This is a genomic window from Solibacillus sp. R5-41, from assembly GCF_002736105.1.
Taxonomy (GTDB): Bacteria; Bacillota; Bacilli; order Bacillales_A; family Planococcaceae; genus Solibacillus.
The window spans coordinates 528,358-759,043 of the sequence record NZ_CP024123.1 but is presented as its reverse complement, the minus strand read 5'-3'; the positions used below and the strand labels follow the sequence as shown (position 1 = coordinate 759,043).

Here is a 230,686-nt window from a genome sequence, read left to right as displayed (position 1 = left end):
ATCTTTAAATATCGGACAGGCAACTGTTTGAATTAACTATTTAAAAGAAGTGACTTTATACATATTAAAACTCCAATATCCTTTATCTCACTATCAGAAAATATCTACCTAATATTACAAAAATTTGTAAAATATAAAAAATTTGATTATTCTATAAAGTGTAACCAATTTACAGAATATTAATAGAAAGGGAGATGCGAGTGTTTCAAGCATTAAAAGTAGGACTACTAATTGAGCGCAAAAACCGAAAGAATTTAGTGGCTTTGCTTGCGGTTGTGGTCGTCGTTTTCGGCTGTATGTTTTTCATTAAAGCGCAGTCCATTGGCGATCAACTGAATGAGCGAAAAGGCGATTATTATAACTCGAGCGCTTTCCTGTCTAAATTTCAGGTTCAGGATGCTTCTAAAAACGGCGATGGGAGTGATTTGTTTAAAAATTTAACCCAACAAAAAAGCGCGATTGCCTTACAAATTGCTGCCTTAACTGTTGAAAATTATCCAATGTATTATGAGGCTTCTCTAAGAATTGCAGAACTCCGGCAGCAAGCATTTAAGCTGGAAGACTATGAAAAAGTAGTAGAATTACTACCCTCCAAGCTTCAAAATGCAATGAATTATTTATATTTTAAAACGATGTATGAATCTGGTAAGGATGCCGTGAGTGATTTATCCCATTACATACCGTTTTTATTATTTTTCTTTAGCTTAGTAGGTGTCGGATGGTACATCTTTATGAGCTTTTATACGAGTGCGATTTTACTCGATGATTTTGAGCATTCTAGCATTATAAAAGGCTATCCAATACGCTTTGATCATTATATTCTTTCAAAATGTATCATTGCATTTTCATATGTTCTCGCATTTATTGTGCTCATTTTTATTAGTGCGGCACCCCTCTTGCTAAACGGTTTCGGAGATCCAGCAGAACCAGTCAAAGTCTATTTAGGGGAAGCAGCGCTCATTTCAAGTGTGGGATATATTGCACGTTGTATTGGCTATATGCTCGTCATTTCCGTATTCGTCATGTTGCTATCCATTATTTTGAATGTACTGTTGAAAAATATGTACTTAACATTATTCGTGCATTGTATTTTGTTCTTTTTACAAATTATTTTCCCATCGCTTGTTAGCATTTTCCCGTACAATCCATTCCATTTCATGAACTTCAATGAAATCGTAAATGGTATGCCACTAGATCTTGCAAAACCTGTTGATATTACGATGAATGCCGGGTTACTAATTATGACCATTTGTATCATGATCATGCTATTCGTCATTAAAACATTCTTCTCAACAGGAAAAATAAAACGGACATAGGAGGGAAAGTTATGAGCGGATATTTTAAATTTGAACTCAAGCAATTTTTTACGAATAAGAAAAACTTGGCCATCTATTTCCTGTTAGCGTTTGCGGCATTTTTTTACGCCATTAAAGTCGCTCCTGCCTATGATCCGATTGAAAAGGTAGATCGAGAGGAAATCGAAGCACGCTATTTAACACGGCAGGAATTTATTTATAGCGTAATGAGGTCAAATTTTGACTTCATTCACCCTGTTACCAAGGAGTACTATTATACGTACCTCAAATTCAACCCATTAGACAAAACAAGGCTGACTGCACTCGATGCAGGTGATTTGCAAGAATATGCGAGGGTCACAAGCGATTGGTACTTCACCACGAATTATATGACCTATTACAACGAACACCTTTCGTACAATCCTCGCTATTATGTGAAGGACCGCGAACTGGCACATGCTTTGGGCTTTTATCATTCGTTAGAGCAATTTGTCCGGTACAAAGCTTATGCCAAAGCGGATTATGCGCTATCTATTAATCAGTTCGAACAGCGTACAGCGTTGCAAACTGTTGAACGTTTATTAATCGGTCCATTGCCGATTATTTTAATCATTTGTGCATTGCTCTTGGCCATCGATATTGTAACGAAGGATTGCCGCCACCCTTCTATTTTAAAAGGCTTCCCGATAGCAGATTGGAAAAAGCTCCTTGTAAAAATGCTCGTCGCTTTTATCGGGAGCCTAGCACTATTTATCCCATTAGGCGTAGGATTTATTATGATTGGCATGCAATCTGGCTTTGGCCATTTCCAGCTACCTTCACCAGTATTTACAACGACGTTACAATGGCAAAAAGAAGGTAGTTTTGACATGATGACGCTCGGTGCGTTTTTAGCGCAATCATTTGCATTGCTGTTCATGTGGTTCATCGTTATAATTGCGGTTGTCTTACTGTGCAGTGTCATATTCCGTCAAGAAATGGTAAATTTAGCTGTTGCCATTCTCATCATTTTTGGTGAAAAATTTTATTTGAGTCGTGGTGTCGGTTATTTTTGGAATGTCGAACTGTATCCAACCTCTTATATTCAAGTAGGAAAAATCGTTTCGAAATACCAAAACTTTTACTTAGGGAGCGAGTCTTTAGACTACCGCTTAGGAATTCAATTATTAGCATTAGGAGCTGGCATCGTACTTATTTTAACGCTGCTCATTTCTTTCAATAAACGGTTTAAGCTGGTGAAATAGGGGGATGGAAAATGATTCAGATTCAAAATATTTCGGTGCAATTTGGAGACAAAAAAGTACTCAATGATATTTCAATTACGTTTGAACAAGGCGAACTCATCGGGCTTGTTGCGCCAAATGGAACGGGCAAATCAACTTTAATGAATGTGTTAATGAACTACTTGCAACCGACAAAGGGCAACGTGCTTTTTGATAATCGGTTAAGCTATTCCAGTAAATCAAATGAAGTGAAAATCCATCAATTCGTGTCAATGATGCCCGACCAAAGTGATTTGTACAACCATTTAAGTGGACGCGAGCATTTAAAAATGTTTGCGACAATGTGGAAATCGGATATGAAGCTCATTGATGAAACGATTGCGGCACTCAATATGGGGCATTATGTAAATAAAAAAACGGGCACGTACTCGCTTGGCATGCGCCAGCGCCTTTGTTTCGCGATGCAAATTGTTGCCAATACTGAAATTATGATGATGGACGAAGTAATGAACGGGCTTGATCCGAATAATGTAGAAATCATTTCGAAAATTTTAATGCAGAAAAAAGCAGAGGGCAAGTTGATTATTATCGCCTCGCATTTGCTTGATAATTTAGAGAAGTATGCAGATCGTATTTTCTTATTTAATGAGGGAAAGCTCGTCGATGCCAACGAGATCGTCGAAGGCTTTAGTAAAGCGACCATTAAAACAATACGTGTGAAAAAGATGCATGAGAAGTTAAAGGAAACGATCAAAACGAAGTATCCATTTATTGAGCAGCAAACACTTGTGAGTGAAATGACGCTATTACATTTGCCAAGTTCAGAGCCACAATTGTTAAGTGAATTAACGGCGTTTTTAGTCGAGCATCATGTGGTGGACTTTGCGTTTGGCAAAGTAACGTTGAATGATTTGTATGCACTGTATTATCATGAGGTTATTTAGAGAAATAAAATACGATTATTTACACGTTATTTGTTTGGACAAGTGTACGTATCCATTTCTTCGTTATATATCCAGCTATTCGTTTAAAGTGTAGCATTTTTATATTTCTTTTTTGCTCGTTAAATAATAATCACATGTAATATTTAACGTACGTTTGCATTTCGTTAAAATATCCTTGTATTTTGTATTAACCGGTAACCGCTGCGATGTATAGGTAGCTCAAAGGAAAGCCCGAGATAAAAAAGCACACCTTTACGGTACACACAACGAATGGGGGCTGTCCAATAAGCCCAAAATAAAAACGGATTTGGAAAACGAATAATTTTCCAAATCCACTTTTATTTTTACAATCCTATAAGAAGCTATACAACTGAATGTTTTCGTTTTTATCTGAGAACCAACGCATTGCAAATTCATTTTCAAATAAAAATACTTTATTGTCAAAACGGTCTTTTACAAGCATTGAACGTTGTGAATGCATTGAATCCTTCACATCTTCCTCGTTCTCAATCCATCGTGCAATTTTGCTACCAATTGGATCCATCGTTACTTCAACATTATATTCATTACTCATACGATGTTGGAATACTTCAAACTGTAATTGACCAACAGCTCCAAGAATAATTTCTTCCGTGTGTAATGTTTTAAAATATTGAATAGCGCCTTCTTGCACTAACTGTAATACGCCTTTTTGGAATTGCTTCCCTTTCATGACGTTTTTCGCGGACACGCGCATAAAAATTTCTGGTGTAAATTGTGGAAGTCTTTCAAAGTTAAAGCCTTTTTTTCCACCCACAACGGTATCGCCAATTTGATACGTACCTGTATCATAAAGACCGATAATATCTCCCGCTACTGCCTCGTCTACGATTTCACGATCATCCGCTAAAAACTGCGTGGATTGTGTCACTTTAAATGATTTACCAGTACGAGCAAGCGTCATATTCATACCTCGCTCAAATTTACCCGATACGATACGCACAAACGCAATTCGGTCACGGTGGGCAGGGTTCATGTTCGCTTGAATTTTGAAAATGAAACCAGAAAATTCTTTATGGTCTACAGGATCAATAAATTGCTCCTCTTCTGTAATACGTGGTTGAGGTACTGGTGCAAATTTTAAATACGTATCAAGGAACGTTTGAACACCGAAATTTGTTAATGCCGAACCGAAAAATACAGGCGTTAACTCACCACGACGAATTTTATCCTCAGAATACGCATTACCCGCTTCATTTAATAATTCAATATCATCCATCGCTTGCGTATAGTAAGAAGTCACTTTCATTGGATGTTCTACGGCTAATTGACCTGCCTCATCAAGTGGTAAATAACGATCCGCTTCTTCTGTACGGAATTGTTCAATACGACGATTATAACGATCGTAAATACCTAGGAATTCTTTCCCCATCCCGATTGGCCAGTTCATTGGATATGCTGAAATGCCAAGAACTTCCTCTAACTCTTCAATCAATTCAAGTGGTTCTTTCCCTTGTCGGTCTAACTTATTGATGAATGTAAAAATCGGAATACCGCGCATTTTACATACTTTAAATAGTTTTAACGTTTGTGTCTCGATCCCCTTCGCTGCATCGACTACCATGACAGCTGAGTCTACCGCCAATAATGTACGATACGTGTCCTCAGAGAAATCTTGGTGCCCTGGTGTGTCTAGGATGTTGACACGGCAATCTGAATAATCGAATTGCATTACTGAAGACGTTACAGAAATCCCACGTTGCTTTTCAATTTCCATCCAGTCAGATGTGGCAAATTTACCTGATTTTTTTCCTTTTACCGTACCTGCGTCACGAATTGCACCGCCGAATAACAGCAATTTTTCTGTAATTGTCGTTTTACCAGCATCGGGGTGACTGATGATTGCAAATGTACGACGTGATAATATATCTTGTTCTAAAGTCATTTTTTGTTCGTCTCCTTTTTCCATACTTCCCTATTTTAAAAGACAGGTACTATTAGTTACAACCTTTTTTACTTAATGTTTCTTATTTTTACGGAATCGGTCCAATGCTTTAAATAAAATAAATCCGATAATAATCGCAATGGCATTTAATAAAACATCATCTACATCAATACTACGACCGATAAAATGCTGTGTGCACTCGATAAACAACGGAATGAAAAATGCGACCATATGCATCTTAAACCAGCCTCTAAACCGTTTAAAAAGCAGTGGAATGAAAAATCCAAAAGGGATAAATAAAATAATATTTCCAGCTAAATTATAAAACGCAATCGTCGCAAAAGGACCATTTAGCTGATCATAATATAAATGAATCGTTTGAAGTAGGGTGAAGTTGCTACGCATATATGGACTAGTCGTATCAAAAACAATTTTTCCATTCATAAAATAGAAATCGGGAATGATTGTTTGAGAAAAAATGCTAACGCAATATAGGAAAAATAGTAGCATGACTAGTTCCCTAGGCCACATAATTTTTCTTTTTCTCATATAAAGATAGCGAATACTCAAATAAAATGGCAAGCTCACTATGCAATATATGAACATGCTCAATAAAAATAATTGAATCACTTAACAATACACCTCCTAGATGGTAGCACGTTCATTCTTTATTAAACGTGTCGCCACTAAAAAACACCGTATGTGCGCTTCATACACAAACGGTGATTAAATGTAAACCTGAATTAGACAAATTTTAATTTCCCTGCTTCTATCGCAATTTCTGCATCACTATGTGGGTATTTTGTATTTTCAATAATTTGATAATCCTCATGCCCTTTGCCAGCAAAGATGATGATATCTCCAGCATTCGCAATACCTATCGCATGACGAACGGCTTCAGCTCGGTCTCCAATACATGCATAATTTTCATGCGCCATCCCTTTTGCTAAGTCACCTGTGATGCTATCAAATTCCTCATAACGAGGGTCATCTGTCGTTAAAATAACATAATCCGCAACCGATGCTTTTTCTGCCATAACTGGACGTTTTGTCTTATCTCGTCCACCACCTGTTCCAACTAAGAAAATCAATTTATTCTCCGGCTTTTTATACGGTAAGGCGGCGTTAATCGCTTTTTCAATAGCATCCGATGTATGGGCATAGTCGACAAAAAGTTGAATTGGTAAATCGGTCATGACCTTTTCCATACGCCCTTTTACTGGTGGCAACATTTCGATTTGTTCAATAACAGCCTCTAATGCAAAGCCGCGCGCATAAAACATCGCTGTGGCAGCTAATACATTATAAATATTAAATTCACCTAATAAATGCATATTTACATGAAACGTGCCTTCTGGAGTGACCATATCAAAACGCGTCATCCCATCTTCATACAGGCAATTTTCTGCACGGAAAATGGCATCATTATGTAAACCATATGTCCATATTGGGAAAGGTGTTGCATCGGCATATTTTTTTGACCACGGATCATCGGCATTCAATACAACATGTTTATTTTTCTCTAAATCTTGTCCTAGCTGAGAAAATAGTAGCCCTTTCGCATTTCCATACTCCTCCATCGTGCCATGGAAATCTAAATGATCATGCGTTAAATTCGTAAAAATGGCCACATCATAATCAACACCTGCTAATCGACCTAATGCTAACCCGTGAGAAGAAACTTCCATGACCATTGCACGACAACCTTCCATTTTTGCACGGAAAATCATTTGTTGCGTATTGAGTGCGTCACTCGTTGTGTTTGCTGATTCATATAGCACACCATTTAAATTAAATCCAATTGTACCTGATAGCGCTGATTTTTCACCAAGCCCTATTAAAATATTATGAATAATGCCGGCAACGCTCGTTTTCCCGTTCGTTCCAGTGATACCAACCATCATTAAATCATTCGATGGGTAATCAAAAAACTTGGCAGCTAATAGCCCTAAAGTTCGCGTTGTGCTTTGGACAATTATTTGTGCTACATTTCCTTCTAGCTCTAACTCGCGCTCAGTTACAATCACAGTTGCCCCTGCATCCACTGCTTGCTGTGCGTATTCATGACCATCTACTGTATATCCTTTTATACAAATAAATAGACTGCTCGGTTGTACACTTCGAGAATCAATCGCAATGTCCTTAACGATGTTCGGTAATTGTCCTATAACCTTTTTTTGCATAAGTGTACTTAATAGCTCTTCTGCATACATAATTTGTTCCTCCAACTATGGTGTTCTTGACAACATAAACACTCTACTTTAATCCAATTTTTATTCGCTCGTAATTTATATAGTTTCATCATACTGCTCATTTTTATAAATTTCCATTCTTTCGTTTGTACAAAATAAGAATTTTTCATTTTACTTGAGTCTTTATTAACATATGTTCCTGACCACATATTCCCTTTTATAATCAAACATATATTTCGGGGTTGAACACTCCGTTTTAAACAATATTTTCGTTTAGTTATTCACTATCTATTATCATATCAAAATTCGCCATTTATCGACATAGCAAATTCATGTATTATATAGGTAGTATTTCTTACTTTGGAGGTATCATGCAACAACTAGACATTTTACATAAACGAAATCAATTAATCTATGTAACTCTTCTTTGTTCAGTACTTTTTCATATTTTTACGCCATGGCTTGGCTTTTTTAATTTGAATACTTTTAGTTTAATCGTTTGTATTACTATATCAATTAGCCTTTCAATCATTTACTTCTTTAAAGTGAATCCAAAAATTTTTCAATATTGCTTAATTTTTGGCTGGCATTTTTTTGTGTTATCTTTGACCTATCAAAGTGATAATATCATTACCTTGTACTCTTTTTTATATTTTTTAATTGTATTGAGTATTTACCGGTCTATACGGCTTAATATTACTTTTTCTCTTATCGTTGTTGCAGAATCAATTTTCGTCCTAAATTTCTCCCATATACCTTTTAATAATTCCAGCGGGATTAATGAGTTTTTATTTATATTTTTTTTAATACTCGTTTGCTGTGTTAGTTTACTACAAACTTTTTATGTAAAGTATCTATGGAATCATGTAGAGCAGTCTACTTTAGATCGTGAGTACAATTTGACATCCAAAGAGGCTTATTTAAACATGTTTTTTGAACAAGCAGAGGATGCCATTGCCGTTTTTAATTTAGATGATACGATTATTACGGTTAATCCAGCATTTGAACGTTTATATGGTTGGACGAAAGAGGAATGCATCGGTAAAACTTTGCCACTTGTGCCACCTAGAAATGTAGAGGAGATTGCTGAGCAGACAAAACGGCTTTTACTGGGGGAAAGTCTTCACTTGTTAGAAACACAGAATATGAAGCGAGACGGTACCGTTTTTGACGTTCAAGTTTCTATATCGCCTATTTATGACCCACACGGAAAGATGATTGCGATTTCGCTTATTTCCCGTGACATTTCTTATATTAAAGAAAATGAACAGCTCGTTTTACAATCTGAGAAGCTCAAATTAGTTGGCGAACTGGCTGCGGGTGTCGCCCATGAAATTCGAAACCCGATGACGGTCATATCTGGCTTTGTTCAAATGATGAATGAGGGCGATTCTTCACCTTATCAAGAATATACAAAACTTATTCAGAAGGAAATTGAACGCATTGATTTAATTTTATCCGAATTTCTCGTTCTTTCGCGTCCGCAAGCCAATCAATTCGTCCCGATTCACTTAGGAGCAACATTAGACGAGGTTGTCCAATTTCTTCAATATGAATTTCAACAAAGGAACATTACGCTAAAAATAGACAACACTTATGAAAATGTCACTATTAATGGCAATGAAAATCAGATTAAACAAGTCTTTATCAATCTTTTTAAAAATTCGATGGAAGCAATAGATGGATGTGGTACCATATCGATTGTGTTATGTAATGACCTCGATGAGAATATAGTTTATATCAGCATAAAAGATACCGGTTCCGGCATTCCACCACATGTTTTAGAGCGAATTTTTGAACCTTTCTATACGACAAAAACAAAAGGCACCGGCTTAGGTATGATGATTATTAATAAAATTCTTCAAGATCATAACGGTACAATCAAAATCACAAGTAAACAAAATGTTGGAACAGACATTTTAATCAGCTTTCCGATTAAGTTGAATTAGTCATTTCTCCCAACAATAAAGCCCCCATTTTCTATTTAAATGGGGGCTTTCGTCAATCCTCTATTTCATAATCGTACGAACAAGCTTCACCTTTTGCTTATACGGTGGGAATAATAAACTATTCGCTAGCTTATTTGAACGTTGCATAATGGATTTAGCATGTGTGAAGTTTTCAAAACTTGCTTTTCCGTGATAGGCATTGATACCCGATGGACCAACTCCCCCAAACGGTAAATGAGTATTCCCGACATGTGTAATCACATCATTAATACAACCCCCACCGAATGGTAGCTCTTGTAAAAAGTACTGAATCGCTTTTTCGTTTTCAGAAAATAAATACGCACTTAATGGTTTTGGCAATTTACGTACTTCATGTATCGCTTGCGGCAATTCTTTATACGTCATAATAGGCAGCAGCGGTCCAAATAATTCATCTTCCATAGATGGACTATCCCACGTAATATTTTCTAACAACGTCGGTTCAATAAATAAATCTTCACGGTTCGTACTTCCACCAAATGTAACTGCATTTCGTTCGCTATCAAGGATCTTTTGCAGGCGATCGAATTGTCGTAAGTTAATAATGCGCCCATAATCCTCGCTGTTTTGACTATCCTCTCCGTAAAATTCGCGTAACGCCTTTTTCATCAGCTTAACAAAATTTTTCGCAACGGACTCATGTACAAGTATGTAGTCAGGTGCCACACATGTTTGACCTGTATTATTAAATTTACCCCAAGCAATTCGTTTAACAGCCACTTCTAAATTGGCTGTTTGGTCAACGATGACAGGACTTTTCCCACCCAGTTCAAGTGCAACTGGTGTTAACCGTTCTGCAGCAGCACGGGCAACTACTTTTCCAACAGCTACACTGCCTGTAAAGAAAATATAATCAAACGGCGCATGAATAAGTGCGGTTACTTCATCCTTTTCCCCTTCAACAACACGAACATAATTTTCTGGGAATGTTTCTTCAATAATTGTTTTGACAATTGCCGCAGTATTCACGGCTGATTCAGAAGGCTTCACAATGGCCGTATTGCCCCCAATAATTGCACCAATAAGCGGCTCCATTATTAATTGGAATGGATAATTATATGGGCCAATAATTAATACAACGCCATACGGTTCACGAACAATATAGCTTTTCCCTGGTTGAAATTGAATCGGTGTTTTTACTAATTCCGGTTTCATCCAACTATCAAGATTTTTCAAAAAATAAGAAATGCTATCATAAACTATTCCAATTTCAGTTGTAAATGCTTCAAACTCACTTTTTCTTAAATCAGATGCTAACGCTTCTATTACTTGGTGTTCATGTTTTTTGATGGATGCTTTTAGTAACACGAGTTGTTGCTTACGGAACTCTACTTCTTTCGTCGTTCGTGTAAAATAAAATGCACGTTGATCCTCTATCATTTGTTCAACATCTTGCGCAGTAAAATTCATTTTTTTCCATCCTTTCTTTAAAAACTATGCATAAATTATATCGGTTCACACATATTAACTATAGTAATAACTACTACAATTCACAATTGATTTCCTGCATGAAAGGAGGAATTAGTGAAAAAAAACGAGCTACCAAACAGTCGGACGTTAATAAATGAAATGGACAAGAATACTTTCTTCTAGTAAACACAGCGCATTATAATCGTACAAGGGGGCTATATTAATGGTTGTAACTGAAACTTGGTGGGAAGAGATTTTTTCTGGACCCTTATCAATCGGACTTAATGTTCAAAATGCGATAAAATTAGAGGACGAATCATTTTTATACTTTAACGAGTGTGCGGCAACTATTCATAATGAGGAACAAAATACTTAATTCGATTACTTATAGGAGTGGATACTACTGCTAAAAAGAAGTTAAAGGACTGTCACATTTGGCGGTCCTTTTTTTATTTTTTTATGGCATAATGGCAGTTGTATTATCTTTCTTCAGCAAAATAATGCCTCTGGAGGTAAGTCACAGTTTTTCAGAGGTGCTTTTCGAGCGAGCTCGAAAAAATCTGGACACAATTAGGCCAAGGCTAATTGATTTTTAAGGAGCTACTGTTACAAGGAGGTTACTCGTAGTATGAATAAATTCCTTAAAGTAATGCTCATCTTTTTGACGATTTTTATTGGCGTTTTGATCGTTCAATTCACAATGGATTTTACAAATTCAAAGGAAACAAACAAAATTGAGGACGCAAATACCCAAATTTCACCAGAGGAATTACAAACTCAAACGACTATTGCGATTACGGATATTGTTTTAAATCAATTACTGGAAAACATTATTTTAAATATTGAGTTCAAGCAACATGAAAACCAACAAGATGTGACTTTATATTTACAAGGCAATGAATTTGTTTCAGAGGATACTTTATTTAAGGACAGCTACAATATTTTAAAAGAGATTAGCAAAAACGAAACAATCCGTGACTTTACATTTAAATGGTATATGCTCGTTAAAAATAATAATACTGAAGTTTTAACACTATCCTTTTCACAAGATACCATTTCCAAAGTGGAAAGCCTCTCTTACCAGCAATTAAAACAATTAGCTACTCATTACGAAAAGCATGCAGCTCTAAAATAACAAGTTCCGTACTTTTGCATTTTTGCTGGAATGTCGGCATTTGCACATTAGATTCCTTATGAACATTTAGTAAAACGCCCACTTCAAAACCGGTTCTCCCCTGCCTATTGAATGTTGAATTCGCTTGAAAGAAATGGTAGGAATTTCACATGGAATCTAATAAGGTTTCAAGCGTATAAACTGACTTTAGTATAAAGTGGGTCAAATTTTAGAGATGTTTGCAAATTCTTGTTTAGAACAATCTATGCAAGCGAAAAAAGACACAACTCATTCAATTATGTTGAGTTATGTCTTTCTTCTGTATACGTAGAATTCACAATTTTTATTCTGTAATTTGGGCTGGGTTTACTTCTAGTTCAACTGAAATTTTAATATCTTTTCCAACGAGCACGCCACCCGTTTCTAATGCAGCATTCCAAGTTAGACCAAATTTTTCACGATTAATTTTTGCTTTCCCTTCAAAGCCATAAACTTCAATGCCCCAAGGAGTCGTACCTTTACCGTTGTATTCTACGTCAAATGTAACCGGTTTCGTCACATCCTTAATCGTTAAATCTCCTGTCACCTCATAACTATCACCAGATTTTTGAATTGACGTCGATGTAAATATGATCTTCGGAAATTTTTCAACATCAAAAAAGTCTGCTGATTTTAAGTGGTTATCACGGTCATTACTTTTTGTTGTAATTGATGCTACATCAATATTAAACGTAATGTTTGCAGTCGTTAAGTCAGATAAATCATCTGCTTCCACATCGGCTGAAAATGAATCAAAGTTACCTTTTACTTTTGATACCATCATATGTTTCACTTGAAATCCAATATTCGCGTGCGACACATCAACTGTCCATTTCGCCATTTTACTATTCCTCCTAAAGCTTAGTTTTAAATAGTAGGGTTTTTCTAAGCAGTCTTCTTTTATATGTTTACCCACACTCAAATTATGCAAACTTTTAACTTATTTCAGCGGGTATCACGGAATCGGAAAGGGGTTTCATTGTGCTAGAACAAAGGCGATTCCGGACGCAATTATGCCAAGGCATAATTGATTAGAAAGCCATATTCTAAAAAACCATCCTTTTACCCCAAGGCAAAAAGATGGTTTTAAGCTAGTAAATTCATTTCCATTCCGGTTAATGGATCGTTTTATTCATTTCATTGAGTGCAGATTGTACATTTTGAATCGCCGTTGTTAGTTCTTCTTTTTGCTTAGCTGTGAAAAAACTGTAATTGACATAATCTTCTTTGCCCACCTCGTAATATTCCAGCACTTCATTTAACTGCGAAATGGCTTCGGTTGCTGTAGTCACGGTTTCAGTAGATGTTCGTGCTGTAACTATTTTTACAAGCTCTTCAATCGCTTCTGTTTGAGCCTACACCGCATACACTTCAGCATTCGCTAAGCTTGTTGCTGTAGGATATTAATTACGCCTCGGAGTAATTGCGTCCAAATTTTCTTGAGCTTACTCGAAAAGCTCCGTTTAAGAATCTGTGACAACCGCCCTGGCATTAACTTTATTCAGTCGGGGTTTAGAACCCTAACTGAATAAAATTGCATATTGGCATTCATCCCCTACTTACAGAAATAGGGGATGAATGCTGAAACAAGTTAAAAGCTTTTTTAAATAAAATGGCAGCGAATAAAAGCTGAGTCTACTCATATGGGCAATTTATCTCTATCACTTGCCGAACCAGAACAACGTTTAAAGAATGAAGGATTTTTGAAACTTAAGGAAAATACAGATTCGTTCACGCACTAATTGATCAAAATGAGAAAAATAAAACACCTTCGCATTGAAATCAATGCAAAGGTGTTTTTTCGGGGTATATTCGTGAGTTACCCTAGAATCAAAACGTATTATTATTTTTTAACTTCTTCCGGATGGAAGCCGTCTTTTTGTAAATAGTTTTCATGCGCCCAAATATTTAGCTTTTCCGCTTCTGCCTTTTGTTGAATTTTGCGTAGCTCATCTTCTAAAGAGTTATTTGGTTTATTGACATAGCGTACAGCTGCAAGTCCTTCACTTAATAAAACTTCATGCAAGCTAACACCATCAACGAAAACATAGGCTAATAATCGGTCGTACTTATCTTTTTCCGGCCCCTTATCGAACAATAGTTGAATCGACTTGGCATCTTCTAGCAATTGCGTCGTTAATTGTTTCGCTTCCTCTGCATAAGGCATTGGATCGCCCTTACCGTAATTCATTTCGGTTGTATCAATCATTAATAAACGAACACGCTGCTTTTGCCCATCCATTTTAACACTCATCGTATCGCCATCATTAGCTGAAATAAACTCTACATCAATCATTTGCTTTCCTGTTTCGTTCATCGCGAGTTCAGGCGTAATACTATAATGTTTTTCTTCTTTTGACGGCGTATTATTTTGAGAGCCGTCATTTGTTGTTTGTTGTAAGACTGAATCATTTGTTAATGGTCGTTCATCGGTCGGTTTGGCAAAAAGTAAATATAACCCGACTGCAAGAATAATTGTCCCGCTAGTAATGAGTGTTTTAATATCTTTTAACTTCATTTAGTAAATCCTTTCGATCAATTAGATTTCATTTTTTGGTTTCGTTGTTGGGCCTAAATCTACTGGTGGTATGTCAGCAAATGTTTCGCCTTCCTCTTCTAAATCACGCATGCGGTGGGCAATTCGTGACGCTGCACATGCTGCAATACTGCCGACTAAATCATCTAAAAATGTATTAACGGCCTTGCCAGCCTTCGTGTCTAACTTTTCAATGATGCCAATTTTTTGCTTATCTAAATGTCCAAAAGTCGTAACGGCGATACTACCATACGTAAATACAGAACCTAAAGCTAATGTTTCATCCACACCGAATAGCCCTTCATCCGATTCAATAATTGCTTGCAATGGCGCAGAAAGCATGTTTTTTTCAGCTAATTCATCTAGCTCAATTCCCACTAACACCGCATGCTGGACTTCACGTTTATTTAATACGCGCTCTACCGACTGAACACAATGCTCAATTGTTAGACCTTCGTTATATGGAGATTGCATTATATGAACAATTTCCGCAATATCTTCAATCGTTACGTGACGGCGCAATAATGCTTCATGTGTTGCTTTCGTCACCTCATCAGAAGGAACTCGAACTCTTTTATTATGCATGTATAAATCCTCACTTTTATTATATTTATCGTATTTTTTTACTATCCATCCTCTATATTACACCTTTATTTTTCTTTGTGATACAATTTCGATACAATCACAGACAGGAGTGACATTTTTGGAAAAAGGGACAGTGAAAGATATAACTTTTTATAGCAATGCATTAGATGAAGAATTGGCATTACTAATTTATATTCCAGCAAACTATTCTCCACTATATGAATATAACATTTTAATCGCATCAGATGGTAGAGATTACTTCCAATTAGGTGGAATTCCTCGATTAGCTGACGAGTTAATTGACGATTATATAATCGAAAACGTCATCATTGTTGGTGTTCCTTATATAGATGCTGCGGATCGACGCCGTAAATACATTCCAACAGGCGACCAATTTGAATCTTACATGCGGTTTTTAGCACATGAACTTGTTCCTTATTTAGATGAAGAGTTCACGACGCATCAAATGGGCACGGGTCGCACACTCATGGGAGATTCCATGGCTGCAACGATTTCATTATTAACAGCGTTGCATTATCCTAATATTTTTGGGAAAGCCATCTTACAATCCCCTTATGTAGATGAACATGTGCTGCAAACCGTAAAAGACGCAAAAAGCCCAGATTTACTAGCTACTTATCATGTAATTGGTCTAGGTGAAGATCTAGTCAGCTTCCCTAATAGTTCGGTAGTAAAAGACTTCTTAACACCAAACCGTTTATTGCATGAACTCTTTGTAGAACGCGGTATCGAAACGTTTTATGAAGAAATTGACGGCGACCATACTTGGAAAACTTGGAAACCTGACCTAAAACGTGCATTGACAAAAATTTTAGGTTAATGAACGTTGTAAATGTTTATTGCAGAAATTTTCTGTTATAATTAGAGGATAAAAGTAAATTATTTCTAGGGGGTAATGAATTTGAAATATGGTATTATTGCATTTCCATCAAAGAAAATACAAGATTTAGCAAACACATATCGCAAACGTTATGATCCACACTATTCTTTAGTTACGCCGCACTTTACATTAAAAGATGCTTTTGATGCGGATGTGTCTCAAATTAGTGAAATTTCTAAAATGTTACAAGAAATTTCCACGCAGTTTGCGCCGTTACAAATTCATGCTTCACGAGTTAGTTCATTTTATCCGACAACGAATACAATCTTTTTCCGTATCGAACCTACTTCACAATTAGAAAATTTACACAAATCTATTCAAGGAACACTAAATATTGGTGCACCTAAGCATGTCTTTGTTCCACATATTACAATTGCTCAAAAATTAAACGCTTCAGAGCATGATGATATTTTCGGTCAATTACGCATGATTGGTGTTGATGAACATGACGTTGTGGATCGCTTTCATTTGCTCTACCAATTAGAAGATGGCTCTTGGACAACATACGAAACATACAAATTGACTGGAGCTGAATAATACGTGTTTGAAGTAAAGTTAGTAACAACAGAGGATGACCGAAATCGTGCTTTTTCCATTCGCAAAGACGTTTTTGTGAAAGAACAAGGGGTCCCTCTCAGCTTAGAACTAGATGAGCATGATGAAACAGCTATTCATTTCATCGTCAATGATGGTGATCAAACAATCGCCACTGCCCGTCTTCGAGAAATCGAACCAAAAATCGGGAAAGTCGAGCGCGTTTGTGTACTAAGTCATTACCGTGGAAAACGTCTTGGTGCATTAATTATGGAAACAGTCGAGCAACATGCTACTGCACTTGATTTTAAAAACTTGAAATTAAATGCACAATCCTATGCTGTACCATTTTACGAAAAACTAAACTATACCGTGACATCACCCGAATTTATGGATGCTGGTATTCCACACCGCGCCATGGAGAAGAAACTATAAACAACATATTTTAAGGAAAAGGATGTTTAATGTGCTTTTGCAACATTAAACATCCTCTTTTTTATCGCATTAACTTTTCAATTTTACTGAAATCTAACGAATGCCCATCTTTTAAAATCGATTGCACAATTTTTTCTTCCAAGTCTTTTGTGATCGGTTTATTGGCGATTTGACTTACCTTTTTAACAATTTTCCGAACTTGCTTTTCATCGGAGAAATTTGCGTGGGTAAGGGCATTCGCTAAATTCATAATTTCATCAATGCCCATTCCAGTTTTATTTTCTACTTTTTTAAAAAAAGATTTATCCATCTAAGCCTCTCCTATCAATTACGCCTCTCCTAACTTTAGTCCAGATTTTTTCGAGCGAGCTCGAAAAAACCTGCGACATCCACCGGAGCTTTAATAACCACTGAATTAAGTGCATATTTGGCATTCATCCCACCACTGCTAAACGGAAGGGAATTCTGCTGACACAAGTTAAATAAATACGCTACCAACAATAATAAGTAGGATGAATAGTACAACGATTAGAACGAAAGTACCGCTGTTGTTACAGTTATTATACGCTGGTGACTCATAGTTGCAACATTGTTGTTGCCAACCTCCATATCCAGACACAAAAATCCCTCCTTCCTATTTTGTAGTGTATGCACAACAAAATAATAAAAAGAGGGTTATAGTCTAGTCTACTTTTCCTTTTGACTTAAAAATAATTGCCGCAATAAAACCAAAAAGGATGGCCGCACTTATTCCTGAACTTGTCACTTCAAACATACCTGTTAAAACACCAATCCAACCATGCTTTTCTGCTTCAGCCATCGCACCGTGTGTCAATGAATTTCCGAATGATGTAATAGGTATCGTAGCCCCTGCTCCAGCAAGGTCAATTAGTGGCTCATACAATCCCAAACCGTCTAAAATGGCGCCACAAACAACCAAAATGGATAATGTATGCCCTGGTGTTAATTTAGCAACATCCATCAGCAATTGACCAATCAGACAAATAGTTCCACCTATTAGAAAGGCAAATAAAAATGTAAACTCCATGCTCAATCACCCCATTCCAAGTTCAATCGCATGTGCCGTACAAGGAATTGTTTCGCCTTGTTGGAACGATAAGGGTGAAAGCAATGCACCCGTTGCGACAAGAAGCGCTTTTTTATAGCGACCGCTTTTAAATTGTTCAAGTAAATAGCTATAGTATACCGATGCAGAACAGCCCGCCCCACTCGCACCCGCTTGAAATGCTGTATCTTCTCCATAAAATTCAGCACCAGCATCGCGAAACCTCGCCAAATCTTCCTTAGACGTTCCACTTTGGGCAAACATCGCCTTTACTATTTTTAAGCCAATTTTCCCTAAATCCCCTGTCATGATGACATCGTAATCTTGAATTTTTTGACCGCGCTTCTTCAAATGAGCTTGGATCGTTTCAAAAGCAGCAGGTGCCATTGCGCCTCCCATATGGAGTGGATCCGTTGCGCCATAGTCAATCACCTTGCCAATCGTCGCGGCTTCAATAGCTGGAAACTGCTCATGATGTTTTCCTATAAGCACAAATCCTGCACCTGTTACTGTCCACTGAGCAGTTGCTGGCTTTTGGGCCCCATAAGCAACAGGATAGCGGAATTGCCTCTCTACTGCATTGTGTTGACTCGACGCACCAGCAATCGCAAATTCACTAGCACCAAGCTCAGTCAGTAAAGCCGCTATAATAACAGAAGAAACTGATGTCGCACAAGCCGAAAACAAACCAATAAATGAAATGGCCAATTCCCTTGCTGCAAAATTCGTCGGTGTCATTTGATTGATCAAATCGCCACCTAAAAAATAATCGATATCCAAATTATTCAAATTCGACTTTTCTAAAATCACTTTACATGCTTCCGAAATAAGTAAAACATGTCCTTGTTCATTCGTATTTTTGTTCGCTCTTTCATCAGTAAGCACTTTATCAAAATAGGAATGAAAAACACTACGCTTCTCCAGTGGCCCTACGATTGCGGCAGCTGCTAATATAGACGGCTTTGAATGAAAAATAATTACCATGAGGCCACACCTACCGATACTAAAATCAATTTAATAAGCGTAACGAAAAAGGCGGAGACAACCCCAAATAAAATGACCGAACCAGCGAGCTTAAACATATTTCCACCAACGCCGAGTACAAGCCCTTCTGATTTATGTTCGATCGCTGCTGAAATGACAGCATTGCCAAATCCAGTAACTGGAACAGCGCTTCCTGCACCAGCAAATTGTCCTAGCTTTCGATATTGTCCAAGACCGGTTAAAATCATTGCAATAAATATCATCGTGGCAACGGTAGGATTCCCTACTGTTCGTTCTGTAAAATCGAAAAAAATCATGTAAAATAAGGAGATCCCTTGTCCAATCACACAAATGAGTCCTCCTACAACAAAAGCCTTCAATAAATTAAGTGCATAAGGAGTTGGTGGCGATATTTGGTCCTTGAGTGTGTTATATTGTTGTTCTTTCAATTTACGTTTCCTCCTTAGCTAGCTTTTTTAAAACCTGGATTTTCTCATGAACGTCTTGTTGATCCTGTTCTTCTAAAATCTTCGAGGTTTCCCAAAACAGCTTGAAGTCAGTTGAAACCGTCACGTTCAAATCCGTAAATTTTTGCTCTAGTTTTTTCTTCCAGCTTTCTTCCACTTTCATTCGATTCCATTTTTTCCACGGCTTCACTTGCATCGCTACAAATAACTCATCATTTAATAAAATAACATTCGCCTCGTCAATGACATTCGCTTCCTTCAATAAATGCTGAATTTCTTGCTTATTTTGTTCATCGTTGACAGATTGATATACGGCAACCTTTTCACGTTCATCACAGCCAACTACCAATAATACGAAACTTAATACGACAATCCATTTTCGCAATTGGATCCCCCCTTTTTTGAATTCTTTTCTCAAAGTATTGCCTTTCCATTTTTTATTTATTCATTATGTAAGGACCAACAATCAATTATGCCTCGATATAATTCACTTGTGCTCGTAAAGGATGTTAATCATTTAGGTATTGCAGCAAGACGTGACATTCCTTAGCTAGCGTTTAACTATTCCAATGACACTTTGAACACCCACTGAAGTAAAAACGAATAACCGCATTTATCTCACTACTTATTGAGGTGAGTTCTGCTGAAAGAAGTTAATAAGGGTTCACAATCGCCCGAGTCAATTTGCATATCGGTCATATTGTAGAGAGAATTTAAGATTGAATGGAGGTGAAATTTATGGGATGTGGAAGAGGTAATGATACTGGCGGCCACTCTTCAAAACGCGGATGTGTATGTGAAGTTGTGCGCTCTATTTTAGAAATTCAAAATGCAGCAACTCAAAATGAATGTTCAAGTTGTACAACGAACTGTTTCTTAGAACCACTAGGAGGCATCGTTAGTCCAGCACGTCATTCTGCTGATACTCGTGTTTTTACATTATTAACAAAAACTGGATGCCCATTCTTTGCAACATTTAGTTCTACTGATATGCCTTGCGATATTTGTACATCAATTTATTTCCGTGTAGAGGATGTATTCGATAGTTGCTGTGCGACATTACGTGTACTTATTCCTTTAGACGAATGTAGAGACCCTGTGCAATTAATACATGACCACGGTTGTGAAATTAACATGCGTAAAGTGTGTGAAGTAGTTCATTTTGCTCCATCAGATAGCTGTATCACAGTTGATCTTGATTGTTTCTGCGCAGTACAATGTATCGCTGACGTAAACCTTGGAGTTTGTAACTAATTTTTAACCAATGTCATTAACCTATGATTATATATTTCACTTAAACGTGCAAAAATGGGAAGCCCGACCAAAGGCTTCCCATTTCTTTATGAAGAACTATAAATCGCAACAATTTCATTGCCATTAATAATTCGTACGCTATCAAAACACTGCAATCTCACTTCACATTCATTCAAATTTTCAATCGATGCGACAAATTTCTCACCAGACTTTAGCACAAGTAATAAGGGTCTTGGATCTTTCGAAGGCCTTGAGAAGAAATGGAGTTGCCTTGCAATTAATGAGTTTTGAATTTTTTCAGGCGGGGTGGAAAGTAGTTCATAAACCGACGTACTTTCCTCAATTTCAATCGGCTCACGGTAAAAGCTTGGCGTATTAATAAAGAGTAACGGATGAATTTCCATAATACACATCCTTTTTTCTTACAATATGCAATAGACGTCCATCCTGTTCGTCACATAATTTGACTAATAAACGCGGAAGCTAGACCTAAGTAGATAACAATACTCGTTACATCATTTAATGTCGTAATAAATGGACCCGATGCAACAGCAGGGTCAACTCCCATTTTATGCATTAATAATGGGATGAATGATCCAGCTAATGTTGCCACAATAATAGAACAACAAATGGCTGCTCCTACTAATAAGCCAATTATTAATGTCTGTTTCCAAATAAAAATAACGCCGACAACAAGTGCACCACTCACAAGCCCCATAATGACACCTGTGCCTAACTCACGTAAAATAAGCCTAAACTTGCTCTTCCCACCAATATCCCCTGTTGCAATACCTCGTACGGCAACAGCAAGTGCTTGTGTACCGCTATTTCCGGATGTTCCTGAAATGAGCGGAATAAATGTTGCAAGCAATGCCACTTTATCCAATGTCGCTTCAAAAATGCCCATTAGACTGGACGTAAACATTCCTAAAAATAAAAGAATAATGAGCCATGGTAGGCGTTTTCCTGCCGCTTTAATTGGTCCTGCATCGATATCATCCATATCCGAAATACCCGCTAATTTGGAGTAATCGTCCTCTGCTTCTTCATCAATAACGTCAATAATATCATCGACGGTAATAATCCCTTGCAGTTCTAGGTTATCATTAATAACCGGAATCGCTAAAAAGTTATAATCTTTCATAATATGCGCAATGTCTTCTTGGTCATCTGTTATTTTTACGGATACGACACGATCGCTCATAATGTCACGAATCAGTGTATCTTCATTTGCAATAATTAAATCACGTAAAGACATAACACCTGTTAATTGATGGCCATCATTAACAACAAATATATAATAAATTGTTTCCGCCGTTGGTGCCTCTTTACGGAGAACGGTCATAGCCGAGCGCACAGTGGATGTTTCTAAAATCGTAACATATTCGGTTGTCATGATGGCACCGGCTGTATATTCTTCGTAGCCTAATAATTCATTAATTTCTTCAACGGTTTCACTATCCATCATTTCTAAATAGCTTTCTCGTTGCTCATTATCTAATTCATTTAAAACGTCAACGGCATCATCGGCATACATGAAACTGAGCATTGCTGCACCGTATGCGGTATCCATCTCTTTTAAAAAGTCTTCATATTCATCATCATCTAGCTCAATTGCTTCAAAAATCGTTGCCATTTCTTGAGGGGATAAAAAGCGATAGATGATCTGTCGTATGTCTGGTCCCACCTCTTCATAAAACTGGGCTTGATCATACGGGTGAAGCACTAAAAAATGTTCACGAAATACTTCAATATTTTCTTCTAATAAGAGTATTCGCAACAATTCTCCATCATATTGGACTTCCTTATTCGTGGATTTTTCTTCTATCATGCTCGTTCCCCTCCTCTCGATTTTTTGATAACGCATTATTTTAGTACGTAACGTAGACTTTCGTCAAGCATCTCCTTAACCTAACTATAGTCTATTTGCACGTTACTTGTGTAATTTCTACTACTTTGTAAATTTTGAAGTTGGGAAAAAATTAACTTCTAATATCGATTCTAATATAGTGTGCTCTTATTTGGCTGGCTAAGCACATGAGGCGCACAGACAATGTTAGCATAAATCTGTACGACTCATCTGTGTGCTTTGTGCAAGGCCCGCAGAAAGCGACCGAACCGGAATGGAAATCAACTCCTCCCTTTTTTAGGACAATTTTTAAAAGAAGGATTCTTTAGTTCAATTTATATATAATATGCGCCATCTAAAAAACCACCATTACATCAAAATGGTGGTTTTTGCTTACTTAATTATTTAAAGGTTGGGTTAAATTTTCTGGTAGTTGGCTTTCAAATATCATTACTTCACCTGTAAGCGGATGTGGAAATTGAACGAATACGCAATGGAGCGCTTGACGGTCTAATGATTGCTGACTGCCCCCATATAAGTCATCTCCTACTAATGGATGACCTATATGAGCCATATGGACACGGATTTGATGCGTTCTACCTGTATGAAGCTTTAATCGCACAAGTGAATTTTTATTGCCCTGCTTCAAAACTGTTACATCCGTATGGGCAGCTTGACCATCAGCACATACCTCACGTTCAATAATGCTCGAATCTTTTCGTCCAATGGGCGCTTTAATCGATTGTTTTTCTATTTTTACATGCCCTTCCACAACCGCCTCATATTCACGTTGAAGCTGCGCACTTTTTTGCTGCTCACTCATTAAATGATGAATATGACGATGTTTGGCAATAACCATTAAGCCGGAAGTATCGCGATCCAAACGGGTAACAATATGAACCGTTGAAGCAATACCTTGCCGTTGAAAATAACCGCGCACATAGTTTGCAACACTTCCACTCGGATGCTCTCTTGAAGGAATTGTGCTTATATAGGCGGGCTTATCAATTATAAGCAATGCCTCATCCTCATAAACAATGGCAAGTTCGCCGTATTCTGCTATGAGCCCTTCACTTACTTCTTCTGGAGGAAAAATAATTGTAACGACATCTCCACCTTGTAACGGGTGACGAACATTACGCTCCTCACCATTCACATAAAGAGCACCACCATCAAATTTAACAGCGGTTAATGTGCGCTTGGAAATACCAAAATCCGCTAATGCATCCCGAAGTAACTGTCCATCTTCTTTTACTATAAATTGTAATTGATATCTTTTATCCATATTGCTCCGTTCTATTCATTCGCAACAAATGAATCATGCACGCGCTCCCAGAACGGGAATGGACGAAATCGCGCGAAACGAACTCGCTCATTCGCCACATTAAACATAATCGACTTTACATCGGTTTCTGTCATACTAATATGGTCCACAGTCATATTAAATTGCTGGTCATTCACTGGCTTTAATGCACAGTTATGGTGCGCTGGTAATACGAGTGAAGACCCTACTGTACGGAACACGCGGTTGTTAATCGACGCCATTTCTGTAATTTGGAATGCTTGCAATGTTGGATGTATAATTGCTCCACCTAAAGCTTTGTTATAAGCCGTACTTCCAGATGGTGTTGAAATACATAGACCATCTCCCCGGAAGCGTTCAAAATGTTCCCCATTCAGTTCGACATCCATCACAAGCGTTACATCTGGTGATTTGATCGTCACTTCATTTAACGCTAAAAATATGCTCGATTCTGAATGTTTACGATGCACTTGAACTTCTAAAAGAGGATATTCTACAACGTTAAACTCTTTTTTTGCAATCGAAAGGACGAGCTTTTCAAGTTCTGAAGGCTTCCAATCGGCGTAAAATCCTAAATGCCCTGTATGAATACCGACAAATGCTGTTTTATCTAAACGGTTCGAATAGCGATGAAATGCGTGCAATAACGTTCCATCTCCACCGATTGACAAGACAATATCAGGGGTTTCTTCATCTAAAATTAAACCAAATTCGGTTAAATACGACTTTGCGAGCTCCATCAATTCATTTGATTGGTCATCTCGGCGTGATTGAACTGCAAATCTCATTCTTTGTCACGCTCCTTATTGTCAGCTGATGTATGGATAGCTGGATTTGGTGCTTCTTTAAATTCATTGAAATATGCCTGTGCATCTTGAATCTCACTGCGTATTGATGACATTTCTTCATCTAAACGGAAAGCAGCTTCTGCAGCACTTTGCAGGCGATTTTTAATTTCTTCAGGAAAAATCCCTTTATATTTGTAGTTTAATGAATGCTCAATGGATGCCCAAAAATTCATCGCCAAAGTTCGAATTTGAATTTCTGCTACGACTACAATGCGACCTTGTATCGTTTCAACTGGATACTCGATAATCATATGATGCGAACGATAACCACTTGGCTTGCTATTTGAAATATAATCTTTTTCCTCAATTACTTTCAGATCATCTCGTTGGCGAATCAACTCTGTTACCGTAGCAATATCGTCAACAAACTGGCACATAATACGTACACCTGCAATATCTTGTAGCTCATTTCCTAAATGTGCAGATGGTTCGAATGGTAGCTCTTTATCACGTGATTTATCATAAATACTCGCTAAAGGTTTAACCCTTCCTGTGACAAATTCAATTGGCGAATTCGCGTTCGTAATGCCAAATTGTGATCGCATCCCTTTTAATTTTATCTTCAGCTCGTCCACCGCTTGTTTATATGGACTTAAAAAAATTTCCCATTGTCCCATCTACAAAACCTCCCAACATGAAATAGTAGAGAAATCCCTATTATTTCAAAAACACGTTCAATTATATCAATTATGCCTCGGCAGAAAGAAGATTAATTACGCCTTGGCGTAATTGCGTCCAGATTTTTTTCGAGCATGCTCGAAAAACTCCCTTAAAAACCTGTGACATCCACCGGAGGCTTTGGGCCAACTTGATGTTGGTCACTCAGGCGTTGCCGCACGATGCGGCGTTCTTAGCCTGAGTTCCTCTATTCAGCCAGAGTTTGAATCCCCACTGAATTAATGGAATACTTTGCATTCATCCACCACTTATAGAAGTGGAAGACTCCCGCTAAAGCAAGTTAAATTAATTATACTTCATTCAGTTCAAAAAATCGGGAAAATTCTTGCTCCACTGCCGCTACAAATGCTTCGCCGTAATTCCCATTTCCTTCAATATTAAACAATAACATCGTTAATTCTTCAACAAAATTCGTTAAGGCGATCGGACCTTCATGCAAACGTAATAGTGGCGTTTGTTCTGTTAAAATCATTTGCAGTAATTGCGGCCAAATCTCCTTTGAAAAGCTTATGTAACTATACGCGTTGTCTTCTTCGACTATGTAAAGAAAAGTCTCATTATCTGAATCCACAATGACTTGACCTGTTGCTTGTAATTGTATATGTTGCTCTTTTTCATTTAAAATAAAATGTAGTTCTTGATCGACAATTTCAAATTTTTCAATTATGTATAATTTACGCAATGAATTAAACTCCCTTTTTCATAAGTTTCTCTTCTTATTTTACCATATAGAATAACAGGATGCGAAAATCGAACGAGTAAAAAGGTAAAAACAAAAGTACAAAAAAGGATGGTTAATAATGAGCCAACAAATCGAAATTGAATTTAAAAATTTGCTAACGAAAGAACAATACGAACGACTGCTACTTGCCTTTTCAGTTGAAACGCCTCAAATTGAAAGACAAATTAATCATTATTTCGACACGCCAGCGCAGCACTTGAAAAAATTATTAAGCGGTTTGCGTATTCGAATGGTTGGTCAGGATATCGAATGTACATTAAAAGAAAAAACAGCTGAACATCAACATTTAGAAACGACGGAACAATTAAATACGAAACAAGCGGAACAAATGCTTACTGGACAATCTCTTCCCGCCACCTCAATTCGTGAGCGTTTGCAGGAATTAAAGGTACCGCTCCATGAAATACAGCGATTCGGAACATTGACAACAGATCGTGTCGAATTACCATATGAAGGGGGTATCCTCGTCTTTGATCATTCTTTTTATTTGCACTGTGAAGATTATGAGGTAGAATATGAAACAAATGATGAAGTGTTTGGAAAAAATGTTTTCTCTCAATTTTTGCTAAAATATGACATTACACCTCAGGATACGCCAAAAAAAATTGCGCGCTTTATGACAGCTTTACAACAACAGAAAGGTTAGGTGTTTTTATGGATCTTACATCAATGAAAACGTTATTAGAGTTACAAACAATGCAAAACTTAACGACTCAAACGGATACCAATACGAACGCTCTTTCTTCAAGCTCTTCCCTATTTTCCGGGCTAATTGAGGATTTATTGAAGGACCAATCAATGAACACATCTGATTCTTTAAGTGGATTGGGCGATGTCAGTTCATCACAACGTTTATTAACGATGATTCAATCAAACGGAGCGAAAACGGGGGTATCATCTGCCAATCCCTATTTAGCGACATTTTTATTAAATGATTCAGACGCACCATTTAATAGTCCAAAATTAGACAACAACGAGCTATCTCCACTTGCTCCATATACAAGAGACTATACGGGGCAACAAGCATACAAGGATGTACTTGCAAACGCAGAAAACTATCGTGATGTCATTTCCGAGGCCGCTCAAACGTATAATTTACCTGAAAAATTAATTGCAGCGGTCATAAAGCAAGAATCCAACTTCAATCCAAATGTCGTGAGCTCTGCTGGGGCATCTGGTTTAATGCAGCTCATGCCCGCTACTGCAAAATATTTGGGTGTGACAGATCGTCAAAATCCCGAACAAAATATTATGGGCGGTGCAAAATATTTACGCCAAATGCTCGATAAATTCGACAATGATATTTCCACAGCACTTGCTGCCTATAATGCCGGACCGGGGAACGTTAAAAAGTACGGTGGAATACCGCCATTTAAGGAAACACAAAATTATGTAACAAAGGTATTAAATTATTATAATGCTTAAAAAGCACACTATTTTTTTTTGTTAGGGCACATTATTTGAGAAAATGGAAATACGTTGCTAGAATAATTGTATCGCCCTATTTAAAGTTGTCATTACATAAATGGTAAATCCATTTTGACATACGCCGTAGACATTGGGCCAACACGATGTTGGTCATCTGGCTTTACCACAGTTCACGGCGTTCTTAGCCAAAGTTCTACTATTTCAGCTGATATATAGACACCTGCTGCAAGAAGTTACAAGGTCGAAGTAAGACATAAAGGAGTAAAACTAATGAATCGAAACTATACGATTCCTTACGAGGAACTCGGTGCTGAAAAGCTATCTGAACTATTAAACGCGTTCTACTCTCGAGTGGCGAAGCATCCTTTACTTATTCCGATTTTCCCGGAAGATCTAACTGAAACAATTCGTAAACAAATTCAATTTCAAACGCAGTATCTTGGTGGACCTAATTTATTTACAGAAGAACATGGTCATCCAATGATGCGCGCTAGACATATGCATTTTAAAATTACACCTGATCGTGCACAAGCATGGCTTGAATGTATGGCTGAGGCAATGGATGAAGTCGGCTTAGACGGTAATTTCCGTGAAGTCTATTTCAAACGACTTACATTAACTGCTCACCATATGGTCAACGCTCCGAATGATGAGGAGGGATTTGAGTGAACAATGTCCAACTGTTACAGCAATCAATTGCACCTTCTACATGTAATAAGCCAATAGAATTATATATTTTTATTGATCCACTTTGCCCGGAAGCCTTTGCAATGCAAGGTACCCTACGCAAATTACAGGTCGAATATGAACATTACTTTACATGTCGATATGTTCTCAGTACGGAACTTGCATCATTAAACAGTATTAGTAACCGTATTAAAGGATGTGTTTCAGGAGCAGAATTGGATATTTCGCATCCAGCATTACCTTCAATAGCAATTAAAGCAGCTGAATTACAGGGCAAACGTGCAGGCTTCCGCTATTTAAACAAGGTACAAGAAGTGGCTGCATTAAATACGCGCAATATACATTCCCATGCAACATTACTTGACGTTGCGTATGAAGTAAATTTAGACATGAATGAATTCACAGCTGATTTCGGCTCAAAGGAAGCGGCCCGTTCCTTCCAATGCGATCTTCACTTAACACATGAAATGGAAATTGATGAAGTTCCAAGTATCGTATTTTTCAATGAATGTATTGAAGAAGAAGGTTTAAAGGTTAGTGGTTCTTATAGCTATGAGGTTTATGAGCATATTTTACAGGAGCTGCTTGGAGAAGAGTTAGTTCGTCAGCCCATTCCAACACTCGAAAAATTGTTCGACCGTTTTAACACCTTATCAACTGCTGAAGTTGCAGAAATTTATACCATTAGTGAAGCTTCAGCAGAACGCGAACTAAAAAAACGTATGTTACAACAAAAAGTAGAACGTCTCATGACAGACGATATTACGATGTGGCGTGCGAAATAAGGCGAAACTATAACCAAACAAATTCAGAATAGTTGTGGCAGTCTCAGCTATATTTCTAAGTTCCATTAAGCGTTAATGTGGGGGGTTTACCGACCGTTAATACGTTAACAATCATTCCGCTCTTATATTTTTTAAAATTATACAGCCAGCTAACCTCTTTTAAGGGGATTCGCTGGTTTTTTTATGTTTTTATTTATGAGAATAATTTTTTGCTCGTACTAAAATTTAGTTTGAGTAGCTATCTGTTCATTCCTAGCTTTACCAAAACAATTAATAAATTTCAAAAAACAAAAGAGGCACCTCTATCCTCGACGATAGGGTGCCTCTTTTTCACAAAGGGGATGGGAGAAATGTTCACGTTCAAACAAAGGGGTGTATGTTTGTTATGTGATTTATTTCACGTATACTAATTTAACATAGAATAATAACAGTTGCAATGTATCTCACATTGTTTCACAAATTCGCCATATAGTAAGCGTTTTCAACTATTGGTATGACACATACTTTCTTTTTAAATGGTTCCCTCTTCAACATAATGCAACGAACCCTTGCTACAACGGCATTTTATACAAATACAATGTGTTTTACTACTTCATACATTTAGAGGGAAATTAAGTAAAAATTACTTACCACCAAATAGAAGATTCCCTCTCAAAAAAGAAAACACACTGAGATTTCAGTGTGTTTTCATGCAAATTTAATTATTTAACAATAACTTTTCAAGCTCTTCTAATTTCTCTTCAAACACTTTACATGCTAATGCAATCGGTTCAGGTGATTCCATATCAACACCTGCGGCTTTTAACACTTCAATTGGGAAATCTGAGCAACCTGCTTTTAGGAAGTTGTTAATATAACGGTCTACTGCTGGTTGACCTTCTTCTAAAATTTGCTTGCTTAACGCTGTTGCTGCTGATTGACCCGTTGCATATTGGTACACATAATAATTGTAGTAGAAGTGTGGAATTCTAGCCCATTCTAAGCCGATTTCTTCATCTACTGATATATCTTCCCCAAAATACTGTTTGTTTAAATTGTAATAAATCTCCGTTAATTTTTCTGCTGTTAACGCTTCACCTTTGCGATCCATTTCGTGAATCATATGCTCGAACTCAGCAAACATTGTTTGGCGGAAAACGGTACCACGGAAACCATCTAACCACTGATTTAATAAGTAAATTTTTTGCTTATCATCATCTAACGTTTTCATTAAATAGTCAAATAGTAATTCTTCATTGCATGTTGATGCTACTTCTGCAACGAAAATAGAATAGTCTGCGTATGGATACGGTTGGTTGGCACGTGAATAGAAACTGTGCATACTGTGACCAAATTCATGCGCTAACGTGTATAAGTTGTTGACGTTGTTTTGCCAGTTCATTAATACGTATGGATTTGTTCCAAATGTACCAGATGAATAAGCACCACTACGCTTCCCTTTATTCTCCAAAACATCTACCCAGCGAGAATCCAATCCCGTTTGAACGCTATCTTGATATTCTTTACCAAGTGGCGCAAAACTGTCTACCATCATTTTCTTCGCTTCATCATACGTTACTTCCATTTTCACTTCTTTGACAAGTGGTGTAAATAAATCATACATATGTAGTTCATCCACACCTAATACCTTTTTACGCAATGAAACGTAACGGTGTAATACTGGTAAGAAGTCATGTACCGTCGAAATTAATTGATCGTAAACTTTTTCAGGAATAAAATTATTACTTAATGCAGCATGACGAGCTGACTCGTAATTGCGAATTTTTGCATCAGCATTATGCGCTTTTACATTCCCAGATAGCGTAGTGGCAAATGTATTTTTAAATTGGCCATACACTTGATACATCGCCTTAAATGCCGCTTCACGCACTTCACGATTATCACTTTCTAACATCGTGATGTAGTTCCCGTGTGTTAATTGAACATCTTCTCCGTCCTCATTTTTAATGATTGGGAATTCTAAATCAGCATTGTTTAATGCGCTGAATGTCGTGCCTGATGCAGAAGATACTTCTGATAGCTGTGCCAGTAATTCTTCTTTTTCTGCAGATAATACATGCGGACGACCTAAATTTAATTCTTTTAAGCTTTGTTTATACAGTTCCAGTGGCTCATAGCTCGCTACAAAGCTGTCTAATGTCGCTTCATCTAACGCTAAAATCTCTGGTGTAACAAATGACCATGTTGCACCCATTTTTGCTGCTGATGAACGAATACGACCATCTAAATCCTGATATTTACTATTTGTTGTATCTTGATCGTGCTTTAAATGAGAGTAAACATATAGTTTATGAAGACGCTCCATTAATTGATTGCTAAATTGTAAAGTATTGTACAAACTTTCAGCGCTCTCAGCTACTTTTCCTTTAAAATCGGCAGCTTGCTCTGATAATTTTTCTACTTCCTTTAATTCAACTTCCCAAGCATCATCTGTTGCAAAAATTGATGTTAAGTCCCATGTTAAATGCTCTGGTACTTCGTTACGTGTTAATACTTTTTTAGACATATGGTATATCCCCCATCCTTATTGTTACGAAATTCTAAATTATAAATCTATTTAATCAATTTTATACAGGAAATGCAAATAATTCCTCGTATATAATAGCAAATAGTTGTTTGGATGTAACTTTACTATGAATTGATTCAATCTCCAATTTTTTTAACACGGCTAAATATTGCTCTATGGTTCTTCGCAAATTAACATGTGCTTTTATTTTTGACCATTCTAAAAAATATGGAATCGCATTCAAATGAAAGGTTTGAGGTGTTAATTGATGACGCTCCATAAAATAAAAAAGTTGGAGTTGCCATTCTACACAAAAAATTTCAGATTGCTCATTATTTAATAATGGAATCCCAATAAAATTCGGTAACTTAGATGCCGTTAACTTTAGTTCATAAATCGCACGCAATAAGGAATCATTAACCCCTTTTCGACTTAAGAGAAGCCTTGTATGCAAAAATTGTAGTCGATACGCGGCAAATTGGGTCAGCATTGCCTCCAATTGATTTTCGGACATTTTTTTAGGGACAAAAAAAGGAAAAACTTGATTCATTAAAGAAATGGATTGAATATAACCAAAATATTGCTGACCCTGAATAGGTAATAAATTACTTATATAATAAAATGTACGACTATGTACATCATAGCTTAGTAAATAGTGCTGATTTTTATACGTTTGAATATATTGTACATTCGTATGATTAATCGAAATTTTCGTTAAACCTTGGGATTTAAATTTTTCATTGGGTGTTTGAATAATCCAAATTGGCATGATTTGAATGTCTTTATAACCTTTTGTACGCTTTTGGAAATATTGTGAGGAAAGGCGACTACACTGAAATTCAATCGCATATTTCTGCGTGCCTTTTGTAATAAGCAGATCGGGTCGTTGCTGAATGGCGGGTAAATAAGGTTCTAGTACTGGCTGTAATTGAAGTTTTTGAAAGAGCTCTTGTAAATGTTGCTTACCTAATAAATGGGCATAGGACTCCCCTTCTGAAAACAGCGTATCACAGTCACTTTTCTTTATATGTGCAAAATGGGGTATTTTAATTTGTCCCACTTTTAAAATGAGCAACGCTTTACATTGTGGGCAATAAAACCGAGTCGTTTTCTTTAACGCGAGTAATTTTTCTTGTGGCGTCCATCGATCTAATTGATAGAGTTGTTGTTGTTCCGTTAAGGCAACGAGCATAATGCACCTCCTTATGTATCATCGTAGCGATTTTACAGTTGCATTTCAACTTACGAAACATTACTTTTGTCAAAGTTTCATTTTGCATGACTATTTTTAACGAAAAGTAAAACTTGCGCGTTGAATATTCATCGCATTTCAATATGAAACTAACATTATATTAGGAAGAAAATGATTAGAAGGTTCGGTTGGTAGAATTTTAAACAGAGGGAGTTGATTGGAATGTAAGGGGCCGTGCCCGCGAAAAGCGTCCGGATTAGAATGTAAATCAACGCCCCCCTTTTTGGTAAATTTTTAAAAGAGGGATTCTTTAGTTCAATTTATATAGACAAAAAAACACACACCGTTTTGAAATGAATCAAAACAGCATGCGTTTGCAGTTAGCTAATGAATCTATTCACGTACTAAAAATAGGTTGTCACTGTTTCAAAACAGTCTTCAGGAATAATAACCTCACCATATTCTACCAATCGGTGAATAGTCATTTTAGAAGCTGATAAATATTCACTACATAATGCAATGATATTTTTCGCTTCTTGCTGATCTAAATCAAATAAATCTACAAACAAGTAATAGTACCCTTCGCATTGATACAGTGCTGACTTAACACCAAATAATGATGCGCGTCTTGCAAGCGGAACTAACTCATCAATATCTTTAAAACGGAATCGTGCATTTTCAATTGGTTCCTCATCTTTGCTTGATTTACCAAGAGAATTAAAAAGCGCTTCTTCCATATCTGTTAATTGGTCTGCTATATCATGACTTTCTTCAAAAGGGCCTACCATTGATGAAGCATCGGAGTCATTATTGACAGATGCGCGTGTTACTACAACTTCTAAGCCAACTTCAGATGCATTTATGTGAATCCAAATAGGACCTTCTAAATCAAAGTAATCTTCCGTATTAACCTCGCCAATAACGTCCCAGAAAAGTTCTTCCCCTTTTGCACGATTATACCAAATTTCCTCACGACTATAGCCGCGATCCTCGATATCACTATACGTAATAAAAAGTTTTAACGTATTTTCATTAATGCGTTCGATGTCCATTAGACTTCAACTCCTTTCACAGTCACTCATAGAACTACACATTGTATTATCAATTACACCTCGGCGTGTAATTGCGTCCAGTCAATTTTTCTACTGAACGAAAAATAACCAAATTTATTTCACTTAAAGTGCAATGCAAATCCATACTGCTCTACAAAAACTGAGCTAAATACCCTATTTTACAGAAGTAGGATATCTATAATTCTATTGTATGATGGATTGCATCAAAATGAAAAGGAAAAACATTGTTGAGCCGAAATTATTTGAATACTTGAAATTGTATTGTACCTTCACATAGAAATCAAGATTGAATCTTTTCATTTCCATTATTTAAGGAGTTATTCAAATTGGACATTTATTCGATTTTTTTAGGTAATTGTTGTTTTTCTATTCAAAGTAAGTAGTTGGGACCTTACTCCATTTAATCAATTACGCCGAGGCTAACTCTTGTCCAAATTTTTTTGAACAGCTAAAAAAATCGGTAGCATCCGCTGGGGGCTTTGTGTTAACACCATGTTGATACACAGGCGTTGCTGCAGGAGGCGGCGCTCTTAGCTTTAGCACCCCTTATTCACTCGAGATTTGAACCCCCACTGATTGAAGGACACACTTGACATATATTCGGTGGGAAATGAATACTGAAGCAAGTTAATGCAGGATAAAAAAAGATGTTACAGCAGCAAATTTGCATGAGTAACATCTGTCATAAAATTTATTTAGTTAACCATTCTCTGCGCTTCTTGTAGTTGGTAAGCACGAACTTTACGAGGTAGGAATCGACGAATTTCATCTTCGTTATAACCTACTTGTAATCGTTTTTTATCTAAAATAATCGGACGACGTAATAATCCTGGATATTCTTGAATAAGCTCATATAACCGTTGTAGGGGTAAATTTTCTACATCTACATTTAGTTTTTGGAAGATTTTTGATCTCGTTGAAATAATTTCATCTGTGCCATCTTCTGTCATACTTAAAATTTCCTTGATCTCACTTATTGTAAGTGGTTCAGAAAATATATTACGTTCTGTATACGAGATATCATGCTCTTCTAACCATGCTTTCGCTTTTCGACATGAAGTACAACTTGGTGAAGTAAATAATGTTACTAACATTGTCTCACTCCCTCTCCTCATTAAATCAAATGTTGACGAATTAATCGTTAATTTAGAATTAATTTAATTTAAGATTATGCTTCCATTATACAGGAAAAGGTACCGTTTGAATATACATTGTCAATAAATAAACACAGGTTTACACCAAAAAAATATGCACACTTTTTCTCTAAAAAACACATTTCCTATAGCATTTATGTGTTACATCAAAAAATACCTACAACGCGGATTCTGAAAACGTCCATTGCAACCTTTTTTTCTCAATTATAAAAATCAATTGAGAAAAAAGTATCAGTTCAAAGGAATTATCCTAATGAAAACTTTTCAGTAATCTTACTATTACCATTTTTAATGTTTTTTATTCAAAAAAAGAAAGAAAACATTTGCAATTTTTCTAAAATGTACGATATAATCACTTTCAATATTATGAAAAACGATGACGAAGAGTAGTACATTTAATCCAGAATGTAAAGAGAGTCTGTGGACGGTGCGAACAGATCATTCATTAAATGGAATGGACTTCCGAGTTAGCTTTATGAACCATTTTCTCAGTAGTAAAGCTCGAATCTTCACGTTACGAAGAAGAGTGGCTAATTTTTTGGCAAGCTGGGTGGTACCGCGGATTTTACATCATTCGTCCCTTCTATTTTTAATAGAGGACGCATGATGTTTTTATTTTGTCCAAATTCGAGGAGGTATTTTTATGAAAACCATTTTTTCAGGCGTACAGCCAACAGGAACGATTACACTAGGCAATTACATCGGTGCGATTAAACAATTCCCTGCACTACAGGATGAGGGGAATGCGATTTACTGCATCGTTGATCAACATGCGATTACCGTTCCACAAGACCGTTTAGAGCTACGTAAAAATATTCGCTCATTAGCTGCAATGTATATTGCTGTAGGGATTGACCCAACTAAATCAACACTATTCATTCAATCCGAAGTACCTGCACATGCTCAGGCAGGATGGATTTTACAATGTGTCGCATCAATTGGTGAGTTGGAGCGCATGACGCAATTTAAAGATAAATCACACGGAAAAGAATCTGTTTCCGCAGCACTTCTAACTTATCCGCCGTTAATGGCCGCTGATATCCTTTTATACAATACGGAGATCGTACCTGTTGGAGATGATCAAAAGCAACATATCGAATTAACTCGTGACTTAGCCGAGCGCTTCAATAAACGTTACAATGATGTATTAACGATTCCAGATATTCAATTACCAAAAGAAGGCGCTCGCATTAAATCGTTGCAAGAGCCTACGAAAAAAATGTCGAAATCTGATCCAAACTTAAAGGCAACAATTCGTCTACTTGATACAGCGAAAGAAATTGAAAAGAAAATTAAGTCAGCGGTAACGGATTCTGAAGGTATTGTAAAATTCGATATTGAAAACAAACCAGGTGTTTCAAATTTATTAACAATCGAATCTGCATTATCAGGTATTTCCATCCCACAATTAGAAAAGAAATACGAAGGTAAAGGTTACGGTGATTTTAAAGCTGGTGTTGCAGAAGCGGTAATTACTCATTTAACGCCTATTCAAGAACGTTATAACGAATTAATTGATTCACCAGAACTTGATACCATATTAGATGAAGGTGCTGTAAAAGCAAATGCTATTGCTTCAAAAACGCTTAAGAAAATGGAGAACGCGATGGGGTTAGGGAGAAAACGACGATAAACATAATCCCTAAAGTACTAATCGCTAAATAAATTTCTACACTATTTAATATGTACAACAATACAGCACGCCATGAATAACCGAGTGTGCGGTAATTTAAGTACAAGATGATATTACTAACGGACATGACACAAATTCCATAACAAAATAAAAATATGACAAAGCGTGCGATTGACACCATCCTTTGTACAACTATACGAAAAAACAACGTGCATCATGACTGTGCACGTTGTTTTTCATTTTCATAAGTACATTCTTTTAGGAAATTAAGCTTCTGAATATTTTTTGAATAATAGGCAAGCGTTATGACCGCCAAAGCCTAAAGAATTGCTTAATGCGTATTCAATCGATGCTTTTCGTGCCTCATTCGGAACATAATCTAAATCACATTCCGGATCTGGGTCATGTAAATTCATCGTCGGTGGTAAAATACCCTCTTTTAACGCCATTAACGTAAAGATTGCCTCAATACCACCAGCTGCACCTAATAAATGGCCGGTTACACTTTTTGTTGAACTCATTGCCAATTGGTAGGCATGCTCACCAAATACAGTTTTCACCGCTTGCGTTTCGAATAAATCGTTATATGGTGTACTTGTACCGTGTGCATTAATATAACCAACTTGTTCTGGTGCAACGTTTGCATCATTTAATGCCATCGCCATTGCACGTGCAGCACCTTCACCATTTGGAGCTGGCGCTGTAATATGATGGGCATCACCAGTCGCACCATAGCCGACTACTTCACCATAAATTTTCGCACCGCGCGCTTTAGCATGCTCTAACTCTTCCAAAATTAAAATCCCTGCACCTTCACCAATAACGAAGCCATCACGATTTTTATCAAATGGACGAGAAGCTGTGTTGACATCTGGGTTTAATGATAATGCTGTGTTTGAACTAAAACCAGCAATGGCCATTGTCACAATCGGCGCTTCTGCCCCACCTGTAATCATGACATCCGCATCACCACGTTCAATGACTTTAAACGCATCACCGATTGAATTTGTACCAGATGCACAAGCTGTTACAGAGCAAGAGTTGACACCTTTTGCGCCAAGATAAATAGATACTTGACCTGAAGCCATATCTGGTATCATCATCGGTACGAAGAATGGACTAACACGACGTACACCGCGCTCTTGGAATGTTAAAAACTGCTGTTCATGCGTTTCCATACCGCCAATTCCTGAACCAATCCAAACCCCCACTCGTGGAGCCATTTCTTCAGTAATTGTTAAATCTGCATCCTTTGCTGCCATCATAGACGCCGCAATTGCGTAATGTGTGAAGCGATCCATTTTGCGCGCTTCTTTTTTCTCGACATAATCTTCTATATTAAAGTCTGTTACTTCTGCCGCAACAGAAACAGTAAATTTACTCGTATCTACACGTGTTAATGGGCCTACACCTGATTTACCTGCAACTACATTTTCCCATGCTTGTTCGGCACTATTTCCAACTGGTGTTACGGCGCCAATACCTGTCACAACTACTCGTCTTTTTTCCATCATTCTATTCTCCTTTTACTTGATTATTTGCTCGATTTTGGTATGTTCTTATTTTCCCCATTTAATTGCTAAGGCACCCCATGTGAGTCCTCCACCAAAACCAACAAGGACAACGATATCATCATCTTTTATTTTTCCTGATTCAAGATCATCCACAATCGAAATACCAATGGATGCGGCAGAAGTGTTGCCGTACTTATGAATCGTTTTAGACATTTTTTCTTCTGGTAAGTCTAGACGTTCGCGCGCAGCTTCCATAATACGAATATTCGCCTGATGGGGCACTAAATAATCAACATCTGCCTTTGTTAGTCCCGCTTTTTCAATAACACTTAAAGCCGATTCTCCCATTTGACGAACGGCAAATTTAAATACTTCGCGTCCATTCATAAAGATATTGCTTTCTTCATCTATCTTCAAATGCTTTCCGCCTGTACCATCCGCGCCAAGCTCAAAAGATAAAATCCCTCTACCTTCTGAAACTTTCCCAATTACCGCTGCACTAGCCCCATCACCAAATAATATAGCTGTATTACGGTCGTTCCAATCGACAATTTTCGATAACTTCTCAACACCTACTACTAATATATAGTCATAGCTATTATTGTTAATAAACTGTTGAGCGATTGTCGTTGCATAAATGAACCCTGAGCATGCTGCTGAAATGTCCATTGCGCCACAATTAGAAGCACCTAACCGTTCTTGAATTTGGCATGCAACACTTGGAAAGTTTTGATCTTGCGTAACCGTTGCCACGATAATTAATCCAACTTGCTGTGCTGTTATTCCTGCATTTGCTATTGCTTTTTCTGCTGCTTTATATGCTAAATCAGATGTTTCTTCACTTTCTGCAATATGACGCTGTTCAATTCCAGTTCGAGTACGAATCCATTCATCTGATGTATCTAATATTTTTTCAAAATCAAAATTTGTCATTATTTTTTCAGGTACGTACTTACTAATCCCGATAATCCCTGCATTCATTTTGTATCCCCCTTGGATTTCTATCCCATCCACCTTTATTTCTTACACTAATAATTAGTATCTGGTCTTAATTATAGACCATAACTTTTCTGAAAACAATAAAAAAATCTCACTTGGTTAAGTAAGAGAAAGTTAAATGACCTTGCACAAAGCACAAAGATGAGTCATCCAGATTTGTGCTAACATTGTCTGTGTGACTCATGTGCATAGCCAGCCTAACAAGCACGCACTTTGTTAGAATCCATAATAGAAAACTTACATCAATAGGATAGAATATTTTGTTTAACTTATATAGTTCCAAAAAAATTGACAACTTACTGAATTGTTCTATTCTCTATTTTATTTTTTAGTACGCTTATGGTATGATATTGAGGATGTAATTCTATAATAAAGATTTAAATAAGTTCAATGAGGTGAATTTGATGCAATATATCGTTACTTTCTTTTGGTCATTTTTATTAGTGTCTATGCTAAACTACGTAGTAAGCTCTGTATTGAATGTTGACTTTAACTTCTTAAACGGTGCTATTATTTCATTAGCATTCAGCGTTTTAGTATTTGTTATCGCAGCTGTTATTCCGAACGAATCAACACCAGAATTCGAAGCAGAACAACACTAATTAAGAAAGACATCCATCCGTGCAAATAGCGCCGAGTGGATGTCTTTTTTTTGCTTAACAATTATTTTTTGATTTGGATTTCTCCGTCTTCAATGCTAATATGAAGCGTTTCTCCAGCCGTTACTTCCCCTTTTAATAACTCTCGCGCAACAATCGTTTCTAAATGACGCTGTACAAATCGTTTTAACGGACGCGCCCCAAATTGTGGATCGATGCCATTTTCGACAATCCAATCAACAACCGCCTCATTTACTTGCAATGTAATTTCTTGCTCTGCAACGCGTGATTGTAGCTGGTGAACATATTTCCAAGCAATCGCATGAAAATGCTCATTCGACAACGCGTGGAACATAATAATATCATCCATACGATTTAATAGCTCCGGTTTAAAATGCTGACGTAATGCAGCATTCACTAATTCTTCAGATTGCTCGCTATTTTCAAGTAAATAATGCGAGCCAATATTAGACGTTAAAATGACGACTGTGTTTGTAAAGTTGACATTACGTCCTTGACTATCAGTAATTCGCCCATCATCTAACACTTGCAGTAAAATATTCGCTACATCCGGATGGGCTTTTTCAATCTCATCTAATAGCACGACAGAATAAGGGTTGCGTCTCACTGCTTCCGTAAGTTGACCACCTTCCTCATAGCCGACATACCCTGGGGGTGCACCGACTAATCGGGAAACCGAATGCTTCTCCATGTATTCACTCATATCAATACGAATAAAATGGTCCTCTGAGTCAAACAGCTGTGCGGCTAACGCTTTTGCTAATTCTGTTTTTCCGACACCTGTTGGCCCTAAAAATAAGAAGCTCCCAATTGGTTTGTTTGGATCTTTAATCCCTGAACGTGCACGCCATACAGCTTCTGTCACCAATGTAACTGCATCTTCTTGACCTACAACACGTTCATGCAAGGTATCTTTTAAACGAAGTAATTTTTCTCGTTCACCTTCTACAAGCTTCATTACCGGAATTCCTGTCCAACGGGAAATAATTTTAGCAATTTCTTCTTCCGTCACTTCCTCGCGTAGCATCCGGTTGCCTTCTGTCTCTTTTAGCTGCTGCTCTAGCGCTGCAACCTCTTTTTCGAGCGCTGGGATTTTACCGTATTGTAATTCACTTGCCCGCGCTAAATTACTATTTGTATGCACTAAACTTTCCGCTTCGGCAATTAATTTTTTTAGTAAATCCTTTTTATCACGTACGTTCTGAAGGCCATTTTTTTCAATATCCCATTGTTCTTGCATACTTTTCTTTGATTGTTCTAAATGTTTTATTTCTTCACTTAACGTTTCTAGACGCTTTTTACTTGCGGCATCTTTTTCTTTTTTCAATGCTTGCTGTTCAATTTTTAATTGTGTTAAACGGCGCGTTGCTTGGTCGAGCTCCTGTGGCATCGAATCAATTTCAATTCGAATCATTGCACAGGCTTCATCCACTAGATCAATTGCTTTATCTGGTAAAAAACGATCAGTAATATATCGATTCGCTAATTGAGCTGCTGCAATAATTGCGCGGTCATGAATACGAACACCGCGATGATGCTCCTCGAAACGATCTTTAATACCACGTAAAATGGATACCGTATCTTCAATAGAAGGTTCTCTTACCATAACTTGCTGGAAACGTCGTTCGAGTGCTGGATCCTTTTCGATATACATTCGGTATTCATCTAATGTCGTCGCACCAATACAGTGGAGCTCCCCTCTCGCAAGCATCGGCTTCAGCATATTACCAGCATCCATTGCGCCGTCTGTTTTACCTGCACCTACAATCGTATGAATTTCGTCGATGAATAAAATAATGCGACCTTCTGCATCCTTCACTTGTTTTAACACAGCTTTTAAACGCTCTTCAAACTGTCCACGGTAGCTTGCTCCCGCGATTAATGCACTCATATCTAACTCATAAAGCTGAGCTTCTTTTAATCCTTCTGGCACATCTTTACGAACAATTCGTTGGGCTAATCCTTCAACAATGGCGGTTTTACCGACACCTGGCTCGCCGATAAGCACTGGATTATTTTTTGTTTTTCTCGATAAAATACGGATGACATTTCTTATTTCTTCATCGCGTCCAATTACTGGGTCCATTTTTCCGCTTTTCACTTGATCAATTAAGTTACGTCCAAATTGTTCAAGTGGTGGACGATTATCTTGTGTTTGGTTAAATTGCATATATGCTGCACCCCTTTATGTTTGACCTTTATTGACTAATCTAATTGTAGGTCAAATTTAATCAAACTTCAAATAATTACACTCCATATTTTTAACCATTCATGTACGAATATGTGTTATGATATTCTTATATATTAGTAATAATTTTACATTTAAGTTGGAAGGTTGTGGTTTTATAAATACTTTACAAATGATTCCACAGAAAATTGTAGCGCTTTTCCACTCAAAAGGAACGTTAATTAAAGCCGATAAGGGGACACATATTTTCCAAGAGGGCGAAATAGCAAATCATATTTTTTTAATTCAAAGTGGTTCAATTCAAATTAGTAAGGAAACAGAAAATGGTAAGGAATTAACGATTCGAATTTGCGGATTGAACAGCCTTATTGGGGAAAGTTTAATTTTTTGTGAAAATCAACATCATTCGACATCTGCAAAGACACTTGCAAATTCTGAACTATTTTCGATTCACATAGATCAATTTGAAACGATGTTAAATGAACAAACTACAATGCTTATAGACTATTTAAAATGGGTTCAAACAGAAAATATAAAAAACCAAAGTCGGTTACGTGACTTAGTTCTACACGGCAAAAAAGGTGCGCTTTATTCGACTTTAATTCGTCTCGCTAATACATATGGGGAACACCGAAATGACAATGAAGTGTATATTAACCTTGTGCTAACGAATACAGAACTTGCAAACTTATGCGCAACAAGCCGTGAAATGGTCAATCGCATGCTAACAGATTTACGAAAGAAAAAGAAGATTACGATGGAGAAAAGCTATATTACCATTCTTGATATAAATTATTTAAAGGAAGAAATTGATTGTGAAAATTGTCCACTTGTCATATGCCGAATCGATTAATTACCGTAGTAAGCCTTTATAACCGATTTTAAATGATGGACGAAAAAAGGCAAAAACGTTGAATTCACAACATTTTTGCCTTTTACTTTTTTCAATATTTGGCTTTGTACTGCCTTGTTTACTTTTTAGCGAATACCTAATGCCATTTTTGCATAGCGTGACATATTGTCCTTTGACCATGCCGGCTGCCATACGATATTTACTTCTGTTTCTTTCACTTCAGGTAATTCGCCTAATGCCGTTTGCACTTGGTCAATAATTACTGGAGCCATTGGACATCCCATTGAAGTAAGTGTCATCGTCACTGTCGCTGAACCTTCATCTGTTAAATCTACATCATATACTAAGCCTAAGTTGACAATATCAATGCCAAGCTCCGGGTCAATTACATTTTCTAATGCGCTAAACATACTATCTTTCATATCTTGATCAATCGCCATTTTTTGTTTCCCCTTCCACCATGGTGTTAACTGTAATCATATCAGAACATGTAGCTTATGCCAAATGTTGTGCAAGCCATTTTGTAACCATGAGAATGCCATTTCGTGACACAGCATGTCCTGCATTTGGTTCAGTAATATAGTGAATCGGGTACTGTTCTTGTTTCTCATTCAGCTGATCATAAAATTCTCGACTCATTCGATACGGGACAACAGAATCCTTTTGACCATGCCAGAAAATAATCGGACTTTGCTTAACATGCTCCATACGCTGTTCTAAATTATAGTGCGAAAGCATTTTAAAAGTCGCCTCTTGCTGCGCATTCGACATTGGAAATTCGATTCCTTTTGCTTTAAATTCATCAACTTGATGTTGAGCAAGCTTTGTAAAACTTGTTGTGCCCATGCAAATGCCCGCTGTTTTAATCCACGGATAAATCGCTAAGCATCCTGAAGTGACAATTCCGCCCATTGAAGTACCTGCAATGCCAATATTGTCTCTTCTGAGTAATTGTTTAAATTTCAATTCTTGATAAATGGTATTGACTTCTTCAACTGATTTCAAAACGATTTTCCAAAAATTTAAATTCATTTCATTTTCTGTTAAATGGGTCGTGCGTTCGCCGTGTAAGAGCGCATCTGGTAAAATGACCCGTACTCCTTTTTCTACAAGTTGATAAGCGTAATGGAGATTATGCTCTTTTGCACTTAAAAAACCGTGTAAAAAAATTACAACAGGTGTCTCATTATCCATTGATTCATCATAAACATGTAATAGTGGGATTGCCTTCCACTCTTCATTTTTAACAATCACTTTACTCACCTCTATACGATATACTTCACCCTATTACTTTAGCAGAATATTGAAAACGTTTCAAAACTTTGACTAGTGCTATTTTTTGAAGGTACAATCAATTACACTAAGGCGTAATTGCGTCAAGATTTTGAATTTTGGTTAACTGACCTGTATCGTGCAGGCTTACTTCAAAATCTGCGACATCTACCAGAGGCTTTATCTTCGTTTGGTGAGTATTTGAACAATCACAATACGAAAATAAAAGCATGTAAAGGAGGGTTTTCCGAATGAACGAACATTTAATCGTATTAGATTTGGATGGCACATTATTAACCGACGAGCAAAAAATTTCTCCCCTTACAAAGGAAACATTGATGAAAGCGAAAGCAGCGGGTCATCACGTAATGATCGCGACTGGCCGCCCTTTTCGAGCAAGTCAAATTTACTATGAGGAATTACAGCTCGTTACACCGATTGTAAACTTTAACGGTGCTTTAGTTCATCATCCTCGCAATTCGATGTGGAAATCCATCCATTCCCCTGTCGATATTCGCGTCGTACATGATGTGATTGAATCGATTCATAATTATGAATATAATAATTTAATTGCAGAAGTATTTGATGATGTGTATATCCACCGTGAAGATGAAGCAATGTTAAACATATTCAACATGGGAAGCCCTCGTGTATTAATGGGCGATTTAAAAACAAATCTGTTAGAAGATCCGACAAGCTTATTAATTCAAGCAAATGATGTTCGTGTACCGATCATTCGTCAACATTTACAAGATGTTCATGCCGAATTAATTGAGCATCGTCGTTGGGGTGCACCTTACCCGATTATCGAAATTGTACGCAAAGGACTAAGCAAAGCAGTTGGTATTGATCAAATTGCAAAAGAAATGGGCATTCCCCGTGAACGCATCATTGCTTTTGGCGATGAAGACAATGATTTAGAGATGATTGAGTACGCTGGGGTTGGGGTTGCGATGAGTAACGGTATTGACCAACTAAAAAATATTGCTAATGAAATTACATTATCCAATAATGAAGATGGGGTTGCAAAAATATTGCAAGAGCGCTTAAAGTTATAAGCGTTAGAAAGTTCCTTCTACAAAGAAAAATCATCATTTCGGTTTGAATCGGAATGATGATTTTAGACGTATAATTTTTTACAATAACTTAGTTTGCTTGGGCTTGTTCTGCTCGACGTTTGCGGCCGCGTTTTATAATGACAACCATGAATATTGTGTAAATGACTACAACTAAACTTAACGCCACAATATAAGAGGTGTTAATACCACGCGCTTCGATTACTTGATACACTTCTACCATTTCACGATCTAAAATGATTGTATAATTATCATCCTTATTCGCGCGAATGATTTCACTATCAAACATACCACGAATTTCTTTTCCTTCACCAAGCTCTTCCATAGGAATATGAATGCGCTTCGTTTTACTTGTGTTGTTAATAACAACAACCCATGTTTCTGTATCTGATTTACGTTCAAATACCATATAACCATCTTCATTCATTAGCCATTTGAATTCGCCGTTACGCAGCGTTTCTGAACTATTTCGTAAAGTTTGTAGTTGTCCAATATAGTCAACAAGCTCAGAATCCGTTTTAAAATTGTAATATTGATGTGCCTCTTTTCCAGCAGTACCATTCATCGCAATTTCAGTACCATATTGTACAACGGGCACACCAGGTAATAATAACGCACTTGATACCGCAATTTTATTACGTGTTGGAGGGTACATCTTTTCTTTCGTGACATCTAATGTAAAACGGTCTGTCCACACATTGTCGATCATCACTTGAGCAGGTACATCTCTCCCTGTAATAAACTCCTCCATATGCGTATTTAAAACCGTTGTATTTAAATCAACATTTTTAAAAGCGCCACGATAAAGCTGTTCTGTATCCGCATAAAACTTCGCGTCAAAACGAGCATCGCTTTCTGCATTTGAGATGACATACATTTCTGGCTTTGCTTCTTTTAATTGGTCAATCAACGAATTTAAAAATGATGCATCTGTATTTTCAATATTCGTTAAGCGTATACCGTTAATATTATATGTATTGACAAATTGTACGGCTGCATCAATCAACGCTTTTTGCACTTCTGCATTGGCTAAATCCCACTGAATTTGTCCATTGTTCGTGCTTGCGACAAAATTTGGTTGGCTTGCCCATTCATGATTCGGGCTTACATTTGAAATCGGGAAGTCCACCATGATTTTCATGTCACGGTCATTATATTTTTTCACAACGTCCTTTAGCTCATCTTCCGTTCCAAAATGCTTGTCTATTGTAGAATAGCTTGTCACCATGGAGCCGTCATATTTTTCAGTTGCAAAAACGGAGCCAATCGAAATCGTCGTAAAGCCCATTCCTGAAATATAATCGAGTTTTTTAATTAATCCATTAAAATCGCCACCCGCAAACATAGCTGGGTCTTTCGCATTTACTAATTCATCGTCATTTGTGCCAATTCCATTAAAAAAACGGTCTACTAATAAATCATATATACTTTCATCAGCAATTGTACGATTCTCTTCCGCTTGTACAGTTGGTGTCAACATTAATGTCGTAGAAAGTAGAACACCCGCCGTTACTGCGCCGATCCATTTTTTAAATCCCACTGTTATTCCCTCACTTTCAAAACAATCCATCGTAATTTTACCAAAAATAAGTGTATGGGTCGCTATGTTTCCAAAGATATTTCAAGTAATTGCGACAAATCCGTGACAAAACTGTGGATTTCTAACAATTCTACTATCAATTACACCTCAGCGTAATTGCGGCCAGATTTTTTTCGAGCTTGCTCGAAAAATCCCTCTAATAATCTGTGACATCCGCCGGGGGCATTAACTTGACTCAGCCAAGGTTTGCCCCTTTGAATTAAGGGTATAGTTGGTATTCATCCCTCTCTCTTATAGGAATGGAAGAAGAATGCTGAAGCAAGTTAATCCAAACAAAAACCACTTCAAACTTACTAGTCCGAAGTGGTTGTTTCATTTAATATTAGAAATTCATACCGATTCCTGTGCTTAAGCCTAAGTATAATGTAATTGCTAAAGCAATTGCGAATAACACCCAAAGTACGTTAACCGATTTGCCTTTGTTTTTACGTACTAAGATCATTTCCATGAAACCGATAATTAAAATACCAAAAAGTACTTTCATATCATAGTTCATGCCACTCTCAGCGATTTTGTCACGCCATTCTAAGAATAATGCACCGCCAGTAATGATAAGTAAAATGTACACCGCACGTAAACCCATATGTACACCTGTTAATTTTTTGCTTGATAATGCTGCAATAAAGAAGAGTACTAAAGCAATTACCCATGTTTTAATATGCAGATGTGTAGTACTAGTTAAAAAACTCATGTATATTTCCACCTTTTCTATTTTTTCTCTACATGCAATATCCTACCATGTAAGCGCGTGCAAATTCAATGAATTGGCTTAACTTAGTTCCATCCTCACACATACAAAAGGACATAACCTGCGCAATAATTAAGCGGGTTACGTCCTTGCTATTTGGAATTTTGTGAATCTATCACATTCATATTCAAGTAAAAAAAATCATGCGAAGCGATTCGCTAATGTGCCGATTCCTTCAATTGAAATCTTTACTTCATCGCCAGCTTTTAAAAACGTTGGTGGATTCATTCCTTTGCCAACCCCAGCAGGCGTACCTGTTAAAATAACATCTCCTGGTTCTAATGTTACATGTTTCGATAAAATCGCAATAATATCTGCCACACTAAACATCATATCCTTTGTCGAACCATTTTGACGCACAGCACCATTTACTTTCGTCACAATTGACAGGGCATGTGGGTCTGGAATTTCATCCTTTGTCACTAAATATGGCCCCATTGGACAGCTACCTTCTAAGCTTTTCCCTAAGAAAAATTGCTTATGTTTTTGTTGAAGGTCGCGTGAAGTAATATCATTGGCAATTGTATAACCAAAAATATAATCAAATGCCATCCCTTTAGGAATATCTTTCCCGCGTTTTCCAATTACAACAGCTAGCTCCCCTTCATAATCAAGAGCGTCCGTTTTATCTGCATGCACAGGTAATGTTGTTTCATCCGCTGAAATCGCAGTAGGTGACTTTGTGAAAATCATAATATCTTCTGGTGCTTGCTCTGCACCCATTTCTATTGCGTGCTCATTGTAGTTTTTACCCACACATAAAATATTTTTCGGTGTACGTGGGATTGGAGAAAGCCACTCGATTTCTGAAAATGCAAATTTAAATTGAGCACCATTTTCAGCTTTTTGTGCAGCATCTACTAATTTGCGAGCTTGCTCTACAAAATCAAAGCCTAATGCAACACCATCAATAATTGTTTCAGGAAACGAAGGTAGTATATTTAATTGTTTTTGAATTTCAATAACATCCCATACCGCTTCTTCCTTTTTAACTTTTGGGCCGAACTTTACTTGTCCATTTAATTTGAAAGATAACAATTTCATAATGTGAGGAGCTCCTTCTTTTTTCTACATGATACATCAAAGCTGAACGAATTACCTTACTTTTCTGATAATATTTTACCATAAGTTAATTTTTTGATCATTGCTTCAACTGGGCCTTGCTTAAATTTAGAAAACCAAAGCTCTGCAAACAATATTTGAACGATAAATAGGGCGATTGCGATGTAAATGCCCATTTGGACATCCACTTTCCCATATAAACCGAAGCCCCAATTATAAAATATTATCGTACAAACGATAGATTGCATTAAATAAAGAGTCATAGACATTCTTCCAGCTTTAGCAATTGGCGTTAAAACTTTTACGGCAATCGGAAGTAAACAAATTAATACGATGACCGCGATATAACCTAACGCTAATATAGGCCCCCCCACAAACACTTGTAAATATTCATAACCATATGTTTGAGCAGATGCAATCGGGAGACTCTTTAAATAAATACCCACACCCAAACCAAAAACCGCTAGAATAAACCAAGTGACAAGCTTTTCTTTTGCACGTTCAATCAATTTCCACTTCGCAAATGCCGCACCAATGAGCATATAAGGTAATATGGTGAACAAGGAAGAAATCCACATCGCCGAACTCATTTGAATGGCTAAGTCATCTAACCGTTGCATAAAAGCATCCGCCCATGTTCCGACACCATATGCTGTAATTGCGTTTTGAATCGCGGTAATATTTACCGATGAATCGCCCATCATTTGATTGAACATACCACCAAGAGAGTACAAGCTTAAAATGGCACTTTGGTATAATCCGTTCACGATAATTGCCGTGAACAGTAACCATTTTGCAGGTAGGCGCATAAGTGCAACTAAAAAGACGCCGCAAAATGCATACATCGCTAAAATATCTCCCCACCAAATTAGAAATGCGTGGAGCATACCAATACTAAACAAAATTGCTAATCGTTTCGGTGCAAATTTATAAAAGTTTGTGTCATATTCTTTCGCTTTTAAAAACTGCATTGCTAAACCATACCCGAATAGTATAGAAAATAACGGATAAAAACTACTTTGTACATAAATATCTAAAATTTGCTGTAAAATGATATCCTGTGCTTCAGTAAACCAATTTTCCAATCCCATAATATGAGGCATTGGCAAATAAAAGCCGAACATATTTACTAATAAAATACCGAGTAAGCTAAAGCCACGTAAAATATCAAGCGTGGCTACTCGATCCTGCGTACCAACTGGTCGAAAGTTCACAAAACATCCCCCCTAATCAATTTTCACTTCTTTCCCAATACTATATAAATACAATAAACGTTCACTTACTTTGACATGTTTAATGGATTCAATAGCTTGTTGATAATAGTTTAATTGAATGTGATATGTTTTTGTCATTTTTTGTTTAATTTTCTCCAAATCGTCTAATATTCCACTTTCAATACGATCCGTTTTATAGTCAAGTAACACCCATTGGCCAAATTCATCTTCAAAAAGACAGTCAATCACCCCTTGAATAATTTGTGCATCACCCTCGGCATCTTTGAGACTCCATGTAAATGGCACTTCACGTAAAGTTTGCTTGGCATGCTTAAAGCGCTGACCAACATCCGTCTGGAAGAAGGCGAGAATCTTTTCTACCTCTATTGCATCAGCTTCAATTTGTTGTAGTAATTGGCGCGTCACGAGTGATTGAATAAAATCTGTAGTTTCTGTCAACGTTTGAAAGCCTTCCTGTGGTATATGCTGCATCACCGCATGAACTGCTGTACCGACTTCTGTTGCTGACAGCTTACGTTCCTTTTTCTTTAACATAAAGCTCGGAACAGCCGCCTTAACATAGTTTACTGCGTTCGAATTATAAACTTGCTCTTCTTCCATTCGTTGAAGGCTTTCTAATCGCTTTAATTCACTAACGGAAGTTTTTGATTTTTTCGTCACTGCATGTTCATATGGATACGTCGATAAAAAGCGGTGCGTTAATAAATCCACGAGAGATTCATCAACTTGCTCTACCTGCTCTGTCTGAATCGTTTCTTCCTCTGTTGCCGCCGCTAAAAACGCTTCATTTGAAATGATATTTACAAACCACTGCGCTGCATGAGTTGCTTCCTTTTGTTTACCATATTGTGCAAATAAAAAGTCCTGATGCCTTGCAACAGCTGGTCCAACCCAACTTAAATAATGATTCGCCTTCGATCGAGTATAACTCGGCAATACAGTTTCCTCTAACTCCTGATAAAATGACCATTCATCTTTTTGCTTTTCCCAATCTTTAATGGAACCAACTAAAATTAACTGCTCTTTTGCACGAGTCATTGCCACATAAAGAATGCGCATTTCCTCTGCCTTCATTTTGGCAAGCTTCTTTTCCTTCACATATAAATGTGGCAGTGACGTTGACATGACGTTTAAATCTGGGTTGACAGACTTAATAGCAAGTCCAAATTCTTGGTCAAAAATGTAGCGGTTCCCTAAATCTTTCGTATTAAATCCACGACTCATCCCCGCCACGAAAACGACTGGATATTCCAAGCCCTTTGATTTATGAATTGTTAATAGCGTGACAACATCATCGGCTTCTCCGATTGATTTGGCAATCCCTAAATCATCCCCGCGCGAATGCATACGGTCGATAAATCGTAAAAAACGGAATAACCCACGGAAGGATGTTTTTTCATAGCTAAGTGCACGGTCATGAAGCGCGCGTAAATTTGCTTGACGCTGTTTCCCGTTCACCATTGCCCCGACCATTTCAAAGTAACTCGTATCTAAATACACTTGCCAAATTAAGTCTGCAAGCGAGCCGTGACGGGAAAAATTGCGCCATTTTTCATGTAGCGTTAAGAACTTTTGCAATTTTTGCTCGGTTGCAATCGCCATTTCACCAGATGCATTGACCATATATTGCTTAAGCGCTTCATAAAATGGCACTTTCCCATTAATTAAACGAATGGCCGCAAGCTCGTTTTCGGTTAGACCGATGAAAGGCGCGCGTAAAACAGATGCCAACGGGATATCCTGATACGGATTATCGATTACTTTTAACGTATTCAGCATAATCATGACTTCCAATGATTCAAAATAACCGCCATCTGTTTCGGCATAAAGTGGTAATCCCGCCATCTTAAATTCCTCAGCAAACGTCGCATACCAAGTACGTGACCGCATGAGCACGACTATATCTCTGTAACTGATCGGACGCGTTGATTTTGTTTTTGGGTTATATACTTGTGCCCCGCCTCTGACCATTTCTTGAATCCGCATAATAATATAGCGGGCCTCCTGTTGCGCCGAGCTAATACTTTCCTCTTCGTCACCGTTACCATCTGAATTTAAAACAGTTTGCAGCTTCGAATCGCCCTCTAATAAAACAAGCTCAACCGGAACTTGCTGCTCATCATAGCTTGCGCCAAACTTTAATTTTGCTTGTTCATCATATTGAATCTCGCCAACTTCTTCGTCCATAATTTGCTCAAACACATAATTTGTGCCGGCTAATACTTCAGAACGACTTCGGAAATTCGCATTTAAATCGATTTTCATACCGTTATTGATTGGATTTTCATCAAATCGCTTATATTTTTCAAGGAATAACCGCGGCTCGGCTAATCGGAACGCATAAATACTCTGTTTTACATCGCCGACCATAAACAAGTTACCATCTGCCTCATCTCCACTTTTCACAAGCTGTAAAATCGTTTCTTGAAGTCGATTCACATCCTGGTACTCATCCACAAGCACTTCCTTAAAGCGTTCCTTAAAATTCATTGCTACTTCAGACGGCGTTGGTGGCATCGTTTTGATTTCGGCATGCGATAAAATTTCTAACGCATAATGTTCTAAATCCGAGAAATCGAGTAGCCCACGATCCTGTTTTGCTTGTTTGAATGCTTCGCTAAATTCAATCGTTAATTTGACGAGCGTTTCCATAATCGGCTTCGTTTCTGCCATTTCTTTCACATACAGTTTCGGATGACGGGCAAAAAACGTTTCTGATAAAGTTGCAAGCATATCCTTTGCCTGATCACGGTACCCTTTCGCGATGCTATAAAAACGCTGATCCTCTTCCGTATCTTTTTTCCCAACAGGCTTAATCCGGTCAAATTTAATAAGTGGCATTAATGCATACGCTTCCTCCCATGTACCACTATCCATCGCTTCAAGCACTTGCTTTGCTGCCCCGTATTCAATTGCAAAAAGGGCTTCATTTTTTTGGAGTGCTGGCTGTACAGAAACAATTTGGAACCCTTTTTCAAGGCGCGCCACCACTTCTTTCAAGTTTGCAACAATCATCGGTCGAATTTCCTGTGCAATTAGTAAATCATCAATCGGCAATTGTTCATCAATGTCATATTTCATAGGTAATGCGCGTAACCATTCATACGGGTCAGGCTGTACACGCGACACTTTATACATTTCTTGCAATAGCTTTTCGATTGCTTGGTCACTGCGGTCCGTAGCAAAACTATCAACAAGCGTATACAACTCTTCCTTAGTAAATAAATGAGCCATATCTCCGCGATACGCTTTTTCTAGTACATCCATTAACACATCATCTTGTAACAATGCCGCTTCTTCTGTACTTGCTAAACGAAAACCTGGATCTAAATCGATTGTATACGCATATTCACGACAAATTGTTAGGCAAAAAGAGTGCAACGTCGAAATTTGTGCTTTATTTAATAAGCTAAGCTGACGACGTAAAAAAGCATTTTGTGGATCTTGTGCAATCGATTTTTCCAGTGCCTCTGCCATCCGATTACGCATTTCAGCTGCCGAAGCATTTGTAAAAGTAACGACTAATAATTCATCCACATCAATACGACGATCTTCTGGCGCTAAAATCTTTTGAATGAGGCGTTCAATTAATACAGCGGTTTTCCCTGACCCTGCCGCTGCCGATACTAAAATATCATGACCTGATGCATAGATGGCTTTCCACTGTACATCTGTCCATTGAACATTTTTCGGTTTAGTTGGAATCATCATGCATACATACCACCTTTTCAATATTTTCAAATACTTCCTGCTCCGATTGCTTTTTCAATTCATTGAAACGATTTCCCGCTTCTGCCTGATCAAATTGACAAACGGATTTATAGTTACAAAACGTACATGCTGTATGATTGCTCAAACTATAGGGCTTTATTTCCGTGTTTCCACGATAAATTTCATTGCCTGCATCACGTAATTTGTGATGAACAAATTGCTGAAGATTTTCCATATTTTGCGGCTCAATCACTTTTGATGAGCGCCCATTAAATTCAAGATTTTCATCCTTTTTAAATGCAGCCGGTACGATAATAGACGTTGTGCTCGGTTGCAATGACGTATCCATTAATTGCGCAACTTCCACGTCTTTCAACATATAGCCACTCAATTTAAACTTTTCTTGACGCAACCCTTCAATTTTTTCAAGCTCCGTATAATCTTCAGTTTGAATGAGTGGATTATGCACATGTAAATAGAACATACCAGCTGCTTGTACAATAATATTTTCAAGCTCTGATAAATCACTGACAAACTTACTTTCCTTAGCTAAAATCGGTACATTTTGTAACGCAACATCTAAATACGTTAATAATTGCATCGAAATGCCGTTATACACTTCTGTAAAATCCAATTTTCGACCGCTGGATTTATAATCAATAACACGTAAATATAAATTTTCTGCATCTTTATATGCATCAATTCGGTCAATTTGCCCGCGCACATACATTTTACGATTATTTTCAAGTTCAATTTCTAATGGCTTTAATGGATTTTGGTCATCCTTTTCTGCGTTTTTATCATCGCGTTTTCCAAAAGGTTTTTCGTGTGCAATCGCTCTAAACTTGGAAAGCTCACTTTGATTAATAAGCGCGAATAATGTGCGCGCGACAATTTTCACTAGCTTTGTTTTAATATATTCAAACCGATGACTACTCTTCAAAATACTGTATGAGAAATAATTCACTAAATTAGTCACCGTTTCATCTGCTTGTAGATAACATGCACGGTAATTATTCAGTGGAATTGGCTGCTCGTTATCGGATAAAATTTTGCGAATTGCCTCATGAAATAGATCACCCATTGCGAACGTTTCCAATTTAAATTCTGCACGTTCTTGCAACTTCAACCCGTATGAAGCAAAATGTGAATACGGACAGCTATAAAACTTTTCAATGCGGGATACACTTGCTAAAAAATCTTCCCCGTACAATTTTGTTGCCATTTCCTCCGTCAATGGCTCTGCTTCATTTACCTTAGTAAGGGGCTTCCTGACAAACGTTAAAACCTCTTGCCATTTTGGCTGACGCTCATAAAACGCTTGTAATGCGCCCCACTCCGCCGTTAATGGCTTTTGCTCTAATTGAGCTTTTTTCAATTGTGTCATTAAAAAGCCGACTGCTGGAGATGGATGACGTAAATAATTTAAAATTTGTTCAGAATCTAATTCCTCGAGCGGATCAATGACAACACGTTTATGAAGTAATGTTTTTTGTTTTTCCCCATCCGCCGTCTCAACTTCGAACAATTTATGCAAACGGTTAATATACAAAGAAGGGAGCTTCCCTTTACTTTCCTCATCAGCACTTGAAAAAGTGAAGTATAATTGGTCCGTCGGCGATGAAATAGCTCGGTAAAATAGGAAACTTTCTTGAAGTAATCGACTTTTCACACCCGGTGCCAGCTCAAAATCTGATTTTTCAAACGTTGCGCGTTCATCATCGGATAAAAGTCCCCCAGCATCCATGCGCATCGGATACACGCCATCATTAACGCCTATAATGAAAATCGCCTGCATATTATCAAAGCGAGAAAATTCAAGCGTCGAAACGGTTACTTCATCTAAAGTTGGCGGAACACTTGAAAATTGAAGTGTCTCAAACCCTTCATCTAAAATTTGCGCGACATCCTCCACGGTCATTTCTTTATTACCAAACATTAAGTCAAATTGCTCTAAAATATGGACCCAGCCATTCCATGCCTGCTCATGCTCAAAAGATTGATGAAGTGCATTCGCCTGCTCTTCCTTTTCTTGCATTTTTACAAGCTTTTTATATACGTCAAGTTCATCCATAAACTCATAGAGCGCAACGACAATTTCACGCCCTGTTTTCGCTTGCTTTAATTTTTGTTGTAATGCAAATACAGGCTCGCGAATAATATCTCGTGCTTCTTTTAAACGATTTTCAAGTTTAAGTTCATCTTCTGTTTGAATGGAATTGATTTTTTCAAGTGATTTAAAGCGGCGATAATGCCAAACTTCTTCATTAAACCAGCGATCGTGCACAATCCCCTTGGCAATGACAAAGTTCTCCAAAACATCTACTTGATCTCGCATTTTTGCAATTTGCGCATTTTGAGCGAAATACAAATCTGTTTTTACACTACGGAAAATCGGTTCATACTTCCAATTTGACGTAATAATCTCTAATACAGAACGACTAAATTCAATTAAGGGATGATACAACATCGAACGTTTTTCATTAGAAAATAGCGGAATTTCGTATTGTTTGAACGTTGTGGCAATAATCGCATCATACACATCTGCTTGGCGATACATAATCCCAATATCCTTATATCGCTTTCCTTCCTCTACAACTAAACGTTTTATTTCCTGGGCAATTGCCTGCACTTCTGCACGAGGGTTTGCAGCCTCTATGACTTGTACATGATGTTGTGCAGGGATTGGTGTAAAATAAGGGGCATGGAAATTTTGTTCAATTTGATGAAGGTCTGAATTTGTCGAACGATAATTCATTTCGAGATGAATTCGTTGCTCTTCTTCAATTTCGATGTTTTGTTCAAATTGTATTTTATGAAGTTCATGTTGTAATTTTTCATAGGACATCGCTGCACGGTAAAATACGGCACCTTCTAATTTATCAAGCTGTTCATTTTCAAATGGTAAGACAACCGTCACGCGCTTCGAATAAAGTAAAAGCTGCTTTAATATCGTAAATTCTTGCCCTGTAAATGATACGAATCCGTCCAAATATACATGAGTTTCACGCAAGCTTTCCATCTTTGGAATACGCTCGATCAACAGTGGGAAATAACCATCTCCATCCACATAATCCAGTCCAATTCGTTCATTTAATTGCTTTAAAATAATTTGTAAATCATGCATTTTATGAAGGAGGATTTTACTTGCTCCATTTTCCTTTAATGAATCAATTAGAGGTTCAATTGTTGATACATTAATATTATATTGGCTAAACTCTTTTAAAATTTGCTCTACTTCTTTTGTAAAACCTCGTTTGCCTGCTGCTTGCCGGAACAATAGAAACTCTTCTTTATGTTCTTCTAAAATGCGGCGAATTAACATGCGGTAGCCTGTCCCATCAATTCGCTCTTTTGTAATGCCACCTTCTTTTTGCAAAACAAACCAAGCTAACCGTTTGAACGTCATTACTTGAGCACGCATAATACCTTCAAGTCCATAATTGTTTGTTAATTCATATTCCGTTGAGAAGGTCATTTGGTCAGGGACGATAATAAAAATTGGTGACCCGAGTGGATTTCCCTTTAGATCTTCCACGATTTCGTTATGAATAAATGCTGTTTTTCCTGTTCCTGCTCTTCCTGATATGACGCGTAGTGACACATTCCCCACCTCTTCTTTCAACTATTTCCTCAATTATACAATAAGAATATACGTTCTAATACTATTTAGGACGCAACTTGCGTAAAAAAGAAATGTGAGCACTTTATGGCCTCACATTCCTTGTAGTTTATCATTTTTAGTTTTTTCGATTGCGCGTAAATCACGTTCTACTCTTTTGTTTAAACTTCTTTCAACGAGTTTGCCGATTCCCCAAATCACGAAAATAATGAGGCCTGAAATGATGATTTTCAACGGTTCACTTAATATTGCTCGTAAATCACTACCTAAATAGCTCATCAAAAAGATCATGACCGGCTTTGAAGCGAATAGCGTAAACAGGTAATATTTCTTTTTTATATTCGAAAGACCCGCGACACTATTGACGACAACAACCGGTGTAAATGGTAGACAAAGCAAAACAAATAACGGCGTAAGCCCTCGGATATCTACCCAATGGATTAGCTTTTTTATTTGCTGTTGTTCTTTTATATACCTGAAAATACGATGATTACCGAATTTACGTATGAGCAGGAAAAATACATAGGATCCTGCAACCGTACCTAGCCAGGATAAAAGGAAGCCCCAAAATAATCCGTAAGCACTGGCGTTTGCTACTACAATAACAAATAATGGTAAAATCGGTATAAATGATTCGATAAATGTTAAAAAGATTCCTGCAAATGGTCCTAATAATTTATATTGTTCAATTACTGCCTCAAGATTATCAATGCTAAGCCATTCAAACATAGAATTCACCCCTACTACCAACAAGCATTTCCTTTTTTAATGATAATTATTTCTTCAATTTTTCTTTTCTTTCATAATAACATAATTCGACAATTGTAGGGGTTGGGTTCTGTGAAAGCTCTATTTGATGTTGGTGCTAAATTCTGAAGCTATACATAGTTGGCAGTAACTTAACCTAGACAATAGTTAAATTTTTCAAGGCATAAGAAAGGCACCTACTAGGTTTGATAAATCTATCCTACCTGGAGATGCTGAGCTTTTATATGTGTTATTTAATTACAAATCTACATTAAATCCCTTAATATAATAATGAATAATCATCACTTTTATCTACTTCAAAATAGTATTGTTTATTAGTAACAGCATCAATAACTTCTCCAAAAATTAACGTTGTATTTTGTCGTAACATAGTTTTCTGCATAGAAGTAGGCAATTAAGCTAGTAGCTTTAGATTCAAAATAAAACGAAGTCCCAAATATAACCGATAAACAAAAGGTTATACTTGATAAAATTATCTTATTCATAATCTCTCATCCTTTACTATTGATAATCATCGTTTCCAGTTCATCTAGTACTATCTGTTTGAAGTCTCTTTCTTTCCATAACGTGATTGCATAAGTCACTCCAAACTTTTCAATTAAACTTGTCACGAAACAATACCCTATATAGTACGCTAAACGCGCTTTACCGAAAGTTTCTCCACCTCTAATCGAAAACCATTCTTTAAATATTTCATTATTGGGATTTTTCTTTAAATCTTGTGTAAAGTGTTTCAAAATTAGGTGCTTGTTTTCCTCACAAAATTGTAACCAATCAATATCATCTTCAAATATAAAATAAACATCATTCCTTACCGATACTACCCTTGTCGAGAAATAAGTTGCAATTCCCTCTTGTAATAACCATGTATACGGGCTCATCCAATCAACGGAAGACCACTCAATTCCTTCTTGTATAGAAATTAAATTATGCGTTACATGACCAAACTCATGAGCAATAATTGTTCTAAGATGGTCTATTTGTGGAGATAACTTTTCCAAGCAAAAAGCAACTTCAGGAATATATTGACGGTATGTATAAGCATTCGATCCAAAAAGACCAACTAACAAATGGACATCTTCCGTAAATTGAACAGAATACAAGTTTTCATATGTACTTGCAATTTCTCGAATTAATTCAGACATTTTTCCACATATTTCTGCCATGTCATCTAATTTAGCTAAATGTTTATTAATGGCTTCTTGTAACTTTTCATTTTTGTTTAGGCAATGATACTTAAAATATTCATCAAAATGTATTTGATTACTTGCAAAATATTCATTTAAATATAGAGTTGTTGGCTTATAATCTTTAATAAACTCGGTTACCGTATCATGGATTTTCATGACAACGCTCCTTCAAATGATTTTGTCCTTACGATAGTATTCAATATTAAGTTCAATAATCCTTCTGAAACGTACTCCCATACTAAAGCCTCACACAAATCCATAAAAAAACACAACCCCAGAACCGCTCGAGTTGTGCCTTCATTTATTCTTTTACTTCACGAGCAATAGCCCAATTTTATGATGGTCCTCGTTATGCACGGCATGCTGGGTTAATCGAAGCTCTTGATTATGGTCGATTACCTCTAAACGGCAATGGGCTGCATTAATTTGCAACGCTTCGTATAATTCATGCTCTGAAAAAACTTCTTGACCATTTACACGTTGAATAACTTCACCTGCGATTAGCCCCATTTTTTCAGCAGGTGAATTCGGTAATACTGCTGCAATCATCGCACCTTTTCCACTTCGCATCACGGCATAGGAATCGCGGTCTTCTTTGCGTTTATAATAAATACCGATTATCGTACGAGAGATCATCCCTAATGCTAAAGCAATTGCACCTAAAATAGGGAAAAAGTAAGCGGTAAAGCCAACTAATAATAACAGTTGTCCGGTAAAAATAATGCTTCGTCCAATTTCAGGATACACATACAACGGCATTTTTTTTCGTATAACCTGTTGGAACCCGATGACAAACGGAAACAGTACGAGTGAAAATTGTTCTTGCCCCAATGAAAATTGTGGCCAATAAGGTAATAAGCCTTGAAATGCATTACCCGGAATAATAATAAAAACCGGTAAAACCCATATTTTCTTACTAAAATAGGCAATTCCATTAAAACCTCGTTTTGTCGTTTCTACTATAGGTGAGGCAAATTTTGCACCATATCGACGAATTAATAAACCTTCTGCCATTAACAATACGCCTGCTAAAATGGGTGCCGTAGCGGCAAGCCCATCCGCAACATTATGCCCAACAAATTCAAAGCCCCCTATTTTAAAGGACCAATCTTGCCAATACATGGAAGCAACCAAGACAAATGCGACGGGTATTACAATAATTGGCGATAATAAATGATAATTAAATAAGAGTAAACCAATGATACTTATGAGCGAGATCAAAATTAAGAACTCTAATGGTACGGTTAAGCCAATTAAAATACTAGATAATGAAACGATTAGCGATAATACGAAACCAGCGAGGAGCATGTTTTTTAACTCAGACCATCCGCCTAAAATGCGAATTTTAAAGTATTTGCGCTCACGTTTTACACGGTGATACCCTAAAAATACAGCTGAAAATATTGCAATATATAGTACTGGATTAATAAAAAATCTTCCAATACTTTTCAAAACTTCTATTAAAATAGTCGAATCCATTTTTTCACCTACCATCCAATCATTACTTCGTTTATTGTACCAAATCCATCTGTTTATGCGTAGTGCTATTTGTAACTACATGCTAAAGGGATAATCTGGAACTTTTTCTCTACATTTGAAGCTGATGCATGACATAACTAATCGCCATTTGAAGCTGCATATCATTAATTTGTGACGCTTTATAAGCTTGTAATTGTTCGGTCAATTTAGCGAAAAACTGTTCATCCATGTGGCGCCCTTCCTGTAAATCATAACGTTTTCTAAAATTTGAAACAGCCTGTGCAGTTTCCATATCAAAAAAACCATCTTTACGAACCATTGCATAACCAAGCTCTGCTAAAACAGACTGGCTATAAGCAATTTCCTCACTAAACTCACCTGTTTCAAAACGACCTTTTAATAATTTTGTTTCGATTCCATAGAGTGGGTGCTGCTTCACTTCAATATCAGGCTCTATCCCCTTATGATGAATCCAACGTTGTGTTGGCGTCAACCATTTATTTGTGGATAGCTTTAATTCACCGCCATTTTTTAGCTCCCAACTTTTCTGAACTGTCCCTTTACCAAAGCTCGTTACGCCAATAACCGTTGCGCGTTTCCAATCTTGTAATGCACCCGCAAACACTTCACTAGCAGATGCGCTGCCCTCATTTTGAATAATTGTAATAGGTATATTTTTTAATTTTTCAATGAAAGGAGAAAATTCTTCTACATATTTTGTTTTTAATGGCTCTGTTTTTCCATCACTTTTTTGCATATAGGCAAATATTTTTTCTTGCCGTTCGAACGTACTAATTATTTGGGCGACACTATGTAAATAGCCCCCAGGATTATCTCGAACATCGATAATTAACGCTTCCACGTTTTTCTCAAATAGCGAATTAAGCTCACGCTGCCACTCAACACCTGTTTCTTCTCCAAATAAAGTAACTGTTACGTAGCCAATAGGTGTATCCTCTACATTAATGACTTCTGAGTGGACTGTTTCATTTTTAAGTTTCGCTCTTTTTACGTTAATTTTCACATGCCGCTCTAGGCTTGGACGAAATACAACAAGCGTTACTTCCTCCCCTTCTTTCCCTTGCATAAGTTGCATAACATCTCCCAAAGATTTACCTTCAAGGCGGGTATCATTAATTTGAACGATTTCATCTAAAGGACGAATACCTGCCTTGTCCGCTGGCGACGTCTTTACCGGTGAAATAACAACAAATTTCCCATCTTTTTGGCTAAGTTCTACCCCAATGCCAATTCTTTCACTAGCAAGTGTTTGCTTATGTAAAGCGGCTTCTTGCTGTGAATAATACGTGCTATATGGATCATCAATCGCTTTCGCCATTCCTCGAAGGGCCCCTTCAACCAACTTTTCTGAAGTAACATCATAAACCGATTCTTTCGCGATTAAATCATGCAACTGATTGACAACAGCAAAATTAGTATCTTGATTCTTTGCCTTTGGTTGCTGATCTAGCCAAAAAAAGAGAATTGTAGGTATTAAGACAATGACACCTAGCAATAAAAAAATTCGACTTCTTCGCACAATCTTCCCTCCTGTTCATTTAAATCTATGAACGAAGGGAGAATTTCATACTTTCAAAGTCGAATATGTTTTCTATTCAATTCAATTACCCCTCGGCGTAATTGCGTCCAGATTTTTTCGAACTTGCTCGAAAAAATCCTCTAAAAAATCTGTGACATCCGCCGGGGTTTTGGGCCAACACGACGTTGGTCACTCAGGCGTTGCCGCACGACGCGGCGTTCTTAGCCTGAGTTCCCCTAATCAGCCAGGATTTGAACTACCACTGAATTATGGGCATACTTGACATTCATGCCCCACTTTTTAGAAATGGAGAAATTCTGCTGAAGCAAGTTAATCTAAACTTTTAACATTTTCCCTTAATGTATCAAGATCTAATGGTCCTGAAATTTGTTTTTGAATTTTACCTTCCGTATCAATCATAAAAGTAGCTGGAATTGTAACAAATTTATATTTTTTCGCAACGCTTGCATCCGGCTCTAATAAAATTGGAAAGGTAATATTATAGCTTTCCACAAATTGCTCCACGCGCTCAACTTTTTCTCTCTCGTACGTTAAATTAACCCCCACAATTTCCACATTATCCTCTTTGGCATATTTTTCATAATATTTTTGCATATGAGGCATTTCAGCTTCACAAGGTGGACACCAAGTTGCCCAAAAGTTTAGTACAACGCGCTTTCCACGCAAATCAGAAAGGGTCATTTTCTCTCCATCTAACGTCCTCAATGTAAAGTCCGGTGCTAATTGTCCCTTTTCTGTTCCCACTTCCGTACCTATTGCATTTTCATTAATCGCATTACTTGCCTCTATTTCTTTTTTTATATAGGTCCCCACCATAACAAGTACTAATGCTATCACGATGACAATTCCAATATTTTTCTTCATTGTATGTACACCTCGTTACATTTTATATAGTTTTACCATATCATATGCACTACCGAATTATTCTAATAAAAAAAACAAAACTCGAGATTTTTCCCGAGTTTTGTCTTTTTTTCGTCTTTATAATGAAATGTAGCGCAATGGGTTTACTGCATTCGAACGTTGACCATTCCATTCCCCAACATGAATTTCGAAATGTACATGTGGACCCGTTGAATTCCCTGTGTTCCCCATTTTTGCGATTTGCTGGCCCTTTGACACAACATCACCAACACTTGCTGTAAAGCCACTTAAATGACCATATGCTGTGGTAAACGCTTGTCCATCAAGATTATGCGTTACCAATACCAAATTTCCGTAACCACCCATTCTACCTACATAGGAAACAACACCATCTGCGGCTGAAACAACTGGTGTACCAATTGAATTAGCAATATCAACCCCTAAATGATTTTTACTGCCAATTGGACCAATATCTCGTCCGCCAAAGCCTGATGTGAAACGACCTGCTGCTGGTCTTGTCCAAGTACCTGCTGAAACGGTCGGTAATTTCCCTGAACTTGCGGCATTCGCTTTCTCTCTGTCTCTCTTCTTTTTGGCTTCGATTGCTTTTTGACGAGCAATTTCTTGTAAACGGCGTTGCTCTGCAAGGACTTTTGCCTCTAATTCTTCACTAATTTCAACTTTATCATCATATTCTACTTGTAGCTCTGATTTTTGACTGCGTAATTTTGCTTCTTCTTTTTCAAGCTCATCTACTAGTCGATTTTTATCTGCTTTTTGATCTTTTAAATCAGCCATTAATCCAGACAGTTTCGCTTTGTTTTTTTCAAGCTTTTGCTTTTTCGTTTGAAGAATGACCTTTTGCTCTTCTAACTTTTCCTGATCTTCCTTTTGCTCACGCATAATTTGACGGTCTGCATCCATTAATGTGCTGACTGCCGAAAAACGGTCAATAAAATCGACAAAGCTATTAGCGCCCAATAATACATCCAAATAGCTCACTGTACCGCTTGTTTGCATCGCACGTGCACGATCTCGTAACAGTTCATCACGCTGGTCAATGCGTTTTTGTAAATCGGCAATTTCTGACTCTAATTCGCTAATTTCTTTATTGGCAATGTCAATATCAAGCTCGACTAATTCGATTTCTTTATGCGTTTGATTTATTTTTGCTCCAATTTCTTCTAATAGGCCAATGATTTTTTCTTGTGTATTTTGATTAGATTGAATTTCACTCGTTTTTTGTTGAAGTGATTTTGTTAATTCCTTTTTTTCCGCTTCTATTTGATTTCTTTCTTTTTTCAAATCACTTAAAGAATCGGCATAGACTACAGGCATTTGAATGAAGAGTACAAACGCGATTAGTGCAGCGAAAATTTTATATGAATGCTTCTTCAGCTTATACAACGTCTCTTTTCCTCCTAAACGCATAAATATGGTTATATTTTCAAAAACTTACGTACAGACATGAAACTACCCCATATCCCTATTAAAATACCAATTAAAGCGATTAATCCATTTACTTGTAGCATGAGCGGTCCCACTTTAAGTAGTTGGAAAAGCTCTCCTTTTAATTTCGGTGCGACGAGATCATAAATTTTATAATACGCAATTGTAACTGTAACAATTGGAATGATAGAACCGATTAAACCTAACCACATTCCTTCTAATACGAATGGAATACGAACAAAGGAATTCGTTGCGCCAACTAGCTTCATAATTTCAATTTCTTCTTTACGAGCAATAATCGTAATTCGGATTGTATTCGAAATTAAAAACATCGCTGTAAATAATAAACCGACGATTAACACTAACCCGACATTACGAGCAATATCTAAAAAGCTAAATAACCTTTCTATTTTTCCTTCACCATATTTGACTGATTGCGTATGTTCTAAACCTTCAATTTTTTTCGCTACTTCTGCCGTTTTTAATGGATCTGCAGCTTTTACGTAAAGGACATTATACAACGGGTTATTTTGTTCAAATAAGCTTAACTCTTCTCCAAAATCTTTTACCAACTTGTTTAATTCCGCTTCTTTTGAAGAATATGTAACTTCCTCTACATCTACTAAACTTTTAATCTCATTAATTAATTGTTGTTCTTTCTTTTTCATTTCCACTTCATCTGGCATAATATCAATCATAACGCGAATTTCAACGTCATTTTCTAAATCTGTAGCGACTTTATTCAGATTTAGCATGATGACTGAGAATACACCGACTAATAATAATGTAACAGTTACCGCACTGATTGAGGCAATCGTCATCCAACTATTTCGTCCTAATGATTTGATACTTTCCCTAAAATGACGCGCTATTGTTCTACCCTTCATAGCCGTAGTCACCTCCGTACTCATCACGGACAATCATACCGCCTTCAACAGCGATTACACGTTTACGAATGGTATTCACAATTTCACGGTTATGTGTAGCCATAACAATTGTCGTTCCTTGACGATTAATTTCTTCAAATATATTCATAATTTCCCATGACGTATCGGGATCTAAATTTCCTGTTGGCTCATCGGCAATCATCACTTTAGGACGATTCACAATAGAACGAGCAATGGAAACACGTTGTTGCTCACCGCCCGATAATTCACTCGGGAGCATGCGTACCTTATGTTTTAAACCGACTAGTTCTAATACTTCCATCACACGTTGACGAATGACTTTTGGCTGTTCTTCAATTACTTCCATCGCAAACGCAACATTTTCATAAACCGTAAGTCGCGGTAATAATTTAAAGTCTTGGAACACAACACCCAATTGACGTCGTAAATGGGGAATACGGTTGGCTTTTAATGTTCGTAAGTTGGTGCCATTTATAATAACGTCACCTGATGTCGGCTTTTCTTCGCGATACATCAGTTTAATAAACGTTGATTTCCCTGCACCACTAGGCCCGACAACATAAACAAACTCGCCTTTTTTTATTTCTATAGTTATTCCGTTCGTTGCAACAACACCATTCGGATACTTTTTGATTACATTTTTCATTTGAATCATTAACGAAACCACCTAAGTTCTATTACTAGAAATTTAATTTTAATTTTTCTCTATTATAGCACTTTGACGCACTAGAATTATTACAATTTCTTTTCATTCTTACTACTAAACAAGTATTTCGACACAATTAATTGAAAACCCTTCGCAATTTAAGTGGAATTTCAACTTTATTAGAGCCGGGGATTAAGTAATTTGTCAATTAAACTGCGACGGTACAGAAAAAAGGAATGCCCTTTCACCTCAGTGAACTGACATTCCTTTTATTTAATACTAATATAAGCTTATTTCGTCGTGTACCGAACTAATACGGTACCTGTGCGTGATTCACCAACAAGCTTCAGTAATTTTGCACCAGCCAACTCTTTATTAAAACGAATTGATTTTAATAAGAGTTGTTCGGCTTCCTCATATAATGTCACATCACTTAATCCGACATCTGCTTTGCCAAGATTTGAGTAAATTTGACCATCAATCGCAACTGTTTTTGGCACATAAATTTCAACCGTTCCTGCCATTGTACGAGCTTTCACTTTATGTGCATCTGAACTTGAAGTCGTCACAACGACATGTCCGTTAAAAGATTCCGCCTCTACTTCTTTTAATTCACCATCAATATAAATACGACCATTCGCAGTTTCTACTTCTAAGTCCTCGCCCTTTACTTGACGTGCCTCAATTGATCCATTGCTAGATTGGAGCTCTGCATGATTAAACTCTGCATTTTCTAAACGAACAATGCCGTTATACGTTTTTACTTTAATCAATTTCGCATCTAAACCTTCGATTGATACGCCACCATTTAATAAACGCGCAATAAACACATCATAATGCTTTTCCGGAATCGCCATTCTAATTTTTAATTGCGTAAATTTATTCGATGAGTGAATCATCAATTTTTGATCTTGAAGCGTTGCTAAATTTTCGACAATCGCTGCCATTGTTTCTTCTTCTGTGCCTTTTGCTGGCGTTTTCACATGAACATCTACTGTCACAAAGGCATCGGTCGTTTTAATCACTTCTACTTTTCCGCTCGCAACATCTAATTCAATACCCTTTACGTCATCTGCTGGGTAAGCATACGTTTTATCGAATTCCACTTTTTCTCCAAATGGCATTTCGATGTCTAAATCTTTTAGCTTGGATAAAGTAGACCCCATTAAACCTGCCATACGTGTACCAAATTGCGATAAATCCTGCTTAAGCTCATGCATAAATTCATCCATTTTTTTATTTACATCTTTATCATTAAATGCTTTTCCAAAAATATCTTCAAAGCCTGTTGTTTTACGTTTTTCTTCAAAAATCGGTTCATCTTCATATACCTTTTTTGAAGTTGGTGGTACTTCATCTTGCTGCGCTTCTTTTGTTAACTGTACTGGTAACACTTCTGTTGTTTGAGTGGATTCCTTTTGTGGCGATAACTTTTCGAGTAATACAATCGCCTCTTCTGCCGAAATTACACCGCTTTCAACCAATTGTAAAATTCGTTTACGTTCATTTTGCATAAAAAAATTCCTCCCTCTACATCGTATACCCATATATACGATAAGGGAGGATAAAAAGTTTCATTGAAGGACTTATATTTAAACTTTTTTAATAGAAAGAAACGTATTTACTTATTTTTCGCCGCTACAATTTTATCATCCATACGTTCGCGGTCCCGTTCTAAAATTGGCTTTAAGTAGTATCCTGTATAGCTTTCTTTTACTTCTGCAATTTTTTCAGGTGTGCCGGTTGTAAGAATTGTCCCACCGCCATCACCACCTTCTGGACCTAAATCAATAATATGATCCGCCGTTTTGATTACATCTAAATTATGTTCAATAACAAGCACGGTTTCTCCATTTTCAACTAAACGCTGTAACACAACTAATAAGCGGGAAATATCGTCCACATGAAGACCAGTCGTCGGCTCATCTAAAATATAAAATGACTTTCCGTTCGAACGTTTATGCAGTTCAGAGGCCAATTTTACACGCTGCGCCTCACCACCGGAAAGCGTCGTTGCAGGTTGTCCTAATTTAATATAGCCGAGCCCTACATCAACAATCGTTTGAAGTTTACGTTGAATTTTTGGTAGATTACTGAAAAAATCAAGCGCATTTTCTACGGTCATTTCTAAAATATCCGAAATATTTTTGTCTTTATAGCGAATTTCCAGCGTTTCCCGATTGTAGCGCTTGCCATGACAAATTTCACAAGGCACATACACATCCGGTAAGAAGTGCATTTCAATTTTAATAATGCCATCCCCACGACAAGCTTCACAACGTCCGCCCTTCACATTAAATGAAAAACGTCCCTTTTTATAGCCGCGCACTTTCGCTTCATTTGTCATCGCAAAAACATCTCGAACATCATCAAATACACCAATATATGTCGCAGGATTCGAACGTGGTGTACGCCCAATTGGAGATTGATCGACTTCAATTACCTTTTCTAATTGTTCGATCCCTTCAATTGATTTATGCGCACCCGGCTTTACTTTCGAACGATTTAACTTGGATGCGAGTGACTTATACAAAATTTCATTCACAAGCGTCGATTTTCCAGACCCCGAAACGCCTGTCACGGCAATAAACTGGCCTAATGGAATGTCTACAGACACATTTTTCAAGTTATTTTCTGTTGCACCCTTTATTTTCAGCATACGTCCATCAGGTTTGCGACGTTCTAAAGGAAGCGGAATAAATTTCTTCCCACTTAAATATTGGCCCGTGATAGAATTTTTATTTTTCATCACTTGCTTCGGAGTTCCTTGCGCAATAATTTGCCCACCATGAATACCCGCACCTGGGCCAATATCAATTAAATGGTCCGCCGCTAGCATCGTATCTTCATCATGCTCGACGATAATTAATGTATTTCCTAAATCACGCATATTTTCAAGCGTATGAATTAAGCGATCATTATCACGCTGATGCAGTCCGATTGACGGTTCATCCAGTATATATAACACGCCTGATAAACGCGACCCGATTTGAGTTGCTAGTCGAATACGCTGTGCCTCACCGCCCGATAACGTACCAGCCGCACGAGATAACGTTAAATAATTCAATCCAACATCTAATAAAAATCTGAGCCGCTCCACTACTTCTCGAATAATTAATTTCGCAATTTGCTTTTCCTTTTCCGTCAGCTCCACTGAATTGAAAAAGTCATACATTTCTTGAATCGAGCGACGAGTAGCTTCGGAAATATTTTGGTCTTTAATTTTCACCGCAAGCGATTCAGCCTTTAAACGATGGCCTTTACACGACTGACATGGCTGCTCCGTCATATATTTTTGCAATTGATCGCGTACATAATCCGAAGAGGAATCTTTAAAACGGCGCTCAATATTGTGAATCACCCCTTCAAATTCAATATCCTTTTTATAATGACTACCATAATCATTAATGAAGTCGAAATGAATTTTGTCCTTGCCCGAGCCATATAAAATTTTGTCCATCATTTCTTTTGGAATGTCTTTTACCGGAATATCCATTGCAATCTGATAGTGCTTACAAACTGATGCTAATAATTGCGGGTAATATTGTGATGATACCGACTCCCACGGTGCAATTGCAGTTTCGAGTAACGTCTTATCCCAATCTGGAATAACGAGCTCTAAATCCACTTTCGTTTTGCTGCCTAATCCATCGCATGTTGGGCACGCGCCAAATGGACTGTTAAATGAAAACATGCGCGGCTCTAATTCACCAATAGAAAATCCGCAATACGGGCAGGAATGATGCTCGCTAAATAATAATTCCTCATGCTCCATCACATCGACTAATACGCGACCATCCGCCAGCCTTAACGCAGCCTCCAAAGAGTCACTTAAACGAGATTCAACGCCCTCTTTTACGACGACGCGGTCAATTACGACTTCAATCGTATGCTTTTTATTTTTATCCAGCTCAATATGATCATCTAAATCACGCAGCTCCCCGTTCAAGCGAATCCGAACATAGCCTTGCTTTTTCAAATCTTCAATAAGCTTCACATGTGTCCCTTTTTTTCCTTCTACAACGGGCGCGAGTAGCTGCATTTTCGTGCGTTCTGGGTACTCCATCAAACGATCAACCATTTGCTCAATTGTTTGTGATGTAATTTCGATCCCGTGTTTTGGACAAATTGGTTTACCAATACGGGCATAAAGCAGTCGTAAATAATCGTAAATTTCCGTCACTGTACCTACCGTTGAACGTGGATTACGGCTAGTTGTTTTTTGGTCGATTGAAATGGCAGGCGATAGCCCTTCAATTGTATCGACATCCGGTTTATCCATTTGCCCTAAAAATTGGCGTGCATAGGCAGATAGGGACTCTACATAACGTCGCTGCCCCTCTGCATAAATCGTATCGAAAGCGAGTGAGGACTTGCCCGAACCGGAAAGCCCCGTCACGACAACAATTTTGTCACGTGGAATAGTAACATCTATATTTTTTAAATTATGTGCTCTTGCTCCTTGTACAACTATCTCTGTATTTTTCACGCTTTTCACCCTTCTGCTTTCAATTCGAATATCATGTCACGTAATTCTGCCGCTCGCTCGAAATCAAGTGCTTTCGCTGCTTCCTTCATTTCAAGTTGCAACGTTTCAACTAATTTTTCAAGCTCCTTCTTTGTCAGCTTCTTGCCGCCAGTTACCTTTGTAATATATTGCTCTTCCTCTTCCGCAGCTTTCGTAGCCCGAATAATGTCAGGTATTTTCTTAATTATGGTTTTTGGTGTAATCCCATGCTTTTCATTGTAAGCAATTTGAATTTCTCGACGTCGCTTCGTTTCCTCAATCGCTTTTTTCATCGATTCGGTCATATTATTCGCGTACATAATGACATGTCCATTTGAGTTACGTGCGGCACGACCGATTGTTTGAATCAATGATCGCTCCGAACGTAAAAATCCTTCTTTATCTGCATCCAAAATTACGACAAGGGAAACTTCAGGAATGTCTAGACCTTCTCGCAATAAGTTAATACCAATCAAAACATCATGCGTCCCTTTTCGAAGCTCTCGGATAATTTCAATACGCTCCAATGTTTTAATTTCTGAATGCAAATATTCAACCTTTAAGCCCATTTCCTTTAAGTAATTCGTTAAATCTTCTGACATTTTTTTCGTTAATGTCGTCACGAGAATACGCTCATTTTTTCGAATGCGTTCATGAATTTCATCGATTAAATCATCAATTTGCCCTTCAATCGGTCGCACTTCCAATGTTGGATCAAGTAACCCTGTTGGACGAATAATTTGTTCGATCATTTCAGGTGTATGCTCAAGCTCGTACGGTCCTGGTGTTGCTGACACATAAATGGCTTGATGCACTTTCGATTGGAACTCATCCAATTTTAATGGTCGGTTATCAAGTGCGGATGGCAAACGGAAACCATGCTCTACTAATACTTGCTTACGTGCTTGGTCACCATTATACATACCACGTACTTGCGGTAATGTAACATGACTTTCATCCACAACAAGTAAAAAATCCTTTGGGAAATAGTCGATCAAAGTATACGGCGTCGCTCCTGCTTCACGTAACGTTAAATGGCGTGAATAGTTTTCAATGCCTGAACAAAAGCCCATTTCACGAAGCATTTCTAAATCATAATTTGTACGCTGTTCTAAACGCTGTGCCTCTAATAAACGATCCTCTGCACGTAATTTTTCTAAACGCACCTGTAATTCCTTTTCAATATTTTCAATCGCAACTTTCATTTTTTCTTCTCGTGTTACGAAGTGAGATGCAGGGAAAATAGCAACGTGCTCACGCTCGGTTAAAATTTCACCGGTCAGTGCATCTACCTCTCGAATACGATCAATTTCATCTCCAAAAAACTCGATACGAATACAGTGTTCATCACGGGATGCAGGGAAAATCTCTACCACATCACCTCGTACACGAAATGTTCCGCGCGTAAAGTTAATATCATTCCGTTCATATTGAATGTCAACGAGCTTACGTAATAGCTGATTGCGTTCAATTTCCATACCTGTACGAATAGACACGACCATTTCCCGGTATTCCTCAGGGGAACCGAGACCGTAAATACACGAAACCGACGCAATAATAATGACATCCTCTCGCTCAAATAAGGCGGATGTTGCTGAGTGCCTTAGCTTATCAATTTCATCATTAATGCTCGAATCTTTTTCGATATACGTATCGGTTTGTGGCACATACGCTTCTGGCTGGAAATAATCATAGTAACTGACAAAGTACTCGACCGCATTGTTCGGGAAAAACTCTTTAAATTCACTGTATAATTGGCCAGCTAATGTTTTATTATGCGCCATAATGAGCGTTGGTTTTTTGACTTGTTGAATGACATTTGAAATGGTAAAAGTTTTTCCTGTACCCGTTGCGCCTAAAAGGGTTTGCTCGTGCTTGCCTTCTTGTATTCCTTGTACAAGCTGCGCGATTGCGGCGGGTTGATCGCCATTCGGTTTATAGGCGGACTGGATTGTAAATTGTTCTGTCATATATGTTCGTCCTTTCTTCAAATCTGTTATGTTCTATTTTAGCATATCCTTTTTTTAATTACGAGAATTTAACGAACGTATATTCGATTCTTATATCGGGATTTCTTTTAGGGTTTGTTTTTCAGTATGGGATTTTTAGGGTAGTTTTAAGCACACGTCCCATAACGTGGGAATTTTTCGGCTATTCGTCACTTTTGGCTTTCTATCCAACACTTTCAATTTTCTATCCGTCTTCCCCATAAATCTCATTAACATATCCAGCAAATTACTCAAAATCCTCATGAAGTATCTAAAATACTTATTTCTCCATAAAAAAAACCACCTAAAATTAGGTGATTTTTAGCTAAGCTGTTGTTGATTTTAGCAATTCTTTTAATTCCATAGTGTAGTTAATAAATTTCTGTTCATTTTTTTGATCCAATGACTTATCGATGAGTGCTTTTAGTTGTTCAATTCGATGCATACGTTGTAAACGATTTAAAAACAAATCTAAATAAATTTCATTCAACAATTTTTCGGCTTGATTGCTATCCGGCTGTTGGCCAACTGCTTTTAAAAAATCTGTGTATGAATAATATTTATCCATCGATATCACCTCAATCTCTTTTATTTATTATAAAATAAACGAGACCTTATTTGCAATATATTCTGAATAATTATCAACTAACAGAACTTTCAAAAAATAGTGTTGATTTTTGTATTTACTTGTATTATTTTAAACATATAGCGAAATTTTTGTTTTTAGTTCTTTTGATTAGCTCTCAAAATTACATAAGACACAATTGCAAACTTTCCCCGATCATAATGATATGAACTTAAACTCCCAGATGCCCCAAACTTAGCAGTGTTCTATGGTAGAACTAAATTTTGACTCATCGCTATATTGATAGTGGTTCCCTCTAGCTTTCCTTGTATTTTGTTGCACTCGATTTTGGACGAGCAAAAATAAATAATAAAGGAGAAATGAAATGTCGAAAAATTTACCTCAAGTTTCTAGTTACATTGCCTCTAACTCTACTTATTTTTTAAAATCTATTTTGCATCGTGAAAAAACATACACGCTTGTTTCCGATAAACATGGGAAGGTCATCTATCCGCATAAACCAATAAAAATTATCCGCAACACGTGCAAATTGCATGGGAGTTCCTATCAAGCTAGCCTATTCCAAGCAAAACAATTTTTCGGCAAAAATAAGCATAAGCTACCCATTATGATTGCCTATGATTTTGGTGACCCATGTGTGTTATTTCCTCTTTTCTCACCAAGTTCATCACAAAACATTTGGATTTCCTTCCAATCTATTATTAACATTGTGGAGCATAACGAGGAAACGATTGTCACTTTTTTAGATGGCTCCGAGGAACGATTGCCCTTGCATTGCAAATCATTCAATCATCAATATGTCCGGGCCTCCATGTTCTATAAACATTTGATACTAAAACGTAATGCAACATTATAGCTGCTTCCATATTGCTCAACATAAAAAAGCTGTCCCACCAGTCTTTTTACATGACTTTTGGGACAGCAACTTATCTATTAACAATCAAAATCAATATGAAATTCTCGAACGTAAGTATGCTGTAATAAATTGATCTAGATCGCCATCCATTACGGCACCTACATTTCCCGTTTCATGATTTGTACGATGATCTTTCACCATCGAATATGGGTGGAATACATATGAACGAATTTGTGAACCCCAGCCGATTTCCTTCTGCTCGCCACGAATTTCATCCAATTGTGCTTGTTGTTTTTCAATTTCTAATTGATACAGTTTGGACTTTAACATTTTCATTGCAGCATCACGGTTTTTAATCTGAGAACGTTCCGATTGACATTGCACAACTACCCCTGATGGCAAATGGGTAATACGAACAGCAGAGTCCGTCGTATTAATATGCTGACCACCCGCACCCGTTGCACGATACGTATCCACTTTTAAATCTTCCGTGCGCACATCAATTTCGATTTCTTCATTAAATTCTGGCATAATATCACACGAAACGAATGATGTATGACGTCGACCTGAAGAATCGAATGGTGAAATACGTACTAAACGGTGAACACCTTTTTCTGCCTTTAAATAACCGTAAGCATTATGTCCTGTAATTTGCAACGTAACTGATTTGATGCCGGCTTCATCACCAGGTAAATAGTCAATCGTCGTCACTTTAAATCCGCGCTTCTCAGCCCAACGTGTATACATTCGCAACAGCATTGAACCCCAATCTTGTGATTCCGTACCACCCGCACCTGGATGAAGCTCTAAAATGGCATTGTTTTTATCATATGGCTCTGATAACAGCATTTGTAATTCAAAATCACCCATCTTCACTTGAAAATCGGTTAATTCATTGCCAAGATCTTCTTGTAATTCAGCATCTGGCTCTTCACGTAAAAGCTCAAGCATCATTTCAAGATTTTCCTGCGTTGAATTTAAGTCATAAAACTCGTTTACAACTGCTTTAATGCCGTTGCCTTCATTAATAATGACTTGAGCCCCTTGCTGATCATTCCAAAAGTTTGGCTCCAGCATCAATTCATCTAACTCTTGTATACGTGCCTCTTTGTTTTCTAAGTCAAAGAGACCCCCTAAAGTCAGCTAATTTCTTCGCTGTATTTTCTAAAGCATTTCGCACATCTGCTAATTCTATCATTGTAAATCCTCCATTAATTTAAAGCATTTTATTTTTTTAGAAAACATAGCCGAGGTCATCAAAAATTCAATGACCTCGGCTATAAAGCGGGAATCCAATCCACACCGATTGTTAGTTTCCTACACCGTGACAAGATTTATATTTTTTGCCGCTTCCACATGGACATGCATCATTACGGCCAATGTTTTCCGCTTTACGTGTTGGCATTTTTTTCGGCTTTGGCGCACCCTCTTCTTTTGGATTCACCGCTTGCCCTTTCGCCACTTCTTCACGCTGTAAGTTACTGCGAATTTCTGCCTTCAGCGCATATTTCGCTACATCTTCACGCATAGCCGCAACCATTTCCTCGAACATTGCAAATCCTTCTTGCTGGTATTCGCGTAATGGGTCTGTTTGTCCATAAGCACGTAGGTGAATCCCTTGACGTAGCTGATCCATCGCATCGATATGGTCAATCCATTTCGTATCAATTGAACGCAATAAAATAACTTTTTCGAATTCGCGCATACGCTCTGATGTCATCGCTTCTTCTTTTTCATTGTAATGAGTTTGAACTTTTTCATAGATGAATAAGTTCATCTCTTCAGGTGATTTATTTTGTAAATCAGATTCCTTAATCAAACCTTCTTCTAAAAGGTTTGCCGCAATGTAATCTTCCAGTGCATCCAGTGTCCATGCATCTTTTTCACCTTGTGTGTGCAAGGCTACTGCATTTTCAACTGCCTGCTGAATCATTGACTCAACTAGATCACGCATATTTTCTGAGTCTAATACATCTTCACGCTCTTTATAAATAACTTCACGCTGTTGACGTAATACATCATCATATTGTAATAGACGCTTACGTGCATCGAAGTTATTTCCTTCAACACGTTTTTGTGCCGATTCTACCGCTTTTGAAACCATACGTGATTGAATTGGCTGTGAATCATCCATTCCTAGCTTTGTCATCATCGCTTTCATGTTGTCTGAACCGAAACGACGCATTAAATCATCTTCTAAAGAAAGATAAAATTGTGTCACACCTGGATTCCCTTGACGACCAGAACGACCACGTAACTGATTGTCAATACGGCGTGATTCATGACGCTCTGTACCAATAACAGCCAAACCGCCAATTTCCATTACACCTTCACCTGGCTTAATGTCAGTACCACGACCTGCCATGTTTGTTGCAATCGTTACTGCGCCTTTTTGACCAGCATTTAAAATAATATCGGCTTCTCGTTCATGATTTTTGGCATTTAACACATTATGCGGAATTTTAAATTTTGTTAAAAACTTTGAAATAATCTCAGACGTTTCAATCGCCACTGTCCCGACTAAAACTGGTTGTCCAAGGCTATGACGTTCTGCGATATCCTCTGCTACCGCCTTAAATTTTCCTTCCATTGATGCATAAATCAAGTCTGGACGGTCATCACGCGCAATTGGTTTATTTGTTGGAATTGCCACCACTTGCATGTTGTAAATATTGCGGAATTCCTCTTCCTCTGTTTTTGCAGTACCCGTCATACCTGATAATTTTTCATACATACGGAAGTAGTTTTGGAACGTAACCGTAGCCATTGTCATAGATTCGTTTTGAATATCTAAGCCTTCTTTTGCCTCGATTGCTTGGTGTAAGCCATCCGAATAACGACGACCTTTCATTAAACGACCTGTAAAGCCGTCAACAATAACTACTTCACCTTCTTGCACGACGTAATCTATATCTAAATGCATAGACGCATGTGCCTTTAAGCTTTGGTTAATCGCATGATTTAGACGAACATGTGCTAAATCAAATAAGTTATCAATACCAAATGCTTTTTCTGCCTTTTCTATCCCAGCTTCAGTTAACGTTACACCCTTTGTTGATTCTTCATAATTGTAGTCTTCTTCTTTTTTTAACATGCGAACAAAGGCGTTTGATTGCACATAAAGTTGCGCTGTTTTTCCGGCTTGACCTGAGATAATTAACGGTGTACGCGCTTCATCAATTAAAATCGAGTCCACCTCGTCAATTACGGCATAGTATAAAGGTCGCTGCACACGATCTTCTTTATAAAGCACCATGTTATCACGTAAATAGTCAAAACCTAGCTCATTGTTCGTCGAATACGTAATATCCGCTGCATATGCTTCTCGTTTTTCTTCTTTTGACATGCTGTTTAAATTTAGTCCGATTGTTAATCCTAGCCATTTATATAACTCGCCCATTTCCTCGGCGTCACGGCTTGCTAAATATTCATTGACTGTAACAACATGAACACCTTTACCAGTGATCGCATTTAAATAAACTGCCATTGTGGAAGTTAACGTTTTCCCTTCCCCGGTTTTCATTTCTGCGATATTTCCTTCATTTAATGCAGCAGCCCCCATAATTTGTACACGGAACGGATACATACCTAATACACGGCGAGATGCTTCTCGGATAACGGCAAAGACTTCTGGTAATAATTGCTCTACTGTTTCGCCATCTTGGTAACGATTTTTAAACTCTTCTGTTTTCGCTTGTAATGCTTCATCAGAGAGCGTTTCCATCTGACTTGCGAATGTTTCTACCTTGTCTGCTACTTTTTCTAGCTTCTTTACTTCTTTTTTATTGAAATCAAATAATTTATTTAATATGTTTGCCATTGAATTGGTCACTTCCCAATAAATATTCTCACCTTACATTTTAGCATTATGTATAGAGTTGGTGCAAATAGACAGTAAATTAATTGGTATTACTTTGAATTAATTGGGGGAGTTGTGTCTTTTTTGATGTATGGATTCTATTAAAGTGTGGGCTTGTTTGGCTGGCTCAAGCACATGAGCCGCACAGCTTTTTGTTGCACAAATCTATACGACTCATCTGTGTGCTTCGTGCAAGGCCAGCCAATAATAAAATTTGGCATTCTGAAGCATCCTACATTTAGTTCGCCGCTACCGTTGGAGGCGGCGAAGTCTTACAGGTTTGCAATCTCATTTACTTATAATTTCCACATTCATACAATTTCACCTTTAGGAACTTCTGTTGATGTTTTGAGATTTATTGAATAATTTTGGATTATATACAAGGTGCTGGTGTTAATAGACAACCCAACTGTGAATATAGACATTCCCAATTCCCATCTAAAAAACGGACTGCGCGTATTGTGGCAGTCCGTTTGTTTGATAAATTATTTAATTCGTTTCGATTAAGCCGTACTTGCCGTCTTTGCGTTTATATACAATGTTCGTTCCATCTGATTCAGCATCTGTATAGATGTAGAAGTCGTGACCGAGCAAGTTCATTTGTAAAACCGCCTCTTCTTGATCCATTGGCTTTAAATCGAATTGTTTTGTACGTACAATTACATATTCTTCATCGGAAGTATCATTTGATGTTTCAGCTTGATTAACTGTTGCAAAATAAAGACCTGTGCCTTCACGATCACGGAATTTACGATTGACTTTTGTTTTATGTTTACGGATTTGACGTTCTAATTTATCGACAATTAAATCCACTGCTGCATACATGTCGTCATGGCGTTCCTCAGCACGAAGCGTCAAATTTTTCATCGGAATTGTAACTTCTACCTTTGTTTGTTTCGCATTATAAACCTTTAAATTGACATTAGCGTTTGCGTTTACATCACCATTGAAATAGCGTTCAATCTTTTCGATTTTAGACTCAACGTGATCGCGAATCGCTGGAGTTACCTCAATGTTCTCACCACGAATGTTAAAATTTAGCATGTGAACTCCTCCTTCATAACGGCTATATTAACTTATTTCTACATCGGTTGAAAAATTCCTGCTACATTTTAAATCTTTTTCATTTTTCGACATTTCGACAAATTGGGGTGACCTAAACCATTTAGCTACGCTTTACTTCTTTTTTACGGCGTATCTTTAATTCACTCACAATTAACTCCTCAACAATCGGTTGATTTTCAAAAACGATTCCATAATGATAGTCTTTCCCGAATTGTTTTTTCCAAACTACCTCCCCCACTGCTCGAATTAATGCTTCGTCTAAAACAAATTGCATTTCAATTTGTACCAGCTTATTACTATGTTCCCCAATTTCTGTTTTTGAAAACATTTTCATTCCATGTGGGCTAATATCAAGAATACTACATGCATGTTTCTCGTTTTCTAACTTTCCATTCAATATCCTAACAAAATTGGCGGCAATGGGGTCTCCAAAGGCAAATCGAAACCCTTCTGTTCTTTTGAAAATCACGATGCGTCCTCCTGCAAAAAAAAATAAAGTTCTTTCAATATATTATCCCTAAACATACCATAAAATGTCTATGTGCTTAATTGCTATTTTCCACAAAAAATAATCCCTATAAATCGTTTCATTTTAACTATACTTCGCATTAAAAATCATTAAAAACATAAATCCCTTCACTAATTTCTTGTATTTTTATTAAGAGGGCTCGCTCGAACAGAACGGTAGAAAAACATATAATGCACCAAACTTTATAGGTCGATGCATTATTTACGAAAAAAAGTAGAGAAACGGCATTCCGTTCCCCTACCCGCTATCTTTCCTCAGTTGTATTCGAAACATCATTGCGGGCTCTATCCTAAAATAGCCCTTTATCTATTAAAAATTCTGTTCATCCATTCTGAAGTTAAATTTTATGTTCGTTTTTTTCCCATTTTGCATAATGTCTTTTTCCCAATAATCTTCATAAACACGTTTTACATTTTGTTGCTGACTAATAATGAATTGCTTGTTTTCCTGAATGAGCTTGGTAGGCGGTTTGGAAATAATCGCAATTGTCCCCGCTTCCAAAACAACGGTATACAGCTCACCGTTCTCTGCAACAAAAGGCATAATCGCAACTGTTTTAGATGTAATAACATACGATTTTCGAATTTCCAATACTCTTCTCCCCCTTTATAATTCATTGATTTACAGAACAATTGAAAAATATTAAATACCGTTTAAGTCGATCCAGTCGTCATATTATCCCCATCAAGTGACACCTTCGCAGATACAACACTTGGAGGCTTTTCTTTTTTAACTAGTATAAATATTGTGCGAGGTAAACTGATTTTGACTATTGATTGAGAACTCTTTCATAAGTAGTTACTCCACATCATAACTCGTTCGATTTTCCGCACAATTTAAAATAATTAAATTGCGTTTTGCTGCTTTTAAATAGGTTTGAGGCTGTTGATTTAAATAAATAATGGAGAAATATTTTTGCGCCTTATCATATAGCTATCTTAACTTATTATGCGGGACAGGCACGACGACATCATTGGCACCATAGCCATACACAATCGTACTTGTGTCTGTATAGTACTCCATATCTTTAATGCGGTGCAGCGATAAAAATACACAAGTCATAGTATTGCGAATGGATTCAGTTGGAAACCAAATCTCAATTTTCGGATGCAACTTGGCTACAATTGGATACATGCTCGCAGAACCTAAAACTAGTTTTGCCGCGTCTTTTGCCCCTTTCATGCTAGAGCCGATTAAACGTAATTGATAGTCTAAAATTTTGGAGTTTTTTAATGGGACTTTGATCAATTCATCATCTTGCACAACGATTGAATATTGTTCTCCATACTCCGCTGTATAAGGGATTATTGCCATTGCGTCTGAAATATTTGGAATTTCTTTCATCTTTTCGCCCCTTTTCTATTCTTTTTTAGTTATCAATAGACAGGAAAAGGAGTATACTAATATTAAGTTGGTATACTCCGACTGCGGAAACCTTAAGTGACTCTCTTTGCCGGGAAACTCACTTGAGGTTTTTTATTTTGTCTTTTTTCACATATTCCTCACCACCCTTACTGATTAGTCATTTGACGATTACTTGCATCGTTTTTTGGTTTTTCAGTTGAAAGTTGCTATTGGTGTTCAATACAGGCGACAAGTAGTGAAAAAATCGATTGACATCTAAAATTAGTCGCGAATGATTATCGAATTTTCCGCACAGGAGCCGCATTTATTTCGTGCCATTATTGGCATAATTTCTTTCAAAAAGCCTACTGTAAGATTTACCTTTTTTCGGAAATTGAATATTTTACCGCCCTTTCTCTATAGAAAGTCGAGCGTGAACGATTGTTGGCTATTGTCATAGGATGGTTTTTAACTTATTTCAGCAGAAATCTCCCACTTCAATAAGTGGGGGATGAATGCCAAGTATGACTTTAATTCCGTATGGGTTCAAACCCACGCTGAATCTAGTTAAAGCCCCCGGCGGATGTCACAGATTTTTAGAGGAGTTTTTCAAGCAAGCTCGAAAAAAATCTGGACGCAATTACGCAGAGGCGTAATTGATCTGCTTTTTTCTGAGTCATACATAAAAGCAAATAGTGGATCGTCATGTTGGAATGTATAATGTTTTTTTAAACGAGGTGTCAATTTGATTGTTCGAAATACTAAAATTGCAGATTACTTACGCTATCAAAGCATAGGGACGATTAGTAAATATTATTGTCGAAAAAGAGAATGGCATTTGAACATCTGCTACTAAATGACCAAGTTTCTCATACACAATACCCTGCATCATCAGCATCCCATTACCTTCTTCATGAGCTCATCTACATTTTTCTATTTAATTGTACCTATCGATTTTTGATTTGTCTATATATTTAAAAATTTCAATTAAATGGGTTTTCTATTTTTTAGTTAAATTAGGCTATTTTGTGGATTATTTTGGCCTTTAGTATGACTAAACACAAAAAAACAGCCACTCATTATATACATTTTTTCGTGATAGAACCTCACATTTATTGGGGAATCAAAAGTTATGCCGAAAAAACTCGATTTTATGGCAAACAAAAGGACCCGACTTTATATAAGCGGGTCCTCTCTTTTTATACGTGCTCTACATTGGCATATTGCTGTTGGCGTGTAATTTTAATAACTTCTTTCCATGTGTCACGGAATTCCGTTACTAAACCTTCGACCTCTTCAATAATAGAAGGATCATTTTTTATATTCGCTTCAACAAGGCGACGGTTCATATATTCATACAATGGTAGCATTTGTTTAGAAATCTCAATGTCCATATTAAGCGTAGACATTAATTCAGCAATAATCGCTTGTGAACGTTGAATATTGTGGTTTTTCTCTTCAATATTTTTTTGCTCAATCGCATTTTTTGCTTTCCCTAAAAATTTTAAACACCCATTATACAACATTAATGTTAATTCACCCGGTGACGCTGTTGTTACGCTGTTTTGTTTGTATGCGTTAAAAGCATCGGTTTGTGCAGTCAAAAATTACACTCCCTTTAAAGCTATTTATTAGTTCTTTTTATCATAGTAACGTCCATCCATAACTTGAACGTTTGCATAAGGATTCATATAGTGCTGTTCATTTTTCTTCGCATTTTGTAAATCCTTTAAGTCTGCTTGCACGGACTTCATGACTTTCGCTAAACGTTCACGAATTCCTTTATCGAGTTCAGCTAACATCGTATGAGACTTGTTTTCTAAGTCCATTTGGAATCCATCATTTTGCATTTTCTCGATTAGTATACCACGTTCATCCAACAATTGGTGAATTTTCTCAATGTACTCATCTCGCTGCTCATCTGTAGGTAATGTCGTCAAATGCTGATAAAGTTTCGCTGAAACTTGTAAAAGTTGTTGTTCCATTTTTAAGCCACCTATTAATTATTAGCCTTGCATGAACATTGATGATTGTTGATTTGCTTTATTAATCGCGGATTCCATTGCACCAAATTGCTTCCAATAGCGTGCTTCGATCATTTCTAATTTTCGTTCCCATGTTTTAATGCGACTTTCCGTATCTTGTATACTCTTTCCAATTGAATATTGAGATTCCGACGTCATCGTCGCACGACCGGCTTTTTTCTCGATACTTATTTTCATATTTTCCATCGATTCACGTAATTTATCTACATAACCACGCGTATCTACTACTTTACCATCTACAACATCGGCTGTTTTTCCATCACTATTTTTAAATAATTTTTCGACTGCATCCGGATCTTCTTCTATTGCTTTACGCAATTTTTCCTTATCAATTTCCAATGTGCCGCCTTCATTGTAATTTTTGGATGTTGTAATACCGATACTATATAACGAATTAAATTTAGAATCACTTAAACCTGGATTCGTTTGGTAAACTAATGAACGCATATCCGTTAGGCCATTTTGAATAAGTGAATCACTTCGCAGTAAGCCGCTCTTAGCTTTTTCTTCCCAAAGCTTAATTTCATTCTCGCTCATATCCTTTTTTTGTTCAGCTGATAACGGCTTATAGTCTCGGTATTTAGATTCTTTTGTTTGACCTGTTAAATCCTTTACAAACGCGTTATATGTGTCCACAAAATCTGTAATTGTTTTCATCATGTCGTCTACATTTGTTGTAGAATTCAGTGTGACTGGATTCGCTTTTGGTGCAGCATTTACTTTTTCATCATCAATGGCACCATCTTTTAAAATGCCAGCCGCTTCGGCATCAACTGTAGCTTTAATTAAAGTAGCCTCTGCATTATCAAGGCGTGATTGTCCAGCTACTCTTGCTGCCTCTGTTACTTCAGAAGTCGCTTTTGCAGCATCATGCGGAATTTGCACAGCTGCAAGTTCTTTAAATGATGTCAGATCAGTTTCTGATAAATTGTCTAATGCTGTTTTCTGGTCAGGAGATAATTCATCGAGCTTTGCTTTTAACTCATCACTAATCGTTAAACCTTCATATGGATCATCTTTCGTAAAATCAATCCCTTGAATGGCTGTAATTTCATCAGAAGATAAGCCATTTAAAAAGCCTGTACCTAGCGTATTATAATTATCCTCTTTAATACCTCTATTTGCTTCTGTACGTAAATTTGTTAATTGAGTTTCATTAACATTTGATAGCTCTACTAATTGATCTTTTGATAAAGTGTGTAATTTTTCTTTTAATTCTGGTGAAATCTCCGTATCTAGCGAAGATGAAATAGCCGCTAACATTTCCTCACGAGTCGCATTTGGATCTAAATTAAGCTTGTCAAGTTGTTCGATATCTTTATCAGAAAGTTTACTTAAAAATTCTTTATTATTAAACTTATCATAGCCTGCTTGTTCTGTAGTATCTAAAGCTGATGAGCCTAATACACTAGCAAATTTACTATCATAGCCGCCCTTTATGGCATCATAAGCTGCTTTTGCTTTTCTAGCTGCTTCATTTAAGCTATCCTTGCCATCTACACCTGTCTCAAGAGAAGCTTTAGCATTATCACGTTCTGTTTGAGCCGCCGTATACTTACTGGCAATTGTTTGTGTATTATTAAATGTACTTTTTAACGTTACGTTATAACCATTAATTTCGAACGCATTCGATGCACGCTCTGTTGCAACACCATTCACTTCAAATATCGCGTTTTTACCACCAGAAGCTAAATCACCCGTCTCTTTACCTTTTAATGAATCAAAGCCTAATTGACCAAATACACTTGCTCCACCAGTTACTTGTACTTCTGCACCTGCCTTATTATCACCTGTGTTTTTAGACGTAATCGACAGCTTTCCACCTTCATAAACAGCACTAACGCCTACCGTACTTGTATTTATTTTTTTAACAAAGTCGTCTACCGTCGTCGTATTTGGATCAAACTCTATTTTTACTGGTTTCCCCATGCTTCCATCTTTTTGTATAGACGATAGTTCAATAGAAGTCCCCGTAATATCAAGATCACTTAATTTTGTAGATCCTGTTGCATTAATTTGTTTCCCTACACCACGACCTGCTTCAGCTAATTGTGAAACACCATCAATTGTAAGCGTTCCCGAGGCTTTACCTGTTGCTATGGCTGAAACTAAATTTGAGTTTGAGCTTGTCGCTGTTTTAGAATTCAAAGGTTTTAAAGCTAAATTATCTGCAAGATACGTATCAAATGCTTTTGTCTTTGTGTTTACATTACGATAGGCATCTCTTTGCCACTCATAAGTTGTTTTCTTTTGAAACAACTTATCTAAAGGGGCTCTCTCTGCAGTCATTAATTTTTTTACTAACTCATCAATGTCCATTCCAGACGCTAATCCACCAATTCGCATTACCATACTAGTTTCCTCCTCATTTTAAACCAAGTTAAATTTTTTCATCTACAACCATGCCAAGCATTTTTTGCATTTCATAAAATGCGTCTAAAAGCTTTTTCGGCGGAATTTCTTTCACGACTTCCTCTGTATCGCGATTTACTACCGTTACATAATAGCGTTCTAAACCTTCATGATACATAAATTTTGAAGCACTATGATTCACTTCCAGCATTTCGTTCATTTTATTAACTGCCTCTTGAACCTTTGCCTTCGTTTCTTCGCTTTTATCAGTCGGTGTTATTTGCATTGTTACTGTTGTATCTACCATCTGTTTTTTAACAGTTTCGCTTCCTTGCTTCACTGCTTTTTCAGCTGTAGGTACATTATTATTTACCGGTTTACTTACTCTTACTGAATCCATTTCTACATGTCCTGAAATACGCATGTTTTCCATCCTCCTTGAATCTAATACAGGCGCTACTATATGTAATATCGGATTAAAAAAAGAGAATTTCAGTTTTTCTTTGAAGGTTCAAGGGAAAACTGAAATTCCTGTATGTAATTCCATTTATTGTGCAATTTAAAATATATCAAACATACAAAAAATCAGAATCCATGTACGCCCGAATTATAAAATAATAGTGCCTCAAGCTATTTCAGTAATTCTTTGTTTATTTTTGGTCTATGAAATCGACTTAACAACTCTTAAATAATCATTTTGATTGTCCATTTCAGGTATAGTATTCTGCTTTAATTGAGAAACAGTAATATTTAAAATTTCAATCAAGTATAAAGGTATATTATCCTAGTATAATTTACTATTCATTAAGATTTTAGGTTTCAAGTAATTAGTGTTGTTTAATTATTTTACAATCACTTTGTTCCTATTAAGAAACCCAGACAAAGATGGAATTTCTTGGTCAGTAATCATTTTATCTATTACTTTTTGATTGATAACTATTTTTGGAAACCATTCTTCTCCTTGATGCTCTCTAATAACTGTAAAATAAGTACTTTGTTCAAGTTTTTGATTTTAAAAAATATTTCCATTTAAACTTCAATGTTTTCTTATTATTTAAATATCTACTTATCCCATTATGGAAATTTACGAATAAGACACTCGTTTGATACTTACTTTCAATTACTAATCATTACAAACATATGCCCCATTGTAGTATAGCCCGCAGCTTCCATTCCCTCACGTACACCTTGTAAATATGCAGGGTTATGTTCTATTACTTTTGCAAGTTGTTGAACACAGTTTATCACCATTTCTTGCGTTAACTTCTGTTCCTTTGCTGCAATACCAACTAAATGCAATTTAATAAGATTGAAGTGTAAAACAAGCATTACATAACTTTCGAACAATGTGTTATAGTCATTTGGAAATAAGTTTTTAAATATATAATTTACTATATAATTTTCAAGCATATATTCCTTATTTTGCATAAATGGTTCATAAAAATTGCGATATGATTCTTGAAACTTTAAAATCGTTTCTTCCATATCTTGCACTTCGTTGTCATCATTTTCTTCAAAACCTAAACCTTCTATTAATGATTGAAGAACCGTGGCGTATTTTCCCGAAATATCTCCACCAGATATGCGATAACTAATTAATACTCTTGTTAAATTCAACTGGAAATTTAAATTCCCTTTAATTTGCTTTAAGGATTCAATAAATTCTTCATTATCTAAACGATTTAAATAGTCCTGCATAATGACAGGTAATTCCTGCTCTAGCTCACTTGGCTTTAGCCGCTCAATCTTTTGAATAAATAGCCCTAAAATAATTAAACGTATTTCAATAGAATGTTGGCGATTTTGCATAAGTTGAATTGTAAAAATACGTAAATCCCAGAAATGCGGATGTTTTTCTAAATCAAGAGCTTTATTCATTAATCCACGAGTATTCTTTGGTTCCTCTGTCTCAATAAAACCTAAACCTTCTTCACATAATAGAACGACCCTTGCGGCTTCAGGACAAGATAACGTTAAACTTTTTTCTGTAACACCACCAACCTGTGTCAAGTTTCTTGGATATATGGAACATGTATTACATAAAAATTCTTCACCTAATTCCTTATGAATACTACAAAGTCCATCGTCTAACATCATGTTGCAATTTTTATTTTCGTCTAAAATAAACTTTGCATAATTCGATTCATCATTTTTTTTTCGATTCCTTTTTACAAATTTTTGTAATTTATCTGCCATCTCAGGCTGTCTTACTTTACGATAGGCTTGGTAAGTTTTTTTATCAATTGTGACATTCCAGCCCGCACAACAAGTATCCTCACAAGCACCACCAATACAATTAAATTCACTTAAATATTCTGGGATTAATATAGGTCTCATTTTTATGCCTCCTAGATCTTAATTCAATTTTCATAATCAATAAATCATTTAGAATGTTTAGGTATTAAACTACACGTTAGCTACACGAATCAAACAAGCGTTCCCCTTCAAACCGTAAAAAAAACAGACCTAAAGCACAATAGTCCGATTGGTGCCGAACTTGAAGTTAAGCGATTTATTTTTTTATAGCAGATCGTGCTTATTTTTTCATAGTTAAAGTCGATCGTTATGCAAAAATAGAACGAAATTTCGTTATTCAATTAAAGGTTAAAATTCAGTTAAATCAAAAAAGGCCGTAAAAAAAACTACCGTTGAAGAACATGTACACTCGGCACGGCTCAAAAACAAACAGAAGAATGCCACTGTGTTTTTGAGTTTAAGGATTATGAAGATCCGATTGTACAAGTTGTCACGAATTTCCGAGATATGACGGCAGAAGAAATCGTGAGTATATACAAAGGACACTGGGTAATCATTTCCTTTTTCGCTATATAGAAGGTGATAGAAAATTAGAGTTTAAACAAAGCCGATTTACCGTATTTTTAGGTTCTTGATTAATCATCTTAATTAATCCTTGGACGGCTTTACGAATTTCCCTACATTTGAAAAAAAACATTAAGTATCACTGTTGCTTTCATCCATTTCCACAACCCTTCGATCAAATTCAATCGGGGCTATATGGCGGAAGGTACAGAAACGTTAGGACATCTAGGTGTTTTTCTAAGAACGGTTTTATTAATTTGGCATGATGAATACGCGCATTGTCTAATATCATGACGATGCGCTCATTTGAATAACGTGTGATGACTTTTTCTAAGAAATTGAGAAATTCTACGGCTGTATATTGTTCTTCTTGCATACAAAATACTTCACCTGTTTTATAATCTAATGTACCAATTAGTTTTACACCTTGATACCGACCATATGTAGGGATTTTCTTTTGTTTCCCTTTGATAAACCATGTATTCGCAATCGCTTGATAGTCTTGAATCATGGACTCATCTTCGTATAGCTAAAACCAAGACGATACAATAAATCACGTGTCCCACGCACAGAAAAAGATACATCAAATGTACGTTGAATCCACTCGCGAACAAGAGGTGCTGTCCAGTTCATTTGAGGGGGGAAATCGACATCTTAGGGCGTCTGATTCACCACTGTTAATATGTCTTGTTGTTCTTGTTCAGGTGTTAGAAATCGTTGGCGACCTGGTTGTTTTTTTCGTCCAAGTCCTGCAATGCCTTTTTCACAATAAGCTTTGCGATAGTTAAAAAGCGTCGCAGAAGAAAGACCTGTATAGGTGGCAATCTTTTCGTAAGACTCACCCGAAAGCAACATATAAATGACTTGGTAACGAATAAATAATTTGGTTCCATGTTGTTCTTTCATCGCAATCTTCAATTCTTCTAAAGCAGCTGGAATCTTTTCTTCAGGAATTAGCACAATTTTACGCATCATTTTTTGCTCCGTTTCAATACTGTTACAAGCAGTAAACAGGAAAATGAACAGAAATAGATATAAACCTAAAAACTAATCACCGTTTATATAGATTAAATAAATTCTTAAATGTAGCTGGTTTTTTGACACGACCAAAAATGTGATATTTAGTCAGCTTTTTGCGGCTTTATTGCCTATGTGTTACTGAAGGTTATAAAAATCAACTGGAGGCGCTTATCTTTCGCTGATATTACACGCCATCTTCGTTGTGCTTTCCTACCAACTGAATGGCGCATTGGCAAAAAATAAATACATGCGATAAAAAATAAACACTTACCAGGCACTTAATCCTCCATCAACCAAAATGTTTTGTCCCGTTACATAACTAGATGCATCTGAAGCTAAGTAGATTAATGCCCCAACGATTTCTTCAGGTTTTGCCATACGTCCTAATGGAATACGATTACTATATCGTTCTGTAAAAGTCTCGTTCTGTCCACTTTCTGTTCCACCTGGTGTAATAGTATTCACTCGAATTCCCTCTTTTGCCCAGTACGTAGCTAAGTATTTGGTAAGTGCAACTACTCCCCCTTTACTTGCAGCGTAAACAGCAGGAGTATTAATTTCACGATCCAAATAATATGATCCTTCATAAATTCGATTATCTGGTCCCATCACACCATAAATTGAAGCTGTTTGAATGATAGAACCGCCCTTTGCTTGTAATTTCATTACTTTACCAACATATTTAGCAACTAAAAACATACTATCAATATTTGTAGACATAATTTCTTTCCATTGTGCTAAACTATATTCTTCTAATGGTGCAAAGAATTGATTTAAATCACTTGACTTACCTGCTGCATTATTATGTAATATATTTATTTCACCAAATGTTGTAACAACCTTTTCAACCATTAACTTAACAGAACTTTCTAAAGTTAAATCACATTTTATTGCTATAGCTTTCACATTATAATTTCGCATAATTTCTTCAGCAATTTCATTTGCTCTCACCTCGTTAATATCCACAATGGCTACATTAGCACCTGCATCTGCAAGCCCCATACAAAAATGACTTCCTAAAATTCCTGCCCCACCAGTTACAATGGCATTTTTCCCTTGTAAACTAAATAAATTATAAAAGTTTTTTTTCATAAATTTCTCCTACACTATAATTCATCTATAACTTCTTTCAAGTAAACTTTTCGATTCTCAATTTCCGATTTATTGCCAGCTATTAATAGTGCTATCGAAAGAATTGTATCTTCTGGTTTATGTAAAACTTCACCATGTTCAACCATTTGAACAAATCGATATAACATTCTTCTAAACATAGTAAAATTATCCTCTATTTCAACACTTCTTCTGTTTTCTTCTCCCCAAAATTCTATATTAAATGTTTTTGGAACACTTCCTAAAACATTTATTGTCCAAACTAATCCACTTTCAAAATGCACTAGATAAAATTGTGCATCGCTTTTAATATATTCAATTGAAAATGGTTTATCATCTAGTGTCCCTAAAACTGCATCTATTATATGAATTCCATACTTTTCCCAGTTCATAATTACTGAAGATTGTATGAATTTCAATTTCCCAAAGGTATTTATATTAGATCTAACATCATCTAGTTCCATAGCAAAACGAAGTCCTGCAACAGACATCAGTTGACCTTTTAATAAATACTTTTTAAAAAGCTTTAATTCTTTAATTGAACATGTTAGAGGTTTATCTATAAAAACTTTAATATCTGCCTCCAAAAAGTCGATTGCCATTTGGTAATGATTCTCGAAATCATCCCTGGCAATTATAAGTGCATCTATTTCCCCTAACATTTCTTGATAACTAGTAACAACATTTTTTATATTACATGCTCTAGCAATATTCTGACTTATATTTAAGTCTTGTGTCCAAACATGAGTAATTCGAGCATTTCCTAAGCCAAATTCTGAGATATCACGTTTTTTGACATAGTTATGAATTACATCCCAACCAGATTCTTCTAAAAATTTATCATTATATCCATTTATGATAGAACTAAAGGAATATGGATGACCATTTCCTTCACTTAATCCTATTAACCCTATCTTTGTTACCACGCAGCCCAACCACCATCTACACAAATATTTTGTCCTGTTATATATGAGGATGCATCTGAACAAAGTAATGCGACTACACCTTTTAATTCATGCGGTTGTCCGATGCGGTTCATAGGATTTTTAGAGCCTAAACGGGTCATAAACTCCTTATCTTTCTGAGTTTCAGGGAATGGAAACGGACCCGGACTAATACAGTTTACTCGAATTTCGTATGGTGCTAAAAAGCTTGCTAAATATTTACTAAATTGAATTACAGCCGCTTTAGCTGCTCCATAACTAGGCGGATTAGTATATTTTTCATCATTATACAATCTATAATCAGGAGCAACATGTCCATACATCGATGCTGTATTTAAAATTACACCTTTTGATTCTTTCAATAAATGTTGTGTAGCTTTAACTAATCTGAACACTGAATTTAAACTCATATCAATATCGTATTCCCAGTCCTCGTCTGAAATTGTTTCAAACGAATTCTTATTACCCGACCAGGCATTATTAATTAAAATATCTAATCGTTCAATATTTGAAACCGTTTCTTTAATAGAGTTTTTATCCATTAAGTCTAATTTTAACGCTGTAAATATCTGACTAGGATATTCTAACTTTAATCTATCAGCTAACTTTTGACACTTTACACCATCTCTGCTGGCAATAATAATATTAGCACCTTGTTCTGCCAAAACCTCACACATTTCCGTACCTAAATAGCCTGCCCCACCAGTAATTAAAGCTGTTTTTCCTTTTAGATCAAATAAATCTTTTAGTGTAATACTCATCTTTTCTTACTCCTTATCCTCAAACTTTTTTTTCATGATAAAATCAGCCATTAATAAATCTATCCTATCATCTATATCCACGGAACGTTCCTTTGGCATAATTACTGCACCAATATTCCCCATAATTATCTCTTTTTTTGATTCTAATAATTTTTCTACTTTTGTAACATAGACTGCGCCATTTAACTGATGCGCAGTCGGTAGTTCCTGTCTCGGTAACCATGGAATAGCACCTTCAATAAATGTAGTTGGGACATTTCCTTCGATTTTCCATGCCCTAATTGGATTTAAATCTGCTTCTTTAAAGGTTGCAGTAGAATCTAAGCTTTTTTCACATAATAACCTGATGCAACTACTTATATCTTCAGATGTTCTTAATGGAGCAGTCGGTTCTAACAGAGTTACAAAATCGTACCATTCTCCTTTTTTTTCTAATTCCTTAAGAACATAGTGAATAGTATCAATGACTAACGATGAGTCCTCCGCTAGTTCTGCAGGTCGCATTTGTATTTCAGCACCATATTCTAATGCAACCTGGGCAATTTCAATACTATCAGTCGAAACAATTACTTTATCGATTTCTGGCGTATTTATTGCCGCCTCAATAGTCCAAGATATAAGTGGTTTTCCATATAACTCAACAATATTCTTTTTAGGAATAGATTTACTTCCACCCCTAGCCGGTATTAAAGCTAGTACTTTTTTTTGATTAATCATTATTTCTCCTCTTTCTTACATATTATATTCTTTATTTGCCCTTTCAAAATCATCCATCCGTCCAATATCTAGCCAATATTCACGTATTGGGAAGGCTGCTGTAACATTTTCTTGTGCCATTAATTTTTCAAATAATGTTGGCATATCATAAAATTCATCCTGTGGAATATAATCGAATGCCTCGGGATTTAACACATAAATCCCGGCATTTACAAAGCTTTTATGTACCGGCTTTTCTTTAATCGAAACAAGATTTGCCCCATTTGTTTCAATCACACCATAAGGAATCTGATATTCATATTCACGTACACACATCGTTGCAACCGCCTTGTGTTCGAGGTGGAATTCCATTAGCTGTTCAAAATGCACCTGTGTCAATAAGTCACCATTCATTACAAAAATTGGTTTTGTTGGTCTTTCTGGTAATAATGACAGTGCGCCAGCTGTACCCATCCTCTTATTCTCTTCAATATAAGTAATAATCACACCAAAAGCTGAACCATCTTGAAAATAATTTTGAATCATTTCTTTTTTATAATTAACTGACAATATAAAGTTCGTATAGCCACATTTTTTAAAGCTTTCTATAATCGTCTCTAGAATTGGCTTGTCACCAACCTTTAACATTGGTTTAGGAATCGTATCTGTTAATGGACGAAGCCTCGTTCCTAATCCGCCAACCATTAATATAACTGTATTATCATTAATCGGTGTTACTTGATAATCTTTGAAAAGTACGTCTATTACTTGCTTTTGCTTATTTACAATTGGTAATTGCTTTAGTTTTTTACTTTGCATTAACTTATGGCAATATTTTTTTGTATCCTGCTCTGTCGCAATAATTGGATCAGAATTCATAATATGTATGATTGGTGATTCTAAACTTTCTCCCCGAAGAATTCCTCTGCGAATATCACCATCTGTAACTGTCCCTAATAATCGATTCTCTTCATCTATCACAATCGCAAATTGTAAAGATGAACTATCTATAATTTGCATTGTTTCTAATAGACTTTGACTTGATAACACAAGTATACTTTTCCAGTTTTTCATACATCACACTTCCTTTGCAGGAACACCATATACTTTTTTATCATGAGGGATATTTTTAACGACAACAGACCCCGCACCAATTAAACAGTTTCTCCCAATTTCTATATTTTGAATAATCGTTGTTCCTGTCCCGACATGTGTTTGTTCTCCAATTTTTACTCCACCTGAAATATTTGTTCCTGGTGCAACATGTACATGAGAGCAAATTTTAGTATCATGATCAATAATTGTTCCTGTGTTTATAATTGTATTATCGGCAATTTCAACATGACTTTGAAGTATCACCCCAGCCATAATTTGCACCCCATCACCTATTTTTGCAGAAGGTGCAATATAAGCTGTATCATGAACCACTTTCCCAAAAATGTATCCTAATTCTTTGAATCCCTCAAAAAGTGTCTTCCTAACAGTTGATCGGTTCACTGTACCAATTCCCAATACAAGCTCAATATCTTCTGGTTTAAATGAAGCAATTACCGAATCGGTTCCCAAATAATCTAATTGGAATTTATTCGTTTCTTTTGCTGGCGCTGTATAACCTAAAATTTCTCTTTCTTGCTGTAACAATGTTTCAGCTAACACTGCCGCGTGTCCACCATTCCCAATGACAATCACAGGCTTATTCATCAATAAGCTCATCCTCTTCATATGTTTTAGTCGCTGTTTTCCCGATATAGGTCCAATATTCCTTTGGTTGTATTCCGCCACCCGGTCTTTTTACAGTTAAATTATCTTTTGTAAGTTCTTCTCCAACAGCTACTTTGGATTTTGCTACTAGGCTTTTTCGTGCGGCAACTTTGTTATTTAGCTCTTCCATTACAGGTTGCTTTTTACCTGTTCCTAATGCAATCTCTACTTGTCGTATAGCTTGCACCATTTCTTTTAATTCAGTAGGATTTAATGACGCAATATGATCAGGTCCTTCTAAAGTTTTATCTAATGTAAAATGCTTTTCAATTACAGTTGCTCCTAATGCAACGGCAGCTGCGGGTACAATGATTCCCTCCGAATGATCAGAGAAACCTATTGGAAGGGTAAACTCATTTTTCATTTGTTGCATTGCTTGTAAATTAATCGTTTCAAGCGGTGCTGGATATTGGGTTGTACAATGTAACAGTGTCACATATTGACTAAGTAATGACTTCGCTTCATCTGTTTTATAAAACTGTTGAACACTTTCTATTGTAATTGGCTCTAAACGACCTAATCCATATGCAATAAATCCCAATGCTTCATGAATATCTTCTAACGTCGCCATACCTGTCGACAAAATAATCGGTTTTTTCTTTGTTGCAATATAATAAATAAAAGGTGCGTTTGTCAATTCACCAGAAGGAATTTTAACAGTTTCAATCGCTAATTCATCTAGTAAAAAATCGACACTTTCCATATCAAAAGGTGTCGATAAAAATTTGATATGGAGTTCTTCGCAATATTGTTGAAGCTGCATAAATTCCTCAAACGATAATTCTAATTTTTTTAACATTTCAAATTGTGATGTAGCCTCACCTAAGTTTGCTATTTGATAACTTGCTTGCCCTGCAGCTTTGGTTACTAGATTTTCTGCCTTAAATGTTTGAAACTTTACAGCATCAGCACCCGATTTCTTAGCAACACGAACTAATTCCTTGGCCATATCCATTGAGCCATTATGATTTACGCCTGCCTCAGCAATGATATATGTCTTGTTCATAAATTATAAAACCCCTTTTTTATACGGAAGCTTTGTATATCTTTTATTTTTTTAATAATTAAATTAGATGTATACCCTTTACCGAATATCATTTCGTATGGTTGATTGAACTGCAACGCTTTTTCAATTCCTATTTTGATTGCCTGTTCAGTTAGAGCAACATCAAGCACAGAAATAGGCTTTTCCCGGCCCGCCTGTCTGTCTCCTATATTAACTGAAGGTGTGTGTAAATAAGGCACTTCAATCAGTGCACTTGAAGAATTACCAATGACTACATCAGCATGTTTAACAGCACTTAAATAACGTAATTGTCCTAGTGAATCAAATAAATACGCGTTATTATGTTTGTTCACAAATTGTTCAATTTGCTTATTAATATAACGCCCACCATTGTCTGCATTTGATTTGGTAAAAACTAAGTTAACTTTTGTATATGCCTCTAACACTAATAACAACTCATGAATTCCTTCACTTTCGCCATTTGTTTCCGGATGCTGAGTTATTAAAAACATCGGCTTATTCACGTCTAATCCCAAGTTTTCATATAGATTCCCTTTGGTAAGTAAAGGCAACTTTAAGGTATTTTCAATTCCTATCGCCCCTACATTCCAAACGCGATTTGGATCTTCACCTAATTGAATAACACGGTTTTTATGTGATTCTGTACTCGTAAAATGCCAAGTAGCCATTTTTGTAATAGAATGGCGAATCGCATCATCATAAGCACCAAATGTACATTCACCACCGTGAATATGAGCAATCGGAATTTGCATAATAAGTGCTGTTTGAGAGGCCGCTAACATTTCAAAACGATCACCTAAAATAATTAACAAGTCTGGTTGTAATCGTTGCAAGGCGTCTGCAAAACCAATTGTTGCAAGCCCCATTGATTTTACAACAGATGTAGATGTATCTGCTGATAATAGCATTTCTATTTTTTCATTAATATAAAAACCATCTGCTTCAATTTGCTTATATGTTAAACCGAATTCAGAAGATAAGTGCATACCCGTCGCAATAATTTGAAGTTCAAATTCTTCATCACTTTGAATTAATTTCATAAGATTAGAGAGCAGACCATATTCTGCTCTCGTACCTGTTACTATACAGATTTTATGTTTCATCTAATCTCCCTCAATTGGCGTACTTGGGATATTTACAATACGCAACTTCAACATATTTGTTATTTCCAAATTCATCGCTGGACACTCTTTATACATCTCCAACTCATGCATTGGTTGCCAAATTGGACGACTCATGACACCTTGCTCATTTAAAAATGCCAAAACGTCATCTCTGTTTAACGACTCATCCAAAACTAATGTTTGTAGCCAATAGTTACTTTCGCTATGTTTTGGCTGTTGAAATAAACGAACTTCATCTAAACCTTCTAATAATTTCTCATACTTAACTGTCAATTGCTGCTTTTGCTCGATGAAAGCAGGCATTTTTTCTAACTGTGCACAACCAAGTGCTGCATTAATATTTGGCATGCGATAGTTATAGCCAATTTCATCGTGTACATATTCCCACTTATGCGGTACTTTTGCAGTTGTCGTTAAATACTTTGCGTAATCAGCTAATGCTACGTCATTCGTTAAAATAGCACCACCACCACCTGTAGTAATGATTTTATTACCATTAAAACTTATTGCATTTACTTTACCAAAGCTTCCTGTGTGCTTTCCTTTATAATACGTGCCCAGTGATTCAGCTGCATCTTCAACTAATACTAAATGGAACTTCTCAGCAAGTGCTACAAGTTCATCTAATTGCACAGCATGTCCAAATGTATGCATTGGTACAAGTGCTTTAATGCGTCGATTTGTTTGTTTATTAAACAGCTCACCGTCTCGAATTTCAGAAATATCACTTAAATAAGCGTCTAATTTAAATGGGTCTATACCTAGCGTATCTTCATGCACATCGATAAAATGAGGGACTGCCTGACAGTAACTTACAGCATTTGCTGTTGCAATAAATGTAAGCGATGGCATTAGCACTTCATCCTCTGCCTCTACCCCCGCTACTTTTAATGCAATATGTAGTGCTGCTGTGCCGTTTACAACAGCAACGGCACGCTTCACCCCAACAAATTTTGCTAAATCCTCTTCAAAACGAGTCACATACTCCCCCACTGAAGAAACCCAGCCTGTTTTGATGCAGTCTGTTACGTATTCTACTTCCTTTTTATCAAAGGTCGGTTCATGTAAAGGCACAAAATCATTTCCATACATAGCTTTTACACGTTCTGCAAATTGCATCCATTGTTTATTCATATATTATATACATCTGCCTTATATTGAGATAAGTTTTTCGGATTTGTAAACCATTCTATCGTTTCCTCTAAACCACGGCGGAATCCATCTTTCCCGCCATATTGTGGCTCCCAGGCAAGCAATTCTTTTGCTTTTTTATTTTCAGCCCAAAGACGCTCCACTTCACTTTTATCAGGACGTAAACGCTGCTCATCCGTTTCAATTGTTAAGTTGACATCCATTATTTCTGCAATCATTTCAGCTGTTTCGCCAATTGATACTTCATAGTTTGAACCGATATTAATCACTTCACCAATTGATTTTTCCGAGTTCATTACAGAGATAAAGCCATTCACTGTATCTTTCACATAGTTAAAATCACGTGTCGGGCTAACCGCTCCCAACTTGATTGTATCTTTACCACTGGCTAACTGGCTAATAATCGTTGGTATAACCGCACGTGCTGACTGACGTGGTCCATATGTATTAAATGGACGAATAATCGACACCGGTGTATCAAATGAACGATAAAATGATAATGCCATTTGATCCGCACCAATTTTCGATGCTGAATAGGGTGATTGTCCTTGTAATGGATGCTTTTCATCAATAGGTACATATAAAGCTGTTCCATATACTTCACTTGTAGATGTGTGGACAACCTTTTCTACACCCAATTCACGCGCAGCTTGTACAACATTTAACGTACCATTTATATTTGTATCGACATATGTAGCTGGTGAATGATATGAATAAGGGATAGCAATAAGTGCCGCTAAATTCAATACGTGCGTACAGCCCTTCATCGCTTCCTTCACACCAAACGGATCCCGAACATCACCAGTGAATACGTCAATTGATGACTTAATATCTTCTGATGAATGATCCAACCAGCCATATGAATTAAATGAATTGTAATAAGCGAATGCACGTACGTCATACCCTTGACGTACAAGCTCTTCTGTTAAATGAGAGCCGATGAAACCGTCAGCTCCGGTTACTAAAATTTTCTTTCCCAACATTCTTCACCCTTTACTTCTGTTTACTAAATTTAGTGCGAAATGAGCTCAGTAAATTCTACTTCATTTATTAAGGGAACATTATTGATTTTTGCTCCTTTAACGGCTGTATTAAATACTTTAACTTTTGTTTTCTCCATCTTTTCATTATACCAAGACAAAAAAACTTGAAACATTGCCGAAGTATTTATTTCACTTCCGTCATTTGCTTCTATTTTTCGAAGGAATAGGTCAGTAGAAGCATCTCTTCCAGATGTTGATAATATTGCATGCGTATTGTCCTCAGCGAAGCCCAAATCTTGACCAAATAGTACTATTCGTTCGTAACCTAATTGTTCCAGCAAACTAAATGTCGTTGTACCTACTGATCCACCTGTTTCAATTAATGATGCATGACGTTTTTCAGCTTCTTGCTCGGCCAATTTATAACCTTGTTGATAAAGAATCGTTCGTTTTCCACCATGCAACAATATACTTTTACTATTTGCAGTACTCAAATAATACAACTCACCACTAAAGTGACCATCTATAAATTGAGCAATTGTAACATCGTTAGCATCTGATAAAACGGCGGCTTTAGGTCGCACGCCATTTGCTATTAGCATTTTCAAGGCTGCTCCTACAACGAATATATCAACATCCTTTTGGTGTACTTTTAGCCATTCAACTGTATTATTTAAAGACGGTCCAGCTGCTACTAAACACGCCAATCTATTTTGTTGTTCTACCTTTATTGTTTCGTCCCCCAATGCGCTATTGTGCTTGAAATTTTCTAGCATTTTAACAGCATTCTTTTTATAGGACACTTGATTTATTTTTATTACCTCTAACAAACTAAATAAAGGGTGCTTTTCACCAATAGCCTTCAACCATGCATTTGGTAATAATAGTTGCATATCATCAAAGTCAATTCCGTTTAAATCATTGACTATTTGAATATGACTTTGCTGCCACCAAGTTTCATTACTATTTTCCTTAAATAAGGTATACTCTTCTTGATCAAAATAGTAAACCGTTATTCTCTTTCCATCTACCATATCATCCAATACTTGTAAATGATAACCTAAACCTAGGCCTATTAAAAGATAATGTGATACGTCTGGATGTATCTCGGCAATTACCCATCGATTGGCATCTTCACTCGGACGATATTTACTATAAATAGCGACATTATTTAACTGCAATGTTGCCTCACCATTTTTTGCTGTACTTACCTGCCAATGCAACTTACTGTACCGGACCTACTACCTGTTCTAATTCAAGAAAAAATGGGGCAATTTCATATTCAAACATATCTGCTACAAGTACATAGTCCTGTATTTCTAAACCATTATTTATTTCAATCAAAAATTCTTGTATTTTCTCGATATTTAAATTAGCCGTCACACCATTAACCTTCAACAATTTACTTGCTTCTGAAAGCCAAAGAATCCCCTCTGAAAAGTCTTTAATTGCTTTTAATGCTTCATTCACATTATCTTCTCTTAAACTGTTCGCAATATATTCTGCCCCAACAGGCACTTTTTCCACATACATATTATAGCTTTCAATCGTTTCAATGATTAAGTTATCCATTTTTCTTACCTCACTTTTATAATGATCTTGCCTTTTCTATTACATCTAGAGTATATTTTTTAGTTTTTTCGATTGCTTCCAACAATCTTGAATATAATTCTTTGTTTTGATTATATACCCTTTTATATGTATCCCTCGAACTTTCATTCAGAGGTGGTTCATAATTTCTCAAAACATCTAAAGTAATTGGATTTGTAATATAGCTTAATGATATTTGCTCAAATTTTACTTTTAAAATTTCATCTATTTTATTTAATTTATTTAACGTTTTCATTTCAAAAGATATATTTGATTTATTTTGATTTAATATCTTTAGCGCCAACTTTAATTCCTTTATTAAATCATTATAACTATTAATATGATCATCCATTATCTTTATAAAATTCAGGAAATCCATATTCGAATGACTATTTTCAACGTCCTTAATTACTTGCGATTGATCATCAACATACTTCTCACAGAAATTACCAAATGGCAATTGATCCATCCCTTCAATCTCCGCTCCACCTTCTGTACAATTATAAATTTCAGCTTCATGATTACTCTGCTTATTCAATGCCTCGAAGCTTTTTTTCATTGATAAAAAGACATAATCAGTTAGAACCTTATCTCCATTATAACCAGGCACTTCAAATAGTTCTCTTTCATTACTAAAATTTTTATCAATTTCTCTAAAATACTTATTACTTTCCGCATGGGATTTATTATCCGTATAAGCTAAATCTTGACCTATCATCGCTATTGGTCCTGTCGATAAATAGGTTGCTATCGAAAAAGCGAAATTGGCAACAGATCCACCTCCCATTATAAGTGGTAATTCGATTGAAAAAATTCCTTTTATGTGTTCTTTGCAGTCAGTATTCCAAAAATCTACAAAAGCATATTTTTCATTTACAAAATCTTCTTGAATCTTATAATGGCTTGTCATTGCATAAATTAATTTCGATTTAATATTTTTTATACCTTTAAAATGATTGTAATTCGCAATAGAACCGTCTACCGTCACAATATAATCCGGTTCAATTTTATTGTTTAAAAGCGAATTAATCGTTGACCCTGCCGCAATAATTATTACATGATCTTGCATTTTCTTTAGGTAAGGTAATTGTTTTGTTAAAGATGGTCCACCAGAAGCGACAACTACTGGGCATGAATATTTTTTTTGAAGTTTACTCAATGAATTGTTACGATATAAATTTAGTAAATTGTGAATATAATTTTCCTGCCATGAATCCGCAAATATTCTTAACGTATTTTCATTCACTACGTTAGACATTTGTACATCTTTTATGACTTTTAAAAGCTCCGAAAATTCCTTTGGAAGTATTTTATCATAATTTGGAGAACAAATAACCTTTACCTTCTTATTAAAACCTTTTAGTGCTATTTCAATCGTTGCTTCAAACTCAAACATATCAAACTGTGAAATAACGTTTAACCCCTCTTTACTTTCTTGCAATAACGAATAAATTGGATCTATTATGATTAATTTTGAAGGATCATTTATTTTCCTACTCAATGTTTCTGCTATATAACCTAATCCGTAACCAAATAATACGTGAACAACATTGGGTTCAAATTCTTTCTCAATAATTCTAGTTGACTCTTGAATAGGATTGTATTTACTATGTAGTAAAAATCCATTAACAATTACTGTTTTTAAATTGTTTTTTGTTGGTAAATATTCAATATGATATTTAGACAAATACTTTCACCTCTCTCCTTTTATCGTCAAAATCAGATAAAAATAAAGGAATCCACTCAAATAATCGAATGGATTCCTTTATTAAAATTAATTATTAAATTAACTACTTATTTATTAACCTAATAATTGTAATACGCCTTGTGGCTGTTGGTTAGCTTGCGCTAGCATAGATTGAGCAGCTTGCATTAAGATGTTGTTCTTCGTGAAGCCCATCATCTCTTTTGCCATATCTGTATCACGGATACGTGATTCAGCAGCTGTTAAGTTTTCAGAAGTAGCACCTAAGTTATTGATTGTGTGCTCTAAACGGTTTTGAACAGCACCTAAATCTGAACGAGTAGCTGAAACTGTTTTTAATGCATCATTAATCGTTGTAATTGCTTTATCAGCAGCTGATTGAGTTGAAATTTTAATATTGCTTACTTTTAATGCAGATGCGCCCATATTACCGATTGAAAGTTTAATGTTTTGCTTTTCATTCGCACCAATATGGAATGTCTTCCCTTTAAATGAACCATTTAATAATTTTTGCGTGTTGAACTCAGTATCTGTAGAAATACGAGTGATTTCTGATGATAATGCGTCGATTTCTTTTTGTAAATCTGCACGGTCTGAAGATACGTTTGTATCATTCGAAGATTGTACTGCTAATTCACGCATACGTTGTAAAATTGAGTGTGTTTCGTTAAGAGCACCCTCAGCAGTTTGGATTAAAGAGATTGAATCTTGAGCGTTTTTCGTAGCCATATCAAGACCACGGATTTGTCCGCGCATTTTTTCAGAGATTGCTAAACCAGCAGCGTCATCGCCAGCACGGTTGATTTTGAAACCAGAAGATAATTTCTCAAGGTTTTTAGAAGATTGAGCATTGTTGAAGCCAAGGTTACGGTGTGTGTTTAAAGCTGAAATGTTATGTTGAATTCTCATTTGGAATTCCTCCTTGAATGTTTTTTCTCCCGACATCCTTGTTGGGAGTACGGCTCGGGGGATTCCCCCTGCCTTACACTATATATATCGTTAGCGGTTTTGAAATGTTTAATCTTTTATTTAACTTTTTTAAATATTTTTTCTGGCAGTAAAAAATCGTGCTGCTGTGTAAGTTTTACCTCTGTAAGAATCTTCATTAGCATCACAACCCCTTTCCGCCCCAAAACCAAGTATCTAATTAAATCCAGCTATTCTTAACCCTTAACTAAAAACCCCTGATTGTTCCACAGTTAACCCCATGTCCCTCTATGTATCAAGCCTTTTGCATTCAAATATAAATTTGAGAACCATTTTGTTTCACCCGAAAACTTTAATCACAATAAAAAAATTCGTATTTATCTCATTTATCTAATTCGATATACAACATATCTTAAAATAAGTGCTAAAAAGGACTTTCGTATCGATTGGCACATATTTATATTTAAGTCGTATATCAATTTTGACTATCCACCATTTTAAACATTAAAAATAACTAACATTTTTTCCATATAGAATTTTTACGTAGAGGATCCGCGCATGCCGCTCGAATTTTCCCTATCAAAAAACTCCCTACTATTTTAATAAGTAGAGAGGACAAAATTAATTCTTCTTCAATTGCTTCATAAAGTCCGGAATAGTTCCACCAAGCGCTTCTTTATTCTGTGCTTGAATGGCGTCGAAAATTTCTGAGCGGTGGACTTTGACTGATTTTGGTGCGACGATGCCGAGCTTTACTTGATCGCCATCGATGGAAAGAATTTTCACTTCAATTTGGTCACCAATCATAATCGTTTCACCTTTTTTTCGGGATAGTACTAGCATTTATAAAGCACTTCCTTCAAACGTGCCTAGTTTGCAGCGTAACGGATATTTTTCACTATCATGTAGGACGATTTGCTTCCCTAATTTTGTTTTCGTATTGACGATTACTGGTGCTAATAAATTCATTGTTGATTCAGGGAAGTCCTCTTTTAATGTCACAATCGCATACGTAATGACATCGTCTGCATGATTAATTTGCAATTGTTTTTTATCTTCCTCGCTAATATCAAAGGCGTATTCATTATTAAACGCATATGGGTACGCGACGACGAAGCCCATTTCTGCGGCATCAATTGATTGTAACAGGGCTAGGGGCAAATCTGCATCGAGACCTATTAAAATGTATTTCGTATAATCCGGAAAACCCGGTAAACCTTGTTCAAATGTTAAAATTTCTGATTGTTGAATTTCTACTTCACCTAAAAATTTAGTTTCAATGTTCATTTTTAAGGCTCCTTTTATCCGATCACGTCAATTTGTACGTCCGGTCTTTGCATCATTGTACCAGTTACTTTTCCAGGTGTATATTGATGGATTGGTTTGTTCACTTGGACGTCAATTTTAGGTGCATTGCGCTGAATATTTACATCGGTTGTTCCTGGCGTAATATTAACTTTTACCGAGCCGATTGAAGGAATAAATTTAATATTATAAGGACCGGGACGTTGTGGACCGTGATTTTGCTTGGCAATTTGCGGAATCGTCATCCCTTCTTGGCCACGTCCTGCGCCTTTCATTAGCTGATATCCTTCACTGACTCTTCGCGCGATTCCTTGTAACGCACCTTGTTTCCCTTTTTGGGCATACTCGGAAATCATCTCTCCTGAAGGCTTTAATCCTAAATCGCGCCACATTTGATCCATGTTAATATCGAGTTTCGCATTTGTTGTTTTAATTTCGAGCGTTGCTGCTGGCTGCGATATTTTTAAATCTGCTTGTGGTTGCTTAATGACCTGCCTTGATTTTGAGATATTCCAATCCATATTAATATCGGTTGTCGTAATTTGAATTTGTGGGATTCGCATCCATTTCCCTCCCTTTAATAACTATTTTTTTTCAAGAAAAGCGCTTGGAACGGGTCCAAACGCTTTATTATTATCTTATAAAATCAACTAATGTAGTTTGAATTACTTTCGCACCTACTGATAAAGCGGCTTGGTGAAGCGACTCTTGCGTAACCATGTCTGTAATCGTTTTAGCAAAGTCTGTATCTTCATTTTGGGACATTTGCTTTGTTACGTTTACTTCTTGAAGAGATAGGCGATTTTCCATCATCTCAACACGATTTTGACGTGCGCCTACTTCTGCACGTAACGTGAGTGTTTTTTCAGTTAATGCATCTAAACCAGGTATCGTACTCGTGCCATCTGTAATCGTTGCACCTAATGCTTCCCCTATATCTTTCCCAGTCATTGCAGGATCATTTAAAATTGTTTCCAGTTTCCCCATGAAGCTATCAATATCTTTAAACAAATCGTTTCCATTAGTATTAATCTGCATATTTATACCATCAAAAACGTTAATTTCAATCTTTTCGCCTAATCCTTTTTGTGTTAAAGTCGCATCCGGGTTTGGTAAACCATCTTTATATAAAGGTTGATTTGTATGCGTTCCTGAGAAAATATAATTCTCGCCAATCTTTGAATTTCCGATATCTTGTAATTGATTTTTAATTTGTGAAATCTCTGCATTAATTTTTTGACGATCTTCTGGTGTATTCGTATCATTCGCAGCTTGAACGATTAATTCCTTAACACGCTTAAGTGCCTCGCCAACTTGACCAAGAGATTCATCAGTAGAATCAAGCCAACTATGTGCCTCTCCAATATTGCGTTGGAATTGTACATTTTTATCTAAATCCACTCGGTAGCCCATTCCTTTTACTGCAATTACCGGGTCATCGGAGGGACGGTTTACAAGCTTTCCAGATTGTAATTGTTCTTGGTATTTTGACATTTTTCCGTAGCTATTATTTAAGTTACGGAGCATATTACTCGATAACATTGATTGTGTAACGCGCATTGTCATTCCCCTTTCATAGTAAAACGTAAAAGTTGTTTAATCTAAGTTGATATTATAATCCTACTCGGCCCATGCCATTAATAATTTTATCGAGTGTTTCATCGACTACTGTGATCATACGAGCGTTGGCATTATAAGCTTGCTGGAATGTAATCATATTGGTCATTTCTTCGTCAAGTGAAACCGAGTTATGTGAAGCACGGTTGTTGGCGATTTGTAATTGTAGCGTCCCTGAGTTGAACTCTAGCTTAACCGCTTGCTCCCCCTTAACCCCTATATCTCCTACCAATGATTTATAGTAAGTTTGGAATGTTCCACCTTGTAAGTCGTTCAGAACTTTCGACTGAAGCTTCGATAGCTCCAAAATATTCTTATTGTTACCTTCTTCGCCATTTGTATCCGATGCAGCAATTTGCTCTGGTTTATCAAGAGCAACTTTAATATCCTTTGCAGATGTGCCTGAGAAGAAGTCTAAGCCTGTTGAACCATCTAAGCCAACACCCTTGCTATGCACTGCATTGAACTCTTTTATAAATGTCGCTGCTAATCCGTCCAGCTTTTTTAGCATTTCTGGGTATAAGCCTTTGCCACCACTATGGCCAAATGCATCGACTAATGCGGCTAATTTCCCTTTACTTGACTCTAAATTTGCGTATGTAACATTCACTGTTGTTGATTCTGTTGGTGGATGACCTATGCCTGAAATCGCAAAGCCTTGGAACTCGTTATAGCCGTCTGTTGTTGTGTCATCAACATCGCCATCAATCACTTTTCCTTTTGAGTCCATTGGGTTTAAATGTGCAAAATCTCTTCCTTGCACAAGTGTAATTTCTTGACCATTTACAGGTTTAAACTTAATCGTCATGCTTCCTTCTGCGATGTCTAGTGCATTTCCACCTGATTTTTCGAACGAAACTGAAACCGGGATTAACTCGTTTAATTTATCTAATAAAACATCTCGTTCATCGTAAAGGTCATTTGGCATGTAGCCATTTGGCTCTACTGTTTGAATTTGTTGGTTCAAGTCAGCAATTTGCTTTAATAAGGAGTTGACCGTTTTTGTATTGACGTTAATCTCATTACCGATATTTCCTTGAATGAGCTTTAATTGTTTATCAATATAGTTGAATGATTCAGCTAAACCTTGACCTTTAGATAGCATTACTTGGCGAGCTGCTGTATCTTTTGGATTCGACACAACATCCTCCATTGACTTCCAAAATTCAGTGAACCCTTGATTAAGACCAAATTCAGATGGCTCTGACATAATGTCTTCCATTTGAGAAATTGATTTTGTCGTTGATTGCCAGTAGCCTAATTTATTTGTTTCTTGACGGAATTGACGATCGATAAACTCATCTCGCATACGTTGAACCGAATGTGCTTGAACCCCCGTTCCGATATGACCTGCTGTTTTTCCAGTATTCAACCCACTTCCAGGAAACCCTGGTGTTGTTTCCATGTTCACGCGTTGGCGAGTATAGCCAAGTGTGTTGGCATTTGAAATATTGTGTCCTGTTGTATAAAGCGCACTTTGTTGTGTATGTAATCCACGCTTACTTGCTTCAAGCCCCATAAATGTTGAGCGCATAAAATTTGCCTCCCTTAATTTAAATCCATTGTATGTTTTACTGGCGACAAAAGGCATGTGGATAGCCACCGAAAGAAACGATGTCGGTGGTGCTATCCATTACACGCTTTACGCCCTGAATTCAGTGAACGATTTTTTGTTGATATTCGATTGCCCGCGTACATCTGCTCCAGAGTAATTAAACTGTTCTTGTTGGCGTGGGCGCATTGCATCTAGAGTAATATTAATCATTTGCAATGAGTTGAATACCATTTTTTGATTTAAGTCATTTTGATTTTTAAGCTTATCTAATACTTCTATTAGACGCCCGCGAACATCGATTAATGCTTCAGCAGATCCCGTTGATTTAGCTGCATCAATCACATCAGCTACAGTTGGAATGTCAGTGAAAGCAATTCCTTTTGCTCTTAGGTAATCCGTTACCATCGACTGACGCTGTTGCTCAAGTGTATCAATTGCCGCTATATGTGCTTGCTCATTTTTAATGATTTGATCGAGCTTTTCCATATCGCCTTGCTTTATATAATCTGTTTTCGCAACCGCTAATTCGAGTAAGCTTTTGTGCATCTTCTCAAGCTTTTCGAGCGTTGCGACAATGGTTGTTATAGACATAAAGATAATAGCTCTCCCTTACTTGAACGATTCATTTTGTACTTTTTACTGCTTAACGGCGATAGTATTTCAACATATCTTCTGCTACTTGACGTGCATCGACTTTATAAGTGCCTGATTGAATTTCTTCTTTTAACTTTTGCACGCGATCTGCTCGTTCATTTGCATAAGTAGATGTGCCTTGCATTTCTTTTGCTTTTAACGAAATCTCAATTTGATCTGCAAAAGATTGATTTGTTTTCGGATTATTTACCGAGCGCGCTTGATTTTTATAAGAATTGATTGCCTGGATGCCAATTGGATTAATCTTCATCGTTTATACCTCCCTAATTTTTTTCATCTGTACTCACTATTTAATATTTCGACTGTATCATTAAATTGTTTACGTTTCACTCAAAAAAAGCATACAATTTCTTTCCATATTGCAGATTTAGGATTAAATTTTGTGGTAATTTTTAGCCTCTATTTTTTATTACAAAGTCAATTATGCATGTCTTTATATGCTTGCGTCCAGTTATTGAATTGTACAAAAAAAGGAAAAAATCGAAGCCATGATTGACTTCGATTCGAGATTATCTTTTCCTTTTATCTGCCAAATACGTGCCACGGTCGCGGTTAACTATTTCGTCGCGGAAATCCTTCGCCGCTTCAAATGTTCTTAAATCTGATTTCAAACTTCCCTGACACGCCTCGCAAAGTTTACCCTTTGTCGTCAAATGCCCGCAATTATCACAAGGGTAACCTAAGTTCGGGAATACGGCTGGATGCAATTTCCCTTTTCGCACCCATTTATAAAGTAAATCACGATCAACCCCAGTCGCTTCTTCTATGCGGTCAACATTCGCTGCACGATTTTCACGCTTACGTAAAAAACGGTACACGACTTGATACATATCTTCTTCCTTTAACGCACACTTGTGGCAAACTTCCCGTAAACCTGTGTAATTAAAAAACTCGTCACACATAGGGCAATTTCTTAACTCTGCCATATTTATCGCTCCCATCAATTTCGAACCTATTATTTAGCTGTTATTATACATCAAAAACAAATCATTGCACGGTATTGTTTTTCATTTCCTAGCCATGAATTAGCGTGAATGCACGGACATCTGTTGCCCCTGCTTCCTCCAATACCTTTTTAGCATGCTGCATCGTTGTCCCTGTAGTATAAATATCGTCAATTAATAAAATAGTTTGATTCCTTATTTTTGAATTTTCGATGACTTCGAAAAGCTGTGGGGTTTGCAGCCTTTCTTGACGAGATTTTAAAGACTGTTGTTCCGTAGTTACTTTAATTAAATGATGTTCAAAAGGAATGTGGGCAGCTTTTAATAATTCATCCACATGGGCAAAAGTTCGTTTTTTTAAACTTTCGCTATGCATAGGAATCGGCACAATGATGGATTTTTCATTTATTAAATGGTGCTGTAGCGTTTGATTAAATACGTGCGCAAGAAGGACATCATGTAAAAATTTATAGCGGTGCAAAAAGTCCTTCATTGCTTCATTATAATGAAATAAAGAAATCACTTCATTTTCTTCCTGCTCCTCAATCCGTTGAAATTTCTCTTCACAGCGTTGGCATATCGTTTTAGGCAATTCCTTCTTAAATAAATCCTTCCAACCAAATGTTAAATGTAACGGCCTTTCACACAATAAGCAGTTCGTAATTTTTTGTTGCATCCGCGCCTCCTATTGCGGCTGTCTATTGAAATCGAGCATCCGTTTTTTCGCTAAATCCATTTCCGCTGTGATGCCATGATGAAAAAATACAATATCGCCATTAGGAAAGTCTTTATTCCGCCCAACGCGACCACTAATTTGAATGAGCGCACTTGCAGTAAAAACTGGACTTTCCGCACCAACAACGGCAACCTGTACATTTTTTATCGTAATGCCACGCTCTAATATCGTCGTCGTCAATAGTCCTTTTCTTTGTACATTACGCAACTCTAATACCTTCTCTTTTCTCGAAGCATCTTCCGCATGAACACTCGCAATGGACGCATCGATTTGTTGAAATAGCGGAATGGCCTTGTCCATTAAATCAATTGTAGGGAAGAAAATAAGGAATGGTTCATGTTTTGCTAGTTTTTGCTCGAGCCAGTTTAATAATTTCACTGGTATCTTCCCTTTTTGAAATGTTTTTTCATAATTCCATAGGGCTTGAAAGGTCGGAATCGGTAATGGCTGCCCATGAAATCGGCGCGCAATAAAGGAATAGCCCCATCGCTCCTTTGTTTTTTTCGATAATAAAGCTGCGGAAGGTGTTGCGGTCACATAAGCTGTCGGTCCCTCTTTCTTTTTCGCTTTAATGACGGCTTGCTCGAGCGCTTCATCCATCGTATACGGAAAGGCGTCCGCTTCATCAACAATCATTACATCAAAGGTATTTTCAAAGCGATACAGCTGATGTGTCGTAGCAAGCACTAATTGCGCAAAGCCTTGTTGCTGTGGCGCATTGCCATAATAAGCGTGAATGCACGTTTTAGGGAAAACTTGTTGAAAACGTGGGAATAATTCTAGAACAACATCTGTTCGAGGGGTTGCAATGCAAACGCGCTTGCCTAATTGCAACGCTTCAAACACTGCGGGAAAGAGCATTTCTGTTTTTCCAGCGCCACAAACTGCGCTAATCAGGTGGTTGTTTTTTTGTAGAATGCTTGCTGTTAATTCCTGTGCGGCTCGCGCTTGGTTTTTCGTTAATTGGCCTTGCCAGTTAAAGGTATGGGATTTGTTTGTTTTTTGGGGTTGTTCATTTTTCCAAAGTAATAATTCATCACAGCTGCACATGCGCCCCATCGTAATGCAATGGCGGCAATAATGGCAGATTTTTTGGCATTTTGCGCAATGAAATGACACGAATTTCCGGCTATTTTTGTTTAAGCAGCGGCGACATTGTCGTACAGGCTTGTCTAACACTGCTTGGAGTACTTCGAAAAAGTGATGTTGGATGTACGTGTTGATTTTTTCTTTAGGAAAGGGTGTTTCACGGCGCGACCAAATGCGTCCTGTGAAAAAATTTCGAATTTGCGGCTCAACGATTAGTCCTTTGTAGTGGTGAGTCATTGGAGGAGTTTTTATTTTTTTGTTCAAATTGGGGGTCCTTTCTTATTTAGGGATTTTTATTAATGTGGGATTGGGTTAGGCTGGCTCTGCAGGTAATGATGTGGCTAGATTGTCCATAAAATGGTTGGAAATGTCTATTAATATTGCGAAATTGTCTATTAAATCAGTGATTGTCTATTAACTACATAAAATTGGGGTCGTTAACGGTCGTGGTTTGGCTATTAATGACTGTAAATTGTCTATAAATGGAGGCCGATTGTCCATTAACGCATGATAATTGTCTATTATTCAGGATTACCAGGATAAAGCCTTCAAAATCGCGAGTTATCTAGGTTGAAAAAACAGCCACTACATTTCATTGTAGTGACTGCTGTTCATTTCTATTATTTCTTTAACCAACCTAAAGCAAGGGCACCTTCACCTAAATGCGTCCCGATTACTGGTCCGAAATAGCTTAACGTGAAGTCAACGGAAGGATAGCTTTTCGCTAAAGTTTCCATCCATTCACGCGCTTCTGCTTCACAATTACCATGAATAACCGTTGCCTGTAATGCACCATGTTTTTCGATTGCTAAAATGAGCTGATCTTCTACTTTTCGTAATGCTTTTTTGCGTGTACGAATTTTTTCGAATGGAACAATCACTTTGTCTTGGAAGTGAAGGATTGGCTTTACTTGAAGTAAACCGCCGATTAATGCTGCCGCCGCCGAAAGTCTTCCGCCGCGCTGCAAATGGCCTAAGTCATCTACAATAAAGTAAGCGCCCATCGTCTTTTTTAACTCTTCTAAATGCGCCATAATTTTTTGCCCTGATGCGCCTTGTGCAGCAAGCTTAGCGGCCTCTTTTACATAAAACCCTTGTACATAACAAGCAATTTCTGTATCAAAAGCGTGAACATTGATGTTTTCTACCATATCACCGGCTTGTACTGCACCTTGATAAGTACCACTAATCCCACTGGATAAATGCAGTGTTACGACCTCATCATAATCTTTTGCTAATGTTTCAAAAATCTCTACAAATTTACCAATCGGTGGCTGCGTCGTTTTCGGAAACTCTTTTGCACCGCGCACACGATCATAAAACTCTGAAGCTGTAATCGATATTTCTTCATCATAAACTGTACCCTCAATATTTACACCCAATGGAATCATATGAACATTATATTGTTGGCGTTCTTCTTTAGTTAAATATGCTGTACTATCTGTAACAACCGCAGTCTTCATTACTCTCCCACTCTCCTATGTTCACTATCTTACCGTATGTCTATAAAATTGTGAATGAAAATATGCGTAGCCATTCTTGATTATTTTCATCCCAAATTTATTTTGCTATATGAAAAAAACATCTTGCATGAAACATACAAGACGCCTGTCAATTTTTATTCATTACCAATATAGTAAATACTTGAAACTTTCCATTGATCTTCTTTTACAAAAACCGTTACTTGTCGGCCATCACCCGCTAATTCAGCACCTGTTTTTAATTCTTTTGTTTGTGTTTTTAAGGTAGAAAAAACTTGTGCCTCTCCCTCTTTATATTTCACAATCGTCACATCTTCCGCTACACGATTGACATCATATTGTTTAAAGACTTCCGTTATTGCCTGAATATCGTCCTCATATTTAAAGCCTTCTGCATTTTTAGAAATAATGTTTTTATAACGTTCTAAATCCTTTTCATTAAAAGCTGCGATATAATCTTCAAAAGCTGATAGTATTTCAATTTTTTCTTGTTCCGGAACATCCGATGCTTCTTGAATCGTGTCCCCTAATATTTCAAAGCCAACTGTTTCGTCTTCTATTTCTTCATTCCCACATGCCGTGAGTACAAGTAGTGATATTACTGCTATAAACCATTTTTTCATAGATGTATAACCCTCCTGGAAAACATTTTAGCATAGAATTATCAAAAATCCTATGTGATCAAATAAGCCTTGGCGGAATTGCGTCCAGTGGGTATTTGAACATCCACTGAATAAAGATATAAGGACTTGTGTGTAGACAGAAATATATGACGAACTTTTTTAGAATGTGTTTCCTTAATGGATGGAAAATTAATATTTTTATCTAAAAGCCCCCATTTCAAAAGTCTACTGTCCCTTATTTTTGTGAATTTTCGCAGAGCTCTGTGTGAAATGTTGTTCTATCCGTCACATTTGGTATTCTATCCATCACCTATCTAATTCTATCTGTTTGCCCATAAGTACTACTGATATTTTCCGCCCGAACAACAAAAAACCAGTAAACAAACGACAATTCGTCCATCTACTGGTTAATTATTTTCATGCCTTCTTATTTTAAGTTGGCTATTTTCTAAAATTATCGTACTTCTACCCAGCCGTTTTTGATCGCTGTCACAACGGCTTGTGTACGGTCATTTACGTTCATTTTTTGTAAAATGCTTGAAACATGGTTTTTAACCGTTTTTTCAGAGATGAATAATGTTTCACCAATTGTACGGTTTGATTGACCATCTGTTAATAATTGCAATACTTCACATTCACGCTTAGTTAGTAAGTGGAATGGACGGCGAATTTCTGTTTGGTGGAAATTCCCTTTATTTTCATGCTCAGATAAGCGGCGGAATTCTGCAACTAAGTTTTTCGTTACTTTCGGATGTAAATAAGAACCTCCGTTTGAAACCACCTTAATTGCATCAACGATTTCATCTGCATCCATTTCTTTTAACATATAACCTAATGCACCTGATTTTAATGCATGTGTTACATACGATTCATCGTCATGGATGGAAAGAACCATTACTTTCGCGTCTGGAAATTCGCTCACTAAATCAGCTGTTGCTTCTACCCCATTTTTTCTAGGCATATTAATATCCATCAGTACAAACATCTGGTAAATTATTAGCGTATAGGCTTACTACATCCGAGCCATCATCGCCCTCTGCTACTACCTCAAACGAATCCTCAAAATCTAAAATTCGCTTAACGCCTTCACGGAATAATTGGTGATCATCCACAATTATAATTTTCGTCATTTTTCTACCTCCTTGATTTCTCATTGCTTGGTTTCCATTTATCAAATATGCCTCGGCATAATTGCGTCAGGATTTTGAATTGTGCTTGCACAATTGACTCCTTTCAAAATCCTTCATCCGCCGGGTGCTTTATCTTAATTCAGTCGGCGTTTAGGCGACTGAATTAAGATAAGATTCCTTCATTATTATTTGGGTAGGGAACTTTGAATATGATCAATGTTCCGTTACCAACTGAGCTATTAATCTCAATAGATCCTTTTAATAAATCAATCCGCTCTCTCATCCCAAGAATCCCAAACGAATCTTCTTTCACATCTTCCATATTAAAGCCACTGCCATCGTCTTTGACAACGATATTAATATGGTTGCGTAGCCACTCAAGTTTTACCGTAATGACACGAGGGTTAGCATGCTTTAAAGCATTATTCACACTCTCTTGAACTAATCGGAAAATGGAGACCTCATAATTTGAGGAAATTCGATGTTCATTGTTATACGATACAAATTGTATATCGACCTCTGGATTATATTCCATAACAGTAGATAAATATTTTTTCAATGTTGGGACGATGCCCAAATCATCAAGTGCCATTGGTCGTAAATCATAAATAATCCGTCTTACCTCGTATAAAGCATTGCGGACATTCATTTTTAAATCGCTCAGTTCTTGAAGTGCGGCGTCTATTCCTTTTTCACGGTAAGTACGGTCGATTAAGTTGGAACGCATCAAAACATTCGCCATCATTTGCGCTGGACCGTCATGAATTTCTCGAGATAAACGCTTCCGTTCTTCCTCTTGAGCTGCAATAATACGAATCCCAAAATCTTGCTTAATTTTCGCTTGCTCTAATGCTGCACTAACATCTTTTAAATCGGTCGTCAAATAATTAATTACTACATTTACTTGATTTACAATGTGGTCCGCTCGTTCAATCGTATCATAAAGTGCTTTCATACGTCTTTCTAAATCGTCACGTTTATTTCTTAATTGCCCTTCACGTTCACGACAAAGCAATACTTCCAAATGTATTTTATTCGTATTTTCATAGGCCACTCGTACTTGTTCTTCTGTTTGATCATTGAAAGTTTTGCTGACAATCGCAAGTCGTTGGCGAGATATTTGCAACATTTTTTCTAAATTATCACTTTCATCAATTAGTATACTAATTTCTTTTCGGACAATTTCGAGCTCGTTTTGCATATTTTCGAAGTTCCTACGACTTTGTTCGCTTATAATAAAAATATCATCTTTAGAATTAGTAATGGTTTCTAACATTCGATTAAAAATTACATCCAGCGAGGCTATATCGATTTTATCATTCGGAAACAATGCTTTTCCCACCCTCATACTATTGAATGTTTATCAATAACACCTCAACGAACTCTAGTCTAGATTTTGTCTAGCACGCTTGAAAAAGCTCCTTTTAAAAATCTATGACCTCCGCCGGGGCGCTAACTTGTTCCTTGCTGAAACAAGTTAACTCTATCTTTTTATTCAATTTATACTATAATACTTAACTATTATAACATTATTAAAACATTTTTTAAGTTATTTTGTAACTACAAATTAAGTCATTTCATGTAAATTAAAGGAGATTTCATAATGAGAAATAACTATTTTACTGTCAAAGGCTATGGTGAGTCTGAAATAATCATCTCAAAGTCACGTTTTATCACCTATATTGACCGTGCTGAAACTGAGGAAGAAGCACTTCTTTTTATCGACAAAATAAAGAAACTTCACGCAAATGCAACTCATAATTGCTCATGCTATATGATTGGAGAGCACGACCACATCCAAAAGGCCAATGACGATGGGGAACCTAGTGGCACAGCCGGCGTTCCTATGTTAGAAGTACTAAAAAAACAAGGTCTTAAAGATACAGTTGTTGTTGTTACACGTTATTTTGGCGGGATTAAGCTCGGTGGGGGTGGCCTCATCCGTGCCTATGGAAAAGCGACAACAGAGGGAATTATTGCGTCACAAGTCGTAGAACGAAAATTGCATTATTTAATGAAAGTCACAATTGATTATGGTTGGCTTGGCAAAGTCGAAAATGAAATTCGTGACTCTCACTACAGCTTGCAAACGATTGATTATGCCGAAAATGTTGAAATTTTTGTTTTTGTGTTGAAAGAAGAGGAAGAAAAATTTATCGAATGGATGACGGAGCTCACAAACGGTCAAGCTTCGACAACTCGTGGAGATGCACAATTTATCGAGTTTCTTCGAGGTTAATAGACATCTTTTAATTTACGTTCAAAGTTCCTAGTAGTATAATATATTAGATTGCAAATTTACAGATTAATCAATTACGCCTCGGCGTAATTGCGTCCAGATTTTTTTCGAGCTTGCTCTAAAAACTCCTTTAAAAATCTGCGACATCAACCGGGGGCTTTGGGCCAACAGGACGTTGGTCACTCAAGCGTTGCCGCAGGACGCGGGTCAACACGACGTTGATCACAAAGGCGTTGTCACAGGACGTGACGTTTTAGCCTTTGCTTATCCAGAGTTCCACTATTCAGCCGGGGTTTGAACCCCCACTGAATTATAGCCATACTTGGTATTCATTCCCCACTTATAGAAGTGGAGGACTTCTGCTGAAGCAAGTTAATTACTCAATTATAGATATACTATTATTCCTAAACTAGAGGAGAATCAATATGAAAAGTAAACATAAAAAAGCAAAAGGTTCATCAAAACTTTCGCTTATTTTAAAAGTTTCACTAATCCTAGCATCATCGTTCCTTATTTGCGCGGCCACTTATGGGATGTATTTAACAAAAAAAGCTGAGCATGCTGCAGACAGTGCCTTTGAAAAAATTGATCAACGTGAAATTCCAGAGCATCGTGAAGTAAAAGTAGAGCCTGCCCAAGATAATGTTTCCATTTTATTTTTAGGTGTTGATGACAGTGAAAAACGCGGACAAGGTGCAGAACATTCTCGTTCAGATGCACTGTTACTTGCTACATTAAATAACAAAACAAAAACGGTGAAACTTTTAAGTATTCCCCGTGACTCGTACGTCTACATTCCACATGTAGGTTATCGTGATAAAATTAACCACGCCCATGCTTACGGCGGTACGTTAGCAACAATTGAAACAGTTGAGCAATTATTCGATATTCCAGTCGATTATTATGTACGTATGAATTTCCATGCATTTATCGATGTCGTGGATGCTTTAGGTGGGATCGAAGTAGAAGTTCCATATAAACTGAATGAGCTAGATGAGTTCGATAAGCGTACGGTTAAGTTAGAGGCAGGATTACAAACATTAAATGGTAGTGAAGCACTTGCTCTAGCTCGTACACGTAAGTTAGATAGCGATATTGAACGTGGTAAACGTCAGCAAGAAATCATTAAAGCAATTGCATCAAAAGCGGCATCATTTACTTCCATTACAAAATATGATGCGATACTTGAGGCAGTCGGCAACAATATGAAAACGGACATGACCTTTGATGAAATGAAATCATTCTTTAGCTACTTATCAAACGGTATGCCACGCATCGATACATTAACATTAGAAGGCTACGATGATATGTCAACAGGGGTTTATTATTACAAACTCAAGGACGAATCGTTAGAAGAAACGAAAAACATTTTACAAAGTCATCTTGGTTTAATCCCTGATTCAACAGAGCTTTCAGATAATAATTCTAATTCTTCATCAGATGTTGAACACACACAAACCGAACATAATTCAAATAACAGCGTACAATAATGAAATGAAAAACACCCTAAAGAAAAGTCTTTATTAGTCCAATCTTTAGGGTATTTTTTTTTGGAAGCGCGTGGGGAATTTACTTCATCCCCACTGATTGTTAGCTTTTACGAAATTAAAAACCGCTCACGTAGTAAAATGTGAGCGGTTTTTCGTTATTTATTAAAGATTCTTACTAAATTTAATAAAGGTTTATAATTTTTACCTGCTAGTCCAATAATTTCTACAAATAACTCAATTGCTACGAGCAATACTGTAATAATGAGGATTGCACCCCAAACACTCGACATTGAGAAGATGATCGAAACTAAACCGAACATCCCTGCCATTGCGTAAATTAATAATACAACTTGGCGATGCGAGAATCCTAAATCTAATAAACGGTGATGTAAATGTGATTTATCTGGATCCGACCATTTTTGCTTCATTCGGAATCGACGTACAATCGCAAAGAATGTATCCGAAATTGGAACACCTAACATAATCACTGGGATAACAAAAGCAATAACCGTAACGTTCTTAAATCCTAAAAGGGCTAATACTGAAATCATAAATCCTAAAAATAGCGCGCCTGTGTCCCCCATGAAAATTTTCGCTGGGTGGAAATTGAAAAATAAAAAACCAATTGTTGCCGCAGCTAAAATGGCCGCCATCGCAATTACAATTCCATTCCCCAAAAGCATGGCAGTTACTGCTAATGTTATTAACGCAATTGTCGAAACACCTGCTGCAAGACCATCTAAACCATCGATCAAGTTAATCGCATTCGTAATGCCGATAATCCAAACAATCGTCAAAGGAATGCCTAACCATCCAAATGTTAATTCCCCACCGAATGGCAGGTTAATCTCCTGAATGTGAATCCCCCCGCCAAATACAACGATACACGCAGCAACAATTTGCCCAAGTAGCTTTGCCTTTGCAGAAATTTCACGCATATCATCTATAACACCCGTCAATACAATGATTGATGCGGCAATTAAAATCGCATATAAATAATCACTTTGAAAATCCGTCACAACTTTTAATAAAATAATTCCGATCATAAACGCACCGTAAATTGCCAGTCCACCAAGGCGCGGCATTATACGTGCATGTACTTTTCGATAGTTTGGCGCATCCACTGCACCGATACGAATAGCTAAACGCTTCACAAGCGGAGTAAGTAAAATGGACGCTAAAAACGCCACGATTAAAGACACATAAATCATGTCTATCCTCCTTAAAATAAATAGTTTTAACTTCTTCCGGCCAATACCGGACACAATTATACAGAGGCATAATTGATGAAATCTACATTTGTATTCAACATAAGTATACCATGTCCTATAAATAAAATATAGAAATAAAATCCGCATTTATCTCGCCGCTTAGAAAACGAGGAGATTTCTGCTGGAATAATTTAAAAAAATCTACACCTATTTCCTACACTTTCTTATATTTCCCTAACGTCTGGTGGTCTTTCTAGACAAAGTTTGATAAAATAATCTAGTGTCTACTAAATGAAAGTAGGCCATTTTAAAGGAGCGTAAAATCATGTTCTCAATTTTTAAACGCAATCAAGAGCAAACGAGTGCTCGAGAGCTAAAGAAATACTACAAAACTGTTGAACAAATTAATAAACTAGAAGCGATTTATAGTCCGATGTCGGATGAAGAGCTTCAAAATATGACATTTCAATTTAAAGAACGTATAGAAAAAGGTGAAGAACTGACAGCCATAATCCCTGATGCATTTGCTGTTGTTCGCGAAGCCTCAAAACGTGTCTTAAACATGCGCCATTTTGATGTGCAATTAATCGGGGGGCTTGTCCTAGTAGAAGGAAATATCGCTGAAATGCCTACAGGTGAAGGGAAAACATTAGTTGCCTCTCTTCCATCTTACGTCCGAGCATTAGAAGGTAAAGGCGTTCACGTTATTACGGTAAATGATTATTTAGCGAAACGTGACTTCGAGCAAATTGGACAAATTCATCGTTTCCTCGGCCTTACTGTTGGGTTAAACGTTCCTATGATGGAGCCGGATGCTAAAAAAGAAGCGTACAATGCAGATATTACGTACGGTGTCGGAACGGAATTTGGTTTTGATTATTTACGTGATAATATGGCATACACAATTGCTGATAAAGTACAGCGTCCATACCACTTTGCTATCATTGATGAAGTCGACTCGGTCTTAATCGACGAGGCGAAAACACCATTAATTATCGCTGGTAAAATGGGGGCAAATGAAGAGCTACACCGCATTGCAGCTATGCTTGCGAAGCGCTTCAAAATGGAAGAAGACTATGATTTTGATGACGAAACAAAAGCGACTTCCCTAACGGATCAAGGAATCGAAAAGGTTGAAGCTGCATTTGGTATCGATAATTTATACGATCTTGATCACCAAACGCTTTATCATTACGTCATCCAAGCAGTACGTGCACATGTAATGTTTGAGCTTGATGTGGATTACATCGTTCGTGACGATAAAGTTGAGCTTGTGGATATGTTCACTGGACGCATTATGGAAGGTCGTTCCCTTTCTGATGGCTTACACCAAGCGATTGAAGCGAAAGAAAACGTAACGATTACAGAAGAAAATAAAGCACAAGCACAAATTACGATTCAAAACTATTTCCGTATGTACCCGAAATTATCAGGGATGACAGGTACTGCGAAAACGCAAGAAAAGGAAATTTTAGAAGTTTACGGGATGTCCGTTATTCAAATTCCGACGAATCGTCCACGCAAACGTATTGACCAAACAGATTTAGTCTTTGAAACAACGGATCAAAAATACGAACATGTTGTACAAGAAGTTATACGTCGACATGAAAAAGGCCAGCCTGTCTTAATCGGGACAACTTCTATTTTACAATCTGAAAAAGTGGCAAGCTATTTAAAGAAACATAACTTAGATTTCCAGCTCCTAAATGCGAAAACGGTTGAGCAGGAAGTTGAATTAATTTCACAAGCGGGACAAAGAAATCGTATTACAGTTGCGACAAATATGGCCGGACGTGGTACCGATATCGTTTTAGGCGATGGCGTTGAAGACTTAGGTGGCTTATATGTACTTGGAACAGAAAAGCATGAAAGTCGTCGTGTCGATAATCAGTTGCGCGGTCGTTCTGGTCGTCAAGGTGACCATGGTGAAAGTCAATTCGTCCTTTCTCTTGAAGATGATATGATCAAACGTTTCGCCAAAGAAGAGGTAGAAAAATTCCGTAAAAAAATGACGACAAACGTTGTTGGTCGTATTGAAAACAAAGAGGTCCTTGAGCTAATTAACCGTACACAACGTATTGTGGAAGGTTCACACCTTGCTATGCGTGAATACAATTTAAAGCTGGATGACGTCATTAATGACCAACGCCGCATCGTTTATGACTTACGCGATATCATTTTAAGAAACGAAGATATTCTTCCACTACTAGTTCGAATGATGTATGAAACAATTGACTTTGCGGTTCGAGATAACGCACCCGAGGACAAAAATGTTTCTGAATGGGATTTCGATAAGATGGAAAGAACAGTCAACTCATTATTTTTAACGCCTGTTACGATTGACCGCGATGAAACAAAAGTTACGAAGCTATTAGATGCTGTTGACCCTTCTGTAAAAGAGTTAAAAGCAGTTGTCGAAAGCTTTGCGGACAACGAACAAATGATGGCGGCTATTCCTCAAGTCATGCTTGGTTTCATTAATAATATGTGGGTAAAACATTTAGAACAAATGTCCCACTTAAAAGAAGGCATCGGCTTGCGTCACTATCAACAAGAAGATCCAATGCGTATTTACCAACGCGAAGGATTAGAACTATTCGGGAAAAACTATCAAGAACTTCGTCGTGGTATTGTAGAAGAGCTTGTCACATTTATGAAAAACTTAAAGATGAACGTGGAGGAATAAAACATGGGTTTATTTGATTTATTTAAAAAAGGCGATAAAGTCGGCAAAGATAGCGCAATCGATTCGAAATCAATTATACAAACTAAAGGAAATGCTTCTAAAAATGATGCAAACCGTGATGTTGTTACAAAACTTTCTTATCACCCAGAATGGAACGTGCCACAAGAGCAGCAATATGTATTTAACTTCTTAGCAAATGATTTAGCACCTTTAAAGCCAAATCAATTATCATTATCTGCCATTAATATTGAACCAAACCCTGTAAACGGTAGCTGGAGCGTAAAGGCCTTTTTCCGTTCTTCTTTATCAGAGGCGATCGAGCTTGGAGATATCGAGCTTTTAATTTTAGACAAGGACGATAATCGTTTAGCTTCTCACTATTTTAACTTTAAAGATTTAGGCGTTATCCCAGCTGAAAGTGCGCGTCCATGGATTTTCACTTTCCCAACAGCTTCAATTACAGCGGAAGAGATGCCTGAAGAAGGATGGAAAATCTCATTCAACCTTTTATCATTACGCGGCCATCAGTTAGATCTTGATGAAACTTGGCAAAAACAACTGCCAAAAGAAGAACAAGAGAAATTAGCTGATATCGTAAAAACTTTACCGAAGCTAGGGAAAACAGAAGTAAACTTCACTGGCTTACAGGCGAAATTAAATAATGATAAGAGCTTGAATGCTTCTATTTTCATCCGTAATGGTCATGACAAAGCGATTAACTTAGAGCAGCTACCACTTGAAATTGTTGATGCTCGTGGTGTTGTTGTTGCAAATGGTTCATTTAAGCTTGACCCGGTATTATCTGTACAACCTAATACAACGAAGCCTTGGACATTCATTTTCCCAGCTGATTTAGTGAATGTGAAAGGTATTGATTTATCACGTTGGACGGCTCGTGTACCTCAATAGAATTTCAATAAAGTGCAAAACCCCCATCATTTGTTTAGAATGATGGGGGTTTTGTTTATTAGTTAGTGTATCTGCGCTGATTTTTACGGCGATCCGACAGAATGGCTATTCTATTCTTCACTTTCGATTTTCTATCCACCACTTTACATTTTCTTTTTATCTGAACAATAAATCTCCAATATACATAACAATTTATATGGAAATCCCATTTACCTATGCGAATGCAATTTGGGTTCGGTATAAACTTTCCTTCCCTCCTACAATCAAAAAAATCCCCCAGCCTATTTTAATAATAGACTGGAAGATTGGGCTGGAGTGTGTATTGTGCTATGTATATTATTCGCCCTCTGGAGTGTTATCCACTTCACTTCCATCATCCGCTAAATCTACGCCTGGAGAGAAGTTTGCAATGCGTTTTGCACCTACATATTTGTTACCCCAATATGCTTTATCATTGATGCTTGTTTTGACAACGCCCTTGCTCGTTGAAGCGTGAATGAAATTACCAGAGCCGATATAAATTCCTACGTGTGAAACACCTTTACCTGATGTATTAAAAAATACTAAGTCGCCTGTTTGCAAGTCGCTCTTCTTAACAGCTGTACCTTGTCCGTACATGCCTGAAGAAGTACGATCTAAAGATGTAATACCTACCTCTTTAAATACTTGGCGTACATAGCCTGAGCAATCGAAACCATTTGAACTTGAGCCACCATATGAATAGCGTACACCTAAATATTTTGTTGATACTGATTTTAACTCATCAACTGAGTATGCTGCTGATGCAGAAGCTTTGTTTTCATCTACTGGAGCGAAGAAAAGGACAAATGCTGCAGCCAAAGTAAGTAATGTGTTACGTATTATTTTAAGATGATTCATCGTGTTCCCCCAATATTGAAAATAATTTTCTGAAAACTTAACTATTTTTAGGTTAACACGCGATTCTACACTGTAACATTACATTTGTGTAACAATACGGTTACGCGAACATTTTAATGTAATAATTTTCAATCCGTTACATATACCCACTGTTTACGCTTTTTAAACCATTTTTTCTCCAAATTTATTTCGTTTTATTTGTAATATTAGTACCGCATTTCGCGATTTTTGTAACATTTGTAATATTACGCAGTGCTAAGGGGGGATAAAATTTCTGTGTTGCGAGCTTTCTTATGTGTATTCTAATACAATTTTGACTAGTTAGACTGACCGGAGCACACGAGGTAATACTTTAGACCAATAAGACAGGACGCAATTTGAATCCCACTAAAATAAAAAAAGATACATAGCCCCTCGATATCGGAGCTATGTATCTTTTAATAGATTACTGTACGTTATTTAGGCGTTTGAAGGCGACAAAGCGTTCGGCCCAATATTTTGTTTTTAAATTGGCAACAGTGACCCCTTGAGATCCAGCGTGAATAAATTCATCATTCCCAATATAAATACCCATGTGTGAAATATTCGGGATAATTGTATTTTTAAAGAACACTAAATCCCCCGGCACCGGTACTTTTACCTTTGTCGTATCTTGTTGGAAATACATTAAACTACTTTTACGTGTCATTGTTATTCCTGCTTGTTGATACGCATAGTTAACAAATCCACTGCAATCAAAGCCTTCCATCGTATTCCCGCCAAAAACATACGGAACCCCTAGCGACAGATTAGCAGTCATTAATACTTGATTGTACATTTGCTCTGAAGCAGAAGTGATCGTTGCAATGATTTCCTGTTCACTTCCTAACTGCTTGGCAATCGCTTCATCTGCGGTTTCTTTAAAATCAATGACTTCCTCAACATCCTCAACTTCATCTACATTCACTTCATCTTTAGCCGATACCTGCTGAATTTTTAACTTTTGTCCTACTTTAATCGCATCTGAATCTAATGAGTTCCACTTTTTCACATCAGAAACGGTCGCGCTATATTTCTTAGCAATATTCGTTAAATTATCACCTTTTGCAACGGTATAATATTGCGTTTTATTTGCAATTGGTTTATTTACTTTATCTACTGGGTTTGACGGTACTTTATCGAGCGTTGCAACAATTAATTTTTGTTCCAAGAAAATGCTGTCATTAGATAATTTATTCCATTGTTTCAACTGTTGGACTGTCGTATTATGAGCTGTTGCAATTTTTGTTAAGTTATCACCCTTTTGCACGGTATATGTAGCTGCGTCGACATGAGAAGCAACCAAAAATACAGATGTAAATAGTGCGCCTGATAGTAGTGTTTTCCATTTATTTTGCATGATGATAGCTCCTTACTATTATGTAAATTATTTTTTCTATACCTATTTTACCGAAGAATACTGCATTAACACAACATGCCATAAGGTATATTCCACAATAAAATTTGTATTAATAGTGAATTTTCTATCAATTATTAAGATATTAATAGCATTTATATCTGAAATCCCAATATTTGTTATCGAAAAATAATATAACACCTTTCACTTTTAGTATTTATATGATAGTATAATCTATTGTGATAAGGTTTAAATTTTTTGAAAGTTTTAATTTTTCGAACTAAAAGGAGTTTTATCGAAATGAAGAGCAATACGAGCTTTTTCCGTGACAATATTGCGGTTGGATTTATGTTATTCGCTTTATTTTTAGGAGCCGGTAACATCATATTCCCACCACTTTTAGGTCAAATGGCCGGAGAAAATATTTTTGTATCCATGGTTGGTTTTTTAATCACAGGGGTTGGATTACCTCTTTTAGGGATCATTTCTGTAGCAAAAAATGGAGGCGACTTGGAAGTGTTAGCCGGCCGTGTTAATCCATATTTCGGCATAATATTCACTTCCATTGTTTACTTATCCATTGGACCTTTCTTTGCAATTCCTCGTACAGGCGCTGTTTCTTACTCAATCGGCGTTGCTCCATTCCTTTCAGGAGCTGCACAAGAAAGCTGGATTCCATTATTCATTACAACATTAATTTTCTTCGGAATAACATTTTATTTAGCTTCTAATCCTACGAAGCTTGTTGACCGTGTTGGGAAATTTTTAACGCCTGCCCTACTATTTGTAATTATTTTACTTGTTGCGAAGGCCTTCTTAACACCACTGGGCGAAATTGGCGAGTCACAGGGTGCATACATTAATAACGCATTTGGCGAGTCCTTCATTCAGGGGTATTTAACGATGGACGTGCTGGCGTCACTCGTATTCGGGATCGTTATTGTACAGGCACTTGTATCACGCGGAATTACACAAAAAGCACAGCAAATTAAAATTACGATTTTCGCTGGTATTGTTGCTGCTCTCGGTCTAGCCTTCGTTTATGTTTCACTTGGCTATTTAGGTGTAACTAGTGTCGATACAATTGGCTTCCACAACGATGGTGGTGCGATTCTCTCGTTATCTGCAAAAGCCCTTTTCGGTAGTTTTGGGAGTATTATTTTATCAGCTACGATTATTTTAGCTTGTTTAACGACTTCAGTAGGTTTATTCTCAGCAAACGCAACATTTTTCCATAAAATTTTCCCGAAAATCTCTTACAAAACGTACTTAGTAATTTTCGCGGTATTTAGCTTTGCTGTATCCAACTTTGGATTAGAAGATTTAATCAATATTTCGTTACCCGTATTAGTAGCGATTTATCCGATTGCCATTGTATTAATGATTTTTGCATTGTTTGGTAACCTATTCAATCATGCACCGAGCGTTTATGGCGTTGCACTTATTTTCACTGGTGTTGTTGCTTTATATGATGGCATCAAGCAAACTGGACTAATCATTCCTGCCTATGAAAACTTCCTGTCCATCTTCCCGTTTTATGAACAAGGGATTGCTTGGGTTGTGCCTGCGTTAATCGGTGGTGTGATTGGCTACATTATTCACATCGCAAAACGTAAATAAAACATGAATAGCGTGCTCTTTAAACTGAGCATAAAAGAATACTTACTTGAAAAGGGTGTTGAGTGTATATGACTCAATGCCCTTTTTATTTTTGCACCAAACACATAAAATGTTTATATTGTGATTATTTGTGCAATGGTAGGAAATGACATAGTATAATAAAAGAGATACTAGTCCAAATTTTGAGGTGAAATTATGTTAAAAAAACAGCTTTCAGCATTATTATTTTTCATTTTATTTTTAACGATTCCTTTTACGACACTAGCAAGCCCGTTAGAAGAAGCAAAGCAAACAGTCAAGGATTTATATGTCGGAGATATTCATGGCAATGTCGACAAGGCTACATCTATTGAAGCACTTATGGACATGCTTGATCCCTATTCAACCTACTTCACAAAAGAAGAGTTTGAAGAATACCTTAACGCCATTGAATTAACATCAGTAGGAATTGGGGTAGTACTTGAAAAAAAAGATACAGGTATTTTGATTACCCAATTAATTGAAGGTGGTAGCGCACAGAAATCCGGGCTTGTTGTCGGGGATATGATTACTGCGGTGGATGGTACTTCTACTGTTCCGATGACAATTGACCAAGCGAGCTCCCTCATTAAAGGGAAAGAAAATACAAATGTGACGTTAACGCTTTTAAGTGTGGATGGTACGATTTTAGAAAAGACGCTTGTTCGCAATGCCTTCTCGTTACCAAATGTTACAACGGCATTACTTTATGGCGATGTCGGCTATATTTCTTTAAGTTCTTTTTCAAACGATACGGCTTCCTTAATTTCAAAAGCGATTACGACACTAAAAAAACAAGGAGCGAAGTCGTTTATTTTAGATTTACAAAATAACGGTGGTGGCTATGTTACAGCAGCCGAGCAATTAATCGGGATGTTCCCGAATACGAAAAATGCTTATAAATTGAAAGAATCAACAGGCATTTCCAATGTTCGCGCACTTCAACAAGCGGTGAAATTCCCTTCCAATACGAAAGTACTCATCAACCAGTTAAGCGCAAGTTCTTCTGAAATGACTGCGGCTGCATTACTAGATCAAAAGGCAGCAACTTTATACGGTCAAAAAACGTATGGCAAAGGCTCGATGCAAGCATTTTATGAGATATCCGATGGCGGGATTTTAAAGCTAACGATTGGACATTTCCTTGGTCCAGCGAATACGGTCATTAATAACGTTGGGGTAAAACCAAACATTGTAACAACAGGCAATCCATTGTTCCGGGCACATTATGATGCAATCACTTCAAAGCTTACTAATTACAAAGAACAAGAAGGCCTAAAAAATGTGGACGTGACAAAACCTTTTACAGTGAATTTCTCCAAGCCAGTCGCTGACAAAATTCATATTCCTTCAGTAGAATTGGTGGAGTTAGGCGGTCAAGTCGTTCAAGCAACGATGACAATGGAGCGTAATAAATTAGTTGTCACGCCCGCAAAGCCATTAGTAGCGAAGACGGAATATGCGTTAATTGTTCATCCAAAAAATAAAAACAACAACGGTCAAACATTGCAACAAGGAATTTATTTACCTATCCAAACAGCGAATAAGTAAGAAAAAGACTGCCCAACTCCCTTTTTGAAAGTTGTGGCAGTCTTTTTTATCGTACTAATTTACGTGCGTCTGAAAAATAAATATGTGAAATTTCTTCTGCAAGCTGTTGAGGGTTTGATTTATTTGTCAGTAAATTCGTAAGTGTTAAACGCTCCACTGAACCGACTAAACTTTCCGCCAATACATGCTTATCAACTCGCTGCGTAACATCATAATCTTGGAAATCTGTATCAAAAACATCTACTAAGTTTGTTACAATTCGCTCCTTCAACACCGATGATTGTTCGGCCTCATAGAAACCTATTTTTGTTAAACTTGGATTCTTAACGAAATAATCAAAAATTTGTTTTAAGTGTTCTTGAATGGTGTGAGTTGAGGTGTCATTTGTCATCGTAAGTAAAGGTTGAGTTGAAAAAACTTGGTCTAGACCTTGTTGAAATGTTTCATTTAGATCATTGTATAGCGACTCTTTACTTTGAAAGTACAAATAAAATGTCGGCTGTGTTAAATCGGCCGCCTTGACAATATCACTAATTTTCGTTTGATGATATCCGTTTGTTGAAAAAAGTTCAACTGCCTTTTCCAATAATAATTGTTTACTTCTTTCTCCATTTGAGTTAACTTTGCGTCCTCTTGCCACGTTTCTCCACCCTTATCTCTCTTTTTTAGATGTTTAGTACGTTATTTTTACCAAATATTTCACATTTATTATATAATAATTATCTTTCAAAATAAAGCTATCTGTCATATATATAACATTTTCTCTCAAATTTAGTAGTACATTTATAATATTTGTAAGTATTTTTAAAACTTATAACCCTTTTTCCCTATACGATTTAAAATCCGATTACATACAGACCAAAAATCCCAAACCTAGGGATAATGCTTAAGTATAAGGTTTCATTTCTATTACAATCTGTTTAAGAATGAGATTTTTCCTATTATTCAACTATATAAATTGATAAAATGTTAATAGATTGAAAGGAGTGTGAATTTGTGTTCAAAAAAATATTCGGACTCGCGATCGCAGCAATGCTATTCTTGTCCATTTCAACACAGTCGAAAACGTATGCAAATGATATACAAGGGCATTTAATGGTCCACGAACTTACATATTGGGCAAATTTAGACGTCATTCGCCCAGATGCAAAGGGGAATTACAATCCAAACCGCGCCGTTACTCGTGGGGAATTTGCTTCCTATATTACGCGTGCACTTAATTTACCAGCATCAACTTCACATGTATTTAAAGATTTAAAGCCTGGCGAGGAGCGTACACTTGAAATTCAAGCGGCTGCTGGCTCAAATATTTTAAGTGGCTATCCTGATGGAACTTTCCGACCAAATGAAAAGATTACTCGTCAGCACATGGCAGCACTTTTACAAAGAGCATTAAATTATTCGAAAGTCCCGCTAGAAGGGGCACCGCTTACGTTTAAAGATAACAATAAAATAGGCGACCAATTCAAACCGGCTGTTGCGACAAGTGTATACTACAATATTATTCGTGGTTCACAAACGTCTAAAGGGATTTATTTCGATCCACAAGGTTCTTCAACAATTGCGCACGCTTCTGCATTTTTATATCGGATGAACACAACGATTGAGAAGTACGGTGCAGGGGTAGATGAAGAAGACGGCGATGAAAACGGAACAGAAGTACCACCGCCCCTACCACCGGCAAATTCAAATAGTTATTATATTGGAAAATTGTCAAATGGGGAAATCACAAAAAATCCGACTGTTTACTTTAATTATGAGCAAGCAGAGTCAGCACTAAAAAGCTCTTCCTCACAGCTTATTTTTAAAGGGGATAAAATCGTCAATATGCCAAGCGGAATTGCATCTGCTGCAGACACAGCTGCCAATACTGTTACGATTTATGCAGATAAAGAGTTTAAGAAATCCTTAACATATGCAGTAGAAGGTTCGGAGCTAAAATACTATAGCAACACTGAAAAATATGCGATCGTCCAGCTTGCCGATACGAAGGGCTATGCAAAAATGGATGAGGTGACATTAACACCTACAAGCTTAATTAAAGGGCAAAATACGTATTATGTAGCAGGAGGCTTTTTAACACATAAAACGTACAACCATATAAAACAAGCTTATCACGGGGATTATGTCGTTGGTGAAGCACCAGCCTTTATGAAACCTGGTACTAACTACTATAGCCAAGACGGAGTTAACTTCTATAGCGATGTGTTGTTAACGAAAAAAGTGGGTACACATTACCCGTATTTCCAATTTACTACGTTACGTCAACATTCAAACTATACAGCGGAAGAATTAGATTCGATCATTATGACAATGCTCGCAGAACGCCAAGCAACTGGATTAGCGCGCTATGCAAATGCAACGGTTGAATCTCGTTTAATTGGAATGGGACCATTATTAAAACAAGTCGAGGCTTCTCATAATGTCAATGCGCTCTTCATTTTAGCCGCTTCTATGCATGAGAGCGATTACGGAATTAGTGTCAATTCTTTAGAGAAAAACAATATTTTCGGCATTAAAGTGTATGATTCAGATACGACATTAGGTACTTCTTATCCAAGCCGTGATGATAGTGTGATGGCGTTTTTAAATCAATATGTCAATTTAAACTATGCACCACAATCAGGTAAGTTTGCAAAAGGCGCGGCTCCTGGTAATAAAACAGCAGGAATGAACGTTCACTATGCATCTGATCCGTTTTGGGGCAGTAAAATTGCTGGGCATATGTACCGCATGGACAGTCGTTTCGGTCAAAAAGATTTCAACCAAGTAAAACGTGCCTTCGTTGCAAATAATGGGGATTTAGTCAATGCGCGTGCAGAAGCGTCAGCAACTTCTACTAAAGTATTTACGTATCAGCCAAAAAATGTTGGCGAGACAGCCGTATTTGGATATCCTGTTGCCATTGTAGAGGAAATGACAGGCGATGATGGCTACGTATGGTACAAGCTTTTATCAGACGAAGTTCCACCATCACAATACGTTTGGGTTCGCTCAGATTTAGTGAAAGTAATTCCGAACAACTAATATTAGACGGTTTAACATTGAATTATTCGTGAATTTTTAATAAAAACCCAAAAAACCTGAGCCACCATTTGGGACTGACCCCCGTATATAAGACAGAGGTCAAAAAAGAATTTATCCAACCAGTTGTCGGTATTGAACCGGCGACTGGTTGTTTAATTTCGCCTGTATTCGGATATAGTTATAATACTTTATATAGTCATTGTCAGTTTGTTCTACGATTGCAGTCGTAGTATTCCTTAAACTGTCTAAGTAGAATGTTTCAGACTTTAATGCAGAATGAAACGATTCAATTGGGGCATTATCAGCGGGCGTACCTTTACGGGACATGCTCATGGTAATGCCTTTTCCTTTAACAGCTTATTGATACCGATAAGATGTGTACACCGAGCCTTGGTCACTATGCAGGATACACCCTTCGGGCAAATTATCTAGTTGGGATAAGGTATTCAACACGAAATCAGTATCTTGGCAATCACCAATCGAATAAGCAATAATCTCGCCATTATATAAATCTTGAATACTTGAAAGATACAATTGTTTCTGACCAAATGGCAAGTAAGTAATATCGGTTACGAGTCTCTGTAGAGGTACCGTTGCCTCAAAATCACGATTCAATAAATTAGCTGCGATATAATAGGGTTGTCCAGTTTGTTTACGTTTTTTCACTTTCACTCGACACTGCCAACTATATTTTTGCATAATACGTTGTACGACCTTATGATTCACACATATTTCTCGACGTAAGAGCGCAGTAATTTTCCGGTAACCATATCGAAATTTATGTTCACGGCAGAGTTCACCAATACGTCGCTCAATTGCTTGACGAGACCTTGCATCAGTAGATGCCTGTTTCCAACGATAATAAGTAGATCGTGCAATCCCTAAGTGTGTACATATATCCTTCACACACATTGTTTCTTTCAGTGTCTCTACTAACTGTACAGCTACTTCTCCAACCACTTCCTCTCCAACTCTGCGTACTTTTTTAAAACCTCAATCTGTTGCTTTAAATAACGGTTTTCCACTTCTAATTTTTTTTGTTCATTCTCATATTCCGGTCCTTTATCAAAGGTATACTGTTTACCTACAGGTTGTTCAAATCGATGTATTTCTCCGTTTTTATACCAACGCATCCATGTATCCACTTGGGTTTTATTCCGAATATTTAATTCCATTAAAACCTGTTTCGTTGGTACACCCGCTAATCGCATTTCAATAGCCTTCATTTTCACTTCGTAAGGATAACTAACTCTTGTTCCCATAAAAAAACACCTCCTAATTGAATTTTAGGTATCTAAACCCGAATTCAATCGAAGATGCTTTTTTTATTTGTCTATACTTTTGGGGTCAATCCCTTTAGCGACTTAGGTTTTTTTAATTGATTCTTCACCTGATTTCTATTTTTATAAACTAAAAAGATGATCCCCAACTCGTGGGAATCATCCTTTTAGTATTACTATATATGAATATAAATTTTCTCTATGCACAGATACCTTTATTGGATGCGGTTAATGAAAGTTGTTAAGTCCGTTAGCTTCACATTATCATTAATGCCGAATGTGCCATCACCTTTACCCATTGTGATGCCGTTTGATGCTAAAACAGAAATATCATTTGAAGCATAGTGAGATTTAGAAACATCAGTAAATGTCTTGAAATCACCCTTTTGCTCTAAATTAAATGCAGCTACTAAAACCTTTGCTAATTGTGCACGTGTAAATGGAGAACTTGGATTGAATTTTCCATTTTCATCGCCTGTAAATACGCCCATTTTATGTAATGCTGTTACTGCTCCAGCATGCTTTGAAGTAGATTTAACGTCTGCAAATGGTGAGTTTTTATCCGATGTATCTAGACCCATTGCTTTTGCTAACTGGATTGCTACTTCACCACGAGATGCATAAACCGAAAAGTCTATTGCTGCATCTTTTACTTCACCTGTGGATGCTACCACTTTACTACCATCAAAACTTGCTACACGTTTCGCGCCGATATAGCGTTTTGCCCAATAAGAAGAATTTAATTTAGCCACTGTTACACCTGTGCTTGTCCCAGCATGAATGAATTCGTTATTACCTAAATAAATCCCTACGTGTGAAACACTACCCGTAGTATTAAAGAACACTAAGTCGCCCGTTTTTAAATTGGCTTTTGAAACGGCTGTCCCTTGTTTATACTGCTCAGCAGCTGTACGGTTTAAGTCATGGCCAAGCTTGCTAAAAACGATGCTCGTATACCCTGAACAGTCTAAACCTTTTGCTGTAGTACCTCCATATACATAAGGTACCCCAATATAATCATATGCTACTGTTGTTAATTCTGAAGTTGATGCTGCTTGTGCTGTATTTGTATCCGTCCCTGCAAAAATCATAAACGCTGCAAAGATCGGTAATAAAATTCTTTTTTTCACGATTCAATGAAACTCCCTTCGAAAACCAGGTTTTTTAACCTACAAATAGAGTATCATATATTATCGCACTGTAATTTTTCACTTATGTAACAGTTCCGCGCAATCTCTCAATAAAACACTTTAACGAAATTTATGCATTAAGTAGAGATTTAACGAATAAAGAACAGAATTTCTACCATCAAATCCGTCACCGTAATATTACTGTAATATAACAAACTATAATTTACCATATAACACGATGAAAATGGATAATTTTCTGAATGACATATTTATCATGACAAGATATGTAGGATAAAATTTCACGAGGATGATCTGCATCCGCAAAGAATTTATGCAAAACTGCCCGAAAAGTAGTTCTATCCGTTAGATTTGATTTTCTATCTGACACTTTCGACTTTCTATTTTTCTAAGCAAAAAATGTCCCCCACGAAAACTGGTGCATTAAATACAAAAAGCCATCGTTCCCCAACTTTAATTTTGGGAACGATGGCTACTATCATGTTGGACTTACTCTTGCACAAAACTCATCTAAAACAAATAATTATAGCCCTAATTCAAATACATAGTTTTGTAATAAATTATAATTGGCAATGAGTAATTTTTGCTCTTCCGTTAGTTTATCATAAGCTTTCAGTGCAGATTTTGTTTTGGATTCGAACGTACGCAAACTCGGATCGATTTCCTCGATTTGTTTTATTACGGATTTGGCAACCTTTATATCTTTTTCAGCTTGCTTTAAAATATCGTAGTTCATCACTTGACGCTTTGAACCAGATGGAAGTTCTTTGTACGCCGCGGCTGCCTTTTCTACATCCTCAACATACGTGCTAGAGCTTCTTGATAATGAAGCAATAATATTCGTCACTTTTTGAATTTCCGTCACATCTAATTGCGATTCCTGTAATTTGTAATAGTTTGTTACTTTTAACTTTTCATCACTTGATAGACGGTCATACGCTAACTTTGCCGCCTCTAAGTTACCTAAATAGTATTTATCACTAGGCTTTAATTTGTCGATTAACTGATAGACATAAATGACATTCGATAAGTTAGAATATTTGTCGATGTTCGTTACATAGCTCATTTGCTTCGAGTCTAGCTTTTTCAACGCTTTGTTCACTTTATCAAATTGACGACTTAAATCGTTGCGCGGGTTGCTTAAGCCTTCAATCTCATCAATCGCGACTTCTACTGGCTTTATATACTTTTCTTGCGATTTTAACTCATCTATTAATGTAACTGCTTTTTTATTTGTAGAACTTAATGCTTTGTATGCTTGGCTTGCTTCTTTTACTTTTGCAATAAACTCTTTCGGTGAGACTGAATTTAAATCGCGAATTAATGCATCAACACTTGCTCCACCTGAAACATTCAGTTCATGGTCTTTTAGCACCGATATATTCGAAATTTTTGCCTGTTGATCGGCTGGTAATGCATCATACATCGCACGAGCGGCTTGCGTATCCGCTACAAACGTTTTGCTCGATGATTTAATGTTGTTAATCGCATTCATTACATTGAATAATGCTTTTAACTCACCAGTTAATTTCGCGCTGTTTAATAATAAACCGCGCTCTGCAAGTGTAAGCTTTTCGTAGGCCTTTTCTGCACTTTTATATTTTGAAATAAAGGTACGTGCATTCGATGGATCAAGCAATATAATGCTCGCATCTAATGTTAAAACAGGCTTTACTGCGCGCTCACGGTTCGTTAAATCTTTGTAGTTCGTCACAAGTTTTTGCTGCGATTTATCTAAAGCATCATATGCATTGCGGGCCGCTGTCAATTTTTCAATATAGTTATCCGCTGTTGGAATCGCTTCTTTAATTAATGCCACGACCTTTTCAGCACTTGTCATATTGTCTTCTGCACCCGTTAATTTTGAATAATTATGAACTAACGCTTGTTCAGCTGGTGTAAGGGCATCGTATTCCGCACGAATTGCCGCCGTTTCAGCTTGATACGTTTTACTACCAACCTTTAACTTATCAATACGATCAATTAAGCTCGCTACCTTTAATACAGGCTGTAATTTTGTCGTGTAATTATACACATTTTCCTGTTGCTTCTTTGTTAGCTTTTGGTACGCCTTTTCAGCATCAAGTACTTTTTTAGAGAACGATTTATCTGTATTGGCAGGTAGTTTTTCAATCATTGTAAACACGTTTAATGACGCCTTATAGTCCTTTTCAAGAGCTGTTAATAATGCAGCATTCGTTACACTGCGTTTCATTGTTGAATCCATCGCCTTATATTCAGCCGTTAATAACGCAAGCTCATCCATAAAGGCCTGCCCTGTTTTTGAGCTAAGTGCGTTAATTTTGTCCACCATCGTATTAGCAGAAGCGATAATTTTTTGGAACGTCTCCAATTTCGGACCATATTCTTTTAGTAAACGTTCTTTTGCACTCGTTGGCTTGTCTAAAAGCGATGTGTTCGCCGTTAATGTTTTGAATGTTTGCTCAGCAGTCGTTACCTTTTCGCGGAAATCCTTCGCTGATGTACTGATGCCATCAATGTCGAGCATCAATTGGGCAACTTGCAGAAACTCCTGTAATTTAATGTAATTATCCACTAGGTTTTTTAAGTCTGTTGGTATTTTTTCATATGCTGCATTAGCCGCTATTACTTTTTTAGCAAAATCCTTTGCACCAAAATCAATCTTTTCAATTAAATTAACGACATTTAATACAGATTTATATTGGCTTTCTATTGCAGTTAATACCGCATAATTCTTCACTAATTTTTTTCCATTTGCTGAAAGTGCATCATAATCTATTCTTATGTTTGCTAATTCGGCTAAACTGATTGTATTTTTCACTGCCAAAATTCGTTCATCAATTTTCGTAGCTAAGTCTTTTTCACTAACTAAATTGTCTAGTTTCGTTTGTAATAAAGCTTTCATGGCTACTAAATTCGGTTGGTCTGCCGCCGTCAATCCAGTTGAAGCTAATGAATCCCATGTAGCAAGCTTTGCCGTTGCATCTGTTAAATCGGTTGCATATGTTGTACTTGTACTATTCAATGTCATAATGGCTGCGGCGATTTCCATATAAGGTGTTAGCCCGTTTAAACGTGCACGATTCGTTACAAGTGGCTGATCGGTTGGAGACATTTTCGAATAGCCTGCAATCGCTGTTTTTGTTTTTGTAATAAAGTTTGTAACATCTTTTTCCGCTAAAGCAGTTGTTGAAATGTCGTTAATTTGCTTAATGACACCATTCGCGGAAGAATTGGACTTTTCCCATGCAGCGAGTAAATCTAGATCACCCTTTTTTACATATTTGCGGTCAGTTGCTGATAAAGCGTTATATGCTGCGCGGGCTTCTGGTGTTGCGGAAGTTGCATTGTCAATCGTAATGGCCATAATTTGCTTTTCGATTTCTTTTGCTTTTTCAACACCCTTTTCCATTTCAATTAATTTACTTGTATTGGATACTAAATTCTTTAAATCCGTGCCAAGCGCATTGTATGCCGTTCCTACTTCCAATAATTTTTCTCGGAATTGATCGGAATTAACCGCCATTTTCGCTAAGCTATCAATGTCATCCATCATAGCTATTACTTTGATAAAATCAGCTACTTCATCATAGTTCTTAACTAATGCCTTTTGGAAATCATTGAGTGCTGCATAACTATTTTGAATCGCTGACATTTTTGAACGGAATGTTGTCGGTGTTGTAGGTGGGTTGCTAACCATATCTTTGATTGCATTTTCAACCGCTACTGCTTTGGATAAATCCGTTTCAGCATTTTTAATCGTATTTTCAACGTTCACATTATTTTCGACGATTTGAATTTTCGTTAGTGCTTTTATTTGCGATTCAAGTACGTTAAATGCTGCACGCGCCTCTGTCACCTCAGTTTCAAACGCTTTTTTATCAACAGGTTTAGCTTCTTTCACTGCTAGAAGAGGAGTGATGAAATCTGTAATAAATTCTTGTACAGGCTCAATAGCTGACACTTTATTTTCTAAGTTCGTTAAACTTACCTTTGTCACCATTGCCTCAATAAATTCGTCCGTGCCGGTGCTTTTAAAATATTTTAATGTTGATAAGAAATCTGTTGCATTTAAAGGTGAACTTTCTGCTGCCGCGGATACTTTATCCAAGCTCGCTGTAAATTCTTTATGTAGCTGTACACGCGCCTCTTCCGCTTTTTCCGTTTCGGCAATTATATTGGTGTTGGTGTTCGTTAATTTATTTATTGCTATTTCTAAACTTTTTGCCGTTTTTTTATGAACTTGATATTCCTCTAAATACGTTAATTTCGCATCAATTAACGCAAGTAAATTATCATTTGCGGCATTAAGTAAATCTTTTTCAGCCTGACTCAAAGTATCGTATTTTTTTCTTTCAACAGCTACGGTTTCAGCACTTGCTTCCTCATTGACCCCCTTAAAGCTTGCCAATAAACTCTCCACCGTTGACGCTGCCACAACATTATACGGTATTGCTGATGCATTTAAAATCTTGTTCGCTTCATTGGCGTGAGCAACTGCTCCAGGTACTAATAACAGCCCTGTCAAAACCCTAATCTGTACATTTTTTTTCATCTTGTCATTCCTTCCTACTATAGGCTAATTATCATAACTTGGTATTTATTATCGAACCTCTTTGTCATCCCCGGAGATTGGTGATGAACCCCACTATATGTAACCTAGAAATTTCTTACTATTAATATCGGTCTAGAGAGCTATTGTTTAAGTAAACTTCTATGCATTCTCTTTACTACCAATCAAAAAAGTCACCCGATCCAAAATGAATAGGGTGACTTTTGAAGTTACTTTCTTCCGTAATACTCCACAATCCCATTATAAATAGACTGTGCAAACGTTTCGATGTACTGATCACTCAGTAACTTTGTACGATCTTCTTCATTACTTACAAATCCTAGTTCCACTAAGACAGCTGGAATTTTTAAATTTTTGATGACAACAAAGTCTGCACGCTTCACTCCACGATTCGACATGCTCGCATTTTTAACGATTTCGTTATTAATATTCGTCGCTAAAACGAGGTCCTCTTTTTCGTTTTCATTCGAAGTAACACTATAATACGTTTCTGTCCCTTTGGCAGAAGTGCTCGTTGCTGAATTGGCATGAATACTAACAAACATTTCGCCATAATTATTCGTTGCAAACTTATGGCGATCATCAAGTGATGGATACGTATCCCCAGTTCGTGTCATCAATACTTTCGCACCATCTGCTTCTAACTTTTGCTGCACTAATTGACTTACTTTAAACACAATGGACTTTTCAACGGCTTGACCACTCATCGTTCCAGGGTCTTTTCCACCATGTCCTGGGTCGATTATAATTATGCGATCCTTCACTGGGTTTTCCGTCGTATTTTTCAAACGGACAAATCGTTTATCCACATAGCCTACTGTACCTTGATGGTCAATTTCTACCCAATGACCTGCGAATGAAAGGACATTAACGCTCGTACCTCGATCAATTTTCCCGAGTGAAGTAGCGCTTGCTGAATCACTTTCACGGATATTTAAACCATTTACCGTCGCAATTGCAATTGTTTCTGTATCCGTTGTCGGAATTTCGATAGGTTGTTCTGTCGGTTGTTCCGGTGTTTCTTCTGTTGGTTTTCCCGGTTTTACCTCAACTGGTTTTTCCGGTTTTACTTCAGTCGGATTTTCGGGTTTTACTTCTGTTGGTTTTTCTGGCTTAACTTCAACTGGCTGTTCCGGCTTTTCCTCAACCGGCTTTTCAGGTGTTCCTTCAACAGGTTGTTGCGCTGTTTTAGTAAATTCTTTCGCCACAAATGCATATTGACCATTATAAGATATTTTCAGCCAATACCCTTGCTCCTCAAATACAGAAAGCGCCTTCCCTGTATTTACCTTCCCCAAAATGTTTGTTGCATTGTCACTGGAAGCACTTGAACGTACATTTAAATTATCCACCGCTACAAATACTTTACCGATTGCATCCGATTCATTCGGAACGTGGACTCCTTGAACAGGAAGGTCTAGGCGATACTTATCCGATGAAGCGCGCGCAACGAATGATGAAAATTGCGCACGTGTCACAGGGTCCTTCGCGCTATACTTTGTCGAATTGGCTGTCCCATTCGTTATTCCATTATAGTAAATCGCCGCAATATATTTATAGTACGGATCATTTGCTGCGACATCATTAAACGGCAGCGATAATTTTTCAGTTTGCTCAATGTTTAATTGAAAGGCAGTTGCCAATACTTTACTCATTTCATTACGAGTAAGTGGTGTTTTCGGTGCAAATTTCCCAGGCGAATATTCGCTGAAATAGCCTAGCTTCACTGCACGCTCCACATAACCTGACAATGCCGCACTTTTCTTTAAGTCAATATCTGAAAACGATGATTTCGTTACGACTAATGGCTTTTCACCTGTTGCCACAACGACCATCTTAGCAGCCTGTCCGCGCGTTACTGAATCAGATGGCTTGAAAACTCGTTTACCGTTTTCGATCGAGCCCTCCAAAACGCCTAATTCGATCAAGTATTGAATTTCATCATAGGCCGGATGTGATGAAGCAAGATCCGTAAAAGTAATCGATGCTTGTACATTTTGAACATTAAATAGTGAAAACAAAAGTATAACTACTAAAAAACTAATTTTTTTAAATGACACACAATGAACCTCCCCCAACAGATTATTAATTTACATTTTATCAAAAAATAGCGAAAAATACACTAGATTTGGATATAATAACCTTTAAGGTTCGTATAAAGTTTGCTATTTTTTTGCAAATAAATTGACGATATACAGATTTCCGTCATTTGCTTGCTTTACGCCGATGCCGGTTGTTGTGTAGTGCGCATTTAATAAATTTTTACGATGCGATGGTGATGCAAGCCAGGCATCAACCGTTTGCTCAGGTGTTTTAAAGTTTCTCGCTAAATTTTCGGCAAAGCTTACATATTCATAGTCAAAAAGTGTGGCCATATCCCATGGGTCGCCATAAAAAGGCGACGTATGATCAAAATATCTACGTTTGATCATGTCCTGGGCTTTAATAATGGCTAACTGATTGAGCGCCGGATCTTGCGTTAGGGGATTTAGTCCTTTGCTTACTCGAATTTCATTAATATACTTCACGACAAGATTCGACCAATTTTTATGGACAGATGTAGTTGTAATATAATCTTTCGCCAAATAATCATACACAAGGTTATAGTTACTAAGCTGCTCTGTAAATTGAATGCCGCGCATCGTTAATTGAGCAAGCTGTGCACGTGTCACATTTGTTCGAGGGCTAAATTCCTTCGTTGTAACACCCTTAATAATTCCCGTATCTGCAAGCGACTCTACATAATCCTTTGCCCAATGCTTTTTCGGTATATCAATAAAAGAAGCTTTATTTTTCTGATCGATTTCTATTTTAAAGGCGAGTGAAAGAATTTTAGAAATTTGATCTCGCTGTACAGGCTCCCCTGGATACATCCAAGCGTCGTCATGAATAACACCTAGTTCGGCCATTTTCCGAATTTCCTTGTAATACGGATGCGAGACGGGCACATCTTTTGCCTTCAATGGAAAGTTCGATTCCAGTGAAACTCCTGTCGCGCGGGCAATCACGGCAATCGTCTCTGCCCGGGAAACCATCTCATTCGGTTTGATTTTCCCGTTGGTTGGACCATCTAATACGCCCATTTCAATGAGTTGCACTAAATCCTTCGCAGCCCAATGTGACTTACTTAAATCCTCATAATAATGCATTGCTAAAACATTCGGACTTTGCGCATTGACCGGCAAGAGCGGAACAGATTGTCCAAGCAATGCCGTTAGCACACTTATAATCACAATTTTTTTTATCATCATAACCCACCTATTTGTGAAAAATAATCTTATACTACCGAATATTACCATAAAAACTATCCTTTGGCTCTAAATCACAAACTTGAGTGGATATAATTTCTATGAAAATGAAAATTGAGTTGTCTATTAACAAAAATAACGTACCATTTTGACTTTATATCAAAACAGTACGTTATTCTTTTATCTCTCTATTATTCTAACATTTTCGATAAAAATGTCGCAAATTCTGCGCGTGAAATATGTTGGTCTGGACGGAAAGTATTGTCAGGATATCCGCCCGTTAATTGATTGTAATAAACCGTTTGAATCGCTTCATATGCCCAATGTGATTTTTTCACATCTTTGAATGGCAATTCTTTCGTACCCGTTAAGTTATACGCACGCTTTAAAATCGTCGCCATTTCCGCACGAGTTAGCTTATCATCTGGACTGAACTTGCTTGCTTCGCGTCCTGTAATAATCCCTTTTTCAGAAACAGCGGCAATCGCATCGTAGGCGAAGTGATTGCTCTTCACATCCGTAAAGCTTGGATTTTTCGTTTTAGTAAGCCCTAAATCACGCGCAATAATTGTTGCCGCCTCTGCACGTGTAATCGTACTATCCGGCTTAAATGTACCATTTGGATACCCTTTAATTAATTCCTTATTGTTTAGAAGTTCGATTGTCGAACTTGCCCAATGGGAAGCTTTCACATCTGTATACATTAATTCCTTATAATTTTCCGCATATACTGCTTGTAATTTATCAAAATATACGACGCCACGATTATGATTCGATGCATTCGGTTCCGTTAAATAAATTCGGTCAAATTGAATTGGGAATGAAAGATTTTGTGGAATAGTCGCTGTAACATACTTCCAACCTGTCCAATTCAATCCACCTTGAGCTGTAAAGTCAACGGTATGCTTTGCTCCATGACTATCAATCACATTCGCTCTTAACCAATGATTCCCCGCATCTCCATAAACCCATACGCCTAATTGTTTTGGTGCACCCGCAATTGCGATCGGTGTATTTGCCGCAGCATAAACGGCTTTTGTTCCTGTATCAGCTGACGTAAAGTCATACGTTAATTTCAATGATGATGAACCTTCACGAAATGGCTCAACTTTCGATGCATTGCCGATTGTTGCCTTCGCTTTTGCAGCGCTCGCAGTCCACGCCGTTGCATTGTCAAATGAATCTAGTAAATCAACTGCTTCAGGTGCTTTTGTTACTTGCACAGCTACTTCCGTACGCACACCCTCATATACAGCTACAATTTTACCATTTCCAGCTTTAGTCGCTTTGAACGTATTCCCTTCAATTTGGCCAATCCCCCCTTCAACCGTCCATGTTACGTTTTCAGGTTGAATGGCAACAGGATTTAAAAATTCATCATAGCCTAATGAAGCATTTAAATTTGTCGTTGTTTCAATCGCCATTTGTTTCGCAACACCACCAATTGTGATCGCTTTTAGCTTACCTGGAGGTGCGGAGTTAATGACATTTAGCGTTGCAGAAACCCTTCTTTCACTACCACCTGATGGACGATTTACCAATGAAGGTGCTTCCTCCCCTGGATTTCTTATTACCATCGTCGTCGAGCCACCACCGTCTAAATTAATCGCCGAGTGCGCGCCCTTTGAAATTAAATACGATGCTAAATCCGGTAAATTTGTTCCATTACTATACCCTTCTTGACGGCCATCTACAGTAACTAAAAATACTTTTTTGCCCGTCGCATCAACCGCCACTGCAGTACGATCGCTTCTTGTTTTCGCAAACCCTTCTGATTGTGGCATCGAAATATTCACTTTGCCATCTTTCACAAGTAATGGACCTGCCGCCAAAATAAATTTCGCATTCATCCATTTTTCATCAATTGCTAAATTTACTTGAATCGGTGCTCCTACTTCAAGCGTTTCAAATTGACTTGCTAGCTCTTTATTTTGAATCGAAATAACAAATCCATCTGCTGGAACTGCCGAATTACCTGTTTGTCCATATTGCGTAACGCTTGCTACTGTCCCTGTAATAACATCGCCAAAACTTAATGTTTCCGTATTTTTCGATGCACCGGTTACAACAATTTCAAGTCCCCAGTTATTCGTGTTCGTAGATGCTTCACTTGCAGTATATAAAACTGTTTTATTTGCAGTTCTTTCATAGTTAATACGATCAATTGGATGTTTCGCACCGTTTACAGTGAACGAAACATCTGTCGTATAGTAATCTGCAATCGCTTTACCAGATTGCGAAACGCCAAAAGCTACTGGCTGTTGCGTCGGACTATTGGCTGTTTCACCTAATATTCCATAATTCACGATGACATTATTATTCACTAATAAATTTAATGGCGAACCATTTCCCGCAAAGTAGGCAGCATTTGTCGCACCTACTACTCGGTGTCCTTCATAATTATTCGCTTTCGCTATGTTTGTCGTTGTTTTTAATGAATTGATTGGATTCGGTAAGCCGATTTCCAATGATGTGTAGCTATTCGCTAAATCAATATGTAAGTAATTGACTACTTCTTTTAAATTATTCGATTGGTATCTTTCTTGGAAATACGTCACTCCGGGTGAAATTACCTTTTCATTTGTATCTATTTTAGTGTCAAATGCTGCTGACACGCTTGCTGTATGTATGGAAATTTGTAAAAATAACAAGGCAATTCCCATGTATAATATTCTCTTAAACAATTTATTTTCTCCCCTATTTCTATAGTTTTCCCTTCAACGAATATATCATAATTCAGTCTGGAAAAGGTTGATTTATTAAAATTGAAACATTAGTAACTCAAATTTAATAACTTCCACTAGGGATTCTGTATTAAATATTGGGGCTAGCCGTCTGAATAGTAGGTCTATCCAACACTTTCCACTTCCTATCCGTCTGCCTCCATAAATCCCGAAAAAAAAACATGCAATTTTGACAAATGCCAAAATCACATGTTTTCCACTTAACTCTTCCTTATCGTGTTTCTACATATACCGCTACTGGAAGGTTACTGCCTCCAGCATGGATGATTTCTAAGTTAATCGTATCTGATTTTTTTGAAGTTCGTAATACAGGAAGTTGTACAAATTCCTCACCTGGCTTAAGTGTTGGGATTAAGAATGTTTTTCCATTCATTTTGACCGCACCACTGTAAACACCACCACGACCTGCGATTTTTACTAATACGTATTTCAGCTTACCAGATGGATTTTCAACCGGAATATCCACCTTATACGTCATACCAAAATGACCTGGGTTACCCACTGTTCCATCCATCTTATCCAATGAATTTTCGGCAGTTAGTAAATGGTCTGTTTTACCATTTGATATGTTATAGCCTACTTGCTCTGTATCCACTGTATATGTCGGTAATGTTACTTTTAATGACGAACTTGGCCATACGCCGCGTGGATGTGCTGCATACGGATTGATTGGCACTACTGGTGAATGAATCGACGCTAAATCTGCATGTTCTTCTAAACTGATTACTGTACGCACGATATAGCTACCGGCTTCGCCATTCACTTTTCGCACATCAAAATCATGCGTAAATCCAAGTAAATAATCCACACCAAGGTCATACGAATCAATTACTTTTGTTTCACCAGGTGCAAGTGTAAATGTTTTTTCCATTGCATCGGCTAAAGTGTTTGTTAAGACTGCATCCGATAAAGGTAATCCGACATCAAACGTGCTCCAACTGTTACTCGTAACTTGTGACATCCCTTTTGAATTCGTTACCTCTAGGCTCGAAGTATCTGATGTGTTTTGAATTGTAATGGCAATCGAAGCTCTTTCCCCAAGCTTGTTAATATGCCATCCATAAACACGGTGTTCTTTACTATTTGTTAACCCTTGTACTTTATATTCCGACAACGTTTCATTCGCTTTCGAAATACGGTCGGGCGTCAATTCTTCTGGGTTATCACTCACTAGTAACTCACGATTCCCATCCAATGAAACGTTTTCCACTAATTGTGGGACCTTTAAAAAACCATATGATTTTTCTAAAAAGTCACTCGTCAACATGTAGTCATACATTGAAATATACATCGTATTTGACTCGGCTACATAACGTAGAGAGCCACCATTTTTAAATGAATCCACAATAAATTTCACTGGCACATACATTTTCCCAGATTGCATAAATGGTATTTCTGCACCTTTATACAACTCATCATTTACAAAAATGCGATCACTACCAGCTGTAAATGCAAAATGTAATCCTGAAATCGTTAAATCTAAGCTGTCTTCATCCGACCATTGTTCATAACTGTTTTGAAGATGTTCCGCAAAATAAGTAGATGGGATATACATACGCCCACCTTTATTAATAATCGGATCGTTCATCACAATCTTTTTATTATTCATATATAATGTATATTGAATTTGTGGAATTTCTGGAACTTCAGGTGTTGGATTTTCTTCCTCATCTTCCAAGTCGTTTAATATTACTTCAACAACTTGCTGTTCTTCATCCCAAAAAACGCGACCATCTGAATTTTCACTTACAAAACGCATAGGAATATATGTGCGGTCTTTATGGACAATCGGCGCCACAGAAACTTGCACTTTATTACCATTCACTAATGCCGTTTTTGAATTAATCGTTAAATCAATCGTTTGATTATTGCGGACACTGCTCGCCATTTTCTTTGCTTGATCCCAAGAAACTGTTGCACCGATCGCTTCATAAAAATCTCTCATCGGTAAAAGTAGATGTCCTGATTCATTTAGGATTGGATCTTTAAACAGAACCACTTCTCCATTTATAATGATCGTTACATTATTTTTTTCAACTAACTTTCTTTGGATACTGCTTTTTTCAACTGTTGTTTTTTTTACAGTTGTTTTTTCTCCACTTGTTTGCTCAACGCTGTTTTCTTCAACATTTGTTTTCTCAACACCATTTTCTTCAACACTTGTTGTTTCAACGCTGTTCTCATCAACGCTTATTGTCTCAACACTATTTTCTTCACCAATTGTATCTGCGTAACTTAGTTCATTATTTGTAACAAAAAACGTCACAAAGGCTAAAATAAGTACTGTAAACCATTTTTTCATTGTTCCTTTGCTCCTCACTCCATTTAAAATTCTTTTCCATCATATCATAGTCAACTCGAGAGATGAAATGAATCCTTGTATTTTTTCCTTATTTTGGTTTAATACGCAGTTATTTACTTGACCATTAACATAACCGCAATGTCGCGACCTGGTGTTGTTAAATACTTACCGTTTACAAATAAACCGCTTGACGCACCACCATCAAAATTCATTGCATCAACCGCGCCCAATTGCTTCATAATAGAAGCGAGCTGTTGAATCGTTGCACCTGATGTTGTCACAAATATAATTTGTCGATCTTTTAAAATTCCAATGGCACTTCTCGCACCTGGTGAACTTAAAATTTTATGACTATTGAATCCTTCTGCTTGTGGATTTAATGTCACGACTCCATTTGTTACCAAACGCGGGCCGATTTGCAAAGCTTCTTGAATGTTGCCTTGCTGAAATAACTCCATAAACTGTGATCCCGGTAAAATCCCAGCCTCTCCGTCCTTCGAATAATAAAAGACAGAGAACTTAGGATCGAATACTTTTACGCGTTCACCATTCATCACAAGTCCGTTATAAACTGTGCGATAACTATTATTTGTATAAGCATCAAAATAATTTCCATTGATAGCGACTACTGCTTGATTCGCTTTGGCAATCGATGCTAATTTACCAACCGAGCCCAATTTATTATTTGCTAGTTCCACATGAAGCGATGTATTTGGCGCTAATAAATTGACAGAAACAACATTAACCGAAAGATTTTTCCCTCCAGCATTGAGGCTTTTTTTCGTAACAGATACTTTTTGTCTATTTACAACCGCTTCCTTGTAAGCCGAAATTTTATATGTATTTTCTCCAACTTGATATGATACTTGTCGGTTAACTTGATCCCATGCCATAGGAACATCAAATAAAAACGCCACTTCTCTTACAGGTACATAAACGGCATTGTGAACCATTTTTGGCTGTGTATCCATTTGCTTTAAAACGACGCCACTTTTCTTAATCACTTTACTACCCATTGTTAACGTATAGATTTTATCTATTGTTACAATTTTTTTCTGATTATCCCACTCAACAGGTACAGAAAACGTATCAGCAACCATACGTAATGGTACAAGTGTACGATTCGTTCCCTCTTCAATTACGCCATACGAACTTGCTTCTGTTTGATAACCTGTTGCGCCTAGACTCACTAGCACAATTAAAAATGCAACTACTATTTTTTTCATCATTACTTACTTCCTCCATCTACTTAATCCTTCCATTATAATGCATATTTACAGGATTAACCTGAAAAATATGGGAATATTACTCTTTAATAATTATACTTAGTAAATCTTAACTTTATCAAGCCGCTCAATGTGAAAAAAAGAAAAGCTCTACACGGAAAAATTCCATGTAGAGCTTTTAAAATTTAATAATAAATAAATTAATTACTATTTATTATTGAGCTACAGTGATAGCTGTTGGTACAGTAAGTTTGTTTCCTACAGCGTCTTTGATATCAACAGTTGTTGCAGCAGATAATGATAAGCCTTTAGCTAAATCAGCAGCTGTTACAGCAGTACCTAAAGTTAATTCAAGTACATTACCTGTTGAAGTTGTAGCAGTTGTTACAGTAGTCTTAACAGCTTCTCCACCTACATTAAGTACGAAGTCTACCGCCGTACCATCAGTTACGTTTTCAGAGAAAGTAACTTTAATAGTGTTAACTGCAGTTAATTTAGCAGTAGTTACTGTTGGAAGAATATTTTCGTTTAATGGTGCAGATACAACAGTTTGAGTATCCATTGCTACCGTACCGTCTAATTTCTTAACCTCTTTAACTGTTACGTTACGGATACCAGTGAAAGTGTTTGAATTAGCTTTTAATTTTAATGTAATAACATTTGTCTTAGATGAAGCAGCAGTAGCTGATTCAACAACTGCGCCATCAACTGTATAGTTAGCTGCTGTTGTAGCAGTTGCTAAGTCTACATTACCATCAAAAGTTACTGTAACTTGGTCATTTGTAGCTCCTGGAGTTACTGAAGTTACAGCTACTTTACCAGCAGCAGCAGCAGTACCGTCTGCAACTAATTTGAAATCAGCAGTAGTGCTGTCAACAGCTACACCTGTTTCACTTTTTACATTTGCAAAAGTAACATCTAAGTCATAAGTTGCACCTACATTATAAGATGCAGCGTTATCTAATAAAGTAGATAAAGCAACGCGAATTACTTTTTTGTCAGTTTTAGATTTGTAAGAAACAGCTGCTGATTTATCAACTGCTACAGTTACGAAATCTTTTACTTGAGTACCTTTAACAGTTACTTTTGATGTATCGTCAATTGCAACATTTTTATCAAATGTAATTTCTAAATATTGCTTACCATCAGTAGCATCTTGTACTACAGCTGATTTTGTAGGTTTTGCTGCTACTACGTCTTTAACAAATGTATAAACTTTGCTGAATGCAGCACCAGTTTCACCACTTAAATCAGTGTAACCATCTACCGAGATAGTAGTAGCTCCATCAAGAACTTCAGTTGTTTTAACTACGTACTTAGTTTTATCAGCAGTATCTTGTACTACATTTGCAGTATCTAGCGTAGTAGTACCTACTTTAATTGTAGGATTTGCAATTAATTGCTCAGAAAATTTAACTGTAAATTCTTTTGCACCAGTTTGAGTTACAACAGATACTGTCGGTGCTACACCGTCTTTAGCACCTTTTGCAAAAGTAACTGAAGCTGGGTTAGGAGTTAATAAGTTATGGTTTTGATCTTGTACACCAACGAAAGTTGCTGTTACATTAACACCAGTTGCAAGGTCTTTACCGTTAACTTGTGCTTTTGTAAGATCATAAATTACGCTTGAATCACCAGCAACAAATGCTGTTTTTTCTTGGATTCCAGTAACAGCTGTACCATCTTCAAGTTTGAATGAAACTGTCCCTAATGTTTTAACTGGTTCAGAGAAAGTAACTTTAACTAAGTTAGCAGATACTTTTTCAGTTCCTGTAATTACCGGAGCAGTTTTATCTGCTTCAATTGTAAGCATTTGTTTGTGCTCTTTAAGGTTTTTACCGTCAGTTGATTTTAAACCTTTAACAGTGAAGTCATAGCGTTTTTCTAAAACTGTAGCAGTTGTAAGAACTAATGTTTTACCATCTTCGCTTAATTCACCGCCAATAATAGAAACCGGTCCGTTTGTCTCTAAAGATTTGATTGTAACTGTATCAGCTGTTGCTAAAGCTCCGCTAATACCGTTTTTGAATAATGTATCTTTATCGACAGCTTTAGAGAATTTAATTTCTACTTGAGTTGCATTCTTAGCAGAGATTGATTGAACTGTTAATTCTTTCGCCGCTTCTTCTACTTTAGCGATTTTTTCTTCAGTTACTTTTACTAATTCTGTAGCTTTAGTAATTGTAACTTGAACTTTCGCTGCGTCATCAGTAGTAATTGCTGCCGCTTTTACAGCCGCATCTAATGCAGCTTGTGTTGTAGTGATTGCTGTTTTTGCAGTAGCTACTGCAGCTTTTGTTTCCGCGATTGTTTCAATTTTCACTTCAACATTTAATGCTTTAGTTGCTTTTTCTAAGTCAGATACTGCGTTTGCTAATTCACCAGCAAAATCAACTTCAACAGAGTCCATTGCACGTTTGAACATTACAGCAAATTCTTGACGAGTAATTGAATCATTAGCCGCTAATTTACCGTCTTTACCGTTAATTACACCGTTTGCTACTGCAGTTGATAAGTACTCTTCAGACCATTTACCAGATACAGTTTTAGCATCCGAGAATGAAGATAAATCAGCTTCACCTGTTAAACCGTAAGCTTCAACGATCATTTTAGCCGCTTCTGCACGAGTTAAGTTAGCTTTAGGAGCGAATAAACCTGCGCCTTTACCGTTTACGATACCTGCATTTGATACTGCAACGATTGGGCCATAGTACCAATCTTTTTCAGATACGTCTTTGAAATCTTCAGTACCTTCTTCAGATAATTTTAAAGCAGCTGTGAACATTTTTGCTGCTTCTGCACGAGTAATGTTACCACGTGGGTTGAATGAACCATCTGGGTTACCACCGATTACTTCTTGTTCTGATAAGAAGTTTACTGCGTCTGTAGCCCAAGGTGCGATTTTATCAGCATCTGTAAAGTTAGAAGCTGAAGCTACTGGTACGATTGCTGAAGCTACTAATGCAGCTGTTGCAGTTGTTGCAAAAAGTTTGCGGCTTTTATTAATTTTTGACATGGAAAATTTCCTCCTAATATGCTCATTATCTGAATCAACTAAAATAGTGATTACAAATAGCTTTGTAGTTGAGCCATTACCTATTCTTTTGTCTTATGTATTTTAAGAGAAAATGACGGGTTAATGCTTGCTCTAAAATTACGTAACTATAAATAATTATAGAATATGTAATTTCAATTGATTATAACATAGAGTTGGTACTTTTATGTTAAATAAATATTACAAGTAGTCCAATTTTATGAATTTTGTTATAAAATTACCATAATAAGTGGAAGTGTTGGAATATATATATTTTATATCACATTATTTCCATGGATGTTATAAACCTAAAATTGTTTAATTTTGTTTAACATACAATTTGTTACAATCTATAGAGTTTTTTTATAAATTAATAGACAAACTTGGTCTGTCTCCAAAACTCAAGTTAACTTTCATGAAATTTCGTCATCCTCAACAAATAATTACGAACCTAAATTTTTATTAGTTGATAAGTTATGCAGTTGAATAAAAATTCACCCTTTTCAGAGGATGTACTGTTGAATCAAAACATCCCCACTCTTCTTTTGTGAGGAAGAGCGGGGATGTTTTTCTCTATTTGATTATTACTGATTATCATCTTTTCCATATCTTTGGGCAGGAGAGGGATATACTCCACTAATCTATCATCACGTTTTTTTTCGATAAATATAATAGCTCGCTGAGGCAGCCCCAATTAGAATCACCATTCCAGCTGATAATAATCCCCATAAAATAGATGGCCCTTGTGGCTTGGCTTGCCTCGGCTCTACGTCACGCGTATTTCTAGTTGCAGCTTCTACAACGAGTGGCTCTTGTTCCCCTGATGTTACTTGCTGCTCTGCAACAAATTTTTGTACTAGATCCAATGAATTCTCATATGGTTTGTACTGATCAACATTCAAACCTTCAATCTGTTCTACTGTATCAATATATACCCATTTTATACCCGACTTAAATGGCAGGCGTTTTAACAGGACATATCCTTCATTTACCTTCTCACCAGCAATTAACACATTTTCATTCATTTCAGAAACGGCAATATCAATCGGCATTTCATAATCCACAAATTGCAGTGCATCATAGCCCGGGTCGAACGATTCAATGCCGATAAGTTGACGATAGTTATACGTTTTCAACTGCTCCCCTGGCCCTTCAACAGGAAACTCATATGTCTGCTCGTCAAGATAACGGAAATCAATCGATGCAAGATTATTGAATTCCTCGGTGTTGATTTTGACACCATAGAAATCATAAATGACCGCATCAATTGGTGCTCGCTCAAAATAGTGCATCCCTTCTTGCACAAACTCCACGTCACTTTTGGCGAAATAGCTCCTATCATAACCGGGTAAGCCATTGATTATACCCTTTTCCAAGTTTTTCACATAAGTCGCTGCATTACGTTGGATAGCTTGCCCATAAGGAATTTCCAATTGAAGCGATTGTGCTAATTTTAACTTTAGCTCGTCAAGCCCCGCGATTCCATCAATCTGTTTTTTATCTGACAGCACATTTAGCGCTAAATCAAGAATTTCTTGCTTGGTGCGCTCTACTTTATATGAAAAATCCGTCGTTAAAGAGGCCGATTGATAATCATCGCTATAAATAATTTTGGCACCCTTTACCTTTTCATAGTAGGCAAATAGTTCATCAAACTCCTTTTCCAATAAAGTAGTCGTTTTCCCTTCACGAGATAATGAATATTTATCCTGATAGATCGTTTCACCAAAATCATTTGTTGATTTGCCACCAAAGTAATCTTTCGAAACAATTTGTTCATGTGTTAGCGTCAGTTCTTCGATTTGTTTATTCCCCGACTGCACAATATAGTACGAATTCAAATATGTATTTGTAGCAATTTCAAATGAATTTTTTCCTCCGCTTACCTCATAATAATCCGTTTTCGCCTGGTCATTTAAATCGGCTAATGGATACTTTTTCTCTGTGTTCTTTTGTGCATGATGAAACAAATAATGATCCGTTGAATTTTTTAAAACGGTTAGCCCGTACTTTAAATTCTTTTGATAAATAATGGTCTCCCCACTATAAATTGTTGCAGTATATTGACCTTTTGAAGGGTTCGAATCACTCACAATATATAGGTCCTCAATCCCGTCTTGCGTAAAATCTGCAACGAATGCATAAATAAGATCCTGCGCCTTATCCAGTTGCTTATAATACGTTGAGTAAATCGGCAATAAATCATGGTCAAATGGTTTTAATGCTTCACTTTTCACCCAACCAAGACGACCATTATAATCAATTTTCGTCCAACTCTCTTCCTGACGAACTAACGATACACGCGTCCCCTGCTTTAATGTCATAATTTTCATCCCATTTGCATCCGCGCTCGCAGTCATGACTGTTCCGTCCTCAGGAACTACCGTGTAGTACTTTATTTCTTCAGCCAATGTTCGAGGTACAAAACTAACGCCAACCAAAATAACCGCTAACACTAGTATGACTAACTTCTTCATCGTATTCTTCAACTCATTTCTTCTATGTACGTATTCATAATTTTAACAAAAATCAAAGAGAACGTGTGAGGAGAATTTAGGAACAGTGGAATAGAATAAAAGGAAATTCAATACAGGGCTTTAGTATCGGTTTTCAGTCCCAATGAAGCTCAAATCACTACAAAAAAAGCTTTCCTAAAAGTTCTTCACTTTCAGGAAAACCTCCATATTATTTAAGGAAAATAGTATATATTTCCTGAGATTTAAGTCGTTAATAGCTGAACTCGCTTAAAGAATACTTACTTTTAACTGTTCAATTTTATCAATTGCTTGCTGTGCGGAGTCGCCTTTTACCCCAAAATAAAATTTACATTTTGGCTCCGTACCAGACGGGCGAATCGCAATCCATGAACCATCTTCTAACATGAACTTTAGTACATTTTCTTTTGGAAGTGTAATCATCGTTTTATACCCATCTGCATGCGTAACTTCACCAACTAAATAATCTTCAAGCCTCGCAACACCGAAACCAGCTATTTCTACAGGTGGTTGTTGGCGGAAATTATTTAAAATTACCTTCATCTGCTCCTGCCCTTGTTTGCCTTCAAATGTCTTGGAAACAAGTGCCTCTTTGTAATAGCCAAATTGCTCGTATAAACCATTTAATGCATCTAACAATGTTTTTCCTAAAGTCGCGTAATAGGTAGCCATTTCAGCTACTTTTAATGCAACTTGAACGGCATCTTTGTCACGTGCAAATGTTTCGATTAAATAACCATAACTCTCTTCATAGCCAAATACATATGTGTGTGAACCGGATTCCTCAAATTCTGCAATTTTTTCAGCTATATATTTAAAGCCTGTTAATGTATTCATTGTTTCAACGCTATAGTGACTCGCGATTTGCGTCCCTAATTCAGACGTGACAATCGTTTTAATCATGGCTCCATTCGTAGGCAATGTACCATTTTGTTGCTTTGTTTTTAAAATATAATCTAATAATAATGCACCTAGCTGATTCCCTGTTAACAGTTCATATTCACCATTATTTCTTACAGCTACACCGAGACGGTCTGCATCTGGATCTGTTGCAAGTAGTAATTCGGCGCCAACTTCTTTACCAAGCTTCATCGCATATTCAAATGCAGCAACTTCCTCGGGATTTGGATACGGAACAGTTGGGAAAGCTCCATCTTGTACTGCTTGTTCCTCAACAATATAAACATGTTCAAAACCAAACGCTTTTAACCCTTCACATACCGGTCTTAAACCCGCACCATGTAACGGTGTGTAAACAAGCTTCATCGACATATCATTTTGATTTTTTTCTTTCAACGTCAATAATTTTTCCAAGAAACGCTCGTCCATCTCTTCTAATATCCATTGCAATAAGCCTTGCTGTTCTAACATCAATTGCTCAGCCGCTTCAATTAAAAAAATGTCCTCCACTGTTTCCATATGCTGTATAATTTCATTCGCATACAAAGGGGTTAACTGCGCACCATCCTCACCGTACAATTTAAAGCCATTGTACTGTTTCGGATTATGACTTGCGGTAATGACAACACCCGCATAAGCATTTAACTCGCGCACTGTGAACGATAATTGTGGAGTAGGACGTGCTTCTTTATATATGTAAGCTTTGATGCCATTTGCACCGAGCACGCGAGCTGTCTCAATTGCGAATTCATAAGAGAATTGACGCGTATCATACGCAACAACGACTCCACGATTCATTGCGACCTCACCGTTTGAAGTAATATACTGTGCTAGCCCTTGTGCAACACGACGAATCGTAAAAATATTCATGCGGTTTATGCCCGCACCTAACACACCGCGCATGCCGCCTGTCCCAAAGGAAACATACTTGTAAAAACGGTCTTCAATCGCAACCGTATCTCCTACGATTGACTCCAACTCCTCCGCTAAATAACCCGGTAATGCTACTTCCTGCCACTGATTAAACAATTTTTGCCCAACCATTATTTCGCCACCTTCTCTACTTGCAACAACTCTAGCATTTTACGTTTATATGCCTCGACACCTGGGTGATCAAAAGGATTCACTTCGAGTAAGAACGCGCATATTCTTTATAGTAAAAAATTTCTCTATCAATTAGCGAGCAATTTAGTAATGTTATTTTACAATTTCTATAAGCACTTTAAAATCCCTTCTTTCATTAGGCGAAATTTGATAAACGGATTATTAAATATAGTAAAAAATAAAACCAACTCGAATAGTATCGAGTTGGTTTGTTATTTCATTTTAACCCCTTCAGACTTTAATACACTGAAGAAGGTCATCCAAATAATTTTCACATCAAAACCAATACCTTGATTTTCCACGTAATGAAGATCATAACGAACCTTTTCCTCATCTGAGATAAAATCACGTCCCATTACTTGAGCATAGCCTGTTAATCCAGGTCTTACAGCGTTGACATTTACTTCATCACGCATTGCGATCAACTCATATTGATTGTATAGTGCTGGTCGAGGCCCTACAACTGCCATATCACCCTTAAAAATATTAAAAAGTTGTGGCAACTCATCTAAGCTCGTTTTACGAATAAACTTCCCTACCTTTGTAATATAAACACTCGGATCACCTAATGCTTCTGTCGAGACATTTGGTGTTTCCGTATACATAGAACGAAACTTATAAATTTCGAATAATTCGCCATTCAAACCAACACGCTGTTGTTTGAAAAGAATGGGCCCTTTCGAATCAACCTTAATCCAAATAGCTACTACTAACATAGGTATCGAAAAAATAATGATCGCTATAAATGAAAGAAAAAAATCTAGCACACGCTTCATATGCTTTCCTCCTTCCATTGTTGCTCCGTGTTTTCAATCGCTTCTGAAAGATTGAATTTTCGATAAGAATTGCTATTATACTGCGAAATATTTTGTGCATAAGTCAAATTTCCAAAGACCTTATTAATAAGCGATACTTTAGAAAGAGTCTTGTTTAGTATAGCCCCACTCATCTTACTTAAAAAAATAGAGCGTTTATTTTGCTTAGAAATTGTTAACACCATTTGCGCTGTATTGATAAAAGCCCCATCTTGAGGATGGAAAATGCCGGCATCTTTATTCGTAATCAATTGATTAATAAATTCACATAAATGATCAATAAATAACATGCTACGTTCATTTTGAACATAAGGGAAAATCGGCGTTTTCATCGCCAATTTTCGAAGTAATGCATAATTCCCTGGACAATTAGGTCCATAAATCATCGGTGGCCGAACAATGGATATCGTAAAATGCTTATCTTGCATAGCTTGCAATGCTTGTTCGGCAGCTAATTTAGACTTACCATAAAAAGTTTTGGGCTGCAACAAGCTCTGTTGATTGATTTCGCCTCGCTCTTGTCCGTATACAGCCATCGTACTTAGGAAAATAAAATGCTTTACACCTTGATGCTTAGCTTTTTCAGCAATTTCAATTGTTAAATCTGTATTCACCTTAAAATAATCAGCTTCTATATACCGACTTTCTTTCTTATGAACTAACGCTGCTGTATGAATACATACGTCATAATTGTTAAAATCAATATCATTTATACCCTGGCGCACACTAACTGCTGCTGTATCCACAATTAGAGAATTATTATTGAGTGCCGTTAATAGATTTTTTGCTATATAACCATTTTTACCGATTATAATTACCTTCATAAATTACCCCTCATTACTACATAATCCAGCAATCTAATATGCTCTAACCGAAAAGTTGAACTATTGCTATAAAACTAAGAATCCTTAGTTATGTGATGTAGAACGTTTTTATACCATTTCCACGAGTCATAACACATATCCTGTAAATCATACTGTGCATCCCAACCTAGCAACATTCTCGCTTTGGAGGCATCTGCAATACTTGCAACAATATCCCCTTCTCGGCGTGCAACAATATTATGCGGAACTTTTACGTTATTAACATCCTCAAATGTACGAATCAAATCAAAAACAGAGTATCCGATCCCTGTACCAAGATTAAACGCCTCACAGCCTTCATAAATCTCCAAATAATTTAACGCACTAACATGTCCCAGTGCTAAATCCATAACATGAATAAAGTCTCGAATACAGCTACCATCCTTTGTCTCATAATCTCCACCAAATACTTGTAATGAAGACGTTTCTCCACTTGCTGCTTTTAAAATATGAGGCATCAGATTATTCGGCACACCAAATGGCATTTCTCCTAACAAGCCACTTTTATGAGCGCCAATTGGATTAAAGTACCGCATAAGTGCGATACTCCAGCCAGTTTGTGCTGCGACAATATCTTGTAAAATTTCCTCGAGCATCAATTTTGTACGACCATATGGATTCGGTGCATGAAGTGATAAATCTTCTTTTAGTGGCGGTGTATGCAAGTCACCATAAACCGTTGCAGAAGAACTAAAAACCAACTTTTTCACATCAAACTCTTTCATCACATCGAGTAAGTTGAGCGTACTTATTAAATTGTTTTGATAATACATAAGTGGATTGCTTACAGATTCCCCCACCGCCTTAAAGCCTGCAAAATGGATAACTGCGGTAATCTCATTTTCTTTAAAAACCATCCGCAACTTACCTAAATCCAATAAATCTAATTTTATAAACGGAACTTTCTTTTGAACAATTGTTTCGATTCGATCTAATACATTAATAGTAGATTTTGATAAATTATCAATGATTAAACAATCTTCTCCTTGTTCTATTAATTCTACTACTGTATGGCTGCCTATAAAGCCCAGACCACCTGTGACTAGAATCGTCATGCTTCCACCTACTTCAGCAAATTCTTATAAATTGTTACATATTCCTGTAAAACCTTGTCCAATACAAATGGTTCAACCAATTGTTTCGCTCGTTGTCCCAATTGCTTTCTTAACTGCTCGGATTGCGCTAGCTTTGTAAAGGCTGTCATAAGAGATTGATCATCGTCGTGATGAATGACAAAACCATTTTCATTTGCTTGAATTAAATCCCTTAGTCCCCTTGTATTCGTTACGATACAAGGAATACTTGCTGCCATCGCTTCCATAATACTTTTCGGTAATCCCTCGCGATGAGAAAGCAATGTAACGATATCCGAAATTTGAAGTAAATTTGGAACATCTCGTCTATATCCTAAAAAGTGAATGCCCGCTAGTTGCTCTTTCGCTACATATTCTTGTAATTCATGTTCACTTTCGCCAGTACCAATTAATAATAGCTCTATATGTGGATTTTCCTGCTTTAATTGTTGCCAATTTCGGAGTAAAAACTGATGATTTTTATTGTGATTTAATTCTGCGACACAAGAAATGACAATGGCGTTATTCGGTAATCCGAGCTTTACCTTCATTTCGACCTTTTCAGATTGGGTTAATTCTTCTGATACAAACTCTACGCCAACACCATGCACGTACGAAATCTTCTCTATTGGTAAAAATTTTTGAGCATTTGTATAATCCTCTTCATTAATCGTAATTAAGTGATCCGTCCATTTTGCCGCTAATTTTTCGGCTGTATAATAGATAAGCCAGTTTTGCTTCGGTGCCCCCTCAAAGAAATGAAAGCCGTGAGCTGTATAAACGATTTTTCCATGCTTTACATTTCGAAAAGCTGCTCTTGATAGTAAAGCTGCTACGGGTGTATGCACATGAACTAAGTCAAAGCGTTCCTCATGAAAAAGCTTTTTGAGCACTTGGAAGGCTGAAATATTTTGTGTACTTAGTGGACTTCTTGAAAACGGAATGTCTACACATGTTACATTGAGTTGTTGTAATTTCTCTTTATCTTCATTCCCAATACCTGCCGCCCATACATCATATCCTTGCGATTGAAAATACTGAATATACGGGATATGAAACGCTGTGAGATGGCGGTATACCGAGGCTACGAATAGTATTTTCATATCTTTCTCCCTCAAAAATAATATATTTCACGCTAAATTTTATATTTTTTCTTGAAAAATATCCGTCTAATAATTCGAATATAATTTTTTAATAATTTATTAGAGTTTGACGCCCATGAGCCATTAAAATGATGCACTGTATACGTGTTATCTGTAATATGATACTCATTCGTCATACCATTTTTAGCACAAAAGAAATCAAAAGGATAGATTGCTATTCCTTCATCTAAATTAGATAAATTATTTCCTTCTTTCCATCCATAATTCTCTTTTGTAATTGTCGTAATTATTACTGTGTTTGTCTTTATATCCATTTCTCCATTTTCTAAAATGAACTTTCTTCCATCATAATAACCTAACAGTTTTTCGATCCACGGATGGAAAGCTTCAGCTCCTAATGTACCTGTTATACAGTATTCGCCTCTTTCAACACCTGTGAACGCTCTATTAGTCAATAAATCATCGAAAGATTTTACAACTTCTACGTCCGTATCCATATAAACGCCACCATGATGATATAAAGCATATAATCTCACGTAATCTGAAACAAATGCATATTTTTTTTGTTCATAAGCTTCTCTTACAAAATCGTTTTGACTAAGTTCAAAATTAGTTTCATTCCATTCGATTATTTCATATTCAGGAAGGTGTTTTTTCCAGCTTTGTATATAGTTTTTAGATTTTTCGTCTAGTTCTTTACCACCAAACCAACAATAATGAATCTTTTTAGGTATCATTCAAGATTCCCCCTTTTTAAACTTATCCTCTATTCTTTAATCGATTCATTTTATTATATATCCATAATTTTTCGCTTTTCGACAAATAGGCAAAAAAGATTACTACACAGTAAATAACTGAGTAAATAAAAATATAAATAAATAACGATCCCCAATCATCCACTAAAAATTTCCCTTTAATAATAAATCCTACAATTGTAATCATAGTAATGATTACAATTAATTTACCTATCTTTCGCCAATAATCAATCATATCTAACTTCAATACTTTATGATAATAAATATTCAAAACGAACACATTACCTATAAACACAAATATAGCTGTAATAGCCGCGGTACCTACACTACCATAAATTTTAATTATTGGAATAGAGATAAGGATATTTAATATGGAACAAATGATTAATGTATACGCTCTAAATATATACTTTCCCTTTGCTTGCATAATTACTAAGCCTAAATTTTGAATTAAATCTAACGAGAAAGTAGACATTAAAATTAGAACAATTAAATAAGTCAGTTTAAATGAATCTCCTACCCACAGTTCAATAAAAATTTCCCCAATTATCACAAAACCAGACAAAAAGAGCCCCATAATAAACGTTTGAAATTTACTTACTTTAATAAATAAAGCATTTAAATTATTTAAGTAATTTTCCGCACTAACAATATGAGTAACTCGAGGTAAAAATACGCTGTTAATTGCAATGGATAATGACATAAATATATTTACAAATTGAATTGCCAAAGCAAAAACCGCAACAGCTTCAGGATTCTTTAAAATCCCTAATAATATTTGATCTGTTTGCCAGTAAATTTTATCTGCAATGGCTACAACAAAAATTACTAATGAATAGCCTAAGATTTCCTTCTTTAAGTTTTTTTCCACTCTCTCAAAAGACATTTTAATTTTCAATGATTTTTTATAGTAAAAATAACTTACACATAAAACTGCACTATTCACAATTGCTAATATTGCAGTTAATACTATGAGATTAGTTGAATAGAACAAATAAAATACAGATATTATAGGTGTCAAAGAAACTCTTACGACATTAGCTATCTTTAAAAATACAAATTTTTCGTAAGCTTGTAAAACTGCCGAAAATGTATTTAAAATAAAGCCTACCGCAAAATTCACGGTAAGTATGAGGATCATCCATTGTAAAGTTTTAATTTGTTCAGTTGAAAAATCACTTGATACTACGCTCTGTAAATTTAGTGCAATAGAAATCCCGAGTACTAATGTAGCTAACCCGATATACGTAAAAATCTTAAAAAAGTAGCCTACTAGTTTAGACTCGTTTTCTTTCGTACCAATTGCTTGGTTTTGCGCTATATATCTTACGATGGCATTCCCTATCCCTAAATCAAGTAAAGATAAATATCCGGCTATCGCTAATGCTAATGCGTAAATTCCGTAATCTGTTTGTCCTAATGTTCTAATCAGGAATGGTGTATATAACAAACCAATAATAAACGTTGCAGCCACTGAAACATAATTTAAAACGATTCCTATTTTTAATTGATTCATTCTTAATATCCTTATTATTTATTTGAGGTCTGCACGATGCAGGTCACGGCGGTCTTAGTCTTAACCAGAGTACATTTTTCAGTGAATCCCACTGAACGAGTATAAACAAAGCTTATAGTTACGTTTCTATCCTATAACTAAAACAAGGATGAATGAATTCATTCACCCTACTTTTGTGAAATTCTCATGAGAAAAAAGGATGAAAATCGCGCGCTCAATAAACCTTTTTAATCTATACTTAAAGTAGTCGAATATGTTTAAACAATTTTATACTTCTCAAACCATTGTTAAATCGAAACTTTTTAATATATTTCATGAGCTCTTTTTTATGCTCACTATAATTTTCATTTTCTTTATTTAAATGTAACCTATAAACAATAGCAGCTGGTAATCTATAACTTTCTAAAGCATCTAGTAAAATAAATTTTCTTGTATCATCCATACAATGCTTAGAAATAAATTGAACCGCTAATGTGATCCATTCAATGTCTTCATAAATTTTATCAACCGAATTCGTACTTAATGAATCTTCAACACCAATATTATACGTAGTTAATTCCTTTAAAACACAGCTCGGTTTATTGGCATATAGTAATACTTCTATAAAAAATAGCATGTCTTCACCAAAAGTTATATTTTCTTTAAAATAGATTTTATTATCCTTCAATAACGTATTCTTAATTAACCAAGAATCCGTGTTTGCATCTATTTTACCTAGAATAAAGTCTTTTAGTATATCCCGGCTATTAGTTTTCATGTTAGATTTAATTAATTTACCATTACTTAAATAATGTTTATTATGTTTCGTCAAAATAACATCACTGCTATTTTCGTTAACTTGTGCAATTGTTTCTTGCAAAAAATCAATCTGATAAGAATCATCTGCATCTAAAAATGAAATATAGTCACCTTTAGATACAGTAATTCCAAAATTACGCGTTACAGAAACACCTTTGTTATTTTGTGAAAAGCAGCTAATTTTATTTGGAAATTTATTTTTGTAAAACTCAATTATTTCATCAGAATTATCGGTTGAGCCATCATTAATTAAAATTAATTCAAAATCCTGATAGCTTTGATTCAAAACAGATTCAATAGATGACTTTAACCTATTTCCTTTGTTATAGATTGGGATAATCACTGAAATTTTAGGCACATAAATGCCTCCTTTTTAATCACATTATTACTCTAAGTACACTTAACGTTAAAAAACCATTACTTATGAATTTAATTTTCTCAACTTTCTTCTGTAAATTCCTTCTGAGTAATATTTCACGAAAATAATTATAAGTGGTAACCAACCAACGATTCTCAGTCTAGAGCCTGTACCAAAATTGTCGTTTGAAATACTAATTAGTAAGAACCAAACAATGGCTTGAATGAGTAAAAATAATTCAACCTTAGAAAAATACTTCATCTTTTTTACTAAATAGATACTAATAAAGAAAAATATAATTCCCTCTGTTACCATCAATATTAATGTCGAACCTCCAGTAATTTGCCATGGAAACGGCCCTATAAAATTACTCAATACACTATATAGATAGTTTGCATAAAATAACAGGATATTGGAATGATCCAGAGAGATCCCCATTTGACTTCCGCCTGCTTCCAGATTTGCCTGTCTATATTGCAGCACATCTGAAAAGGAAAGGCCTACTACTGGGAATTTAAAGTTTCTAAATAATATATAAAATACAGATACACCTATAAATAATAGCCCGCCGATTTTAAACAGACTCACTTTTTTCTTACTGATCAATTTAATAAATAAATAAATCATTGCACCGATTACAAAGCTTAATAATGCATACTTTCTATATCCGCCAAGCATGATTAGTACAAACATTAAAAGTACCAAGTTAATTACTTTCGGCCATTTTCCTTTACTAATAAATATATTTATAAATAAGTATGTAGCCCATAAGAAAAACGCATAAATCCATGAATCTCGATAAATTGAAAGCGTTGAATTTAATAACAGGCTTGGATAAAACGCTAAAAATAGTACTAACAACGTAGCAGAAATATGGAAGGTTTTATCCTTGCTTATTTTCTTTAAAATTAATAGCGACAAAACGAGTATTAATATATTTGATATAAAGTTAAAACAACGTAAGATCAACACATTATCTGTATTAAAAATATCTAAAATAACGCCCAGTACCAACACGTGCATAGACGTATATATATAAGGCTCACCATTTGCAAACTTCATTGCTTGTTCATAATAAAATTGCCCATCATCTCCACCGCCAAATATCGGCAATGATAGCCCATTATAGCCACTGTTTACACTTAAAAAATATAAACTGGTCGACAAAAGGAAATATAATAAACTATATCCCACTATATAAATAAGTACTTGTATTTTCATTATCTTATCCCCTATTAAAGTCGGAACACTAAAATCCATAGTCCCTTAAAATTACTCGAACTACATTATGAATTGTTACTTTAAACTAGTCTCTACTAATTTGTTATTGGCAACCCCTATTACTGTTGCCTTCAATTCTTCTTCGGACATGTATTTAATACTTTCAAGTAATTCATAAAGGCTATTCGTTTCAAGTGCATTCGCTCTCCCAATATGAATACCAGGGAATATATGCCCTTCTTGGATTTCTTCTTCGTTCAATAGTTCCTCGAACATCTTCTCTCCTGGACGTAAATCAGTAAATTCAATTTTGATTTCATCTTCCGTAAAGCCAGATAATTGGATAAGATTCCGAGCTAAATCTACAATTTTCACAGGCTCACCCATATCAAGCACAAAAATCTCACCATTTCCACCTAGAGTACCGGCCTGTAAAACAAGGCGTGATGCCTCTGGAATCGTCATAAAATAACGTGTCATGTCTGGATGTGTTACGGTTACAGGACCCCCAGCAGCGATTTGCTTTTTAAATAGCGGAATAACGGAGCCTCGTGAACCTAGCACATTGCCAAATCGTACAGCTGCAAATTTTGTTTTACTACCTTTTGCTAAATTTTGTACAACCATTTCTGCAATGCGTTTTGTGGCACCCATAACATTTGGTGGATTTACCGCTTTATCCGTAGAAATCATGACAAAGTTTCCTACACCGTATTCATGTGCTGCTTCGGCAACATTTTTCGTACCAAATATATTATTTTTCATAGCCTCACTTGGATTATATTCCATTAATGGTACATGTTTATGCGCTGCTGCATGATAAATAACATCCGGTTGATATTGCTTTACGATTTCGAAAATACGTTCTCTATCCTGAATATCCGCAATTACTGGAATTATGTCTATTTGTCTACCAATTTTTTTGGATAATTCCATATGTATTGTATAAATCGAATTTTCACCATGACCTAATAATATTAATTTTTCCGGTTGGAATTTAATCACTTGGCGGCAAATTTCCGAACCAATGGATCCACCAGCACCTGTTACTAATATAACTTTATCCGTTAATTTCCCTGAGATTGCAATCATATCAAGCTTTACTTCATCACGACCTAGCAAATCGTTAATATCAACTTCACGCATATCATTGACAGCCACTTTTCCTGTCATTACATCTTCAATTTTCGGCATAATTTTCACTATCGTATCCGTTTTCGAACACTCTTGATAAATGCTTTGAACACCTATCTTTCCAAGTGATGGAATTGCAATAATAATTTCATCGATGCCTTTTGCTTTTACAATACGCTCAATTTCTTTTGTAGCTCCCCATACAGGCAACCCCATTACTTTCAAGTGCTTTTTATTCACATCATCATCCACAAAGCCAACAGCAAATAACTCTTGATTTTGTGCACTTTGCAAATTTTTAGCTAGCATTGTTCCAGCCTGCCCAGCTCCTACAATCAAAATACGTTTACTGTCTGGTGCATGTTTAAACGATTCTTTATCATTCAATAAACGTAATAAAAAGCGTGAGCCACCAATCATAATAATATGTAGCATCCACGTAACTGTCATGACACGAAAATAAATATCTGAATTAATGATTTGTTGCAGTATACTTGCCGTAGCAACAGAAATTGTTACTGCGTATGCAATTGTTAGCAATTCTCTAACAGTCGCAACACTCCAAATTCGTGTGTAAAGTTGGAATATATAAGCTGCAATATGATGACTCACTAACAGTGTAAGTGCACTTAAAACAATTACATTATCGTAATAGACACTAAGTGTTGGATGAAGTAACCAATAGCTCATGAAAATCGCAGAAAGTACAATACACGAGTCTAATATGAAAAATATAAAATAACGCAGCTTATAACCCACTTCTAGTAACCTCTTTCAAATACAATTATTTTACAACTGCTGAATTTCTCCAATATTCACGGAAGAAAACAACCCCTAGCCCAATCATTAAACCTAATATCATCCCGATGGCTAAATTTAATACTTTATTCGGTGAAGCAGGCTCTTTTGGTAATGTAGGCTCTACAATAACACGAATAAGTGGATCTGGTTTAAAGCTTTCAAGACCTGTTTTTACCGATTGATAATTTGATAAAACTTGGCGGTATTGATCTGATTTTATATCAATTTCACTCTTTAATTGTGATAATTCGCCTTGCATTGCACCGTTAATAGATGCCAATGCGGCTGTTTGATTTTCATTTAAATTTAATACAAATTGTGAGGATGAAATCGTTTGTAAAATTAGTACTTCTGGTAAATTATTCGAAATAATAATTTTATTGTACTTTTCCATTAGTACTTCTACTTCTTCTGCTAAATTTTTAGATTCAGCTAAATACGTTTGTTCTAAACTTAATAATGTTTTTTGAACAGATTCATTCATTTGTTTTTTTGTTTCTTCCGTTAATAACTGGAGTTGTTTTTGTGCCTCTTCGGGATTACTTGACCGATAGCTTAAATTAATTAAATTCGTTTGTGTATCTGGAGAAACAACTAAGTTTTTTGGGTTGAATTGTCCAAGTCCATTTTGTTCAAATAACGTATTCATTGCTACTTCATTTTGAATACGCTGTGTATAAATAACTGGTGTAAATTCTGCACTAATATACGAATTAATACTCCCTGCATCTTGAACACCAGCAATTACTTGAACAACCGCTTTCGATTCATATTTTTCGGGTAATACAAACCACGATACAATACCCGCGAATAATAAGGCGATTATGGCGATAATTGAAATAAGCCACTTCCCTTTTAAAATAATATTAATTATATCTCTTAATTCAATTGTTTCTTCCATTAATTAATTGACTCCCTTTTTGAATTCAAAATGATAGAAATCATTATGCCAAATAATACGAAGGCAATTGTTGTAATGCCCGGTAAAGAGTCATTAAACATCGCTTGAATAAAATAAGCGGTTACGCCTACCCCTAATACAATAGATGCTAAATTCCCTTTTTTGATAAATAATTGTTGAAAAAGTTGTAGTACTTGCATGATAACTAGTGCTAGTATCGCTACAAAGCCTAGAATACCCATTCCATATAAAATACCAACATAAACATTATGTGGTTTATCCGTGATAACTTCTTCCCAATTCAGTCCACTTCGGCTTTCTAATTGGAAATGTGGGAAGTTATACATTAACGAGTCACTACCGTAACCAACTAGCGGTCTATCCTCAACTAATTCCCATGTTTCTTTCCAAATATAAGCTCGACCTGAGCCGGCTGCCATCGCTCTTTCCGGTAAAATGGGTAGCTCCAATGCTTTCTCAGCGGCATATGCTTTATTTGTCCAATTTAGTGGACTTTTTGATTTTTCTACTGCAACAGGTTCTTCGTCTACATAAGGGTTGTTACTTACAAAAAATCCAAAAGATTCATCCCAAACGCGCTGATCCTTTTCCGCAAGGATGTGGAAAATAGGCGCTGAAACCCCAACAAAAATAGCGAGCATTATAAGTGCTTTCTTTTTATGTTGCACTTTAAAAATTAATACAACTAATACAAGTGAAAGTACTACTACTGCTAAAAATCCACTTGTAGAAATCGACATAAACAGGACTGCAATGGAAGCAGCGGCTGTAATAGCACCTAATATACTTTGTACCCATGATTTTTCAACAATGGCCCAAGCGACATACATGACCGTCATCATCGCAAACATACCGCTCATATAGTTCCATTGATTTAATGTTCCTACTAAAGTAGATCCTGTCGTAATATTTGCACCTTCTGGAAGAGCAATTGAAACTAACTTTTGCATCCATCCATACTGAAGTAAATCTTTTCCGTAAAAGTTCATTGTAATAATGAATAAATTAATAAAAACAAACGGCATCATTGTGTACATAATGTATTTAGTAACATTTTTCGGATACTCTATATTCATCGCGATAAACATGAGCGCTAAATAACATAACCAGCTAATAGCACCATCCGAATGATTGTATAAACCATTTAATGCGACCGTAATATTTGGTGAAAATAGCGTAGAAAGAATGATTGCAAATGCGAATAAACCAATTGCATAGTTAATCGGGGTTTTACGAATTTGACCATCCATGAAAAAGACTTTGACGAATAGCATTGCGCCCGTAATTATAGTAATAACAATTACAAACAAAGCTTTATAATGTGTAAATAAATCCCCTTTCATTCCAGAGGAGAGTTCACTAATATTCGAAATGAGTGGGCTTACTACTTGCTCTACATTCGCAAGTACAATTAGTGGCATTACACCAATTAGAAGTAACAATAGGCGGAAAATCCATTTGTCTACACTCGCACGGGATTGCGCGTTTTCTTTGTCATCGCTCACCTTGCCTGATTTATTCAGCTCTTCGTAAAATGAAGTCATTATTTTATATACCTACCTTATTGTATATTTTCAATCTGTGCTAGTAACTCAGCTACACGATTTTGATATTCTGGAAAATCCTCTGGAGCCCATGCTGACTCTTGGCAACGTACTAATACCGTTTTCGCATCCTCTTTTCTCTCAGCTAGCACTAATACTTCTCCAAACTGAAGCATAAACATCGCATCCTCCACTTTATGTGGATTAATATCTAATGTTTTTTGTAGTAAAATAGCGGCTTGCTCGTATTCCTTAGCATTTGCTGCTACTAAACCACCTAAATAGTTGACTGCCTCAGATTTTGGCTGTGCCACTAATAATTCCTTCATATAATCTAAGGCTTCTGCATAGTTTCCATCGCTATAAAGCTGCGCTGCTTGCTGATACAATGCGTCTTCTTTTGTAAACTGCGTATCTTGCCCATTAGCAAGTACTTTCGCTGATATAAGCCCAACTATTATGAATAGCAAAGCTCCAAGCAATATGTATTTTCTAGTAGATTCTTTTAAGTTCATATACATTCCATTCCTTTAATATGACGTTTATAAATGACCTTTTCTATTATACACTATTTCGAGAGATTTTCGTTATGATTTGTCGAACGGATGTGAGGTTCCTAATATTTAAATTTCGATAAAAATCCCTTCTTAGTTTCAAAAATAAACTTAATCAAATCGGAGAAACGTTGTTTTAATATCATTCCTAAGCTCCCATATTTCCCGAGAAATTATTCCGGAATTAGGCAACCTTTCTAGTGTTTTCCCATTTATGGTTTTACTATTTACAAATAGTTCCTCACGATGATACATTCAAATATGAAATTCTTTATGTAGTAAGGGTTATTTGGATTCGGTTTTGAATAATCTGTTAAATCATCTATTATAATGATGGAATGTATCCTTCAAACCTCAAAAAAGAAAACGCACTCACCTAAAGTGAATGCGTTCCTACTATCTATTTCGAAAAATCTATTTTCTTATTCAATAAATAAATTGTCACGCCACCAACAGTCATAGACAATAATTCACCGACTCCAACTGTAAACCAAGTTGCCCAAAATGGGAGATCGTAAAGGATCGTTAATTGTCCTGCGACTGTGAACATTGAAAAAGCAAAGATCAATGCGGTCACAACCATTTTCCAAATATCATTTGTCATATTTTTCGTTACGCTTCGGCAAATAATTAACACAAGGAATGTCGCAATTCCACCGATTGGTACATCGAGTATCCACGTAGGCGACATAAAATTCGCGAGTACTACACCTAGTGTCACAGCGATTACATAACGCTTGTGGTACAACGCCAAATAGTTGAACATTTCCGACAAACGTAGCTGCACCGCACCAAAGCTAATGACTGACAATACGACAGTCACTGCCACATACAAGGCTGCAACAAGTGAGATTTTTGTAAGCTCCCTTGTAGAAGTACTAGATGAGTCCTTTAAAGCAGATGTATTCAATTTCCATTCTCCTTTGTAAAATAGCGTATATGCTATTTTAGTAATAACTACGACCAAAGGAAGAGAGCTAATCGCCCTATCTGAAGTGCCGTAGTGCAAGCGTAATTGATTTTTCTTGCTTGCCTATTATATCAAAAGAATTATTATGCGAACAGAACTATTTCGCAATCCAACCGCCATCAAGTGGAATAACAGCCCCGTGCATATAATCCGCTGCTTTACTTGCTAAATAAAGCGTTAAATTCGCTACCTCACTAGGCTGTGCCCAGCGACCCGCGGGTGTTTCTTGTGCCACCCATTTTGCCATTTCTCCGTCCCCTTCAAAATCTGCTTTATTCATCGGTGTTTGTATGGCGCCTGGTGCAATCGCATTAACACGAATGCCATCACGACAATAATCTGCATGTAATTGCTTCGTATAGCCTACAATAGCATGCTTGGACGCTGTATATGCCGCGCCTCCACCACCTGCAACAAGCCCTGCAATCGACGCCATATTAATGACAATACCTGATTTCCGTTTCAACATATGCGGCAAAATCGTATTCGTCACAAAATAAGTACCTTTTACATTCGTATCGATAATTTTGTCCCACAGCGCCTCATCTGTATCGAGCGTATTTGCAAATCCGTCTAATACACCAGCCGTATTTAGCACAATATCTACTTGTTCAAATGAAGCTAATGCTTCTTGAAACGCTTCCGCCACATCCTCTTTTCGACTCACACTGCCAACGTAATAGGCAAAATGCTTGGAATATTGTTGGCGTAGTTGTAACAGCCCCACTTCCTCCACATCAAGAGCAAATACATTCGCCCCATTTTCTAAAAAGGCAATGGCTTGCGCTTGGCCAATACCCGAAGCCGCACCCGTTATAAAAACCGTCTTCCCTACGTATTCTTCAAATTTCATACTGATTCTTCTCCTCCATATGAAAAAGCTCATGATTACTCATGAGCTTTCCCTCTTATTCTACAATGATCCAATCTTCCGCTAATAAATCACAGACAGTCGGCGAAAACATTGTATAGCCCTCACCGCGTACGTTAATTAAAAAATACGGATTCAAATTTTCACCATCATGTTCACTTTGACCAACGAGCTTCACATACAATTCAGCACCGCCCCAACCCGAACGGATTACTTTCTCGCCTGCTTTTAATCGCGGGAAAATTTCTTCAAATACCATCTACACTCATCCTCAATTCTCAATCTTTCTTTACCGAAAAAGTATACTGGAGTTTCAATCGGTTTACAACTGCTGTCCTGTCATACTTATGCACTAAGCACTGGTTCAGCCGATTTACTTTTTAATGCTTTCAATCGATATCTCGCAATTATTATACCAATCGCGGTAATCCCTTCTGCAATCGGGAAAGCGAGCCAAATAAAGTCACTGCCGAAGTATGTTGGGAGTAGCCATAATAGAGGTAGAAATAATACGATGCTTCTCGCTACTATTATAATGGAAGAAAGTTTAATCTTTTTAATCGCTTGGTAGTATTCTGCGTAGACTAAATTAAAGCCTAAAAATAAATAGCCAATGAAAAATAGCATGATTCCATTCGTCGTATACGTTAAAACTTCTTCTGACGTCACGCCAAATAAGGCCACAATATTTTCGCCAAATTGCCATCCTACAAGCATAATACCAACACCAAACACAATGCCTGTAATGACGCCCAGCTTTAATAATCGCTGCAGTCGATCATATAATTTCGCACCGTAATGGAAGCTGACAATCGGTTGGAGTGCAGCGCCTATCCCTAAAAACAGCATAAGGAAAACAGCATGTAAGTAGTTGACAACCGCATATGCTGTCACCCCTACTGCACCTACAAAATGCATAAATGTAATATTGTACGCAATGATTGTCACCGCTGCAGATGCTTCCACAATGAAACTTGGCAAGCCAATTTTCAATATTTCACTCACAGTTTTCGTTTCAAATTTTAATTTCGTAAATTTCAAAATGCTTGATTTGCGGAAGAAATGGGTAAATAACACGAGCACACCAATAGCTGTAGCAAGTATTGTTCCATACGCCGCACCCTTTACGCCAAGGTCCATCATGAAAATAAATATATAGTTAAATATGATATTTAATAGCGAAGTAACGCCGAGCCCAAGCATGGCTAGCTTCGGATTGCCGTCATTTCGAATGAAGATACTTAAAATATTTTCTATTACGTAAATGACACCGAATAGCAGGATAATTTGAAGATAATCCTTCACGTAAGGAAAGATTTCATCGCTTGCACCAAATAAGTAGGCGATTTCTTTTTGTTTCCATAGGCTAAATACAACTAAAATACCGACAATAAAGGTCGCAAGGAAAAAGGATTGTGTGAAAATCGACTGTGCCTTTTCTCGATTATTTTGCCCGAGCGCAATGGAGTACAGAGTCGCTCCGCCCATACCAATCCAAAGGGAAATCGACAGTAAAATAGAGAAAATCGGTACCGCAATATTAACGCCTGCTAATGCTTCTGGGCCTACTCCATTACTAACGAAAATTCCGTCGACTAATATGTTGATTGCCATGAGTAGCATACCGAGTATCGAAGGGATTAAATAAGATATAAAGAGTTTTCTTGTGGGGGTATTTCTTAATATAGCGGTTGTTTCATTCATTTTTTCACCTGATGTTTTTGTATTGAGTTATTGTTGCTGTCCGTTTAAGTTGGGAAAGATTTTCACCATAATTTTTTCGTTATTTTCATCCGACTCACCATTAAAACGAAAGTCAAATTTTTCATACAAGCGAATTGCTGCTTTATTTTCTTCATACACGCTTAAATATATATCGTTACATGAAAATTCATCTACTAATTTTTGAATCATCGCGTTTAGCATCGTTTTTCCGTAGCCAAAACCTTGGTATTTAGCATCTATTAAAAATCGATCCAGCCATACCCGGCCTTTTTCCCCACCCTCTGAGAAATGCCCATACATCGCAAATCCGATAAGGCAACTATCCGAATACAGGCCAACTGGTTTAAAATTCGCACATTCTTTCGCTTCATCTAAGCATTGCCGTGTTGTTTCGATGAAGTTTTGCTGTGCTTCTCCTACTCGTAAATTTAAAATTTCTTGTACATTTTCTTGCGTTACGTCATGAATTGTAATATCCACGACTATCAAATCCTTTCTTTTTTTCTGCTTGAATAAAGCAGAAAACGTTCCACTAATCGTTCGTTTTTTATTGTGGTATAGTTATATCTTAAAGTATACGGTAACCATATAGTCAAGGGAGGCGCTTGAAAATGAATGAAAATTTACGTAAATACTTTACAACAGGAGAATTCGCAAAACTTTGTCATGTAAAAAAACAAACACTTTTTCATTATGATGAAATTGGGCTACTATCCCCAGAAATAAAAACAGAAAAAGGCTATCGCTATTATTCGTATCATCAATTCGATGTTTTTAACGTTATAGAATTATTAAAGGAAGTGGATATGCCGTTAAAAGACATTAAATTATTTTTAAGAACTAAAACACCCGCTGAATTAATTGAACTTCTTAAAGGGAAATCATTGGAAATCGAAAGAAAGATACAAACACTGAACCAAATCCAAAAGATTATCGACACAAAAATTGCATTAACTGAATATGCATTAACGATTGATTTTTCTCAAATTCAGCTAATCGAGCAAGAACAAGAGCAATTATTTTTAAGTGACTCTATTTTAGATTGTTCGGATAAGGAATTTTTAAAATCGGTGTCGACATTTGTTGAGTATTTATATACAAAGAAATTAGATGTGGGCCATCCGATTGGCGCGATTGTAAGTAAAGAAAAAATATTGCAAGAGGACTACGATAATTATTCGTATTTGTACACGAAAATCGCCGATCAAGCGGAGGACGTTTCCCTTTATACAAAACAAAAAGGGCTTTACGTCGTTGCGTATCACAAAGGAAGCGCTAAAAATATCCCCAAAACGTATAAAAAAATAATGGATTTTATCGATGCACAGCCGATCATTCTCGGTAATTTTGCGTATGAAGAATATGTATTAGACGAAGTTTCTGTAAGCGGCGAGGAAAATTACGTCACGCAAATTATGGTTGAAGTGGAGAGTTGCAATTCTGAGCTGTAACAGCATTTCCGAGTCACTAAATTTCACAAAGAGCCCAGTTACCCGCCTATATTCATTCATATAACTAAGTATACGGAAAAAATTAATTACGCCTCGGCGTAATTGCGTCCAGATTTTTTTCGAGCTTGCTCGAAAAACTCACCTAAAAATCTATGACATCCGCCGGGGCTTTGGGCCAACACGATGTTGGTCACTCAGGCGTTGCTGCACGACGCGGAGCTCTTAGCCTGAGTTCCTCTATTCAGTAAGTGTCTTCTTCTGAAGAAGTTGAATGAATATAAAAAGGAAGTGAGCTTTTTGCAAAATAAAGTCAATCCATCTGACCCAAATACAATTCCTAAATTCGTCGATCAACTACAAAAACCGACTGCTGCCAAAACGAAGCTGAGCAAAGACTATCAAGATACGGATTATTATGAATTACAAATGAAAGAAGCCAAGCATCGTTTCCATAAAAATTTTCCTCCGTCAACCATTTGGGGATATGATGGGCTTTGTCCGGGACCGACGATTGAGGCGAGTAAGGATAAAACAACGTATGTAAAATATAATAACCGTTTGCCTACAAAGTATTTCCTCCCTGTAGACCGAACACTCCACAGCGTTTCGGATTCAGTAGAGGTACGGACTGTAGTACACTTGCATGGGGCAAATGTCAATTGGGAAAGTGATGGAAACCCAGAATCCTGGTATAGCAAAGATTACATTCATACAGGTCCTAAGTTTAGAAGAAAAATACATGAATATACAAATCACCAACCAGGTACGACGATGTGGTATCACGACCATACAATGGGTTTAACTCGGCTGAATGTGTATGCAGGACTAGCGGGCTTTTACCTACTCCGTGATGGGCTAGAGGATCGGTTAAAGCTACCTTCTGGAAAATATGAAATTCCCCTCATGATTCAGGACCGCTCCTTTAATGAAGATGGTTCTATTTTTTACCCAGATTCACCACCATTCCCTGTTCCCGTGCACCCTTCAATCACCCCAGGATTTACCGGCAATACAATTACCGTAAATGGAAAAGTATGGCCTTTTTTAAGTGTGGAGCCAAGAAAATATCGATTCCGTATTGTTAATGCATCGAATAGAAGAGGCTATGTGATTAGCCTTTCAAATGAGCAACCACTCATTCAAATCGGGACAGACGGCGGATTTTTGACAGAGCCGCGAGAAATCAATTCGGTGGAACTATTGCCCGCGGAAAGGTTCGATTTTATCATTGATTTTTCGAATTTGATGGGTCAGAAAATTACATTATTAAATTTGGATACGGAATTTCCAGGTGAGCATACAAAAATCGTCATGCAATTTAATGTGGATGCTCCTTTGATGGGAAAAGATACGAGCGAAATACCAGAGCGACTTGCTGAACCAATGGATTTGCACGAGCATCATGCCCATATCCAGCGAAATTTACCTTTAAGTATTACCAGGGACTTTTACGGTAGGCCAATGCTCATGTTGGATAATAAAATGTTCCATGATCCGACAACCGAAAAACCTGCGCTCGATAGTATTGAAGTATGGAATATTATTAACGGTACACCTTTCTCACATCCGATCCACATTCACTTAATCCAATTCCAAATTCTCGAACGCCGACAATTTAATGTGGAGCTTTATGAAAGTGAAGGAAAGCTCGAATTTACAGGACCCCCTGAAGAACCGCGCGACTATGAACAGGGTTGGAAAGATACCGCAAAAGTAGACCCTGGCATGGTAACAAAACTTATTATGCACTGGAAGGATCATGCAGGCTATTACATGTGGCATTGTCACTTCCTGGAGCACGAAGACCATGACATGATGCGACCAATACTCGTCATCAATGATACCCACTCCGTGCAGCAACCTCACGCCAATCAAGAGCCCACTACCGAAACGGGTTCTCATGACTGACCCATTTCAAATTTTATGGGACATAATAAAACCCTATTATTCAACGTTCAAGTAAGCTCCTTACATGGTTTTTCGTAATAAATGTATCTTGAGCTAATAGAAAAAAAGTTGAGCATCCTCTTTCTAGATGTTCTACTTTTTTGTACAGCTTGTGCATGCTATTAAGTAAACAGCCATTTTACAAATCATAATGAGAAGCATTAATTACTATTCATCGCTTTTTCCATCGAGACAACGTATAATAAAAAAAAGCAGAAGAAGAATTCAATTTTTCCTCTAGTTTAAAAAAGAGGTGCAATTATTTGAAAACGTTTGAAAAAGAATTACCAGAACAATATGATGCATTAAAGAAACAAGCCAATTATACATCTAGCTGGCGCGAGCGTTTAGCCGCAGTTGAAACATTATCAGCTTATCAACATGAAAAAGTGATCGATTTATTAAATAACCGTATGAAAAATGATACGGTTTACAAGGTGCAAACAGCAGCTTATAAAGCTCTTGTAGCGTTTGGTGAAAACGTAGAAAAACCTGCACCTGCACGTTTTGATATTATCAAAGGTACAGATAAAATTTTCCTACGTGTAAAAAAGAGCTTACCAAAGGACCACACAGTGGCAGACTTTGCTGAGAAGCTAAAACGTATGCGCTTAGATGTATTTGATGCATATGAAGGCGACAAAGGTGAACAATTTATGACTTGGTTAGAGGAACGTTGGGCTAAGCTGTAATCTGTTGTTTTATCATTTTTAAGGGAAACCATTCTCTCTGTATGTGGAGAGGATGGTTTTTTTCGTATTTACTTGGTATTATTTTTCGGTTGAAGATTGTTTGTGTATCCGGTGCATGGTGTTTCATATTTCTCATTAAATTTTAATAATCTTCACATTAATCTTTTATATTCGTCGTTTATGATAATAGTAACAACTGAAGGAGGAGATATAAAATGAAGAAAATGATAATGATACCGGCATTAGCTGGAGTGCTTGCATTAAGTGGTGTTGCGATGACTGGAAATACTGTGGAGGCAGCGGCGAAAGGTTTATTAACAATGGAAAAAGCGAGAGCGATTGCTGTAAAATCAGTCGGTGGTAACGTGACGGAAATTGAATTAAAACGTAAAAAATCTGGCAGTATCTATGAAGTTGAAGTTCAATCGATAGGTTTCGAATATGATCTTGATATCGATGCGAAAACGGGGGAAATCTTGCGTACAGACAAAGATGATCTAGATGATATGGATGACGACGATGTCTTTGTATTTAATAAAAAGTTCATAACACCAGAAGCTGCTGAGAAAATTGCGTTGAAAAAAGCAAAAGGTACGATAGTAAAAGTAGCATTGGAGAATGACGATAATCGCGTCATCTATGAAATTGAAATTGACGATAACGCATATGAATATGAATTCGACATCGATGCGATTTCAGGTGAAATCCTGGAATTTGAAAAAGATAAAAAAGATGATTAATAAAAAGGGGGCTGATCCTTAACAGCTCTTTTTCCCTATATCTTACACATAGAGCTTCCTTCATCTAACTTCATTACAATGTGTTTTCATAAATTACAGGAAATCGTCAGAGTTGTTTGTGCACCCGGTGCATACTGTTTGTAACACAAGAAAAGCCCCATGCAAGATTCCTCTCACATAAGACTTCCCCACCTATTCTCACTCAGTGCATTCTATTGTCTATGCATCAGGTGAATGAAGTTTCACATTATCTCTCTTCATTTTGTTTTGAAAGCATTTCAAAAACTTGTTCCACATCTTTGTCCCCACGTCCCGATAAGTTGACGATTAGTATGTCCTCCTTCGATAATGTAGGAGCTAACTTTAACGTATACGCAATGGCGTGTGCGCTCTCAAGTGCCGGAATGATCCCTTCGCTATGAGAAAGTACTTGAAAAGCAGCGAGCGTCTCGGCTCCTGTAACCGTTACATATTCTGCACGACCTGTTACTTTTAAATGTGAATGTTCAGGACCAACACCAGGATAATCTAACCCTGCTGCAATGGAATACGTTGGTTTAGGATTTCCTTCTTCATCTAAAAGCGTCAAACATTTAAATCCATGAATCACCGCCGGAACACCCTGCGTTAAAGAAGGGGCTTCCGCTGGCTCTACACCGATTAAACGTACCTTTTCTTCTTCAATGTAATGAGCGAACGCACCAATGGCATTACTACCACCGCCCGTACAGGCAATAACCGCTGTAGGCAACTTGCCCTCCTTTTCGAGAATTTGACGCTTTGATTCCTCACTGATGATAGACTGGAAGTGTTTTACCATTGTTGGGAATGGGTGTGGTCCAACTACTGAACCCATTAAATAAAACGTATTTTCATAGTTTTCTACTAAGTCATTTAAGGCCTCATCTACTGCATCTTTTAAGCGACCTTGCCCTTTATCAACCGCTACAACCTTTGCCCCTAACAACTCCATACGAAATACGTTTAAGGCTTGTCTCTCTGTATCTAATTTCCCCATATAAACCGTACAAGGGATGCCGAATAATGCACATGCAGTCGCCGTCGCAACACCATGTTGTCCCGCCCCTGTCTCTGCAATAATACGTGTTGCTCCCATGCGTTTTGCGAGTAATATTTGTCCGATTACGTTATTGATTTTATGCGCACCTGTATGGTTCAGATCCTCACGCTTCAAATAAATTTTCGCTCCACCTAACTTTTCCGTTAAATTGCTCGCAAATGTCAGTGGATTTTCACGGCCTACAAACTCTTTTAAATAATATTTGTATTCCGCTATAAATTCTTCGTCGTCTTTATAACGGTTAAATTGCTCTGCTAAAACATTTAATACATTTTGTAATGCAGGCGGTACGAAACTACCACCAAACTCTCCAAAAAATCCTTCTTGTAGTTCTACTTTTTGTTCTAAACTCATGCTAATCAAGTCTCCTTTTCTACTGAAAGATATAATATATTTATATTCCTACAAATGTTACTATATTCTGTAAAGACAAAATTAGTTGAAATATAACATTTAATTTAAAATTCGACACTTATTATGATTAGCCTGTTCTAGGTAACTTTCACTTATTCAGTTTGTGTACCCGGTGTATAGTGTTTACAGCTCTAGTCATGAGCGAAAGTTGGAGCGCATAAAGAAAAGCCCTACGCAAGATTTCTCTCACATAAGACTTCCTTATCTATCTGTACACAATGTAATTTCATAAATTATAGTGAATTACTAGAACTGTGTGTGTGCCTGGTGCAGGATGATTAATATAGTATAAATTATTGCTTTTTTTCTATACAGTTAATTAAATACAATGACGTTTAAAAATCCAACAATAAAAATAATCAAAGGTAGGAACCACCAAGCATCTGTGAAATCCCTATTCTCTACTTTATTTTTTTCCAAGTTTAAGTCCTCTCCTTTTTAATCCTTCCTATTTTATTCTAATTGTTTGTTCACCCGGTACACGATATTTTCGATATTTAGATAGTTTCGTTTTCTAAATTTTCTCTTTTCATTTTTTTAAAGAATGCTTTCTTTTTCTTCACAGATCCATTCAAAGAAAGGTTCGTTCCCATTCGTAAAATATGCTCGAGTGGACCACGACGGAACCTTTTTAAATATAGCTTGCTACATACACATTGTAGAGCAAAAATTACTAGCCCTAGAATAATACTGTTCAGCATTCCAAGCTCTCCAAATAGCCCTAACCCATACCCGTAAAAAATTGTCGTACAAATAACCGTTTGCATTATATAGTTTGTAAGAGAAAGCTTGCCGACACTTTCAAATCCACGAAATACAATCGAATTTGAAAATGATACAAACAGAATCGAAAATGCTGCGATGTATCCTAGCGAGAGCAACTGTGCACCTACATTTAATAAGATTGCTGACCACGCATTTTCTTCATATATGACACTCACACTTTTTAACGCCAGCCCTACTGGCAAAAGGATCGATCCAACTTTATACCATTTTTGTTCTGCGTGTGGCCTCGTAAATATATTCCCTTTCGCTGCAGCCATTCCGAATAAAAATAACGGTGCTGTCACAAAAGGAACAAAAATCATCGCAATTAATAGGAAAATTTCATCCTCAACTGGTATTGGACTTTCATTTTCCCTATGATCCTTAATCTCTAAATACGTACCATTTTTATATACATCATTTGTCTGTACGATATAAGAAGATGCTTTTTCAGCTTCTTCTTTCGTTTCTTCATATACTCCATAACCCAATGCGCTCGTTAGTATAAATAAAATACTTCCCCAAATGATAAGCGTTTTCTTTTTTCTATTTATAAAAAATATGAGGAAGAATCCCATCAAGCCGTAGAAGGTTAAAATATCCCCTTCCCACAAGTACATACTATGTAATATTCCAATAAGCATCAGCATTAGAAACCTTCTTACTAAATGCCACTTCACTCTTACGTCCTTACGTTTTAAAGACTCTACTAGCTTAATAATAGAATAGCCAAATAGAAACGTGAAAATTGGCATGAAACTACCTTCGACCGCTATTTTAATAAATTTATACGTACCGACATCTATATTAGACAATGAGAAAAAAGAAATTTTGTCCTTCCCCCACATCCCATACTGAAAAATAAGTAAGTTTGCCAGTAAAATACCGAATAAGCTAAGACCTCTTAAGCTATCTATCAGTCTTACTCTCTGCAAGTCCATTTGTATTCCTCCTAGAATTTTCTATCACTCATTTGTTAGTATAAGGTAGAAAGCTTATCACAAAATGAAATGTACCTTAAATAAATCTTAAATGATGGGGTTGGAAAAATGGTCAATGTGACAATTCTAGTTGTAGATGACGAACAAGCAATAGGAGACATGGTGGACATCGTATTAAGAAAAGAAGGATTTAAAAATATCGATGTTTGTGCAAGTTTTAAAGAAGCCACTGCACATATTACACAAAATACGTATGATTTATATATTTTAGATATTATGTTACCAGACGGAACAGGTCTCGATTTAGCAGCTCAGATAAGAAAACAATCAGAGGCACCGATTTTCTTCCTAACAGCCAAAGCAAATGATGCCGATAAAATTCGTGGTTTTATGTACGGAGCAGATGACTATATTACAAAGCCCTTTAATCCTATGGAACTTGCGGCTCGCGTGAAAGTACAAATGAAACGGTATGTACCATCGATTATTAAACCTAAACAAGTATATAATTACGGACGTTTTCAATTAGACACTCAAGCAGCAGAGCTTACCGTAGCCGGAAAAACCACGATATTAGTAGGAAAACTATTTCACTTACTTCAATTCTTTTGTGAGCACCCCGGACAGGTACTATCAAAAGAACAAATTTATGCGCACGTATGGGGTGAAGAATATCTCGTCGACGACAACACAGTAATGGTTCATATTCGTAAGCTGCGGGAAAAGATTGAAGTGCTCCCAGGTAATCCGCAATTTCTTCTGACGATTCGTGGGATTGGGTATAAGCTTATTAGCGAGGAACGATAATATGAGCTTATCCGGAAAAATGACCGTTCGATTTTTAGTTTACTTCGTTTTATTTTATGTTTTTTTACTGCTCGCCACTTTCGGAATGTCTGCATACCTTTTTTACGATATTACAAGTAGTAGTAATTACTCCAATATCCGTGAGTTGGATGCTTTTGAGCTTGAGTCAGATTTTAAAAAAGATGCAGACGGTACATATCATTTATCAAAAAAACTTATAAATTCTGCAAATGTTAATAGCGGGGTTGTTCAATTAATAGATACAAACGGTACTGTACTAGCTAGTTCAGAAAAAGACTTTCAATGTTGTTCTAACTATTCCATTTCACAATTTGTTGAAATGACGAAATCCAACAAATCTTTCGTTTGGGATCAAGGGAATGGCTTGTATTTAGTATTCATCGAAAACCATCTTGCCGAGCAGTTATTATCAACAATCATTCAGCAGTACCCTGCAGCGCTATCAAAAGAAATCCAAAAAGAACTAGCTCATGCAAACGCTAGTCTTGAAATTTACAATGCAGCTGGAAAACGAGAGCGAGTTATTTTTGGTGACTCAAAAAAAGAACTGAGTGGTATTGAAATCCTTGCTCGTTCTCATGACTATATGGAAAGGAAAGAAATCGTTGCGTCGGAATTATTAAAAGATGGTAGAACTGCTGTTGTAAGACTAAAAAACTCACACTATTATCCTTTTGAACCCGCACTTGAACATGGCATAAAAATATTTTTTAATGTTATTTTAGTCTTCCATATCCTACTTTTACTATTTACACTTTTCTTCTCATTTTGGATTGGAAACCGATTTGGGCGACCTGTTTTATACTTTTTGAGACGAATCGAAAAGTTGGCGAAGCAAGACTATGCTCCCTTAGATGATCGGAAATTACTCACTAAAAAAACTGGGAGATTTAAACGTAAATACCGTGTATATGAAGATATAGATCAGTCACTATCTCGATTAACACATAATTTACAAGAAAACGAACGAAAAATATTGCAAACCGAAAAACTTCGTGAGGACTGGATTACCGGCCTTTCACATGATTTAAAAACGCCACTTAGCTCGATTTATGGCTATTCAACAATGCTATCTTCAGACGATTATGAATGGTCGGATACAGAAGTGAAGCATTTCGCCAAAACCATGCAGGAAAAGGCAACATACATGGATGCATTAATAGAAGATTTGACGTACACGTACCAACTAAAAAATAATGCAATTGCTCTTCATAAAATAGATTTAAACCTGTTTGACTTTATCGTATGCTATGTAAAAAGCTCTGTTTGGTCTGAATTAAAACAACCTACTGGTCATCGAGAGGTACATGTTTTCTTTGATCCGAAACTATTGGCCCGAGTACTGGATAATATAGTTGGAAACGCGATAAAGCATACACCTAAAGGAACAAAAGTGTTTATTGAAATTGAGAAAAAGAAAGGCCATGTGTACTTACAAGTGAGGGATGAAGGAAACGGAATTCCAACAGAAGAGCTAGAGAACTTGTTTGACCGATATTACCGAGGTACAAATACAACCTCTGAGGTTTCTGGAACAGGTTTAGGACTCGCTATCTCTAAACAGCTCGTCGAAGCACATGCTGGACAAATTCACGTGGATTCTGGTGACAATGGAATGATCGTCACAATCGTTCTTCCAGTTGTATAAATGTATGTTGTGTACCTTGGTCACAAACAATTTTAACATCAAAAAAAAGGAATCACCTACTTCAGCTACTAACTGAACAAATAAGTGATTCCTAAAGGATTTTGAATACTGTGCAACAATCAAATGCTACACAATCAGTTCCTGCCCCAACTTACTCGGTATGAGGAGACTGTTCACAATAGCAAATATACTGTGTACATTTCTGCTCTTCCTCTTTGTTTGCGTACCTGGAGCACGAAATTAAAACGCTATCGGAGTAAAACCAGTTAAGATAGGTTCTTCAATTATAACAATGTCATCAATTATGAAATTTTCATCGATTGTAAGAATATCGTCATACATTAGAGTACCATCAGATGTCATAAAGTTCCCAACAGTCACATCAATGATTAACTCTTTCTTACCGTATGTCACTGTAATTTTTGTCGTACCTTCAATTTTTTTCGGCCTTACTAAACCATTCATTACAGATACTACTTTGTTGTTTTCCACTTTATATTTTGCAGCAGGTGTGACATCTCTTTCTGTTACTGTCCCATCTGGAGCTGTTGTTACTTCTGTAATGAATAGTTGGAATTGATGATTAAGGTTCAGATTAAGTTGTGTTTGGTTTGCAACGATTGTTACTTCTGGTTCTGTGACAATCACATTTACTGGTATTTCTACTTTATTGTATACAACTGTGATTGTTGTACTCCCCGCTGCTTTTGCTCTTACTTTACCTTCCGTTACACCAACCACTTTAGTATCCTCTACTTTATACTTAGCAGCAGATGTTACATCTCTTTCTGTTATTTGTCCATCAACTGAAGTTGTTACTTCTTTCACAGTAAGTTGTGCTTCCTGTCCAGATAACAATTGCAGTTGTGTTTGGTCTACATTAATTGTCACTGTAGGTTCTGCCACAATTACATTGACAATTAGTTCATTTTTACCGTACTTGACAGTGATCGTTGTTTCTCCTGCCGCTTTTGCTGTTATTAACCCTTCACTTACAGTAGCGACTTTTTTATCTGCTACTTGATACTTAGCATTTTGAGTTACATTTTTCTCTGTTGTTTTTCCATCTGCAGCTGTTGTGATTTCTTTAATCGTCAGTTGTGCTTCTTTCCCAGCTTCCAATTCCACATGTGTTTTATCTGTAGTCAATGTCACTACCGGAACTGTCACATTTACATTTACTGTTAGTTCGTTTCCACCATATTTCACTGTGACTGTTGTATTCCCTTCATTTTTAGCTCTTACTAGACCAGTTGATGATACAGAAGCCACTTTATTATCTGCCACTTTATAAGTTGCCAAATTTGTAACATCCGTTTGTTTTGTTTTACCGTCTGCCCCAGTTACGACTTCTTTAATGATCAGTTGTGCTTCTTTCTCTGGTTCTAAATCGAGTTGTGTTTTGTTTGCTGTCAATGTCACAGTTGGCTTAGTAACCGTTACATTTACCGTTAATTGGTTTTTACCATACTTCACAGTAATTGTTGTATTTCCAGCTTCTTTTGCTGTTACTATTCCAGCCTTTACAGAAGCTATATTCCCATCTGCTACTTCATACGTTGCAGATTTTGTTACATTTGTTTCTTTTGTAGTTCCATTTGGTGCTGTTGTTACTTCTTTAATCGTTAATTGTGACTCTTTTCCAGATTCTAACGTAATATCTGCTTTGTTTGTCGTTAACGTTACACCACGTTCAGTAACAGTCACGTATACCGTTAACTCATTTTTACCATACTTCACAGTAACCTCTGTGCTACCTGGATTTTTAGAAACAATTAAACCATTTGTTACAGTAACAACTTTGTTATCTGCTACTTTATACGTAGCAGCTTTTGTTACATCTTTTTGTTTTGTTGTGCCATCTGCTGCTGTTGTTACTTCTTTAATCGCTAATTGTGCTTCCTTGCCAAGCTCTAAATCAATTTCTGTTTTGTTAGCAGTTAGTGTTACAGATGATTCTATAACCGTTACATTTACTAACAATTCGTTTTTACCGTATTTAACAGTAATCGTTGTTGTCCCAGCATTTTTAGCTTTGATTAAGCCGTTCTTCACAGAAGCAACATTGTTATCTGCTACTTTATACGTAGCTGCTTTTGTTACGTCTTTCTGTTTTGTTGTTCCATCTGCTGCTGTTGTTACTTCTTTAATCGTTAATTGCGCTTCTTTCCCTTTTTGCAAATCAAATTCAGTTTTGTTTGCAGTCAGTGTCACGCCTGGTACAACAACTGGAGGATCTACTACAGTTACATTTACTTTTACTTCATTTTTACCATGAGTAATCGTAATTGTCGTAGAACCTTGGCCTACTGCAGTTACCACTCCGTTTGAAACCGTTGCAACCGTTTCGTCAGCAACAACATACGTTGCTTCAGTAGTTACATCTTTGTTCGTAGGATCTCCTTTTTCCGGAGTTGTCTTTTCTGTAACAGTTACTTGACCCTTTTCACCTGTCTTTAATTTCAGCTCTGTTGGGTTAACTGTCAGCGTTACGACCGCTTCAGGCTCTTCTTTTTCATAAATCAATGCTTCTCCAACGTTTCCTGCTTCATCTTTCACGATAACTTTCACAGCTTCTGTTTCATCTGTTACAGGGAATGTGAATGTGCCATCTTTTGCTAGTTTGAAAGGAACAGCTTCAGCTTCTTTTCCGTTAATCGTTGGAATATAAGACGCGTGTAGCTTTTCATTTAAATCAAATTCCATTCCATACAAATATAATTCTTCATTGTAGTCTAGATATTTATCAACTAATTTACCAGTTGCTACTTTATTAGTAACTGAGCCTGTAATTTCTGGTTTCGTTGTTTTAACGATAATAGGTCCAACAAAATCACTTATGACTTCTGAACCTGCTTGTCCTGAAAAGTCAATTGTATACAGTCCATCTGGAATCTTTGTTGCAGGTGCACTTCCCCATGGTTTGTACTGACCAGCAACTTTTAGCGTATACGAACCTTTTCCAAGAGAACTACCAGCATGTATATAACCAATGTAGCCATCCCTATATTCTCCACCTTCAGGATTCATAATATCCCAAAGTTCGATATAGTTAGTTGTTACATCGCCTGTCAGTGTGAATGATAGTACAGCTGAATCTTTGACGCCGTCATTATTAAAGGATAGGTCTGTTTCAGTGATCGCCATATTCGTAATTTCTGCTGATGCTGCTTCACTAAAGTCTGCCGCAAATGGCAATGAGATTGCAGAATCTCCACCGTTAATGTGGATATATCCTAAAATTTCTGAACCTTTTGGAGCTGTAGCTTTTGAAGCTGTTAATGTAACATTTAACAATTGTTCTCCAGCTAATGTGAATGTCGGTTTATCAACAGTCACTTGTGCATCGCCAAATGATTTGGTAACATCTACCGTCACATTATAATTCCCGCCGCTACCTTTCTTATCTTTTACAAGAATTTGTTTCGTAACAGAAATATTTTCAGATAGTTTCTGAGGACCGAAAGTTACAGTCCCTTTTAAGTTATCAACAATTGAGCCACTTCCGTCTAACACCGCTTTATCCAGTGCATAAGCTAGTACATCTGGGTGTGCAGCAGCATATGCGTCTACTCGACCAGCACCTTGAGCGAATACATCATATTTAGATTTATCAAGAACTTTCGCCGTATTCGAAAGTGCAACTTTTACATCAAACGCATTCCAATCCGGGTTTGCCTGTTTTACAAGTGCAACAATACCCGCGATATGAGGTGTTGCCATTGACGTACCTGTTTTACGGTCAAACGCCTCGTCGTAATTCACGTCAGGGAAATCTGCTTTGTACATTGGAATTGTCGACATAATATTTGTACCAGGTGCACTTACATCTGGTTTAATGTCAAAGTTCGGCGTAGATGGTCCACGTGAACTCGAATCGTTTACTTCATCACCAGCTGTTTGCGTGGAGCCAAAGTTACCAAACGTAATTGTTCCTGACCCCTCTTTTAAAGCTGCTCGAATTGCTTCTCCATCTGTTTGAGACATATCATATGTTGGTAAGAAAACAAATGAATCACCTAGTAACGTTCCAGATGGATTTGGCGCATTTGAACCGCCCGCAAAGTTATGGATAATCGTTGCTACTGCACCATTTTCTTTTGCATGTGCAATTTTATCAACAAATGCAATACTTCCACGAGAAATCAATGCAACCTTCCCTTTAACATCGATTCCAGTATAATCTTTTGCTTCCCCGTTTCCAGGAATAGCAACAATATCAAACTCACCTTGAAGTTGTGTTGCTAAATTTTTTCCAAAAGTTGTCCCCATCAATTGCAATTGTTTCGTCAGATTATAACTTCCAACTGCGATATTGACTTGTCCGTTATGAATTACTTCTGGGTTCGTTGTGTTACCAACTGCAATTCCTAATCGAGCTGTTGCTGGCGTACCCATTGTGCCACGATTAGGACCATCATTACCTGTTGCGAGGACAGAAATTGTGCCGGCCATCATAGCGTTATTAATAGCAAACGATCCACTATCTGTTTCTGTATTAGCCCCTCCACCTAGTGAAAGGTTAATGATATCCATCTTTTCAATTACAGCTGTGTCAATTGCTTTCACAATACCAGAAGAAGATCCACTTCCATATGCACCGAGAACACGATATGCATATAGATCCACTTTAGGTGCAATTCCTTTAATACCATATTCGTTCGCACCGATTGCAGCGATTGTCCCTGCCACATGCGTTCCATGTGACGTATAGAACGCACTCCCTCTCTCATTAAACTCCGGTACATTCGCTGGACGCTCCACCGGTGAAGTTTCTGATGCATCATCATCCGCACGGTTTTTTGTATAGGTAGATGAATTCGGAATGAAGTTTTTCCCGCCTTTATAGATTCCCGCAAACTCTGGATGATCTGCATCAATTCCTGTATCAAGTACAGCAACTTTAATGCCTTGTCCTTCAAATCCTTCGTTCCAAAGCTTTTCAATTCCTAGGAATGAATTACTTGTATTCATCATTGCATCCACTTGCGTTTCTTTCAGTGGATTCGATGACGTAGTTGGTTTAGTTTTTGATGGTTTTTCTAGCGCATGAACAATTGTGTCAGGCTCTACTAGCGTAATACCTTTAATTGTTAGAAGTTTGTCTAGGTCATCCGCTTTTACTTTTGCCGAAAATCCATTTAATACAGTATCGAATGTATATCCTTGCTCAATATTTATATTTTTTATACTTAACTCTTTTAGTACAAAGTTTTGCTGATTTTGGACTTTCGTTCGCACTTGAGTTTCCTGTGAGGAAGAGAACGCTTTCCCACTTAAGTTGTGTATGCCTTTTTCAAGGGCCACTGGTTTCTCAGACAAGTGAATGATTACTGCAACGTCTTGATTGCCAGATAAACCTTGTAACTCTTTGTGTAGTTTCGGTCCACCTTCTAGCACATTTAATTGATCGGCAATCGCTGCCTTTAATTGCATCGTACTTTCGTTTTGTGTCGTTGGTTTAAATGGTTTAATTTCGTTTGCTGATGCAGCTTGTATCGGACTAAACAACGAAAAGACCATAACTAGTATTAAGAACGAACTAAATAATTGATTAATAAATTTTCTCTTCATTAAATATCCTCCCAGGAACAGATTATTTTGTTAGAAAAAATTCTGCGTTTGTCCAACTTATTTGCTACTCGTATTCTATAAAAATCGCACCCTTCCTAAATATAAAGTATATATTATTATAAATTGTTGCTTTGCCAATGTATGTCCTACTCTACTTTTCTATGACTCAATTCGAATATGAAATAGACAATTATTTCCACTTTAATAACTAACAGCGGTCTTAGCATCCCCGTGAGAATCCCCTTCCGTTAATGCCACACGTGCCAACCCCGCTCGAATATTAGCGTTTGATTGTCCACCATCCTCGTTTTCATGGAACCGTAAATATTTCAACATATCTTTGGAATTAACAATCCACTCTTCATCTCTATTAAAAGCATCATTCGGAATTTGATCGCCTTCCATTACTGTAGCTTTTCGAACTATCGATACATCAGTTCCCTAGTAACTTCTTGCTCCTACTGATCCAAAAGAATAGATAGTGTTATCATAATTCCCCTCAAAATAGCACCGTCACTATTAAATATTTACGTTTTCAAGGTTGCACTTACTTCTTAATTTAGGTATTGCATCTCGATGATAGACTACATATGTTTCTCCATTGTTTAGGCTTACCGATAAAACTAGTTTTGCTGAGGCAGTTTCCACACCATTCGCATACAATTCCAGCGAATAGGCACTCAAGTCAATAGTCGTCCCCGTCCCGTTACACGGTTCAAGTGCTTTATTGAAATTGCTCCCCTCCAGATACTCGGAAATAACTAGCGTTTAAGCATTTGAAGTATTCATAGCAGTTACTGTTTGTGGAAATGCTGATATTATTAGACTCATAACTAAAATAATAGAATACACGCATTCAATTTCCCACAACTCATTAAGGCTATTCTCCCTTCAACTTTAAATTGATGAAGCAGCACTATTCATTTACAAATTCGGAAACCCAACCTAACGTAATAATGTACCATCGCTCCCTTTCTATTTAATCGCATCGAATATATAGAAATTCATATGCCCTATATTAATGGTAGCACCGTCATTAGATGAACTCCATGAGACCTTTTGTGACCTTTTGTTATATTTTGGAGATTCCCTAAAATATTATTTGACAGTAATTTTCTAACACGAGTATTATTCACGAAACTTAGACAAATTCCTACAAATAGATAAAGACACCTATGAATTTGTTTCACGAAGACTAGGGAGCAATAACTGGAGCCCCATTCACAATGTACTGAACCATAAAAAATTTCCTTTCAGTTTGAAATTGTATATGTGCACGGTATTATCCATTTACATTGCCTCTCTAACACACATTTTTTAATTAAAGCCATTTCCCCATGTATTAAGTTTATGGAATTCTAATGGTAACTCTTCAATTCAAAATAAGGCGCACCTTGTTCGATTCGAACAGGATGCGCCTTATTTATTTGGCAATTTCTCACTCTTTTTAATTGCCTTGAAACCTATTTACTTCCAAATTAGCTTTACCCATTCAGGATGATCAATAAATGGATTTCGATTGCCTTGAATTTCATAAATTCTTTCATTTCTTTGTTTTTCAATTTCATCTACTGGGTCTTGTTGATGCCATTGTAAAAGTACCGATAACTTCCCATGGTATGGGGCTTTTCCGTTATTGACTTTATCATTTAATTCGAGGTCAACTTTATCACCAGCTTCATAACGAGTTGCCATGTAAAACAGTATTCTTGCGACATCTCCTTTTACACGGTTTGGTGGTTCAAATGAATCTGAATCTTTTAAACACCCATCACAGCCAGCAACAGGACTGCCACCTTTGTCAAAATCCAAATTCCCTCTTGATCCATTTACTTGTACATCTGTTGGGCGTAAATGATGAATATCTGTACCAGGACCTTTACTTGTCCCAAAATCCCCATGTGATTTTGCCCATGTATGCTCACGATTCCAGTCCCCAGCGTTTCCACCGTCACTACTTTTTGATCTTGATTTTCCAGAATAAAATAAGACCACATTATTATTATTTTTAGGGTCTTCATCCGTATACTTCAATGCATCCCATACTTCATCATACGAAAGTACCTTTTGCTTCGAAATAATGTCATGGAGGGCCGTTTTCAAAGCTTGCCCCTCTTTATTCATTGCACTCATATAATAATCTTCAGCACCAACTGTAACGCTGAACCTACTCGTTATACTCTTGCTTCCATCCGACGCTGTAACCGCTACAATATGAGTACCTTCTTCTAATTGAAGGTTTAATATTTCACCATTTACAGTACCTTTAGTAGATGTAAATGATAGTTCGTCACCATCTGGGTCAGAGAAATGATTAGTTAAATCAATTTGAATTACTTCTCCAATAGCTACACTTTTATTTTCAAGTGGCTTTTTTATTATTGGTTCATTATTTTCAGAAGGTAAAGAAGGATCCACAATGGGATCCCCTTTAGAATTTGTAAATTTAATTTGTTCAGGAGTAGCGCCGTTAATATATTTTATCGATTTGAAATCAAGATTTTCTGCCCCTCTAATTTCCTTAACATTTGGACCATCAATCGTGATTGATTTCACTGTATTTGCTTTTAAATCTAGAATGGCACCTGCTTTATTAGGATTTAGCGTCACATCTGTCGTTTTAAATCCTTCTCCGTGCAACTCCATATAGCTACCATTAAATAAAACACCATTTGCAATAACAGATTGTGCATCTAAATGTACGGCAACACTCGGCTTCGTAATCTTTAACTTGTTTGTTTTAAAGTTCTTAAAGTTATAAACTTTTTCTGCCTGGATTGGTTCAACACTTGAGTCATTTTTCAAATCAATTTGTACTAATACTGGATCATGGTCACTTGCACGACCTGCCATATCAGTAAAATCTGCATTAATATGCAAAATATCTACTTCTGCATTATCTACTAAATTGTTTGACACTAAAATGTGGTCTAATACTTGTGAATTTCCTTGGAACAAGTATGTGTATCGATCCTTTTCGGCTACTTTATTAATCATATTCGTCATATATTGACCTTCATGGATTTTTAGAGCATCTGTAAATTGGAAATCATTAAAATCGCCTACTGATACAATATTTGCATTTGGATTTTTCTTTTTAATATCCTCTACAAAGTTATAAACGATTTGAGCAATCTCTTTTCGCTGCTTTTCACTTTCATACACAGGTGGTTGTGTAGATCCAAATAACGGTGTATCGCCAGATTTAGAATTCCAGTGATTTGCGATAATGATGACATCTTCATCTTGGAATGTAAACTGTGCAGCTAAAGGCTTACGGCTACTATTAAACGCTGCGTTTGTTGGATCAATACGACCTGGATTTAGCGTAAGACTACCATTTTCATAACCAACCGCTGTCGTTGCATTACCAGATTCAATTCCTTTTGGCAACGATACGCGTTCAGGATTGTATAAGAATCCTACACGAATGTTGGCATTAGGTGCTCCGCCATCTGTATTATTTTCCGGGTCTATATTCAAGTATTTATACTCAGGGCCACCCGCTGTCTTAATGGCATTAATTAAGCGCTGATAGCTTTGATCAGCCTTTGAATCACCCGTGCTTGAACCATTATTATCTTGCACTTCTGTTACACCAATAATATCAGGGCTTTTCATATCTTGTACAAAAGCTCTAGCTAATTTACGTGCTTTATCGTCAGTTGTTTCTTTCGTATTATTTGAGAAGTTTTCAAGATTATAAGAAGCAATCGTTAATTTCTTTTCATCTTTTGAAATCGTAGTTGTTTCAGGCTTTGTATTTCCTTTTTGGTGCTTTGCCTTCATATATTCATAATCAGCATAAATTTTATAGTTTTGGAAGCCGTAGTTTACAACACCTTGAATTGGACCTGTAAACTTATCACCTGTGGCAACTTCAAAATTTCTAGCAGCACTATTGTCGAACAACTTAAACTGAATTCGGTCTGGATTTGCTGACTCCTCAGTTAACTTAACGCCACCGTGAATTGTATCAGTTTGTCTATCCTCGAGTACTGTAATTAAATCACCATGTTCCTGTGGCGAAACAGCTTTTACTGACCCTACATCGACAAGCATCCCTTCTAAGCTCTCCCAGAAATCAATTGCATCTTCTTCTGGATCAAACTTTGCAAAGCCATCATTATCAATTACATTCTTCGGTAAGTTGCTCGCATCAATTGTTACTGCTGCTGGAAGTTCTACATCTTTTGTTACAACAGTAATAGCCCCACCTTGATCTGTTCTTGCATTAATTTGAGTCACAGATAAATCAGTGTCTCTTTTTGAATCTGTATAGCCATCAATTTGAAACTCATCTACTTTTCCAGAAACCTTCACTAAATTACCTTTATTAGCAAGTACTTGGTTCCCTGTAAATACTATAATAGCTTCAGATGTATTTGGATTATCATCATTTAAATCATCAGGTGTTTGCATGTGGAAATAATTGTTATTACCTATTTTATAATTGTATGTGACAATCCCTTGAATATCTTTTACCGCATTTCCTAAAAGAGGTGACTTATGCGCTTCTCCTTGAATATCATGGATTTGTAGGCTATCTGTAATTTTATAGTCAAATGTAGAAACTTTACTTAATGTACCATCTTGAGCCTTCACTATCGCTTTTATTATTGTATTTTCATTAATTGTAATAGGACCTTCATACTTTGTACTTTCTACAGTCGGGAGTGAGCCATCTTTTGTATAAAAAATTTCCGCACCTGCTGTTGTAGCAGAAAGGCTAACAGTTTGTGCTCCTACGTAGGTTCCTGGTGCAGGAGAAGCGATTGCTGGCTGTAGCGTTGTACTATCTAATACAATATCCGCCGCTCCACGTGGAATAATTTGATAATCATTTTTAAATTGCTGAACAATTCCTGTTATAGATTCATAATTTGTATTTACAGCTAAATCAAGATCAGCTTTTTCATCACGAATTAAAAACGTTTTTCCAGAAGCATCCGTCGCTTTATAATTTTTCAACCCAGTTCCTTCTGAATCAAGTGTGAGAGTAATTCCTTCAACAGTAACCAACTGGGATTCATTGGTTTCAGAGACCCCATCACCTGTTATAGTTTTCGGTTGAGGTACGCCGACGTTTGAACCTTTTTCAACAATTGATGCACTATCTAATTGTAGAAGTCCATTAAAGTCTGCCAATTTTCCTGTTAAAGTTACCTCTTCTCCTAATTGCACGTCTAAAGTAGTCGGACGAACAGCAATTCCACCTGTTTCATCCTGCACAGAAATAGTGTTTTTCAACTTTGCTGCTACGACACCTTTAAGTGTAACTGTTTCACCAATTGCTTTTTCTCTAGCATCAGCAATTGAACCCGTATTCTCTTCCCCAATTACTGTATAGGTGAAAGTATTTACTTCACTACTTTCAAGACCCTCAGCTACTGCAATTGCTTTAATTGTTGTTGATTGCTCAATAATAATTGGAGTAGTGTAAACAGGACTGGCTGTTGTTGGCTCACTGCCATCCATTGTGTAATGGATTTTCGCGCCTTCAGTTATAGTTGATAACGTTATCGAAGTACCTGCCTCAACTGTTCCAGAAAGTATTGAAGTTGTTACAGCTTCTGCCTTATCTACTGGTGGTTCTGGATCAATATTTACGTCATCCATTTTATGCTGACCTAAATTATCAAAGATATCTTTCCCTAAATTAGTCCAATGCTCAGCCGGATTAAAAGGATCATCAATAACGATGTCACCAACAGTTCTATTACTATTTCTTACTAATGAAACATCTGCTAAATTGTTTACTCTTTTCCCTACTTGTCCTATTGAATCAATTACAGTAGTTCCTTTCTTCAATACAATTGCATCATCACCATTGAAATTAATTACTGTATTATCTTCTAACTGTCCTACATTTTTAATAGCATCAGCAGCACCACCATGATAAACGATATAGGTAGCACCATTCTCTAACGCGCCTGTTAGACTTACTGCTTTTGATATAGCTTCACCATTTGAATAAAGTTCAAGTGTATATTGACTTAAATCAATTGTTTCACCTGTACCATTGTAAAGTTCAATGGCTTTATTTAAGCTAGATCCCTCAACATACTCCGAAATAATTAAATCTGTTGCTGGTCCCACTACTTCTGCATTTGCAGGCATTGCGGGTACAGCTATACTTGCTACTAAACTTGTTGCTAATAAAGCATTTAATGATTTTTTCCATTTATTATTAGACATTCTCATTTTGCCCCTTTTTAAGTATTTGCTAAAATAAAGACCTTCTCCTTTTACGAAGAAGGTCTTCATTAATTAAAGAACCGTTTCTCCTGCTACATCAATGCCATCGAAGTTTATAATATTTCCTTCTAAATCAGTTACAATTAAATTTCCTAATACTTTAATATTAGAGAAGTTTATTTCTTCTCCAGCAGTTCCAACTAGCACTAAGTCCCCTTTTATTTCCGCATTTTTTAATTCGTTAATAGAAGAAATATCAACACGAATATTTCCTTCAAAGACTTTTGGAGATCCTTCTGTACCATTGAAATCTTTAGGATCTACTTCAGTGATTTTACTAGAAACTACATCTACAATACGTCCTTCAATTTCTGTTGGTAAATTTTTCACGTTTATTAGATGGTCTTTCAAGTTTTCCCAATCTGATAATCCCAGATCTGTTACTCTGCCATCTAAATAGGCATCTTCGAACATTTTAAAGCCGTCTCCACCCTGTGCTGTAAATGCATTTGTTGCAACTGTATACGTTTCAGCATCTTGAAGTTCTACATAGTTACCTGACGCATCCTTATATTTAACGGATACAACACGTTGACCTGCTGGCTTAGAAGAATCGAACTCCACCTTTGCACCAGCTACATGTAAGAAACCACCATTCTCTTTTGGATACTGACTAAAGCTATGCTCAAATGCCGCTTTTAATTCTGCACCTGTTACATCCATTACTGCTAATGTGTTACCAAACGGCAATACTGTAATTACTTCCCCGACAGTAATCGGACCCACATCGATTGATGCACGAATACCGCCACCATTTTGAAGTGCCATCACAACATTTTTATCAGTAAAATCTTTAGCCTTTGCAAGCATCCCATCAGTAATTAAATTTCCAAGAATCGTTTCATTTTTACGAACACTTGGCTTTGAATTATCACCATCTGTACGTGGGCTTTCTAAAGCTACACTTGCCTCGACACCAATTTTTTCTGCTGCTACTTCATCAACCTGAGCCTTATATGGCGCTAAAATGCCTTTTGCTTCTGTGTCCTCTGCTAATTTACCAATTTCAATTAGCTTGCCTTCATGGTTTACAACTACACCATTTTTGTCGAACTCTACATCCAATGTTCCTAAAAATTCATTATTCGCTTTTGCTTGTACAATCACTGTTGGTGTCTGATCTTCAGCTATCACTGTTGGTTTGTTTAACGGTGTATGCGAGTGACCACCAACAATAATATCAATACCTTCTACTTCTTTTGCTAAAGTTAAATCATTGTCAACTGCTGCATTATCATCGTAACCAATATGTGTTACAGCTATGATTTTATCGACACCTTGACCTTCAAAAGCAGCAACCGCTTTTTCCGCTTCAGCTATATAATCTTCAAACTGAATGCTGCCTGGGCTCGAAATGTTTTTTGTTTCAGCTGTCGTTAACCCGAAAATTCCGACCTTTTCACCGTTAATTTCTTTAATAATGCCGTTGTAAATTTTCCCGTTTTCAGGTTTACTCGAATTTAAATCCGAGAATAAGCCATTGAACTTATTATCTTTTGTAAAATCAACATTTGAGCTTACAAACGGGAATTTCGCTGCTTTAATGAAATCAACTAATGCTTGATGCCCTTCCGTTGTTGAGCCTAAATCAAACTCATGGTTACCAAACGTCATTGCATCATACTTCATTAAATTCATAATTGCTAAATCTGCTTTTCCCTTAAATTCATTAAAATACAATGTACCAGAAAATACATCACCTGCATGTAATAATAGAGACTCTGGTTTTACACCTCTCACCTGCTTTACAGCTGTTACTGTTTTTGCAGCATTTGCTAAACTTGCATGTGTGTCATTCATATGCATCAATGACAACTTAAAATTCTTATCGCTATTCCCGTCTTATACTGCTTTGTGGCAGTTTTCGGTTCGGGCCTACACCGTACAGGCGACTTTCATCGCATACGGCGTGCCATCAGTAGTCATAAAACTCTAAACTTATTTCCCCATTACTTATATATAAACAAATATTTGTAAATATACTTCATTAACTATATTTATTTTATATTAAACTTTGTAAAAAATAGGGAAATTAAATTCCATCAATATAATATATGGATATCTCAATATATATAATTCGGTAATAACTAATGTATTGGAATTTGTTACATTCCCCAATTGATTAAAGTAATAATCCAAGTAGATGCAGAAGTTATGTCGAATTTTAAATTTTCTTGTGTTAACGTAACGCCAGCTTTGATGCTACAGAAGCAAAATCAATCCCTTCAAAATTAAAGCTTGCTTCAACCGCTGTTGTTAAGTCTGAATCGTCGGTATTAACTGTTAAAGCAGTTAATGTGGCTGCACCTATTCGTCGAGCGTTCCTAACATTGAGTCTGATGGCACAAAAAAGCCCTACACAGCAGTAGCCATTTAGAGCCCTTCCTCAATTCTAATATTGTAGTTAATTGTAAGAATTGTTTGTTCACCCAGTGCACAGTTTTCTCCTCAATAATTTCTTTTGCGATTACCATTACAGCTGAAGTTGCTACTGAAATTACTACTTGTTGCCACATTCAAATCAACACCTTTCTAATTGGCTTGTCCTAGTTCACTCACGCCAGTATTCATATATTAACTTCGGTTTTTCTTCACACAAAAATAGCTCATACCTTGCCTGGCATGAACTTTCCATTTCACTTACTATCTGCATTTACATTTGTCGTTAGTTTTTTACATTAGAAATGTCGTGAGTTCAACTAAAAAAGTTCTAATTTCCTAATACTTATTCCTCGAAATCTGTGAACCTTTTCTCTCCAGAACCACATCAACTAACTGAATCCTCTTTGCAGGTACTTTCTTTTGTTTCTCTTCCATGTAAACTTTTCCTTCAAAATAAAAAATAGCCTTTCACTCTATTTAGAATGAAAGACATTAAATCATTGCTTCATAATCATATTAACTATTTGAAAGTCGAGTTGTTAAGGCTCTAAACACGAGAGGTCGCTAGGGGCGCAAAAAGAAAAGCCCTATGCAAAGTTGCATAGGGCTTATTAGATTTCTATTCACTTTATTCAGAAAAATGAATAGTTATCATTTTAATTATTTTGTTGGTGCAACAGGAGTTAGATTATTATTAACAACAATAATTGTTTTACCGTCATTAGTAGTAATTTTCACTTGAGCTTTTGCTGGAGTATCAAAGTTATAAGCAGAACTAGTCCAATAATCATTAGATTCTACTGTTGAACGTTCCTTAAACGCTGCACTTAATTGACCGTCTAATCCACTATATAAAATATCATCAGCTTTAAGTTTTGTAATTTGAGCGCCTGTAGCTGTACGTGTTGCCATTGTATTATTACCAGTACCTAATAATGAAACTTCAATATTTTTAATATTATCATATGTTAGCTTATTTAGATTTAATGTAAATCCTACATTAAAAGCAACTTGATCTGCCCAATATCCAAAATCTTCAGTTTTAACATATTTTTCCGCCTCTTCACCAGCAATGATTTCGCTATTCCCGTCTTATACTACAATTATCTCATGTAGTTTTCGGTTCGGGCCTACACCGTACAAGCGACTTTCATCGCATACGGCGTGCCATCAGTAGTCATAAAACTCTAAACTTATTTCCCCATTACATACATATTAATAAATATATGTAAATATTCTCCAATAACTATATTAATTTTATGTTAAAATTTGTAAAAAATCAGGCGAAATTACTTTTGTCATCTTAAATATGGATATCTCAATATATATTTCGAAAATAATTAAAACATAGAAAAAAGCCATTTCATCCATTTTTGAATTGGTTACACTCCCCAATGGATTTAAGTAAAAATCCAAACAATTGTAGAAGTTATGTTGAATTTCAAGGTTTCTTGTGTTAACGCAGCACCAGTATTACGGGCTACAGGAGCAACAATGATCACTTCATTATTAAAGCTTGCTTCATCCGCTGTTGTTACATCTGAAACGTCGGTATTAACTGTTAAAACAGTTAATGTTGCTGTCGCCAGCACCACATCAACTAACTGAATTCTCTTTGCTGGTACTTTCTTTTGTTTCTCTTCCATATGAATTCTTCCTTTAAAATAAAAAATAGCCTTTCACTCCACTTTGGAATGAAAGGCATCATTATATTACTTCGTATTAATATTAACTATTTGAAAGTAGAGTTATTACGAATCTTGGCATGAACGTAGGCTACGGGATCAAAAAGAAAAGCCCTATGCAAGATTTAATCTCACATAGGACTCTCCTTCTCTAACTTCACTCAACCCACTTTTATGAACGGTATTAAATTGTCAGAATTGTTCATACAAACAGAACGCAGTATTATCCCTGTCACGCACCAGGAATTGGTGCTATAAATACAGCATCATTTTTAGAAGCATTTATTTGATCAATATGATTTTGTGCATCGGGACTTGTAAGTTTACTACCTGTGAAATCCCATTTAACGGAACTATTTTGTGTTGCATTAGCCGAAACATGTACTAATCCTGCAATTGAAGTTAAAGTAGAAATATTAGTAGCTTGCAGGTTTACAAGATTTGTAAACCGTGTTGAACTATTTTCTTTAACTAGAACATTTAAATCAGCGATGTTCGTACGAGAAACATTTAGTGTAGATAGATTACTCAAATTCGCTAGTGCACCTAAATCGCTAATTTGGTTTCCAGATATATCGAGAGTTATTAGACTTGTAAGAGCTACTAATCCCCCAAGTTCAGAGATTCCAGTACCAGATAAATTCAAATTAGTAAGCCCAGTAAAGTCCACCAATGCTCCTGTTGATATAGTGTATCTGCTAGTATTTTTGCCACTCATATCTAAAGAGGTAATTGTAGCGTATTTATCCTCCAAAGTACTTACATCTGCCCCAGCTTTCCTTGCCTCTCCAAGAAAATGAATAGCTGTAATTAGTGTATCCCAATCTAGAGTGTCTTCATCATAAGCATCTTTGAAATTTGAATATGCTGTATTTGCTTTTCCTAGAGCAATATCTTCTTTGCTATTCTCGTCTTATACCACATTCTTATGGCTTTCGATTCGAGCCTACACCGTACAAGCGACTTTCATCGCATACGGCGTGCCATCAGCATATTATTTCTATTCCTTATTTCCCCATATATATTATAGAACATTTTTAGATTAAATAATACCTAAACTTTTGGTTAATTAATTACAATTTTTGAGTAATTAGATAAATCACTACATATAGTTCAATCTTATTATAGTCTATTTTACCCAAAATGTTTAGAACTAACCAGGAGCATTTGCTATTTTAGGCACGCAAAAACAGCTCAAACCTTGCGCGGCATGAACTTCCCATTTTACTTACTATCTGTATTTACTTTTGTCGTTAGTTTTCCATTAGTAATGTCGTGAGTTCAACTAAAATCAAAGCCATCACTCGACACTTATTTTTTCTAAATAGGCAATATAATGACGGATTATGCTTCGTAGGTTTACATCTTGTATTTGATTAAGTAAATAATGGATTTCATCTACATCAATCTTTACTACTTCGACAATTTCAAATGACTTTACTGGTTGAGATTGAAAATTATCGTAATAGCCCATGATATTCTTTTCTCGGTAAAACGTTTGTCCATTTACCTTTACTTGCACATATTTTTTAATGTACATAATCATCACTTCCTGCATTATTCGGTATTACCTCACCATTTAGTAACCAAACTTCATAAGGATCAACAGAACCCGTTTCTACTAATATTACGAGGTGTTCATCCCCATTTTCATCAATGTAGCTAGCACTCTCTGTTTCAATTGGACCTTCTAAATGGTCAACAACTCTTGCTGGCACTAGCTGTTCATCCATTTCTTCTTTATAAAGAAATACAGTTTCATAGCCTACTTCACTAAGCGGAACATAGAAATCGTACTTTTCCAACATTACTTCTGCTAATCGTTTGAATGCGTTCAAGATTCACTACCTCCTTTACATGTAGCCTACACGCATTGCGGGTACTTTCTTTTGCTTCTCATTCATATAAATTCCTCCTTCAAAATAAAAATAGCCCTTCACTCCATCATTGGAATGAAAGGCATTAATTCATTGCTTCATAATTATATTAACTATTTGAAATTCGAGTTATTACGGCTCTAGATATGAGCGAAAAAAGAAAAGCCCCTTGCAAGATTAATTACCTCTCGCAAAGGATTTCCTTCATCTAACCACATTCTATTTATTTTCATAAATTATAGAAAGTTGTATGAATTCTCCTGTGTGCCCTGTATTATCATTTTTCCCTAATTAAAGTATATACAGATCCACCTACTATATTAGCCACTTCTCTAAGTCTTTCAGCGCTAACATATTTTAGTACATCATCCGGTGTATGATAATACGGCTCTAAATTATTTGTAACAGGTTCACGCCAAATAAAGTTAGCTGCTGGAATACCAACATTGTGGAAATCAACATGATCAGATGCTCCACGTTTAAACAAAAATAACTCTGATGGTGTATCAATTAGTTTCGCAACGTTATTCGCCGTTTCTGTAACAAGGTTTGGGTTGCCGTCAACTGTATTCGTATATAAAGTCGTTGCGTTATCCCACGCCGTTGCAACCATATCCATATTATAGTTCGCAATGCTTCTATTAATTTCCTCTTGGCTTAATTGACCTACATAATATTTTGAACCTATCAAACCAATTTCCTCTGCACCTACGAATACAAAACGTAATTCCTTATCTATCTTATAGTCTTTGAATACTCGTGCTAATTCTAAAGCAGCTGCCGTTCCTGATCCATTGTCATTTGCCCCTGGTGAAAATGGAACACTATCAAAATGTGCAGATACGTGCACAATTTCATCGCTTCCTCCTTTTTCAGGCAATTTTGTCGCTATGATGTTACTTGAAGTCAAATTTTGTAACTGTTCTACACTCAACGTTACGGTTTTATTTTCAGCAACGATATCGTTAAGCAATGCTTCTCCACTTGACTTTGTAATACCGCCTACAGGAATAGACGTATTAACACTTACTGAAAAGCCTAGTGGACGAGGATGATCAATATTGTTATAAATTATTACACCAGCTACACCAGCCGCTACTGCATTATCCACTTTTTGTTGGAAATTCAACTCTCCTCCGTTTTTAATAAGCGCTATCTTACCTTTAGATTCGTCATTGAAATTATCAGTAAGACCAAGTCCTGCATCGAAAAGAAGTCCTGTCAATTCGCCGTTCTCTGTTGTAGATGAATTAGCTGAGACGCTAAATAACACTTCATCTCCATTTTCTGTTATCAATTCACCCATTTTCTTATCTGGCACACTGAATTCTTCTACTCTTACTGAGTAGCCATATTTATTTAGACGATCCTTTATAAACTCTGCAGCTACTTTTTCACCCTCTGTACCAGTAATGCGTGGGCCAATAGTTTCCGTTAGATAACGAACATCATCTATTGCCTTTTCAGTACTTATTTCAGAAATTAATTTTCTAATCTCCTCTTCATAGTTATCGCTATTCCCGTCTTATACCACTTTCCTATGGTTTTCGTTTCGGGTCTACACCGTACAAGCGACTTTCATCGCATACGGCGTGCCATCAGCAGTCATTCCTATTCATTATTTCCCCATCTCAAATATATAACAAAATAGACTGCAAAAATACCTGATTTTTCAGACAATAAATTGCACCATTTTACCTTTTTCATCAACGTATTATTCTACCTTCTATACATTTTTGGTGTTTTTGGTAATAACAGTATGAATGTTATATTAATTTAAATCATCTATGTTAAACATCTTTTCATAGTTCTTACAAAACCGTCAAGATTCATCATTCTTTTTCCTTTCTTTACCCGCCAATCATAAGGTGTTTATCCTCATTTTCATCAATGTAACTAGCACTTTCTGTTTCCATTGGACCTTCTAAATAATCAACAACTCCTGCTGGTACTAGCTGTTCATCCATTTCTTCTTTATATAGAAATACAGTTTCATAGCCTACTTCACTTAATGGAACATAGATACCGTACTTTTCCATCATTACTTCTGCTAATCGTTTGAATGCGTTCAAGACTTATCACCCCCTTTACATGTAGCCTTTCTCTTTTAATGATAGGAACTTATCCGATGCCAGTATTAGATGGTCCATTACATCAATACCAAGTAATTTACCTGCTTCAACCAATCTCTCGGTCACATCAATATCTTCTGGTGATGGTGTAACATCGTTGCTTGGATGATTATGCGCAACTACACAACACGCACAATTCGCTAAGATTAAAGATTTCATGACCTCTCTCGGATGAACAATCGATGCATTGATGGAGCCTGTGTGAACTACCTGTAGAAGCTGTGGCTCATTCTTTGTCGACAACCCAAGCACCACAAACTTCTCCCTGTCACTGTCCCCGATGAAATCTCGAATGATGTTTGCTGCATCCTCTGGCGATCGAACTCGTCTCCCCTCGAACATCTGTGAACCCTTTCTCTCCAGCACCACATCCACTAACTGAATCCTCTTTGCAGGTACTTTCTTTTGTTTCTCTTCCATGTGATCTCCTCCTTCAAAATAAAAATAGCCCTTCACTCCATTTGGAATGAAAGGCATTAATTCATTGCTTCATAATTATATTAACTATTTGAATGTCGAGTTGTTACGGCTCTAGACATGATCGTAGGCTGAGGGCTCAAAAAGAAAAGCCCTTTGCATGATTACTCTAGCAAAGGACTTCCCTCATCTAACAACACTCAATGTATTTTCATAAATTGCGTTTTATTGTCAGAATTGTTTGTGCACCCGGTATATAAAATTCAACTTAATATTTTGGTTTTGTGAATTTATCGAATTTCACTAAATATCTGTTATTACCAGAGAATGTAGCTAATGTTTTATTATCGTCAATATTAATCACTATACCTGTGATTTCAGTATTTCTGTATTCATACCAAATATCATCCATGATAAGATTTATAAATTTTAAGAAATCTGCATCTGATAATCTATACCAATCTTTATCGGCAGTAGCGTATTTTAAATCAATTTCAATTTCAACGTTAATACCATATTTATCTTCTTTCAGTATTATATTGAAGTCCAACCCATTCGAATATTGGTATTTACGATTCAATTGTTTTTGTAAATCTTTTAGAGGAGCATTAGTATTAGAATTTTTCTCCAATTCAGCGATTTTAGCATCTTTTGCTTTAATCGCATTTTCTAATTCAAGAATTTTAGCGTCTTTCGTTTTGCCTAAGTTTTCTAACTCAGCAACTTTAGTATCTTTTGATTTAATTGAATTTTCTAACTCAGATATTTTAGCATCCTTTGTTTTAATAAATCTTTCTAAATTGGCAATTTCATTTTTCGATTCATTTGGATCGACTGTATCTGTAATAAAAATAGATTTAGTCATTCCATCCCAAAGAACATTTTTGTTAAGCACAGTTGACAAAGAACGTACAGGTAAATAAGTAGTTCCATCGATAATGATTGGCGCAACATTACCAGTTACTGAATAACCATTGTTTAAAATCTTAATTTGTGGGTTAATCTCAACTTTTTTCGTTACTTCAGCAGCTTCAGATACGCCCGTTTGTGAAAATACTAAAAGACTAGCAACAATTGTTGAAGCAAGACCTTTACTGACTTTTCCAAGTAATTTATTTTTCAAATTTTATCACTCCTACTATATTTTATAAGTTATATTATACACTTAATTTGGTATATTTGTTATATTTTATAATGTTTGAATGCAGTAAATTTCAATATTATCAAAATACTATTGAACATCCTTCATAAACACAAGGGTAACTATTTCTAATCTTGCTCAATATATTCTTATAAAATGTAGTGTATTATCGCAAACTTTTATACATCTGATACATATTTTTTCGGCATCATCTTAACATAGTTTTATTTTTTTAAAAATTCATAACTAACTAGATAATTAATAGACATTCAAACTTTAGATTCGAAATATCGAAGCTCTTTCGTCTAAAACACTTACAGTTGCGGAAACGGTTACGGCTTCCCCTTGAATTCACAATTAAGCTCTATAAAGAGTTCTTTTTATCTGTAATTTCTAGTCACTTCATGTGGAATTTTAATAAAGATGTAAAAGTCATCATCCGACCCTAAAGTAACTTTTTTTACAAGATTCATGCGCCAATTGCTCTTGTTCTGCATGGAAAGCATCATACACAAGAAGAGGGAATTTATCGTTTAATGGAGAGAATTTATCAATAATTCTCCATTAGAAAAAATAGGTGCCTAGATTGATCCCTATACCTATCGCTATGAAGATTTACAATTTGGAAAAGAAAAAGGCAAACTTAAATACTTCCAATCGTGATTAATAAATAAAAACGACTTTCTTATTCTATTACTATGTTTAAAAGTAATTTAACTTGGATATAAATAAGATTAACAAAGGGGGAGAATTAAAATGAATGAGATGAAAAAAGTAGAACCTATCTTAAATTTCAAAACTTCCAAACCAAAAGATAAAAAGAAAGAAAATGCTTTAATGTCGGCTGGTAAAAAATCTACCCAAGAGGAAAAATTGTATGGTCCAATGGGGAATAAAATCAAAGAGTTACGAACAGAGCAAGAGCTTACACGAAGCGATCTCTCTTTAAAATTGGGTGTGTCTTCAACTTATATAGCGTTAATTGAACAAGGCCGAAGAGGTGGTGCAGACGAGCTCTTGCTTAAAATAGAAGAGTTATTCAAATTAAAACCGAAAACCCTATTAAAATTACGTGATAGTGGAAACAAGGGAAACTTACAAAAGGTGGAAGTTGAAACAAAGGTTGAAGAAAAAGTTGAACTAAAACCAGTAACGAATCATTCACCTGAACAATCATCTAATTCATCACATGATCCTATTCAATTTTTAGTGAATTCTCTATTATCCTGCGATGAGGATTACGTAAATAAAAAGATTCCTCAGTGGTTAAAGGAAATACAAGACGATTTGATTGGTCAATTAACTCCTTATAAATTTGAAGAATTAAAGCAACATGTCATTGCCGTCAAGAAATTGGGTAAATGAAGCGGAAAATAGCAATACGTTTGAGGATGGTACTTGCCAAATCCAAGGTTGCATTACGCAAGATGAACAAAAACATTTCTTCTCTCTTCAATTGAATGAGTTTGCTCTAACGCTTAATATACTTCAAAAAGACCGACATCAAGTTCAGTATTTTGAGGAATGGCTGGGGGCATGTAGTATTAACTATTCAATGGAACAAACATTACCATATACCAAAACGGAAGAGCAAGTATCTCACTACTTATGGTTCAATCCACAGGTTTCCATTGCAGATATGTTTAGATACTTAAAGAACCTACCTATTAATATAGATAAAGTGCAAATAAAAGAGCCTCGTCTTAACTGGTATATCCAAGAAGCAATTTAGTGAAGTCAGAGAAATTTTTTAAACTACAGTTAGATTAATATCCATTATAAAAAAGCCTTTCGTTCCCAACATTGGTATAAAAGGCTTTTTTCTATATTCAACATTTAAATCTCTACTGGTGTATTTTTCTCGCGTATCCAATCCACCTTCAAAAAGAAAATCCCCTTAAGTCACCGAAAGACTTAAGGAGATTACTTTAATTCTAGTAACTCAAATCCTTACGAATTCGAATTGCGATAGGAATTAGTATTAAAGCTTATTACCAAGTATATTCTACAGTTTCTGTTTTACCTGACTTAGTCTTAATTTCTAGTTTTGCTTTTGTAGGAACTTTTGTAACTGTAGGATATGGATTATACGCTGGGTCTAAAGGTTGCAAGTTAACCAACCAGTCACTCGCGTATTTTCCATCAACATTTTTTGTCACCCCAGCTGTATCAAGGTATTCCTCAGTACGGAAAACAATAGAATTTTGACCATCTAGTCCATCAATACCAGTATCCGATTCTTTATATTTGGCAATACGACCATCGTTATCAGCAATTACTTGTCCTATTACAGTAACTCCATCATATAATGTCGCAGTCATTGACACGATTTGCTCGTATGGAAGCACATCTAAATTCAGTTTAAATCCAATTGAATAACCGTTATTTGCTGTTCCCTTGCTAAAATCTTGTGCTTTAACTGCTTCTACGCTATTCCCGTCTTATACCATTTTTCTATGGCTTTCGGTTCGGGCCTACACCACACAAGCGACTTTCATCGCATACGGCGTGCCATCAATAGAAAATTATTCTTTTTCATAGGTAAATTAATTTACACATCAACATGTAAATATACCTATATAATACCCAAAAATAAGTACCCACCACTACTACATGATGGGTACTATTTTAAAAGCTTAAATTTTGGGGAAATAAGCTTTTATAGAATAATATCTACTGACTGGGTTCCTTCGCTCCTGCTAGTTTTATCCTTCTCGTATGTTACCATACAAGTCCAAACGGCTAGCTATCCACACTACTATGAACCCGCTGCCATCTTATTAGCATCACTGGTGCTGATACACCTCTTCTAATAAGACTTCAAACGTTCCACAACTTCCATCCCTCTTTTTAATTTCCTTAGGTTTCCACTATCCAGGTGTAAGAACGACCGGTTTAACAGTCAATTCATCGATCGCCACTATAGCATTTCGGCTATAAGGATGTACAGTGAACTCCTAGCTTAATTTCGCACCGTACACTAACTTACCCTGCCTACATGGATTCGTTTACCTAACCATAGAAATTTTTTAAAGAACCCCGCCTCAGGTCTACCTGAGTACGACTTCACCTGACTTCATCCCTTTTGTGTAATTCAGCACATCACTGGATGCAGGAGGATTAGGCACTTGTATATCGACTGTTTACAAGGAAAGGATTTTCACCCTTCATTTGGAAGTCATAGTTAGAAAGAAAACCCAATACTTTGCTAAAAACAAGGTATGGGTTTTCATTTCCACTTATTTCACTAGCAAGCTAGCTTATAAAGTAACGTTTCGTTTATTTTTATTAAAGAGTTTCTGTTGCAGTCCAAGTATTTTTTGCGAAATCATACTTCACTTCGTATTTGAACTCACCAGCTTTTACAGTAGCAGTTGCTGGAGTTTTAACAGTAATTGTAGCTGTTCCATCCGCTGCTAGAGCTTTACCCAATGTGATAGTTAATTCTTTATTGTTATCTACTGCTGCAATTGTACCTGTTTCAGTACCAACAGTAATTGTACCTGCAGGAACTGTTACATTTGAAGTAAATGTAATTGTTACAACTTTGTTATCCGCTGAAGTAGTAACCACTGCTGTTGGAGCTACAGCATCACCAAGTACTACTTTTTCTAATGTTGCAAGATTAGCTGCTAAATCAGATTTTGCTTTGTTATAATCAGCTGTTGTAGAAGCTGGGTTGTTTAATACTTCAGTTGCAGCTTTTACAAATGCTTTTACTGCAGCAGGAGATTTATAATCTTCTTCTTTTACAGCTTTAATTGCAACATCTAGAGCTGCTTTGGCTGCTGCTTTCTCTGCTTCCGAACTTGTAGATGGTTTTAAAGCTTTTTTAGCTTCAGCTAAAGTAGTAGTTGCTTTTTGAATAGCACTAGTTGAAGCTGTTTCTACGTTTACAGCTTTTGCTGCTGTTAATGCAGCTTCATATACTACAAAAGTTTCTGGAGTGTAATCTGCTTTAAGTAATGGAGTATCAGTTTCTGTTTTAATTGCTGCTGCTAATGCCACTTTTGCTGCTTCTTTATCTGCTGTAAGTTCATTAACTGGTTTATCTCCACCTGTACTAGGTTGGATATAGAATGTTATTACATCATCTTTTACTTCATACGTTGCTTTTACAGCTTCTTTTGCAGTATCAAGATATTCAACGAATTGTTTCTCAGAAAGTGGTGCACCATTAATATTTTTGTATACGTATTTCTTATCAGTTTCACCAGCATATTTTACAGGATCTTTTACAGAATCTTTATCATTAAATACGATAGTTTGCTTATCAGTATTAAATGATTTAATTGTACCAGTAAATAAGTTTGTTAATTCAGTAGTTGAAGTGAATGTAGCTGTTGCTTCTTTTGCAGTGAATGCAAAGTCTTTCTTAGTATTATCAGTAGCATGTTTCGCAACACCAGTAGCTAGAACTTTTACTGAAGTAGATTCACCTTTTTCGTTAGCTTCAACGATAATTTCACCATTTGTAGCAATTAAAGTATGAACACGGTTAGGAGCAATTTCCACACCATTTACAAATACATTGTTAGCACCAGTATTGTATACAGTGTAAGATACATCATTAGTTACGTAACCAGAGTTATTAACTGCTTTACCGCTTTGGTTTGTAAGTTCTACTTTAAATGTAGCTTTTTCTTTACCAACAAACTTATCTTCAGTATCACCTTGTGCATTTTTAGATACTAGTTTAGAACCCTCAAGATACGCAGCTTGGAAGTAAGAGATTGGTGCAACTGAAGTTGGCTCACCTTTATCTAAGTTAGCATCTTTTCCGCTTTGGTTGTTAATGTCAATCCAAGCGATTGGTGTAGCATAAGTGTTTTCGAAATTAGAACCTAAGTCAGTACCAATAACAAAGCTCGCTTCACCTTTTGAGTTAGTTTTAACAGTGATGTTACCAGCTTCAAAACTAACTTGTTTACCGTCTACAATTTTAACAAATTTAGCACTAGTAACTGTAGAAATAACGCCATCGATGTTTTCGTTAAATGCAACGTTTACAGTTTCATTTGCAGCTAATTTACCATCTTTAGTTTTTACAACGACATTGTATTTACGTCCGTTTGTAAGACCAGTTGCAGCAACTTCGCCACCATCACGTTTTAATTCGATAGTGTAATCAGCTTGAACAGCACCGAATTTTACTTTAGCTGCAGTTGCTTGTAATTTATCAGCAGTATATTCTTGAGAATATCCTGTTGTAGTTACTGTACCATTTGAATTAGTAACAGTAGTTGCAGCAGCTTCGAACACTACAGGAGTTGCTTCAGCATTTGAACCTGAAACTGTGAATGTAGCTTCACCTTTAGAATCAGTTTTAATTTGAGCTGCTTTAGTATTTGCATCGCTTGTTTGCACTACTTTAGTACCATTAACAGTAACATTTTGTAATTTATCAACTGTTACATCAATGTTTTCTTTAACACCTACATTTAATGTTTTACCTGATACTGGTTTACCAGTTGTTGGGTGTTTGTAAGTCACTTTATAAGTTTTGTTAGCACCGTTGTTAATAGTAGCGCCTTCAGTTACTTCTGTGATTGTTAAGATTGTATCAACACCCCAGAATACATAACCAGTAGAGAACTTAGAACGGTCACCAGTTGCATAAGCAGTTACTGCATCAGTGCCTGCGCCGTAACGAGTGTAAGTATAAGTTGCAACACCGTCAGCGTTAGTGATTGCTTCACCAGTTACTGTTGGGTAAACTGCATCGTTGTTGTTACCTGGGATTGAGAATGTTACTGGAATACCAGCAGCTGATTGACCAGCAGCAACCGTTACTTTTGCTTGTACAGAAACTTGTTGACCAAGTTTACCTTGTACTGAAGAAGATACTAAGTCTACTTTAGTTGGAACTACTGCAGAAACGCCTTTGAATGAACCAACTTTTTCACCGTTAACTGTTACTGTGTACTCAACATCAGCAGTTTGAGCTGAAGTAGTTAATACTACAGTCTTTTTGTTTGTTTGTTTAACAACTGCGTTAGAAATTGTTAAACCTTCGATAGCGAAGTCTAATGCTTTCACATCAGTAACATCTTCTTCAAATGTTACTTCAACAGTAGTAGCGTTAATTGCCTTAACTGAACCAGAAACTTCTTCAGTTACTTCAAGAGCTTCTGTACGGTGGTACATTACAGCGAATTCTTGACGAGAGATAGATGCGTTTGGCTTTAAGTTACCGCCGTCACCTTTCATTACGCCATTAGCAACAGCGATTTCTAATGCTTCTGTAGCCCATGATTTCACGCTAGCGCTATCTTTGAACTCAGAAAGATCAGCAGAACCTTCTAAACCGAAAGCATCAACAAGGATGATTGCTGCTTCAGAACGAGTTAAGTTAGCAGATGGGTTGAATTTACCAGCGCCTTGACCTTGGAAAACACCGTTGCTTACTGCAGCGTCGATTGCATCATAATACCATGCAGATTTTTTCACGTCATTGAAGCTAGTTGAACCTGAACCCTCTAAACCTAAAGCTGAAGTTAAGATTGTAGCAGCTTCTGCACGAGTGATTGGGTTTTTAGGATTAAAGTTACCTTTTTGGTCGCCTTTAATAACTCCACGATCGTTTAAGTCTTGTACCGCTTCTTGAGCGTATTGTGAAATTGAGTTGAAGTCATTAATTTGAGCAGCTGATGCTACTGGTACGATTGCAGATGCTACTAATGCAGCAGTTGCAGACGTCGCAATAAACTTACGACTCTTGTTTGATTTTGTCATTTAATTTTTTCCTCCTAAATTACCTTTCATCTAGCTTAATACTAGCTCCACACAATATTCGAAAATATCGCTTTCGCTACTATAAACATAGTAAACAAAGGTTTTTTACTAAATGCACTTAAACTGACTACTAAGGTTTCAGATTAGTACATTTATTTACTTCTATAATATACCATCTACCATTTTGGAAAACAAGGATATATTTGAGATATTTGAGATATTTTAAGTCTCCTTATCTTTTTATCCTCTTTTAGAAAAGGTTGGCATACAACCCTTTTCTTTTACATTATTCCCAATAAGTTTAATGCATAACAATCTTATCCTATGTTGAAATATTTAGCAATATGCATATAAAATAACCAATTAATCCAACTGACACCTCAAAAGACAATGATGTGCCTATAATTACTTTTCCTAGTAAGTTACCTCTTCGTATTATTTTGATTAAAAAGCACGCTTGAAAGAGCATCTACCTATTAATAGGCTTTATCGTCGGGATATGTTTTTTTTATATACGCGCCCGACATCTAAATCTTGTCTAAATTGTGACAATTGAAAAAACCGGTTATTTTAAAAATAAATGGTGCTTTTTTTGTCATGAATTAATATCTTTCATTATCCTTTTATGTATAAACATACCATTCGTATTGTTCGCAGTTGCTTTTAATCCCCTTTTGATAAAAAATACACTTTCCCCCCTTTTCCATAAATACAAACGAACTTTTTCCTCATCCATACGTCAAAACGTTTACTATATGCCTGTAGATTCCAATTGAAATTAACTTTCAAGAATACTTTTGTGGTATGATAAATGGCAGTAAAACGCACTGAACTTGCTTCAGATGAAACAAGTTCATGCCTCTGGCGGATGTCACAGATTTTTAAGAGGGGCTTTTCGAGCATGCTCGAAAAAATCTCGACGCTATTACTCCGAGGCGTAATTGATATTAAATAGAAAGGTTGTCATAACAATTATGAAACATGTAAAGATTATGGGAGTTCCCTTCTTACATATAGATCAGCAAAACTTTATTAAGCTATTAGCAGGTCGTATTGAACAAAAAGAAAAAACATTCGTTATTACCGCAAACCCTGAAATTGTCATGCGTGCAAATGAAGATCCGAAATTAAAAAACTATATCGATCAAGCGACGTATATTTGTGCAGATGGAATCGGTGTCGTCAAAGCCGCGAAAATTTTAGGTGAGGATCTGCCAGGACGTGTCACAGGGTATGACACAATGTTAGGGCTTTTGAATATTGGTCAAGAAAAGCGATTTAAAGTGTACTTATTAGGTGCACAAAAAGAAACGCTCGAAAAAACGGTAGCAAATATTGAAGCACAGTATCCGAATGTGGAAATTGTCGGGCATCATGATGGCTTCTTTGATTGGGAGAACAATACGATTGCTGATGAGGCCGCCGCGCTTCAACCGGATTTAATTTTTGTCGCGCTCGGTGTACCGCGCCAGGAGCAGTGGATTTCTGAAAACATCGGGAAATTCTCCCACGGTGTATTCATCGGCATTGGCGGATCATTTGACGTCATCGCTGGAACGGTCAAGCGTGCACCCGTTATTTGGCAAAAGCTGAATTTAGAATGGCTTTATCGATTACTGAAACAGCCGAGCCGTTGGAAACGAATGCTCGTACTGCCACAATTCGCATTGAAAGTCTTTTCAATGAAGCGTAAAGGTCGGGTATAAATACGATGAGTCAGTCTACGTTAGTTAAAAGTACCGTCATTTTGACCATTGCTACGCTTCTTTCTAAAATATTAGGCAGTATATTCCGTGTGCCCCTGCAAAATATTGCGGGTGATGAGGTGCTTGGTATATTCAGCCTTGTGTATCCTGTTTATATGGTAGCGCTCTATTTATCAGTAGCCGGGATTCCACTGGCGATTTCCAAGCTTATTGCAGAGGCGAATGCGCGCAATACACCTCAGCAAGTGAAGAAAATATATATTACGGCAAGTATATTAGCCATTTGCTTTGGGCTTTTTAGCTTCACGTTTATTTTTAGCTTCTCTGACTTCCTTGCGCAGGCACTCGGTGGTCCATCGACGCGCTTTGCGTTAATTATTGTGGCGCTCACTTTATTAGTGGCTCCTTATATGGCTGTTTATCGTGGATTTTTCCAAGGCTATGGGGATATGCGCCCTACCGCTATTTCCCAAGTAGTCGAGCAGTTAGTTCGTGCCGTACTCATTATTGTCGCGGCCTATGTACTTGTGAAAATGGAGTATTCAACGGAAGTGATTGCCGGTGGGGTCATGATTGGCTCGGTAATCGGGGCACTGATTTCTCTCATTTACTTACGTATCAAATATCGCCGCTCTCCATTAAAAATTGTATCAACTGAAAAATATAGTGCGAACGATTTCTCAAAATGGAGTGGCACGATTTTAAAAATTTCGATTCCGATTGCGATTGGTTCGATTACGATGGCGCTGTTTAATTTTGTCGATTCCTTTACTGTTACTTACGGGTTACGAAATGTTGGAATTACTGAATCGCAGGACATCAATTATTTATACGGGCTATACGGACGTGGTGTGACGTTAGTTCAAATTACGACAGTGTTTGCGTCTTCAATTATTTTGCCGCTTGTTCCATTTATTACGACAAAGCTCGCGCAAAAAGATTTGCTTGGTACACGCGCTGTCATTGAACAGACGTACCGCATGACGCATCTGATTACATGGCCCGCTGCGATGGGCTTACTTGCACTCACATTACCATTAAATTTAGCCCTTTATACTAACTTAGAAGGTAGCTCGATGCTTGCGATTATTAATGCGAGTGCGGTATTTACTTCACTGACGTTAGTGAGTACGGGTGTGCTACAAGGGATGAATTTAGCACGTTTAGGCGCATTTATTATTGTTGGGGGTGTCTTGCTAAAAATCGTGTTAAATATTTTCTTCATCCAGCTTTACGGCTTAGATGGTGCCGCTTGGTCAACATTAGTCGTTTACCTTGTCGTATTTATCGTCAATACACTGTTCATTCTACGTGCAATACGTTTTACTGCCTTCAATATGAACACGTTAAAGATAATACTTTCTTCTATTATAATGGGGACTGTTGTTGGACTTCCTACGCTGCTCTTTGATGTAGCAAACTGGGGACGACTTTTAGCACTCGGCTATGTCTTTGTCGCAATGGCTATTGGCGGTGTCGTGTACTTCGGACTGCTATGGCTAATGGGAGCGATTCATCCAGAAGATTTACGTAAAATTCCTGTGCTCGGGAAAAAACTTAAAATACGAGAAAGAAAGAGGAAGACGATGAAACTAAAACGCACATGGCTTTGGGCGATGATTGTCCTATTGCTACTTGCTTCATCCACAGGGTTGATCAATCGTTGGAAAGCAGAAAAAAGTAATAATCACTATGAAATTATTATTCCTTATGAGGAAATTTTAACGACATCCGCTGAAAGTGACTTATCCGTTGATGAAATACTTGCCACATTAAAAGAGGCTGGATTAACAACGGTTAGTTTGAGTCCTATTACACTGAAAGATTTAGAAAACCAAAATATTATTACGATATTTAAAGAAAATAATTTAGCGGCCCAACTGCGCTTTACGCCTTATCGTGATGCGATCGATGTAACGGAGCCAGGTTATTATATTTCCGTTCCTGAAGATCCTTATTATGAGAAGTTAATTACGGACAACATCGAGGTAGAGAACGTGATGATTGGCGATGAGCCGTTCTATTTCCTTGCTCGTTCAAATGAAGATTATGATATTGATACACCGATTGGCTATGATGAGGTCGCACTTGAAGCGATTCAAGCACAGAATTTACTTCATGTATTCCGCGTGACAAACGCTCAAAGTGAAACGGTAAATAACAAAATCGTTCAGCAATTAGTTGAGATGAAATCAGATAATACATCTGGACTACTAGGTGCTGGTACTGAAGCAATTGGTTTTGGACAAGAATCACAAAGTAAAATGGTCAATCAATTAAAAGAAGCGGATTATTCCTTCTATACGATTGAGGGCAATACAATGATTGGTGAGCAAACGATTGCACGTAACACAAATTACGACTCGATTCGCCTACACAGCATTGATATTAACCGTGAAACGACATTAACTTTGCAAAAAATGGTTGATCGTACGGTTCGCGCAGTTAAAGAGCGTAATATTAAATCGATTTTCTATCATATTAAAACAACGGAAAATCCAACAGAAAACCTAGAGCTTGCGGTTGATTATTTAACGGACGTACAAAAACGTATGCCTGCTTCTTACCAGCTTGGTGCACCTGCTACATTTGATAAAATCGACGTACCATCTTGGGCAACCGCGATGATTTTACTTGCAGGGACAATTTTTACGTATATTATGTTCGGACTGTTAAAATGCAATCCACTACAAATTTTAGCAACGACTGTCATGCTGTTTCTTGCAGTCGCTTACTTCTTACTGGATCGCCTGCTATTCATTCAATCGTTTGCTTTAATTATTGCGGTATTAACACCAATATATGCGGTCGTTCATACAGCGAAAGGCTCGAGCAATTTCGGCAAAATTACCGTTCAATATTTGAAAGCCGTCGCGATTAGCGCTGTTGGTATTGCCATCGTTGTCGGATTATTAAATGGCAATGGCTTCCTGACAGGATTCGAGCAATTCCGTGGAGTAAAACTTGTTTACATTATCCCGATTGCGGGTGTAAGCTTATTCGTTTTAATGTCGATGTATAATATTTTTGAAAATGGCTATAAAAATGCCCTCCTTACTTCAGTGAAGGTAGTCAATAAAGAAGTTCGTTACTGGCATTTACTGCTATTCGTTGTTGTTGCTGCGATTGGTTTATTCTACATTAGCCGTACAGGAAACGCAGGCTCTGTCAGCAATTTGGAATTAGTAATGCGTCAATGGTTGGAGGATGTCTTATACATTCGACCAAGAACGAAGGAATTTTTAATTGGCTTCCCGATGTTTGTTGTCGCACTTTATGCGATGAGTGTCAATCGTAAATGGGGTAGCATCTTACTTGTGCCGGGTGTTATTGGTTTCCTTTCGATCATGAATACGTTTACGCATTTACACATTCCACTTGGGGTTTCGGTATTACGTACGATATATAGTGTCGTTTTAGGTTTAATCATTGGATTTGTATTCATCTTCATCTTTAAGTTGCTTCTTAAGGCAGCTAAAAAAGCGATAGCGAGGTGGTCATAGTGCATATTGTACTTTCTGGTTACTACGGCTTTGATAATGTCGGGGATGAGGCGATTTTATTTTCAATCGTTCATGCCCTTCGCAAATGGCAACCAGATGTTGACATTACCGTACTTTCGAATAACCCGGTAAGCACCGCCAAAACATATGGAGTCAACACAGTCAACCGTTGGAAATTAAAAGAGATTTCTCAAGTACTCAAGCAAGCAGATGGACTCATTAGCGGTGGTGGAAGTTTAATGCAGGATCAAACGGGGATGAAGTCAATCCCCTACTACTGTGGCATTATACGCATTGCAAAATTCCACAAAAAACCGGTATTCGTTTATGCGCAAGGGATGGGTCCAATTAATCAAAAAATTAGTCAGCTTCTTGTAAAAAATACATTTAAAAAAGTAGAACAAATTACGGTTCGTGATGAAGCATCGAAACAGCTTTTAGCAGATATTGGTGTAGAAAATTCGGTGTCGATTGTACCAGACCCTGTTATGGGACTTGATGCAAAGGCGTTTCGCAGTGACTGGCTGGCGCAACAAACTTTTGACAATGGCTATATTACGGTAAGTGTACGTGATTGGCCATCTGCTGTTCAGTTCAAGCGAAAAATTGCTGATAGCTTAGATTTGCTTGCACGTGACGGAAAAACGATTGTATTTATCCCGATGCATGGGGAGCATGATGAGAAATCATCCAATGCCCTTGCCGCGCTTATGCAGGAAAAATCCATTGTCGCACCTGGCAATGTTTCCATTGAAGAAAAAATTCACATTATCGGGCAATCTGATTTATTAATCGGTATGCGCCTACATTCGTTAATTTTTTCAGCCATTCAAGCAACACCTTTTATCGCTCTTTCTTATGATCCGAAAATCGATGCGTTTGCTGAAATTGCCAAACAACCGGTTATCGGCCATGTTGAAAAGGATGATTGGGACGGTACGCAGCTATTCGAGCGTGCGGTTGACATGCTCGCGAATCGCCCAGCACTTGAACAAGCATTACGCGAGCAAGTACAAACACTCCAAGCAGAGGCCAATGCTACTGCAAAATTAGCGTTAGAAACATTTTCTAAGTAATATAAGGTCCATAGAAGGACACAAAAATAGTAGCCCAAACAGTTCGCTGTTTTCGGCTACTATTTTTTATTATATGTGGTATTCACGATGCGAAGCCTTCACCTAATTTTTGCTTCTCCATCATTAAGTGATAAAATAAATCTTCATCCCGAACTGCAAGCGCATCATCAATCAATCTTGCTAAATTTTCCTCTTCAAGCGCTCGAACAATGCTTTCTACCTCTTCATTGAATTCGGCTTTTACAATAGTCGTAGCAGGCTGTACTGAATCAGAAGCATTATCTAAGATCGGCATTAAATGCTCATGGACATTAGATACTAACAGCAGCTGATATAACGGAAGACGTATAAATCGATTGCCGCGCTGGAATACAAACACATCCGATAAATTTTCGATTTGCATTGTATTTAAATCAACGACCATTTCCTTCCCCTCAATGGGAATGAAGTGAAAAATCTCTTCGTCCTTTGTAATCGAAAAGTATTGATAGGCAAATACTAAACGTAATTTTGTACCTGCTACCTTCGTATAAAACGGCTTCATAAATTGAACATGAATCATAAACTATCCCTCCTAACGATTAGAAAGACATATCCCGGTTAGACTACTTGAAGATGATGTCCTTACATATGTTGTTTCCCAATACAAAAGCCCTGATTTTTGTAGGTTGTTATTTGCTTTTTTATTCATTTTCTTTACTTAATGATAGTTTCCCCATAATTTAAATATTTCAAACTTCCAATTTTGGGTATTTCACGGGTTTCACAAATTTTAAAGAAAGTTCATTTCTCAACGTCTTCGTTTACGCTTCGTTTCGTTTCGTATTATAATAGAAGAAGTGATTTTTTTTAACTTGCTTCAGCAGAAGTCTCTCACATCTATAAATGGGGGATAAATGTCAAATATGCATTGAATTCAGTGAGGTCAAACCCCGGCTGAATCAAGTTAAAGCCCCCGGCAGATGTCACAGATTTTTTAGAGGTGCTTTTCAAGCATGCTCGAAAAAATCTGGACCCAATTATGCCGAGGCATAATTGATTAGGAGTGATGAAATGGGTTTATCCATTGCTGAAGTAGCCCGAGATCATAGGGATTATATAACCGAAACATTGCAATTTTACGAACAACATTTGCATCCTTCGTCGAATGAGGATGAGGAGCTTGTAAGGCGGGCAGTCTTTTCTGTCCGCAATAAAGCGATTATATTTGAACGTTTTATTCCATTTAGTGAAACGCTGTATAGTGTCGTTCAGGATGTGCGCCCAGCTGAGGTCATGATCGATTTTCGGCGTCAGCAGCTTACGTGTAGCTGTCCGCAAAAAGCTAGTTGTCGTCACCAGCTCGGCGTTATTTTGGCTCTTTCGCAATATTTTATTTCCGTACAAGACTGGGCAGGTCAATGGCGGGCTAAAAAGAATGTTCAACTCGACACATTAGCTACTATGCGCAGTCCAGAAAGCTGGCAGCGTATGGTAGATGAAGTACTGCTTCACGTTTTAGATCATTCGCGACACATTGATCCTATTTTAATTCCTTCACTTTTTGAAAATGCACGAATGAAGTTACGTCGTCATCGTCCATTTGAACGGGAATGGCAGCCCCTATTTGATTTATTTATTGAGGTGACCATGCTTAAGCGCTTATGGGAGCATTTAATTCATACGAATTCGCCGATGCAATCTGACTATTTCCTTTACTATTTGGATAAGGTATTCGGGCTTATTGACAGTGCCGTTTCAGATATTCAAGCAGCTCGCCGATTGTTTGCGACCGAGTCATTTTTTGATGCGATTCAACATCAGATTCGTGCCATCGTTCTTTTGGAAAGAGGTGCGCCACATCGTCGTTTAGCTTTATACTTAAGCCTATGGGAAAATTTATTTACTGAGAAGAAGGAAATCCAAAAAGAATTGCATTTGCTAGAAAGTTTGCCCAGTGGGACATCTGATATCGACTTAATGGCTTTAAGAAGTACTTTTTACATTTTACAGTCAGACGATGTTCAATTGCAGCAGTCTGTACAATTAATTGATCCAGCAAATCTTGAAACCTTTATTGCCATTGCTCATTTCGCGCTAAAGAAGGAGCGACAGCAAGGGGCTGAGCTAATTCTAAAGGCTGCCCTTCCCTATTTAAAGGAGTATATACATCAACGTCTAACGCCAATGCGTCGTCAGCAATTTACAAAATTGCTTGATTTATTATATTCACAAATCCATTTACATGAGCGGGAAGAATTCACTTTATTTTCTGCGTACGGTAAATATGGGGTTCAAGCCTTTTCTACTTACTTGCTTACACAGCAGCGCTATCAGGATTGGGTTGCCCTACATCAGCTTTATCCGTCATCAATCCCTTACTTGGATAGCTGTGGACTAAAGGATGTTGTTGCGAATGATCCCGCTGCGACTTTACCGCTTTATCATTATTATGCGATGGGTGAAATTCAGCAAAAGTCGCGCCTAAATTACAAGCAAGCCGTGCGCATTTGGCGTGCAATGAAATCCGCTTCTAAAAAAGCGGGAAAACTCGACTTTTTTGAATCGTATATGCAAGAAATCCAACAACAATACAAACGATTGCGTGCATTACAAGAAGAAATTGATAAAAGCAATCTAATCGTTTAACTTGCTCCCGTAGAAGTCTCCTACTTTTATAAGTGGGGGATGAATGCCAAGTATGACCTTATTTCAATTGGGGTTCAAAAACCGGATGAATAGGTGAACTCAGGCGAGCAAGCTCGAAAAAATCTGGACGCAATTACGCCGAGGCGTAATTGATATTAACGAGTAATCGGAGGTGAAAATGCGTTTTTACGCAGCATATTATGTCATTTTTATTTAATACGAAATCGCCGTTTTTAAAGGTGTTCCGCTTCAAAATTTCGCAAGTACGTCCAGGCTATTATTCGGTTACTGCCTATAATGAAGCCGATTTAATATTGCCGACTGCCAATTGGGTGCAGACGTTATATTTCAATTATGAATCTCAATTTTATGGTATCGGAACTTCACTTAAAGAGCGTGATTTACTCCTCACTGCTGCTGAATTACTCGATATTTTTTCACCTGAATATAAGCATCCATTCATTGATGTGGAAGCAGCGGATATGGAAACGACTACAGTCTTCCAAAGCCTCCGTGATACGTTACCACTTTGGAGTTCCACATCATTATGGGAACAAGCGGAAGTCACAGAGGACGGATTTATTTTTTCAAACGAACTGATTCAAAATGCCGTGGAACAAAAGCTTGCTGCTACGGGGATGACAAAGGCGGATGCGGTGTCGCTCATTCCTTTCTTTCAAAATGGTGGCTGGCCTATTCAAAGCACGCGTTCACTGGATGGTGTGAAAATATCGCTCCGCTTAAGTGAACCCGAAGAAAATGCGGAAAACTGGTTGCTTGAAACAATCTTAACTGGTGCGGGGTCTGCCAAGCATTGGACGCCTGCTGTACGGAAGCTTACATCACCTATTTCACTGACACTCCCTAAAAAATGGCTTCACCTTGCACCACAGATTGAAGAAATGCAGCAACAAATAATCGAATTAATTCAATTAAATGCTCCGGACTCAAATTTTATTCATTTAGAGCTTTCAGATATAGAGGTGCGCGATTTTTTACGTAAAGATTTAGCGAAATTACAGGCAATGGGCTTTGATGTCATTTTACCTGCTTGGCTAAAGGAGCTCAAACAATCCAAAATGCGAGTACGTGTCAACGCCAACAATCAGTCCTCTCGTTCTGTTGCTGGACTGGACGATATTTTAACATTCAAATGGCAATTTTCAATGAACGGCGAAGATATTTCCGCTGAGCAATTCCGTAAGCTTGTGGAAGAAAAGCGCGAATTTGTACGCATTGGAACGGAATGGTTCCGAATGGATGCTGAATGGCTAAATGAAATGCGCATGTTGATGGAACAGGCTGATGAAGAAAACTGGACAGTGCGTGATTTATTATTTCGTGAGCTTCCTGAAACGCTTTCTGCCCCACTTGAAGAAGATGACTTGGATGATGCAGAGCGCGATGATCCAATATTTGCGTTTGAGATGCAGCAGTCGCTCCAGCAATATATCGGGCAGCTTCAAAATAAAAAGGGTCTCCCAGTGATACCCGTGCCAACGATGCTCCATGCTGATTTACGTCCTTATCAGAAAGAAGGCTTTGAGTGGCTCGCTTTCATGCGTGATCAGCAATTCGGAGCTTGCCTTGCCGATGATATGGGGCTCGGGAAAACGATTCAATTGATTACGTATTTGCTGTATACCATTGATACATTACAAGAGGATAAGCCATCGATAATCATTTGTCCCACTTCTGTATTAGGAAATTGGCAAAAGGAAATTGCACGATTTGCACCTGACGTGAAGGTTCACACTCACTATGGCAATCGCCGTTTAAAGGGTGATGAGTTAACAAGCTATTTAGCTGACGAGAAACCGCATATTATCCTTTCCACTTATGGAACAGCTACACAAGATGCGGAAGATTTGCAAGCCATTGATTGGTCTACTGTCGTGTTAGATGAGGCGCAAAATATTAAAAATATGCAAACGATGCAATCTCGAGCGATTCGAAAGCTCCAAGGTATTCACCATATTGCCCTAACAGGAACGCCTGTGGAAAATCGTTTATCCGAGCTTTGGGCTATTTTTGACTTTATTCATAAAGGCTATTTAGGTAGCTTCGGCAAATTTTCTGATCAATTTATTTTACCGATTGAACGCGATGAATCCGACTCACATAAGCGTGTGCTGCGCATGAAAATCCGTCCTTTCTTATTGCGTCGCACAAAGCGTGATCCTGAGTTGATGCTCAACTTACCTGAGAAGCAGGAAACACAAGAGTTTTGTGCATTAACAAGTGAGCAAGCTGCATTATATGAGGGTTATATTCAAGATACGCTTGCACAGCTTGAACAAATGACTGGTTTTGAGAAAAAGGGGCGTATCTTAAAAATGCTCAACAAGTTAAAACAGTTATGTAATCATCCTTCGCTATATTTAAAGGAGCCCTTTGAGGATGCAAACACGATGCTCAATCGCTCAGTTAAGCTAAAGCGCATTATAGAATTAACCGCAGAAATTGTGGATAACGGGGAGCAATGCTTAATCTTTACCCAATATATTGGGATGGGGAATTTACTGCAGCACTGTTTCGCAGAGCTTTACGATTTGGATGTTCCGTTCTTAACTGGAAGTATGCCAAAACAGCAGCGTGACCGTTTAGTCGAGGCATTTCAGGCGGGAGAATTCCCTATTTTTATCCTGTCATTAAAAGCAGGTGGTACGGGGTTAAACTTAACTGCGGCTAATCATGTATTGCATGCCGATCGTTGGTGGAATCCGGCGGTAGAAAATCAAGCGACGGACCGCGCATACCGTATCGGCCAAACAAGTTTTGTTCAAGTGCATAAATTTGTTACAATTGGTACGATAGAAGAAAAAATCGATAAAATGATCGCATTAAAATCGGCGTTGTCTGAGGAATTGATTCAGTCGAGCAAATGGCTAACCGAGCTCGATGATGGGGAATTAGTTGATTTAATGATGCTTGATACGGCAAGCTTAAAATAAGCCTATGCAATTGAAAAATAACGAGGAGAAGAGTCTACTTATACGCCATGAAGTAGACTCTTTTTCTTTTGCTTACTTCACTACTTTATTCAATTGTGTAAGATAGTTTAATTATTCTACGTAATTTATCAAATACGCCTCGGCTAACTTTTGTCCAGATTTTTTTGAGCACGCTCGAAAAGCTCCTCTTAAAAATCTGTGACATCCGCCAGAGGCTTTATCTTCGTTCAGCAAGTATTAAAACATTCACTGGAACAAATATAAACACCTGAATCACCACTTATAGCGGTGGGACTTTACTGCTGAATGAAGATTAAGTTAGTAGAACAGGAGAATGAATTTTACTACTGCGCGGTCAACAGCAGATTTTGGCAGTCACCTCTTTTGTAGTAATTTTTTAAAAGTGGGAAAGTAAAATGGCTTCATTCTATTCTTGATGGGCAGTCTATTCAATAGAATGTTGCTTACTGTTTACCATGAACTTATACCTGTCCAATAGGTAGCTGTTCTTCTTGTTCAGGTAACACAAATTCTGCTGGTATTTCTTGTGCAGCACCATGTTCGGTGTACTTCCTTTGCATTGTGTTTACTGCTTCTGGAGTTTTTAACGCATAAAATCGGACATCCTCGACAGCCACTTCTGTTGTATACATCTTTTGACTTTCCCCATTTATATACGTTCGGGAATGAAGTCTACCATTCACACCAAATAGGGAGCCTTTTCCACAATATTTAACGATACGCTCTGCTAGCCTCCCCCAAGCAACACAGCTAACGAAATCTGCATCGACGGTTCCATGGCTATTTTTAAAGTTGCGATTAATCGCTAAATTAAAGGTTGTGTACGTACGATTTTCCGATAATTGTCGAAGCACGGGATCTCTTGTTACTCTACCGACTAGTCCGACTTGATTCATCCAGTAACCTCCTTTCTTCTTTGGATGCTCTTATCGTACTTGATTCTATCTGTTTTTTGCAAAAACCCAAAAATTTGAATTACCATCATTTTCGTGATGAAATTTGATTTTCCGACAATTTTCATCGGCGTCATTTTGTAACATTTACGGATAAAATAGCGATATGTAGGCTTTTAAGGGGGCAGTTTTAAATAGACAGTTTGCCATTTTTTCTATGCTATACTGTTACTAGGAATGATGAGGGGGGAAAATTAGCTTGAAAACCTTTAAAATGCTCTCATTTGACTTATCTACTGAAGGTCAAATCAAAAAAATCCCTTTAGTTGATGGCATTATTATAAATCAAGAAAACAGTCATCAAATGTGGATACTCGAATTATTTACAACTTCTGAATATCATGATTTTTTTAATGAGCTGCTTAAGGCCGATGCGATTTTGGATGCACGTGCCATCATCTCGCAGCCTGACAATGAACCTGCGCCTTTTTCAGTTGTCGTCCATTCAATTTCCGAAATTGGCGATCAAATCTCGGTTCTCTTAAAAGGGCGGTTAAAGGCTCAACGAAAAAAATATGCAGAGTTGCTACTGTCTCAGCTTCTTGAAGGTGGTTTGCGCAATGAAGAGTTACTGGAAGCGTTTGAGCGTGGTATGCGTGAACGTCCATCACTTAAAGAACGCAATGAAAAATTAGAGCAACAGGATATAAAAAATAAGTTTTCGTAGTTTTCACATTTTTATTTCATTTTGGTAAAAAAACAATCGGCTACGTATAATTAACGTCAGCCGATTGTTTTTTTTATGTGTTAATCTGAGTCGATTATTCTGCTTTTTTGTCTTTACTATTTTCGATGATGTCATCTTGATTAACGGATGGCGCACCTGGGGCCATTGTTCCATTGTCTACTTCTGGGACAAGTGTACCATTATTTATTGTGCCTTCATCCACTCCGCCGGGTTTATTTTCTAAATTCCCGTTATTGTTGATATTTGGATCAACCGTATCCATCGTATCGTCGATTGCGTCACGCGTATCACGCATCGCGTCATTTACCCCATTTTCGACATCTTGCATCGGTGTTTCCTCGTTCAGTTTATCGTTATTCGTATTGCACCCCGCTAGTAATGCAAGCGACATTACGGAAACGAAAAGTATTGTTTTCCACATAAAAATTCCCTCCTCTCATTTGAGTAATTCATGTTGATCACAATTGTGATCGTACATAGATTGCCCGGGAAAGGAAGGTTCTATCCAACATATAATTGGTATTATTTCAATTTATCCTTTAAAAGCTGTTCAACGTATGTCGCTTCAGCTTTGCAGTCAAATGTATAATTTGTTCCCAACTTTTTTTGAAGCTTTGCAATTTCTGCTTTTTGCTTCTCTGTTGGCGCTTCATTTAAAATTTTCGACATCACTTCATCGATTTTTTTTGCAATTTCAGCATGGAATTCGTTGCTTAATAAAACTTCTTGTGGTATTTTATCAATCCAAGCCGCATTATCTTTAAAATATGTTTGCCAACTTGTCATAAAATCTTCCATTGAAAATTTATCTTCATCCCAACCAATGCTTGCTAAATATGCTTCATACGATGTCGAGATGGATCTAGTAATACTAATCTTTACACCTGAAGATAGTTGCTTATACATCTATTTTAAAACCTCCTACGTTTAAAGCTATAGTTCGCTCATTGTACTAAAATCAATTACGCCTCATCTAACTTTTGTCCGGATTCTTTTCGAGCTCGCTCGAAAATCTCCCCTTAAAAAATCTGTGACATCCGCCGGGGCAATGGGCCAACACGATGTTGGTCACTCAGGCATTGCCGCACGACGCGGGTCAACACGACGTTGATCACAAAGGCGTTGTCACAGGACGTGACGGGTTTAGCCTTTGTTCCCTTAGCCTGAGTTCCCCTATTCATTGGGGTATGAAAAATCCCCACTGATTCAATTTATAGAATATATTCAATCTATATTCTATAATCTTTACGATATAATTGCAAATCAGCTCATTTCGGCTGTTCTGGGCCAACCGCAAATAATATATCGCACTCGCATGCAAGTTCGCCATCAACTGTAGCAACGGCATGTCCTTTACCCATTTGACCACGTAGTTTAATAAATGTAACTTCTAACTTCAATTGATCACCTGGTACAACTTGACGCTTAAAACGACAATTGTCTATTCCAGTTAAAAATACAAGGCGTCCTTTATACTGTTCTGCTTGTAATAATGCAACACCGCCAACTTGTGCTAATGCTTCAACGATCAGTACGCCGGGCATAACCGGATATCCAGGGAAATGTCCTTGGAAGAATTCCTCATTCATTGAAACGTTTTTAATACCTACTGCACGTTTACCCTCTTCAATTTCAATAATTCGATCTACAAATAAAAACGGATAACGATGTGGTAAGATTGCTTGAATTTGCTCTGCGTTTAACATATAAGTACCCCCATTTGTTTGAAAATAATATGTAAAATTTAGAAAAACACCTCTTGCGCGTATATTGTGCAGGAAGATGTCTTAACATTATGTAGAAGATATGCTTTTTTAACATTTGGAGGAAAAAGCGCCTTTTCAAAAGACGCCTAGTTTTCCTTACCTTCCATAATGTCTAATAGATGCTGCCAAGTACTCCATTTTAGAGCACCCCCTGCTTCTCCATCTCCAATATAACTATATCCAATCGTGAGTCCCAATACGGCTACACCCACAAATAACGCGATTACGATAATGATGCGTAGCCAAATTGGAATAAGACGCAGCTGGACCCAGCGAATCGGTTGATCCGATTGTGGTTCTTCCGTTCTTCTACGCCTTCTCTTCCTAGGTGTAGCGTCTGGTTGCTGTGTTCGTCTTTCTAACTCATTTGTCATAAACTTTATCTCCCATCAATTACGCCTCGGCGTAATTGCGTCCAGATTTTTTTTCGAGTTTGCTCGAAAAGCGCCTCTTAAAAATCTGTGACATCCGCCAGGGGCTTTAACTTGATTCAGCCGGGGTTTGAACCCCTACTGAATTATATATTTGGTATTCATCCTATCACTTTTAGAAGTGAGAATTTTTCTCTGAAGCAAGCTAAAATTGACGATTAACGAATACCAGTAATTAGTCCAAGCATTTGATCGGCAATAGTCACTGCGCGCGTATTGAACTGATAAGAGCGTTGCGCTTGAATTAAACTCGTCATTTCTTTTGATACATCGACGTTAGACATTTCAAGTGCACCCTTTTGAATACCTACTTGACGATTTGCCCCTTGTAAATTCGTTACGATGTTTTCTTCAGTATACCCTAACTCGTCTAAATTATTTGGTAAACCGATATATGTGCCACCTTGAATTTGCTCCATTACTTGTGGCTTTTGAAGAGCAGTAATACCTAATTGGAACGTTTGTGCTTGTCCGTTTTGATAGTTTACAACTAAACTGCCGTCCGTATTCATCGTGAATTGCTTTACGTCATCTGGAAACGTAATCGGTTGTCCATTTGAATCTGCTACACTATGTCCATCACTGTTAACAAGTGACACGATTCCTGGTTCCGTTGGTGTTACGTAAAAACTACCGTTACGTGTATAGACCGTTTGTGTTGCACCATTTTCATCTTGCATCAAAATATTGAAATACTGATTTTTTCCAGTTAGTGCAAAATCTAAATCACGCTCAGTCATTTGGATTGAACCTTGTGTTTGATTGGATTGAATTTGACCAATTTGTGCACCGACGCCATAGCGAATACCAACTGGTGATTGACGTAATGTTTTATCAAACTTGTCGTTGTCGAATTGTTGATATAACATTTCCGTAAAATTCGCTTGTTGTGCTTTATAGCCATGTGTACTACTGTTGGCGATATTCGAACTAATTGTATCAAGCTGATGCTGTATTTGTGACAATGTGTTTGTCGCAGTAACCATTGTACGTAACATGCCTATTTCTCCTCTATACGATAAAATTTATTTATGAATTATGCCTCGACGTAATTGCGTTTTGGATCGGCTTTGTGATCTCACAAAGAACTCCTTTCCGATTCCTTAACATCCGCCGGGGCTTTAACTATTTTAGCGGTTGCTTAGGCAACTGCCAAATAGTTAAACTCGTCCAATTTCATTAACAGCTTTATCCATACTTTTATCGTAGGATTGTAGTACTTTTTGATTGGCCTCAAACGCTCGGTATGCTGTTAGAAGATCCGTCATTGCTTTTGAAGAATCGACATTAGATCCTTCTAAATATTGCTGCTGCATTGCAAAATTAACCCCTGCTTGTCCATAGGCAGATGGTAAATTTACATTATCCATTGTATTGTAAAGACCGTTATCACGCTTTACTAATAAATCCGGATTTGAAGAAAATGAAACACCTAATGTGCCCACTTGAACACCATTTTCATCAAAAATTGCACCTTCAGGACTAATTTGAATCGCGTCATTTGCAAATTGAAGGCGTTCTCCATTTGCATCTAACACAAAGAGCCCATTCGGATTAACTAAGTTTCCTTCTCCGTCTAACGTAAAGTTACCATTTCGCGTATATGACTCTGTGCCATTTTCATTTTCTAAACGGAAGAAAATAGCGCCTGTATTACCTGACGCTGGATCAGTTGGTAATGTTTCATTTATCAATGCGACATCTGTTGTAAGGCCTGTTGAATAAACTTGTCCTTGCGAATGATTCGCTAATGTTTCTTGTAAATAAACACCGGCATTTACCGTGCCCACTGGATCTAATCGCTTTAATGCAAAGCCTTTTTCTGTTGGAATTGTTGTAGAATTCACAGCGGACATGAGCATATCCGGAAACGAACGAATCGTCGACTGATCAGATTTAAAGCCTGGTGTATTAGCATTTGCCATATTATTTGTTAAAATTTCTGTTTTACGTTGTTGAGCAATCATACCTGTTGCAACTGTATAAAATCCTTTAAACATTACATTCACCTCAAAATATTTTCTAGTATTTATATATTATCGGTAAAAATTTTGAGAATGTTAGAAATTGTGCTCGTTTGTTATTTGCTTGCCCCTACTGCACGGTCAATATTGTCTAACATAATGCCTGTTCCAATTGCCACGCAGTCTATTGGATTTTCAGCAACAAAGACAGGTACTTTTAATTCATTCACTAATAACTGGTCCATGCCATGTAGCAATGCGCCACCACCTGTAATAATGACACCGCGATCAATAATATCTGCTGATAGTTCTGGCGGTGTTTTTTCTAACACATTTTTTGCGGATTGAACGATCATACTAACTGATTCACGTAAGGCTTGTTCAATCTCCTCAGAATGAATTTCAATCGTACGAGGCAGTCCTGTGACCATATCACGACCACGAATATCCATTGAATCACTACGTCCACCTGGGTAAACTGTGCCAATCGTCATTTTAATTGCTTCTGATGTACGTTCACCAATTAATAGCTTGTATTCTTTCTTTATGTATTGCAAGATGTCATTGTCAAATACGTCACCTGCGATTTTAATAGACTCGCTCGTCACGATATCACCCATCGATAAAACTGCGATATCTGTTGTACCACCACCGATATCTACTACCATGTTACCGCTTGGTTGGAAGATGTCCATACCTGCACCAATCGCCGCTACTTTTGGCTCTTCTTCTAGGTATACCTTTTTGCCACCAGCTTTTTCAGCAGCTTCACGAATAGCTTTTTGCTCTACACTTGTAATATTTGTCGGACAACAAATTAAAATGCGTGGTTTTGATAAAAAACCTTTGACGTCTAATTTATTTATAAAATGCTTTAACATCGCTTCTGTAATATCAAAATCAGCAATAACCCCATCTTTTAATGGGCGAATTGCCGTAATATTGCCTGGTGTACGTCCCACCATCTGACGTGCTTCTTCACCTACAGCAAGTACTTTACCTGATTTTTTATCAATCGCCACAACGGACGGCTCATTTAAGACAATCCCTCTACCCTTCACATGGATCAGTACATTCGCCGTCCCTAAATCGATCCCAATATCTTTTGAAAACATAGCTTTTTTAGCTCCTTCCCACTGATTCCAACATTTACGTATCTATTATCTCTTCATCTTGATTATTTTATCATAATAAATAGTGAATTACATCTTATTTTATGGGAAGGATTTCCCTTTAATAGGTAAATTAATGGGAATTACGGGCTTTTGACTTTTCTTTTGAAACTCGAAAAAGCATTTAGAATCTAATCGAGATCGTCTAAATGCTACTTTCATACTGTTTGCTTTCCCATTTTTTTCGAGTCGCTTCACCTCCGCGCAAATGACGTATTGACTTATTGTACGCCAACACTTGCTGTACTTGGTGTGCGAGTGGTTCATTTATTTGTTTGAGTCGTTCTGTTAAATCCTTGTGTACAGTACTTTTTGAAAACCCAGTCAGTTTTGCAAGGGCACGTACAGTTTCCCCCGTCTCAATCAACAGCTCTCCCAGTCGAACGCAGCGATGTCGAATATGTTCGTGCACGTTCTCTCCCTCTCTATCGAATATGAAAAGAGCCAACTTCATATTTTGTTCAGACCTTGTTTCTAGCTGTCATTCCCAATCTGTTACATCCCCATTTTGACACTTCAACATAGGTTTGAAATGCCTCTATTGCAAGGGATTAGATATTGATGACAAGGTCTTCAATTATAAAGTGAGCACTAGCAAATATGTTCATTTTCTACAACAGGTTGTAAAAGATGTTTATTGCTTCACCTTATGTTTTGTTGGCTCTCATTATTCGAATAAATCGGGGTATTTCAACATTAATTACGCCTTGGCATAATTAGGTACAGATTTTTTTCAAGTCTACTCGAAAAAAATCTGTACCATACGCCGGGGCTTCAGACCAACACGACGTTGATCACAAAGGCGTTGTCACTGGACGTGACAGGCTTAGCCTTTGCTCTCTACGCGTAGCCAAAGTTCCCCTATTCAATAAGGATTTTAATCCCTACTGATTCAACTTAGAACGATAAATATTTACGTGGATCTACGAATACACCTTGCTCTAATACTTCAAAATGTAAATGGACACCGGCAGTTGGATTCCATTCATTATCCTGCGATGTTGCAATTTGTTCGCCTTGCGTTACTTTGTCG

The 230,686-nt window shown here is 36.9% G+C and carries 184 protein-coding genes, 4 pseudogenes and 1 other annotated feature (1 of these 189 cut by a window edge); of the genes and pseudogenes, 41 read left to right on the top strand and 147 right to left on the bottom strand.

What is annotated here, in order from left to right; genetic code table 11:
- Positions 1–194: 194 nt before the first annotated feature.
- The 3 genes from CSE16_RS03440 to CSE16_RS03430 are packed head-to-tail and all read left to right on the top strand — an operon-like array spanning position 195 to position 3,462.
- Positions 195–1,316 carry an ABC transporter gene (locus tag CSE16_RS03440; RefSeq protein ID WP_253896161.1) on the top strand — a complete coding sequence of 374 codons (1,122 nt, stop codon included), beginning with the start codon at positions 195–197 and terminating at the stop codon, positions 1,314–1,316.
- A gap of 11 nt (positions 1,317–1,327) precedes the next feature.
- Positions 1,328–2,539: an ABC transporter permease gene (locus tag CSE16_RS03435; protein ID WP_099422587.1), complete on the top strand. Its 1,212-nt coding sequence runs from the start codon at positions 1,328–1,330 to the stop codon at positions 2,537–2,539.
- Positions 2,540–2,550: 11 nt separating this feature from the next.
- On the top strand, positions 2,551–3,462 hold the full coding sequence (locus CSE16_RS03430) for an ABC transporter ATP-binding protein (RefSeq protein ID WP_099422586.1): 912 nt from the start codon (positions 2,551–2,553) through the stop codon (positions 3,460–3,462).
- Between the two features lie 352 nt (positions 3,463–3,814).
- Here CSE16_RS03430 and CSE16_RS03425 read toward each other — a convergent pair whose 3' ends face one another.
- From CSE16_RS03425 to CSE16_RS03415, 3 genes are all read right to left on the bottom strand, one after another.
- A complete protein-coding gene (locus CSE16_RS03425) occupies positions 3,815–5,386 on the bottom strand; it encodes a peptide chain release factor 3 (protein WP_099422585.1) in 1,572 nt (523 codons plus the stop codon).
- Between the two features lie 72 nt (positions 5,387–5,458).
- Positions 5,459–5,896, bottom strand: a complete 438-nt coding sequence (locus tag CSE16_RS03420) for a VanZ family protein (protein WP_099422584.1) — start codon at positions 5,894–5,896, stop codon at positions 5,459–5,461.
- Positions 5,897–6,129: 233 nt separating this feature from the next.
- Positions 6,130–7,599, bottom strand: a complete 1,470-nt coding sequence (locus CSE16_RS03415; protein WP_099422583.1) for a UDP-N-acetylmuramoyl-L-alanyl-D-glutamate--2,6-diaminopimelate ligase — start codon at positions 7,597–7,599, stop codon at positions 6,130–6,132.
- Between the two features lie 311 nt (positions 7,600–7,910).
- Between CSE16_RS03415 and CSE16_RS22000 the strand changes: the two genes are divergently transcribed.
- A complete protein-coding gene (locus CSE16_RS22000; protein ID WP_371514519.1) occupies positions 7,911–9,527 on the top strand; it encodes a two-component system sensor histidine kinase NtrB in 1,617 nt (538 codons plus the stop codon).
- A gap of 60 nt (positions 9,528–9,587) precedes the next feature.
- Here CSE16_RS22000 and CSE16_RS03405 read toward each other — a convergent pair whose 3' ends face one another.
- On the bottom strand, positions 9,588–10,976 hold the full coding sequence (locus tag CSE16_RS03405; RefSeq protein WP_099422581.1) for an aldehyde dehydrogenase: 1,389 nt from the start codon (positions 10,974–10,976) through the stop codon (positions 9,588–9,590).
- A 223-nt stretch (positions 10,977–11,199) separates the two neighbouring features.
- Between CSE16_RS03405 and CSE16_RS21525 the strand changes: the two genes are divergently transcribed.
- Positions 11,200–11,352 carry a hypothetical protein gene (locus tag CSE16_RS21525; RefSeq protein ID WP_172954350.1) on the top strand — a complete coding sequence of 51 codons (153 nt, stop codon included), beginning with the start codon at positions 11,200–11,202 and terminating at the stop codon, positions 11,350–11,352.
- A 252-nt stretch (positions 11,353–11,604) separates the two neighbouring features.
- The gene (locus CSE16_RS03400) at positions 11,605–12,111 is read left to right on the top strand and encodes a hypothetical protein (protein WP_099422580.1); all 507 of its coding nucleotides are present in this window, start codon (positions 11,605–11,607) and stop codon (positions 12,109–12,111) included.
- 322 nt (positions 12,112–12,433) lie between these two features.
- Here CSE16_RS03400 and CSE16_RS03395 read toward each other — a convergent pair whose 3' ends face one another.
- The 3 genes from CSE16_RS03395 to CSE16_RS03385 all read right to left on the bottom strand — a co-directional run bounded on the left by CSE16_RS03395 (position 12,434) and on the right by CSE16_RS03385 (position 15,250).
- The gene (locus CSE16_RS03395; RefSeq protein WP_099422579.1) at positions 12,434–12,970 is read right to left on the bottom strand and encodes a YceI family protein; all 537 of its coding nucleotides are present in this window, start codon (positions 12,968–12,970) and stop codon (positions 12,434–12,436) included.
- Between the two features lie 1,002 nt (positions 12,971–13,972).
- Positions 13,973–14,647 carry a thermonuclease family protein gene (locus tag CSE16_RS03390; protein WP_099422578.1) on the bottom strand — a complete coding sequence of 225 codons (675 nt, stop codon included), beginning with the start codon at positions 14,645–14,647 and terminating at the stop codon, positions 13,973–13,975.
- A gap of 21 nt (positions 14,648–14,668) precedes the next feature.
- Positions 14,669–15,250 carry a phosphatidylglycerophosphatase A family protein gene (locus CSE16_RS03385; protein WP_099422577.1) on the bottom strand — a complete coding sequence of 194 codons (582 nt, stop codon included), beginning with the start codon at positions 15,248–15,250 and terminating at the stop codon, positions 14,669–14,671.
- Positions 15,251–15,368: 118 nt separating this feature from the next.
- Here CSE16_RS03385 and CSE16_RS03380 point away from each other — a divergent pair, with 118 nt between their 5' ends.
- The 3 genes from CSE16_RS03380 to CSE16_RS03370 all read left to right on the top strand — a co-directional run bounded on the left by CSE16_RS03380 (position 15,369) and on the right by CSE16_RS03370 (position 17,120).
- Positions 15,369–16,091 (top strand): alpha/beta hydrolase, encoded by a 723-nt coding sequence (locus CSE16_RS03380; RefSeq protein WP_099422576.1) that lies wholly within the window; start codon positions 15,369–15,371, stop codon positions 16,089–16,091.
- Positions 16,092–16,172: 81 nt separating this feature from the next.
- Complete coding sequence (locus CSE16_RS03375; protein WP_099422575.1) at positions 16,173–16,688, top strand: 2'-5' RNA ligase family protein; 516 nt, start codon at positions 16,173–16,175, stop codon at positions 16,686–16,688.
- Positions 16,689–16,691: 3 nt separating this feature from the next.
- Positions 16,692–17,120 carry a GNAT family N-acetyltransferase gene (locus tag CSE16_RS03370; RefSeq protein ID WP_099422574.1) on the top strand — a complete coding sequence of 143 codons (429 nt, stop codon included), beginning with the start codon at positions 16,692–16,694 and terminating at the stop codon, positions 17,118–17,120.
- Positions 17,121–17,181: 61 nt separating this feature from the next.
- Here CSE16_RS03370 and CSE16_RS03365 read toward each other — a convergent pair whose 3' ends face one another.
- From CSE16_RS03365 to CSE16_RS03340, 6 genes are all read right to left on the bottom strand, one after another.
- Positions 17,182–17,430 (bottom strand): stage VI sporulation protein F, encoded by a 249-nt coding sequence (locus CSE16_RS03365; RefSeq protein WP_099422573.1) that lies wholly within the window; start codon positions 17,428–17,430, stop codon positions 17,182–17,184.
- A 168-nt stretch (positions 17,431–17,598) separates the two neighbouring features.
- Positions 17,599–17,739: a YjcZ family sporulation protein gene (locus tag CSE16_RS03360; RefSeq protein ID WP_099422572.1), complete on the bottom strand. Its 141-nt coding sequence runs from the start codon at positions 17,737–17,739 to the stop codon at positions 17,599–17,601.
- A gap of 63 nt (positions 17,740–17,802) precedes the next feature.
- A complete protein-coding gene (gene spoVAE, locus CSE16_RS03355; protein WP_099422571.1) occupies positions 17,803–18,168 on the bottom strand; it encodes a stage V sporulation protein AE in 366 nt (121 codons plus the stop codon).
- Positions 18,169–18,174: 6 nt separating this feature from the next.
- Positions 18,175–19,170, bottom strand: a complete 996-nt coding sequence (locus CSE16_RS03350) for a stage V sporulation protein AD (protein WP_099422570.1) — start codon at positions 19,168–19,170, stop codon at positions 18,175–18,177.
- Positions 19,164–19,619, bottom strand: a complete 456-nt coding sequence (spoVAC, locus tag CSE16_RS03345) for a stage V sporulation protein AC (protein ID WP_099422569.1) — start codon at positions 19,617–19,619, stop codon at positions 19,164–19,166. The genes CSE16_RS03350 and spoVAC overlap by 7 nt, the downstream gene beginning before the upstream one ends.
- 1 nt (position 19,620) lies before the next feature.
- Positions 19,621–20,022: a YhcN/YlaJ family sporulation lipoprotein gene (locus CSE16_RS03340; RefSeq protein WP_099422568.1), complete on the bottom strand. Its 402-nt coding sequence runs from the start codon at positions 20,020–20,022 to the stop codon at positions 19,621–19,623.
- 353 nt (positions 20,023–20,375) lie between these two features.
- Between CSE16_RS03340 and CSE16_RS03335 the strand changes: the two genes are divergently transcribed.
- Positions 20,376–20,891, top strand: coding sequence for a CotY/CotZ family spore coat protein (locus CSE16_RS03335; protein ID WP_099422567.1), 516 nt, complete (start codon positions 20,376–20,378; stop codon positions 20,889–20,891).
- Between the two features lie 86 nt (positions 20,892–20,977).
- On the opposite strand, the gene CSE16_RS03330 is transcribed toward CSE16_RS03335, so the two are convergent.
- The 6 genes from CSE16_RS03330 to CSE16_RS03305 all read right to left on the bottom strand — a co-directional run bounded on the left by CSE16_RS03330 (position 20,978) and on the right by CSE16_RS03305 (position 26,251).
- Positions 20,978–21,295: a 4-diphosphocytidyl-2C-methyl-D-erythritol kinase gene (locus CSE16_RS03330; RefSeq protein WP_099422566.1), complete on the bottom strand. Its 318-nt coding sequence runs from the start codon at positions 21,293–21,295 to the stop codon at positions 20,978–20,980.
- A gap of 50 nt (positions 21,296–21,345) precedes the next feature.
- Positions 21,346–22,722, bottom strand: coding sequence for a magnesium transporter (gene mgtE, locus CSE16_RS03325; protein WP_099422565.1), 1,377 nt, complete (start codon positions 22,720–22,722; stop codon positions 21,346–21,348).
- Positions 22,723–23,137: 415 nt separating this feature from the next.
- Positions 23,138–24,025 (bottom strand): RluA family pseudouridine synthase, encoded by an 888-nt coding sequence (locus CSE16_RS03320; RefSeq protein WP_099422564.1) that lies wholly within the window; start codon positions 24,023–24,025, stop codon positions 23,138–23,140.
- Positions 24,026–24,036: 11 nt separating this feature from the next.
- Entirely contained in the window at positions 24,037–24,831 is a 795-nt protein-coding gene (locus tag CSE16_RS03315) for an NAD kinase (RefSeq protein ID WP_099422563.1), read from the bottom strand.
- A complete protein-coding gene (locus CSE16_RS03310; RefSeq protein WP_099422562.1) occupies positions 24,828–25,508 on the bottom strand; it encodes a GTP diphosphokinase in 681 nt (226 codons plus the stop codon). The genes CSE16_RS03315 and CSE16_RS03310 overlap by 4 nt, the downstream gene beginning before the upstream one ends.
- Positions 25,509–25,858: 350 nt before the next feature.
- Positions 25,859–26,251, bottom strand: a complete 393-nt coding sequence (locus CSE16_RS03305) for a UPF0738 family protein (protein WP_099422561.1) — start codon at positions 26,249–26,251, stop codon at positions 25,859–25,861.
- Between the two features lie 118 nt (positions 26,252–26,369).
- Between CSE16_RS03305 and CSE16_RS03300 the strand changes: the two genes are divergently transcribed.
- The 4 genes from CSE16_RS03300 to CSE16_RS03285 all read left to right on the top strand — a co-directional run bounded on the left by CSE16_RS03300 (position 26,370) and on the right by CSE16_RS03285 (position 29,211).
- The gene (locus CSE16_RS03300; protein WP_099422560.1) at positions 26,370–26,957 is read left to right on the top strand and encodes a CYTH domain-containing protein; all 588 of its coding nucleotides are present in this window, start codon (positions 26,370–26,372) and stop codon (positions 26,955–26,957) included.
- Positions 26,958–26,980: 23 nt separating this feature from the next.
- Positions 26,981–27,736 carry a lytic transglycosylase domain-containing protein gene (locus tag CSE16_RS03295; RefSeq protein ID WP_253896158.1) on the top strand — a complete coding sequence of 252 codons (756 nt, stop codon included), beginning with the start codon at positions 26,981–26,983 and terminating at the stop codon, positions 27,734–27,736.
- A 273-nt stretch (positions 27,737–28,009) separates the two neighbouring features.
- A complete protein-coding gene (locus CSE16_RS03290) occupies positions 28,010–28,408 on the top strand; it encodes a globin domain-containing protein (RefSeq protein WP_099422558.1) in 399 nt (132 codons plus the stop codon).
- Complete coding sequence (locus tag CSE16_RS03285) at positions 28,405–29,211, top strand: DsbA family protein (protein WP_099422557.1); 807 nt, start codon at positions 28,405–28,407, stop codon at positions 29,209–29,211. Before CSE16_RS03290 ends, CSE16_RS03285 begins: the two co-directional genes overlap by 4 nt.
- 697 nt (positions 29,212–29,908) lie before the next feature.
- Here the strand turns inward: CSE16_RS03285 and pepF are convergent.
- The 4 genes from pepF to spxA form a co-directional block, all read right to left on the bottom strand.
- Positions 29,909–31,717, bottom strand: a complete 1,809-nt coding sequence (gene pepF / locus CSE16_RS03280; protein WP_099422556.1) for an oligoendopeptidase F — start codon at positions 31,715–31,717, stop codon at positions 29,909–29,911.
- A gap of 61 nt (positions 31,718–31,778) precedes the next feature.
- Positions 31,779–32,909 carry a competence protein CoiA gene (locus CSE16_RS03275; protein ID WP_099422555.1) on the bottom strand — a complete coding sequence of 377 codons (1,131 nt, stop codon included), beginning with the start codon at positions 32,907–32,909 and terminating at the stop codon, positions 31,779–31,781.
- Between the two features lie 404 nt (positions 32,910–33,313).
- Entirely contained in the window at positions 33,314–33,961 is a 648-nt protein-coding gene (gene mecA, locus CSE16_RS03270) for an adaptor protein MecA (RefSeq protein WP_099422554.1), read from the bottom strand.
- Between the two features lie 716 nt (positions 33,962–34,677).
- On the bottom strand, positions 34,678–35,076 hold the full coding sequence (gene spxA / locus CSE16_RS03265) for a transcriptional regulator SpxA (RefSeq protein ID WP_057984275.1): 399 nt from the start codon (positions 35,074–35,076) through the stop codon (positions 34,678–34,680).
- 427 nt (positions 35,077–35,503) lie between these two features.
- Positions 35,504–35,721: a binding site (T-box leader), on the top strand.
- A 58-nt stretch (positions 35,722–35,779) separates the two neighbouring features.
- On the opposite strand from spxA, the gene trpS reads away from it, so the two are divergent.
- Positions 35,780–36,769 (top strand): tryptophan--tRNA ligase, encoded by a 990-nt coding sequence (trpS, locus tag CSE16_RS03260; protein WP_099422553.1) that lies wholly within the window; start codon positions 35,780–35,782, stop codon positions 36,767–36,769.
- A 266-nt stretch (positions 36,770–37,035) separates the two neighbouring features.
- Here trpS and fabF read toward each other — a convergent pair whose 3' ends face one another.
- Both fabF and CSE16_RS03250 read right to left on the bottom strand, forming a co-directional pair.
- Positions 37,036–38,280, bottom strand: coding sequence for a beta-ketoacyl-ACP synthase II (gene fabF / locus CSE16_RS03255; protein WP_099422552.1), 1,245 nt, complete (start codon positions 38,278–38,280; stop codon positions 37,036–37,038).
- 48 nt (positions 38,281–38,328) lie between these two features.
- On the bottom strand, positions 38,329–39,264 hold the full coding sequence (locus tag CSE16_RS03250; RefSeq protein ID WP_099422551.1) for a beta-ketoacyl-ACP synthase III: 936 nt from the start codon (positions 39,262–39,264) through the stop codon (positions 38,329–38,331).
- A gap of 422 nt (positions 39,265–39,686) precedes the next feature.
- Between CSE16_RS03250 and CSE16_RS03245 the strand changes: the two genes are divergently transcribed.
- Entirely contained in the window at positions 39,687–39,884 is a 198-nt protein-coding gene (locus CSE16_RS03245; RefSeq protein ID WP_099422550.1) for a YjzD family protein, read from the top strand.
- A gap of 61 nt (positions 39,885–39,945) precedes the next feature.
- On the opposite strand, the gene CSE16_RS03240 is transcribed toward CSE16_RS03245, so the two are convergent.
- Positions 39,946–42,072: an ATP-dependent Clp protease ATP-binding subunit gene (locus CSE16_RS03240; RefSeq protein WP_099422549.1), complete on the bottom strand. Its 2,127-nt coding sequence runs from the start codon at positions 42,070–42,072 to the stop codon at positions 39,946–39,948.
- Between the two features lie 118 nt (positions 42,073–42,190).
- Between CSE16_RS03240 and CSE16_RS03235 the strand changes: the two genes are divergently transcribed.
- On the top strand, positions 42,191–42,943 hold the full coding sequence (locus tag CSE16_RS03235) for a Crp/Fnr family transcriptional regulator (RefSeq protein WP_253896157.1): 753 nt from the start codon (positions 42,191–42,193) through the stop codon (positions 42,941–42,943).
- Positions 42,944–43,068: 125 nt separating this feature from the next.
- On the opposite strand, the gene CSE16_RS03230 is transcribed toward CSE16_RS03235, so the two are convergent.
- On the bottom strand, positions 43,069–43,383 hold the full coding sequence (locus tag CSE16_RS03230; protein WP_099422547.1) for a metal-sulfur cluster assembly factor: 315 nt from the start codon (positions 43,381–43,383) through the stop codon (positions 43,069–43,071).
- Between the two features lie 55 nt (positions 43,384–43,438).
- Positions 43,439–44,197: an alpha/beta fold hydrolase gene (locus CSE16_RS03225; RefSeq protein WP_099422546.1), complete on the bottom strand. Its 759-nt coding sequence runs from the start codon at positions 44,195–44,197 to the stop codon at positions 43,439–43,441.
- A gap of 269 nt (positions 44,198–44,466) precedes the next feature.
- On the opposite strand from CSE16_RS03225, the gene CSE16_RS03220 reads away from it, so the two are divergent.
- Positions 44,467–45,273 carry a Cof-type HAD-IIB family hydrolase gene (locus CSE16_RS03220; protein WP_099422545.1) on the top strand — a complete coding sequence of 269 codons (807 nt, stop codon included), beginning with the start codon at positions 44,467–44,469 and terminating at the stop codon, positions 45,271–45,273.
- A gap of 88 nt (positions 45,274–45,361) precedes the next feature.
- On the opposite strand, the gene CSE16_RS03215 is transcribed toward CSE16_RS03220, so the two are convergent.
- The 18 genes from CSE16_RS03215 to CSE16_RS03130 all read right to left on the bottom strand — a co-directional run bounded on the left by CSE16_RS03215 (position 45,362) and on the right by CSE16_RS03130 (position 73,197).
- Positions 45,362–46,831, bottom strand: coding sequence for an alpha-amylase family glycosyl hydrolase (locus tag CSE16_RS03215; RefSeq protein WP_099422544.1), 1,470 nt, complete (start codon positions 46,829–46,831; stop codon positions 45,362–45,364).
- Positions 46,832–47,213: 382 nt separating this feature from the next.
- The gene (locus CSE16_RS03210) at positions 47,214–47,582 is read right to left on the bottom strand and encodes a YisL family protein (protein ID WP_099422543.1); all 369 of its coding nucleotides are present in this window, start codon (positions 47,580–47,582) and stop codon (positions 47,214–47,216) included.
- Between the two features lie 198 nt (positions 47,583–47,780).
- Complete coding sequence (locus CSE16_RS03205) at positions 47,781–48,683, bottom strand: fumarylacetoacetate hydrolase family protein (RefSeq protein WP_099422542.1); 903 nt, start codon at positions 48,681–48,683, stop codon at positions 47,781–47,783.
- Between the two features lie 56 nt (positions 48,684–48,739).
- A complete protein-coding gene (locus CSE16_RS03200; RefSeq protein ID WP_099422541.1) occupies positions 48,740–49,915 on the bottom strand; it encodes a DUF418 domain-containing protein in 1,176 nt (391 codons plus the stop codon).
- A 12-nt stretch (positions 49,916–49,927) separates the two neighbouring features.
- On the bottom strand, positions 49,928–53,647 hold the full coding sequence (addA, locus tag CSE16_RS03195) for a helicase-exonuclease AddAB subunit AddA (RefSeq protein ID WP_099422540.1): 3,720 nt from the start codon (positions 53,645–53,647) through the stop codon (positions 49,928–49,930).
- Positions 53,631–57,251 carry a helicase-exonuclease AddAB subunit AddB gene (gene addB, locus CSE16_RS03190; RefSeq protein ID WP_099422539.1) on the bottom strand — a complete coding sequence of 1,207 codons (3,621 nt, stop codon included), beginning with the start codon at positions 57,249–57,251 and terminating at the stop codon, positions 53,631–53,633. The genes addA and addB overlap by 17 nt, the downstream gene beginning before the upstream one ends.
- Positions 57,252–57,362: 111 nt before the next feature.
- Positions 57,363–57,998 carry a TVP38/TMEM64 family protein gene (locus CSE16_RS03185; RefSeq protein ID WP_099422538.1) on the bottom strand — a complete coding sequence of 212 codons (636 nt, stop codon included), beginning with the start codon at positions 57,996–57,998 and terminating at the stop codon, positions 57,363–57,365.
- 530 nt (positions 57,999–58,528) lie between these two features.
- The gene (locus CSE16_RS03180) at positions 58,529–59,383 is read right to left on the bottom strand and encodes a DUF2268 domain-containing putative Zn-dependent protease (RefSeq protein ID WP_099422537.1); all 855 of its coding nucleotides are present in this window, start codon (positions 59,381–59,383) and stop codon (positions 58,529–58,531) included.
- 153 nt (positions 59,384–59,536) lie between these two features.
- Complete coding sequence (locus tag CSE16_RS03175; protein WP_099425738.1) at positions 59,537–60,706, bottom strand: PDZ domain-containing protein; 1,170 nt, start codon at positions 60,704–60,706, stop codon at positions 59,537–59,539.
- Positions 60,707–60,815: 109 nt separating this feature from the next.
- Entirely contained in the window at positions 60,816–62,246 is a 1,431-nt protein-coding gene (locus tag CSE16_RS03170) for a S41 family peptidase (RefSeq protein WP_099422536.1), read from the bottom strand.
- 330 nt (positions 62,247–62,576) lie between these two features.
- Entirely contained in the window at positions 62,577–63,131 is a 555-nt protein-coding gene (locus CSE16_RS03165) for a peroxiredoxin family protein (protein ID WP_099422535.1), read from the bottom strand.
- A gap of 117 nt (positions 63,132–63,248) precedes the next feature.
- Positions 63,249–64,538: a murein hydrolase activator EnvC family protein gene (locus CSE16_RS03160; RefSeq protein WP_253896156.1), complete on the bottom strand. Its 1,290-nt coding sequence runs from the start codon at positions 64,536–64,538 to the stop codon at positions 63,249–63,251.
- A gap of 32 nt (positions 64,539–64,570) precedes the next feature.
- Positions 64,571–65,467, bottom strand: a complete 897-nt coding sequence (ftsX, locus tag CSE16_RS03155; RefSeq protein WP_099422533.1) for a permease-like cell division protein FtsX — start codon at positions 65,465–65,467, stop codon at positions 64,571–64,573.
- Positions 65,457–66,143: a cell division ATP-binding protein FtsE gene (gene ftsE / locus CSE16_RS03150; protein ID WP_099422532.1), complete on the bottom strand. Its 687-nt coding sequence runs from the start codon at positions 66,141–66,143 to the stop codon at positions 65,457–65,459. The genes ftsX and ftsE overlap by 11 nt, the downstream gene beginning before the upstream one ends.
- A 281-nt stretch (positions 66,144–66,424) precedes the next feature.
- Entirely contained in the window at positions 66,425–67,648 is a 1,224-nt protein-coding gene (locus CSE16_RS03145) for a DUF4097 family beta strand repeat-containing protein (protein ID WP_099422531.1), read from the bottom strand.
- Between the two features lie 107 nt (positions 67,649–67,755).
- On the bottom strand, positions 67,756–70,623 hold the full coding sequence (gene uvrA / locus CSE16_RS03140) for an excinuclease ABC subunit UvrA (protein WP_099422530.1): 2,868 nt from the start codon (positions 70,621–70,623) through the stop codon (positions 67,756–67,758).
- A gap of 5 nt (positions 70,624–70,628) precedes the next feature.
- On the bottom strand, positions 70,629–72,611 hold the full coding sequence (gene uvrB / locus CSE16_RS03135; protein WP_099422529.1) for an excinuclease ABC subunit UvrB: 1,983 nt from the start codon (positions 72,609–72,611) through the stop codon (positions 70,629–70,631).
- Positions 72,612–72,954: 343 nt separating this feature from the next.
- A complete protein-coding gene (locus tag CSE16_RS03130; protein WP_099422528.1) occupies positions 72,955–73,197 on the bottom strand; it encodes an IDEAL domain-containing protein in 243 nt (80 codons plus the stop codon).
- A 382-nt stretch (positions 73,198–73,579) separates the two neighbouring features.
- On the opposite strand from CSE16_RS03130, the gene CSE16_RS03125 reads away from it, so the two are divergent.
- Positions 73,580–74,071, top strand: a complete 492-nt coding sequence (locus CSE16_RS03125) for a competence protein ComK (protein ID WP_099422527.1) — start codon at positions 73,580–73,582, stop codon at positions 74,069–74,071.
- Between the two features lie 90 nt (positions 74,072–74,161).
- Here the strand turns inward: CSE16_RS03125 and prfB are convergent.
- From prfB to CSE16_RS02925, 40 genes and pseudogenes are all read right to left on the bottom strand, one after another.
- A protein-coding gene (gene prfB, locus CSE16_RS03120; protein WP_099425737.1) for a peptide chain release factor 2 occupies positions 74,162–75,266 on the bottom strand; the annotation gives its coding sequence in 2 pieces (ribosomal slippage) (positions 74,162–75,193 and positions 75,195–75,266; 1,104 coding nt in all).
- Between the two features lie 114 nt (positions 75,267–75,380).
- Complete coding sequence (gene secA, locus CSE16_RS03115; protein WP_099422526.1) at positions 75,381–77,891, bottom strand: preprotein translocase subunit SecA; 2,511 nt, start codon at positions 77,889–77,891, stop codon at positions 75,381–75,383.
- 528 nt (positions 77,892–78,419) lie between these two features.
- The gene (hpf, locus tag CSE16_RS03110) at positions 78,420–78,974 is read right to left on the bottom strand and encodes a ribosome hibernation-promoting factor, HPF/YfiA family (protein ID WP_099422525.1); all 555 of its coding nucleotides are present in this window, start codon (positions 78,972–78,974) and stop codon (positions 78,420–78,422) included.
- A 121-nt stretch (positions 78,975–79,095) separates the two neighbouring features.
- A complete protein-coding gene (locus CSE16_RS03105) occupies positions 79,096–79,464 on the bottom strand; it encodes a PilZ domain-containing protein (RefSeq protein ID WP_099422524.1) in 369 nt (122 codons plus the stop codon).
- Positions 79,465–79,833: 369 nt separating this feature from the next.
- Positions 79,834–80,115, bottom strand: a complete 282-nt coding sequence (locus CSE16_RS03100) for a competence protein ComK (RefSeq protein ID WP_099422523.1) — start codon at positions 80,113–80,115, stop codon at positions 79,834–79,836.
- Between the two features lie 342 nt (positions 80,116–80,457).
- On the bottom strand, positions 80,458–80,868 hold the full coding sequence (locus tag CSE16_RS03095; protein ID WP_099422522.1) for a competence protein ComK: 411 nt from the start codon (positions 80,866–80,868) through the stop codon (positions 80,458–80,460).
- Positions 80,869–82,067: 1,199 nt separating this feature from the next.
- Positions 82,068–82,472, bottom strand: a complete 405-nt coding sequence (fliS, locus tag CSE16_RS03090; protein ID WP_099422521.1) for a flagellar export chaperone FliS — start codon at positions 82,470–82,472, stop codon at positions 82,068–82,070.
- 27 nt (positions 82,473–82,499) lie between these two features.
- Positions 82,500–82,853, bottom strand: coding sequence for a flagellar protein FliT (locus tag CSE16_RS03085; protein WP_099422520.1), 354 nt, complete (start codon positions 82,851–82,853; stop codon positions 82,500–82,502).
- A 21-nt stretch (positions 82,854–82,874) separates the two neighbouring features.
- Positions 82,875–85,265: a flagellar filament capping protein FliD gene (gene fliD, locus CSE16_RS03080; RefSeq protein ID WP_099422519.1), complete on the bottom strand. Its 2,391-nt coding sequence runs from the start codon at positions 85,263–85,265 to the stop codon at positions 82,875–82,877.
- A gap of 28 nt (positions 85,266–85,293) precedes the next feature.
- Positions 85,294–85,689: a flagellar protein FlaG gene (locus CSE16_RS03075; protein WP_099422518.1), complete on the bottom strand. Its 396-nt coding sequence runs from the start codon at positions 85,687–85,689 to the stop codon at positions 85,294–85,296.
- A 692-nt stretch (positions 85,690–86,381) separates the two neighbouring features.
- On the bottom strand, positions 86,382–87,602 hold the full coding sequence (gene fliB, locus CSE16_RS03070; RefSeq protein WP_099422517.1) for a flagellin lysine-N-methylase: 1,221 nt from the start codon (positions 87,600–87,602) through the stop codon (positions 86,382–86,384).
- A gap of 487 nt (positions 87,603–88,089) precedes the next feature.
- Positions 88,090–89,057 (bottom strand): annotated as a pseudogene (locus CSE16_RS03065) (IS630 family transposase).
- 315 nt (positions 89,058–89,372) lie between these two features.
- Positions 89,373–90,197 (bottom strand): SDR family oxidoreductase, encoded by an 825-nt coding sequence (locus CSE16_RS03060; RefSeq protein WP_099422516.1) that lies wholly within the window; start codon positions 90,195–90,197, stop codon positions 89,373–89,375.
- Positions 90,198–90,211: 14 nt separating this feature from the next.
- Entirely contained in the window at positions 90,212–91,141 is a 930-nt protein-coding gene (locus CSE16_RS03055; RefSeq protein ID WP_157764744.1) for a Gfo/Idh/MocA family oxidoreductase, read from the bottom strand.
- Entirely contained in the window at positions 91,135–91,920 is a 786-nt protein-coding gene (locus CSE16_RS03050; RefSeq protein ID WP_099422514.1) for an SDR family oxidoreductase, read from the bottom strand. Before CSE16_RS03050 ends, CSE16_RS03055 begins: the two co-directional genes overlap by 7 nt.
- Positions 91,921–91,926: 6 nt before the next feature.
- A complete protein-coding gene (locus tag CSE16_RS03045; RefSeq protein WP_099422513.1) occupies positions 91,927–92,637 on the bottom strand; it encodes an acylneuraminate cytidylyltransferase family protein in 711 nt (236 codons plus the stop codon).
- Between the two features lie 15 nt (positions 92,638–92,652).
- Entirely contained in the window at positions 92,653–93,690 is a 1,038-nt protein-coding gene (locus CSE16_RS03040; RefSeq protein ID WP_099422512.1) for a nucleotidyltransferase family protein, read from the bottom strand.
- 3 nt (positions 93,691–93,693) lie between these two features.
- Positions 93,694–94,317, bottom strand: coding sequence for an acetyltransferase (locus tag CSE16_RS03035; protein ID WP_099425736.1), 624 nt, complete (start codon positions 94,315–94,317; stop codon positions 93,694–93,696).
- Complete coding sequence (gene neuB / locus CSE16_RS03030) at positions 94,310–95,383, bottom strand: N-acetylneuraminate synthase (RefSeq protein ID WP_099422511.1); 1,074 nt, start codon at positions 95,381–95,383, stop codon at positions 94,310–94,312. Before neuB ends, CSE16_RS03035 begins: the two co-directional genes overlap by 8 nt.
- On the bottom strand, positions 95,380–96,507 hold the full coding sequence (gene neuC / locus CSE16_RS03025; RefSeq protein WP_099422510.1) for a UDP-N-acetylglucosamine 2-epimerase: 1,128 nt from the start codon (positions 96,505–96,507) through the stop codon (positions 95,380–95,382). The genes neuB and neuC overlap by 4 nt, the downstream gene beginning before the upstream one ends.
- Positions 96,508–97,662 (bottom strand): LegC family aminotransferase, encoded by a 1,155-nt coding sequence (locus CSE16_RS03020; protein WP_099422509.1) that lies wholly within the window; start codon positions 97,660–97,662, stop codon positions 96,508–96,510.
- Positions 97,659–98,663, bottom strand: coding sequence for an NAD-dependent 4,6-dehydratase LegB (locus tag CSE16_RS03015; protein ID WP_099422508.1), 1,005 nt, complete (start codon positions 98,661–98,663; stop codon positions 97,659–97,661). Before CSE16_RS03015 ends, CSE16_RS03020 begins: the two co-directional genes overlap by 4 nt.
- 29 nt (positions 98,664–98,692) lie before the next feature.
- Positions 98,693–99,886, bottom strand: coding sequence for a motility associated factor glycosyltransferase family protein (locus tag CSE16_RS03010; protein ID WP_099422507.1), 1,194 nt, complete (start codon positions 99,884–99,886; stop codon positions 98,693–98,695).
- A gap of 1 nt (position 99,887) precedes the next feature.
- Complete coding sequence (locus CSE16_RS03005) at positions 99,888–100,235, bottom strand: DUF8042 domain-containing protein (protein ID WP_099422506.1); 348 nt, start codon at positions 100,233–100,235, stop codon at positions 99,888–99,890.
- 16 nt (positions 100,236–100,251) lie between these two features.
- Entirely contained in the window at positions 100,252–101,940 is a 1,689-nt protein-coding gene (locus tag CSE16_RS03000) for a motility associated factor glycosyltransferase family protein (RefSeq protein WP_099422505.1), read from the bottom strand.
- Positions 101,941–102,054: 114 nt separating this feature from the next.
- Positions 102,055–102,867 (bottom strand): flagellin N-terminal helical domain-containing protein, encoded by an 813-nt coding sequence (locus CSE16_RS02995; protein ID WP_099425735.1) that lies wholly within the window; start codon positions 102,865–102,867, stop codon positions 102,055–102,057.
- Positions 102,868–103,506: 639 nt separating this feature from the next.
- Positions 103,507–103,728, bottom strand: coding sequence for a carbon storage regulator CsrA (gene csrA / locus CSE16_RS02990; RefSeq protein ID WP_099422504.1), 222 nt, complete (start codon positions 103,726–103,728; stop codon positions 103,507–103,509).
- Complete coding sequence (fliW, locus tag CSE16_RS02985) at positions 103,729–104,172, bottom strand: flagellar assembly protein FliW (RefSeq protein WP_099422503.1); 444 nt, start codon at positions 104,170–104,172, stop codon at positions 103,729–103,731. It lies immediately after the preceding gene.
- 14 nt (positions 104,173–104,186) lie between these two features.
- Complete coding sequence (locus tag CSE16_RS02980; protein ID WP_099422502.1) at positions 104,187–104,753, bottom strand: DUF6470 family protein; 567 nt, start codon at positions 104,751–104,753, stop codon at positions 104,187–104,189.
- A 70-nt stretch (positions 104,754–104,823) separates the two neighbouring features.
- Complete coding sequence (flgL, locus tag CSE16_RS02975) at positions 104,824–105,750, bottom strand: flagellar hook-associated protein FlgL (RefSeq protein WP_099422501.1); 927 nt, start codon at positions 105,748–105,750, stop codon at positions 104,824–104,826.
- A 52-nt stretch (positions 105,751–105,802) separates the two neighbouring features.
- On the bottom strand, positions 105,803–107,341 hold the full coding sequence (gene flgK / locus CSE16_RS02970; RefSeq protein WP_099422500.1) for a flagellar hook-associated protein FlgK: 1,539 nt from the start codon (positions 107,339–107,341) through the stop codon (positions 105,803–105,805).
- A gap of 108 nt (positions 107,342–107,449) precedes the next feature.
- On the bottom strand, positions 107,450–107,953 hold the full coding sequence (locus CSE16_RS02965) for a flagellar protein FlgN (protein WP_099422499.1): 504 nt from the start codon (positions 107,951–107,953) through the stop codon (positions 107,450–107,452).
- Positions 107,954–108,005: 52 nt separating this feature from the next.
- On the bottom strand, positions 108,006–108,266 hold the full coding sequence (gene flgM, locus CSE16_RS02960) for a flagellar biosynthesis anti-sigma factor FlgM (RefSeq protein WP_099422498.1): 261 nt from the start codon (positions 108,264–108,266) through the stop codon (positions 108,006–108,008).
- Between the two features lie 259 nt (positions 108,267–108,525).
- Positions 108,526–108,942, bottom strand: a complete 417-nt coding sequence (locus CSE16_RS02955; protein ID WP_099422497.1) for a TIGR03826 family flagellar region protein — start codon at positions 108,940–108,942, stop codon at positions 108,526–108,528.
- Between the two features lie 88 nt (positions 108,943–109,030).
- Positions 109,031–109,636 (bottom strand): ComF family protein, encoded by a 606-nt coding sequence (locus CSE16_RS02950; RefSeq protein WP_099422496.1) that lies wholly within the window; start codon positions 109,634–109,636, stop codon positions 109,031–109,033.
- A 9-nt stretch (positions 109,637–109,645) separates the two neighbouring features.
- Positions 109,646–111,049, bottom strand: a complete 1,404-nt coding sequence (locus CSE16_RS02945; RefSeq protein ID WP_371514518.1) for an ATP-dependent helicase ComFA — start codon at positions 111,047–111,049, stop codon at positions 109,646–109,648.
- Positions 111,050–111,405: 356 nt separating this feature from the next.
- Positions 111,406–112,248 carry a DegV family protein gene (locus CSE16_RS02940; RefSeq protein ID WP_099422495.1) on the bottom strand — a complete coding sequence of 281 codons (843 nt, stop codon included), beginning with the start codon at positions 112,246–112,248 and terminating at the stop codon, positions 111,406–111,408.
- Positions 112,249–112,403: 155 nt separating this feature from the next.
- On the bottom strand, positions 112,404–112,889 hold the full coding sequence (locus CSE16_RS02935; protein ID WP_099422494.1) for a nuclear transport factor 2 family protein: 486 nt from the start codon (positions 112,887–112,889) through the stop codon (positions 112,404–112,406).
- 454 nt (positions 112,890–113,343) lie between these two features.
- A pseudogene (locus CSE16_RS02930) lies at positions 113,344–114,019 on the bottom strand (response regulator).
- Between the two features lie 163 nt (positions 114,020–114,182).
- A complete protein-coding gene (locus CSE16_RS02925; protein ID WP_099422493.1) occupies positions 114,183–115,349 on the bottom strand; it encodes a sensor histidine kinase in 1,167 nt (388 codons plus the stop codon).
- A 273-nt stretch (positions 115,350–115,622) separates the two neighbouring features.
- Between CSE16_RS02925 and CSE16_RS02920 the strand changes: the two genes are divergently transcribed.
- Both CSE16_RS02920 and CSE16_RS02915 read left to right on the top strand, forming a co-directional pair.
- A complete protein-coding gene (locus CSE16_RS02920; RefSeq protein WP_099422492.1) occupies positions 115,623–116,258 on the top strand; it encodes a YigZ family protein in 636 nt (211 codons plus the stop codon).
- A 425-nt stretch (positions 116,259–116,683) separates the two neighbouring features.
- Entirely contained in the window at positions 116,684–117,748 is a 1,065-nt protein-coding gene (locus CSE16_RS02915; RefSeq protein WP_099422491.1) for an LCP family protein, read from the top strand.
- A gap of 155 nt (positions 117,749–117,903) precedes the next feature.
- Here the strand turns inward: CSE16_RS02915 and CSE16_RS02910 are convergent, their stop codons facing one another.
- Positions 117,904–118,959, bottom strand: coding sequence for a glycosyltransferase family 4 protein (locus CSE16_RS02910; RefSeq protein WP_099422490.1), 1,056 nt, complete (start codon positions 118,957–118,959; stop codon positions 117,904–117,906).
- Between the two features lie 325 nt (positions 118,960–119,284).
- Between CSE16_RS02910 and secA2 the strand changes: the two genes are divergently transcribed.
- The gene (gene secA2, locus CSE16_RS02905; protein WP_099422489.1) at positions 119,285–121,645 is read left to right on the top strand and encodes an accessory Sec system translocase SecA2; all 2,361 of its coding nucleotides are present in this window, start codon (positions 119,285–119,287) and stop codon (positions 121,643–121,645) included.
- Positions 121,646–121,648: 3 nt separating this feature from the next.
- Positions 121,649–122,554 (top strand): accessory Sec system S-layer assembly protein, encoded by a 906-nt coding sequence (locus CSE16_RS02900; protein ID WP_099422488.1) that lies wholly within the window; start codon positions 121,649–121,651, stop codon positions 122,552–122,554.
- A gap of 336 nt (positions 122,555–122,890) precedes the next feature.
- Here the strand turns inward: CSE16_RS02900 and CSE16_RS02895 are convergent, their stop codons facing one another.
- Together CSE16_RS02895 and CSE16_RS02890 are read right to left on the bottom strand one after the other, a co-directional pair.
- Positions 122,891–123,433 carry a C40 family peptidase gene (locus CSE16_RS02895; RefSeq protein ID WP_099422487.1) on the bottom strand — a complete coding sequence of 181 codons (543 nt, stop codon included), beginning with the start codon at positions 123,431–123,433 and terminating at the stop codon, positions 122,891–122,893.
- Between the two features lie 445 nt (positions 123,434–123,878).
- A complete protein-coding gene (locus CSE16_RS02890; RefSeq protein ID WP_253896155.1) occupies positions 123,879–124,811 on the bottom strand; it encodes a C40 family peptidase in 933 nt (310 codons plus the stop codon).
- A 297-nt stretch (positions 124,812–125,108) separates the two neighbouring features.
- On the opposite strand from CSE16_RS02890, the gene brnQ reads away from it, so the two are divergent.
- Together brnQ and CSE16_RS02880 are read left to right on the top strand one after the other, a co-directional pair.
- Entirely contained in the window at positions 125,109–126,428 is a 1,320-nt protein-coding gene (gene brnQ, locus CSE16_RS02885) for a branched-chain amino acid transport system II carrier protein (protein ID WP_099422485.1), read from the top strand.
- Between the two features lie 195 nt (positions 126,429–126,623).
- Positions 126,624–127,997 carry a S41 family peptidase gene (locus CSE16_RS02880; protein ID WP_099422484.1) on the top strand — a complete coding sequence of 458 codons (1,374 nt, stop codon included), beginning with the start codon at positions 126,624–126,626 and terminating at the stop codon, positions 127,995–127,997.
- Between the two features lie 46 nt (positions 127,998–128,043).
- Here the strand turns inward: CSE16_RS02880 and CSE16_RS02875 are convergent, their stop codons facing one another.
- A complete protein-coding gene (locus CSE16_RS02875; protein ID WP_099422483.1) occupies positions 128,044–128,637 on the bottom strand; it encodes a TetR/AcrR family transcriptional regulator in 594 nt (197 codons plus the stop codon).
- Positions 128,638–128,993: 356 nt separating this feature from the next.
- On the opposite strand from CSE16_RS02875, the gene CSE16_RS02870 reads away from it, so the two are divergent.
- Positions 128,994–131,024 (top strand): S-layer homology domain-containing protein, encoded by a 2,031-nt coding sequence (locus CSE16_RS02870; protein WP_099422482.1) that lies wholly within the window; start codon positions 128,994–128,996, stop codon positions 131,022–131,024.
- A 111-nt stretch (positions 131,025–131,135) separates the two neighbouring features.
- On the opposite strand, the pseudogene CSE16_RS02865 reads toward CSE16_RS02870, so the two are convergent.
- The 28 genes and pseudogenes from CSE16_RS02865 to CSE16_RS02730 all read right to left on the bottom strand — a co-directional run bounded on the left by CSE16_RS02865 (position 131,136) and on the right by CSE16_RS02730 (position 172,563).
- Positions 131,136–132,286 (bottom strand): annotated as a pseudogene (locus CSE16_RS02865) (IS3 family transposase).
- 233 nt (positions 132,287–132,519) lie between these two features.
- Positions 132,520–133,434 carry a C40 family peptidase gene (locus CSE16_RS02860; RefSeq protein ID WP_099422481.1) on the bottom strand — a complete coding sequence of 305 codons (915 nt, stop codon included), beginning with the start codon at positions 133,432–133,434 and terminating at the stop codon, positions 132,520–132,522.
- 541 nt (positions 133,435–133,975) lie between these two features.
- Positions 133,976–137,989 (bottom strand): coiled-coil domain-containing protein, encoded by a 4,014-nt coding sequence (locus tag CSE16_RS02855; protein ID WP_099422480.1) that lies wholly within the window; start codon positions 137,987–137,989, stop codon positions 133,976–133,978.
- Positions 137,990–138,216: 227 nt separating this feature from the next.
- Positions 138,217–140,067, bottom strand: coding sequence for an N-acetylmuramoyl-L-alanine amidase (locus CSE16_RS02850; protein ID WP_099422479.1), 1,851 nt, complete (start codon positions 140,065–140,067; stop codon positions 138,217–138,219).
- 105 nt (positions 140,068–140,172) lie between these two features.
- On the bottom strand, positions 140,173–141,255 hold the full coding sequence (locus CSE16_RS02845) for a CAP and S-layer homology domain-containing protein (protein ID WP_172954348.1): 1,083 nt from the start codon (positions 141,253–141,255) through the stop codon (positions 140,173–140,175).
- A 191-nt stretch (positions 141,256–141,446) separates the two neighbouring features.
- On the bottom strand, positions 141,447–143,939 hold the full coding sequence (locus tag CSE16_RS02840) for an S-layer homology domain-containing protein (RefSeq protein ID WP_253896154.1): 2,493 nt from the start codon (positions 143,937–143,939) through the stop codon (positions 141,447–141,449).
- Positions 143,940–144,210: 271 nt separating this feature from the next.
- Positions 144,211–146,301 carry a stalk domain-containing protein gene (locus tag CSE16_RS02835; protein ID WP_099422476.1) on the bottom strand — a complete coding sequence of 697 codons (2,091 nt, stop codon included), beginning with the start codon at positions 146,299–146,301 and terminating at the stop codon, positions 144,211–144,213.
- A gap of 113 nt (positions 146,302–146,414) precedes the next feature.
- Positions 146,415–147,530: a phosphodiester glycosidase family protein gene (locus CSE16_RS02830; RefSeq protein WP_099422475.1), complete on the bottom strand. Its 1,116-nt coding sequence runs from the start codon at positions 147,528–147,530 to the stop codon at positions 146,415–146,417.
- 211 nt (positions 147,531–147,741) lie between these two features.
- Positions 147,742–150,543, bottom strand: a complete 2,802-nt coding sequence (locus CSE16_RS02825) for an S-layer homology domain-containing protein (RefSeq protein ID WP_099422474.1) — start codon at positions 150,541–150,543, stop codon at positions 147,742–147,744.
- Positions 150,544–151,208: 665 nt separating this feature from the next.
- Positions 151,209–153,038: an SH3 domain-containing protein gene (locus CSE16_RS02820; protein ID WP_099422473.1), complete on the bottom strand. Its 1,830-nt coding sequence runs from the start codon at positions 153,036–153,038 to the stop codon at positions 151,209–151,211.
- A gap of 267 nt (positions 153,039–153,305) precedes the next feature.
- The gene (locus CSE16_RS02815; RefSeq protein WP_099422472.1) at positions 153,306–155,000 is read right to left on the bottom strand and encodes a phospho-sugar mutase; all 1,695 of its coding nucleotides are present in this window, start codon (positions 154,998–155,000) and stop codon (positions 153,306–153,308) included.
- A 272-nt stretch (positions 155,001–155,272) separates the two neighbouring features.
- Positions 155,273–155,836 carry a sugar transferase gene (locus CSE16_RS02810; protein ID WP_099422471.1) on the bottom strand — a complete coding sequence of 188 codons (564 nt, stop codon included), beginning with the start codon at positions 155,834–155,836 and terminating at the stop codon, positions 155,273–155,275.
- Positions 155,833–156,699 (bottom strand): NAD-dependent epimerase/dehydratase family protein, encoded by an 867-nt coding sequence (locus CSE16_RS02805; protein ID WP_099422470.1) that lies wholly within the window; start codon positions 156,697–156,699, stop codon positions 155,833–155,835. The genes CSE16_RS02810 and CSE16_RS02805 overlap by 4 nt, the downstream gene beginning before the upstream one ends.
- Positions 156,700–156,773: 74 nt before the next feature.
- Positions 156,774–157,793, bottom strand: a complete 1,020-nt coding sequence (gene galE, locus CSE16_RS02800) for a UDP-glucose 4-epimerase GalE (protein WP_099422469.1) — start codon at positions 157,791–157,793, stop codon at positions 156,774–156,776.
- A gap of 8 nt (positions 157,794–157,801) precedes the next feature.
- Positions 157,802–158,914 (bottom strand): glycosyltransferase family 4 protein, encoded by a 1,113-nt coding sequence (locus CSE16_RS02795; RefSeq protein WP_099422468.1) that lies wholly within the window; start codon positions 158,912–158,914, stop codon positions 157,802–157,804.
- 32 nt (positions 158,915–158,946) lie between these two features.
- Positions 158,947–159,651, bottom strand: a complete 705-nt coding sequence (locus CSE16_RS02790) for a glycosyltransferase family 32 protein (protein ID WP_099422467.1) — start codon at positions 159,649–159,651, stop codon at positions 158,947–158,949.
- A gap of 22 nt (positions 159,652–159,673) precedes the next feature.
- Positions 159,674–161,185: an oligosaccharide flippase family protein gene (locus tag CSE16_RS02785; RefSeq protein WP_099422466.1), complete on the bottom strand. Its 1,512-nt coding sequence runs from the start codon at positions 161,183–161,185 to the stop codon at positions 159,674–159,676.
- A 238-nt stretch (positions 161,186–161,423) separates the two neighbouring features.
- Positions 161,424–162,341, bottom strand: a complete 918-nt coding sequence (locus tag CSE16_RS02780; protein ID WP_157764743.1) for a glycosyltransferase family 2 protein — start codon at positions 162,339–162,341, stop codon at positions 161,424–161,426.
- Between the two features lie 63 nt (positions 162,342–162,404).
- Positions 162,405–163,562, bottom strand: a complete 1,158-nt coding sequence (locus CSE16_RS02775; RefSeq protein WP_099422464.1) for a hypothetical protein — start codon at positions 163,560–163,562, stop codon at positions 162,405–162,407.
- Positions 163,563–163,637: 75 nt separating this feature from the next.
- Positions 163,638–165,455, bottom strand: a complete 1,818-nt coding sequence (locus tag CSE16_RS02770) for a polysaccharide biosynthesis protein (RefSeq protein ID WP_099422463.1) — start codon at positions 165,453–165,455, stop codon at positions 163,638–163,640.
- Between the two features lie 25 nt (positions 165,456–165,480).
- The gene (locus CSE16_RS02765; protein ID WP_099422462.1) at positions 165,481–166,398 is read right to left on the bottom strand and encodes a Wzz/FepE/Etk N-terminal domain-containing protein; all 918 of its coding nucleotides are present in this window, start codon (positions 166,396–166,398) and stop codon (positions 165,481–165,483) included.
- The gene (locus tag CSE16_RS02760) at positions 166,398–167,963 is read right to left on the bottom strand and encodes an O-antigen ligase family protein (RefSeq protein WP_099422461.1); all 1,566 of its coding nucleotides are present in this window, start codon (positions 167,961–167,963) and stop codon (positions 166,398–166,400) included. Before CSE16_RS02760 ends, CSE16_RS02765 begins: the two co-directional genes overlap by 1 nt.
- A 17-nt stretch (positions 167,964–167,980) precedes the next feature.
- Positions 167,981–168,478 carry a tetratricopeptide repeat protein gene (locus CSE16_RS02755; RefSeq protein ID WP_099422460.1) on the bottom strand — a complete coding sequence of 166 codons (498 nt, stop codon included), beginning with the start codon at positions 168,476–168,478 and terminating at the stop codon, positions 167,981–167,983.
- Positions 168,479–168,917: 439 nt separating this feature from the next.
- Entirely contained in the window at positions 168,918–169,427 is a 510-nt protein-coding gene (locus CSE16_RS02750) for a QueT transporter family protein (RefSeq protein ID WP_099422459.1), read from the bottom strand.
- Positions 169,428–169,584: 157 nt separating this feature from the next.
- The gene (locus CSE16_RS02745; RefSeq protein WP_099422458.1) at positions 169,585–170,340 is read right to left on the bottom strand and encodes a 3-oxoacyl-ACP reductase; all 756 of its coding nucleotides are present in this window, start codon (positions 170,338–170,340) and stop codon (positions 169,585–169,587) included.
- A gap of 55 nt (positions 170,341–170,395) precedes the next feature.
- Positions 170,396–170,617 (bottom strand): DUF2829 domain-containing protein, encoded by a 222-nt coding sequence (locus CSE16_RS02740; protein ID WP_099422457.1) that lies wholly within the window; start codon positions 170,615–170,617, stop codon positions 170,396–170,398.
- Positions 170,618–170,703: 86 nt separating this feature from the next.
- Positions 170,704–172,062, bottom strand: a complete 1,359-nt coding sequence (locus tag CSE16_RS02735; protein WP_099422456.1) for an MATE family efflux transporter — start codon at positions 172,060–172,062, stop codon at positions 170,704–170,706.
- Positions 172,063–172,089: 27 nt separating this feature from the next.
- Positions 172,090–172,563, bottom strand: a complete 474-nt coding sequence (locus CSE16_RS02730) for a GNAT family N-acetyltransferase (protein ID WP_099422455.1) — start codon at positions 172,561–172,563, stop codon at positions 172,090–172,092.
- A gap of 131 nt (positions 172,564–172,694) precedes the next feature.
- On the opposite strand from CSE16_RS02730, the gene CSE16_RS02725 reads away from it, so the two are divergent.
- From CSE16_RS02725 to CSE16_RS02710, 4 genes are all read left to right on the top strand, one after another.
- Positions 172,695–173,534, top strand: a complete 840-nt coding sequence (locus CSE16_RS02725; protein WP_099422454.1) for a MerR family transcriptional regulator — start codon at positions 172,695–172,697, stop codon at positions 173,532–173,534.
- A gap of 297 nt (positions 173,535–173,831) precedes the next feature.
- On the top strand, positions 173,832–175,442 hold the full coding sequence (locus tag CSE16_RS02720) for a multicopper oxidase family protein (protein WP_099422453.1): 1,611 nt from the start codon (positions 173,832–173,834) through the stop codon (positions 175,440–175,442).
- 302 nt (positions 175,443–175,744) lie between these two features.
- A complete protein-coding gene (locus CSE16_RS02715) occupies positions 175,745–176,173 on the top strand; it encodes a HEAT repeat domain-containing protein (RefSeq protein ID WP_099422452.1) in 429 nt (142 codons plus the stop codon).
- A gap of 215 nt (positions 176,174–176,388) precedes the next feature.
- Positions 176,389–176,913 (top strand): PepSY domain-containing protein, encoded by a 525-nt coding sequence (locus CSE16_RS02710; protein ID WP_099422451.1) that lies wholly within the window; start codon positions 176,389–176,391, stop codon positions 176,911–176,913.
- Between the two features lie 247 nt (positions 176,914–177,160).
- Here CSE16_RS02710 and trpB read toward each other — a convergent pair whose 3' ends face one another.
- On the bottom strand, positions 177,161–178,348 hold the full coding sequence (trpB, locus tag CSE16_RS02705; RefSeq protein WP_099422450.1) for a tryptophan synthase subunit beta: 1,188 nt from the start codon (positions 178,346–178,348) through the stop codon (positions 177,161–177,163).
- Positions 178,349–178,905: 557 nt separating this feature from the next.
- A complete protein-coding gene (locus tag CSE16_RS02700) occupies positions 178,906–180,114 on the bottom strand; it encodes a DUF418 domain-containing protein (RefSeq protein WP_099422449.1) in 1,209 nt (402 codons plus the stop codon).
- A gap of 108 nt (positions 180,115–180,222) precedes the next feature.
- On the opposite strand from CSE16_RS02700, the gene CSE16_RS02695 reads away from it, so the two are divergent.
- The gene (locus tag CSE16_RS02695; RefSeq protein ID WP_099422448.1) at positions 180,223–180,921 is read left to right on the top strand and encodes a response regulator transcription factor; all 699 of its coding nucleotides are present in this window, start codon (positions 180,223–180,225) and stop codon (positions 180,919–180,921) included.
- Between the two features lies 1 nt (position 180,922).
- Entirely contained in the window at positions 180,923–182,590 is a 1,668-nt protein-coding gene (locus tag CSE16_RS02690; protein WP_099422447.1) for a sensor histidine kinase, read from the top strand.
- Positions 182,591–182,830: 240 nt separating this feature from the next.
- On the opposite strand, the gene CSE16_RS02685 is transcribed toward CSE16_RS02690, so the two are convergent.
- The 14 genes from CSE16_RS02685 to CSE16_RS02615 form a co-directional block, all read right to left on the bottom strand.
- Positions 182,831–188,164, bottom strand: coding sequence for a S8 family serine peptidase (locus tag CSE16_RS02685; RefSeq protein WP_099422446.1), 5,334 nt, complete (start codon positions 188,162–188,164; stop codon positions 182,831–182,833).
- A 201-nt stretch (positions 188,165–188,365) separates the two neighbouring features.
- Positions 188,366–188,569 (bottom strand): hypothetical protein, encoded by a 204-nt coding sequence (locus CSE16_RS02680; protein ID WP_099422445.1) that lies wholly within the window; start codon positions 188,567–188,569, stop codon positions 188,366–188,368.
- A 114-nt stretch (positions 188,570–188,683) separates the two neighbouring features.
- Complete coding sequence (locus tag CSE16_RS22145) at positions 188,684–188,923, bottom strand: lamin tail domain-containing protein (protein ID WP_157764878.1); 240 nt, start codon at positions 188,921–188,923, stop codon at positions 188,684–188,686.
- Positions 188,924–189,631: 708 nt separating this feature from the next.
- Positions 189,632–194,362: an endonuclease gene (locus CSE16_RS02675; protein ID WP_172954347.1), complete on the bottom strand. Its 4,731-nt coding sequence runs from the start codon at positions 194,360–194,362 to the stop codon at positions 189,632–189,634.
- Between the two features lie 72 nt (positions 194,363–194,434).
- Positions 194,435–196,228 (bottom strand): bifunctional metallophosphatase/5'-nucleotidase, encoded by a 1,794-nt coding sequence (locus CSE16_RS02670; protein ID WP_099422443.1) that lies wholly within the window; start codon positions 196,226–196,228, stop codon positions 194,435–194,437.
- A 1,236-nt stretch (positions 196,229–197,464) separates the two neighbouring features.
- Complete coding sequence (locus CSE16_RS02655; protein WP_099422441.1) at positions 197,465–197,716, bottom strand: hypothetical protein; 252 nt, start codon at positions 197,714–197,716, stop codon at positions 197,465–197,467.
- Positions 197,717–198,204: 488 nt separating this feature from the next.
- On the bottom strand, positions 198,205–198,450 hold the full coding sequence (locus CSE16_RS02650; protein ID WP_099422440.1) for a hypothetical protein: 246 nt from the start codon (positions 198,448–198,450) through the stop codon (positions 198,205–198,207).
- A 271-nt stretch (positions 198,451–198,721) separates the two neighbouring features.
- Positions 198,722–199,243 carry a leucine-rich repeat domain-containing protein gene (locus CSE16_RS02645; RefSeq protein WP_157764742.1) on the bottom strand — a complete coding sequence of 174 codons (522 nt, stop codon included), beginning with the start codon at positions 199,241–199,243 and terminating at the stop codon, positions 198,722–198,724.
- A gap of 546 nt (positions 199,244–199,789) precedes the next feature.
- Entirely contained in the window at positions 199,790–200,029 is a 240-nt protein-coding gene (locus CSE16_RS02640; protein WP_099422438.1) for an ATPase, read from the bottom strand.
- On the bottom strand, positions 200,019–200,327 hold the full coding sequence (locus CSE16_RS02635) for a hypothetical protein (RefSeq protein WP_099422437.1): 309 nt from the start codon (positions 200,325–200,327) through the stop codon (positions 200,019–200,021). The genes CSE16_RS02640 and CSE16_RS02635 overlap by 11 nt, the downstream gene beginning before the upstream one ends.
- A gap of 316 nt (positions 200,328–200,643) precedes the next feature.
- On the bottom strand, positions 200,644–201,687 hold the full coding sequence (locus CSE16_RS02630; RefSeq protein ID WP_099422436.1) for a M20/M25/M40 family metallo-hydrolase: 1,044 nt from the start codon (positions 201,685–201,687) through the stop codon (positions 200,644–200,646).
- 529 nt (positions 201,688–202,216) lie between these two features.
- Complete coding sequence (locus tag CSE16_RS02625; protein WP_099422435.1) at positions 202,217–202,438, bottom strand: hypothetical protein; 222 nt, start codon at positions 202,436–202,438, stop codon at positions 202,217–202,219.
- A gap of 15 nt (positions 202,439–202,453) precedes the next feature.
- Positions 202,454–202,918 carry a JAB domain-containing protein gene (locus tag CSE16_RS02620; RefSeq protein WP_099422434.1) on the bottom strand — a complete coding sequence of 155 codons (465 nt, stop codon included), beginning with the start codon at positions 202,916–202,918 and terminating at the stop codon, positions 202,454–202,456.
- Between the two features lie 265 nt (positions 202,919–203,183).
- A complete protein-coding gene (locus tag CSE16_RS02615) occupies positions 203,184–204,038 on the bottom strand; it encodes a stalk domain-containing protein (protein ID WP_099422433.1) in 855 nt (284 codons plus the stop codon).
- Positions 204,039–204,812: 774 nt separating this feature from the next.
- On the opposite strand from CSE16_RS02615, the gene CSE16_RS02610 reads away from it, so the two are divergent.
- Together CSE16_RS02610 and CSE16_RS02605 are read left to right on the top strand one after the other, a co-directional pair.
- Positions 204,813–205,421, top strand: a complete 609-nt coding sequence (locus tag CSE16_RS02610; RefSeq protein ID WP_099422432.1) for a helix-turn-helix transcriptional regulator — start codon at positions 204,813–204,815, stop codon at positions 205,419–205,421.
- On the top strand, positions 205,390–205,788 hold the full coding sequence (locus CSE16_RS02605; RefSeq protein WP_099422431.1) for a hypothetical protein: 399 nt from the start codon (positions 205,390–205,392) through the stop codon (positions 205,786–205,788). The genes CSE16_RS02610 and CSE16_RS02605 overlap by 32 nt, the downstream gene beginning before the upstream one ends.
- A gap of 259 nt (positions 205,789–206,047) precedes the next feature.
- Here CSE16_RS02605 and CSE16_RS02600 read toward each other — a convergent pair whose 3' ends face one another.
- Both CSE16_RS02600 and CSE16_RS02595 read right to left on the bottom strand, forming a co-directional pair.
- Positions 206,048–206,383, bottom strand: a complete 336-nt coding sequence (locus tag CSE16_RS02600) for a hypothetical protein (protein WP_157764741.1) — start codon at positions 206,381–206,383, stop codon at positions 206,048–206,050.
- Positions 206,384–207,344: 961 nt separating this feature from the next.
- Complete coding sequence (locus tag CSE16_RS02595) at positions 207,345–210,791, bottom strand: S-layer homology domain-containing protein (protein ID WP_099422429.1); 3,447 nt, start codon at positions 210,789–210,791, stop codon at positions 207,345–207,347.
- Between the two features lie 974 nt (positions 210,792–211,765).
- Between CSE16_RS02595 and CSE16_RS02590 the strand changes: the two genes are divergently transcribed.
- The 4 genes and pseudogenes from CSE16_RS02590 (at position 211,766) to csaB (ending at position 217,076) form a co-directional block, all read left to right on the top strand.
- Positions 211,766–212,497, top strand: a complete 732-nt coding sequence (locus CSE16_RS02590; protein WP_253896152.1) for a WecB/TagA/CpsF family glycosyltransferase — start codon at positions 211,766–211,768, stop codon at positions 212,495–212,497.
- Positions 212,498–212,502: 5 nt separating this feature from the next.
- Positions 212,503–214,053, top strand: a pseudogene (locus CSE16_RS02585) (oligosaccharide flippase family protein); the annotation flags it as partial.
- A gap of 30 nt (positions 214,054–214,083) precedes the next feature.
- Entirely contained in the window at positions 214,084–216,000 is a 1,917-nt protein-coding gene (locus CSE16_RS02580) for a DUF5693 family protein (protein ID WP_099425732.1), read from the top strand.
- Positions 216,000–217,076 carry a polysaccharide pyruvyl transferase CsaB gene (gene csaB, locus CSE16_RS02575; RefSeq protein ID WP_099422428.1) on the top strand — a complete coding sequence of 359 codons (1,077 nt, stop codon included), beginning with the start codon at positions 216,000–216,002 and terminating at the stop codon, positions 217,074–217,076. Before CSE16_RS02580 ends, csaB begins: the two co-directional genes overlap by 1 nt.
- A gap of 82 nt (positions 217,077–217,158) precedes the next feature.
- Here the strand turns inward: csaB and CSE16_RS02570 are convergent, their stop codons facing one another.
- Positions 217,159–217,638, bottom strand: a complete 480-nt coding sequence (locus CSE16_RS02570) for an IDEAL domain-containing protein (protein ID WP_099422427.1) — start codon at positions 217,636–217,638, stop codon at positions 217,159–217,161.
- Between the two features lie 491 nt (positions 217,639–218,129).
- Here CSE16_RS02570 and CSE16_RS02565 point away from each other — a divergent pair, with 491 nt between their 5' ends.
- Positions 218,130–219,704, top strand: coding sequence for a hypothetical protein (locus tag CSE16_RS02565; protein WP_099422426.1), 1,575 nt, complete (start codon positions 218,130–218,132; stop codon positions 219,702–219,704).
- 200 nt (positions 219,705–219,904) lie between these two features.
- The gene (locus CSE16_RS02560; RefSeq protein ID WP_099422425.1) at positions 219,905–222,658 is read left to right on the top strand and encodes a DEAD/DEAH box helicase; all 2,754 of its coding nucleotides are present in this window, start codon (positions 219,905–219,907) and stop codon (positions 222,656–222,658) included.
- Positions 222,659–223,140: 482 nt separating this feature from the next.
- Here CSE16_RS02560 and CSE16_RS02555 read toward each other — a convergent pair whose 3' ends face one another.
- Positions 223,141–223,575, bottom strand: a complete 435-nt coding sequence (locus CSE16_RS02555; RefSeq protein WP_099422424.1) for a single-stranded DNA-binding protein — start codon at positions 223,573–223,575, stop codon at positions 223,141–223,143.
- A gap of 256 nt (positions 223,576–223,831) precedes the next feature.
- Here CSE16_RS02555 and CSE16_RS02550 point away from each other — a divergent pair, with 256 nt between their 5' ends.
- Positions 223,832–224,299, top strand: coding sequence for a YwpF family protein (locus CSE16_RS02550; protein WP_099422423.1), 468 nt, complete (start codon positions 223,832–223,834; stop codon positions 224,297–224,299).
- Between the two features lie 94 nt (positions 224,300–224,393).
- Here CSE16_RS02550 and CSE16_RS02545 read toward each other — a convergent pair whose 3' ends face one another.
- The 9 genes from CSE16_RS02545 to CSE16_RS02505 form a co-directional block, all read right to left on the bottom strand.
- Positions 224,394–224,741 (bottom strand): hypothetical protein, encoded by a 348-nt coding sequence (locus tag CSE16_RS02545; RefSeq protein WP_099422422.1) that lies wholly within the window; start codon positions 224,739–224,741, stop codon positions 224,394–224,396.
- Between the two features lie 101 nt (positions 224,742–224,842).
- Entirely contained in the window at positions 224,843–225,226 is a 384-nt protein-coding gene (locus tag CSE16_RS02540) for a hypothetical protein (RefSeq protein ID WP_099422421.1), read from the bottom strand.
- A 362-nt stretch (positions 225,227–225,588) separates the two neighbouring features.
- Positions 225,589–226,026 (bottom strand): 3-hydroxyacyl-ACP dehydratase FabZ, encoded by a 438-nt coding sequence (fabZ, locus tag CSE16_RS02535; protein WP_099422420.1) that lies wholly within the window; start codon positions 226,024–226,026, stop codon positions 225,589–225,591.
- Positions 226,027–226,172: 146 nt separating this feature from the next.
- Positions 226,173–226,460: a DNA-directed RNA polymerase subunit beta gene (locus tag CSE16_RS02530; protein ID WP_099422419.1), complete on the bottom strand. Its 288-nt coding sequence runs from the start codon at positions 226,458–226,460 to the stop codon at positions 226,173–226,175.
- Between the two features lie 215 nt (positions 226,461–226,675).
- The gene (locus CSE16_RS02525) at positions 226,676–227,515 is read right to left on the bottom strand and encodes a flagellar hook-basal body protein (protein WP_099422418.1); all 840 of its coding nucleotides are present in this window, start codon (positions 227,513–227,515) and stop codon (positions 226,676–226,678) included.
- Positions 227,516–227,677: 162 nt separating this feature from the next.
- Positions 227,678–228,517 (bottom strand): flagellar hook-basal body protein, encoded by an 840-nt coding sequence (locus CSE16_RS02520; protein ID WP_099422417.1) that lies wholly within the window; start codon positions 228,515–228,517, stop codon positions 227,678–227,680.
- Positions 228,518–228,597: 80 nt separating this feature from the next.
- Complete coding sequence (locus CSE16_RS02515; protein ID WP_099422416.1) at positions 228,598–229,596, bottom strand: rod shape-determining protein; 999 nt, start codon at positions 229,594–229,596, stop codon at positions 228,598–228,600.
- A gap of 202 nt (positions 229,597–229,798) precedes the next feature.
- Positions 229,799–230,065 (bottom strand): sporulation transcriptional regulator SpoIIID, encoded by a 267-nt coding sequence (locus CSE16_RS02510; RefSeq protein WP_099422415.1) that lies wholly within the window; start codon positions 230,063–230,065, stop codon positions 229,799–229,801.
- A 485-nt stretch (positions 230,066–230,550) separates the two neighbouring features.
- Positions 230,551–230,686 carry the 3' portion of a M23 family metallopeptidase gene (locus tag CSE16_RS02505; protein ID WP_099422414.1) on the bottom strand. It continues 512 nt past the right edge of the window, so only the last 136 of its 648 coding nucleotides appear in the window; its start codon lies off the right edge, out of view — the gene reads right to left on this strand; its stop codon occupies positions 230,551–230,553.

What these genes read in the sequence shown, in the direction of transcription:
- CSE16_RS02560 (WP_099422425.1), top strand. Translation starts at nt 219,905, where the DNA reads ATGTCATTTTTATTTAATACGAAATCGCCGTTTTTAAAGGTGTTCCGC.
- spoVAE (WP_099422571.1), bottom strand. Translation starts at nt 18,168, where the DNA reads ATGGAGTTTACATTTTTATTTGCCTTTCTAATAGGTGGAACTATTTGT.
- galE (WP_099422469.1), bottom strand. Translation starts at nt 157,793, where the DNA reads ATGACGATTCTAGTCACAGGTGGTCTGGGCTTTATAGGCAGCCATACA.
- CSE16_RS02520 (WP_099422417.1), bottom strand. Translation starts at nt 228,517, where the DNA reads ATGTTTAAAGGATTTTATACAGTTGCAACAGGTATGATTGCTCAACAA.
- CSE16_RS02710 (WP_099422451.1), top strand. Translation starts at nt 176,389, where the DNA reads ATGAAGAAAATGATAATGATACCGGCATTAGCTGGAGTGCTTGCATTA.
- CSE16_RS02815 (WP_099422472.1), bottom strand. Translation starts at nt 155,000, where the DNA reads ATGGTTGGGCAAAAATTGTTTAATCAGTGGCAGGAAGTAGCATTACCG.
- CSE16_RS03075 (WP_099422518.1), bottom strand. Translation starts at nt 85,689, where the DNA reads ATGCGTATTTCAGGACATGTAGAAATGGATTCAGTAAGAGTAAGTAAA.
- CSE16_RS03130 (WP_099422528.1), bottom strand. Translation starts at nt 73,197, where the DNA reads ATGGATAAATATTATTCATACACAGATTTTTTAAAAGCAGTTGGCCAA.
- ftsX (WP_099422533.1), bottom strand. Translation starts at nt 65,467, where the DNA reads ATGAAGGGTAGAACAATAGCGCGTCATTTTAGGGAAAGTATCAAATCA.
- CSE16_RS02525 (WP_099422418.1), bottom strand. Translation starts at nt 227,515, where the DNA reads ATGTTACGTACAATGGTTACTGCGACAAACACATTGTCACAAATACAG.
- uvrB (WP_099422529.1), bottom strand. Translation starts at nt 72,611, where the DNA reads ATGACAGAACAATTTACAATCCAGTCCGCCTATAAACCGAATGGCGAT.
- CSE16_RS02785 (WP_099422466.1), bottom strand. Translation starts at nt 161,185, where the DNA reads ATGAATCAATTAAAAATAGGAATCGTTTTAAATTATGTTTCAGTGGCT.
- fliD (WP_099422519.1), bottom strand. Translation starts at nt 85,265, where the DNA reads ATGGTAATGCGAATTGGTGGATTAGCGTCTGGAATGGACATTGATGAG.
- CSE16_RS02920 (WP_099422492.1), top strand. Translation starts at nt 115,623, where the DNA reads ATGAGAAATAACTATTTTACTGTCAAAGGCTATGGTGAGTCTGAAATA.
- CSE16_RS21525 (WP_172954350.1), top strand. Translation starts at nt 11,200, where the DNA reads ATGGTTGTAACTGAAACTTGGTGGGAAGAGATTTTTTCTGGACCCTTA.
- CSE16_RS02610 (WP_099422432.1), top strand. Translation starts at nt 204,813, where the DNA reads ATGAATGAGATGAAAAAAGTAGAACCTATCTTAAATTTCAAAACTTCC.
- CSE16_RS02795 (WP_099422468.1), bottom strand. Translation starts at nt 158,914, where the DNA reads ATGAAAATACTATTCGTAGCCTCGGTATACCGCCATCTCACAGCGTTT.
- CSE16_RS03400 (WP_099422580.1), top strand. Translation starts at nt 11,605, where the DNA reads ATGAATAAATTCCTTAAAGTAATGCTCATCTTTTTGACGATTTTTATT.
- CSE16_RS03300 (WP_099422560.1), top strand. Translation starts at nt 26,370, where the DNA reads ATGAGCCAACAAATCGAAATTGAATTTAAAAATTTGCTAACGAAAGAA.
- trpS (WP_099422553.1), top strand. Translation starts at nt 35,780, where the DNA reads ATGAAAACCATTTTTTCAGGCGTACAGCCAACAGGAACGATTACACTA.
- pepF (WP_099422556.1), bottom strand. Translation starts at nt 31,717, where the DNA reads ATGTCTAAAAAAGTATTAACACGTAACGAAGTACCAGAGCATTTAACA.
- CSE16_RS02570 (WP_099422427.1), bottom strand. Translation starts at nt 217,638, where the DNA reads ATGATTCATGTTCAATTTATGAAGCCGTTTTATACGAAGGTAGCAGGT.
- CSE16_RS02595 (WP_099422429.1), bottom strand. Translation starts at nt 210,791, where the DNA reads ATGACAAAATCAAACAAGAGTCGTAAGTTTATTGCGACGTCTGCAACT.
- CSE16_RS03310 (WP_099422562.1), bottom strand. Translation starts at nt 25,508, where the DNA reads ATGGGACAATGGGAAATTTTTTTAAGTCCATATAAACAAGCGGTGGAC.
- CSE16_RS03175 (WP_099425738.1), bottom strand. Translation starts at nt 60,706, where the DNA reads ATGGATTCGACTATTTTAATAGAAGTTTTGAAAAGTATTGGAAGATTT.
- CSE16_RS02890 (WP_253896155.1), bottom strand. Translation starts at nt 124,811, where the DNA reads ATGCAAAATAAATGGAAAACACTACTATCAGGCGCACTATTTACATCT.
- CSE16_RS02965 (WP_099422499.1), bottom strand. Translation starts at nt 107,953, where the DNA reads ATGTCTATAACAACCATTGTCGCAACGCTCGAAAAGCTTGAGAAGATG.
- neuB (WP_099422511.1), bottom strand. Translation starts at nt 95,383, where the DNA reads ATGAACAAGACATATATCATTGCTGAGGCAGGCGTAAATCATAATGGC.
- fliW (WP_099422503.1), bottom strand. Translation starts at nt 104,172, where the DNA reads ATGAACATTGAAACTAAATTTTTAGGTGAAGTAGAAATTCAACAATCA.
- CSE16_RS03275 (WP_099422555.1), bottom strand. Translation starts at nt 32,909, where the DNA reads ATGCTCGTTGCCTTAACGGAACAACAACAACTCTATCAATTAGATCGA.
- CSE16_RS03320 (WP_099422564.1), bottom strand. Translation starts at nt 24,025, where the DNA reads ATGGATAAAAGATATCAATTACAATTTATAGTAAAAGAAGATGGACAG.
- CSE16_RS02655 (WP_099422441.1), bottom strand. Translation starts at nt 197,716, where the DNA reads ATGGCAACACGTACAGCTACAGGCGCTCAAATTACAAAACTTAAAGCT.
- CSE16_RS03095 (WP_099422522.1), bottom strand. Translation starts at nt 80,868, where the DNA reads ATGAAAGAAATTCCAAATATTTCAGACGCAATGGCAATAATCCCTTAT.
- CSE16_RS02670 (WP_099422443.1), bottom strand. Translation starts at nt 196,228, where the DNA reads ATGCATATGAATGACACACATGCAAGTTTAGCAAATGCTGCAAAAACA.
- fliB (WP_099422517.1), bottom strand. Translation starts at nt 87,602, where the DNA reads ATGAGACCTATATTAATCCCAGAATATTTAAGTGAATTTAATTGTATT.
- CSE16_RS03405 (WP_099422581.1), bottom strand. Translation starts at nt 10,976, where the DNA reads ATGAATTTTACTGCGCAAGATGTTGAACAAATGATAGAGGATCAACGT.
- addA (WP_099422540.1), bottom strand. Translation starts at nt 53,647, where the DNA reads ATGATGATTCCAACTAAACCGAAAAATGTTCAATGGACAGATGTACAG.
- secA (WP_099422526.1), bottom strand. Translation starts at nt 77,891, where the DNA reads ATGGCAAACATATTAAATAAATTATTTGATTTCAATAAAAAAGAAGTA.
- CSE16_RS03235 (WP_253896157.1), top strand. Translation starts at nt 42,191, where the DNA reads ATGATATTCTTATATATTAGTAATAATTTTACATTTAAGTTGGAAGGT.
- CSE16_RS02540 (WP_099422421.1), bottom strand. Translation starts at nt 225,226, where the DNA reads ATGTATAAGCAACTATCTTCAGGTGTAAAGATTAGTATTACTAGATCC.
- mecA (WP_099422554.1), bottom strand. Translation starts at nt 33,961, where the DNA reads ATGGACATCGAACGCATTAATGAAAATACGTTAAAACTTTTTATTACG.
- CSE16_RS02735 (WP_099422456.1), bottom strand. Translation starts at nt 172,062, where the DNA reads ATGAATGAAACAACCGCTATATTAAGAAATACCCCCACAAGAAAACTC.
- CSE16_RS02900 (WP_099422488.1), top strand. Translation starts at nt 121,649, where the DNA reads ATGGGTTTATTTGATTTATTTAAAAAAGGCGATAAAGTCGGCAAAGAT.
- CSE16_RS03210 (WP_099422543.1), bottom strand. Translation starts at nt 47,582, where the DNA reads ATGAGTTTTTTAACTAGTACTACACATCTGCATATTAAAACATGGGTA.
- CSE16_RS03435 (WP_099422587.1), top strand. Translation starts at nt 1,328, where the DNA reads ATGAGCGGATATTTTAAATTTGAACTCAAGCAATTTTTTACGAATAAG.
- CSE16_RS02580 (WP_099425732.1), top strand. Translation starts at nt 214,084, where the DNA reads ATGAAACTAAAACGCACATGGCTTTGGGCGATGATTGTCCTATTGCTA.
- CSE16_RS03315 (WP_099422563.1), bottom strand. Translation starts at nt 24,831, where the DNA reads ATGAGATTTGCAGTTCAATCACGCCGAGATGACCAATCAAATGAATTG.
- CSE16_RS03365 (WP_099422573.1), bottom strand. Translation starts at nt 17,430, where the DNA reads ATGGATAAATCTTTTTTTAAAAAAGTAGAAAATAAAACTGGAATGGGC.
- CSE16_RS02775 (WP_099422464.1), bottom strand. Translation starts at nt 163,562, where the DNA reads ATGAAAATACAAGTACTTATTTATATAGTGGGATATAGTTTATTATAT.
- CSE16_RS03395 (WP_099422579.1), bottom strand. Translation starts at nt 12,970, where the DNA reads ATGGCGAAATGGACAGTTGATGTGTCGCACGCGAATATTGGATTTCAA.
- CSE16_RS02605 (WP_099422431.1), top strand. Translation starts at nt 205,390, where the DNA reads ATGTCATTGCCGTCAAGAAATTGGGTAAATGAAGCGGAAAATAGCAAT.
- fabZ (WP_099422420.1), bottom strand. Translation starts at nt 226,026, where the DNA reads ATGTTAAACGCAGAGCAAATTCAAGCAATCTTACCACATCGTTATCCG.
- CSE16_RS02825 (WP_099422474.1), bottom strand. Translation starts at nt 150,543, where the DNA reads ATGTCAAAAATTAATAAAAGCCGCAAACTTTTTGCAACAACTGCAACA.
- CSE16_RS02830 (WP_099422475.1), bottom strand. Translation starts at nt 147,530, where the DNA reads ATGATGAAAAAAATAGTAGTTGCATTTTTAATTGTGCTAGTGAGTCTA.
- CSE16_RS02810 (WP_099422471.1), bottom strand. Translation starts at nt 155,836, where the DNA reads ATGAAGCGTGTGCTAGATTTTTTTCTTTCATTTATAGCGATCATTATT.
- ftsE (WP_099422532.1), bottom strand. Translation starts at nt 66,143, where the DNA reads ATGATTCAAATGAAAAATGTAATCAAAAAGTATCCGAATGGTGTTGTT.
- neuC (WP_099422510.1), bottom strand. Translation starts at nt 96,507, where the DNA reads ATGAAACATAAAATCTGTATAGTAACAGGTACGAGAGCAGAATATGGT.
- mgtE (WP_099422565.1), bottom strand. Translation starts at nt 22,722, where the DNA reads ATGATAGAAGAAAAATCCACGAATAAGGAAGTCCAATATGATGGAGAA.
- CSE16_RS03050 (WP_099422514.1), bottom strand. Translation starts at nt 91,920, where the DNA reads ATGAGTATTACACTAAAAGATTTATTTGATCTAAAAGGAAAAACAGCT.
- flgL (WP_099422501.1), bottom strand. Translation starts at nt 105,750, where the DNA reads ATGCGCGTTACACAATCAATGTTATCGAGTAATATGCTCCGTAACTTA.
- CSE16_RS02880 (WP_099422484.1), top strand. Translation starts at nt 126,624, where the DNA reads ATGTTAAAAAAACAGCTTTCAGCATTATTATTTTTCATTTTATTTTTA.
- CSE16_RS02855 (WP_099422480.1), bottom strand. Translation starts at nt 137,989, where the DNA reads ATGAAAAAAAATGTACAGATTAGGGTTTTGACAGGGCTGTTATTAGTA.
- CSE16_RS02590 (WP_253896152.1), top strand. Translation starts at nt 211,766, where the DNA reads ATGAAACATGTAAAGATTATGGGAGTTCCCTTCTTACATATAGATCAG.
- fabF (WP_099422552.1), bottom strand. Translation starts at nt 38,280, where the DNA reads ATGGAAAAAAGACGAGTAGTTGTGACAGGTATTGGCGCCGTAACACCA.
- CSE16_RS02650 (WP_099422440.1), bottom strand. Translation starts at nt 198,450, where the DNA reads ATGGAAGAGAAACAAAAGAAAGTACCAGCAAAGAGAATTCAGTTAGTT.
- CSE16_RS02690 (WP_099422447.1), top strand. Translation starts at nt 180,923, where the DNA reads ATGAGCTTATCCGGAAAAATGACCGTTCGATTTTTAGTTTACTTCGTT.
- csrA (WP_099422504.1), bottom strand. Translation starts at nt 103,728, where the DNA reads ATGCTAGTACTATCCCGAAAAAAAGGTGAAACGATTATGATTGGTGAC.
- CSE16_RS03180 (WP_099422537.1), bottom strand. Translation starts at nt 59,383, where the DNA reads ATGAAAATCCATGATACGGTAACCGAGTTTATTAAAGATTATAAGCCA.
- CSE16_RS03145 (WP_099422531.1), bottom strand. Translation starts at nt 67,648, where the DNA reads ATGCAAAATGAACGTAAACGAATTTTACAATTGGTTGAAAGCGGTGTA.
- CSE16_RS22000 (WP_371514519.1), top strand. Translation starts at nt 7,911, where the DNA reads ATGTATTATATAGGTAGTATTTCTTACTTTGGAGGTATCATGCAACAA.
- CSE16_RS03045 (WP_099422513.1), bottom strand. Translation starts at nt 92,637, where the DNA reads ATGATTAATCAAAAAAAAGTACTAGCTTTAATACCGGCTAGGGGTGGA.
- CSE16_RS02915 (WP_099422491.1), top strand. Translation starts at nt 116,684, where the DNA reads ATGAAAAGTAAACATAAAAAAGCAAAAGGTTCATCAAAACTTTCGCTT.
- CSE16_RS02700 (WP_099422449.1), bottom strand. Translation starts at nt 180,114, where the DNA reads ATGGACTTGCAGAGAGTAAGACTGATAGATAGCTTAAGAGGTCTTAGC.
- CSE16_RS02805 (WP_099422470.1), bottom strand. Translation starts at nt 156,699, where the DNA reads ATGAAGGTAATTATAATCGGTAAAAATGGTTATATAGCAAAAAATCTA.
- CSE16_RS03005 (WP_099422506.1), bottom strand. Translation starts at nt 100,235, where the DNA reads ATGGATAACTTAATCATTGAAACGATTGAAAGCTATAATATGTATGTG.
- CSE16_RS03250 (WP_099422551.1), bottom strand. Translation starts at nt 39,264, where the DNA reads ATGAATGCAGGGATTATCGGGATTAGTAAGTACGTACCTGAAAAAATA.
- hpf (WP_099422525.1), bottom strand. Translation starts at nt 78,974, where the DNA reads ATGCTAAATTTTAACATTCGTGGTGAGAACATTGAGGTAACTCCAGCG.
- CSE16_RS03085 (WP_099422520.1), bottom strand. Translation starts at nt 82,853, where the DNA reads ATGGAACAACAACTTTTACAAGTTTCAGCGAAACTTTATCAGCATTTG.
- CSE16_RS02740 (WP_099422457.1), bottom strand. Translation starts at nt 170,617, where the DNA reads ATGGTATTTGAAGAAATTTTCCCGCGATTAAAAGCAGGCGAGAAAGTA.
- CSE16_RS03230 (WP_099422547.1), bottom strand. Translation starts at nt 43,383, where the DNA reads ATGGCGATTGATCAAGATATGAAAGATAGTATGTTTAGCGCATTAGAA.
- CSE16_RS02845 (WP_172954348.1), bottom strand. Translation starts at nt 141,255, where the DNA reads ATGATAAAAAAAATTGTGATTATAAGTGTGCTAACGGCATTGCTTGGA.
- CSE16_RS02545 (WP_099422422.1), bottom strand. Translation starts at nt 224,741, where the DNA reads ATGTGGAAAACAATACTTTTCGTTTCCGTAATGTCGCTTGCATTACTA.
- CSE16_RS03035 (WP_099425736.1), bottom strand. Translation starts at nt 94,317, where the DNA reads ATGAATAAGCCTGTGATTGTCATTGGGAATGGTGGACACGCGGCAGTG.
- CSE16_RS03125 (WP_099422527.1), top strand. Translation starts at nt 73,580, where the DNA reads ATGTCGAAAAATTTACCTCAAGTTTCTAGTTACATTGCCTCTAACTCT.
- CSE16_RS02680 (WP_099422445.1), bottom strand. Translation starts at nt 188,569, where the DNA reads ATGGAAGGCGATCAAATTCCGAATGATGCTTTTAATAGAGATGAAGAG.
- CSE16_RS02675 (WP_172954347.1), bottom strand. Translation starts at nt 194,362, where the DNA reads ATGTCTAATAATAAATGGAAAAAATCATTAAATGCTTTATTAGCAACA.
- trpB (WP_099422450.1), bottom strand. Translation starts at nt 178,348, where the DNA reads ATGAGTTTAGAACAAAAAGTAGAACTACAAGAAGGATTTTTTGGAGAG.
- CSE16_RS03295 (WP_253896158.1), top strand. Translation starts at nt 26,981, where the DNA reads ATGAAAACGTTATTAGAGTTACAAACAATGCAAAACTTAACGACTCAA.
- CSE16_RS03415 (WP_099422583.1), bottom strand. Translation starts at nt 7,599, where the DNA reads ATGTATGCAGAAGAGCTATTAAGTACACTTATGCAAAAAAAGGTTATA.
- CSE16_RS02820 (WP_099422473.1), bottom strand. Translation starts at nt 153,038, where the DNA reads ATGAAGAAGTTAGTCATACTAGTGTTAGCGGTTATTTTGGTTGGCGTT.
- CSE16_RS02530 (WP_099422419.1), bottom strand. Translation starts at nt 226,460, where the DNA reads ATGACAAATGAGTTAGAAAGACGAACACAGCAACCAGACGCTACACCT.
- CSE16_RS03205 (WP_099422542.1), bottom strand. Translation starts at nt 48,683, where the DNA reads ATGAAATTGTTATCTTTCAAATTAAATGGACAAGTAAAGTTCGGCCCA.
- CSE16_RS02620 (WP_099422434.1), bottom strand. Translation starts at nt 202,918, where the DNA reads ATGGAAGAGAAACAAAAGAAAGTACCTGCAAAGAGGATTCAGTTAGTG.
- CSE16_RS03020 (WP_099422509.1), bottom strand. Translation starts at nt 97,662, where the DNA reads ATGAATAAACAATGGATGCAATTTGCAGAACGTGTAAAAGCTATGTAT.
- CSE16_RS03245 (WP_099422550.1), top strand. Translation starts at nt 39,687, where the DNA reads ATGCAATATATCGTTACTTTCTTTTGGTCATTTTTATTAGTGTCTATG.
- CSE16_RS03385 (WP_099422577.1), bottom strand. Translation starts at nt 15,250, where the DNA reads ATGCATAATAAAAGAGTTCGAGTTCCTTCTGATGAGGTGACGAAAGCA.
- CSE16_RS03240 (WP_099422549.1), bottom strand. Translation starts at nt 42,072, where the DNA reads ATGCAATTTAACCAAACACAAGATAATCGTCCACCACTTGAACAATTT.
- CSE16_RS03430 (WP_099422586.1), top strand. Translation starts at nt 2,551, where the DNA reads ATGATTCAGATTCAAAATATTTCGGTGCAATTTGGAGACAAAAAAGTA.
- CSE16_RS03040 (WP_099422512.1), bottom strand. Translation starts at nt 93,690, where the DNA reads ATGAAAAACTGGAAAAGTATACTTGTGTTATCAAGTCAAAGTCTATTA.
- CSE16_RS03440 (WP_253896161.1), top strand. Translation starts at nt 195, where the DNA reads ATGCGAGTGTTTCAAGCATTAAAAGTAGGACTACTAATTGAGCGCAAA.
- CSE16_RS02745 (WP_099422458.1), bottom strand. Translation starts at nt 170,340, where the DNA reads ATGAAATTTGAAGAATACGTAGGGAAGACGGTTTTTATAACGGGTGCG.
- CSE16_RS02565 (WP_099422426.1), top strand. Translation starts at nt 218,130, where the DNA reads ATGGGTTTATCCATTGCTGAAGTAGCCCGAGATCATAGGGATTATATA.
- CSE16_RS03425 (WP_099422585.1), bottom strand. Translation starts at nt 5,386, where the DNA reads ATGACTTTAGAACAAGATATATTATCACGTCGTACATTTGCAATCATC.
- CSE16_RS02835 (WP_099422476.1), bottom strand. Translation starts at nt 146,301, where the DNA reads ATGAAAAAATGGTTTACAGTACTTATTTTAGCCTTTGTGACGTTTTTT.
- CSE16_RS02765 (WP_099422462.1), bottom strand. Translation starts at nt 166,398, where the DNA reads ATGGAAGAAACAATTGAATTAAGAGATATAATTAATATTATTTTAAAA.
- CSE16_RS03220 (WP_099422545.1), top strand. Translation starts at nt 44,467, where the DNA reads ATGAACGAACATTTAATCGTATTAGATTTGGATGGCACATTATTAACC.
- CSE16_RS02895 (WP_099422487.1), bottom strand. Translation starts at nt 123,433, where the DNA reads ATGAATCATCTTAAAATAATACGTAACACATTACTTACTTTGGCTGCA.
- spxA (WP_057984275.1), bottom strand. Translation starts at nt 35,076, where the DNA reads ATGTTAGTAACATTATTTACTTCACCAAGTTGTACTTCATGTCGAAAA.
- CSE16_RS02555 (WP_099422424.1), bottom strand. Translation starts at nt 223,575, where the DNA reads ATGAATCAAGTCGGACTAGTCGGTAGAGTAACAAGAGATCCCGTGCTT.
- brnQ (WP_099422485.1), top strand. Translation starts at nt 125,109, where the DNA reads ATGAAGAGCAATACGAGCTTTTTCCGTGACAATATTGCGGTTGGATTT.
- CSE16_RS02790 (WP_099422467.1), bottom strand. Translation starts at nt 159,651, where the DNA reads ATGATACCTAAAAAGATTCATTATTGTTGGTTTGGTGGTAAAGAACTA.
- CSE16_RS03330 (WP_099422566.1), bottom strand. Translation starts at nt 21,295, where the DNA reads ATGGAAATTCATCCGTTACTCTTTATTAATACGCCAAGCTTTTACCGT.
- CSE16_RS03420 (WP_099422584.1), bottom strand. Translation starts at nt 5,896, where the DNA reads ATGCTACTATTTTTCCTATATTGCGTTAGCATTTTTTCTCAAACAATC.
- CSE16_RS02640 (WP_099422438.1), bottom strand. Translation starts at nt 200,029, where the DNA reads ATGTACATTAAAAAATATGTGCAAGTAAAGGTAAATGGACAAACGTTT.
- CSE16_RS02760 (WP_099422461.1), bottom strand. Translation starts at nt 167,963, where the DNA reads ATGACTTCATTTTACGAAGAGCTGAATAAATCAGGCAAGGTGAGCGAT.
- CSE16_RS02755 (WP_099422460.1), bottom strand. Translation starts at nt 168,478, where the DNA reads ATGAACTTAAAAGAATCTACTAGAAAATACATATTGCTTGGAGCTTTG.
- CSE16_RS02910 (WP_099422490.1), bottom strand. Translation starts at nt 118,959, where the DNA reads ATGATTTATGTGTCTTTAATCGTGGCGTTTTTAGCGTCCATTTTACTT.
- CSE16_RS03015 (WP_099422508.1), bottom strand. Translation starts at nt 98,663, where the DNA reads ATGTTGGGAAAGAAAATTTTAGTAACCGGAGCTGACGGTTTCATCGGC.
- CSE16_RS02725 (WP_099422454.1), top strand. Translation starts at nt 172,695, where the DNA reads ATGAATGAAAATTTACGTAAATACTTTACAACAGGAGAATTCGCAAAA.
- flgM (WP_099422498.1), bottom strand. Translation starts at nt 108,266, where the DNA reads ATGAAGATTAATCCAATTGGCATCCAGGCAATCAATTCTTATAAAAAT.
- CSE16_RS03060 (WP_099422516.1), bottom strand. Translation starts at nt 90,197, where the DNA reads ATGAAAAAAAACTTTTATAATTTATTTAGTTTACAAGGGAAAAATGCC.
- CSE16_RS03350 (WP_099422570.1), bottom strand. Translation starts at nt 19,170, where the DNA reads ATGGTAATTATTTTTCATTCAAAGCCGTCTATATTAGCAGCTGCCGCA.
- CSE16_RS02685 (WP_099422446.1), bottom strand. Translation starts at nt 188,164, where the DNA reads ATGAAGAGAAAATTTATTAATCAATTATTTAGTTCGTTCTTAATACTA.
- CSE16_RS02515 (WP_099422416.1), bottom strand. Translation starts at nt 229,596, where the DNA reads ATGTTTTCAAAAGATATTGGGATCGATTTAGGGACGGCGAATGTACTG.
- CSE16_RS03165 (WP_099422535.1), bottom strand. Translation starts at nt 63,131, where the DNA reads ATGAAGAAAAATATTGGAATTGTCATCGTGATAGCATTAGTACTTGTT.
- CSE16_RS02935 (WP_099422494.1), bottom strand. Translation starts at nt 112,889, where the DNA reads ATGAAAAAATGGTTTATAGCAGTAATATCACTACTTGTACTCACGGCA.
- secA2 (WP_099422489.1), top strand. Translation starts at nt 119,285, where the DNA reads ATGTTCTCAATTTTTAAACGCAATCAAGAGCAAACGAGTGCTCGAGAG.
- CSE16_RS03185 (WP_099422538.1), bottom strand. Translation starts at nt 57,998, where the DNA reads ATGTTTGAATGGCTTAGCATTGATAATCTTGAGGCAGTAATTGAACAA.
- CSE16_RS02695 (WP_099422448.1), top strand. Translation starts at nt 180,223, where the DNA reads ATGGTCAATGTGACAATTCTAGTTGTAGATGACGAACAAGCAATAGGA.
- CSE16_RS03335 (WP_099422567.1), top strand. Translation starts at nt 20,376, where the DNA reads ATGGGATGTGGAAGAGGTAATGATACTGGCGGCCACTCTTCAAAACGC.
- CSE16_RS02955 (WP_099422497.1), bottom strand. Translation starts at nt 108,942, where the DNA reads ATGGCAGAGTTAAGAAATTGCCCTATGTGTGACGAGTTTTTTAATTAC.
- CSE16_RS02995 (WP_099425735.1), bottom strand. Translation starts at nt 102,867, where the DNA reads ATGAGAATTCAACATAACATTTCAGCTTTAAACACACACCGTAACCTT.
- CSE16_RS03390 (WP_099422578.1), bottom strand. Translation starts at nt 14,647, where the DNA reads ATGAAGTTAAAAGATATTAAAACACTCATTACTAGCGGGACAATTATT.
- CSE16_RS03290 (WP_099422558.1), top strand. Translation starts at nt 28,010, where the DNA reads ATGAATCGAAACTATACGATTCCTTACGAGGAACTCGGTGCTGAAAAG.
- CSE16_RS02940 (WP_099422495.1), bottom strand. Translation starts at nt 112,248, where the DNA reads ATGAAGACTGCGGTTGTTACAGATAGTACAGCATATTTAACTAAAGAA.
- flgK (WP_099422500.1), bottom strand. Translation starts at nt 107,341, where the DNA reads ATGCGCTCAACATTTATGGGGCTTGAAGCAAGTAAGCGTGGATTACAT.
- CSE16_RS02980 (WP_099422502.1), bottom strand. Translation starts at nt 104,753, where the DNA reads ATGCGAATCCCACAAATTCAAATTACGACAACCGATATTAATATGGAT.
- CSE16_RS02950 (WP_099422496.1), bottom strand. Translation starts at nt 109,636, where the DNA reads ATGCAACAAAAAATTACGAACTGCTTATTGTGTGAAAGGCCGTTACAT.